202 protein-coding genes, 1 tRNA gene, 2 pseudogenes and 1 riboswitch (2 of these 206 cut by a window edge) are annotated in these 226411 nt (G+C 70.9%); of the genes and pseudogenes, 98 read left to right on the forward strand and 107 right to left on the reverse strand.

Going from position 1 to position 226411, the window contains the following annotated elements:
• The 3 genes in view from GGQ69_RS12110 to GGQ69_RS12120 are tightly spaced (at most 2 nt apart) and all read right to left on the reverse strand, a layout consistent with a single transcriptional unit that may run on beyond the window.
• On the reverse strand, positions 1 to 279 hold the 5' end (the start) of the coding sequence (locus tag GGQ69_RS12110) for a tripartite tricarboxylate transporter permease (protein ID WP_183528894.1). The gene continues 1347 nt to the left of window position 1, outside the view; the window shows 279 of its 1626 coding nt (coding positions 1-279); its start codon is at positions 277 to 279; its stop codon lies off the left edge, out of view.
• Position 280: 1 nt separating this feature from the next.
• Positions 281 to 1018 (reverse strand): tripartite tricarboxylate transporter TctB family protein, encoded by a 738-nt coding sequence (locus GGQ69_RS12115; protein ID WP_183529460.1) that lies wholly within the window; start codon positions 1016 to 1018, stop codon positions 281 to 283.
• A 2-nt stretch (positions 1019 to 1020) separates the two neighbouring features.
• Positions 1021 to 2004, reverse strand: a complete 984-nt coding sequence (locus tag GGQ69_RS12120) for a tripartite tricarboxylate transporter substrate binding protein (protein WP_183528896.1) — start codon at positions 2002 to 2004, stop codon at positions 1021 to 1023.
• Positions 2005 to 2230: 226 nt separating this feature from the next.
• On the opposite strand from GGQ69_RS12120, the gene GGQ69_RS12125 reads away from it, so the two are divergent.
• On the forward strand, positions 2231 to 4048 hold the full coding sequence (locus GGQ69_RS12125; protein WP_183528898.1) for an ATP-binding protein: 1818 nt from the start codon (positions 2231 to 2233) through the stop codon (positions 4046 to 4048).
• Positions 4045 to 4905: a response regulator gene (locus GGQ69_RS12130; protein WP_298045607.1), complete on the forward strand. Its 861-nt coding sequence runs from the start codon at positions 4045 to 4047 to the stop codon at positions 4903 to 4905. Before GGQ69_RS12125 ends, GGQ69_RS12130 begins: the two co-directional genes overlap by 4 nt.
• Before the next feature lie 16 nt (positions 4906 to 4921).
• Here GGQ69_RS12130 and GGQ69_RS12135 read toward each other — a convergent pair whose 3' ends face one another.
• Positions 4922 to 5818, reverse strand: coding sequence for an alpha/beta fold hydrolase (locus tag GGQ69_RS12135; RefSeq protein WP_183528900.1), 897 nt, complete (start codon positions 5816 to 5818; stop codon positions 4922 to 4924).
• A 16-nt stretch (positions 5819 to 5834) separates the two neighbouring features.
• Positions 5835 to 6224 (reverse strand): serine/threonine protein phosphatase, encoded by a 390-nt coding sequence (locus GGQ69_RS12140; RefSeq protein WP_255459691.1) that lies wholly within the window; start codon positions 6222 to 6224, stop codon positions 5835 to 5837.
• 125 nt (positions 6225 to 6349) lie between these two features.
• Here GGQ69_RS12140 and tcuA point away from each other — a divergent pair, with 125 nt between their 5' ends.
• Both tcuA and GGQ69_RS12150 read left to right on the forward strand, forming a co-directional pair.
• Positions 6350 to 7855, forward strand: a complete 1506-nt coding sequence (gene tcuA, locus GGQ69_RS12145; RefSeq protein ID WP_183528902.1) for an FAD-dependent tricarballylate dehydrogenase TcuA — start codon at positions 6350 to 6352, stop codon at positions 7853 to 7855.
• A gap of 165 nt (positions 7856 to 8020) precedes the next feature.
• On the forward strand, positions 8021 to 8668 hold the full coding sequence (locus GGQ69_RS12150; RefSeq protein ID WP_183528904.1) for a GntR family transcriptional regulator: 648 nt from the start codon (positions 8021 to 8023) through the stop codon (positions 8666 to 8668).
• Between the two features lie 40 nt (positions 8669 to 8708).
• On the opposite strand, the gene GGQ69_RS12155 is transcribed toward GGQ69_RS12150, so the two are convergent.
• Positions 8709 to 8999: a cupin domain-containing protein gene (locus tag GGQ69_RS12155; RefSeq protein WP_183528906.1), complete on the reverse strand. Its 291-nt coding sequence runs from the start codon at positions 8997 to 8999 to the stop codon at positions 8709 to 8711.
• Positions 9000 to 9250: 251 nt separating this feature from the next.
• Here GGQ69_RS12155 and GGQ69_RS12160 point away from each other — a divergent pair, with 251 nt between their 5' ends.
• The 3 genes and pseudogenes from GGQ69_RS12160 to GGQ69_RS12170 all read left to right on the forward strand — a co-directional run.
• The gene (locus GGQ69_RS12160) at positions 9251 to 10207 is read left to right on the forward strand and encodes a metal ABC transporter substrate-binding protein (protein ID WP_183528908.1); all 957 of its coding nucleotides are present in this window, start codon (positions 9251 to 9253) and stop codon (positions 10205 to 10207) included.
• The gene (locus GGQ69_RS12165) at positions 10207 to 10971 is read left to right on the forward strand and encodes a metal ABC transporter ATP-binding protein (RefSeq protein WP_183528910.1); all 765 of its coding nucleotides are present in this window, start codon (positions 10207 to 10209) and stop codon (positions 10969 to 10971) included. The genes GGQ69_RS12160 and GGQ69_RS12165 overlap by 1 nt, the downstream gene beginning before the upstream one ends.
• A pseudogene (locus tag GGQ69_RS12170) lies at positions 10968 to 11825 on the forward strand (metal ABC transporter permease); the annotation flags it as partial. The gene GGQ69_RS12165 and the pseudogene GGQ69_RS12170, both read left to right, overlap by 4 nt.
• 148 nt (positions 11826 to 11973) lie before the next feature.
• Here the strand turns inward: GGQ69_RS12170 and GGQ69_RS12175 are convergent.
• Complete coding sequence (locus tag GGQ69_RS12175) at positions 11974 to 12654, reverse strand: metal-dependent transcriptional regulator (protein WP_183528913.1); 681 nt, start codon at positions 12652 to 12654, stop codon at positions 11974 to 11976.
• 112 nt (positions 12655 to 12766) lie between these two features.
• Here GGQ69_RS12175 and mgtE point away from each other — a divergent pair, with 112 nt between their 5' ends.
• Positions 12767 to 14128 carry a magnesium transporter gene (gene mgtE / locus GGQ69_RS12180; RefSeq protein WP_183528915.1) on the forward strand — a complete coding sequence of 454 codons (1362 nt, stop codon included), beginning with the start codon at positions 12767 to 12769 and terminating at the stop codon, positions 14126 to 14128.
• 28 nt (positions 14129 to 14156) lie between these two features.
• Here mgtE and GGQ69_RS16900 read toward each other — a convergent pair whose 3' ends face one another.
• Both GGQ69_RS16900 and GGQ69_RS12190 read right to left on the reverse strand, forming a co-directional pair.
• Positions 14157 to 16340, reverse strand: a complete 2184-nt coding sequence (locus GGQ69_RS16900; RefSeq protein ID WP_183528917.1) for a LuxR family transcriptional regulator — start codon at positions 16338 to 16340, stop codon at positions 14157 to 14159.
• A 288-nt stretch (positions 16341 to 16628) separates the two neighbouring features.
• Complete coding sequence (locus tag GGQ69_RS12190) at positions 16629 to 16766, reverse strand: hypothetical protein (protein WP_183528919.1); 138 nt, start codon at positions 16764 to 16766, stop codon at positions 16629 to 16631.
• Here GGQ69_RS12190 and GGQ69_RS12195 point away from each other — a divergent pair.
• The 4 genes from GGQ69_RS12195 (at position 16756) to GGQ69_RS12210 (ending at position 22886) form a co-directional block, all read left to right on the forward strand.
• Positions 16756 to 19254: a PEP/pyruvate-binding domain-containing protein gene (locus GGQ69_RS12195; RefSeq protein ID WP_183528921.1), complete on the forward strand. Its 2499-nt coding sequence runs from the start codon at positions 16756 to 16758 to the stop codon at positions 19252 to 19254. The genes GGQ69_RS12190 and GGQ69_RS12195 overlap by 11 nt on opposite strands.
• A 243-nt stretch (positions 19255 to 19497) precedes the next feature.
• Positions 19498 to 20238 carry an Ltp family lipoprotein gene (locus GGQ69_RS12200; RefSeq protein WP_183528923.1) on the forward strand — a complete coding sequence of 247 codons (741 nt, stop codon included), beginning with the start codon at positions 19498 to 19500 and terminating at the stop codon, positions 20236 to 20238.
• Between the two features lie 384 nt (positions 20239 to 20622).
• Positions 20623 to 21768, forward strand: coding sequence for a DUF1524 domain-containing protein (locus tag GGQ69_RS12205; protein ID WP_183528925.1), 1146 nt, complete (start codon positions 20623 to 20625; stop codon positions 21766 to 21768).
• Between the two features lie 74 nt (positions 21769 to 21842).
• Complete coding sequence (locus GGQ69_RS12210; protein WP_183528927.1) at positions 21843 to 22886, forward strand: restriction endonuclease; 1044 nt, start codon at positions 21843 to 21845, stop codon at positions 22884 to 22886.
• A gap of 135 nt (positions 22887 to 23021) precedes the next feature.
• Here GGQ69_RS12210 and GGQ69_RS12215 read toward each other — a convergent pair whose 3' ends face one another.
• Positions 23022 to 23531, reverse strand: coding sequence for an Lrp/AsnC family transcriptional regulator (locus GGQ69_RS12215; protein WP_183528930.1), 510 nt, complete (start codon positions 23529 to 23531; stop codon positions 23022 to 23024).
• A 108-nt stretch (positions 23532 to 23639) separates the two neighbouring features.
• On the opposite strand from GGQ69_RS12215, the gene ald (GGQ69_RS12220) reads away from it, so the two are divergent.
• Together ald (GGQ69_RS12220) and GGQ69_RS12225 are read left to right on the forward strand one after the other, a co-directional pair.
• Positions 23640 to 24758 (forward strand): alanine dehydrogenase, encoded by a 1119-nt coding sequence (gene ald / locus GGQ69_RS12220; RefSeq protein WP_183528932.1) that lies wholly within the window; start codon positions 23640 to 23642, stop codon positions 24756 to 24758.
• Between the two features lie 168 nt (positions 24759 to 24926).
• A complete protein-coding gene (locus GGQ69_RS12225) occupies positions 24927 to 25331 on the forward strand; it encodes a PaaI family thioesterase (RefSeq protein WP_183528934.1) in 405 nt (134 codons plus the stop codon).
• Between the two features lie 72 nt (positions 25332 to 25403).
• Here the strand turns inward: GGQ69_RS12225 and GGQ69_RS12230 are convergent, their stop codons facing one another.
• From GGQ69_RS12230 to GGQ69_RS12245, 4 genes are read right to left on the reverse strand one after another with little or no spacing between them, the layout of a single operon-like run.
• A complete protein-coding gene (locus tag GGQ69_RS12230; RefSeq protein ID WP_183528936.1) occupies positions 25404 to 26606 on the reverse strand; it encodes an ABC transporter ATP-binding protein in 1203 nt (400 codons plus the stop codon).
• Positions 26603 to 27385 carry an ABC transporter permease gene (locus tag GGQ69_RS12235; protein WP_183528939.1) on the reverse strand — a complete coding sequence of 261 codons (783 nt, stop codon included), beginning with the start codon at positions 27383 to 27385 and terminating at the stop codon, positions 26603 to 26605. Before GGQ69_RS12235 ends, GGQ69_RS12230 begins: the two co-directional genes overlap by 4 nt.
• Entirely contained in the window at positions 27382 to 28293 is a 912-nt protein-coding gene (locus tag GGQ69_RS12240) for an ABC transporter permease (protein ID WP_183528941.1), read from the reverse strand. The genes GGQ69_RS12235 and GGQ69_RS12240 overlap by 4 nt, the downstream gene beginning before the upstream one ends.
• Positions 28294 to 28296: 3 nt before the next feature.
• Entirely contained in the window at positions 28297 to 29415 is a 1119-nt protein-coding gene (locus GGQ69_RS12245; RefSeq protein ID WP_183528943.1) for an extracellular solute-binding protein, read from the reverse strand.
• Positions 29416 to 29675: 260 nt separating this feature from the next.
• Here GGQ69_RS12245 and GGQ69_RS12250 point away from each other — a divergent pair, with 260 nt between their 5' ends.
• From GGQ69_RS12250 to GGQ69_RS12285, 8 genes are all read left to right on the forward strand, one after another.
• Positions 29676 to 30296, forward strand: coding sequence for a helix-turn-helix domain-containing protein (locus tag GGQ69_RS12250; RefSeq protein ID WP_183528945.1), 621 nt, complete (start codon positions 29676 to 29678; stop codon positions 30294 to 30296).
• Between the two features lie 56 nt (positions 30297 to 30352).
• The gene (locus GGQ69_RS12255) at positions 30353 to 31771 is read left to right on the forward strand and encodes an NAD(P)/FAD-dependent oxidoreductase (RefSeq protein WP_183528947.1); all 1419 of its coding nucleotides are present in this window, start codon (positions 30353 to 30355) and stop codon (positions 31769 to 31771) included.
• The gene (locus tag GGQ69_RS12260; protein WP_183528949.1) at positions 31768 to 32997 is read left to right on the forward strand and encodes an NAD(P)/FAD-dependent oxidoreductase; all 1230 of its coding nucleotides are present in this window, start codon (positions 31768 to 31770) and stop codon (positions 32995 to 32997) included. Before GGQ69_RS12255 ends, GGQ69_RS12260 begins: the two co-directional genes overlap by 4 nt.
• A 17-nt stretch (positions 32998 to 33014) precedes the next feature.
• A complete protein-coding gene (locus GGQ69_RS12265) occupies positions 33015 to 34460 on the forward strand; it encodes an aldehyde dehydrogenase family protein (RefSeq protein ID WP_183528951.1) in 1446 nt (481 codons plus the stop codon).
• On the forward strand, positions 34460 to 35740 hold the full coding sequence (locus GGQ69_RS12270; RefSeq protein ID WP_183528953.1) for a CdaR family transcriptional regulator: 1281 nt from the start codon (positions 34460 to 34462) through the stop codon (positions 35738 to 35740). Before GGQ69_RS12265 ends, GGQ69_RS12270 begins: the two co-directional genes overlap by 1 nt.
• Positions 35741 to 35933: 193 nt before the next feature.
• A complete protein-coding gene (locus GGQ69_RS12275) occupies positions 35934 to 37151 on the forward strand; it encodes a CaiB/BaiF CoA-transferase family protein (RefSeq protein WP_255459693.1) in 1218 nt (405 codons plus the stop codon).
• A gap of 266 nt (positions 37152 to 37417) precedes the next feature.
• Positions 37418 to 38593 (forward strand): acyl-CoA dehydrogenase family protein, encoded by a 1176-nt coding sequence (locus tag GGQ69_RS12280; protein ID WP_183529468.1) that lies wholly within the window; start codon positions 37418 to 37420, stop codon positions 38591 to 38593.
• 135 nt (positions 38594 to 38728) lie between these two features.
• The gene (locus tag GGQ69_RS12285; RefSeq protein WP_183528955.1) at positions 38729 to 39775 is read left to right on the forward strand and encodes a DUF2157 domain-containing protein; all 1047 of its coding nucleotides are present in this window, start codon (positions 38729 to 38731) and stop codon (positions 39773 to 39775) included.
• A 28-nt stretch (positions 39776 to 39803) separates the two neighbouring features.
• Here GGQ69_RS12285 and GGQ69_RS12290 read toward each other — a convergent pair whose 3' ends face one another.
• Positions 39804 to 40682, reverse strand: a complete 879-nt coding sequence (locus GGQ69_RS12290) for a transporter substrate-binding domain-containing protein (protein WP_255459694.1) — start codon at positions 40680 to 40682, stop codon at positions 39804 to 39806.
• 172 nt (positions 40683 to 40854) lie between these two features.
• Here GGQ69_RS12290 and GGQ69_RS12295 point away from each other — a divergent pair, with 172 nt between their 5' ends.
• Positions 40855 to 42249, forward strand: a complete 1395-nt coding sequence (locus tag GGQ69_RS12295) for an MFS transporter (protein ID WP_183528956.1) — start codon at positions 40855 to 40857, stop codon at positions 42247 to 42249.
• Between the two features lie 43 nt (positions 42250 to 42292).
• Here the strand turns inward: GGQ69_RS12295 and GGQ69_RS12300 are convergent, their stop codons facing one another.
• A complete protein-coding gene (locus GGQ69_RS12300; protein ID WP_183528959.1) occupies positions 42293 to 42949 on the reverse strand; it encodes a WhiB family transcriptional regulator in 657 nt (218 codons plus the stop codon).
• Positions 42950 to 43340: 391 nt separating this feature from the next.
• On the opposite strand from GGQ69_RS12300, the gene GGQ69_RS12305 reads away from it, so the two are divergent.
• Together GGQ69_RS12305 and GGQ69_RS12310 are read left to right on the forward strand one after the other, a co-directional pair.
• On the forward strand, positions 43341 to 44207 hold the full coding sequence (locus tag GGQ69_RS12305) for a metal-dependent hydrolase (RefSeq protein ID WP_183528960.1): 867 nt from the start codon (positions 43341 to 43343) through the stop codon (positions 44205 to 44207).
• A 156-nt stretch (positions 44208 to 44363) separates the two neighbouring features.
• A pseudogene (locus tag GGQ69_RS12310) lies at positions 44364 to 45229 on the forward strand (IS5 family transposase).
• Positions 45230 to 45244: 15 nt separating this feature from the next.
• Here GGQ69_RS12310 and GGQ69_RS12315 read toward each other — a convergent pair.
• On the reverse strand, positions 45245 to 45490 hold the full coding sequence (locus GGQ69_RS12315) for a hypothetical protein (protein WP_010143850.1): 246 nt from the start codon (positions 45488 to 45490) through the stop codon (positions 45245 to 45247).
• Positions 45491 to 45809: 319 nt separating this feature from the next.
• Here GGQ69_RS12315 and GGQ69_RS12320 point away from each other — a divergent pair, with 319 nt between their 5' ends.
• Positions 45810 to 46751, forward strand: coding sequence for an iron-containing redox enzyme family protein (locus GGQ69_RS12320; RefSeq protein WP_183528962.1), 942 nt, complete (start codon positions 45810 to 45812; stop codon positions 46749 to 46751).
• On the forward strand, positions 46748 to 46990 hold the full coding sequence (locus GGQ69_RS12325; RefSeq protein ID WP_221243759.1) for a CDGSH iron-sulfur domain-containing protein: 243 nt from the start codon (positions 46748 to 46750) through the stop codon (positions 46988 to 46990). The genes GGQ69_RS12320 and GGQ69_RS12325 overlap by 4 nt, the downstream gene beginning before the upstream one ends.
• 37 nt (positions 46991 to 47027) lie before the next feature.
• Here GGQ69_RS12325 and GGQ69_RS12330 read toward each other — a convergent pair whose 3' ends face one another.
• Together GGQ69_RS12330 and GGQ69_RS12335 are read right to left on the reverse strand one after the other, a co-directional pair.
• The gene (locus GGQ69_RS12330) at positions 47028 to 47675 is read right to left on the reverse strand and encodes a class I SAM-dependent methyltransferase (protein ID WP_183529472.1); all 648 of its coding nucleotides are present in this window, start codon (positions 47673 to 47675) and stop codon (positions 47028 to 47030) included.
• A 252-nt stretch (positions 47676 to 47927) separates the two neighbouring features.
• Positions 47928 to 48515 (reverse strand): YdeI family protein, encoded by a 588-nt coding sequence (locus GGQ69_RS12335; RefSeq protein WP_183528964.1) that lies wholly within the window; start codon positions 48513 to 48515, stop codon positions 47928 to 47930.
• Between the two features lie 114 nt (positions 48516 to 48629).
• Between GGQ69_RS12335 and GGQ69_RS12340 the strand changes: the two genes are divergently transcribed.
• Positions 48630 to 48926 (forward strand): biopolymer transporter Tol, encoded by a 297-nt coding sequence (locus tag GGQ69_RS12340; protein ID WP_183528966.1) that lies wholly within the window; start codon positions 48630 to 48632, stop codon positions 48924 to 48926.
• On the opposite strand, the gene GGQ69_RS12345 is transcribed toward GGQ69_RS12340, so the two are convergent.
• Complete coding sequence (locus GGQ69_RS12345) at positions 48899 to 50482, reverse strand: NAD(P)/FAD-dependent oxidoreductase (RefSeq protein WP_183528968.1); 1584 nt, start codon at positions 50480 to 50482, stop codon at positions 48899 to 48901. The two genes, GGQ69_RS12340 and GGQ69_RS12345, sit on opposite strands and share 28 nt — an antisense overlap.
• Before the next feature lie 178 nt (positions 50483 to 50660).
• Here GGQ69_RS12345 and GGQ69_RS12350 point away from each other — a divergent pair, with 178 nt between their 5' ends.
• The gene (locus GGQ69_RS12350; RefSeq protein ID WP_183528970.1) at positions 50661 to 52319 is read left to right on the forward strand and encodes an AMP-binding protein; all 1659 of its coding nucleotides are present in this window, start codon (positions 50661 to 50663) and stop codon (positions 52317 to 52319) included.
• 54 nt (positions 52320 to 52373) lie between these two features.
• Here the strand turns inward: GGQ69_RS12350 and GGQ69_RS12355 are convergent, their stop codons facing one another.
• Positions 52374 to 52760, reverse strand: a complete 387-nt coding sequence (locus tag GGQ69_RS12355; protein WP_255459695.1) for an ester cyclase — start codon at positions 52758 to 52760, stop codon at positions 52374 to 52376.
• 68 nt (positions 52761 to 52828) lie between these two features.
• Complete coding sequence (locus GGQ69_RS12360) at positions 52829 to 53668, reverse strand: NAD(P)-dependent oxidoreductase (RefSeq protein ID WP_183528974.1); 840 nt, start codon at positions 53666 to 53668, stop codon at positions 52829 to 52831.
• Between the two features lie 186 nt (positions 53669 to 53854).
• Here GGQ69_RS12360 and GGQ69_RS12365 point away from each other — a divergent pair, with 186 nt between their 5' ends.
• Positions 53855 to 54619, forward strand: coding sequence for a TIGR03084 family metal-binding protein (locus GGQ69_RS12365; protein WP_183528976.1), 765 nt, complete (start codon positions 53855 to 53857; stop codon positions 54617 to 54619).
• Between the two features lie 133 nt (positions 54620 to 54752).
• The gene (locus GGQ69_RS12370) at positions 54753 to 56153 is read left to right on the forward strand and encodes an NAD(P)-binding protein (RefSeq protein ID WP_183528978.1); all 1401 of its coding nucleotides are present in this window, start codon (positions 54753 to 54755) and stop codon (positions 56151 to 56153) included.
• Between the two features lie 51 nt (positions 56154 to 56204).
• On the opposite strand, the gene GGQ69_RS12375 is transcribed toward GGQ69_RS12370, so the two are convergent.
• Together GGQ69_RS12375 and GGQ69_RS12380 are read right to left on the reverse strand one after the other, a co-directional pair.
• Positions 56205 to 56690, reverse strand: coding sequence for an ASCH domain-containing protein (locus GGQ69_RS12375; RefSeq protein ID WP_183528980.1), 486 nt, complete (start codon positions 56688 to 56690; stop codon positions 56205 to 56207).
• 140 nt (positions 56691 to 56830) lie between these two features.
• Positions 56831 to 56906, reverse strand: a tRNA-Ala gene (locus GGQ69_RS12380).
• A gap of 482 nt (positions 56907 to 57388) precedes the next feature.
• Here GGQ69_RS12380 and GGQ69_RS12385 point away from each other — a divergent pair.
• Together GGQ69_RS12385 and GGQ69_RS16270 are read left to right on the forward strand one after the other, a co-directional pair.
• Entirely contained in the window at positions 57389 to 59104 is a 1716-nt protein-coding gene (locus GGQ69_RS12385) for a sodium:solute symporter family protein (protein WP_255459696.1), read from the forward strand.
• A 53-nt stretch (positions 59105 to 59157) separates the two neighbouring features.
• Positions 59158 to 59286 (forward strand): putative transporter small subunit, encoded by a 129-nt coding sequence (locus tag GGQ69_RS16270; RefSeq protein ID WP_221243760.1) that lies wholly within the window; start codon positions 59158 to 59160, stop codon positions 59284 to 59286.
• Between the two features lie 106 nt (positions 59287 to 59392).
• On the opposite strand, the gene GGQ69_RS12390 is transcribed toward GGQ69_RS16270, so the two are convergent.
• The 3 genes from GGQ69_RS12390 to GGQ69_RS12400 form a co-directional block, all read right to left on the reverse strand.
• On the reverse strand, positions 59393 to 59788 hold the full coding sequence (locus tag GGQ69_RS12390; protein WP_183528984.1) for a glyoxalase/bleomycin resistance/extradiol dioxygenase family protein: 396 nt from the start codon (positions 59786 to 59788) through the stop codon (positions 59393 to 59395).
• Between the two features lie 93 nt (positions 59789 to 59881).
• Positions 59882 to 60409 carry a hypothetical protein gene (locus GGQ69_RS12395; RefSeq protein ID WP_183528986.1) on the reverse strand — a complete coding sequence of 176 codons (528 nt, stop codon included), beginning with the start codon at positions 60407 to 60409 and terminating at the stop codon, positions 59882 to 59884.
• 96 nt (positions 60410 to 60505) lie between these two features.
• A complete protein-coding gene (locus GGQ69_RS12400) occupies positions 60506 to 61006 on the reverse strand; it encodes a DUF456 domain-containing protein (protein ID WP_183528988.1) in 501 nt (166 codons plus the stop codon).
• An 89-nt stretch (positions 61007 to 61095) separates the two neighbouring features.
• Here GGQ69_RS12400 and ald (GGQ69_RS12405) point away from each other — a divergent pair, with 89 nt between their 5' ends.
• On the forward strand, positions 61096 to 62235 hold the full coding sequence (gene ald, locus GGQ69_RS12405) for an alanine dehydrogenase (protein ID WP_183528990.1): 1140 nt from the start codon (positions 61096 to 61098) through the stop codon (positions 62233 to 62235).
• Here the strand turns inward: ald (GGQ69_RS12405) and GGQ69_RS12410 are convergent.
• Positions 62202 to 62771: a DedA family protein gene (locus GGQ69_RS12410; protein ID WP_183528992.1), complete on the reverse strand. Its 570-nt coding sequence runs from the start codon at positions 62769 to 62771 to the stop codon at positions 62202 to 62204. The genes ald (GGQ69_RS12405) and GGQ69_RS12410 overlap by 34 nt on opposite strands.
• 40 nt (positions 62772 to 62811) lie before the next feature.
• Between GGQ69_RS12410 and GGQ69_RS12415 the strand changes: the two genes are divergently transcribed.
• Positions 62812 to 63567 carry a GerMN domain-containing protein gene (locus GGQ69_RS12415; protein ID WP_183528994.1) on the forward strand — a complete coding sequence of 252 codons (756 nt, stop codon included), beginning with the start codon at positions 62812 to 62814 and terminating at the stop codon, positions 63565 to 63567.
• A gap of 81 nt (positions 63568 to 63648) precedes the next feature.
• Here the strand turns inward: GGQ69_RS12415 and GGQ69_RS12420 are convergent, their stop codons facing one another.
• Entirely contained in the window at positions 63649 to 64896 is a 1248-nt protein-coding gene (locus tag GGQ69_RS12420) for a flavin reductase family protein (RefSeq protein WP_183528996.1), read from the reverse strand.
• A 265-nt stretch (positions 64897 to 65161) separates the two neighbouring features.
• On the opposite strand from GGQ69_RS12420, the gene GGQ69_RS12425 reads away from it, so the two are divergent.
• The 7 genes from GGQ69_RS12425 (at position 65162) to GGQ69_RS16725 (ending at position 75771) form a co-directional block, all read left to right on the forward strand.
• Positions 65162 to 66967 (forward strand): iron ABC transporter permease, encoded by a 1806-nt coding sequence (locus GGQ69_RS12425; RefSeq protein WP_183528998.1) that lies wholly within the window; start codon positions 65162 to 65164, stop codon positions 66965 to 66967.
• A gap of 8 nt (positions 66968 to 66975) precedes the next feature.
• Positions 66976 to 68088, forward strand: coding sequence for an ABC transporter ATP-binding protein (locus tag GGQ69_RS12430; protein ID WP_183529000.1), 1113 nt, complete (start codon positions 66976 to 66978; stop codon positions 68086 to 68088).
• 62 nt (positions 68089 to 68150) lie between these two features.
• Positions 68151 to 69263, forward strand: coding sequence for an ABC transporter substrate-binding protein (locus tag GGQ69_RS12435; RefSeq protein WP_183529002.1), 1113 nt, complete (start codon positions 68151 to 68153; stop codon positions 69261 to 69263).
• Between the two features lie 95 nt (positions 69264 to 69358).
• Positions 69359 to 70432 carry an MBL fold metallo-hydrolase gene (locus GGQ69_RS12440; RefSeq protein ID WP_183529004.1) on the forward strand — a complete coding sequence of 358 codons (1074 nt, stop codon included), beginning with the start codon at positions 69359 to 69361 and terminating at the stop codon, positions 70430 to 70432.
• A 182-nt stretch (positions 70433 to 70614) separates the two neighbouring features.
• Positions 70615 to 72291, forward strand: coding sequence for an FAD-dependent monooxygenase (locus GGQ69_RS12445; protein ID WP_183529006.1), 1677 nt, complete (start codon positions 70615 to 70617; stop codon positions 72289 to 72291).
• A 46-nt stretch (positions 72292 to 72337) separates the two neighbouring features.
• On the forward strand, positions 72338 to 74350 hold the full coding sequence (locus GGQ69_RS12450; protein WP_183529008.1) for an NAD(P)/FAD-dependent oxidoreductase: 2013 nt from the start codon (positions 72338 to 72340) through the stop codon (positions 74348 to 74350).
• Positions 74347 to 75771 carry a carboxylesterase family protein gene (locus GGQ69_RS16725; RefSeq protein ID WP_183529010.1) on the forward strand — a complete coding sequence of 475 codons (1425 nt, stop codon included), beginning with the start codon at positions 74347 to 74349 and terminating at the stop codon, positions 75769 to 75771. The genes GGQ69_RS12450 and GGQ69_RS16725 overlap by 4 nt, the downstream gene beginning before the upstream one ends.
• A 218-nt stretch (positions 75772 to 75989) precedes the next feature.
• Here GGQ69_RS16725 and GGQ69_RS12460 read toward each other — a convergent pair whose 3' ends face one another.
• From GGQ69_RS12460 to GGQ69_RS12475, 4 genes are all read right to left on the reverse strand, one after another.
• Positions 75990 to 77420, reverse strand: coding sequence for an MmgE/PrpD family protein (locus tag GGQ69_RS12460; protein WP_183529012.1), 1431 nt, complete (start codon positions 77418 to 77420; stop codon positions 75990 to 75992).
• Between the two features lies 1 nt (position 77421).
• Positions 77422 to 78858: an MFS transporter gene (locus GGQ69_RS12465; protein WP_183529014.1), complete on the reverse strand. Its 1437-nt coding sequence runs from the start codon at positions 78856 to 78858 to the stop codon at positions 77422 to 77424.
• 124 nt (positions 78859 to 78982) lie between these two features.
• The gene (locus tag GGQ69_RS12470) at positions 78983 to 79867 is read right to left on the reverse strand and encodes a VOC family protein (protein ID WP_183529016.1); all 885 of its coding nucleotides are present in this window, start codon (positions 79865 to 79867) and stop codon (positions 78983 to 78985) included.
• A gap of 64 nt (positions 79868 to 79931) precedes the next feature.
• Entirely contained in the window at positions 79932 to 81410 is a 1479-nt protein-coding gene (locus tag GGQ69_RS12475; RefSeq protein WP_183529018.1) for a 4-hydroxyphenylacetate 3-hydroxylase N-terminal domain-containing protein, read from the reverse strand.
• Between the two features lie 198 nt (positions 81411 to 81608).
• On the opposite strand from GGQ69_RS12475, the gene GGQ69_RS12480 reads away from it, so the two are divergent.
• Positions 81609 to 82301 (forward strand): GntR family transcriptional regulator, encoded by a 693-nt coding sequence (locus GGQ69_RS12480; protein ID WP_183529020.1) that lies wholly within the window; start codon positions 81609 to 81611, stop codon positions 82299 to 82301.
• 189 nt (positions 82302 to 82490) lie between these two features.
• Here GGQ69_RS12480 and GGQ69_RS12485 read toward each other — a convergent pair whose 3' ends face one another.
• Both GGQ69_RS12485 and GGQ69_RS12490 read right to left on the reverse strand, forming a co-directional pair.
• Positions 82491 to 84077: an FAD-binding oxidoreductase gene (locus tag GGQ69_RS12485; RefSeq protein ID WP_183529022.1), complete on the reverse strand. Its 1587-nt coding sequence runs from the start codon at positions 84075 to 84077 to the stop codon at positions 82491 to 82493.
• A gap of 118 nt (positions 84078 to 84195) precedes the next feature.
• Positions 84196 to 85527 carry an LLM class flavin-dependent oxidoreductase gene (locus tag GGQ69_RS12490; protein WP_183529024.1) on the reverse strand — a complete coding sequence of 444 codons (1332 nt, stop codon included), beginning with the start codon at positions 85525 to 85527 and terminating at the stop codon, positions 84196 to 84198.
• 267 nt (positions 85528 to 85794) lie between these two features.
• On the opposite strand from GGQ69_RS12490, the gene GGQ69_RS12495 reads away from it, so the two are divergent.
• Positions 85795 to 86700: a fumarylacetoacetate hydrolase family protein gene (locus tag GGQ69_RS12495; protein ID WP_183529026.1), complete on the forward strand. Its 906-nt coding sequence runs from the start codon at positions 85795 to 85797 to the stop codon at positions 86698 to 86700.
• Between the two features lie 75 nt (positions 86701 to 86775).
• On the opposite strand, the gene pdxT is transcribed toward GGQ69_RS12495, so the two are convergent.
• The 3 genes from pdxT to GGQ69_RS12510 all read right to left on the reverse strand — a co-directional run bounded on the left by pdxT (position 86776) and on the right by GGQ69_RS12510 (position 89409).
• Positions 86776 to 87459, reverse strand: coding sequence for a pyridoxal 5'-phosphate synthase glutaminase subunit PdxT (pdxT, locus tag GGQ69_RS12500; RefSeq protein ID WP_183529028.1), 684 nt, complete (start codon positions 87457 to 87459; stop codon positions 86776 to 86778).
• Between the two features lie 61 nt (positions 87460 to 87520).
• The gene (gene pdxS, locus GGQ69_RS12505) at positions 87521 to 88495 is read right to left on the reverse strand and encodes a pyridoxal 5'-phosphate synthase lyase subunit PdxS (protein ID WP_010143810.1); all 975 of its coding nucleotides are present in this window, start codon (positions 88493 to 88495) and stop codon (positions 87521 to 87523) included.
• 68 nt (positions 88496 to 88563) lie between these two features.
• Positions 88564 to 89409: a CoA ester lyase gene (locus tag GGQ69_RS12510; RefSeq protein ID WP_183529030.1), complete on the reverse strand. Its 846-nt coding sequence runs from the start codon at positions 89407 to 89409 to the stop codon at positions 88564 to 88566.
• A 71-nt stretch (positions 89410 to 89480) separates the two neighbouring features.
• Here GGQ69_RS12510 and GGQ69_RS12515 point away from each other — a divergent pair, with 71 nt between their 5' ends.
• The 4 genes from GGQ69_RS12515 (at position 89481) to GGQ69_RS12530 (ending at position 93062) form a co-directional block, all read left to right on the forward strand.
• Positions 89481 to 89996: a helix-turn-helix domain-containing protein gene (locus GGQ69_RS12515; RefSeq protein WP_255459699.1), complete on the forward strand. Its 516-nt coding sequence runs from the start codon at positions 89481 to 89483 to the stop codon at positions 89994 to 89996.
• 395 nt (positions 89997 to 90391) lie between these two features.
• Positions 90392 to 91051: a hypothetical protein gene (locus tag GGQ69_RS12520; protein ID WP_183529032.1), complete on the forward strand. Its 660-nt coding sequence runs from the start codon at positions 90392 to 90394 to the stop codon at positions 91049 to 91051.
• 53 nt (positions 91052 to 91104) lie between these two features.
• Positions 91105 to 92304 carry a PLP-dependent aminotransferase family protein gene (locus GGQ69_RS12525; protein WP_183529034.1) on the forward strand — a complete coding sequence of 400 codons (1200 nt, stop codon included), beginning with the start codon at positions 91105 to 91107 and terminating at the stop codon, positions 92302 to 92304.
• 137 nt (positions 92305 to 92441) lie between these two features.
• Positions 92442 to 93062: a PadR family transcriptional regulator gene (locus tag GGQ69_RS12530; RefSeq protein WP_183529037.1), complete on the forward strand. Its 621-nt coding sequence runs from the start codon at positions 92442 to 92444 to the stop codon at positions 93060 to 93062.
• Between the two features lie 127 nt (positions 93063 to 93189).
• Here the strand turns inward: GGQ69_RS12530 and GGQ69_RS12535 are convergent, their stop codons facing one another.
• Together GGQ69_RS12535 and GGQ69_RS12540 are read right to left on the reverse strand one after the other, a co-directional pair.
• Positions 93190 to 94749 carry a long-chain fatty acid--CoA ligase gene (locus tag GGQ69_RS12535; protein WP_183529039.1) on the reverse strand — a complete coding sequence of 520 codons (1560 nt, stop codon included), beginning with the start codon at positions 94747 to 94749 and terminating at the stop codon, positions 93190 to 93192.
• Positions 94750 to 95007: 258 nt separating this feature from the next.
• Complete coding sequence (locus tag GGQ69_RS12540) at positions 95008 to 96018, reverse strand: ABC transporter substrate-binding protein (RefSeq protein WP_183529041.1); 1011 nt, start codon at positions 96016 to 96018, stop codon at positions 95008 to 95010.
• Positions 96019 to 96188: 170 nt separating this feature from the next.
• On the opposite strand from GGQ69_RS12540, the gene GGQ69_RS12545 reads away from it, so the two are divergent.
• A complete protein-coding gene (locus tag GGQ69_RS12545; protein ID WP_183529043.1) occupies positions 96189 to 96659 on the forward strand; it encodes a MarR family winged helix-turn-helix transcriptional regulator in 471 nt (156 codons plus the stop codon).
• A gap of 189 nt (positions 96660 to 96848) precedes the next feature.
• Here GGQ69_RS12545 and GGQ69_RS12550 read toward each other — a convergent pair whose 3' ends face one another.
• The 5 genes from GGQ69_RS12550 to GGQ69_RS12570 all read right to left on the reverse strand — a co-directional run bounded on the left by GGQ69_RS12550 (position 96849) and on the right by GGQ69_RS12570 (position 101788).
• Positions 96849 to 97877: an ABC transporter substrate-binding protein gene (locus GGQ69_RS12550; RefSeq protein WP_183529045.1), complete on the reverse strand. Its 1029-nt coding sequence runs from the start codon at positions 97875 to 97877 to the stop codon at positions 96849 to 96851.
• A gap of 77 nt (positions 97878 to 97954) precedes the next feature.
• The gene (locus tag GGQ69_RS12555; protein ID WP_183529047.1) at positions 97955 to 98434 is read right to left on the reverse strand and encodes a MaoC family dehydratase; all 480 of its coding nucleotides are present in this window, start codon (positions 98432 to 98434) and stop codon (positions 97955 to 97957) included.
• 107 nt (positions 98435 to 98541) lie between these two features.
• Positions 98542 to 99747: an acyl-CoA dehydrogenase family protein gene (locus GGQ69_RS12560; protein WP_183529049.1), complete on the reverse strand. Its 1206-nt coding sequence runs from the start codon at positions 99745 to 99747 to the stop codon at positions 98542 to 98544.
• Positions 99744 to 100712: an amidohydrolase family protein gene (locus tag GGQ69_RS12565; RefSeq protein ID WP_183529051.1), complete on the reverse strand. Its 969-nt coding sequence runs from the start codon at positions 100710 to 100712 to the stop codon at positions 99744 to 99746. The genes GGQ69_RS12560 and GGQ69_RS12565 overlap by 4 nt, the downstream gene beginning before the upstream one ends.
• 143 nt (positions 100713 to 100855) lie before the next feature.
• On the reverse strand, positions 100856 to 101788 hold the full coding sequence (locus tag GGQ69_RS12570) for an SDR family NAD(P)-dependent oxidoreductase (protein ID WP_183529053.1): 933 nt from the start codon (positions 101786 to 101788) through the stop codon (positions 100856 to 100858).
• 315 nt (positions 101789 to 102103) lie between these two features.
• On the opposite strand from GGQ69_RS12570, the gene GGQ69_RS12575 reads away from it, so the two are divergent.
• A complete protein-coding gene (locus GGQ69_RS12575; protein WP_183529055.1) occupies positions 102104 to 102589 on the forward strand; it encodes a MarR family winged helix-turn-helix transcriptional regulator in 486 nt (161 codons plus the stop codon).
• A 95-nt stretch (positions 102590 to 102684) separates the two neighbouring features.
• Here the strand turns inward: GGQ69_RS12575 and GGQ69_RS12580 are convergent, their stop codons facing one another.
• Entirely contained in the window at positions 102685 to 104085 is a 1401-nt protein-coding gene (locus tag GGQ69_RS12580; protein ID WP_183529057.1) for an NAD(P)/FAD-dependent oxidoreductase, read from the reverse strand.
• A gap of 354 nt (positions 104086 to 104439) precedes the next feature.
• Here GGQ69_RS12580 and GGQ69_RS12585 point away from each other — a divergent pair, with 354 nt between their 5' ends.
• From GGQ69_RS12585 to GGQ69_RS12595, 3 genes are all read left to right on the forward strand, one after another.
• Positions 104440 to 105984, forward strand: a complete 1545-nt coding sequence (locus tag GGQ69_RS12585; RefSeq protein WP_183529059.1) for a long-chain fatty acid--CoA ligase — start codon at positions 104440 to 104442, stop codon at positions 105982 to 105984.
• Between the two features lie 80 nt (positions 105985 to 106064).
• Positions 106065 to 107432, forward strand: coding sequence for an MFS transporter (locus GGQ69_RS12590; RefSeq protein WP_183529061.1), 1368 nt, complete (start codon positions 106065 to 106067; stop codon positions 107430 to 107432).
• A 98-nt stretch (positions 107433 to 107530) separates the two neighbouring features.
• Positions 107531 to 108034 (forward strand): MarR family winged helix-turn-helix transcriptional regulator, encoded by a 504-nt coding sequence (locus GGQ69_RS12595; RefSeq protein WP_183529063.1) that lies wholly within the window; start codon positions 107531 to 107533, stop codon positions 108032 to 108034.
• 91 nt (positions 108035 to 108125) lie between these two features.
• Here GGQ69_RS12595 and GGQ69_RS12600 read toward each other — a convergent pair whose 3' ends face one another.
• From GGQ69_RS12600 to GGQ69_RS12680, 17 genes are all read right to left on the reverse strand, one after another.
• Positions 108126 to 109376, reverse strand: coding sequence for a glycerophosphodiester phosphodiesterase family protein (locus GGQ69_RS12600; RefSeq protein WP_183529065.1), 1251 nt, complete (start codon positions 109374 to 109376; stop codon positions 108126 to 108128).
• Between the two features lie 388 nt (positions 109377 to 109764).
• Positions 109765 to 110889 (reverse strand): type IV toxin-antitoxin system AbiEi family antitoxin domain-containing protein, encoded by a 1125-nt coding sequence (locus GGQ69_RS12605; RefSeq protein WP_183529067.1) that lies wholly within the window; start codon positions 110887 to 110889, stop codon positions 109765 to 109767.
• Positions 110890 to 111192: 303 nt separating this feature from the next.
• The gene (locus tag GGQ69_RS12610) at positions 111193 to 111891 is read right to left on the reverse strand and encodes a 3-oxoacid CoA-transferase subunit B (RefSeq protein ID WP_183529069.1); all 699 of its coding nucleotides are present in this window, start codon (positions 111889 to 111891) and stop codon (positions 111193 to 111195) included.
• 14 nt (positions 111892 to 111905) lie between these two features.
• Positions 111906 to 112667, reverse strand: a complete 762-nt coding sequence (locus tag GGQ69_RS12615) for a 3-oxoacid CoA-transferase subunit A (protein ID WP_183529070.1) — start codon at positions 112665 to 112667, stop codon at positions 111906 to 111908.
• Positions 112668 to 112773: 106 nt separating this feature from the next.
• Positions 112774 to 114024 carry a thiolase family protein gene (locus GGQ69_RS12620; protein ID WP_183529072.1) on the reverse strand — a complete coding sequence of 417 codons (1251 nt, stop codon included), beginning with the start codon at positions 114022 to 114024 and terminating at the stop codon, positions 112774 to 112776.
• A gap of 141 nt (positions 114025 to 114165) precedes the next feature.
• Positions 114166 to 114621: a 4-carboxymuconolactone decarboxylase gene (gene pcaC / locus GGQ69_RS12625; protein WP_183529074.1), complete on the reverse strand. Its 456-nt coding sequence runs from the start codon at positions 114619 to 114621 to the stop codon at positions 114166 to 114168.
• 128 nt (positions 114622 to 114749) lie between these two features.
• Positions 114750 to 115571, reverse strand: coding sequence for an alpha/beta fold hydrolase (locus GGQ69_RS12630; protein ID WP_183529076.1), 822 nt, complete (start codon positions 115569 to 115571; stop codon positions 114750 to 114752).
• 153 nt (positions 115572 to 115724) lie between these two features.
• Positions 115725 to 117287 (reverse strand): lyase family protein, encoded by a 1563-nt coding sequence (locus GGQ69_RS12635; RefSeq protein ID WP_183529078.1) that lies wholly within the window; start codon positions 117285 to 117287, stop codon positions 115725 to 115727.
• A gap of 298 nt (positions 117288 to 117585) precedes the next feature.
• Positions 117586 to 118227, reverse strand: coding sequence for a protocatechuate 3,4-dioxygenase subunit alpha (gene pcaG / locus GGQ69_RS12640; RefSeq protein ID WP_183529080.1), 642 nt, complete (start codon positions 118225 to 118227; stop codon positions 117586 to 117588).
• Positions 118217 to 118930, reverse strand: coding sequence for a protocatechuate 3,4-dioxygenase subunit beta (gene pcaH, locus GGQ69_RS12645; RefSeq protein WP_221243794.1), 714 nt, complete (start codon positions 118928 to 118930; stop codon positions 118217 to 118219). Before pcaH ends, pcaG begins: the two co-directional genes overlap by 11 nt.
• Positions 118931 to 119098: 168 nt before the next feature.
• Positions 119099 to 120313 carry a 4-hydroxybenzoate 3-monooxygenase gene (locus tag GGQ69_RS12650; protein WP_183529082.1) on the reverse strand — a complete coding sequence of 405 codons (1215 nt, stop codon included), beginning with the start codon at positions 120311 to 120313 and terminating at the stop codon, positions 119099 to 119101.
• Between the two features lie 147 nt (positions 120314 to 120460).
• The gene (locus GGQ69_RS12655) at positions 120461 to 121369 is read right to left on the reverse strand and encodes an IclR family transcriptional regulator (protein ID WP_183529084.1); all 909 of its coding nucleotides are present in this window, start codon (positions 121367 to 121369) and stop codon (positions 120461 to 120463) included.
• Positions 121356 to 121586: a hypothetical protein gene (locus GGQ69_RS12660; protein WP_183529086.1), complete on the reverse strand. Its 231-nt coding sequence runs from the start codon at positions 121584 to 121586 to the stop codon at positions 121356 to 121358. The genes GGQ69_RS12655 and GGQ69_RS12660 overlap by 14 nt, the downstream gene beginning before the upstream one ends.
• Positions 121587 to 121689: 103 nt before the next feature.
• Positions 121690 to 122817, reverse strand: a complete 1128-nt coding sequence (dapA, locus tag GGQ69_RS12665) for a 4-hydroxy-tetrahydrodipicolinate synthase (RefSeq protein WP_221243761.1) — start codon at positions 122815 to 122817, stop codon at positions 121690 to 121692.
• A 585-nt stretch (positions 122818 to 123402) separates the two neighbouring features.
• Entirely contained in the window at positions 123403 to 124197 is a 795-nt protein-coding gene (locus tag GGQ69_RS12670; RefSeq protein ID WP_040385852.1) for an ABC transporter ATP-binding protein, read from the reverse strand.
• A 196-nt stretch (positions 124198 to 124393) separates the two neighbouring features.
• Positions 124394 to 125170, reverse strand: a complete 777-nt coding sequence (locus tag GGQ69_RS12675; protein WP_010143773.1) for an ABC transporter permease — start codon at positions 125168 to 125170, stop codon at positions 124394 to 124396.
• Positions 125167 to 126009 carry an ABC transporter permease gene (locus tag GGQ69_RS12680; protein ID WP_050813612.1) on the reverse strand — a complete coding sequence of 281 codons (843 nt, stop codon included), beginning with the start codon at positions 126007 to 126009 and terminating at the stop codon, positions 125167 to 125169. Before GGQ69_RS12680 ends, GGQ69_RS12675 begins: the two co-directional genes overlap by 4 nt.
• Before the next feature lie 510 nt (positions 126010 to 126519).
• Between GGQ69_RS12680 and GGQ69_RS12685 the strand changes: the two genes are divergently transcribed.
• From GGQ69_RS12685 to GGQ69_RS12695, 3 genes are all read left to right on the forward strand, one after another.
• Entirely contained in the window at positions 126520 to 127425 is a 906-nt protein-coding gene (locus GGQ69_RS12685) for a LysR family transcriptional regulator (protein WP_183529089.1), read from the forward strand.
• A gap of 95 nt (positions 127426 to 127520) precedes the next feature.
• Positions 127521 to 128579 (forward strand): ABC transporter substrate-binding protein, encoded by a 1059-nt coding sequence (locus tag GGQ69_RS12690; protein WP_255459702.1) that lies wholly within the window; start codon positions 127521 to 127523, stop codon positions 128577 to 128579.
• A 71-nt stretch (positions 128580 to 128650) separates the two neighbouring features.
• Positions 128651 to 130381, forward strand: coding sequence for a thiamine pyrophosphate-binding protein (locus GGQ69_RS12695; protein ID WP_183529093.1), 1731 nt, complete (start codon positions 128651 to 128653; stop codon positions 130379 to 130381).
• Between the two features lie 4 nt (positions 130382 to 130385).
• On the opposite strand, the gene GGQ69_RS12700 is transcribed toward GGQ69_RS12695, so the two are convergent.
• The 4 genes from GGQ69_RS12700 to GGQ69_RS12715 form a co-directional block, all read right to left on the reverse strand.
• The gene (locus GGQ69_RS12700; protein WP_183529096.1) at positions 130386 to 132026 is read right to left on the reverse strand and encodes a dihydrolipoamide acetyltransferase family protein; all 1641 of its coding nucleotides are present in this window, start codon (positions 132024 to 132026) and stop codon (positions 130386 to 130388) included.
• A gap of 99 nt (positions 132027 to 132125) precedes the next feature.
• On the reverse strand, positions 132126 to 133193 hold the full coding sequence (locus tag GGQ69_RS12705) for an alpha-ketoacid dehydrogenase subunit beta (RefSeq protein ID WP_255459703.1): 1068 nt from the start codon (positions 133191 to 133193) through the stop codon (positions 132126 to 132128).
• Positions 133190 to 134371, reverse strand: a complete 1182-nt coding sequence (locus GGQ69_RS12710) for a thiamine pyrophosphate-dependent enzyme (RefSeq protein ID WP_183529098.1) — start codon at positions 134369 to 134371, stop codon at positions 133190 to 133192. The genes GGQ69_RS12705 and GGQ69_RS12710 overlap by 4 nt, the downstream gene beginning before the upstream one ends.
• A gap of 90 nt (positions 134372 to 134461) precedes the next feature.
• Positions 134462 to 135568 (reverse strand): histidinol-phosphate transaminase, encoded by a 1107-nt coding sequence (locus GGQ69_RS12715; protein ID WP_183529100.1) that lies wholly within the window; start codon positions 135566 to 135568, stop codon positions 134462 to 134464.
• Positions 135569 to 135751: 183 nt separating this feature from the next.
• Here GGQ69_RS12715 and GGQ69_RS12720 point away from each other — a divergent pair, with 183 nt between their 5' ends.
• The gene (locus GGQ69_RS12720) at positions 135752 to 136168 is read left to right on the forward strand and encodes a phage holin family protein (RefSeq protein WP_040386248.1); all 417 of its coding nucleotides are present in this window, start codon (positions 135752 to 135754) and stop codon (positions 136166 to 136168) included.
• A 4-nt stretch (positions 136169 to 136172) separates the two neighbouring features.
• Here the strand turns inward: GGQ69_RS12720 and GGQ69_RS12725 are convergent, their stop codons facing one another.
• Both GGQ69_RS12725 and GGQ69_RS12730 read right to left on the reverse strand, forming a co-directional pair.
• Positions 136173 to 137819, reverse strand: coding sequence for a hypothetical protein (locus tag GGQ69_RS12725; protein WP_183529104.1), 1647 nt, complete (start codon positions 137817 to 137819; stop codon positions 136173 to 136175).
• A complete protein-coding gene (locus GGQ69_RS12730; protein ID WP_183529106.1) occupies positions 137819 to 138310 on the reverse strand; it encodes a hypothetical protein in 492 nt (163 codons plus the stop codon). Before GGQ69_RS12730 ends, GGQ69_RS12725 begins: the two co-directional genes overlap by 1 nt.
• 211 nt (positions 138311 to 138521) lie before the next feature.
• Between GGQ69_RS12730 and GGQ69_RS12735 the strand changes: the two genes are divergently transcribed.
• Both GGQ69_RS12735 and GGQ69_RS12740 read left to right on the forward strand, forming a co-directional pair.
• Positions 138522 to 139232, forward strand: a complete 711-nt coding sequence (locus tag GGQ69_RS12735) for a flavin reductase family protein (RefSeq protein ID WP_221243762.1) — start codon at positions 138522 to 138524, stop codon at positions 139230 to 139232.
• A 160-nt stretch (positions 139233 to 139392) separates the two neighbouring features.
• Entirely contained in the window at positions 139393 to 140874 is a 1482-nt protein-coding gene (locus tag GGQ69_RS12740; protein WP_183529480.1) for a DUF1846 domain-containing protein, read from the forward strand.
• A 122-nt stretch (positions 140875 to 140996) separates the two neighbouring features.
• Here the strand turns inward: GGQ69_RS12740 and GGQ69_RS12745 are convergent, their stop codons facing one another.
• The 4 genes from GGQ69_RS12745 to GGQ69_RS12760 all read right to left on the reverse strand — a co-directional run bounded on the left by GGQ69_RS12745 (position 140997) and on the right by GGQ69_RS12760 (position 146080).
• The gene (locus GGQ69_RS12745; protein WP_370577179.1) at positions 140997 to 142436 is read right to left on the reverse strand and encodes an aldehyde dehydrogenase family protein; all 1440 of its coding nucleotides are present in this window, start codon (positions 142434 to 142436) and stop codon (positions 140997 to 140999) included.
• A 69-nt stretch (positions 142437 to 142505) separates the two neighbouring features.
• The gene (locus tag GGQ69_RS12750; RefSeq protein ID WP_183529108.1) at positions 142506 to 144017 is read right to left on the reverse strand and encodes an APC family permease; all 1512 of its coding nucleotides are present in this window, start codon (positions 144015 to 144017) and stop codon (positions 142506 to 142508) included.
• A gap of 271 nt (positions 144018 to 144288) precedes the next feature.
• The gene (locus tag GGQ69_RS12755) at positions 144289 to 145221 is read right to left on the reverse strand and encodes a helix-turn-helix domain-containing protein (RefSeq protein ID WP_183529110.1); all 933 of its coding nucleotides are present in this window, start codon (positions 145219 to 145221) and stop codon (positions 144289 to 144291) included.
• Between the two features lie 262 nt (positions 145222 to 145483).
• Positions 145484 to 146080: a TetR/AcrR family transcriptional regulator gene (locus GGQ69_RS12760; protein WP_183529112.1), complete on the reverse strand. Its 597-nt coding sequence runs from the start codon at positions 146078 to 146080 to the stop codon at positions 145484 to 145486.
• 223 nt (positions 146081 to 146303) lie between these two features.
• Here GGQ69_RS12760 and GGQ69_RS12765 point away from each other — a divergent pair, with 223 nt between their 5' ends.
• From GGQ69_RS12765 to GGQ69_RS12775, 3 genes are all read left to right on the forward strand, one after another.
• A complete protein-coding gene (locus GGQ69_RS12765) occupies positions 146304 to 148307 on the forward strand; it encodes a primary-amine oxidase (RefSeq protein WP_183529114.1) in 2004 nt (667 codons plus the stop codon).
• Positions 148308 to 148362: 55 nt separating this feature from the next.
• Positions 148363 to 148965: a hypothetical protein gene (locus tag GGQ69_RS12770; RefSeq protein ID WP_183529116.1), complete on the forward strand. Its 603-nt coding sequence runs from the start codon at positions 148363 to 148365 to the stop codon at positions 148963 to 148965.
• A gap of 105 nt (positions 148966 to 149070) precedes the next feature.
• A complete protein-coding gene (locus GGQ69_RS12775; protein WP_183529118.1) occupies positions 149071 to 150855 on the forward strand; it encodes an amidohydrolase in 1785 nt (594 codons plus the stop codon).
• A 152-nt stretch (positions 150856 to 151007) separates the two neighbouring features.
• On the opposite strand, the gene GGQ69_RS12780 is transcribed toward GGQ69_RS12775, so the two are convergent.
• From GGQ69_RS12780 to GGQ69_RS12790, 3 genes are all read right to left on the reverse strand, one after another.
• The gene (locus GGQ69_RS12780) at positions 151008 to 152558 is read right to left on the reverse strand and encodes a GMC family oxidoreductase (protein ID WP_183529120.1); all 1551 of its coding nucleotides are present in this window, start codon (positions 152556 to 152558) and stop codon (positions 151008 to 151010) included.
• A gap of 343 nt (positions 152559 to 152901) precedes the next feature.
• Positions 152902 to 154377: an aldehyde dehydrogenase family protein gene (locus GGQ69_RS12785; protein WP_183529122.1), complete on the reverse strand. Its 1476-nt coding sequence runs from the start codon at positions 154375 to 154377 to the stop codon at positions 152902 to 152904.
• Positions 154378 to 154479: 102 nt separating this feature from the next.
• Positions 154480 to 155313 (reverse strand): alpha/beta fold hydrolase, encoded by an 834-nt coding sequence (locus tag GGQ69_RS12790; protein ID WP_183529124.1) that lies wholly within the window; start codon positions 155311 to 155313, stop codon positions 154480 to 154482.
• A 146-nt stretch (positions 155314 to 155459) separates the two neighbouring features.
• Between GGQ69_RS12790 and purB the strand changes: the two genes are divergently transcribed.
• The 4 genes from purB to GGQ69_RS12810 all read left to right on the forward strand — a co-directional run bounded on the left by purB (position 155460) and on the right by GGQ69_RS12810 (position 159381).
• A complete protein-coding gene (gene purB, locus GGQ69_RS12795) occupies positions 155460 to 156953 on the forward strand; it encodes an adenylosuccinate lyase (protein WP_255459704.1) in 1494 nt (497 codons plus the stop codon).
• A 19-nt stretch (positions 156954 to 156972) separates the two neighbouring features.
• The gene (locus GGQ69_RS12800) at positions 156973 to 157698 is read left to right on the forward strand and encodes a trimeric intracellular cation channel family protein (RefSeq protein ID WP_255459705.1); all 726 of its coding nucleotides are present in this window, start codon (positions 156973 to 156975) and stop codon (positions 157696 to 157698) included.
• Between the two features lie 119 nt (positions 157699 to 157817).
• Positions 157818 to 158678 carry a methylenetetrahydrofolate reductase gene (locus tag GGQ69_RS12805; RefSeq protein WP_183529126.1) on the forward strand — a complete coding sequence of 287 codons (861 nt, stop codon included), beginning with the start codon at positions 157818 to 157820 and terminating at the stop codon, positions 158676 to 158678.
• A gap of 193 nt (positions 158679 to 158871) precedes the next feature.
• Positions 158872 to 159381: a septum formation family protein gene (locus GGQ69_RS12810; protein WP_183529128.1), complete on the forward strand. Its 510-nt coding sequence runs from the start codon at positions 158872 to 158874 to the stop codon at positions 159379 to 159381.
• 169 nt (positions 159382 to 159550) lie between these two features.
• On the opposite strand, the gene GGQ69_RS12815 is transcribed toward GGQ69_RS12810, so the two are convergent.
• Complete coding sequence (locus tag GGQ69_RS12815) at positions 159551 to 160633, reverse strand: hypothetical protein (protein WP_183529130.1); 1083 nt, start codon at positions 160631 to 160633, stop codon at positions 159551 to 159553.
• A 394-nt stretch (positions 160634 to 161027) separates the two neighbouring features.
• Positions 161028 to 162455 carry an aminomethyl transferase family protein gene (locus GGQ69_RS12820; RefSeq protein ID WP_183529132.1) on the reverse strand — a complete coding sequence of 476 codons (1428 nt, stop codon included), beginning with the start codon at positions 162453 to 162455 and terminating at the stop codon, positions 161028 to 161030.
• A 157-nt stretch (positions 162456 to 162612) separates the two neighbouring features.
• Between GGQ69_RS12820 and GGQ69_RS12825 the strand changes: the two genes are divergently transcribed.
• The 5 genes from GGQ69_RS12825 to GGQ69_RS12845 all read left to right on the forward strand — a co-directional run bounded on the left by GGQ69_RS12825 (position 162613) and on the right by GGQ69_RS12845 (position 167023).
• Positions 162613 to 163107 carry an acyl-CoA thioesterase gene (locus tag GGQ69_RS12825; RefSeq protein WP_255459706.1) on the forward strand — a complete coding sequence of 165 codons (495 nt, stop codon included), beginning with the start codon at positions 162613 to 162615 and terminating at the stop codon, positions 163105 to 163107.
• Positions 163108 to 163186: 79 nt separating this feature from the next.
• Positions 163187 to 163390 (forward strand): hypothetical protein, encoded by a 204-nt coding sequence (locus tag GGQ69_RS12830; protein WP_183529541.1) that lies wholly within the window; start codon positions 163187 to 163189, stop codon positions 163388 to 163390.
• Positions 163391 to 163612: 222 nt separating this feature from the next.
• Entirely contained in the window at positions 163613 to 163846 is a 234-nt protein-coding gene (locus GGQ69_RS12835; protein WP_183529134.1) for a heavy-metal-associated domain-containing protein, read from the forward strand.
• A gap of 133 nt (positions 163847 to 163979) precedes the next feature.
• Positions 163980 to 166004: a cation-translocating P-type ATPase gene (locus GGQ69_RS12840; RefSeq protein ID WP_183529136.1), complete on the forward strand. Its 2025-nt coding sequence runs from the start codon at positions 163980 to 163982 to the stop codon at positions 166002 to 166004.
• A gap of 113 nt (positions 166005 to 166117) precedes the next feature.
• Positions 166118 to 167023 (forward strand): NADP-dependent oxidoreductase, encoded by a 906-nt coding sequence (locus tag GGQ69_RS12845; RefSeq protein ID WP_183529138.1) that lies wholly within the window; start codon positions 166118 to 166120, stop codon positions 167021 to 167023.
• Positions 167024 to 167086: 63 nt separating this feature from the next.
• Here GGQ69_RS12845 and GGQ69_RS12850 read toward each other — a convergent pair whose 3' ends face one another.
• The gene (locus GGQ69_RS12850) at positions 167087 to 167281 is read right to left on the reverse strand and encodes a hypothetical protein (RefSeq protein ID WP_183529139.1); all 195 of its coding nucleotides are present in this window, start codon (positions 167279 to 167281) and stop codon (positions 167087 to 167089) included.
• 213 nt (positions 167282 to 167494) lie between these two features.
• On the opposite strand from GGQ69_RS12850, the gene GGQ69_RS12855 reads away from it, so the two are divergent.
• Positions 167495 to 168934 carry a rhodanese-like domain-containing protein gene (locus GGQ69_RS12855; RefSeq protein WP_183529141.1) on the forward strand — a complete coding sequence of 480 codons (1440 nt, stop codon included), beginning with the start codon at positions 167495 to 167497 and terminating at the stop codon, positions 168932 to 168934.
• A gap of 183 nt (positions 168935 to 169117) precedes the next feature.
• On the opposite strand, the gene GGQ69_RS12860 is transcribed toward GGQ69_RS12855, so the two are convergent.
• Positions 169118 to 169375 carry a metal-sensitive transcriptional regulator gene (locus GGQ69_RS12860; protein WP_183529143.1) on the reverse strand — a complete coding sequence of 86 codons (258 nt, stop codon included), beginning with the start codon at positions 169373 to 169375 and terminating at the stop codon, positions 169118 to 169120.
• A gap of 130 nt (positions 169376 to 169505) precedes the next feature.
• Between GGQ69_RS12860 and GGQ69_RS12865 the strand changes: the two genes are divergently transcribed.
• Both GGQ69_RS12865 and GGQ69_RS12870 read left to right on the forward strand, forming a co-directional pair.
• Positions 169506 to 170096 (forward strand): rhodanese-like domain-containing protein, encoded by a 591-nt coding sequence (locus GGQ69_RS12865; protein ID WP_183529145.1) that lies wholly within the window; start codon positions 169506 to 169508, stop codon positions 170094 to 170096.
• Between the two features lie 98 nt (positions 170097 to 170194).
• Positions 170195 to 171091, forward strand: a complete 897-nt coding sequence (locus GGQ69_RS12870) for a sulfite exporter TauE/SafE family protein (protein WP_183529147.1) — start codon at positions 170195 to 170197, stop codon at positions 171089 to 171091.
• Here the strand turns inward: GGQ69_RS12870 and GGQ69_RS12875 are convergent.
• Positions 171083 to 172090 carry a hypothetical protein gene (locus GGQ69_RS12875; RefSeq protein WP_183529149.1) on the reverse strand — a complete coding sequence of 336 codons (1008 nt, stop codon included), beginning with the start codon at positions 172088 to 172090 and terminating at the stop codon, positions 171083 to 171085. The genes GGQ69_RS12870 and GGQ69_RS12875 overlap by 9 nt on opposite strands.
• A 256-nt stretch (positions 172091 to 172346) precedes the next feature.
• Here GGQ69_RS12875 and ppsA point away from each other — a divergent pair, with 256 nt between their 5' ends.
• A complete protein-coding gene (gene ppsA / locus GGQ69_RS12880; protein ID WP_183529151.1) occupies positions 172347 to 174755 on the forward strand; it encodes a phosphoenolpyruvate synthase in 2409 nt (802 codons plus the stop codon).
• 26 nt (positions 174756 to 174781) lie between these two features.
• Here ppsA and GGQ69_RS12885 read toward each other — a convergent pair whose 3' ends face one another.
• A complete protein-coding gene (locus GGQ69_RS12885) occupies positions 174782 to 175213 on the reverse strand; it encodes a universal stress protein (protein WP_183529153.1) in 432 nt (143 codons plus the stop codon).
• A 233-nt stretch (positions 175214 to 175446) separates the two neighbouring features.
• Between GGQ69_RS12885 and GGQ69_RS12890 the strand changes: the two genes are divergently transcribed.
• On the forward strand, positions 175447 to 176430 hold the full coding sequence (locus GGQ69_RS12890) for an MDR family oxidoreductase (RefSeq protein ID WP_183529155.1): 984 nt from the start codon (positions 175447 to 175449) through the stop codon (positions 176428 to 176430).
• A 127-nt stretch (positions 176431 to 176557) separates the two neighbouring features.
• On the opposite strand, the gene GGQ69_RS12895 is transcribed toward GGQ69_RS12890, so the two are convergent.
• From GGQ69_RS12895 to GGQ69_RS12905, 3 genes are all read right to left on the reverse strand, one after another.
• Positions 176558 to 177625, reverse strand: coding sequence for a M20/M25/M40 family metallo-hydrolase (locus tag GGQ69_RS12895; protein WP_183529157.1), 1068 nt, complete (start codon positions 177623 to 177625; stop codon positions 176558 to 176560).
• 70 nt (positions 177626 to 177695) lie between these two features.
• Positions 177696 to 178487, reverse strand: a complete 792-nt coding sequence (locus tag GGQ69_RS12900) for an SDR family oxidoreductase (RefSeq protein ID WP_183529159.1) — start codon at positions 178485 to 178487, stop codon at positions 177696 to 177698.
• 200 nt (positions 178488 to 178687) lie between these two features.
• A complete protein-coding gene (locus tag GGQ69_RS12905) occupies positions 178688 to 180046 on the reverse strand; it encodes an MFS transporter (RefSeq protein ID WP_183529161.1) in 1359 nt (452 codons plus the stop codon).
• Positions 180047 to 180613: 567 nt separating this feature from the next.
• On the opposite strand from GGQ69_RS12905, the gene GGQ69_RS12910 reads away from it, so the two are divergent.
• The 10 genes from GGQ69_RS12910 (at position 180614) to GGQ69_RS12955 (ending at position 189594) form a co-directional block, all read left to right on the forward strand.
• Positions 180614 to 182137 (forward strand): pyruvate carboxylase subunit B, encoded by a 1524-nt coding sequence (locus GGQ69_RS12910; protein WP_221243763.1) that lies wholly within the window; start codon positions 180614 to 180616, stop codon positions 182135 to 182137.
• Between the two features lie 2 nt (positions 182138 to 182139).
• Positions 182140 to 182670 (forward strand): acetyl-CoA carboxylase biotin carboxyl carrier protein, encoded by a 531-nt coding sequence (gene accB / locus GGQ69_RS12915; RefSeq protein WP_183529165.1) that lies wholly within the window; start codon positions 182140 to 182142, stop codon positions 182668 to 182670.
• The gene (gene accC, locus GGQ69_RS12920; protein ID WP_183529167.1) at positions 182663 to 184024 is read left to right on the forward strand and encodes an acetyl-CoA carboxylase biotin carboxylase subunit; all 1362 of its coding nucleotides are present in this window, start codon (positions 182663 to 182665) and stop codon (positions 184022 to 184024) included. Before accB ends, accC begins: the two co-directional genes overlap by 8 nt.
• A gap of 81 nt (positions 184025 to 184105) precedes the next feature.
• The gene (locus GGQ69_RS12925) at positions 184106 to 185134 is read left to right on the forward strand and encodes a LacI family DNA-binding transcriptional regulator (protein ID WP_183529169.1); all 1029 of its coding nucleotides are present in this window, start codon (positions 184106 to 184108) and stop codon (positions 185132 to 185134) included.
• Positions 185135 to 185289: 155 nt separating this feature from the next.
• Positions 185290 to 185667, forward strand: coding sequence for a CHY zinc finger protein (locus tag GGQ69_RS12930; protein ID WP_183529171.1), 378 nt, complete (start codon positions 185290 to 185292; stop codon positions 185665 to 185667).
• The gene (locus GGQ69_RS12935; protein ID WP_221243764.1) at positions 185624 to 186379 is read left to right on the forward strand and encodes an energy-coupling factor ABC transporter ATP-binding protein; all 756 of its coding nucleotides are present in this window, start codon (positions 185624 to 185626) and stop codon (positions 186377 to 186379) included. Before GGQ69_RS12930 ends, GGQ69_RS12935 begins: the two co-directional genes overlap by 44 nt.
• A complete protein-coding gene (locus GGQ69_RS12940) occupies positions 186376 to 187005 on the forward strand; it encodes an energy-coupling factor transporter transmembrane protein EcfT (RefSeq protein ID WP_183529173.1) in 630 nt (209 codons plus the stop codon). The genes GGQ69_RS12935 and GGQ69_RS12940 overlap by 4 nt, the downstream gene beginning before the upstream one ends.
• Positions 187006 to 187073: 68 nt before the next feature.
• Positions 187074 to 187679, forward strand: coding sequence for a biotin transporter BioY (locus GGQ69_RS12945; protein ID WP_183529175.1), 606 nt, complete (start codon positions 187074 to 187076; stop codon positions 187677 to 187679).
• A 461-nt stretch (positions 187680 to 188140) separates the two neighbouring features.
• Positions 188141 to 188638, forward strand: coding sequence for a hypothetical protein (locus GGQ69_RS12950; protein ID WP_183529177.1), 498 nt, complete (start codon positions 188141 to 188143; stop codon positions 188636 to 188638).
• A 710-nt stretch (positions 188639 to 189348) separates the two neighbouring features.
• A complete protein-coding gene (locus GGQ69_RS12955) occupies positions 189349 to 189594 on the forward strand; it encodes a MoaF C-terminal domain-containing protein (RefSeq protein WP_183529179.1) in 246 nt (81 codons plus the stop codon).
• A 3-nt stretch (positions 189595 to 189597) separates the two neighbouring features.
• On the opposite strand, the gene GGQ69_RS12960 is transcribed toward GGQ69_RS12955, so the two are convergent.
• From GGQ69_RS12960 to GGQ69_RS12975, 4 genes are read right to left on the reverse strand one after another with little or no spacing between them, the layout of a single operon-like run.
• Positions 189598 to 190350, reverse strand: a complete 753-nt coding sequence (locus GGQ69_RS12960) for a thiamine phosphate synthase (RefSeq protein ID WP_370577180.1) — start codon at positions 190348 to 190350, stop codon at positions 189598 to 189600.
• Positions 190347 to 191195, reverse strand: a complete 849-nt coding sequence (gene thiM / locus GGQ69_RS12965; protein ID WP_370577181.1) for a hydroxyethylthiazole kinase — start codon at positions 191193 to 191195, stop codon at positions 190347 to 190349. Before thiM ends, GGQ69_RS12960 begins: the two co-directional genes overlap by 4 nt.
• Complete coding sequence (locus GGQ69_RS12970; RefSeq protein ID WP_370577182.1) at positions 191192 to 192619, reverse strand: MFS transporter; 1428 nt, start codon at positions 192617 to 192619, stop codon at positions 191192 to 191194. Before GGQ69_RS12970 ends, thiM begins: the two co-directional genes overlap by 4 nt.
• On the reverse strand, positions 192616 to 194268 hold the full coding sequence (locus tag GGQ69_RS12975) for a bifunctional hydroxymethylpyrimidine kinase/phosphomethylpyrimidine kinase (protein WP_370577183.1): 1653 nt from the start codon (positions 194266 to 194268) through the stop codon (positions 192616 to 192618). The genes GGQ69_RS12970 and GGQ69_RS12975 overlap by 4 nt, the downstream gene beginning before the upstream one ends.
• Before the next feature lie 44 nt (positions 194269 to 194312).
• Positions 194313 to 194406, reverse strand: a riboswitch (TPP riboswitch).
• A 132-nt stretch (positions 194407 to 194538) separates the two neighbouring features.
• On the opposite strand from GGQ69_RS12975, the gene GGQ69_RS12980 reads away from it, so the two are divergent.
• The 3 genes from GGQ69_RS12980 to GGQ69_RS12990 all read left to right on the forward strand — a co-directional run bounded on the left by GGQ69_RS12980 (position 194539) and on the right by GGQ69_RS12990 (position 196389).
• On the forward strand, positions 194539 to 195405 hold the full coding sequence (locus GGQ69_RS12980) for a DUF5067 domain-containing protein (RefSeq protein WP_183529181.1): 867 nt from the start codon (positions 194539 to 194541) through the stop codon (positions 195403 to 195405).
• Between the two features lie 174 nt (positions 195406 to 195579).
• On the forward strand, positions 195580 to 195771 hold the full coding sequence (locus tag GGQ69_RS12985; RefSeq protein ID WP_183529183.1) for a hypothetical protein: 192 nt from the start codon (positions 195580 to 195582) through the stop codon (positions 195769 to 195771).
• A 207-nt stretch (positions 195772 to 195978) separates the two neighbouring features.
• Complete coding sequence (locus tag GGQ69_RS12990) at positions 195979 to 196389, forward strand: hypothetical protein (protein ID WP_183529186.1); 411 nt, start codon at positions 195979 to 195981, stop codon at positions 196387 to 196389.
• A gap of 33 nt (positions 196390 to 196422) precedes the next feature.
• Here GGQ69_RS12990 and GGQ69_RS12995 read toward each other — a convergent pair whose 3' ends face one another.
• Both GGQ69_RS12995 and GGQ69_RS13000 read right to left on the reverse strand, forming a co-directional pair.
• Positions 196423 to 197088 (reverse strand): NAD(P)-binding domain-containing protein, encoded by a 666-nt coding sequence (locus tag GGQ69_RS12995; protein WP_183529188.1) that lies wholly within the window; start codon positions 197086 to 197088, stop codon positions 196423 to 196425.
• 119 nt (positions 197089 to 197207) lie between these two features.
• A complete protein-coding gene (locus GGQ69_RS13000) occupies positions 197208 to 200354 on the reverse strand; it encodes a DUF3427 domain-containing protein (RefSeq protein WP_370577185.1) in 3147 nt (1048 codons plus the stop codon).
• Between the two features lie 168 nt (positions 200355 to 200522).
• Here GGQ69_RS13000 and GGQ69_RS13005 point away from each other — a divergent pair, with 168 nt between their 5' ends.
• Complete coding sequence (locus GGQ69_RS13005) at positions 200523 to 200957, forward strand: hypothetical protein (protein ID WP_183529190.1); 435 nt, start codon at positions 200523 to 200525, stop codon at positions 200955 to 200957.
• An 82-nt stretch (positions 200958 to 201039) separates the two neighbouring features.
• Here GGQ69_RS13005 and GGQ69_RS13010 read toward each other — a convergent pair whose 3' ends face one another.
• The 11 genes from GGQ69_RS13010 to GGQ69_RS13060 form a co-directional block, all read right to left on the reverse strand.
• On the reverse strand, positions 201040 to 201402 hold the full coding sequence (locus tag GGQ69_RS13010; protein WP_183529192.1) for a monovalent cation/H(+) antiporter subunit G: 363 nt from the start codon (positions 201400 to 201402) through the stop codon (positions 201040 to 201042).
• The gene (locus GGQ69_RS13015) at positions 201402 to 201680 is read right to left on the reverse strand and encodes a monovalent cation/H+ antiporter complex subunit F (RefSeq protein ID WP_183529194.1); all 279 of its coding nucleotides are present in this window, start codon (positions 201678 to 201680) and stop codon (positions 201402 to 201404) included. Before GGQ69_RS13015 ends, GGQ69_RS13010 begins: the two co-directional genes overlap by 1 nt.
• Positions 201677 to 202087, reverse strand: a complete 411-nt coding sequence (locus GGQ69_RS13020) for a Na+/H+ antiporter subunit E (RefSeq protein WP_183529196.1) — start codon at positions 202085 to 202087, stop codon at positions 201677 to 201679. Before GGQ69_RS13020 ends, GGQ69_RS13015 begins: the two co-directional genes overlap by 4 nt.
• The gene (locus GGQ69_RS13025) at positions 202084 to 203664 is read right to left on the reverse strand and encodes a proton-conducting transporter membrane subunit (RefSeq protein WP_183529198.1); all 1581 of its coding nucleotides are present in this window, start codon (positions 203662 to 203664) and stop codon (positions 202084 to 202086) included. Before GGQ69_RS13025 ends, GGQ69_RS13020 begins: the two co-directional genes overlap by 4 nt.
• On the reverse strand, positions 203661 to 203990 hold the full coding sequence (locus tag GGQ69_RS13030; protein WP_183529505.1) for a sodium:proton antiporter: 330 nt from the start codon (positions 203988 to 203990) through the stop codon (positions 203661 to 203663). Before GGQ69_RS13030 ends, GGQ69_RS13025 begins: the two co-directional genes overlap by 4 nt.
• Positions 203991 to 203994: 4 nt before the next feature.
• Positions 203995 to 207177 carry a DUF4040 family protein gene (locus GGQ69_RS13035; RefSeq protein ID WP_183529200.1) on the reverse strand — a complete coding sequence of 1061 codons (3183 nt, stop codon included), beginning with the start codon at positions 207175 to 207177 and terminating at the stop codon, positions 203995 to 203997.
• Between the two features lie 185 nt (positions 207178 to 207362).
• Positions 207363 to 208748: a DUF2254 domain-containing protein gene (locus tag GGQ69_RS13040; RefSeq protein WP_255459708.1), complete on the reverse strand. Its 1386-nt coding sequence runs from the start codon at positions 208746 to 208748 to the stop codon at positions 207363 to 207365.
• Positions 208749 to 208752: 4 nt separating this feature from the next.
• Positions 208753 to 209904 (reverse strand): alpha/beta fold hydrolase, encoded by a 1152-nt coding sequence (locus tag GGQ69_RS16905; protein ID WP_183529202.1) that lies wholly within the window; start codon positions 209902 to 209904, stop codon positions 208753 to 208755.
• 134 nt (positions 209905 to 210038) lie between these two features.
• Entirely contained in the window at positions 210039 to 210680 is a 642-nt protein-coding gene (locus GGQ69_RS13050; RefSeq protein ID WP_370577186.1) for an AAA family ATPase, read from the reverse strand.
• Positions 210677 to 210934: a hypothetical protein gene (locus GGQ69_RS13055; RefSeq protein ID WP_183529204.1), complete on the reverse strand. Its 258-nt coding sequence runs from the start codon at positions 210932 to 210934 to the stop codon at positions 210677 to 210679. The genes GGQ69_RS13050 and GGQ69_RS13055 overlap by 4 nt, the downstream gene beginning before the upstream one ends.
• Before the next feature lie 72 nt (positions 210935 to 211006).
• The gene (locus GGQ69_RS13060; protein ID WP_183529206.1) at positions 211007 to 211633 is read right to left on the reverse strand and encodes a LysE family translocator; all 627 of its coding nucleotides are present in this window, start codon (positions 211631 to 211633) and stop codon (positions 211007 to 211009) included.
• A gap of 110 nt (positions 211634 to 211743) precedes the next feature.
• On the opposite strand from GGQ69_RS13060, the gene GGQ69_RS13065 reads away from it, so the two are divergent.
• A complete protein-coding gene (locus GGQ69_RS13065; protein WP_183529208.1) occupies positions 211744 to 212199 on the forward strand; it encodes an Lrp/AsnC family transcriptional regulator in 456 nt (151 codons plus the stop codon).
• A 27-nt stretch (positions 212200 to 212226) separates the two neighbouring features.
• Here the strand turns inward: GGQ69_RS13065 and GGQ69_RS13070 are convergent, their stop codons facing one another.
• Both GGQ69_RS13070 and GGQ69_RS13075 read right to left on the reverse strand, forming a co-directional pair.
• Positions 212227 to 213522: an aminotransferase class I/II-fold pyridoxal phosphate-dependent enzyme gene (locus GGQ69_RS13070; protein ID WP_183529210.1), complete on the reverse strand. Its 1296-nt coding sequence runs from the start codon at positions 213520 to 213522 to the stop codon at positions 212227 to 212229.
• Positions 213523 to 213531: 9 nt separating this feature from the next.
• A complete protein-coding gene (locus GGQ69_RS13075) occupies positions 213532 to 214473 on the reverse strand; it encodes a LysR family transcriptional regulator (protein WP_183529212.1) in 942 nt (313 codons plus the stop codon).
• Between the two features lie 112 nt (positions 214474 to 214585).
• On the opposite strand from GGQ69_RS13075, the gene GGQ69_RS13080 reads away from it, so the two are divergent.
• Both GGQ69_RS13080 and GGQ69_RS13085 read left to right on the forward strand, forming a co-directional pair.
• The gene (locus GGQ69_RS13080) at positions 214586 to 215110 is read left to right on the forward strand and encodes an HtaA domain-containing protein (RefSeq protein ID WP_183529214.1); all 525 of its coding nucleotides are present in this window, start codon (positions 214586 to 214588) and stop codon (positions 215108 to 215110) included.
• A complete protein-coding gene (locus tag GGQ69_RS13085; RefSeq protein ID WP_183529216.1) occupies positions 215103 to 218552 on the forward strand; it encodes a cytochrome P450 in 3450 nt (1149 codons plus the stop codon). Before GGQ69_RS13080 ends, GGQ69_RS13085 begins: the two co-directional genes overlap by 8 nt.
• A 76-nt stretch (positions 218553 to 218628) precedes the next feature.
• Here GGQ69_RS13085 and GGQ69_RS13090 read toward each other — a convergent pair whose 3' ends face one another.
• Positions 218629 to 219048, reverse strand: coding sequence for a hypothetical protein (locus GGQ69_RS13090; protein ID WP_183529218.1), 420 nt, complete (start codon positions 219046 to 219048; stop codon positions 218629 to 218631).
• Positions 219049 to 219842: 794 nt separating this feature from the next.
• On the opposite strand from GGQ69_RS13090, the gene GGQ69_RS13095 reads away from it, so the two are divergent.
• The 4 genes from GGQ69_RS13095 to GGQ69_RS13110 all read left to right on the forward strand — a co-directional run bounded on the left by GGQ69_RS13095 (position 219843) and on the right by GGQ69_RS13110 (position 223339).
• Complete coding sequence (locus GGQ69_RS13095; RefSeq protein ID WP_183529220.1) at positions 219843 to 221345, forward strand: MFS transporter; 1503 nt, start codon at positions 219843 to 219845, stop codon at positions 221343 to 221345.
• 37 nt (positions 221346 to 221382) lie between these two features.
• Positions 221383 to 221946 carry a TetR/AcrR family transcriptional regulator gene (locus GGQ69_RS13100; protein WP_183529222.1) on the forward strand — a complete coding sequence of 188 codons (564 nt, stop codon included), beginning with the start codon at positions 221383 to 221385 and terminating at the stop codon, positions 221944 to 221946.
• Between the two features lie 371 nt (positions 221947 to 222317).
• On the forward strand, positions 222318 to 222689 hold the full coding sequence (locus GGQ69_RS13105) for a hypothetical protein (protein ID WP_221243765.1): 372 nt from the start codon (positions 222318 to 222320) through the stop codon (positions 222687 to 222689).
• A gap of 221 nt (positions 222690 to 222910) precedes the next feature.
• Positions 222911 to 223339, forward strand: coding sequence for a hypothetical protein (locus GGQ69_RS13110; RefSeq protein ID WP_183529224.1), 429 nt, complete (start codon positions 222911 to 222913; stop codon positions 223337 to 223339).
• Positions 223340 to 223553: 214 nt separating this feature from the next.
• Here the strand turns inward: GGQ69_RS13110 and GGQ69_RS13115 are convergent, their stop codons facing one another.
• On the reverse strand, positions 223554 to 223889 hold the full coding sequence (locus tag GGQ69_RS13115; protein WP_183529226.1) for a hypothetical protein: 336 nt from the start codon (positions 223887 to 223889) through the stop codon (positions 223554 to 223556).
• Positions 223890 to 224530: 641 nt separating this feature from the next.
• Positions 224531 to 225913 (reverse strand): MFS transporter, encoded by a 1383-nt coding sequence (locus GGQ69_RS13120; protein ID WP_183529228.1) that lies wholly within the window; start codon positions 225911 to 225913, stop codon positions 224531 to 224533.
• Between the two features lie 197 nt (positions 225914 to 226110).
• Here GGQ69_RS13120 and GGQ69_RS13125 point away from each other — a divergent pair, with 197 nt between their 5' ends.
• Positions 226111 to 226411, forward strand: partial view of an IclR family transcriptional regulator gene (locus tag GGQ69_RS13125; RefSeq protein WP_183529230.1) — the beginning only. The gene runs 461 nt beyond the window's last position; 301 of the gene's 762 nt are visible here — the first part of the coding sequence; the start codon lies at positions 226111 to 226113; its stop codon lies beyond the right edge, outside the window.

A 226411-nucleotide genomic window follows, 5' to 3' on the forward strand; every position in this document is an offset into this window, starting at 1 on the left:
GGAGGCGATCGCCGAGGAGTTGCCCGGGGTGTTGAGCAGGATGCCCGCGGTGGAGTCACCGAACAGGCCGCCGAAGTAGACGCCGGCGAACATGATGAACGCCGCGGTGGGGTCCAGGGTGAAGGTGATCGGCAGCAGCAGCGCCACGGCCATGGCCGAGCCCAGCCCGGGCAGCACGCCCACGGCGGTGCCCAGGATGGCGCCGATGAACACCCACAGCAGGTTCATCGGGGTCAGCGCGGCACCGAACCCCTCGAAGAGCAGAGACAGCTGTTCCATGTCAGAGCAGTCCTTCCAGGAAGCCCGAGGGCAGGTTCAGTCCGAGGCCGGCATTGAAGGCCAGCTGGATGACGGCGGCGAACACCAGGGAGACCACCACGTCGAACCCGGGGCGCGTGCTGCCCAGGGCCTTGCAGACGATCCAGAACAGTCCGGCGGCGGAGAACACCCAGCCCAGCACCGGCAGCACCAGGATGAACAGGGCGATGCCGCCGACCACGAGCCCGACGGTTTTCCAGTCGGTGTAGGTCTTCCAGTCCTTGGGGAGTTTGGCGTCCGGGTTCTGCCCGGCGATCCGCCGGCGCCCCTTCTCGGAGGCGTGGGCCAGGTCGCCCAGCAGGTCCGAGGAGACGTCCGCGTTCTCCGCGTCGTCCGTGGGGTCCGGCAGCCGCGGGGTGCGCAGGACCTGGACGGCGTGGACCACGGCCACCGCGTACAGCAGCACGCACACGATCGTCGGGAAGAACTGCGGTCCCGGCACCGAGGTGCCCAGCACCGTCATCGTCGCCGTCTCGTAGGCCAGCCAGGTGGCCAGGCCGGCCACCAGCACCGGCATGATCAGCTCGCTGCGCCCGGACCAGAAGGACCGGCGAGGCCGTGCACCGGGGGTGCGTGCCGGCGTCGGGCCCTGCGGGGTTCCCTCCGGCGTTCCCGACGCCGACGCCGCGCCCTCCGCGGTGCCGCCCCCGGTGCGCGGGGCGTACGTCTCGTCCGACAGGGACGAGGGCTTGATCTGCATGCTCACAGTCCGAGTCCTTCCACGATGTCTTCGGTGCGGGCGATCTCCTCGTCGAGGAAGGCCTCGAACTCCTCGCCCACCATGTAGCTGTCCGTCCAGGCGTTGCGCTGCAACGCGTCCTGCCACTGATCGGTCTGCCGGTACTCGGCCACGATGTCCTGCAGTTCCTGCAGTTGCTCGCCCTCCACGCCGGGGGCCGCGGCCAGGCCGCGCCAGTTCGCCATGACGGCGTCCACGCCCTGTTCGGTGAAGGTGGGCACGTCCACCCCGGGCAGGCGCTCCTCGGAGGAGACGGCCAGGGCCCGCAGCATGCCGGCGTCGATCTGGTCGGCCACCTCGTTGTAGCCGGAGATCCCCGCCACGGTGGTGCCGGAGAGCATCGACGTCAGCGCCTCGCCGCCGCCGGAGTAGGCGATGTAGTTCGTCTTCGCGGGGTCGATCCCGACCTCCTCGGCCAGCAGCCCGGTGAGCAGGTGATCGATCGAGCCCAGGGAGCCGCCGGAGATGGAGGTCCCGCCCGGGTCCTTCTTCCACGCCTCGATGAAGTCGTCCAGGGTCTGGTAGGGCGAGTCCGCCGGGACCACGAGGGCCGCGAAGTCGTCCGCCAGGCGGGCCACCGGCTGGACGTCGTCCAGGGTGGCGCCGGCGTCGGCCAGCTCCACCGCGCCGACCATCACGCCCCCGGTGACCATCAGCATGTCCGAACGGCCCTCCATCTGGGCGAACTGGCCCAGGCCGATGGTCCCGCCGGCGCCCGGCACGTTGACCACCTGGACGTTGTTGGAGATGCCGCCGGACTTGATGGCCTGCTGGGACTCGCGGGCGAACCCGTCCCAGCCGCCACCGGGGGCGGCCGGGGCCATCAGCACCAGCTTGGAGCGGGCGGTGGCCTCCCCGCCGTCCGCGGCGGCGTTCACCAGGGCCAGCCCGACGACGCCGGCCGCAGCCACGCCGAGGAGGGTCCTCTTGACTGTCCGTGTGCTCATTGCTTTCCGTACTCTCAGTGCGAAGGTCTGGTTGCGGCCCGCATAGAGTTGTGAGCCGGATCACTACCGTGGCAGACCCGTGACGCGCGGCACAGTGGAAAACTGGTTGTGGTCATAAGAGGTGGTTAAGAAAGTTCTGGTCACCAGCACCTCCGCAAGGCATCCCACTAGCAGTCCCCCACGTCAGTCCCCGCAGTCCCCGCAGTCCCCGAGCACAGGAGCAGTCATGGCCCTCGTCGGCGCCACGCCCCGGACCGGCCGGCGCATCCGCCGCCGGCTGCTGGCGCTGCAGGTGGCGATCGTGCTGGTCACCGTGCTGGCCGTGGCCGCGGTGGTCCTGTTCGTCCAGGACCGGTACACCCGGGAGCTGGCCTTCGAGGAGGTGGACACCGTGGCCACCGCGATCGCCGCCAACCCGGAGGTCATCGACGACGTTAACGACCCGGACGCCGCGGCGAGCATCCAGCCGATCGCGCACCTGGCCGAGAGGTCCGCGGGAGTCTCCTTCGTCGTCGTGGTCAACCGGGAGGGGTTGCGGGTGGCGCACCCGGACCCGGAGCTGATCGGGCAACCGGTGTCCTCGGACCACGGACCCATCCTCAGCGGCGAGAGCTTCCGCGGGGTCGAGGAGGGACCGGTGGGGGTGACGCTGCGCTCCAAGGTGCCGATCTGGGACGGGGACACCGTGGTGGGCAGCGTGTCCGTGGGCATCCTGCAGTCCGAGATCCGGGCCGACCTGCTCGAGGTGGTGCTCGGCTTCGCGCCCTGGATCCTCGGTGCGGCGGCGCTGGGCACCGCGGTGGCGGCCTGGGCCTCGCGCTACGTGCGCCGGCGGATCTACGGGGCCGAACCGGAGGAGATGGCCGGGCTGCACCAGTCCCGCCAGGCCCTGCTGCACAGCGTGGGCGACGGCGTGGTGGGCGTGGACGAGCACGGCACCATCACCCTCGCCAACGACGAGGCCCGCCGGTTGCTCGGCGTCTCCGCGGACGTGGAAGGACAGCTGGCCGCCGAGGTGCTGGACGAGGACGTCGCCGCCATGCTCCTCTCCCCCGCCGCCGGCCCCGAGGCCACCGGGTTCGTCCTGGCCGGCGAGCGCATCCTGCTCGCCAAGGCCCGGCCCGTGCTGGTCGGCGGCAGACCGGTCGGACGGACGCTGACCCTGCAGGACCGAACCGAGCTCGAGTCCACCTTCCGCGAGCTCGAGGGCCAGCGCAGCATGACCGAGGCGCTGCGCTCCCAGACCCACGAGTTCTCCAACCGGCTGCACGTCATCTCCGGGCTGCTGTCCCTGGGCGAGGCGGCGGAGGCCGAGGAGTACGTCCGCTCCCTGACCGGGCCGCTCGGCAGCTCGGGGACCCCCGACCTCGGCGACGCCTCCCTCACCGCGCTCGTCGGCGCGAAGGCCGCCGTGGCGCGCGAGGCCGGGGTGGAGCTGACGGTGGCCGGGGACAGCGCGGTGGCCCCGGACTGGCGGGCCGACGACGACACCCTCACCGTGGTGGCCAACCTGCTCACCAACGCGATCGAGGCGGCCGGCGACGGCGGCCGCGTCCTCCTCCGGGTCCGCGCCGGTGGTGCGGGGGCGGAGGCGGGCGGCGATGACGGCCGGGATGCCGATCAGGGTGGCGTTGAGGATGCCGGCCGGCCCGGGGTGGCGGTCACCGTGGAGGACTCCGGCCCGGGACTCGACCCGGCCGCCGCCGACCGGCTGTTCCGCTGGGGCGAGTCGACGAAACAGCGCCAGGGCACCGCCGCCCCGGTGGGCGGGCGCGGGGTGGGCCTGGCCCTGGTGGACCGGATCGTCCGACGCCGGCGCGGCCGGGTCGACGTCGGGCCCTCACCACTGGGCGGGGCCCGGTTCCACGCCGCGTGGCCGGGTGAGAATGACCATGAGATGCCCGCGGGCGGCGGCGCCGGCAGTCCAACCGGTAGCGCGGCGGGCAGCGAGGCCATACCGGAGGACCACGGCGCGACGCCGGCCGGCCGGGAGCACCAGGCGGACCCGGAGACGCGGACAGACCAGGAGAGGAGGCTCGGGTGATCAGGACACTGATCGTGGACGACGACTTCGCGGTGGCCGGGATGCACCGGCGCTTCGTGGAGGCCCTCGAGGGCTTCGAGGTGGCCGGCGTGCTGGAGCGCGGGGTGCCGGTGGCCGGGTTCCTGACCGAGCACGAGGTGGACCTGGTCCTGCTGGACGTGCACCTGCCGGACCGCAGCGGCGTGCAGGTGCTGGAGGACCTGCGCGCGGCGGGATCGGACGTCGCAGTGATCATGGTGACCGCCGCCTCCGAGCGGGACACCGTCCGCCGCGCAGTGGGCCAGGGCGTGGACGGTTACCTGGTCAAGCCCTTCAGCCGCGACGAGTTCAACGAGCGGCTGCTGGCCTTCGCCGCCCTCTACGCCGATCCGGCTGGCGCCGACCAGGAGGTCCTTGATGAAGAGGCGCTGGACCAGGCCGAGATCGACCGCCTCGTGCGCGGGGCCGCCGGACTGCCGCCGCGCGCCGAGGGGTCGACCGCGAGCACGCCGGCCGGCGCGGTCGTCGGTGAGGCAGGCGGGGCGGGTGAGGCCGGGAGGACCACCGGGCCCGATGGAGCCGTTGCCGGTTCCACCGGCGCGGTCACCGAGGGCGCGGCAACCGCCGAGGTTGGGCTCCCCGCCCGGCTGCCCAAGGGCTTCTCCGTCCCGACCCTGCGCCTGGTGGCCACGGCCCTGCAGGAGGCCGGGGCCGGCGTCGACCGTTCGGCGCGGGAGGTGGCCGAGGCCTGCGGCATCTCCCGGGTCAGTGCCCGGCGCTACCTGGACCTGCTGACCGGCCACGGCCTGGCCGAGCTGCGCCCGCGCTACGGTGCGACCGGCCGGCCCGAACACCGCTATCTGTGGACGGGCAGCTGACCCCATCCCCGCGCGGTCACGCGCCGGGACGCCCCGGCGGTTCCTCGAGGTGGCCGAGGAACGCCCGGACCTCGCCCAGGAAGCGCTCCGGCGCCTCCAACTGCGCCCAGTGCCCGCACCGGGGCACGATCACGGCCCGGGCGTGGGGCATCATGGCGGCCGCATGCACCGAACCCGCCGGATCCACCAGGCGGTCTTCCGCACCGTGGAAGAACAGGGTGGGCGCCACCACCTCGCCGAGCCGGGGCGTGAGGTTGTTGAGCATTCCCTCCCGCCCCAGGGTGGCCTGGTTGTACCGGCCGTAGGCCAGCCCGCTGCGGGGGTGGCGCGAGTGGGCGATGAACTCGCGGACGACCTCGACGGGCAGCACGGCGGGATCGCGGACCATTGTCCGGAGCACGCGTGAGGCGAAGCGGTTGGCCACCCGGGCCATCGGCACCAGCAGCCAGTCCGGCAGCCGGGCCGCCCGCCAGGCCCAGCGCTGTGTGCTCGCGTTCCGCAGCACCGGGATCAGGCCACCGGGTCCCACGAGGACCAGCCCGGCCACCCGCGACGGCGCCTGCAGTGCCACGTTGAGGGACACGTCCCCGCCCATGGACACCCCGATCACGACGGCGCGGGGCAGCCCGGCAGCGTCCATCGCGTTTAGCACCACCCGTGCCAGCTGCCCGGGGCCGCCCACGGGAGGCACGTCGATGCTGCCGCCGAACCCGGGCAGGTCCACGGCCCACACCAGGCGGTCACGGGACAACGGACCCATCGCCGCGTACCAGGACAGGCCGCTGTGGTCCGCGCCGCCGCCGTGCACCAGGACGAGCGGAACCCTGCCGGTGTCCGTCCCGGCCCGCAGGGCTCGCAGGCCGTTCACCTCGGTCACCGTCGCCCCGGGCGGAACCAGCGTCTCGTCAGGCATGGGGAGACCCCCGTGGTTACTCGGTCGAGGCGGCGTCGTGCAGCCGGTCCGTCGGCAGCTCCACCGTGATGACCGCCTGCAGGTCCACTGCCTTGGCCACCGGACCGGAGAGGTCGTCCATCGCCCGGGCCACCGTCAGCCGGTCACGGTGCACCTCCTGGACGAGGACCTTGACCCGCTCACCGTTGCCCTCGTCCAGCCACCAGGGCTCGGCCAGCATGCTCAGCCCGATGCCGTCCAGCAACGCCTCGGCCTCGTCCAGCTCCATGGGCTCCCCGCGGCGGCGCTGCAGCAGGTCGAACGGCACGAACCGGCCGTCGTCGGTGCAGTGGATGTACCCGACGTGCTCGCCGTCGGCGCCTCTGACGTGCTCGAAGGTGTCCGTTGCCGGCATCGGGTGAGTCATGGGCGCCATCCTACGGTCCGTCAGGCGATCGGATCTCGGACCCCTTGACGCCACTGTGCACGAGTGTATACATTCGTGCACAGCAATCGACGACGGCGTGACGCGCCACCACCGGAAGGCACCCCATGACCACCTCCGCACCCGAGACCACCCGCGAGGGCCAGCACGCCCTGGACGCCGACGTCATCGTCGTCGGCGGGGGCAACGCCGCCTTCACCGCCGCCCACGCCGCCGCCGTGCGCGGCCGGAAGGTGCTGCTGCTGGAGAAGGCACCGCAGGACGAGTTCGGCGGCAACAGCTACTACACCGCCGGCGCCACCCGCATCTCTCACGGCGGCCTGGAGGACCTGGCCGACCTCGTCGAGCCGGACGAGCGCCACGCGGCCACCGTGGTGCCGCCGTACTCCCCCGAGGACTACACCGCGGACCTGGTCCGTGTCACCGAGGGCCGCAACGACCCGGACCTGACCGAGGCCCTGGTCCACGAGGCCGCCCCGAACCTGCGCTGGCTGAAGTCCCTGGGCCTGAAGTACCGCCTGATGTACGAGCGCCAGGCCTACCAGCGCGAGGACGGCTCCTACCTGTTCTGGGGCGGGCTGCACGTGGGCAACGTCGGCGGCGGCGAGGGCCTGATGCACGATCACCTCGCCGTGGCCGAGAGGCTGGGCACCGAGGTCCGCTTCGGCCAGGACGTGTCCGGTCTGATCGTGGAGGACGGCCGGGTGCGTGGGGTGGAGGTCCGCCAGCAGGACGGCACCGTGACCGAACTGCGCGCCGAGTCCGTGGTCCTGGGCGCCGGCGGCTTCGAGTCCAGCGCCGAGTGGCGCCGCGAGCACCTCGGTGAGGGCTGGGAGAACGCCAAGGTCCGGGGCACCCGGTTCAACAACGGGGACATGATCGCCGCCGGACTGGCCATCGGCGCCCAGAAGGCCGGCGACTGGTCCACCTGCCACTCCACCCAGTGGGACGCGTTCAATCCGGACAATGAGTCCAACCGCGAGCTGACCAACCGGCTGACCCGCCAGTCCTACTTCCTGGGCATCATCGTCAACACCGAGGGCCAGCGCTTCGTGGACGAGGGCGAGGACTTCCGCAACTACACCTACGCCAAGTTCGGCCGGGAGATCCTCAAGCAGCCCGGTTCGGTGGCCTACCAGGTCTTCGACGCGAACCTGCGGGCCATGCTGCGCACCGAGGAGTACGACATGCCCGGCATCTCCGTGGAGCAGGCCGACACCCTCGAGGAGCTCGCCGCCAGGATCGGCGTGGACCCGCAGTCCCTGGCCGCCACGGTTGCGGACTACAACGCCTCGATCGACACCTCCGTGCCGTGGGACCCGACCGTCAAGGACGGCCGGCGAGCCGAGACCACCCCGGTGAAGTCCAACTGGGCCACCCCGCTGACCGAGGGCCCGTTCTACGCCTACGCCGTCACCTGCGGCATCACCTTCACCTTCGGCGGGCTAAAGTCGGACACCCACGGCCGCGTCCTGGACGCCCAGGGCGAGGCCATCCCCGGCCTGTACGTGTGCGGGGAGATGCTCGGCGGGCTGTTCTCGGCCAACTACCCCGGCGGCTCGGGCCTGGCGGCCGGCGTCGTCTTCGGCCGCCGCGCCGGTACGCTGGCCTGACAGCGTGACTCCCCGGCCGGCGTCATGCCTCGAGCGCCCGACGCCGGCCGGGAGGACCCGGCGCGAGTCCCGCCCCTGCCCCGCCGGGCGGGGCGGGACTCATGCCCGATCGATGCGGCATCGAGACGGCAGAGAGCCGCAGCAAACCAGCAGGAAGGGCAGCCGATGGCAGCGAAGGTGGACGCGACCGCGATCCATGCCGCGCTTAAGGCCGAGATCCTGCACGGCGCGCACGAACCCGGCACGCCCTTCCGCGAGGTGGGCCTGGCGGAGCGCTTCGGGGTCTCCCGCACCCCGGTGCGCGAGGCGCTGGGACGGCTGCAGCAGGAGGGCCTGCTCGAGCGCGGCGTCCGCGGCCTGCAGGTGCGCCGCCTCGACCCCGAGGAACTGATGCAGGTGTACGACCTGCGCATCCTGCTCGAGGGGCAGGCCGCCTTCGAGGCCGCGAGCGCCCGCACCGAGATGGACCTGGTGCGCCTGGACGCGCTGCTGGCCCGGGACCGCGAGCTGCAGGACCCGGACAACGCCACCCGGCTGACCACCAACGTCGAGTTCCACGAGGCCCTGTGGTCGGCCACGCGGAACCCGGTGCTCAAGGACCTGCTGGACCGGCTGGCCACCCACCAGATCCACGCCCCCGTCTCCACCCTCACCCGGCCCGGACGCTGGGACCAGGCCCTGGACGAGCACGAGCACATCGTGGACCGCATCCGCGCCCAGGACGGCGAGGCGGCACGCGAGGCCATGCGGGCACACATGACCACCGCCCGGACCCTGCGGCTGGCGATGTTCCAGGACGCGGCGCGGCGGTGACTCCTCGCATCATGGACGCCACGTCATGATCGGTGGCCCCTTACAGGTGCTCCACCTCGACGAAGACGACCGCGTCTGACGCCTCCCGGTTCTCCACCCGATGCTCGGTGCCGGCGGGCCGGGTGTAACTCTGCCCGGTCACGAGTTCGGCCACCACCTCGCTGCCGTCGGCGTTCGTCACGTGCATGGTGCGGGAGACGAGGGGAATCACCACGTACTCGTGGTCATGCCGGTGCATGGGGATGGTCTGTCCGGGTTCGAGCGTCCACTTCGTCACGCGGAAGTGGTCGTTCTCGAGCTGGACCTCGCAGCGGGGGGACCCAGTGCTCATGATTGCTCCTTCGCGACCGCGGGGGCTGGCATGTGACGATTGACACAGCATAGGCCGGATCCCCTTGCCCCAGCCGCGCCCCTGACGGCGAGACCGAGTCGCCGCAGGTGGGCAGGAACCCGCTCCGGCCAGTGGCGCCCACCCGCCCGGGACGGCACTCCAACCCTGCCGCTCCGCTCAAGTTCGCTGCTATCCTCTTTTTTGTTCGTCAAGGCGAACATTTGCGGGAATGCGTGATGAAGGGAGTCGCGATGGCGCGACACAGACGATGGGCGACGGTCCTGGCCGCCGCCCTGACGGCAGCCACCCTGGGACTGACGGGGTGCTCGGGGCCGGCCGGGACGGACGGTGACGGCGGCAACGGGGCCCAGGGCGCGGACCCGGACGCCCCCATGGTCCTGACCACGTTCACCGTGCTGGCGGACATCGCCCGGAACGTGGCCGGGGAGCACCTGCGGGTGGAGTCGATCACCAAGGTCGGGGCGGAGATCCACGGGTACGAACCGACGCCCCGGGACGTGGCCAAGGCCTCCGAGGCGGACCTGATCCTGGACAACGGCCTGAACCTGGAGCTCTGGTTCGAGCAGTTCTCGGACCAGGCCGGCGTGCCGCACGTGGTGGTCTCCGAGGGCGTGGAGGTCCTGGACATCACCGGGGACGCCTACGCCGGCCTGCCGAACCCGCATGCCTGGATGAGCCCGCAGAACGTGCAGTCCTACGTGGACACCATGGTCGCCTCGTTCAGCGACCTCGCCCCCGAGCACGCCGTGGACTTCGCCGCCAACGGGGAGGACTACAAGGCGCAGCTGCAGCAGGTCCAGGACGACCTCGTCGAGGACCTCGCGCACCTGCCCGAACAGCAGCGCGCCCTGGTGACGTGCGAGGGGGCGTTCTCCTACCTGGCCCGGGATGCCGGGCTGGAGGAACGCTACATCTGGCCGGTCAACGCGGAGCAGCAGGCCACCCCGCAGCAGATCGCGGACACCATCGAGTTCGTCCGGGACCAGGACGTCCCAGCGGTGTTCTGCGAGTCGACGGTCTCGGACGCCCCGATGCAGCAGGTGGTCGCGGCCACGGACGCCGTCTACGGCGGCACGCTGTACGTGGACTCCCTCTCCGAGCCCGACGGGCCGGTCCCGACCTACCTGGACCTCATCCGGCACGACGCGGACACCATCGTCACCGGGCTCACGGGACAGGCCGGCTGATGGGCGCCATCGAGGTCACCGACGTGGTCGTGCGGTACGGCAACGTGCTCGCCCTGGACGGCGTCAGCGCCGACGTCGCGCCCGGGCGGGTCACCGGGCTGATCGGGATGAACGGCTCCGGCAAGTCCTCGCTGTTCAAGACCGTCATCGGCAGCCTGCGCCCCGAGCGCGGACAGGTCCGCATCGACGGCCACTCCCCCGCCACCGCCCGGCGGCAGGGCCTGATCGGTTACGTCCCGCAGAGCGAGGAGGTGGACTGGACGTTCCCCGTCTCGGTCCGGGACGTGGTCATGATGGGCCGCTACGGACGCCTCGGCCCCACCCGGCGGCCGCGGGCGGCCGACCGGGCCGCCGTGGAGCAGGCCCTGGAACGGGTGGAGCTGACCGACTACGCGGACCGGCAGATCGGCCAGCTCTCGGGGGGCCAGCGCAAGCGGGCCTTCGTGGCCCGCGGCCTCGCGCAGGACGCCCGAGTGCTGCTGCTGGACGAGCCCTTCGCCGGCGTGGACAAGGCCTCCGAGGCCACGATCGTGAAGCTGCTGCGCCAGCTCGCCGACGACGGCCGGACCGTCCTGGTCTCCACCCACGACCTGCACGCCCTGCCCGAGCTGGCCGACGAGGCGATCCTGCTGATGCGCCGGGTGCTGTTCCACGGGCCGGTGACCGAGGCCCTGCGGCCGGAACGGCTGGCGATGGCCTTCGGCCTGGACCCCTCCGCGACCCCCGCTGCGCCCGCCGCCCCCGACCGGATCGAGACCCCATGACCCCGCTCGAGCTGCTCCTGGAACCGCTCCAGTACGACTTCATGGTCCGCGCCCTGGCCACCGCGGCCATCGCCGCCGTGGTCTGCTCACTGTTGTCCTGCTGGCTGGTGCTGGTGGGCTGGTCCCTCATGGGCGACGCCGTCTCGCACGCCGTGCTGCCCGGGGTGGTGATCGCCTACGTGCTCGGTGTGCCCTTCGCCCTGGGCGCCCTGGTCTTCGGCTTCCTCGCCGTGGCGCTGATCGGGGGACTGCGGGACACCAGCCGGGTCAAGGAGGACGCCGCCATCGGCATCGTCTTCACCACGCTGTTCGCCCTCGGGCTGGTGCTGATCTCGGTCACCCCCAGCCAGACGGACTTGAACCACATCATCTTTGGCAACATCCTGGGCGTCTCCACCGCCGAGCTGGTGCAGATCGGGGTGCTCGCCGCCGTCGCGTTCGCCGTGCTGCTGGTCAAGCGGCGGGACCTGACCCTGTACGCCTTCGACCCCACCCACGCGCACGCGATCGGGCTGAACCCGCGCCGGCTGGGCGCGCTGCTGCTCGGCGTGCTGGCCCTGACCTGCGTGGTGACCCTGCAGGTGGTCGGCGTGATCCTGGTAGTGGCGCTGCTGATCATCCCGGGTGCCACCGCGTACCTGCTCACGGACCGCTTCGGGCGGATGCTGGTGATCGCCCCGGTGCTCTCCGTGGCCTGCTCGGTGGCCGGGATCTACCTCAGCTACTGGCTGGACGCCGCCTCCGGCGGGCTCGTGGTGCTGGTGCACGGCGCCGTGTTCGCCCTCGTCTACCTGTTCGGGCCGCGGCACGGGCTGCTGGGCCGGTACCGGGCCCGACGGCGGCACGGGCCGGCCGGCGTCGGGCCCGCCGACAGTGAGTCAGTCGGCATGGGGTCGGCCAGCGCAGGATCCGGTGCCGGCCAGGCGGTGCCGGTCCCCGGGCCGGGCGACACAGCGGGCGGGGCACCCCGCCCGCGGCCTGACGGGCTCTCCCCCGCGGCCCCTAGCGCGGCGCCGCGCTGACCCAGACCATCTCCGCGGCCGGGCGCCCGAGGGCCAAGTGGTCGGCCCGGCCCTGCACCCGGACCTCGACGGAGTCCGAGTAGGGGGCGCCGGCGCGGACCTCGACCTGCGTGCCGACGCCGATGCCGCGGTCGGCGAAGAACTGCAGCAGGCCCGGGTCCGCGTCCGAGATGCGCTCGACCGTGCCGGCGGTGCCCGGTTCCAGGGCGGAGAGCACGACGGCGTCCGGCAGGTCGACGGTGCCGTCCGGCCCGGGGATGGGGTCGCCGTGGGGGTCGCGGCGCGGGCGGCCGAGGTAGTCGTCCATGCGCTCGACCATGAAGTCCGAGACGGCGTGCTCCAGGGTCTCGGCCTCGTCGTGCACCTGCTCCCACCCGTAGCCCAGGACCTCCACGAGGAACGTCTCGATGAGCCGGTGACGGCGCACCATCTCCACGGCGAGCCGACGGCCCTCCTCGGACAGTTCGACCGACCCGTACGGGGAGTGCAGCAGCAGGCCCTGGTCGGAGAGCTTGCGGATCGCGTCCGAGGCCGTGGACAACCGGACCCCGGCACGGGCCGCGAGCGCCGAGGGCGTCACCGGTTCGTCCGACCATTCCTGCAGCACCCAGACGACCTTGAGATAGTTCTGGGAACTCGTCGAGAGCCGGGAGACAGACACGCTCACAGGATAGCGACACCGCGTCACCGGACCGGGCCACCGCGCTGCCGGCCCGGCCCGCGGGACGACCAGTCGGGCCCGGGGAGGCTCCATGGCGCGGCAGACTGGTCCCATGCCCCATCCCACCTTCCCCAGCGCTCAGGACCGTGCCGTCACCCTCCTCGGCCGCGCCCTGGCCAGACAGGATCTCGACGCCGTCACCGCGCTCGTGGACCCCCTGCCGGACGACCAGGTCACCCGGGTCCTGGAACGGCTCGGCACCGACCACCGCGCCGTGGTCTATCGGTTGCTGCCGAAGGACACCGCGCTGGCCGTCTTCGAGCGGCTGGACGCCTCCCTGCAGGGTGAACTCGTCGGCGCCCTGCGCGAGGAGGACGTGGCCTCGACGTTCGCGGAGCTCGAACCGGACGACCGCGTGGGGCTGCTGGACGAGCTCCCCGCCTCGGTGGCGACCCGGTTGATGCAGGGCCTGCCGGACCAGGAACGGGACCTGACCGCCGTCGTGCTCGGCTACCCGGCCGGCTCGATCGCCCGGAGAATGAGCCCCGAGTACGTCACCACCCGCGCCGAGCACACGGCCCGGCAGGCCCTGGACCGGGTGCGGTCCGGGCTGGCCGACGCCGAGACGGTCTACACCGTCCCGGTGATCGACGACGGCCGGAAGGTGCTGGGCGTGGTCAGCCTGCGCGCCCTGTTGCGGGCGGCCCCGGAGGCACCGGTGTCCGCCCTGATGCGCCCGGCGTACACCGCGACCGTCACCGACCCGGCGGAGAACGCGGCACGCCGGTGCGCGAACCTGAAGGTCCTGGCTCTGCCCGTCGTCGACGCGGAGGGACGCCTGGTCGGCATCCTCACGGTGGACGACGCCCTGCGGATCCTCGAGGACGCCGACTCCGAGGACCAGGCCCGCATGGGCGGGTCCGAACCGTTGCGCCGGCCCTACCTCGCCACCCCGGTGCTGAGCCTGGTGCGCTCCCGGGTGGTGTGGCTGCTGGTGCTGGCGATCGGCGCCACGCTCACGGTCCAGGTCCTGGAGGTCTTCGAGCAGACCCTCGAGCAGATGGTCGTGCTCTCGGTGTTCATCCCCCTGCTCATCGGCACGGGCGGCAACACCGGCAACCAGGCGGCCACCACCGTCACCCGCGCCCTCGCCCTGGAGGACGTCACCCCCGGGGACATCGCCAAGGTCATGCTCCGCGAGCTACGGGTGGGCCTCAGCCTGGGACTGGCACTGGGCACCGCGGGCTTCGCCGTCACCTCGGTGGTCTACGACGTGTCCATCGGCACGATCATCGGGCTCACCCTGGCGAGCATCTGCACCATGGCCGCCACCGTCGGCGGGGCCATGCCCCTGATCGCCAAGGCCATCGGCGTGGATCCCGCGGTCTTCTCGAACCCGTTCATCACCACCTTCGTGGACGCCACCGGCCTGCTCGTCTATTTCTTCATCGCGCGGGCCGTGCTCGGCCTGTGAGCCGTGCCGTGCCGGATGCCCCAGCGCGTCAGAGCCCGTAGTGCTGGGCCCGCTCGAGGGCGTCCGTGGCCTTCTCGGCGCCGAGCTTGGCGTACAGGCTGCGCAGCTGGCCCTTGATCGTGTTCTCGGACCGGACGGTGTGCTCGGCCATCTGCTTGCGCGTCATCCCCTGCCGCAACAGCTCCAGCACCTCCCGCTCCCGGGCTGTCAGCACGGGCGGCTGCTCGCGGGTCAGGACGGGTTGCGGCAGCGCGGACAACCGTGTCGCCTGGTCCTCGGTGACGATGCCGAACCGCAACAGGTCCGGCAGGCATCCCAGGTGGACGAGCGTGACCAGGTCGATCAGTTCCCCGTCCGGGCAGGACAGGTCCGCGGCCTCGTCCGGCAGCCCCTCGGCGGTCCCGTCCCCCGCCACCGACGTGGCGTAGGACCGCAGCAGCGCGGCCACCGCCCGTTGCTGACGCCCGACGCGCGGCGGCCGGCTCAGAGCGCGCAGGGCACCCTCCACGGACCCCTGGCCCAGGCAGCGGCACGCCTCCAGGTTGGCCAGGGCGGAGTTCTGCTGCCAGCCGCGGATCTCCGAGGCGGTTCCGCCCACCAGTTCGGCGTAGTGATGGGCCTCGGTCAGCAGGCGGTCGGCCAGGGGGGCCCGGGAGGCATAGGGCCGGTCCCGGCGCAGGGTCCGGACCTGCCGACGGGCCGTATCCGGGTCCCCGCGGAGGGTGCGCAGCAGCGCCAGCAGCTGCGCGTGCGCCGACCAGAACTCGTCCGTGTCTGGCTCGGCCGGCAACCGGGCCAGCACCTCCTCGGCCCCCGCCAGGTCGAGTGCCGCCAGGGCACACCAGGCGCGGGCGAGGTCTCCGCACCGGCTCACCTGCTGCCGGCCCCGGCCGACCCTGGACAGCGGGCCGTCCAGTTGCGCCAACCACGACCGGGCCGGCTGGAACTCCCCCTGGTGGGCCGCGAGCAGGGCCAGCTTCGACAGGGCGTCGGCCTCGAGGAAGTCATGGCTCCCGTGCCGCGCGAGATCGAGGGCGCTGGTGTAGGCCAGGCCCGCCTCGTCGAGCCGGTCGGCGAAGTGCAGGCACAGCCCCGCGTGCAGTTCGGCGATGCTGGCCAAGGGAATGCTGATGGGACCGGAGTCCAGTGCCCCGCGCACGGCGCGCCGCAGCTGGACCGCGGCCTCGGCGGCCGCCGCGTAGTGGCCGGACAACCGCAGGTAGCTGATCTCCACCATCCCGAACGCCACCGCACGACCGTTCGGGGTGAGGTACTTGCGGGCGGCGCGAGCCCGGAGCCGGGCCGCGGTCCGGTCCTGGCGCAGGTCCGGTTCCACGGACGGCAGGGGCAGGGTCAACCCCTCGGGCCCGGCCGAGGCCATGATCCGCAGGGCCACGCGCAGGTGGTCCTTCTGGGCGAGCACGGGCTCGGGGATGCGGGCCAGCAGCGCCCGGAGGTACCGCGCGTCGGACGTGAACAACTCGGCGGCCCGGTCGGCCAGCACGGTGTCGAAGGGTATCCATGCCCCGCGCCGGGCCGCGGTCTCCAGGGCCACGCCCACCCGCCCGGCCCGGTCCGTGGCCTCCACCGCGGCGCGCACCATCGAGTCCACCCGGTCGGGTGCCTTCTCCTGCAGGCAGTCCGTGAGGCACCACCGGACCAGTTCGGGCATGAACCATCCTCCCGTGCCGTCGTCACGGATCAGGGCCTCGGTGGCCAGGTCCCGCAGCGCCGGCGCCGGCGACCCGCTGGCCGGCTGGAACTGGCGCAGGACGGCGTCACTGAACTCGGGCAGGTAGGCCGTCTCGGCCATGACCCCCCAGGGGTCGCGGGCTCCCAGCCATTGCAGCAGGGGAACGATCAGGGCCTGACGCGCTGCCCGGGGGGACGGCGACGGGACGAGCAGTGCCCGGACGGCCACGAGCCACCCCCCGGTGAGACGGTAGACCGTCTCCGGATCCGCCGATGCCGGCCGGGCCGGCCCGCCCGGTGGCGGTTGCGCCAGCGTGCCGATCTCCTCGGCGGTCAGCAGCACGTCCGTCGCGTCGGCGAGGCGGCACGGGTGGACGGCCGCCACGTCATGGATGGGGGCGTTCGCGCTGGCGATCACCGCCACCGGACCGTCCCGTTCCGCCAGGCATTGCCCGACCCGTCGGCTGAACGCCTCGGCGTCCTCGAGCGCGCTGTCCCACTGCAGGACCCGTTCCTGCACTGCGGCGTCCGGGGCTTCCGGGGCTTCCGGGGCTGATCCCGGTCCCTGTTCCACCCAGCCGGCCGCGAACCATTCCGCACCCGTCCCGCCGGGCGCCCGGATGACGAGCAGCCGCTCCTCCGGAACCGGCTGCCTCCGGAATCGTCGCAGGGCAGGGTGCGGCTGCCCCGCCCCGTTCGGCCGCGGGGATCCCGCCGCCTGAACGTGGCTCAGACCTGTGTCCATCATTGAGTTCTCCCCTCTCAGCCGCCAGTTTCTCATGTCCGGACCGGTCCGGAGCGTCCTGCGTCACACCACCGGGACACCGGGGCCTTGACCGTTCCACGGCACGGGCCGGATCATCGGCTGCACGGCGACCGGCCCCTCCACGTGGCCCATCCACCGTTCACCCACCCGGCCGCGCAGGAAGGCGCTCATGGAGGTCATCGACCTGTCCCGCATCACCCCGGACCTCACGCCCCTGATCGGCGGCAAGGCGGCCGGGCTGGGCGCGCTCATCGCCGCGGGTGAGCGGGTGCCCGCCGGGTTCTGCCTGACCACCCAGGCGTACCGGGCCGGTGCCATCCCGGAGGACGCGGTCCTGACCGCCTACCGCGCCCTCGGCGGCGGTCCGGTCGCCGTGCGGTCCAGCGCCACGGCGGAGGACCTGCCCGGCGCCAGCTTCGCCGGCCAGCAGGACACCGTCCTGGGCGTGGAGGGTGAGACGGCGCTGCTCGATGCGATCCGGCAGTGCTGGGCCTCCCTCGGCAACGAGCGCGCCGTCGCCTACCGGGCCGGGCAGGGACTGCAGGACGCGGAACTGGCGATGGCCGTCGTCGTGCAGGAGATGATCACCCCGAGCGCGGCCGGGGTGATGTTCACCGCCAACCCGCTGACCGGCACCCGCACCGAGACCGTCATCGACGCGGTCCCGGGCCTGGGCACCGGCGTGGTGGACGGCACCATGGACACCGACCACTACGTGCTGCCCGCACGCGGCCCCGTCCCGGCCGACCAGCACCACGGCTGCCTCTCCCCCGGCCAGCTCGACGCGCTGCGCGCGGCCGGCCACCGCGTGCAAAGCGCCCTCGGCAGCCCCCAGGACATCGAGTTCGCCTACGACGCCCGGGGCACCCTGTGGCTGCTGCAGTCCCGGGCCATCACCACCCTCTTCCCGCTCCCGGCCGGGAACGATCCCGACGACCCCCGGATCTACATGGAGGTCGGCCACATGCAGGGCCTGCGGCGCCCGGTCACCCCGATGGGGATCTCCGTGCTGCGCGAGACCACCCGCCGCTGGTTCCAGCTCATCGGCGTCGACGATGCCGCGGTCGACCCGTTCCTCGTGGACATCGGCGGCCGGCTGTTCATGGACCTCACCGGCTTCGTCCGCAGCCCGCGGCTGCACGACCGGGTCCCCGAGATGGTGAAGGTCTACGGCCCGGCCGTGGCCCGGGGCGTGCGCCGCATCCTCGACGACCCCCGCTACGCGCCCCGGCCCGCGGCTCCCGGCCGCCGCGCGTTCTCCCGCCGGGCGACGGCGCGGCTGCTCCTGGCGGTGCTCCCGGCCTCGCTGTTCGGCGCCCTGTGCGCCCTGGCCCGGCCGGCCGCCGCGCGCGAGCGCGCCTTCCGTGAACTCGAGAGGGTCCGCCACCAGCCCCGGACCGACCCGACGGACGCGGTCAGCCGGATTCGCTCCGCCGCCGGGCTGCAGGACGCCACGATGACCGGGCCGATGATGCGCTCGCTGCCGCCGCTGTGGGCGGCGCTCTTCGCCCAGGGGGTGGCCGGCTGGCTGCTGCGCGGCGTGGTGCGTCCGGGCGAGTTGAACGCGACCCTGCGCGGCATGCCCCACAACGTCACCACGCAGATGGACCTGAAGCTGTGGTCCGTGGCCGAGGCGGCCCGCCCGCACCGCGAGCTGCTGCTCGGCACGGCCCCGGACGAGCTCGCGGCGCGCTTCCTGCGCGGCGAGCTGCCCGAGTTCGGCCTGGCCGGGTTCCTGGCGGAGTACGGGATCCGCGGCAGTGCCGAGATCGACGTCGGCTCCCCCCGGTGGGCCGATGACCCCACCCCGGTCTTCGCCGCGCTGGCCGGTTACCTGCAGGTGTCCGACCCGGACCAGGCCCCGCCCGCCCGGTTCGCCCGCGCCGCCGCCGAGGCCGAGGCCGCCCTGGCGGACCTCACCGACCGGGCCCGGCGGGTCCGCCCGGTCCGGGGCCGGATCGCCCGGTCCCTGTTGCGCCGCAGCCGCGAACTGGCCGGCCTGCGGGAGCTGCCCAAGTTCCTCTGGCTCACCCCCCTGGCGGAGGTCCGCCGGGAGCTGCTGGCCGCCGGAGCCGACCTCGCCGGGCGGGGGATCCTGGACCAGCCGGACGACATCCTGTTCCTGACGCTGGACGAGGCCCTCGGGGCCGCCGGCGGAGCAGACCTGCGCGCGGTGGTGGGCGGCCGCCGTCGGGAGCACGACCGCGAGACCCGACGGCGGCAGGTCCCCGGGCTGCTGCTGTCCGACGGGACCAATCCGCAGGCCCTGCCGGACGAGCGGGCGGCCGAGCACGGACCGGACGTGCTGGTCGGTCAACCGGCCGCCACCGGTGTGGCGACCGGGCCGGTGCGGATCGTGCACCACCCGTCCGAGGCGCGGCTGCAACCCGGTGACATCCTCGTCGCCCCGACCACCGACCCGGGGTGGACCCCCCTGTTCCTCACGCTCGGCGGCCTCATCACGGAGACCGGATCGCCCATCGCCCACGGACCCACCGTGGCTCGCGAGTACGGCATCCCCGCGATCATCTGCGTGCCCGAGGCCACCACCCGGCTGACCGAGGGGCAGGTGGTCACCATCGACGGAGCCACGGGGCTGGTCCGGATGCACGGCGCAGAGGAGCCGGACGGTGCCGAGAATGAGGGCGGCCTGAAGGCAAACCCCTAGTCAGCAGGAAGCCTCTCCCTCTCTCGAGGGCGGGGCCTGCGGGGGGCCGTTCGGCAGCGCGTTCCCTTAGCGTGTCCGCCGTTCTGCGTAAGGTCACCACCACGATCGAACCCGCCGCACGCGAGACATCCCCTTCGATCCCTGTTCCGGCAGCACCCCGGAGAAGCGGCATTGCAGTCCTCACCGCACTGCCGTGTGACACCGTCCATCGCTTCCCCCGCGAGTCTCATGAAGGAGCTTCCCATGACCGGGAACCAGTCATTCCCCTCGGGCACCTCACCCCACGACCCAGTTGTGACGTCCCCCTACACCGACCAGGCTGCGAAGAAGTCCGCACGGCCCTGGTACCGCAAGAAGCGGTTCATCCTGCCCACCGGCGTCCTGGCTCTGTTCGTCGCAGCAGGGATCGCCGGTGGCGGCGGGGACGTCCCTGAGACGGAGGCCGCACCGCAGGGCACGTCCGTCGCCAGCCCCTCGACCGCCCAGCCCACCGCAGACATCGGTGCAGAGGCCAGCGCCCGGGCTGAGAGGAAGGCCCAGGAGTCCGCCCAGGCAGAGGCAGAGGCTGAGGCCGCGAAGAAGGCCGACGCTGAGGCGAAGGCGGAAGCCGACGCCCAGGCGTCCCAGGAGGCCGAAGCAAAGGCTGAGGCCGAAGCAGAGGCTGAGGCACAGGCCGCCGAGGAGGCTGCGGCCGGCACGGTGAGCCAGCAGAACGCCCTGCGGTCCGCCGAGAACTACCTGGACTTCACCGCCTTCTCCCGGCCGGGCCTGATCGACCAGTTGGAGTTCGAGGGGTACTCGACCGCGGACGCCACCTGGGCCGTGGACCGCCTGACGGTCGACTGGAAGGAACAGGCCGTCAAGTCCGCCGCCAACTACCTCGACTTCACGTCCTTCTCGCGGCAGGGCCTGATCGACCAGTTGGTCTTCGAGGGCTTCACCGCCGAGCAGGCCACCTACGGCGTGGACCAGACGGGCCTGTAACCGGGCCTGTGACCGGACCGGGCCTGGGTCCTCGCTCACTCGCGGACCTTCTTCGCGCCTCAATCCTCTCCAGTCCCTGCGCAGGACACCCCGGGTGCCGGACGACGACGCGTCGACCGCCCGGGGTGGCTGTTGTCCCGACGATGCCTGCTCTCCAAACAGTGCCTGCTCTCCAGACCAGGGTTCGGCCCCCGGACGATGCGCCCTCCCGGTGGACACGGACTCGAGTGGGTCAATCCCGGTTTTGACCGTGACCATCGGGGATACTGGATTGATCCCACCGTCTCTCACGCCTGGTTCACCGTGTCCCGCGATGCCTCCGCGGACACGCTACCGACCGGATCCCGGTCAGCACCCGGCGTCCTCCCCGAAAGCACCGACTCCATGAATCTCCAGCGCGTCCTGTCCGCAGGTTCCGCAGCCCTTGCCCTCCTCCTGGTCACCACCGGGTGCGCCCCGGGCGCGGACAACGCCTCCTCCACCCCCACGGACAGCACGACGGCCACGGTGAGCGTCGCCGCGGCCCCGGCAACCCCGAGTGTTCCTGCCGCATCGACCGCGGCCACTACCGCGGTCCCCCACGCGCGGGCCACGGCAGACCGGTCGATGGCCGCCAGCACGCCGTCACCGTCCCTCGCCCCGCAGCGCCAGGGTTCCGGACCGGCAGCGGCCGGGACCGCACTGGCCGTCCTGGAGACCCTGCCGGTGAAGGGGCGGGCGCCGAAGACCGGCTACGCCCGGGACCAGTTCGGCCCGGCGTGGGCGGACGTCGACCGCAACGGTTGCGACACCCGCAACGACATGCTTTCCCGGGACCTGGTCGGGGAGCGGTTCAAGCCCGGCACCCGTGACTGCGTGGTCCTCTCCGGGGTGCTCGATGATCCCTACACCGCCACCGAGATCCACTTCCTCCGCGGCCAGGACACCTCCAACGACGTGCAGATCGACCACGTGGTCGCTCTGTCCGATGCCTGGCAGAAGGGTGCCCAGCAGCTCTCCGCGGACGAGCGGATCCGGTTCGCGAACGACCCGGTGAACTTGCTCGCCGTGGACGGACCGGCGAACGCCCAGAAGTCCGATTCCGACGCCGCTTCCTGGCTGCCACCGAACCGGTCGTTCCGCTGCGACTACGTCGCCCGGCAGATCGCCGTCAAGGCGGAGTACGCACTCTGGGTGACCTCCGCCGAGAGGGACGCCATGATCCGCGTGCTCGACGGTTGCCCGGACCAGTCCCTCCCCACCGCGCAGACCGCCGCGACCGCGTATCCGGTCATCACCCGTTCCACGCAGTCACCCGCGCCGGCCCAGGCGCCCAAGAGGACCCACGCCCCGGAGTTGACCCCGAAGAAGGCCCAGACGCCTGCTCCCCGCAAGACCTACACCCCTGCCCCGCCCACGACGGCGGCTGCGACCGTCTACTTCAAGAACTGCACCGCCGCACGCGCCGCCGGCGCGGCCCCGGTCCGCATCGGGGACCCCGGGTACGCCCGCCACCTGGACCGCGACGGCGACGGGGTCGGTTGCGAGTGAGTAACCAGCGCTGATCGCCCAACCGCCTCTGTCGTCCCCTATCAGGGGGGAAGCACGCCCCCTAGGGTGGGGGCATGAGGTTCTGGGGCATCCACAACGACACCTTGACGACAGAACTCGTCGACGAGGGATTCGTCAGCATCGGCTGGGACGAACTCGGCGATCTCAACCAGATTGCCGGAGGCCGGGAGGGGCTCAAGTCTGCGCTTGATCGTGAGCAGCCAGGCCGGAAGCCGGGAGCTATCGCCGGCTGGGCTGGAGTCCTCATCCGATTCCGTGACGAAATCGAGGTGGGAGATGTCGTGGTCGCGCCGTATAAGCCAGACAGCACCATCAATATCGGCGTGGTGACTGGTGACTACTACTACGCCGCGGACGCTCCGGAGCACCGGCACCGTCGACGGGTCGAGTGGAAGAAGATTGGTCTCTCCAGAACAGTCTTCTCGCAGTCGGCGCTCTACGAAGTGGGTGCGTTTCTCACGGTCTTCCGCATCCGTAAGCATGTCACCGAGTTCCTGGCCGCCATGGAGGCCACCGATGACGCCGTGGGTACCGGTCTTCGCCAGACCGAGCCCGAAGCCCAAGCCGTCGAGACAGTCATTGAATCCGAAGTGTCAGATGACTCGCCCGACGAGCCCCGTGCCTCACGGATCGACAGACACACGCGAGACTTTGTGCTCAATGCCCTGCACCGCCAGATCAGCCATGCGGACTTCGAGCAGTTCACCGCCGTCCTGCTCCGGGCACTTGGCTACCAGGCCCGCGTCACCGCATATTCCCAGGATGGCGGCATCGATGTCATCGCCCACAGGGATCCGTTGGGCGTCGAACCGCCACAAATCAAGGTCCAGTGCAAACATCTGACGGGTTCAGTCGGCGCTCCCGATGTCCAGCAGCTGGCAGGCACCCTTGGACAGAACGATCTCGGCCTGTTCGTCACGCTCGGGACATACACGCGGGACGCCCAGAACATCGAGCGCCAGAGATCCGGGCTGCGCTTGTTGAACGGCGAGGACGTCGTCTCCATGGTCCTCGCCAACTACGACAAGCTGCCCCAGGAATGGCGGTCCATAATCCCCCTGACCAATGTCTTGGTCGTGGCCGATACCGCAGAATAGGGGACCACTCGCCCTCGCCCCCCATCACAACCCCGCGCAGCGGTGCTGCGGGCCTCCGCCACGGCCCGGGCCAGCTGGTGACCCCGGCCGCCTCGCCGATCAGCACGTGCCGGCGCCTCCTCCGACCCCCGCGCCTCAGAGGGCGGCGGGCCCGGCGACGTGGTCGAACACCAAACTCGTCTGGGTGGTGGCCACGATGGGGTTGGAGGACAGGTGCTCGAGGACGAACTGGCGGATGTGCTCGGTGTCCCGCGCCGTGAGGTGGATCAGGAAGTCGTCCATCCCGGCGAGGAAGAAGTACTGCGTCACCTCCGGCACGGTCTTGAGCGTCTCGGCGAACGTCGCGATCTGCTGACGGGCCCCGGGCCGCACGCGGACGCTGATCAGCGCCTCGATGCCCCGCCCCAGCGCCTGGGGATCCACATCGATGGTGAAGCGCCGGATCACCCCGGACTGCTGCAGGGCCTTCATCCGGGCCAGGCACGTGGAGGGGGCCACCCCGAGGGCCTCGCTCAGGGCCTGGTTGGTCATCCTCGCGTTGTCCCGCAGCAGCTCCAGTAGGCGCCGATCGAGGTGATCCAGCTCACGCTGGGGCCGTAGATCCTTCGACGCACCCGGGCCGGGACGGTTTCCACCTTCGAACATTCCTCCAGTATTCCCCGATGTACCGAATCTTCTGCAGTCTTAATGCGCCGTTTCCGTCCTTTCGGAAGAATATCTCACCGAATCAACCGTTTCTTCGGAAGGCACCCCATGATCATCTCCGTCCCCCGCGAAGTGAAGAACAACGAGTACCGGGTCGCGATCACCGTGTCCGGCGTCCACGAACTGACCACCCGAGGCCACCAGGTCCTCGTCGAGACCGGGGCGGGCACCGGGTCCGGCATCACGGACGAGGCCTACCGTTCGGCCGGGGCGGTCATCATTGCCGACGCCGATGAGTTGTGGGCCCGGGCGGACATGGTCCTCAAGGTCAAGGAGCCGGTGGCCGCCGAGTACCGCCACTTCCGGCAGGGGCTGATCCTGTTCACCTACCTGCACCTGGCCGCCGAGCCGGAGCTGACCCGGGCCCTCCTGGACGCCGGCGTCACGGCGATCGCCTACGAGACCGTGCAGACCGCGGACCGCCGCCTGCCGCTGCTGGCCCCTATGAGCGAGGTCGCAGGACGGCTCTCCGTGCAGGCCGGTGCCTCCGCCCTGGCTGCCCCGGCCGGGGGCAAGGGGGTCCTGCTGGGCGGCGTCCCCGGGGTCCGCCCGGCCAAGGTCGTGGTCCTGGGCGCCGGGATGGCCGGCACCAACGCCGCGGCCATGGCCGTGGGCATGGGTGCCGAGGTGACCATCTTGGACATCAACGTGGACCGGCTCCGCCAGCTCGACGCCCAGTACGCCGGCCGCCTCAAGACGGTGGTCTCCAACGCCCTGGAGGTCGAGCGCGCGGTCGTGGACGCCGACCTGGTCATCGGCTCGGTCCTGATCCCCGGCGCCAAGGCCCCCAAGCTCGTCACCGAGGCCATGGTCGCCGCCATGAAGCCCGGCAGCGTGCTGGTGGACATCGCCGTGGACCAGGGCGGTTGCTTCGAGAACACCCGGCCCACCACCCACCAGGACCCCACCTTCCGGGTGCACGAGACCGTGTTCTACTGCGTGGCCAATATGCCCGGAGCGGTGCCGAGCACCTCCACCTACGCCCTGACCAACGCAACCCTGCCCTACGCCGTCGCCCTGGCCGACCTCGGCGTCGACGCCGCCCTGGCCGCCGACCCCGCCCTGGCCGCCGGCCTGAACACCACGGACGGTCATGTCACCCACCGCTCGGTGGGCGAGGCACACGGCCTGCCCTACCTGGACCGCCGGGAGCTCGTGGCGGCCTGACATCACCCAGGGCCGGATCGACACCGGCTGCGACACGACACCGAGGACCGGTCCCCACCCCAGGGTGGAGACCGGTCCTCGGCCGTGACGTCGCGGCCCGCCACCGGCCGATCACCTGACATGATGGCCGCAGAGACCGCACGCCTGCCCCGTGGGAGGAAACCCGCCATGACCGATCTCACGGCCCCGCCCAGTGCCTTCATCCAGGCCTCGGGCTTCACCGCCGACGAGGTGTCCGCCACGCGAGTGCGCGGCCACGCCGACTTCGGCCCCCAGCACCACACCGACCAGGGCGTGGTGCACGGTGGTGTCTACGCGACCATCGTGGAGATCGCCGGCGGGGCCGGGGCCAACGCCGCCGTGGCCGAGCGGGGACAGTTCGCCGTGGGGGTCCACAACGCCACCGACTTCCTGCGGGCCAGCACCGGCGGCCGGGCCCTGGTGACGGCCGAGGCGCTGCACCAGGGCCGGACCCAGCAGCTCTGGCAGGTCGTCATCACGGACGAGGCCTCCGGCAAGGTGCTGGCGCGGGGCATGCTGCGGGTGCAGAACCTGGACCTGCCGGAACGCTAGGCCGCCGGGCCGGCGCCGCCGCGGCATGGGCCCGGATGGCGAACGGTGGTCACCGGCCGCGGCGGCCTGGGCTCACGTGGTGGACTCGTCCCCTTCGCCCAGGTCCTCGAGCAGCACGCCGTGGCGGACGTCCCACGTGACGACGGCCTGGTCTCCCGGCCCGAAGCGCGTGGCGTCGTTCGGGGTGCGGACGATGCCGCTGGTCCCGTCGAAGAGGACCACGTCGTACCGCCAGCCCACGCCGAGGTACGTGGCGGTCTTGACCGTCACCGGCAGGGCGTTCTCCGAGCTGGAGGCCGGGACGTAGCCGGGGAGTTCGAGCGAGAGGTTCTCCGGGCGGACGAGGACCGCCAGGCTCTCGACCCCCCGGCGCTCGCCCGGGACGGTCACGTGATCGTCGCCCACGGCCAGGGTGGTGTTCCCGTCGCGGACCGTGGCCGTGGAGCTCGGAGCCCGCAGCACGGAGGACTCCCCGAGGAAGCGCCCCACGAACAGGGTGTCCGGACGTTCGTAGAGCTCCACGCCCGTGCCGACCTGTTCGATCTTGCCGTTGTTGAACACCGCGATCCGGTCGGAGAGGGACAGGGCCTCCTCCTGGTCATGCGTGACGTAGACGAAGGTGGAGCCGACCTCCTGGTGGATGCGCTTGATCTCCAGCTGCAGCCACTCGCGCAGCTTCTTGTCCAGCGCGCCCAGGGGTTCGTCCATCAGCAGCACCCGGGGGTTGTAGACCAGGGCCCGGGCCAGCGCGGCGCGCTGCTGCTGGCCGCCGGACAGCTCCGCCGGATACCGTCCACCGTACTCGGCCAGGCGCACCATCTGCAGGGACTCGGCGATCCGCTTCTTCTGCTCGGCCTTGGGCATCTTGCGGCGCTGGAGCGGGTAGGCGACGTTCTCCTCGACCGTCATGTGCGGGAAGAGCGCGTAGTTCTGGAACACCATGCCGATGTCCCGCTTGTGCGCCGGCAGCTTGGCCACCGGCTTGCCATAGATGTGCAGCAGGCCCTCGGTGACGTCCGCAAACCCGGCGATCATGTTGAGCGTGGTGGTCTTGCCCGATCCACTGGGTCCCAGCAGCGTCATGAACTCGCCCGGCTCGATGACCAGGTCGATGTCGTCCACCACGGCCTTGTCCCCGTACCGCTTGGTCACGCCCTTCAGGCTGATGCCGGCCTCGTTGATCTGCCGGAGGGTGCGGGTGTCCAGCGAGGCGTCCCTGAGGTCGCGCTCCCCGGGTTCCGCTGCGCCCACGCTGTGCGCTCCAGTCTCGGTCATGTGAGGGCCTTCCTCTTTCGGGTGGCAAGCTGGGCGACCAGCATGACGGTCACGGAGACGGCCATGGTGATGACGGCGACCGCCGCGACCGTCGGGTCGGTGCTCTGCGTGACGCTGCGGTAGATCTTCACCGGAAGCGTCTGCAGGCTCGGATCCTGGATGAACAGGGACAGGATGATCTCGTCGAACGAGGTCACGAAGGCGAACAGCGCCCCCGCGGTGACGCCCGGCACGATCAGCGGCAGCGTGACCGTGAAGAACGTCCGCGCCTTGCTCGCCCCCAGGCTCGCGGCGGCCTGCGCGAGCCTCGGGTCCACGCCCTGGAGGCTGGCCATCACGTTGATGATGACGAGCGGCAGGGCGACGATCGTGTGGGCGAAGACGAACCCGGGGATGGTGCCGAGCAGGTCGAGCCGGATGAACAGCGAGTACAGGCCGATCGCGATGACGATCCCGGGGACGATCATCGGAGCCAGGAAGTAGTTCTCCAGCAGGGACTTGCCCCGGAACCTGACCCGGCTCAGGCCAAGGGACGCGAGCACCCCGGTCACCGTGGCCACGGTGGCCGTCAGGATGGCCACGAGCACCGAGTTGCCGAGTGCCTTGAGCCATTCGCGGTCGGTGAGGAAGTTCTCGTACCACTGCAGCGACCAGCCCTTGGGCGGGAAGTCGAAGGACGGCGAGGCGTTGAAGGAGATCGGCACGATCACCAGGGTTGGCACGATCAGCAGGAAGATGACGAGGACGGAGAAGGCGACGAGGACTCTCTTCATGGTCATTCCGGCTCCACCCCCGGGGCGAGGCTGGCTCCCCGGACGAACCGGTTGAAGACCACGAGGATGATCAGCGTCACCACGAGCAGGGCGATGCCGAGCGCGGCACCCTGGCCCCAGAGCAGGAATACGCTGACCTGCTGGTAGATGAGGGAGGAGACCATCGCCTCCTTCGGCGAGCCCAGCAGCGAGGGGATGATGTAGAAGCCCAGGCCCAGGATGAAGACCGTGATCGATCCCGCGAAGATGCCCGGCCGGGACAGTGGCAGGTAGACCTTGAAGAACGTGGTGATCCCGTTCGCGCCCAGGCTCGAGGAGGCGGACAGCAGGCGGCGGTCGATCTTGGCCAGCGCCGAGTAGATCGGCAGCACCATGAAGGGCAGCAGGACCTGCGCCATGCCCAGCGCGACGCCGAAGGTCGTGCGGATGAGCGGTTGGCGGCCGACGCCGATGGCCTCCAGGAAGTCGTTGATCGGGCCGGTGTCCGCCAGGAGCACCATCCAGGCCAGCGTGCGGACCAGGATGCTGGTCCACAGCGGCATCATGACGAACAGGGTGAGCCATGCCCGGGCACGCTCCCCCACGATCGTCATCAGGTAGGCGTAGGGATAGGCCACCACCAGGCACACGAAGGTGACGACGAGGGAGGTCAGGAAGGTCCGGGCGATGACCTCGAGGTTGACGGGGTTTGTCAGCAGCCACTCATAGTTCTGCAGCCCCGGTTCCGGGTCGGTGATGCTGCGGACGAACACGTCCACCAGCGGCACCAGGAAGAACATGGTGACCACCGCGATGGCCGGCAGGAGCAGGAGCAGCGGGCCCCACTTGACCCGTGATCGGCGGGACGGCCCCGCGCCGGCCGGCGGGGCGGCCAGCGCGGGGTCGGTCGCGAGCGCTCGCGTGGCGGAGCTCATGGGTCAGCCCCCGGTCACCCAGCCCGACCACTCGGTGGCGAGCGCGTCGTAGTTCTCGACCCAGAAGTCGACGTTGGGGTAATGACCCGTCTCCAGGTTCTCCGTCGTCATCCAGGTCTTCAGCGTGTCATCGAGTTCGGGCTTCGCCTCGGTGTTGATGGGGCCGTACGAGGTCTCCTCGGTCATGGTGGCCTGTTGCTCGGCACCCCCGTAGAAGTTCACGGCCGCGAACGCCGCGTCGAGGTTCTTGGTGCCCTTGGGGATGCCGGTGGAGTCGACCATGACCATCCACTCGTCCCACATCGGCGCCACCGGGGCTCCGGCCGCCGCCGCTCCGTACCCGCGGCCGCTCCAGACCAGGCCCATGACGGCCTCGCCGCTCTCGAGCTGCTGCTGGGCCTGGGCGCCACTCGTCCAGCCGATGACGTCGTCCCCGAGTGACCGGTACTTCTCCATGGCCGTGGGGATCTGCTCCGGGGTGAGGTTGGCGGTGTCACCGCCGTCCGCCACGATGGCGAACTCGAGCATCTGCGGATCGACGTACTGCGACATGCTGACCGTGCGCTTACCCGGGAACTTCTCGGTGTCGAAGAAGTCCGCGGCGCTGGTCGGAGGGTTGTCCCCAAAGGCCTCCGTGTTGTAGGCCACGACGAGCCCGTAGAGGATCTGCGGCACCATGCAGTCGTCCGTGATGGTGCCCTCGGGCACCTTGGAGATGTCCACCTTCGAGTAGTCGTACTCCTCGTACAGCGTGCCGCAGAAACGGGCGGTGTCGAACTGCGTGGTGTTGACGAGGTCCCACGTCGTGTTCCCGCTCTCCACCATCGCCTTGAGCTTGCCGGGATCGAAGGCGTCCTGCTGGAACGTCGCCCCCGTCACCTCGGCGAAGGGGGTCCAGGCCGCAGTGGTCTGGCCCTCCTGGAAGATGCCGCCGGAGCCGGCGAAGGTGAGCGTGACGCCCTCGAAGACCCCCTCGGGGACCTCGCCCGCCACGGGCGTCCCGAGGTCGTAGGTCGCGGAGGGCTCCGGTTCGGATGAGCCACAGCCGGCCAGCGCGACGGCGGCCGCCATGCCGAGGGTGACTGCGCGGATCGTACGCCGCCGCGGGGATGTGGTGTGCATGGGTACTCCTCAGGTTGTCCGTAGACCCCATATGCCTGCCCCGCAGAGCCATTCCGTACTGAACAGGCGTTAAGTCCTGCTTGCGATGACGTTCAGAATAGCAATATGGTGGGCAAACACAATAGCTGATCCACACTCTCCTTGTGACAGTCCTCACGCCGTATTCCCGGCGGGAAATGCGATCAGGAAGGCACTGGCATGCACAGATCGTCCGCCCACGTCAGCGCGGCACGCCTCCCACTGCCCGGCGACGGTCACCCATGACCGCCGAACAGTCCGACACCACGGTTCCCGACTCCGTCACCGGCACTCCCGGTCCCCGGGTCCGGCAGTTGCGCACCGACCGGGGCATGGGACTGCGGGAGCTGGCCTCGCTCACCGGCACCACGCCCAGCTTCATCAGCCAGTTCGAGCGGGGGGAATCGGGCGCCAGCATCGCCACGCTGGTCCGCATCGCCGAGGCGCTGGGCATCAACCTCGCCGATCTGTTCACCCAGCGCTCCCCGGCGGGACGGGTCACCCGGCTCGGGCGCCACCCCGCCATCCAGTCCGCGGGATACCGCAAGATCCTTCTCACCCCGCCGCCCCTGCAGGCCATCGAGGGATACCGCCTGGAGTTCGACGAGGGCGAGGGCACCGGTGACGAGCCCTACACCCACGGTGACGCCCAGGAGATCGTGACCGTCATCGACGGGGCCGCCGAGGTCACCATCGGCGAGGAGAAGCACGTCCTCCAACCGGGTGACACGGCCGAGTACCGCACCTCGACCCCGCACGCCATCCGCAACGCCGGCACCGGCACCGCGATCGTCCTGGTGATCACGAGCCCACCCACCGTCACGACCCTGGACATCGGTCCACAGATCGTCCCCGGCACCTGACCCGCCGCGGCCGCCCGCGGGCGGCCGTCGCTACCCCGACCCCCGAAGGAGCACCCGTGTCCGTCCCCCCGCCGAACCCTCCCGAGGAGTCCGCCGACGTCGTCGTCGTCGGTGCCGGTTTCGCCGGCCTCATCGCCGCGCGGGAACTGGCGAACTCGGGCCTCGACGTCGTGGTCCTCGAGGCCCGCGACCGCGTGGGCGGCCGCGTCTGGACGGACCACCGCCTGGGGCACGACCTGGAGCTGGGCGGGACCTGGGTGCACTGGGTCCAGCCCCACACGTGGGCGGAGCTGACTCGGTACGGGCGGGACATCGTCCGCAGCCCCCGCACCGAGGAGGCGTACTGGCTGGGCGCCGGCGGCCAGGTACGGACCGGGACCCTCGATGAGTTCAACGCGCTCATCGCCCCGGGGCAGGCGCGCATCGTCCGCGATGCCCTCACCGCCCTCCCCCGGCCCGCGGATCCCGCCTCCTCACCGGACCTGACCACCCTGGACCCCCGCTCGCTGCAGGACCGCCTGGACGAGCTCGACCTCGGCGAGGAGGAGCGGCGCGCCAACGAGTCCGTATGGGTGGGCCACGCCAACGCCCGGCTCGACGCCGTCGGCCTGGTCGGCGCGCTCCGGTGGGCCGCGGCCACCGGAGGGTTCTGGGAGCTGATGCACGAGGCCTCGGCCACCTATCGGGTGGACGGGGGCATGACCGCCTTCGCCGGGGACATCGCCCGGGACGTGCGCGGGAGCATCCGGCTGGGCCAGCGCGTGCGGTCGGTCCGGCAGGACCCGGACGGGGCCACCGTCGCCTACGGCGAGAACGGTTCCGGCTCCACCCTCCGGGCGCGGCGCGTGGTGGTGACCACCCCGTTCAACGCCATCCACCGGATCGACTTCGCACCGGCGCTGACCGGGGCGGTGGCCCGGATGAACGCCGAGAGGTCCGCCTCGCGCGGGGTCAAGGTGTGGATCAAGGTCCGGGGGCCGGTCCAGCGGTTCTTCGCCTACTCGAGCCAGGAGCACCCCCTCTCCGTCGTCAAGAGCGAGTTCATCGCCGACGACGCCTCGATCCTCGTGGGGTTCGGCCCGGACCACGAGGCCTTCGACGTCACGTCCGTCCGCGACGCGCAGGCCGCCCTGGACGTCTGGCGCGACGACCTCGAGGTCCTCGACGTGACCGGCCACGACTGGATGGCGGACGACCTGGCGGGGACGACCTGGCAGCTGTTCCGCCCGGGGCAGCTCACGCGGGACCTGGCCGGGCTCCAGGAACCCCAGGGAGCCGTGCACTTCGCCACCTCCGACAACGCCAACCTCTGGGGCGGGTTCGTCGACGGCGCGATCGAGAGCGGACTGCGGGCCGCGGCCCGCATCCGGCACGAGCTGGCAGGGTCCGCGGAACCGGCCCCGGAGCCCGTCGGCGTCGGGAACGCCGGAAGCCTCGGGAATGTCGGGAACGTCTGGAAGAAGGAGTCACGATGAAGGTGGTCATCGCCGGAGCCGGCCTCGCCGGCCTCACGAGCGCGTGGGAACTGCACAAGGGAGGCCACGAGGTCGTGGTGCTGGAGGCGCGGGACCGGGTGGGCGGCCGCACCTGGTCGGCCACCCTGCCCAACGGGGTGATCACCGAGCGCGGCGGCGAGTACATCTTCCCCACCGAGTTCGCCATCCGCCGCCTCGCGGCCGAGGTGGGCGTGCCCATCATGAGCCACGGCGTCCGGTACGCCCGGCGCACCCTCAACGGCCGGCACGTCGACGTCGACACGCTCACCCGGCGCATGGACGCCGCCCGGGACACCCTCCGGCGCATGCTCGAGGACGGGGAGCGGTCAGTGTCCGTCGCGGCCGTGTTCCGGGAGGCCCTCGGTGCCGGGTTCCGGGATGATCCCGTCTACCGGCGGATGGCGACGTCGCTGGCCGCGGACCCGGAAGCCGTGAGCGCCGAGGCCGCCGTGCTCCACGAGTCCTCCGCGGAAGACCTCTACGTCGAGGACGGCGGCCGGCTGGTCCACGGCAACCAGTCCCTCTCGCTCGAGCTGGCGCGCAGGCTGGGCGCGGCCATCCGGCTCGAGAGCCCGGTGGCCGGCGTCGAGCAGTCACCGCGGGGCGTGCGCTTCGAGCTGGCCGACGGCAGCAGCGTCGAGGGCGACGCCGGCGTCGTCGCCGTCCCGCTCCCGCTCCTGCGCTCCCTCCGGCTCGGCTTCGACCTGCCCGAACGCATGAGCATGGCCCTGGACCACCGGTTCATGGGGGTCGCCGCCAAGCTCGGGGTGCCGGTCTCGACGTCCGAGCAGGACTCGGCCGTGCAGAGCGCCGAGCACACGTGGTGGTCCTGGCAGTCCCTCGGTATCGACGGCGAGCACCGCGTCGCCGCCCTGTCCACCTTCGCGGGCGGGCCGGACGCGGTCGCGGCGCTGGACGTCGGGAACGGGCCCTCGCTGTGGGCGCAGAAGCTGCGCGAACTGCGCCCGTCCATGGTGCCGGACGGCGAGCCGCTGCTCACCACCTGGGCGGACGACGTCTGGACGCGCGGCGCCTACAGCGCGGCAGGACTCGACTGGAGCGCCGCGGACGCCACGGCCTTCGACGAGGCCGCGGGCCGCGTGGCGATCGCCGGTGAGCACACCGGTCTGGCACAGTCACTCTCGGGCGCCGTGGCCTCGGGCTACCGCGCCGCGGCGGCACTCGACCGGGTGCTCCAGGCATGACGACGAAGGAGCAGGCGATGACGCAGACCCCAGCCTTTGACAACTACGTCGGCGGAGCATGGGTGGGTTCGGAGGACCGCACGGAGAACGTGAACCCCTCGGACCTCTCGGACGTCATCGGGCGCTACGCCCAGGCGGACGCGGACACCGTCGCCGAGGCCGTCCAGGCCGCCCGTCACGCCTGGCCGGAGTGGGCGGAGGCCGGCCCCCTGGCCCGGTCGCAGGTCCTGTCCCGCGCGTCCGGGCAGCTGGCGGCCCGGTCCGCCGAGCTGGGGGACCTGCTGGCCCGCGAGCTCGGCAAGCCGATCGCCGAGGCCGTGGCCGAGGTCAACCGGGCCGCGCAGATCTTCGACTTCTTCGCCGGGGAGGCCCTGCGCAACGCCGGGACGGTGATCGACTCCGTCCGGCCGGGGCTGATCGCCGAGATGCACCACGACCCCATGGGCGTGGTCGGCGTCATCACCCCGTGGAACTTCCCCATCGCCATCCCGGCCTGGAAGATCGCCCCCGCCCTGGCCTTCGGCAACGCCGTGGTGTTCAAGCCGGCCGGCATCACCCCCGGATGCGCCTGGGAACTGACGAGGATCCTGGCCGACGCCGGGCTCCCGGACGGGGTGCTGAACCTCGTCATGGGCTCCGGCGCCGTGACCGGCGCGGCCATGACCGGGTCGTCCGCGGTGGACGCCCTCAGCTTCACCGGTTCCCAGGCCGTGGGCCGGGGACTGGCGGCCGCCTGCGTGGCCCAGGGGATCAAGGTCCAGTGCGAGATGGGCGGGAAGAACCCACTCGTGGTCCTGGGCGATGCCGACCTCGACCACGCGGTGGAGTGTGCCCTCAATGGGGCGTTCTTCTCCAATGGACAGCGGTGCACCGCCTCCTCCCGGCTGATCGTCACCGCCGACGTCCACGACGAGTTCGTGGACCGGCTCCTGGCGAGGGTCGGGGCAATGACGGTCGGGGATGCCCGGGATCCCGGCTCCGCGGTCGGCCCCATCTCCAGCCGCGGGCAGCTGGAGGGCAACCTGGCCTATGTCCGCACGGCCCGCGAGGAGGGCGGGGAGGTCCACGGCGGCGAACGGCTCCGGCTCGCCACGGACGGCCACTACATGTCCCCCGCCCTGGTCACCGGGACGACCAACGCCATGACGATCAACCGCGAGGAGGTCTTCGGGCCGGTGGCGGCCGTGATCAGGGTGGCCGACTACGACGAGGCGCTGGCCACCGCCAACGACACCGAGTTCGGGCTGTCCTCGGGGATCTGCACCGGCAGCCTGGCGCACGCCGCCGACTTCAAGCGCCGGTCCCAGGCCGGCATGGTCATGGTCAACGCGCCCACGGCCGGAGTGGACCCCCACGTCTCCTTCGGCGGGCGCAAGGGCTCCAGCTACGGAGCGCGGGAACAGGGCAGCGCGGCCCGGGAGTTCTACACCCAGCACAAGACCACCTACACCGATCCCCGGTGATGCCGGCGACCTGGCCCGCCCCCGCCGGTGACGTCCGGGATCCGGACTCCCGCGCCCTGCTGCTGATCTCCGAACGCGTCAACGCCCGCATCGAGGACATCGCCCGGCGCCTCGCCCAGACCTACCGGGACGAGGTCGTCGAGTACCGCGCCTTCGCCGACGGCGTCGTCGAGCGCGACGTGCTGCCGCTCGCCTCGGAGAAGATCCGCCAGATGCTCACCTCCCTGATGACGGAGACCCCGCCCGCCCAGGAGGAGATCCGCCTGAACGCGCGGGCGGCCGCACGCCGCTTCCACCAGGCCGTGCCCCTGCCGGCGTTGCTGCGCGCCTACCGGGTGCGGGAGCGCACCATCTGGGACGAGCTCGTGGACTGTGCCGACCTCCAGGACCCGGCCCAGCTGCGGGTGCTGCTCAGGCTGGCCGGCCGGGTCATGGAACACGTCGACATCATGTCCGCGGCGGTGGTCCAGGCCTACGTGGAGGAACAGGCGGGCCTGCGCCGGAACCGGCCGATCCTCCGCAGTGACGTCCTGGAGGCCCTGATCCACGGCCGGGCGGCGCCGGAGGCGCGCGCCCGGCTCCGGGACGCCCTGGACCTGCAGGGCTTCGACCTCGAGGGCCACCGGCACGCGATCCTCACGTTCCGCTTCCCCCCGGGGCAGCAGGACCTCGCCCGGGCCCAGGAGGTGACGTCCCGCGCCCTGGGGGAACCCCTCGAGGGCACGACGCGCGGGCGGCTGGGCCTGATGGGACTGCGGGACGAGGAGATCGTCTGGCTCGTGGAGGCCCCCGAGCACGGCCGCGGCCTGCAGGAGGCCGCCGCCCGCGCCGTGCAGGAGGTGGAGGGACTGGTGGCCGGGGTGGGCAGCAGCGGCGACGGCGTGGAGCATGCGGCCGTCAGCTACCGGCAGGCACGGGCCGCGACCGACATCGCCCTGACCACGCCCGGCGCAGACCGGGTCCAGACCCACCGCGACGTGTTGCTCGGCCTCACCCTCGCGGAGGGGGCCGACGCCGCCGGACTCGTGGAGTCCGCGCTCGAGCCCCTGCTCGCCTACGACCGGGAGCACGGCACGGAGCTGCTGGAGACCCTCGAAGCCTACATCCAGCACCGGTACCAGGCTGCCCGTGCCGCCACGGTCCTGCACGTCCGCCCCAACACCGTGCTCTACCGCCTCAAGCGCATCGCCCGGGTCACGGGGCACGACCCCATGCATCCCGACGGGCTGCTGGTGCTCTCCCTGGGGATCCGGACCCTGCGGAGTCGCCGGAGCACGTGAGGGATCCCGCGTCCGGCCACGAGCACGGCCGGGTCCGGCACGTGTGGCCCGGCTGGTTCCCGGGGCACCAGTCCTTGACGAATCGTCAATGCCGGGTCGGCAGGACTGCGCAATCGGCAGTTCTGCCCGGCGGTGCGGATCCCTAGGCTGGGATCCACCGCAGCCGCGACGACCCCCGGAGGGACACCCGATCATGTCAGCCACGCCCCACCTGCATCCGGACCGCGTCGCGTCCCCGCTCTCGGACCCGGCGACCGCGGAGGGCCACCTGCCGCTGGACGGGGTGCTGGTGGCCGACTTCTCCCGGGTGCTGGCCGGCCCACTGGCCACCATGACCCTGGCAGACCTCGGGGCGCGGGTGATCAAGGTCGAGCGCCCCGGAACCGGTGATGACACCCGCTCGTGGTCCCCCCCGTCGTCGGCCACCGGGGCGACCTACTTCGAGTCCGTGAACCGCAACAAGGAGTCCGTCTGCTGGGACCTGTCCGACCAGGACGACCTGGAGAAGGCCCGCCGGCTCGCGGCCCGGGCAGACGTGCTGGTGGAGAACTTCAAGCCCGGAGGCCTGGCTGCCCTGGGCCTGGGCTACGAGGAACTGTCCGCCCTCAACCCCGGCCTGGTCTACGCCTCCATCTCCGGTTTCGGGGATGCCGGTGGGGCGCACCTGCCCGGGTACGACTTCATCGTGCAGGCCGCCGGGGGGCTGATGAGCATCACCGGCACCCCGGAGCTGCCGATGAAGGCCGGCGTGGCCCTGGTCGATGTCCTGACGGCGAAGGACACCACCATCGCCGTGCTGGCGGCGCTGAACCGTCGCCAGGCCACCGGCCGGGGGGCCCACCTCAAGCTCAACCTGCTCTCGTCCCTGCAGGGCGCCCTGGCGAACCAGGGCCAGGCCTGGCTGGGCGCCGGCGTGGTCCCGTCACGCATGGGCAACGACCATCCCTCGATCGTCCCCTACCAGTTGCTGGACTGCCAGGACCGGCCGCTGGCCGTCGCCATCGGCAATGACGGCCAGTTCCGGCGGTTCGTCGAGGCCCTCGGCCTCCCGGCCGTGGCGGACGACGAGCGGTTCGCCACGAACTCCCAGCGCGTCGCCCACCGCGATGAGCTCCGTGGCCTCCTGGAGCAGGCCCTGGGACGGCACCCCGCGGCCGAGTGGCGGGACACCCTGATGGCCGCCGGCCTGCCGTGCGCCCTGGTCGGCGGGATCGACGAGGGCGTCGACCTGGCCCAGGGCCTCGGGCTCGATCCCGTGGTGGAGCTCACCGGCCCCACGGGCGAGGTGACCGGGCGGCAGTTCCGCCACCCGACGCAATGGGACCCGCCCCTCAAGCACCCCCGGCTGGCCCCGCCCGCCCTCGGCCAGGACACGGAGTCCGTGAACGCCTGGCTCGCCCGGGACCACTGACCCGCTCCCGCTGAGGCGTGCACGCCGCGGTTCCCTCCCGCCGTGTCCGTTCTCCTGTCCGCACTGCAGCTCCCCCGTTCCCCGCTTCCGTTCTCCCCGATCAAGGACCTGACATGACCGCGAATACCGCCACTGACAGCACCCCGTCCACCCCATCCACCGCATCCACCGCCGGCGCGCCCGCCGCCTCGGTTGCCGCACCGGCCGGTCGGTCTGTGTCGGGGGATGTCTCGGCCTCGTTTTTGGGGCCGGTGGACCTGACGGGGATGGACGGGCTGTTCTCCGCCGAGGAGAAGGCCCTGGCCCTGGACGTGCGGGCGGTGGTGGATGAGGTCATCCGCCCGAACATCGCCGGCTGGTACGAGGCGGCGGTGTTCCCGCGGGAGATCGTCCCGGAGCTGGGCCGGTTGGGGGTGCTGGGCATGCACCTGGAGGGGTACGGGTGCGCGGGCCGGTCGGCGGTTCAGTACGGGTTGGCGGCCCAGGAGCTGGAGGCCGGGGACTCCGGGCTGCGCACCTTCGTCTCGGTCCAGGGCTCCCTGGCGATGTCCGCGATCCACAAGCACGGCTCCGAGGCCCAGAAACAGCAGTGGCTGCCGGCCATGGCCGCCGGTGAGGCGATCGGCTGCTTCGGGCTCACCGAACCCGGGGCCGGCTCGGACCCGGCCTCGATGAGAACCACCGCCGTCCAGGAACCGGGTGGGGACTGGGTGCTCACCGGGACCAAGCGGTGGATCGGTCTGGCCACCCTGGCCGACGTGGCGATCATCTGGGCCCAGACCGGTGAGCACGGGGACGGCCGGGGGGTGCGCGGGTTCGTGGTCCCCACGGACACGCCCGGGTTCTCCGCTGAGGCGATCGGGCAGAAGCTGTCCATGCGCGCCAGCGTGCAGTGCGAGATCACCCTGACCGATGTCCGCCTGCCGGCGGAGGCGATCCTGCCGGCCGAGAGCGCGGTGGGCCTGAAGGGCCCGTTCCAGTGCCTGAACGAGGCCCGGTACGGGATCATCTGGGGCGTGATGGGCGCGGCCCGGGACTCGTTCAACGCGGTGCTGGACTACACGCTGGGCCGGGAACAGTTCGGCACCCCGCTGGCGTCCTACCAGTTGACGCAGGCCAAGCTGGCGGACATGGCGGTGGCCATCAACAAGGGCTATTTGCTGGCCCATCAGATCGGCCGGACCAAGGACACCAACCCGGCCGCGGTGACTCCGGCGATGATCTCCACCGGGAAGCTGGACAACTGCCGGGTCGCGATCGGCATCGCCCGCGAGGCCCGGGAGATGCTCGGGGGCAACGGGATCACCCTGGAGCACTCCCCGCTGCGCCACGCCAACAACCTCGAGTCCGTGCGCACCTACGAGGGCACCGACGAGGTCCACCAACTCACCATCGGCCGCACCCTGACCGGCATCGGCGCCTTCACCCGAACGCAGGCCTGACCATGACCCACCAGCAGACCCAACCGCAGACCCAGCAACAGACCGGGCCGAGCCTGGCCCGGACCTGACAGAGACCGGGGCCTGACCGGGACCGGGGCCTGACCCGGAGCATCACCGGAGGGTTATGCTTCGCGCATGAATGAGCAGGGGACCTCGCGCCGGATCGTCACGGGCCTGGTGGATGCCGGGCTGGTGGACGCACAGCGGGCGGAGGACGCGATCTCCGTCGTCGAGCGCCAGCTCGCCCCGCCCGGTGCCGTCGGTGCGCCGGAGGAACGCCGGCGGACGGGTCCGCGACTGACCGAGGTGATCGCCTACGCGGGCGCCGCGCTGGTCGTCGTCGCGGTCATCCTGCTTGCCGCGCAGTACTGGGGCGACCTCACGGCCCTCCAGCGCAGCCTGATCCTCGGGGGCATCGCCGTCGTGCTCCTGGCCGGTGCCCTCGTGATCGTCCGGGCCGCGGGCGGCGCCTGGCTGCTACGCGACCGGCTCGGCCCGCGTCCCCGGTTCCTGGCCGGGACGCTCGTGGTCGCGGCGTCCATCGCGGCCGGCGTCGCGCTGGGCAGCTGGATCCTGCACGAGAACTTCCCGCCGCCGTCCTACGACCTGCACAACGTGTCCATGACCTCCGGGGTGGTGCTGGCCCTGGTCATCCTGCTGGTCGGCTATGTGCTGGCTCCCTCACCGCTGCTGCACCTGGCGCTGGCCCTGGCCACCGTCGTGTTCCTCACCAGTGTCTGGACGGGTGACGACTACCGCGCCGAGGTGCTGCGCGCCGTGCTGATCCTGGCGGTGGGCGCCACATGGCTCGCCCTCTCCCTGCTCGGCCGGTGGTGGGCCGAACCCCAGCTGGGCGGGGCGGTCGGGGCACTGATGCTGCTCCTGGGGGCGCAGGTCCTCCTGGCGCATCCCGAACCCGGCTGGGCGTACGCGGTGACGTTCGTCGTCGCCCTGGCGCTGTTCGGCCTGTACTGGTGGCGCGGCTGGTGGCCCTTCCTGGCCGTGGGGGTCATCGCGCTGACCACCGCGGTCACGGAGGCGCTCATCGAGTGGACCGACGGCTCCCTCGGCGCCGGCGGCGCCACCCTGGTGGCCGGCCTGGTCCTGCTGGGGTCCTCCGGTGTGGCCGTGGTGCTCCGCCAGCGCCGGGGCCGACGGGCCCAGGAGGCCCCCGCCGCCTGAGGCCGGCGGTCCGCCCGGCGGCGTCGGCTCAGCGCTCCAGCGTCAGGTCCACGTCGCCGATCCAGGGGCGGGCGATCTCGTCATAGGTGCCGTCGTTCAGGGCGATGTCCAGCCACTGGTCCACGTAGTGCTTGAAGACCACGTCCCCCTGCGGGAGCATGTAGCCCTTCTGGAAGTAGTCGAACGGCTCGTCCGGATTGACCGCGCAGAGCTCCTCGTACTCGTGGTCGATGTACAGCACCTCCGAACGGTCGGTGGTCATCACGTCGGCGCGGCCGGCCACGATCTCGTCGAAGATCGTCAGGTTTTCGTGGGTCTTCAGCTCGCCCTCGGGGTAGTGCTCGCGGGCGAACTTCTCGTTGGTGCCTCCCTCCGGGAAGATCGAGGTGACGCCGGGACGGTTGATGTCCTCGATGGACCGGTACTTCCCGGCGTCCTCGCAGCGCGCGATGGGCGTCTTGCCGTCCTCCAGGGTCGGGGCGGTGAAGAAGACCTGTTCAGCACGCTCCGGGTTCATCGAGATGCCGCCGACCGCGATGTCGCACCCGGCCAGGTAGTCGTCCATGAGGGTCTTCCAACTGGTCTTGACCCACTCGACCTCGACGCCGAGGGTCTGCGCGAGGTCCCTGGCCATGTCCACGTCGATGCCCGTGAACTCCCCGGATCCCTCCGCCTGCTCGGTGAAGGGCGGGTAGTCACCGGTGGTGCAGACCGTGAGACGGCCGGAGTCCTTGATGGCGTCCAGCCGCGAGGCGCCGGCGGCCTCCCCCGAGCCCACGGCGGGCACCGGTGAGCTCTCCGCGTCACCCTGGGCACCCCTGATCTGATCGGCACAACCGGTGAGCGCGAGGGCGGCCACGCCCAGCAGGGCCAGGGCGGGGCGGAGGGGCGTCATTCGGGTTCTCATGGGGCTCCTGACGGTGGCAGAGGTGACCTGGCTCATACTATGCAGGCGCACCCCGCGGCCCCCGCACCGGCGCACCCGCCATGCGGCCCATCCCTTGACGTGACTCGGGTCACATGCTTCCATTTATGCAACCTCGTTGCAAACCCTGCAACCTCAACCAGGGTGGTTACACATGATCCGAAACTCATCCTCCGGCACGGGCTCTCAGCCCCTCACCAGCCAGCATCCCGAGTCGGGCACACCGGGCAATGACGCCCCCGATCTCTCCCTCAGCGGACAACCCCGCCCCGAGGAGATCCGTTCCACCCGACGCCGGGTGGTCGCCGCCAGCTTCATCGGCAACTTCGTCGAGTGGTTCGACTACGCCGTCTACGGCTATCTCGCGGTCACCATCACCGCGGTGTTCTTCCCCGAGTCCGATCCGCAGACCGGCCTCATGCTCACCTTCGCCCTGTTCGCGATCTCCTTCCTCGTCCGGCCCCTGGGCGGGTTCGTCTGGGGTCACCTCGGCGACCGCATCGGCCGGCGCACCGCGCTGTCCTGGTCCATCCTGCTGATGTCGATGGCGACCTTCTGCATCGCCCTGATCCCGTCCTACGCCGCCATCGGCATCTGGGCGCCGATCACCCTGCTGCTGCTGCGCGTGGTCCAGGGCTTCTCCGCCTCCGGTGAGTACGCCGGCGCCTCGGCCTTCCTCGTCGAGTACGCCCCGGCGAACCGGCGCGGCCTGTTCGCCGCCGTCGTCCCGGCCTCGACGGCGACCGGCCTGCTCCTCGGTTCCCTCATCGCCGCGCTGCTCACCGGCCTGCTCGACGCCGGGCAGATGAGCGACTGGGGCTGGCGACTGCCCTTCCTCCTGGCCGCCCCCATGGGCCTGATCGGCCGCTACATCCGCAACAAGCTCGAGGACACCCCGGTCTTCCGCGAACTGGCCGAGGAGGACGAGGCCGTCAAGACCCCCGTGTCCGACCTGTTCACGCAGCACTGGCGCGCACTGCTGGTGGCCAGCGGCGCCGTGCTGCTCAACGCCGTCGGCTTCTACGTGATCCTCAGCTACATGCCGACGTACCTCTCGCAGGAGATCGGCCTGGACGAGACGCTGTCCTACATCGCCACCACCGTGGCGCTGCTGACCTACATCGGTTTCATCTTCCTCACCGGCATGCTCTCCGACCGCTTCGGGCGCAAGAAGGTCCTCATCAGCGCCTCGGTGCTGTTCATCGTGCTGACCTACCCGGCGTTCGTCCTGCTGGGCACCGGCAGCTTCGTGGTGATCGTGCTGGTCCAGATCCTGCTCGGTGCCCTACTGACCCTCAACGACGGCACCCTGCCCAGCTTCCTGGCCGAGATGTTCCCCACGAGGGTCCGCTACTCCGGCTTCGCCGTCTCCTTCAACCTCTCCAACGCCGTCTTCGGCGGCACGGCCCCGCTCGTGGCCACGTGGCTCATCGCCACCTCGGGCACCGACCTCGCGCCGAGCTGGTACCTCATGGCCGCCGCCGCCGTCTCGTTCGTCGCCGTGGCCCTGGCCCCGGAGACCAGCCGCAAGCCGCTGCGGCACCGGTGACCGCCGCAGCGGCACCCTGACGCGCTGCCGTGGGCCGCGCCGCTCACCCGGCCTTCGAGGTCGGCGTGTTGCGGCGCGGCTTCACCGGGCGCTGGTTCAGGCTGCGGGCCAGCTCCCGCCGCTGGACCGGGGTGGTCCCGCCGCGGATACCGTACCGGCCGTGCAGGTCCACTCCCGTCTCCTGCGTCATCGCCTCCGCCAGGCACTCGCTGACCACGGGGCAGTCGTTGCAGATCGCCAGGGCCGCCTTCTTCTCCATGGGGTCCTTCGAGAAGAAGAGCTCGGTGTCACCCGGACCGCACTCGGCGTACAGCTTCCAGTCGCCCTCGGGCTTCCAGCCCTCGGACGTGTGTGCGGTGAGCGCGGTCAGCGGCGGCATCGGCCCGCGCGGCAGGTCCCGCACCGGCCCGCGCGGCCCGGGGGCACCGGATGCCGGGCGGCCGGACGCTGGGAGGTCGGGGATTGAGAGGCCGGGGGTGGTGATGCCGGAGGCCGGGGTGCCGGGGGCGGTGACCTCGGCGTCCGCGACACCCTGCGCCGGGACGTCAGGGGCGGCGACACCCGGAGAGGGAACGCCGGCCGCGCGGGCGCCTCGAGGAGCGACGCCCTGCGTGGGGACGCCCGAGCGGGCACCCCTTGGTGCCGGGCGGCCCCGGAACGCGTCCGCGGCGTCTCGGAGTGCGGGGTTCATGATGGCCATGACTGCGTCACCTTTTCTGTTCGAGCAGCGGCGAACCCCGAGCATGGTGGTGGCGGTGCTCGCCGCGGTCCGGGAACCGATGGGGTCGACGCCGGACCTGGGGTGGAAATCGACGGGTACATCTCGACGGTTACGCACGAATTACCGCTCCGGAGCCGAAAAGGTTGCAGGACACCTCCATCGACTGTCTCCGACCGGCGGATGACACCGCGGATGACCACCCCCGCGGGGGTGCCCGCAGGACGCCCGCCCCGCGACGGTTAAACCCGTCCGCCCCGTGTGATCAGATGTTGGGTGCCCTCGGGACCGGCCCTCCAGGCCGATCCCGAGGGCGTTCCGGGGTGCCGCCGCGACGGCACCCCACCTGATCTGCGAGGAGGGGACCCCGCCCATGATGGGACCACATCACGCCGCCTGCGGTGCGGCGGCCTGGGTGCTGATCGCCGCCGACGGTGAGCTGCCGCTGGGGCCGCTGGCCGGCGTCGGGCTGTTCGGCACGGGCACCGGGGCGTTGCTGACGCTGCCGGAGGCCATCCCCCTGGGATTCGGACTGCTGGGCGGGATCACGGACCTCGGCGTCCTGGCCGGGGCGATCGTCGCCGCCGGCGCCGCACTGCTGCCGGACGCCGACCACCGGCAAGCCTCCATCGCCCACTCCCTGCCGCCGGTCTCGGAGTGGTTGTGCCGCATCCTCGGCCGGGCCGCCGGTGGGCACCGCAACGGGACGCACTCGCTGCTGGGGATCGCCGCGTTCACCCTGATGGCCTGGCTGCTCTCCCGGTTGACGCTGCCGACCGAGTCCGGCGCGTTGCAGCTCGGCGCCGGGATCGGGACCGTGCTGCTGTCCGCCTTCGCGGTGAAGGCACTGCGGTTCATGCCGGACCGGGCACGCAGGGCCCCCTGGCTGGTGGGGATCCTGTGCGGGGCGCTGGTCACCGTGGGGCTGGGAGCGGAGAGCTCCTGGTTCGTGCTGGCGGTGGCGCTGGGCGTGGTGGTCCACGTCGCCGGGGACATGCTCACCGACGGCGGCTGCAACCTGCTGTGGCCCGTGCGCCTCCGGCGGCCACGGGAGCTGTCCCGGACGCCGCTGGTGCGGGAGATGTGGAGCAGTGGCGGGCGGATGAAGCTGCCCGTGCTGGGCCCCACCGGGTCACGGCGTGAGTGGGCGGCGGCCACCCTGATCTCCGCGGTCGCCGTGGTGGGCATGCTCAGTGCCGCGTGGGGCGTCGGTGTCCAGCTCCTCGGCACCGCGCTCTGATGCACCCCGCGCTCTGACGCACCCGGTCCGTCCCTCCCGGGCCTCGGGAGACCCCCGGGAGGCGACCCCCGGGAGGGCACCCTCGAACCGGGGTCCGCGCGGACCGGTCTAGGGCGTGTCCTGTGAATCTGGGACTGTCGGTGTTAGACCTGTGGAATGGTCGGGCGTGGTGAACTGACGGATAAGGCGTGGGCCAGGATCGAGCCGTTGCTGCCGGTGTCCGGGCGCGGCGGGCAGTGGCGTGATCACCGGCAGGTGATCAATGCGATCCTGTTCAAACTGCGCACCGGTGTTCCTTGGCGGGATGTGCCCGAGCGTTACGGTCCCTGGAAGACCGCCCATGAGCGGCTGCGGAAATGGACCTTGGACGGGACCTGGGAGAAGATCCTGGCCGAGGCCGTCGTCAAGGACGACGCCGTCGGGGAGGTCGAATGGATCATCAGCGTCGACTCGACCGTCGTACGGGCCCACCAGCACGCGGCCGGGGCCCGTAAAAAAGGGGGTGCCGGCCCGCGATCGAGGCCATCGCAGTGGACGGTGAAGGGATCGGACGCTCCCGGGGCGGACTGAGCAGCAAGATCCACCTGGCCGTGGACGGGCGGGGGCTGCCGATGAGCGTGCTGCTCACGCCCGGCCAGGACGGGGACAACCCGCAGTTGCTGCCCTTGCTGGAGGCCATCGGCGTCCGCCGCCGCGGTGCGGGCCGGCCACGGTGCCGCCCCGAGGCGGTCCTGGCGGACAAGGCCTATTCTCATCCCTCGACCCGCGCCGCACTGCGCCGGCGCCGTATCCGCTTCACCAGCCCCGAGCGCACCGACCAGAAAGCCCGCCGTGCCGCCAGGGGCAGCGCCGGTGGCAGGCCTCCGGCCTTCGACGCCGCCGAGTACCGCCGCCGCAACGTGGTCGAACGCTGCTTCAACCGGCTCAAGCAATTCCGCGACCTGGCCACCCGCTACGCCAAGCGCGCCGCCTACTACCGCTTCGAACTCCTCATCGCCGCCACCATCCTGTGGATGCGATGATTCACAGGACAGGCCCTAGCCGGCCTCCTCGGACAGCATCCGGCGGGCCTCCTCGAGCGCCCAGCCGGAATCCTTGTCCAGTTGCGCCAGGGCCAGCAGGTTCCCGATGCGCTGCTCCCGGCTGAGCTTGGCCGTCTCGTCGGCGAGGTTGATCATCGTCAGCACGCGGGCGTGGGCACGGCGCCCCCGGGCCTTCGTGCGGGTGTCGTTCGCCTCGGTGTCCCGCAGGATCTCCAGTGCTTCCGCCAACAGGTTCTTCATAGTCCGGTCCCCCAACCGTTGATCGTGAGCCATCCACCGTACCCGAAGGCAGCCGAGGCGTCGTGGCCGGGGTCACACGGCGCAGTATTCCCCCACCCCCTGCGGGCCCCGCCCGGGACAGGGATCGGCCCCTGCAGCGCGCCCCGGGTGATGAGGCCCGCATCACTCACGGTAGATTCGGAACCGGCGGGTGACGGACACCCCGGCCACCCGCCGTCCTTCACACCGAGACGAGGATCTGGATGCACCGACCGATGTGCCAGCCCACTGCTCTGCCCCAGCCCGCCCTGCCCCGGACCGCCCGGCGGGAGGTGGACCCATGCTGACCCCCACCGCGCGCGGCCCGCTCAGCGAGTGCGTCCTGGAGTCCCTGCGCACCGGGGACACCTCCCGGGCGGCCGACGCCCCGGACGCCGGCAGTCCCGAGGACGCCCAGATCACCCTGTGGGCCCTGTACGAGCAGCACTACCGGGGCTTCGAGGACGTGGCGGGCGACCTGGAGTGGGACCCGCAGCTGATCGCGGTGCGACGGCGCCTCGAGCAGGACTTCGAGCGGGAGCTCCGCGCCCGGACCCCCGGGGTGCCCGAGCCCGGGAACTTCGCCGAGGACTTCTTCGCGTTCGTCGCCGACCACGACGGCCCCTCGCTGGCGGCCCACATCCACCGCTCCGCATCCGAGGAGCAGGTGCGGGAGTTCCTGCGTCACAAGTCGATCTACCACCTGAAGGAGTCGGACCACACCACGTGGGTCATCCCCCGCCTGTCCGATACCGTCAAGGCCGCCGTGATGGAGTTGCAGTACGACGAGTACGGGGGTGGCAACCCGCACCGGTTGCACGCCCACCTCTTCGCCCAGGGCCTGACGGCCAGCGGCCTGTCGGCCGAGTACGGCGCGTACATCGACGAGGTCCCGGTCGAGGTCCTCGAGCAGAACAACGTGATGTCCCTGTTCGGGTTGAACCGGCGACTCCGTGCGGCCTCGCTCGGCTTTCTGACCGCCTTCGAGGCCACCAGCTCTTCGCCGTCGCGCAAGATCGCCGGCGGGCTGGAGCGCCTGGGCTTCCCTGCGGAAATGGTCGAGTACTACACCGAGCACGTCGAGGCCGACGCGGTGCACGAGCAATTGGCCGTCCGCACGATCTGCGGGGCCCTGCTGGCCGAGGAGCCCTCCCTGCACGAGGACGTCTTCTTCGGCGCGTGGACCAGCCTGGACCAGGACGACCGCTACGCCCAGCGCATGCTCGGCGCGTGGGCCTCATGAGCGACGAACCGGGCAGGCTGCCGGGCCAGGGGCCGGGCATGACCCCGGGCCACCCGGACGTGATCTTCTGTCCGGGAGGCCCGATCCTGCTCCGCGGCGATCACGTGGTGCAGGACGAGGACGGCAACGAATATCAGACCACCCGGCCCGTCAGCGCCGTCTGCCGCTGCGGCGGTTCCGCCATCAAGCCGTGGTGTGACGGCACCCACAAGGTGATGCGCAGGCGCCCCGGCCGCTGACCGGCGCACCGACCGGCCCGCCGGGCAGCCTGAGGGGTCAGCGGGTGAGCCGCACGACCACCCCGCGGTCGAAGACGCGGGTCTCGACCGCGCTGACCGCACCGTCGGACCGCTGCCCCGCATAGGCGGCGATCAGCTCGGCCTGGGCGGTGTTGCCAAGCTGGAGCAGTGCGGAGCCCCCGCCGGCCAGGTGACCGACGATGAGGTCGGCGCACGTCCGCGCGAGGTCCAGGCCGTCGTCGCCGCCGTCGATCGCCAGGACGGGGTCCGCCGGGAACCGCGAGGTCTCCGCCGAGCGCACCCACGGCGGGTCCGCGATGATCAACGGGAACCGTTCGTCCTCACCGAGCGCCTCATCGATCCGGGCCAGCCGGAACTCGACGCGGGAACCCAGCCCGTTGGCGGCCGCATTCGCCACCGCGAACTCCCGGGCCACCGGGTTGACGTCGACCATGACCAGGTCGCGGTCGCCCTCGCGCACGGCGCCCAGTCCGATGTGCCCGACGCCGGCGCACAGTTCCAGCACCGGACCGGCGGGAGCGTCGGGGAGCAGTTCGGCCGCCCACTGCGACTGCGCCTCGGTCCACGGCCTGGGCTCGAGCACCCGGTGGTCGTAGGCGATGGAGAGCCCACAGAAGGTCAAGCGCGAGGCCGCCGCCGGCGACGGGTCGGAAACCTGGTTCATCACGCCACCCGGGCGAAGTCGAGAGTGCTCATCCATCTCATGATGTCAGACCGGGTCGGCGCTCCCCACCGGGAACCCGACACTGGCAGACCGCGGCGGATCTCGACGGATCTCACCGCCCGAACCCATCGCGCCGACCAGGAATCATCGCAGGATGGACGCATCAGGCCGGGAGGACCCGGGGAAATGTCCATCCTGGAATGAATCACCGTCTGAAGACGGGGCGCCCCATCCTCTCCCCCTGGCAAGGCATCAACCCGGTTGCGGATACGGCGTATCGCCGCGCTCCAGCATGCCGATCAGCTTCGCCACCCTGTTGGCCCGGCTGGCCGGGCTCGGCGCGGTGAGGACCCGGTGCAGGACCGCGTACCTGTTCTGGCCGTTCAGGGTGGCAAAGGTCTCCGCGGCCCGCGGCGACTCCTCCAGGGCTACGGCTAGGTCCTCGGGCATCTCGGCGGTCGCCGGGCCGGCATAGGCACGCTCCCACCGGCCGTCGGCCCTGGCGCGTTCGATCTCGGCCTGGCCGCGTGGTCGCATCCGGCCCGCCTCGGTGAGCGCCTGCACCTTGCCGATGTTGCGCTGCGACCAGAGCGAGGCCTTGCGCCGAGGGGTGAACCGCTGCCGGTAGGTCTGCGCGTCGACAGACTTCGCCTGCCCATCGATCCAACCGCTGCACAGTGCCTCGTCGAGGGCCTGCGCATAGGTCAGGGACGTCGGCGCGGTGGTCCCCTTCTTGGCCAGCAGCAGCCAGACCCCGTCCGCTTCCGACTCGTGCTCGTCCAGCCAGGCCCGCCAGGCGGCGGCGTCCGGCACGATGAGCGTCTCCGGTTCTCTGGTCATGGTTCCTCCGCATCCTCCCACCAGGCCGCCTGGAGTGCGAGATCCCCCGCCAGGTTGCCCTCCCCCGTGCGCCCGGCCCGTTCGGCCCCGGTGGTCCGCGCGTAGGCTTCGATCATGGAGCGCACCGAGGACGGCCGGTACATCGTGGTGGACGGCCGCAAGTGGCGCGCCACCGACCCCGAGCTGCCCGAGGAGACCGCCGCCCGCCTGCGCTCGCACCTGGGCAGGGCGCGCTCGGCGGTGCGCACGGCCGGGGACGAGAGCGCGAAGCGGGCCGCCCGGGACCGGGTCCAATTGGCCAAGGAGGGCCTCGGTGAGCGCGGTGACGCGTGGTGGGACCTCGAGGTGCCCCAACGCCTCGACCGCGCCGAGGACCGGCTTGCTCACCTGGACCGCCTCGCCCCGTCCTGAACGACCCCGTCCTGCACAGTCTCGTCCTGGGCAGCCCCGCCTTGCCCCGCTCCGTCCTGTCCCGCCCCGTCCTGAGTGGGTTGGGAGGCCCGGGCCGTCCGGCTCCAGCACAGCCCCACCTCCAGGTCGGCGTGGCCGGTGGCCCAGCCGTCACGGACCACGTCCTGCGCCATCGCCCAGGGATACCGGTCGGTGGCGCGGGGCATCAGGTGTGCCGCGCGGACGAGGTACCCGGAGCGGAGGTCCGCCATCAACGGGTGGCCGGGGCCAATGCCGTCCGGCACCTCCGGGACCACCGAGTCCAGTCCGCGGTCCACGAGCCGGCGCAGCACGCGCGCGGTGAACCGGGCGGTCAGGTCCGAGCGCAGGGTCCAGGACTGGTTGACGTAGCCGATGCAGAACGTCAGGTTCGGCACGCCGCTGAGCATCGCCCCGTAGTAGGCGTAGGACGCGGCCGGGTCAATGCCCACCCCGTCCACCGACGCCTCGATCCCGCCCAGCAACAGCACCCGCAGCCCCGTCGCGGTGACCACGACATCGGCCTCCACGATCCGGCCGTCGGCCAGCCTCACCCCCTCGGGTACGAAGCGCTCGACCTCACCGGTCACGACGCCGGCCCGCCCGGCCCGGATGGCCGCGTACAGGTCCCCGTGCGGGGCCACGCACAGACGCTGTTCCCAGGGGTCGTAGGGCGGGGTGAAGTGCTCGTCGACGAGGGCCTCGGACCCGGTGGCCGCGACGGCGCGACGCCTCAGCACGGAGCGCATCAGTCGAGGGGCCCGGCGGCAGGCGCGGTAGAAGCCCCACTGCATCGCGGCGTTCCTCGCGCGCATCACCCGGTGCGCCGCCGTCGGGGGCAGGAGCCGACGGGCCAGGCCCGCCAGCGGGTCCCGGCGCGGCAGGCCCAGCACGTAACCGGGCGTGCGCTGGACCATGGCCACCTGCGCACCGGCCTCGACGAGCGCGGGCACCAGGGACACGGCGGTGGCCCCGGAGCCGATGACCGCGATCCGGCGGCCGGCGAGTTCGAGGTCCTGCGGCCAGTGCTGCGGGTGCACGACGGTGCCGGTGAAGTCCTCGACCCCGTCGAAACCGGGATCGTGGGGGTGTTCGGCGTCGTAGTAGCCCGTGCAGGCGACCAGGAAGCGGGCCGTGTACCGCTCCTGCCGTCCACCGGCCGGCCCGGCGCGCACCGCACGGACGTGCCAGCGGGCCTCGTCGGTGCAGAAGTCCGCGCTGGTGACCCGGGTGTCCAGCTGGATGTGCTCGCGCAGCCCCGTGTCCTGGACGACCTGCTGCAGGTACTGCCGGATCTGCTCACCGCTGGCGATCGTGTCCCGGCCGGTCCATGGGTGGAAGGGGAAGGTCAGCGTGTACACGTCCGAGTCCGAGCGCACGCCCGGGTAGCGGAACAGGTCCCAGGTGCCGCCGGTCTCCCCGCGCGCCTCGAGGACCCGGACGGACAGCTCGGGGCAGGCCTCGCGGATCCGGTAGGCGGCGTTGACGCCGGAGAGTCCGGCGCCGATGATCAGCACGTCCACGGGTTCGGGGGTCATGGATCCATCTTCCCCGCCCCGGCTCACCCTGTCCTGCGGTCCTGTCCTGCGGTCCTGTCCTGGGCGCCTGACCGGCGGGTCTGAATCGGCGGGGTCTAGACCGGTTAGCGGTCAGTAACTAAACTGGCCGACGTCGCACCACTGTGATGCAGCTCACCGCAACGCCAGGAGATCGTCCATGACCACTCAGCCGACCGCCGCACCCTCTCAGGACCAGGGCCCGACCGACACCCCCCTGCTGGAGGAGACCATCGGGCAGAACCTGGCGCGCACCGTCGAGCGGTTCGGCGAGCGCGACGCGCTCGTGGAGGTCCAGACCGGCCGGCGCTGGAGCTACGCGGAGTTCGCGGCCGACGTCGCGCGCCTGGCCACCGGGCTGCTGGAGGCCGGGATCCGGACCGGGGACCGCGTGGGGATCTGGGCGCCGAACGTGGCCGAGTGGACGCTGGTGCAGTACGCCACGGCGCAGATCGGCGCAATCCTGGTCAACATCAACCCGGCCTACCGGCGCGACGAGCTGCAGTACGCGCTGACGACGTCGGGCATCCGCACGGTGATCGCGGCATCCTCCTTCAAGACCTCCAACTACGAGCGGATGCTGGCCGACGTCCGGGACGACTGCCCCGAGCTCCGGGACGTGGTCATCCTCGGCACCCCGGAGTGGGGGGGCCTGGCCGGTGCCGCCGCGGATGAGAACCGGCTGGCGCAGGTCGCGGCGGGCCTCAGCCCGGACGACCCGATCAACATCCAGTACACCTCCGGCACCACCGGGTTCCCCAAGGGCGCGACGCTCACGCACCGGAACATCCTCAACAACGGGTACTTCGACGGCGAGCGCGTGGAGTACACCGAGGCCGACCGCATCTGCATCCCCGTGCCCTTCTACCACTGCTTCGGGATGGTCATCGGCAACCTGGCGGCCACCACCCACGGGGCGGCCATGGTCATCCCCGCCCCCGGCTTCGACCCCGCCGCGACCCTGCACGCCGTGGCCACCGAGAAGTGCACGTCCCTGTACGGGGTGCCGACCATGTTCATCGCCGAACTGGGGCTGCCGGACTTCGAGTCCTACGACCTCTCCAGCCTGCGCACCGGTGTCATGGCGGGTTCGCCGTGCCCGGAGTCGGTGATGCGCCAGGTGATCGAGCAGATGAACATGACGGACGTGACCATCTGCTACGGCATGACGGAGACCTCGCCGGTCTCGATCCAGAGCTCGACGTCGGACAGCCTGGAGCGGCGCGTCAGCACCGTCGGGCGGGTGGGCGCCCACCTGAGGATCCGGGTCGTGGACCCGGCCACGGGCGAGGTCGTGCCCCGCGGCCAGGCCGGGGAACTGCAGACCCAGGGCTACGCCGTGATGAAGGGGTACTGGAACGACCCCGAGCGGACCGCCGAGGCGATCGACGCCGAGGGCTGGATGCACACCGGGGATCTCGGCGTGATGGATGAGGAGGGATACGTGCGGATCACCGGCCGGATCAAGGACATGGTGATCCGCGGCGGGGAGAACATCTACCCGCGCGAGATCGAGGAGTTCCTCTACACGCACCCGGACATCATCGACGCGCAGGTGGTGGGCGTGCCGGACGAGAAGTACGGCGAGGAGCTCATCGCCTGGATCCGCATCCGCGAGGGGGCAGCAGCCCCCACGGCGGAGTCCCTGCGCGAGTACTGCTCGGGCCGGATCGCGCACTACAAGATCCCGCGCTACGTGAAGGTGATCGACGAGTTCCCCATGACCGTCACCGGCAAGGTCCGCAAGGTCGACCTGCGGGAACAGGCCATGGAACTGCTGGCCGGGGAGCGCGTGGAGACCGAGACGGCGCGGAGCTGACCCGTCCGGCCCCGTCGCTGGCACCGCCCCGGGCCGCCTCCGCGGAGCGACCGGTTACGGCGCTGTCCTGCCGAGCTGGGTCAGCAGCTCCATCGTGTCGACCACCCCGGAGTACTCCGCGATCCGACCGTCCGCGACGCGGTACATCGCAAACTCGGCGACGTTGGCGTGCCGTCGCGTCGGGGCGATGCCCCGGAACGCACCCCGGTGCGTACCGCTCCCCCGCAGGTGCACGGCGAGGCGGTCCTCCTCCACGATGAGCTGGATGCGGCGCCACCGCCAGTCGGGAAAGGCCTGGAAGAGGTCGGCCACGTCGTCCACCCACGCATCGGCGCCGCCCGGCAGGTGCGCACGCCGCACCGAGGGGTCGATGAACGACCGGATGGCCTCGAGGTCGTGCCGGTTGCACGCCTCGAGGTACTCGGCGTACCACTCACGCATCTCCCACGGCTCCATCCGGCCATTATCCGCGGCGCTCATCCGGCCGGCGGGTCGCCCGGACGTCACCGTCACTCGTCCAGGAAGATGTCCCGCTCGAGGGTCTGCTCCGGGCCGCCGTAGCGGGAGAGGTCGGTGACCCCGGCCTCAGCGAGCACCTCGTCGTCGATGAAGAAGTGGCCCGTGCACTCGCGCGGGTCCCGGGTGAGGATCTCGTGCGCGGCGTCGGCCATGATCTCCGGGATCCGGCTGCGGGCCACCACCTCCTCGCCCCCGAGCAGGTTGCGCACCGCGGCGGTGGCGATCGTCGTACGCGGCCAGAGGCTGTTGGCGGCAATCCCCTGGCCCCTGAGTTCCTCGGCCAGGCCCAGGGTCACCAGGGACATCCCGTACTTGGCGATCGTGTACCCCAGGTGCCGGCCGGCCCACTGCGGGTTCAGGTTCAGCGGGGGGCTCAGCGTGAGGATGTGGGCTGCCCCGGACCGGCCCAGGTGCGGCAGCGCGGTCTTCGCCAGCAGGAACGAGCCGCGGGTGTTGATGTCCTGCATCAGGTCGTACCTCTTCATCGGCAGGTCCGGGGTCTTCGACAGGTCGATGGCGCTGGCGTTGTTCACCACGACGTCGATCCCGCCGAAGCGTTCCACGGTGCGGGCCACGGCCTGCGTCACCGAGGCCTCGTCCCGGACATCGCCGACGATCGGCAGTGCCTGCCCGCCGGCCGCCTCGATGGCCGCCGCCGCCGTGTGGATGGTGCCCTCGAGCTTGGGGTGCGGCCTCTCGGTCTTGGCCAGCAGGGCAACGTTGGCCCCGTCCTGGGCCGCGCGCACCGCGATGGCCAGGCCGATGCCCCGGCTGCCTCCGGACATGAGGATCGTGCGGCCGGACAGGGTGCGGTGCGTGGAGTCGGTCATGGGATTCCTTCGTCGGAGGGTCGGGCGGTCGGCGGCGAGGGCGAAGCGGCCCGGGGCCGGTGGAGCCAGTGGAACGGGAGCAGGTGGAACGGAGGTCGGTGGAACGGGGCGAGGCCGGGTCCCATGGTGCACGTCACACCAGCGTACGCACGCCGGGTACGGTGCCGTCCGTGCGACGATGCGGACATGACGTCTATCGCCGCGGCGTTCCGCGCAGAAGCCGAGGACCTCGACACCCTGGTAGCCGAGCTGGACGAGGCCGGTTGGCGCCGGGACACGCCCGCCGCCGGCTGGACCATCGCCCACCAGATCGGGCACCTGGCCTGGACCGACGAGATGTCACTCCTGGCCCTGACCGACCCCGGCGCCTTCGCCGACCACGCTGCAGCCGTGAAGGGCAATTTCGACCACGTCAACGAGTCGGCAAGCGAGCGTGCCGCACGGGACCGGGCCCGGTTGCTGGCCGACTGGCGTGAGGGGCGCAGGCGCGTCGCCGATGCCCTGGACGCGGTCGATCCCGCCTCGACGGTGCCGTGGTTCGGCCCGCCCATGCGGCCGCGGTCCATGGCGACCGCCCGGCTGATGGAGACGTGGGCCCACGGCCAGGACGTCGCCGACGCCCTGGGGGTGCGGCGCGTGCCGACCGACCGGCTCCGGGACGTCTGCCACCTCGGCGTGCGCACCCGCGACTTCGCCTTCCGCATCAATGGCCTGGAACCGCCCGTCGGCGAGTTCCGCATCGAGCTCACCGCGCCCTCCGGGGAGGCCTGGACCTGGGGGCCGGAGGACGCCACCGGACGCGTCACCGGGAGCGCCGAGGACTTCTGCCTGGTCGTCGCCCAGCGCCGGGACCACCAGGAGACCTCGCTGGTCGCCGAGGGCCCCGCGGCGCGGCAGTGGCTGCCGATCGCGCAGGTGTTCGCCGGCCCGCCGCGCGGCCAGCGCGGCTAGTTCAACCCGCGCGGCCAGCGCGCGAAGGCCGGCTGAGGAGCCGACTGAGGAGCAGGGCGCACCGGTTCGGATCGACACGCGCGGGGGCTCCCCGCACATTGACCGGTCTGTCCCGGAGGCAGAGAATTTTCCCATGGGCGCTGTGATTGCCGCCGACTACCTGGTGGTCGGTGCAGGCGCCAGCGGGATGGCCTTCGTTGACGCCCTGATCGACCACGCCACTGTCCACGTGGTCATGGTGGACCGACGGCACGGTGTCGGCGGGCACTGGCTCGACGCCTATCCCTTCGTCCGGCTCCACCAGGCCTCGCTCTTCTACGGGGTGGCCTCGACCCGGCTCGGCGAGGGGCGCATCCAGGACAGCGGCCCCGAGGCCGGGCTGCACGAACGGGCCACCGCACCGGAGATCTGCGCCTACTACGTCCGCGTCCTGCAGCGGATGCTCGACTCCGGCAAGGTGGAGTTCCATCCGGGCTGCGAGTACCTCGGCGACCACACGTTCGTCTCCCGGGTCTCCGGCCGCCGGTTCGAGGTCGCGGACACCGCGCGCGTCGTCACCACCGATTACCTCGGCCCCGACATCCCGGCCACCACGCCGCCGACCTTCGGGGTCGGCGCCGGGGCCCGGGTCATCCCGGTCAACGACCTCGTCAAGGTGACGGAGGCACCCGGCCGGTATGTCGTCGTCGGGTCCGGGAAGACCGCGACGGATGCGTGCATGTGGCTCCTGGGCAACGACGTGGACCCCGGCGCGATCTGCTGGGTGCGGTCCCGCGAACCCTGGATGATCAACCGCGCCGCCCTGCAGCCGGACCCGGTGGTCTTCTACCGCTCGGCCGGGGACATCATGGCCGCGGGGGCCGCCGCGTCCTCCCCCGACGACCTGTTCCTGCGGCTCGAGGACGCGGGCGTGATGGTGCGCATCGACGAGTCGGTGACCCCGACCATGGCGAAGACCCCGACCATCGGGCAGTGGGAGGTGGACCGGTTGCGCACCATCGAGGACGTCGTGCGGCGCGGTCATCTCCGGCACGTGGACCCCGGGATCCTGCACTTCGACTCCGGGGACGTCCGGGTGCCCGCGGACAGCATCGTGGTGCACTGCGCCGCCTCCGGGCTGAAGTACGCCCCCGTGGTGCCGATCTGGCAGCGCCATGCCATCACCCTGCAGCCGGTCCGCGCGGGCTTCCCCTGCTTCGGCGCGGCCATCACCGGCTACGTCGAGGCCACCCGCGACGACGACGAGGAGAAGAACAGCGTCTGCCTGCCCTCGCCCCTGCCGGACACCCCGAGGAGCTGGGCCCGCATGCAGGTCCTGGGAGGCCGCGCGGCCGCGTCGTTCGCCTGCGAACCGGACATCAAGGCGTGGTCGGAACGCACCACCCTGAACCCGACCCGGATCCCGCCGGAGAGGGCGGGCGAAGCCGCCGTGCAGGCGGCCGCCGCCCGCTTCCGCGCGCACCTCGGGCCGGGGCTGGCGCGGATGGCGGAGCTGGCCGGCATGAGGGAGTACGCCGGCCCGGCCGCGGCCTGACGCCGCCTCTGGCCGTCGGCCGGTGGGCGGCCGGCGCGTGCCGAACGGCCCCTACGACGCGCGGCCTGCCGGTTCGGCGTGCAGCAGCCGGAACCGTTCGCAGACCACCGGCATGGTGGGCTCGAAGCCGCGAGGGTTCTCGGAGTGGTCCCGCCAGTAGCGCTCATGGATCGCACGCCAGGCGCGCAGCGTCCGGTCGCCCTCCCCCTCGGAGCGGGCGTGGTCCTCGTCGACCTCGTCGAACGGGACGATGACCACCTCCGTGGTCTCCAGGACCGCGCGCGGCCGGCCCGCGCCGTCGAGGATGATGCTCAGCTCACCCGGTTGCGGGACGGGTTCCCCGGTGGCCTCGTGGTCCCAGAGCGAGGAGGCGGTCCCGGTCTTCGTGCCGGCCAGCACCAGCTCGAGCAGTCCGTCCGCGTGCACCGGGGTGGCCCCGAAGGCCCAGGCCTGCGGCAAGCCGACCGGCAGCGCGGGCGAGGCGGCGCGGGCGCGGTCCCAGAACGAGCGGAGGCCGGCGTCAGTTCGACTGGTCACGTGCTCCACCGTAGTGGAACCGCGCGGCGGTGCCTGCGGCCACGGCGGTGCACCGGCTCCGGGCAGCCGTCGGGACAGGGGCCGGAAACGCAGGGAACCGGCCCGCCTGGCGGCGAACCGGTTCCCTGTCGTGAACTGTCTGGTGGAGCCTAGGGGAGTCGAACCCCTGACCTTTTCATTGCGAACGAAACGCTCTACCAACTGAGCTAAGGCCCCGCGGCGCCGGCATCGGCCGAAACGCGCTCCACCATCATACGACGACCGGCCCGCTAGCGCCCAAATCACCCGGAGGGCCGGGTGGCCACCCTTTGTGAACGGCGCACAAAGGGCATCTGACATGGAGTGTTACGCACCCGCTTGTCAACCGGTTTGAAGTTGCTGATGCAAACATGAGAAGCTACAGCGTCCGGTCGAGCACCGGATCCGGTGAGTGCGAGCCCCCAAGGGTGCGTGCCCGAGGTACCCCTGAGGTACTCCTCGGCGCATGCAGACCCGCTCCGTGGCTCCCGCCGGAGGCGGCCCCCAAGGGCCAGCCGGACCGGTCCTTGCAGGCCGGTCGCGCCGGTCCGCGAGGACTGACGCGTGCGATCCGAGAGGGGACGCCGCCAGCTCAGGGAGGCGTCGTCGGAGCGCTGTCATTGTCGCCGACAGAAAGGGACGGGATGCCACCCGTACAGGAATTCAACCAACTGGGAATCATGGCAGTGGTCCTGCTGCTGATCCTCTTCTACGGCGGAACCATGTGGATGTCGGTGAGGATCAGCCAGAAGAACGAGAACGCCGACGGGTACATGACCGCCGGCGGCAACATCGGATTCGGCATCTCGGCGGCATCGATGACCGCCACCTGGATCTGGGCCTCCTCGATGTACGCCTCCGCCACCGCGGGGTACACCTACGGCGTCGCCGGCCCCATCCACTACGGGCTCTGGGGAGCCCTGATGATCCTGTTCATCTACCCGTTCGGCAAGCGCATCCGCAAGGTCGCCCCGAAGGCCCACACGCTCGCCGAGGTCATGTACGCCCGGCACGGCCGCTCCTCCCAGCTGATGCTGGCCGGCTCCAACGTCCTGGGCTCCCTCATCTCCCTGACCTCCAACTTCATCGCCGGCGGCGCGCTGATCTCCATGCTGTCCCCGCTCAGCTTCGGGGCGGGCATCGTCATCGTGGCCGGGGGCGTGCTGATGTACACCCTGTGGTCCGGGTTCCGCGCCTCCGTGCTCACCGACTTCGCCCAGGTGATGTTCATGCTGGGCGCCGCCGTCGTGATCATCCCGGTGATCTTCTTCGTGGCCGGCGGGCCCGGCATGTTCGAGGCCGGCGTCGCCGCGGGCACCGTGACCCCGGAGCAGGGCAGCTTCTTCTCCTCGGACGCCTTCATGAACCAGGGCGCCCCCTACATCGCCGCGGTGCTGGCCTACGCCATCGGCAACCAGACCATCGCCCAGCGCCTGTTCTCCGTGCGCGAGGACCTCATCAAGCCCACGTTCGTCACCGCCACCATCGGCTACGGCGGCGCCGTGATCGGCATCGGCATGCTCGGCGTGATGGCCCTGTACCTGGGCGTCGAGCCCATGAACGGGGACGTCAACAACCTGATCCCGCAGATGGCCGGCACCTACCTCGGCCCGGTCCTGCTGGCCCTGGCGTTCCTGATGATCATCGGCGCCCTGTCCTCCACGGCCGACTCGGACCTCGCCGCGCTGTCCTCCATCGTCATGTCGGACATGTACGGCCAGTCGGTCGGCAAGGACAAAGTCAAGCCGAAGACGATGCTGCTCGTCGGCCGCGTCAGCATGATCATCGCCACCGCCGCCGCGTTGTACTTCGCCACCGCGCAGTTCAACATCCTGGACCTGTTGGTGTTCGTCGGCGCGCTCTGGGGCTGCCTCGTGTTCCCGGTGATCGCCTCGTTCTACTGGCCCAAGGTCACCAACGCGGCCTTCAGCGTCAGCGTCCTGGCGGCCCTCGTGGCCTTCCTGCCGGTGCGCTTCGAGTGGATCCCGTTCACCGGCGCCCTCGGCTTCGGCGTGGAACTGCTGGCGACGATCGGCATCGGCGTGGTGCTGGGCATCATGTCCTTCGGCTTCTTCGGACTGAAGCCCGCCGTGATCATCGGCGGGGTGGCCACCGTGGTCGCCGCTCCGTTCACGTTCTTCTTCCTGCGTGACTACACGGTGCTCTCGGCCTCGCTGGTCGCCTACGCGGTCTCGTTCCTGGTCTGCTACCTCATGTCCTTCCGTTCGAAGCAGGACTTCGACTTCGACGTCATCAAGGACATCACCGGCGAGTTCGACCCCGAGCACCCGGCCCCCGCCCAGGGTGCCGACGAGCCCGAACTGGCCACCCGCGGCGCATCCGCCGGTGGTGCCGGGACCGCCGGTGACACCGCTCCGGGCAGCCGGCGGGACTGACCCCGCCGCGACCCCGGACCCATCGCAACTCCCCGTCCCCTGAAAGGACTCACATGACCATCGGACTGACCCTCTACGTCCTGATGTGGCCCGTCATCGTGGCCGTCATCCTCTTCCTCATCGCGCGCGGCTTCTTCCGCGACGTGTCCCAGGCCAAGAAGGAGGGCCGCCCGGTCATCTGACCGGGGCACTGCGGGGCCCGGGGACCATCCGGCCCACGACGACGGGGCGTCACCTTGCGTGGGTGGCGTCCCGTCGTCGTTCCCGCCCGGCCCGCGGAATCGTGCCCTACGACGCGTCCGCGGCCTCGTCGGTGGCCCGGACGCCCAGGTACACCAGGAACCCGTCCGGGTCGCGCACCTGGGCCACGCGTTCCCCCCAGGGCATCTCCTGCGGGGGCGCGACGATGGTGGCGCCGGCGGCATGGGCCCGGCGGGTGACCTCGTCGATGTCGTCCACGTAGAACCACAGGGCCGCCCGGGAGTCGTTGCCGCCGATGTCCAGCTCCCGGCCGATCGCCAGGAAGGCCCCGCCCATCCGCAGCACGACGAACACGTCCCGCGACTCGTCGTCCGGAGCGGGGAAGCCGTAGGTCCGCACGGCGTCGAAGGCATCCCGGTAGAACCTGACCAGACGGGGCAGGTCATCGGTCTTCAGGATGGGGAAACCACTGCGCACGACCATGCGCGACAGCCTATGTCAGCCGATGTCAGGGCACCACGGCGCCCCGCCGTCACCGGTCACCCCGGCCTGATCCCCCGCCGGTCCGGCGGCGGGTCAGCGCCCGGGCGGGGCGCACGTCCACTCCAGCCCGGCCACGGGCGAACCCTCGGTGCAGGCCGCCCCCACGCGTTCGCCCTCCACCGGTTCGGCCCCGTCCCAGGCCACCGCGAAGGGCAGCTCGGCGATCTTCAGCCAGCGCTGCCCGTCCACCACGCCGGTGGCCTCCACGTGCCCGGAGGCGTGGTGCAGGCCCGTGGCCGTCAGCGCCACCACCGACCCGATGATCCCGCCGACCACGAGCATCGCGGACAGCAGTGCTGCCATCGCCAGGCCCACCCGGTTGCTCGCCGCGGCGCGATCCGGGCGGGTCTCCGGCCCTCCCCCACCGGTGACACCGGACCCCTCCTCCCCGGCACGGCCGCCTGCGCCGCCGGGCCGTTCCCGGCGCACGGCGGTGACCAGCTGGGGGATCACCACGACGGCGGCGACCAGCCCGAGCACGCCGGCCACGGCGCACAGCACGAGCAGCGTCCAGTCCGTGGTGGCGCCGGTCTGCTCCAGCTGGATGTCGTAGATGCCCATGGTTCCCTCCGGTCGTCGGGTGCGTGTCAGCGGGTCGGTCGGTGTCAGGGGGTCGCGTCAGGGGGTTGCGTCTGGGGGGTTGCGTCAGGGGTCGCGTCAGCGGTTCGCAAAGTGCACGATCGTGCCGATGGCGAAGGACGAGGCCGCCAGGGACGCACAGGTGAACTCGACGAGGATGCCCAGGCCCATCGACTTCAGGGCCTCCCACGAGGAGCGGACGGCCAACCTCAGGTCACGGCGGCGGACCAGTTCGGCCACGAGCAGGCCCGCGGCGAAACCGACGAACAGGCCCACCACCGGGATCACGAACATGCCGACGATCCCGCAGACCACGCCCACGAGGATCGGGCCGTGCGGGATCTGTTCGCGCCGCATCTTCCGGCCGGTCAGCACCGCCGAGGCGCTCATCCCGGCCACGGCCAGGCCGGCCCCGACGATCGCGGCGGTCCACGCCGCGGGCGAGCCCAGGATCCAGGCCCAGGCGATGAGCGTGATGATGGTCAGGACGGAACCGGGCAGGATGGGGAAGACCGTGCCCAGCACGGCCACCGCGAGCAGCAGTCCGGCGATGACGGTCGTGATGATCTGGTAGTCCACTCCCTCAGTATGCGCCCGCCCCCTCGCTGATCAGGACCTGCCCGCCGCCAGCCCTCCCGCGGACGACCCGGTGGCGGTAGCGTCGGTGCATGCTCATCGGCGTTCCCACAGAGATCAAGAACAATGAGTTCCGCGTCGGCCTCACCCCCGGCGGCGTCTCCGAGCTCGTCCTCCACGGCCACGATGTGCTGGTCCAGTCCGGTGCCGGGATCGGCTCCGGCATCACGGACGCCCAGTACGCCGACGCCGGCGCACGACTGGCCGAGAGCGCCGAGGAGGTCTGGGACCAGGCCGGGCTCCTGCTCAAGGTCAAGGAGCCGGTGGACGGCGAGTTGCAGCTGATGCGCCGCGGCCAGGTCCTCTTCACCTACCTGCACCTCGCGGCGGACATGGCGCTCTCCCGGGCGGTGCTGGACTCCGGCGTCACGGCGATCGCCTACGAGACCGTCACGCGCGGCAGGGCCCTGCCGCTGCTGGCCCCGATGAGCCAGGTCGCCGGCCGGATCGCCCCGATGGCCGGGGCCTACCACCTGACCCAGGCCCAGGGCGGCTCAGGCATCCTGATGGGCGGGGTCCCCGGGACCCGGCGCGGCCGCGTCGCGGTGATCGGGGCCGGCGTCGCCGGGGAGGCCGCCGCGGTGATCGCGGCGGGACTCGGTGCGGACGTGACCGTGCTGGACATCAATCTCGACCGCCTGACCCAGCTGGACACCGTGTACCAGGGCCGGTTGCGGACCATGGCGTCCTCGACGCTGAGCATCGCGGAGGCCGTGGCGGACGCGGACCTGGTGATCGGCTCGGTCCTCATCCCCGGTGCGGCGGCGCCGAAGCTCGTCACCGCGGACATGGTCTCTGCGATGCGCCCTGGCTCGGTGCTCGTGGACATCGCCATCGACCAGGGCGGCTGTTTCGAGAACTCCCGGCCGACCACGCACGAGGACCCCACCTACCGCGTCGGCGAGCAGGTCTACTACTGCGTGGCCAACATCCCGGGCGCCGTCCCGCAGACCTCCACGGCCGCCCTGACGAACGCCACCCTGCCCTACGTCCTGAAGATCGCCGACCACGGATGGCACGCCGCGCTGGCCTCCGACGAGGGCTTCACCGCGGGCCTCAACGCCCACGGCGGCGTCCTCACCCACCGCGGGGTGGCGGACGCCGTCGCCGGACCGCTGGGACTGGACCTGGACTCGGCCTACCGGCCGGCGTCGGAGGTCGTGTCCGGCTGAGCACGGGCCCGGGCCGCGGCGGCGCGCCCGGCCACGGCCCGGGCACGGCGCTGGGTCCGGGAGGCGCGCAGCAGGGCCATCCCGCCGGTACGCCACAGCACCAGGACCGCGACGCCGGCCAGGGCCAGGACCAGCGCGGCGGCGGCCCAGGGACTGGCCATGGCGGTGGTGATGACGGCCCAGACCACGGCCATGCCGACGGTGCCGTAGATGACGCCCCAGATCAGTGCGCCCACGAGCATGGCGGGGATGAACCGGCGCCAGCGCATCCGGGTGATGCCGGCGGTGCTGATCACAGCGGTCTGGAGGCCGACGGTCATGAAGCACAGGGGGATCGCCCACGGGCCCCAGCGGTCCACGAACCTCATGGCGCGCAGGTAGAGCGGCCCGGACAGGTGCCGGCGCAGGGACGTGCGCTCGGCACCGGCGGCGATCCCGCGCGCGAGGGCATAGGTGGTGGTCGCGCGGACGATCGCCAGGGACCAGAACAGCAGGATGGCCCAGCCGAGCGGCAGGGAGGCGATCCAGTCCATCATGGTTCGAGTCTAGGCGCGGCGCTCGTCTAGGCTCAGGGGCATGAGCTTGACGCGAACACCACGCCGACCCCTTCTCGCCGTCGCCGGCCTGGCCGCGGCGCTCTCCCTCGGCCTGACCGCCTGCCAGGTCGCCGACGTGCCCACCGAGACCCCGGCCCCGGCCTCCTCGCCTGCCAGTTCGAGCGCGAGCTCCAGCGCCAGCCCGTCAGCCTCCGCGTCCAGCCAGGCCGCGTCCCCCACCGAGACGCGGGCCGCCTCCGCGTCGGCGTCCGAGTCACCATCGGCGTCGGCCGCACCCACGTCCGAGGCCCCGGCCTCGTCGTCCCCCACGGCCTCGACACCGGCCGCGGCCCCGTCCTCCGCCGCGGCCGCAGCCGGCGAGGCCACCGTCTACTGGGTGTCCCCGGCCGGGTCCGGTCATCAGGGCGTCGAGTTCCCCGGGTGCGGTGAGCTGCTGGTCGAGTCCACCGTGAAGGCGTCCGGCTCCGGTGAGGTCGGTACCACCGAGCGCGTCGAGGCCGGCATCGAGGCCCTGCTGGAGGACCGGACGTACGAGCACTCCAACGGCCTGATCAACGCCCTGTACCAGTCCGAGCTGAGCGTGGAGGACGTCTCCATCGAGGGTGACACCGTCACCGTGGACCTGACCGGCCAGCCGATGTCCGCCGGCAGCTGCGCCGATCCGCAGATCATCGGCCAGCTCGAGTACACCGCCACCGCCAACGCCGGCACCTACACCGCCGAGGTGCTCGTGGACGGCACCCCCATCCAGGAGTTCATGAGCCAGAAGGGCTGACCCCCCAGCTGGAGACACGACGAACGCCCCGGGCCCTGGCCCGGGGCGTTCGTCGTGTCAGCCCGTCCGGGGGCCGGCCGTTCAGGCGCTGCGCAACCCTGCGGCGGCGTAGCGCGCGTAGTCCTTGGCGGCACCGCTCGAGAGGGTCCGGGTGACCTCGGACGCGGCCTGCTGCAGAGCCTGGACCCACTCCAGCACGGTGGCCCCGCCCACTCCCGAGGGCAGGTGGCACAACCGCAGCACCAGGCCGGAGTTGGTGGGTTCCCCGGCGCCGGGGGCGAAGACCGGGACCACCACGCTCGCCAGGTCGATCGAGTGGTCCGCCGCGCTGACGGACCCGCCGAAGAAGTGCCCCGCCCCCGCGATCGTGGTGCGCACGGCGCGGTCCCGCACCGGCGTCAGCTCGCCGTGGGCGTACTCGCTCAGGGCCTCGCCCAGGGCGGCGTACCCCTCCGGGTCCTGGTCCACCCGGGAGATGGCGTATCCCTGGGCCCGGACGCGCTCGGCCGCCTCGCGGTAGCCGGCGATCACCTGCTCGTCCTGCGGGAAGATGCGGGAGACCCAGCGGTCCACCTGGTCGGGGCTCCAGGCCACTGCGGCCTCACCCAGCGGGGGCAGGAGCGGGACGCGCACGCCGATGCGCTCGTCGGCGTCGGTGTCCCCGCCGTACGAGGTGGCACCGATGGTCTGGTCCACGGCGCTGATCTGCACGAGGGCGGCAGCGGTGCAGCCGAACTGCTGGGCCAGCCGGTCCAGTTGCGGGCGGGCGGCCTCCGCCACGCGCACCGCGGAGATGAGGGACTCGTCGACGTGGGCGGACAGTCCCGTGGCGGAGAAGCCGCCGTAACCGCCCTGGAAGAACAGCAACGGGGTGACCGGGCGGTTCACCGCGATGTCGTCCACCGCGACGAGGGTGATGTAGTGGTCCCCCGCCTCGACCTCCCGGTCGATGCGGCCGTGGATGTGGGCCACGGCGCCGGAGATCATCGGCGCACCCGCCTCCGAGAGCGTCCAGTCGACCTTGTCGAACTTCTGCGGGTCCTTGGAGGCCAGCGTGCGGCAGGCCTGGAGCTGGTCGTGGGCGAAGACGCTGATGCACACCCGGTCGGCGGCGCGCAGCCTCGGGTAGGTCGACGAGGTCGTCATGGGCATGAAGGAGACCAGCGGGGGTTCCAGCGAGACGGAGCTGAAGGTGCCCACGACCATGCCCACGGGGGTGCCGTCGACCATGGCGGTCACGACCACCACACCCGTCGGGTAGTGCCCCATGACGTCTCGGAACGCCCGGGGGTCGAAAGTGGTCGGGGTGTCGAGAGTCGTGTCGCTCACGGGGTCCTCCTCGAGGCTGGTCGTCGCCGGCTATCCGGGCAACATTTTGCACTGTCGCAGTAAGAATATATTTGTGGCGACGATCACGCTACCCCTCGAGTCGAGTTTTTTCAGCAGGCGTCAGGACGGGCCCGTCTCGAGAAATGTTTTCCGTACATATTTTACAAACTCGTTGACAGTGTCTGAGATCACATCCAGTATGGATTCTCAGTCCCCCCGCTCGCGCCGCCCACGGCGAGCGTCCGCCCGTTCCCGGAGAGCCCTCGTGAATCGACTCAGGTCCGCCCAGCCCGCCCTGCTCCTGTTCCTGTTGTTCATCGCCGCGTTCTTCGGCTACCCGCTGCTGATGCTGGTCTACGGTGCATTCCGCAGCGGTCAGCCCGGGACCGCCGGGGAGTTCGGGCTCTCCGGTTTCGTCAACGCCTACGGCGACCCGGCCACCTGGAGCACCCTCTGGGCCTCGGTCCTGTACGCCCTCGGGGTGCAGGCCATCGGCATCGTCGGCGGCTTCGTCCTCGCGTGGCTGGCCACGCGCACGAACACCCCCGGGTCCCGCACCATCACGATCACGATGGTCACGATCTTCGCGATCCCCACGCTCTTCTTCGCCATCAGCTGGGGGATGCTCACCGGCCCGACCGGACTGGTGACCCAGGTCCTGGGCACCGGGCCGGACGGCCAGGTCCGCTTCGACGCCCTGTCCTGGGCGGGACTGATCCTCGTGAGCGGCCTGAAGAGCGTGGCGGTGATGTACCTGCTGCTCATGGGCCCGGTGCGCGCCCTGAACCGCTCGATGGAGGAGGCCTCGCTGCTCTCCGGTGCCGGCAGGGTGCGGACCTTCCTGGAGATCAACATCCCGATCCTGCTGCCCACCCTGTCCGGCCTGGCCATCCTCGGGTTCGTGAACTCGCTGGGCCAGCTCGACGTCGCCCTCATCCTGGGCGTGCCGGCCGGCATCTACGTCTTCCCCACCCAGATCTACGACTTCCTCGCCACCACGCCGATCCGCTACGACTCCGCGAGCGCACTGGCCCTGCTGCTGATCGCGATCATCTACCTGCTGGTGATGATCCGGTCGAAGGCCCTCGGCAACCGCAACTTCATCACCGTCACCGGCAAGGCCTACCGCGTGGAGCGCGAGGACATCGGCCGCTGGAGGTGGGCCGGCCTGGCGCTCTTCCTCGTGTACGCCGCCGTGGCCCTGATCCTGCCGCTGGTGCAGCTGGTCATCGGGTCCTTACAGCCCATCCTCGGCGTCACCGGGTTCACCCTGCGGCACTACACGGAACTGCTCACCACCCCGAGCGTCCTGCGCGCCCTGCAGAACACCTTCTTCGTGGGCATCCTGGCCGGGTTCTTCGCCACGGTGCTGGCCGTGGTCATCAGCTACGTGGCGCTGCGCAGCAAGCACCGGTTGTCCAAGGTCCCGGAACTGATCGTCTGGGCGGTGGTGGCGGTGCCCGGCATCGTCCTCGCCCTGGCCATCACGTGGGCCTACCTGAGCGTGCCGGGCCTGCGCACCCTCTACGGCTCCGTCTGGATCGTGCTGATCGCCCTCGTCATCGTGGTGACGCCCATCGCCCAGCGCGCCACCAGTGGACCGGTCGGCCAGCTGGCCGTCGAGCTGGAGGAGTCGGCCCGCGTCAGCGGCGCCTCCCCGGTCCGCATGATGACCAGCATCGTCGTCCCGCTCATCGGCCCCACGTTCCTGGCCTCCTGGTTCATCACCGGCGTGATGGCCGCCGGCAGTCTCGACATCCCGATCCTGCTGTCCAGCACCAAGACGGAGACCGTGTCCCTGCTGGTCTACAACTACTACACCCAGCTCGGCAACGGCTCCCGGGCGGCCGCACTGCTCTTGCTCCTGCTGGCCCTGCTGGCAGTGGGCGGCGCGATCCTGCTCGGCGCCGGGCGCCTGCTGCGCTGGCGGTCCGAACGCCGGACCCGTTCCCGCGGCGACCTCGTGGCCGCCGTCCGGCCGCCGTCCGGCACCGCCCGGATCGCGGCCCTGCCCCACCCGACCCCCACCCCCGACGACGCCCGCGCGGTCAGCGCGGCCGGCACCCGATAGGAAGACCCATGGCAAGAGTCAGCATTGAGTCCCTCGAGAAGCGGTACTCGCCCCAGGCCGTCCCGGCCGTGCCCTCGCTGGACCTGCAGATCGAGGAGGGTGAGTTCCTGACCCTGCTGGGTCCCTCCGGCTGCGGCAAGACCACGACGCTGCGCTGCGTGGCCGGACTGGAACGCCCGACGGGCGGCCGGGTCTCGATCGGCGACGAGGTGGTCGACGCCCCCGCCCAGCGCACGCACGTCCCCCCGGAGAAGCGGGACATCGGCATGGTCTTCCAGAGCTACGCGCTGTGGCCGCACATGTCCGTGGCCGCCAACGTCGGCTACCCCCTGCGCATGCGCAAGGTCAGCGTCCCGGACCGGGCGCGCCGGGTCCGCGACGTCCTGGAGCTGGTCGGGCTCGATGAGTTCGCCGGACGGATGGCCACGGACCTCTCCGGCGGCCAGCAGCAGCGCGTGGCCCTCGCCCGGGCGCTGGTCGCCAACCCGCGGCTGCTGCTGTTCGACGAGCCGTTGTCCAACCTGGACGCCCGGTTGCGCCAGGACATGCGCACCGAGCTGCGGGACATGCACCGCCGCGTGGGCACCACCTCCCTCTACGTCACCCACGACCAGGAGGAGGCGGTCTCGCTGTCCACCCGCATCGTGTTGCTGAACAAGGGACGGATCGAACAGGTCGGCACCCCGCGGGAGATCTACTGGCACCCCGTGTCCCACTTCGTGGCCGACTTCGTGGGCTACGACAACTTCCTGCGGGCCACCGTGGTCACCGCCGACGACCACGGGATCTCGGTCCGCCTGGACGACACCGAGCTGCGCCTCGACTGCCCGGCCCGCACGGGCCTCGCGGCCGGTGACGCCGTGGAGGTCGCCATGCGCTCGGCCTCGGTGATCATGGGCGAACCGGCCACGGCGATGCCCAACCGGTTCACCGGCACGGTGACCGACATCGTCTACCTCGGCGACGAGTACATCTACGCGCTGGAGGTGGGGCCTCAGCGGTTCTCGGTCTCCCTGCGCACGGCCGAGGTGGCCAACATCTGGCCCAACGGCTCGCCCCTGGTCGGCCAGGACGTCATCGCCGGGATCCCGGTCGACTCCCTGGCCTGCCTGCCGCTCTGACCGCACTCCCCTTCCCCCTTCCCCCGCATCCCCCGCGGGAATCCCCCATGAAAGGTCGATCCATGAAATCACGCACCCTCCTCACCACCCTCGGGCTGGCCTCAGCACTCCTCCTGACCGGTTGCGGCGGTGACGCCCCGGCCTCCGAGGGACTCGGCGAACGCGACGGGGTCGAGGCCGCGGCCGGGCTCGGCGGGGCCGAGGCCCAGGCCCAGTTCGAGCAGATGTACGCCGAGGCGGTGGAGAGCGGTCAGACCACGGTGAACGTCTACACCCCGCTGACGGCGACCTGGCCGGGCGTGTTCGAGGCCTTCCAGGAGCGCTTCCCCGAGATCCGCGTCGAGCCGCTGCAGGTCGTCGGCGCCGAGCTGGACACCAAGGTCTCCCAGGAGCAGGCCTCGGGACAGCGGATCGCCGACGCGGTGATCACCGGTGACGCCGGGGCCGTGGCACTGGCGGGCCGGGACTACTTCGCGGAGTTCCGTCCATTCAACGCGGAGGACCTCACGAGCGATCCCCAGTTCTCCCTCGAGGCGGGCACCCTGACCGCCGTCTCCGCCTCTCCCCGCGGGTTCGTCTACGACACGCGCCAGGACGTCGGCCTGGTCCCAGCCAGCTGGCAGGACCTGCTCGACCCGGCCCTGAAGGGCAAGATCACCATGACCGATCCGGCCACGGACGGGGGCGGCATGCAGTGGGCCGACCTGGTGCTGCACGACGAGTCCCTGGGCGAGGACTACCTGACCGACCTGGCCGCCCAGGACGTCGTCATCTCCTCCAACACCGCGGAGTGCCACAACGCCGTGGTCCAGGGCCGCGCCTACGCCTGCATCATGGGCGCCATGGGCAATTACCTGAGCCTGACCGGGGACGGGGCCCCGGTGGAGATCACCTACCCCGTAGAGGGCGGCAACTGGGCGACCTACTGGTACGCCGGGGTCATCGACGAGGCGGAGAACGCGCAGGCCGCCGAACTGTTCACCACCTGGCTGAACACCCCGGAGGCCAACGAGGTCAAGGCCGCGGCCGGACACGGCCCGGTGGCCAACGCCGAGGACATGGACCTGCCCTTCGAGAACCCGGCGGACGTGCCGCTGCTGCCCCGTCCGGACCTCGCCGACGTGACGGACCGGCAGAAGTCCAGCCAGTCGGTCATCGCGGGCATCTTCGGCTGACCCCTTCGCACGCGGCCACGGTGGGGGTCACCGGTCAGCCGGTGGCCCCCACCGCCGTCCCCCGACCAGCACCAGCACCAGTGGACAGGACACCCATGGACCAGCATCGGGCGCAGGGCATGCGCGTCGTCACCCTCGGCACGGCGGGAGGCCCGCTGTTGCGCCCGGACGGTGACCCCCGGCACCGCAGCGGGATCGCCACCGCCGTCATCGTCGAGGGCGCCGTCTACCTCGTGGACTGCGGCCACGGCGTGGCCCTGCGCATGGCAGAGGCGGGGCTGCACCCCACCGACCTGGCCGGGATCTTCATCACCCACCACCACTCCGACCACACCATCGACCTGAACTCCGTCATGGTGCTCGGCGGCCTCGCCTTCCGCGGCCAGGGTGAACGCACCGTCCCCGTGCTCGGCCCGGGCCGGCGGGGAGTGCTGCCCCCGGCGAACGGCCACGACGGGACGGCACCGGAGCCCATCTTCCCGGACGCACCCACCCCGGGCACCGCGGACCTGGTCGAGTCGCTCCTGCGGGCCCACGCCACGGACCTGAACGACCGGCGCCGGGACTCGCGCGCGCCGGACCTCTCACGCATCTTCCGGGGGGTGGACATCGCCATCCCACCCCACGCCGGGTTCCATCCGGACGCGGCCAACCACCCGGTGATGGAACCGTTCGAGGTCTTCGCCGACGAGCGCGTGACGGTGACGGCCATCCTGGTCCAGCACCAGCCCATGGCGCCGGCCTTCGCGTTCCGGTTCGACTCCGTCCACGGCTCGGTCACGGTCTCCGGGGACACCGCGCCCAGTGAGAACCTGGTCCGCCTGGCCGCGGGGTGCGACCTGCTCCTGCACGAGGCCATCGACCTCGCATCGGTCGCCGCCGGGTACCCGCAGGCGACCCCGCGGGACCTCGAGGCCAGCATGGGCCACCACCGGCGCGCGCACACCACGCCGGAGGACGCCGGGCGCCTCGCGACCTCCGCGGGCGTGCGGACCCTGGCGCTGCATCACCTGGTCCCGGCCCACGCCCCGTCACAGGCGTGGCAGCGGGCAGCGGACACCTTCGCCGGTGAGCTCCTGGTGCCCGCCGACGGCGAGTCGATCGAGATCGGCGCCCGGCCCGCCGGTGCTCCACCACGGCCCACGGCGGAGGAGGCCCGCCTCCGCTGACGGGGCGCCCACAGCTGGCGGTGTCAGAATATATTCTCTATTGACCTATGCATACACAGCGCATTAGTGTGCTGTATCAAGTGATATGCATTACTTTCCGTCCCCGGGCGGTCCCCTGGGGGATCGGCGCCAGGGGGCAACCGGCACCCCGCTCGGGGCCTGCCGACAGCAAGGAGGCGACAGTGATCAACCGATTCGACCCTGAGCGAGAGGTCATCGTGGTGGGGGCCGGCCCGGTGGGCCTGACCGCCGCCCTGCTGCTGGCCGACGCCGGCGTGCGGACCACCGTGGTGGAGAAGGCCACGGCCCCCGGTGACCTGCCCCGCGCGATCAGCCTGCAGGACGAGTCGTTCCGGGTCTTCGACCAGCTGGGCATCGCCGACGCCCTCAAGGCCGAGTCCCTCCTGGACACCGGCAGCCGCTACTTCGGCCTCGGTGAGTGCCTGCTGGCCGAGGCGCGCCCCATGCCCTCCCGGCTGGGCCATCCCGCCAAGACGCAGTTCGACCAGCCGATCCTCGAGCAGCTGCTCTTCGACCGTGCCCTGGCCCACCCGGGCCTGGAGGTGCTGCTGGGCACCGAGGCAGTCCGGTTGTCCCAGGACGCCGACGGCGTCACCCTCGAGGTGGACTCCCCCGAGGGGGCCCGCACCCTGACCGCCAACTGGCTCATCGGCGCCGACGGCGGGCGCAGCTTCACCCGCTCCGCCCTGGGCATCGAGCTGATGGGCTCCACGCAGCCGCAGCGCTGGATCGTCATCGACCTGCTCAACGAGCCCGTCCAGCGTGACCCGTTCGCCGAGTTCCACTGCGACGGCGAGCGCCCCTACGTCCTCGTGCCGGGCCTCAACGGCCGTCTCCGGCTCGAGTTCATGCTCTTCGACCACGAGGACGGGGACGAGATGACCTCCCCGGACATGATCCGGGAGCTGCTCCGCCCGTTCCGCCCCTCGCTGGACCCCGCCGATGTCCGCCGGGCGGCCGTGTACGTCGCGCACCAGCGGGTCGCACGGTCCTACCGCTCGGGCCGGGCGTTCCTGGCCGGCGACGCGGCGCACCTGATGCCCCCCTTCGCCGGGCAGGGGCTCAACGCCGGTGTCCGCGACGCCTCCAACATCGCCTGGAAGCTCATCGAGGCGGTGCGGGGCGGCGCCACGGAACGGCTCCTCGACACCTACGAGACCGAGCGCCGGGTCCACGGGGCCAAGATGATGACGCTCTCGCGCCGCATCGGCGCCGTCGTCATGGCCACGCATCCCCTCGCCACCCGGGCCCGGGACCTCACGGTGCAGCTGCTGCGCAAGGCCCCGGCCGTGCACGCCTACCTCGCCAACATGCGTTTCGTCACCCCGCCGGACTACTCGGAGGGTCTCGCGGTCCGGCCCGACGCGCGGTCGGCGAACCTGCCGGGGGTGACCGTGGGGCGGGCGCTGGGCCAGCCCAGGGTCACCCCCGTCACGGGCGCCCCCGCCGCCGATGGCTCCCCCGGTTCTCCCGGCACCGCCGATCGGGCCGCGGGCCTCGACGCCATCCTGGGCCGGGGCTGGTCGGTGATCGGACTGGGCGCCGACCCCGTCGGACTGGACCCGTACTTCACCGCGATCGGCGCCACGCTGGTCCGCCTCGATTCCCCCCGCGGCTCCGGGGCCCCGGCACGCCCGGACGGGGCCGGCGTCGTCCGCGTCCGGGAGGACCGCGAGACCCTGACCGCGGGACTGCCCGCGGAACCGGTGTTCGTGGTGGTCCGGCCGGACCACTACGTGGCCGCGGTGTTCACCCCCGGTGACCAGGACCGCGTGGTGCGGGAACTGCGCACCCACCTCGACGACCGCGTCCGCGCGGCCCGCCAGCCGACCGCCTGATCGCCCGCCCCGCCCCAGGCCCCGAACCACGTTTCCAGGAGGACCCATGACCGTCATCAGCACCCCGCCGGCCGCCCAGCCGACGAACGGCGACCTGTACTGGGCGGAGCACTACCCGCCGATCACCGAGGACGACGAGACGCTGCGCCAGATGGTCGCCGGCGCAGAGGCCCCGGTCCTGCTGGCCGCCGTGGCCACCGCCCTGCAGGACACCTCCCTGCTGCTGCCGGAGCTCTCCCCGCCGCTGCCGCCCATGGGGACCGCGCTGCAGCCCCACGGTGGCCTGGACGCCGGGCAGGTGGCCCGCGCCCAGGACCTGGCCCTCGAGGGGTTGCGCCGGCTGCGGGACGAGCGTCCGGAACCGGTGACGCAGCTCAGCACCGAGCAGGCCGACACGGTCCTGACCTGGTTCACCGGTGGCCGCGCCGCGCGGGACCCGAACTGGATGGGCCAGATGAAGCATGAGTTCGCGCTGGCGCCGGACCGCAACGGTTCCCCGGACTGGCACTACGACGACTACCGCTCGGACGCGGACAGGGCGGACACCGACGCGTTCGAGACCCTGATCGTGGGCGCGGGGATCTCCGGGATCGCCGCCGCCTACCGCCTCCAGGAGGCCGGGCTGCCCTACAGCTGGATCGAGGCCTCGCACCGCGTGGGCGGCACCTGGTGGAAGAACCACTACCCCGGCGTGCGCCTGGACACCCCCACCTACGGCTACAGCTTCTCCTTCGCCCAGCGCGTGGACTGGCCGCACCAGTTCGCCCAGGGCCACGAGGTCCTGGACTACCTGGAGACCGTGGCCGAGAAGGCCGGGTTCACCGAGCAGATCGAGCTGAACACCTCGCTCGTGCGCGCCGTGTGGGACGAGGACTCGGCCACCTGGCTGGCCACCACCCGCACCGCCGAGGGCCGGGAGCAGACCCGTCGCTACAACGCGATCATGACCGGCGTGGGCCAGCTGGACCACCCGCACATCCCCGAGTGGCCGGGTCAGGACTCCTTCGGCGGCGCCCAGATGCACTCCCAGGAGTGGGACCACTCCGTGGACCTGCGCGGCAAGCGCGTCGCCGTGATCGGCAGCGGTGCCAGCGCCTACCAGATCGTGCCCGCGATCGCCGACGAGGTGGAGCGGCTGTACCTGTTCCAGCGCAGCGCCCCCTGGATGCTGCCGGCACCGACCTACCACGACCCGATGTCCGAGACCGCGGACTGGCTGCACGCCAAGGTGCCCGGTTACGGCCAGTTGTTCCGCCTCTGGGTGACCGCCGGCGGCGTCGAGGGCCGGATGCACATCGCCACCGCCCAGGAGGGCTGGGAGGGTGCGCCACTGAGCGTCTCCCGGGCCAACGAGGAGTTCCGCCAGGCCATCATCCGGCGCATGGAGGAGCAGTACGAGGGCCGCCCGGACCTGCTGGAGAAGGCCATCCCGCACTACCCGCCGTCCGCCAAGCGCATGCTGCGCGACAACGGCGTCTGGGCGGCCGCGCTGAGGTCCCCGCAGACCGAGGTGATCTCCGAGGGACTGGAGTCCTTCACCCCTCACGGGCTGGTGACCGGGGACGGTCGCGAGCTGGAGGTGGACGTGGTCATCTACGCCACCGGGTTCCGGCCCTCCGACTACCTCGACCCGATCGAGATCATCGGCCGCGGCGGCGTGGAGATCCACGACTACTGGGGCGGTGACGCGAAGGCCTTCGCCGGCATCACGGTGCCCAACTTCCCCAACTTCTTCATGCTGATGGGGCCCAACACGGGCGGCGTGGTGGCCGGGGGCCTGCACTTCATGATCGAGCGGGCCGCGGAGTACACGGTGGAGGCCATCCACCAGCTGCTCGAGCGCCGGGTCCGCGCCCTGGACCTGAAGCAGGAGGCCCTGGACCGGCACATCCGCTGGGTGGACGCCGAGAACTCCCGCATGACCTGGGGCCAGCCCTACGTGAAGACCTGGTACAAGAACCGCTTCAACCGCGTCTCCCAGGTGTGGCCGTTCCAGACCACCGAGTACTGGGGGATCACGGCGGGCGTGGCGGCGGACGACTACGAGTTCCTGGCGTGACGGGACCCGCCGGCCCGGTCACCGGACTGGACGCCGTCTTCCGCTACGCCCGCAGGGCGGACCCCGCCGACCGCTTCTCCGAACCGGCACCGGTGCGCCGGGACGGGGCCGCGTCCGGCACCGCGGAGACCGCCACCGCCTTCCCCCAGGCCCCCGGCGCCCTGAACGCGCTGCTGGGCGGGGCCAACAGCGAGCTGGAGCAGTCCGAGTCTGCGTTCCAGCTGCGGGTCCAGGCCCCGGACGGCGCCCGCGGGCTGCCCGTGGTGGTGTTCATCCCGGGCGGGGGGTTCCTCTCCGGCACCGGCAACGCCCGGTGGTTCACCTCCCCCGCCCTGGTCCAGGCCGGGCAGACCGTGCTGGTGACCGTGAACTACCGGATCGGCGCCCTGGGCCACCTGGGCCCGCGAGGTGACGCCCACGAGTCCCAGCGCCCGCTGCGTGACCTGATGGAGGCGCTGCACTGGGTCCGGGACGAGATCGCCGCCCTCGGCGGGGACCCGGGCAACGTCACCCTCGCCGGGGACTCCGCCGGCGCCTGGTACGCCTATGCCCTGGCCGCAGAGCCACGGGCCGCCGGGCTGTTCCGCCGGCTCGCGCTCATCAGCCTGCCCTGGGAACCCCCGCTCACCCCGGAGGCCCTCGGTGACCGGTGGGCGCTCATGAGCGCATCGCTGGTCGACTCGGGCGGGCTGTCCGAGGCTCCCCTCGACGCCCTGCTGGGCGCCCAGACGGACCTGGCCCGGGCCTACGCCGGCCGCGGCATGGCCCTCATGCCCGCAACCGGCGGCGCGCTCACCGCGGACCTGCACGACTACGCTGCCTCCGCGGCCCGGCTGCATGTCGAGTCCCTGCTGCTGCTGTCCACCTCGGAGGAGGCGACCGCGTTCCTGCGGCCCGCTCCCGAGCGGGCCTTCCCACCGGAGGCCGTGGACGGCTTCCTGCACGCCCGCTTCGAGGACCCGGCCGCCGTCGCCGCCTGGATCGACCGCAAGCGTCCCGGGGCCTCGGGCAAGGAGCGCATGGCGGAGGCGATGACCCTGCACCAGTTCCGGCTGGCCCACCTCGAACTCGCCGGTGCCGCCACCGGCGCGGGCCTGGAGGTGCACCTCGGGGGGTTCTCCGTGCAGAGCCCGCTGCCCGGGGCCGGCAGCCCGCACTGCATGCCGCTGCCCTTCCTGTTCGGTGACCGGGCCTGCTGGGCGGACGCCCCCATGCTCGAGGGGCTGCCCCCCGAGGTCTTCGAGGCCACGGCCTCCGGGCTCCAGGAGTGGTTCCTGGGCTTCGTGCGGGACGGCCGGCCCCGCACCGCCGGGGAACAGGTGGCACCCTTCGCCCCCGAGGACCCGCGGCGCCTGGAGTTCGACGGCGACGCCCCGCAGGTGCGGGTGCCCGGGGAGGCGGGCCTGGTGGCCCGGCGCTGAGGACCCCGGAGGGCGACCGTGGCCCAGGACCGGGCCGGTCGGGACCACAGGAACGTCACACCACCAGGAACGTCACACGAAGGAAGGGCGGGGCCGGACGGCCCCGCCCTTCCTGGTGTGAGGAGGCACGGGAGACGCGGGGAGACGGGGTGCGGATCGCGCCGCCGACAGGTCCTCGGTGTGTCTCGGTATGTCCGCGCGCGTCCCCGCGCATCGGCTCAGGCGTTCCCGGCGCCGAACAACCCGGTCAGCCGGCCGACGTCGGGCAGGTCCTGGAACGAGGCCACCGCGGCGGCGGCCTGCTCGGCCCGAGCGGCGTCGAGCCGCCCCGAGAAGGCGGCGTTGAGGCGGTACTTCTCCAGGATCTGCCCGTGGTCCAGGGGCGCATGGTGGACGTCCCCGAGCGGGGAGTCCACGCGCTCGCGGTGCACGGTGCCGTCGGACAACCGGACCTCCACCTCCGCGGTGAGGACCTCACCGTCGTCGAGGGTCCCCCGGATCTCGATGCGGTCCAGGAGCCGGGTCACGCGCGGGTCCGCCATCGCCTCCGGGGCCAGGTGCTCGGGCCGGACGGTGCCGAAGGCGAGCGCGGCGGCCGCCGTGTAGTGGATGCTGAAGGCGGCGGACACCTCGGGGCAGTCCCCCGCCTCGAACCTCTGCCCCACGAAGCCCGCCGCCGTGCGGGGGGTGACGTGGACGACCACGCGCTCGATCCGCTCGGCGCTCACGCCTGCGTCCCGCAGCAACCGGGTGCAGGCGTCCAGGGACGGCTGGGCCGCCCGGCAGCAGGACCACGGCTTGATCACCGCGTCGGCATAGAACGCCTCCCCCAGCCGTTCGAGCATCACCTCCGGGTCGGGGTCCGCGCAATAGGTCTGCAGGAAGCCGAAACGCCCGCCGATCGGGTCCTCGGGGCCGGTCACCCCGGCCGCCGCCATCTCCGCCGCGGTGATCGCGTTGCGGGCCGCGAAGGCCATGGGCAGCTTGAAGGCGCTGGCGTGGTCGAAGATGCTGGCGACGGTCCCGGCCAGCTGGTTCACGGCGAGGCCGAGGGCGTGCCGGGTGCGCTCCTCGTCGAGGCCCATCAGCAGGCAGGCGACGACGGTCGCCCCCACCCCGTTGACGGTGCCGGTGTTGTCCTGCCCGGAGTAGACGTCGAATCCCGAGCCGAAGGCCAGCCGGGCCGCGATGTCCTCCCCCACGAGCAGTGCGGTGAGGACCTCCCGGCCCGTGGAGCCCTGCCGCTCACCGAGCGCCAGGGCGACCGGCACCGTGGTGCCGGTGATGTGCGCGGCGACCTGCCGCCGGCCCGGCCCCTCGGCACCCACCGGTTCGAAGTCGAAGGAGCGCATCAGTGCCGCGTTGAGCATCGCCGCGTGGTGGGCCGGAAGGCGGCGGCCGTCGCCGAGGACGGTCGAGTCCGGCCGGCCGCCCCAGGCGGCGACACCGTCCACCAGCTCCTGCATGCCGGGGGCCCGGTGACCGGCGACGATGTTCCCCAGCCCGTCCAGCAGGCGATGGCGGGCCCGCCGCAGGACGGTGTCGTCGAAGTCCTCGTACCGCACCCGGTGGGCGTGCCGGACCAGTCGGTCCGTCAGGGTCCGTTCCGCCGTGGCGAGGCCCCCGGCCTCGCCCGCACCGGCCGCCATCTCAGGCGTCCGCCTTCGGCCCGTGACCGGCGTCCACGGTCTGGCGGGGCGTGTTCCGGGTGGCGATGCGCTTGGTCACCTTGAAGCGGGCACGCTCCACGTGGGTGTTCTGCATCCCCTCCGCCCCCTCGGGCACCACGCGGATGCAGACCAGGCCGGCCACGAGCACGGCGATCCAGAAGACACCCACCAGGGGCAGCCCGCCGGCGATCATCAGGCCCGTGACGATCATCGGGGTGAAGCCGGCGCCCAGGGTGGAGGCCAGCTGGTAGGACAGCGAGGCGCCGGTGTACCGCACCCGGGGCGGGAACAGCTCGGAGATGAACGCCCCGATCGGGCCGGCCAGGATGCCCTGGACCAGGCCGTTGCCGATGAGGATCGCGACGACGAACAGCCACGGGTCGCCACTGGTGAGCATCACCAGGATGGGCCACGCCAGCACGACCCCGGCCACGGCGCCGACGGTCAGGACGGTCCGGCGACCGATCCGGTCACTCATCCGGGCCGCCATGAAGGAGACGGCCACGGTGACCACCGCGGCGGCGCCCTTCCAGTTCAGGACCCACTCGCGGCTGATGCCGTCGTTGACCGCCTGGGCCACGCCCCAGGAGGTGAGGATGCCCTGGCAGGCGTAGAAGCCGAGGCTGGCGACCAGGGTCAGGGCCACGGTCCTGGAGTGGCGGGTGACGATCTCGGCCAGCGGGGTCTTCCGCGTCTCCTCGAGCTGTTCCGCCTCGGAGGCGAGCTTCTCGAAGACCGGGGACTCGGCGACCTTGAGGCGGACCACCATGCCGATGAGGATCAGCACGGCACTGAGCAGGAAGGGCACGCGCCAGCCCCACTCGAGGAAGGCGTCACCGGTCAGCGCCGACGTCGCGGACACCACCAGGGTGGCCAGCAGGCCGCCGGCGGGGCCGCCGGCGTTGGCGAATGCCGCCGCGAACCCTCGCCGGGAGGCCGGGGCGTGCTCCAGGGCCATCAGCGTGGCACCACCCCACTCGCCGCCGACGGAGATGCCCTGCACCATGCGCAGCAGCACCAGGACCACCGGGGACAGCCAGCCCAGGACCTCCGGGGTCGGCAGCAGGCCGATGGCGATCGTGGCGATGCCCATCATCATCATCGACACGACGAGCATCTGCTTCCGGCCCACCCGGTCCCCGAAGTGGCCGAACACCACGCCGCCCAGGGGACGGGCCAGGTACCCGGCTGCCAGGGTGCCGAACGAGGCGAAGAGCGCCAGCGCCGGGTCCAGGTCGGAGAAGAACACCTTGTCGAAGACGATCGAGGCCGCCGTCGCGTACAGGATGAAGTCGTAGTACTCGATGATCGAACCGAGCATGCTCGACCCGAGCACGCGGCGCAGGTCCTTGGTGTTCAGGGTGTCATTCGGCGCCGGCGGCTGGGCGCCGGCAGGGGTCTTCGGGGTCTGGTGCATGATGTCCAACTTCCGGGCGCCGGTTCGGCACGGGGGTGGCGGCCGCCGCCCGGGGGTCCGGGCAGCGGCCTCGTCAGGCTACGAGGGGATCGCGCCCGGGACGGGGCGCGCGTGAGGACGTGGGTCAGGCCGACGTCAGGCGGCGGACGACCGGAGGGATGCCGAAGTCGCGGAAGTCCAGGGGACGGTACTCGCTCCACATGTTCCACCAGTTGTCCTCGGCGCCCCAGATGACCGGCTCCCGGCCGTCGTCGTAGATCTGCTCCAGGTCCGTGTACAACTCCACGACGGCGCCGGAGTGCTCTACATAATAGGCCGCGATGTTGTGACCCGCGCCATGGCGGACGGGGCCCCAGATCAGGTCCCGGCCGACCTTGTTCAGCCGGTCACCCAGCTTGGCCAGGTCCGCCACCGACTGGGTCTGCCACGCGTGATGGTGGAAGGTGCCCTTGCCGGGCAGCAGCGCGATGCCGTGGTGGTCCGGGTTGCACCGCATGAAGTAGGCGTAGTCGTCACCGATCACGTCGGAGAGCCGGAAGTCCAGGACACGCTGCAGGAACTCCATCATGGAGCGCGTGTCGCGCGGGTGGAAGTTGAGGTGGCCGTAGCGGTCAGGGCCGAAGCCCTTCAGCGGGGCCACGTCCGGCTGGCGCCCGATCGTGATCTCGAAGACCCAGCCCTCCGGGCCGACGAAGCTGAACCCGTCCTCGACCCCGGCCGTGCGGGTCGACTCGACGAGGACCTCCAGGTTCTCGTCCTCGACGCGGCGGCGGATGGTCCGCAGGGCGTCGCCGTCCCGGGCGACCAGCCCGAGGGAGTCCACGCCGTTGACGTCCGACGCCCGGTAGATGAGCTCGTGGTGGACGTCGCCCGCCGCCAGGTAGGCGGCGTCCCCGGACTGCTCGGTCACGCGCAGTCCGAGCAATTGGGTCGCGTCCCAGATGGAGGCGTCGAGATCCGTCGTCTGGATCCCCACGTGGCCCATCTCGCTGATCAGTCCCCAGGACATGTCTGTTTCCTCATTCCTCTCGTGGCGGGTGACACCGGGCGTCACCCGGCCGGTCCGGCGTGGCTCAGTGGGCGACGGCGACGGGTCGGGTGGCCTGGTCGGCGGCCGGGATGCCGGCCTCCTCGAACAGCGCGCGGTACGCGCCGGTCTCGCCCTTGCCCTGCGCCTTGCGGTGGTCGAGCCCGCGGGCGCGCCCGACGGAACCGAGGTAGAACCGCTCGTAGAGCTCGTTGCGCGAGCCCAGTGCCGACCCGGCGAAGTCCCACGCGGTGCGGAAGATCCGGGCGCGCTCCCGGGCGGTGATGCCCTGGGCGCCGGGCAGGTAGCGTTCCACGAGGGGGCCCAGCCGGGGGTGGTCGAAGGCGGCCGCCGTGGGCGTGGCCAGCAGGTTGTGCGAGCCCAGGGTCTTGATGATGTCGTTCACCCGGGCCATCCACAGCGGCATCATGGTGCGCAGCGAGGAGATGTCGTCGTGGCAGAACCAGGCGCCTCCGCCCCAGTCCGAGGAGTTCACCTCGGCCGAGTGGACCACGGCCCGGGCGATGCGCAGGTAGGAGTAGATCTCGCCCAGCATCGCGGCGGTGTCCGGCTTCGTGTCCGTCCCGGTGGCCTTGGCCATCTGCACGCACAGGTCGTACGCGAACTCCAGCTTCACGCAGGCCCGGATGGCGGTCTGCTGCTGGGTGTTGCCCGTCGCCGTGCCCGCGTTGATCCGGTTGTAGACGTCCAGGTTGCCGTCGATGAACACCCGGTGCCAGGGCACCAGGACGTCCTCGAAGATCACCACGGCGTCCTGCTCGTCGAAGCGGGCGGAGAACGGACGGTCCACCACGTCCATGTCCACGGCGTACGGGTCGCGGCACACGGAGACCACGCCCGGGGTGTTCACCGGGATGGCGAAGGAGATGGCGTACTCCTCGTGGCCCGGACGGATCGGCGTGGCGGGGTAGACGTAGAGCTCATCGGCGATCGGGCCCAGGGTGGCGAGCATCTTGGCCCCGCGGACGACCACGCCGGCGTCGGTCCGGTCCACGACCCGCAGGGTCAGGTCCTCGTTGACGCCCTCGAACTCCCCGACGGACTTGTCGATGGCCGCGTGCACGATGGTGTGGGTCAGGGCGAGGTCGCCGTCGATCACCTCGCGTTGGTAGGCCGCCAGGCGGTCGTGGAACACGGGGTCGCCGTACTGCTCGAAGATGTCCCGCCGGGCGACATGACCGGCCAGCACCACGTTGACGTAGTCCGGCGTACGGCCGAGCATGCCCACGGAGTAGCGGGCGAGGCGGTCGAACGCCGCGTGCCGGCGGTCGATGTCCTGGGCGCTGCGCGGCAGCAGGTGCGAGACGTTCATCTGCCCACCGTGGGGGGCCGGCATGAGGACCTCGTCGGCGTGGGCGTGCTGGTAGTCGAAGTACCCCGCCATCCCCTCGACGGAACGCGCCATGGCCGGGTGGGTGGTGATGTCGACCTGCTCATCCCCCAGCCACACCTCGCGCCCGTCGTCCAGGCCTGCCTTGTACTGGGCTCCAGTCCTCGCGGTCATCTCGTCTCCCGTCCCTCTGTAGTGCATTTTGCACCAGATAATATTTTCTCTAGGCATGAGTGTACGAGTTCGATGTGAGCTAGGCAATACTTCCAAGCGAGCCGTGTGCCTCGGATTTGTGAGAATGCATTCTCCACACGGGCGCGCCAGCATATTTTCTGCTGTCCCATATGCAGAGTTCCCGCCTAGACTGGGTCCATGGCCAAGCGAACCGACGCAGAGACCCTGTCCAAGCACATCCGGGACGAACTGCGCACGAACATCCTCAAGGGGCAGTGGGCCCCCGGGGGCCGGCTCCAGCTCAACCAGCTCTCGGAGCAGTTCAACACCTCATCGACCGTGGTCCGGGAGGCCCTGACGCGCCTGGCCGGGGACCGCCTCGTGGTCCTGCGGCCCAATCGCGGCTTCTTCGTGCCGACGCTGTCCCTGGACGAGCTGCGGGACCTCACGGAGCTGCGCGTGGTCAACGAACAGTTCGCCGCCACGCTGGCGATCGACCGGGGCGACCTGGGCTGGGAGGGCGAGCTGATGGCCGCCCACCACCGGATGGAGAAGACCCCGAGCCGCGACGAGGACAACCGCCCGACCGCGGAATGGGCCGCGGCCCATCAGGCCTTCCACGCCCAGTTGCTGGCCGCCTGCGGCGTGCCGGTCCTGATCGACCTGACCAACACGCTGTCCGACCTGCAGCAGCTCTACAACCGCTGGGCCACGAGTGCGACCAACTGGTCCGGCCGCGACCTCTCGGCCGAGCACCAGGCGATCCTGGACGCCGCCCTCGCCCGGGACGCGGAGACTACCTGCAGCCTGCTGGCGGAGCACTACCGCGGCACCATCGAGGCGATCACCCAGCTCGGCGTGGAAGTGGGCCTGCCCGCGGCCTCGGCCTGAGCCGCCGGCAGGACGGGCACGCGCGGCCCCCACGACGATCCCCGCCCGGCCGGACCTGACCGGCCCGCCCGCCCGGACTGCACTACCCGCCCGGACCGCACCAGGGGACGGCGGGGACGGCAGGGGCCGGGAGTCCGTGCTCCCGGCCCCTGCGTTCCGGCTCGACGCGCCGGCCGCCTGCTCCCGGGACTAGCCCTCGGCCCGGTAGCGGGCCGGCCAGACGCCCTGCTTGCCCGGGGCCAGGATACCCGCCGGGTCGACCGCGTCCTTCAGCCGCTCCTGGAACCGGCGCACGGCGTGGTCGTTGTAGTCGAACCCGTCGGCGATGCGGTCCATGTAGTCCACGTGGCTGCGGTACGGGGCGTATCCCCGCCGGCGTGCGGCGTCGAGCAGGCGTTCGTACAGTGCACGCGCGCGGCCGAGCATCTCCTCGTTGCCGTTCTCGAAGTAGATCATGGTCACGTGCACCATGTGGCGCGGGTAGAGGTGGTAGCCGATGTACAGGTCGAACCCGTACTCGGTGTAGAGCTCCTTGACCTCCTGGTAGAAGTCCCACACCTCCTCGCCGCGGGCGGGCAGGATCGGCGCGGCGTCGATGTGCCCGCCGTTCTCCGCGAGGTAGTTGATCGTCCCCAGGGGCTTGAGCGTGGGCACCCCCGCCATCTGGGTGCGGTCCTTCTCGGCGATGTCCTGGTAGGCCACCCGAGCGCCCTCGGCGCCCTCGTACAGCCGGGCCGTGACGGTGAAGCCCTCGAGCCCGGCGAACCGCTCCCGGATGATCTCGAGCCGGCGCTCCGCCAGGCCCTTGTCGCCGTAGATGCCGAACTTCGCGTTCCACTGGCCGATGCCCAGCTCCTGGCGGATCTCCTCCAACCGCTCCGGCGGGATGGAGCCCTCCCCCTCGTACCAGCGGGACCGGGGGCCGTTCATGGTCACGGCACGGACCACGTTGCCGCACAGGGCGTTGTTCTGGATGACCTCCTCACGGCGCAGCTGGGTGAGGATGTCGATCAGCACCGGCATGTCCTCCTCGCGCTCCACGGTGACCTCACCGTTGACGTAGACCTCCGGCCAGGGCATCAGCCACAGGCCGATCCGGGTCACGACGCCGAGGTTGGACTGGGTGAACAGCCCGTCCAGCGTGGGCCCGAAGCCGCCCTGGAAGATCGGGCCGAGGCCGGTCCCCTCCATGGCACCCATACCGGTCCGCAGCAGCTCACCGTCCGGCAGGACGACCTCCATGCCGCAGATCTGCTTGGAGTGGTCGCCGAGCGGCGTCATGCCGTACCCGCGGTCCAGCGCGTTGCCGAGGACCGAGCCCCAGCCCAGCGCGGGCACGGAGAGCCAGACCTTCAACCCGCGCTCCTGGACGTACTCGTACAGGTCGAAGAAGGTGACCCCGGGCTCGACCACGGCATAGCAGAGCCGGTCGTCGACCTCGATGATGCGGTTCATCCGGCCCAGGTCGAGGGCGACCATGCGCTCCCCGCGCGGCTCCGGCCCGCCGTAGCCCAGGTTCTTCCCGCGGGAGAACGTCCACAGCGCCGTACCGGTCTCGGCGGCCAGCCGCACGAGCGCCTGCACCTGCCCGGTGTCCGCCGGACGCACGCCGGGCCAGGTGGAGCGGCCGGGGACCAGCGGGTACGGGTCCCGGTAGCCGTCCTCGGCGCCGGGACGGATCACGTGCTCGGCACCGACGATCTCCTCGGCACGGCGCAGGAACTCCTCCTGGCGGTCCTCGACCTCGGGCCCGCGGGCCACGGTCAGTTCAGTCATCTCCATACCTCTCTTACGGCAACTGGTGCGGGTCGCCCGCCGCGCGTCCTGCAGCGGCGGGCGACCCGGTTCAGGGGGCCCGGGACCGCGGTCCCGGGCCGGGGTGGGGGTGCGGGCCTCAGGCCGGCAGCAGCGAGGTGGAGACCTCGGGCAGCCCCAGGTTCTCGCGGAACGTGGCACCCTCGTACTCGGTACGGAAGTAACCCCGCTCCTGCAATTCAGGGACGAGCTTGTCGCAGATCAGCTGGAAGCCGCCGGGGTTGAAGGGCGAGTTCAGGTTGAAGCCGTCACAGGCCTTGGACTCGAACCAGTCGACCATGCGGTCGGCCACCTGCGAGGGCGTGCCGGCCATCCACTGGTGGCCCGTGGAGCGCGCCAGGTCCACGATCAGCTCGCGCAGGGTCATCCCCATCTCCACGGACTTCATCCGGTAGATCTGGTAGCGGCTGCCCAGGGACTCGTCGTCGCGGAACCACTCCACCGGGATGCGCTCGTCATAGTCCAGTTCCGACAGGTCCATCCGCAGGTCCGCACCGACCTGCGCGCGCCCGTTCTCCAGGTGCACGTGGCGGCCCAGCTCGTCGGCCAGTTCCTGCGCCTGGGCCTGCGTGTCCCCCAGGATCGGCAGGATGCCGGGGATGATCTTCACGTGGTCCGGATTGCGGCCCTTGCCCTTGGCCAGCTGCTTGAACTTCGCGTAGAACTCGATCGAGGGCTGCTTGTTGGGCTGGGCCGTGTAGATCATGTCCCCGATCGAGGAACCGAGTTCCATCCCCGGGCCCGAGGAGCCCGCCTGCGCGAGCACCGGGTGCCGCTGCGGGCTGGTCGGCATGTTCAGCGGGCCCTGCACGCGGAAGAACTCGCCCTCGTGGTCGAGGGGATGCAGCCGCGTGCGCTCGAGGTACTCCCCCGACTCGCGGTCCACGATCACGGCCCCCTCGTCCCACGAGTCCCAGAGCCGGCGCACCACGTCCACGAACTCCGTGGCACGGCGGTAGCGGGTGGCGGGGTCCGGCGCCGCCTCCATCCCGAAGTTCTGGAAGCCGTCGGAGGAGGTCACGATGTTCCAGCCGGCGCGGCCGTTGGACATGTGGTCGAGACCGCACAACTGGCGGGCCACGTTGTACGGCTCGGCGAACGAGGTGGAGATGGTGCCCACCAGGCCGATGTGCTGCGTGCGGGCGGCCAGGGCCGAGAGCACGGAGACCGGCTCGTAGAAGCCGTTCATCTTGATGTCCCCGCGCAGCAGCGTGTTGGCGTGCACCACGTCCCCGAAGAAGATGGCGTCCAGCTTGGCCGCCTCGGCCATCTGGGTGAGCTCGAGGACGAAGTCCAGGTTGCCCAGTTCCTCCGCCCGGCTGCCCTCCATCCGCCAGCTGTCCTTGTGGTATCCCGCAGGCAGCATGAAGGTCGTCAGGATCATGTGCTGAGCCGGCTTGGAAGTGCTCATCTGGGGGTCGTCCTTTCCTAGACTCTGGTCCGGCACCCGGTCACGCACGGGGTCGGTGTGGCGCACGAGCCGCTGAGACGGCTGTCACACCTCCAGCATGACGCAACGGACGGCATTTTTCCACCCTGTTCGCAATTCTTACTTAAGAATATTTTCTTCTTGCGGAGTGCATGATCCATGGATACCGTGTGTCGGGATGCGCGCGGCAGGACGCCGCGACCGGCGGACCGATGGTGCGCCCCTGGCTCGACTCGTTGGGAGACCCTTGTGAACTACATCAGCTACGTGACCCCTGAAGGCACGGCCACGTGGGGCGTTGCCGCACAGGGCACCGTCCACGACCTCGGCCCCAGCGGGGCGAACCTGGCCGCCTCCCTGCACGAGGCCGTGGTCCGGGGCCTGTTCGGGACGCTGTCGGCCGCCGACCTGGCCTGCGCCCCCACCCATGACGAGCAGGACATCTCCTACCTGCCGTGCCTGACACAGCCGGGGAAGATCATCTGCATCGGCGTCAACTACCGCACCCACCAGGAGGAGTCCGGCAAGACGGGACAGACCGCGCCGACCGTCTTCACCCGTTTCGCCGACACCCAGATGGGCCACCTGGAGCCCGCGATCAAGCCCGCCTCCACCGGCAAGTACGACTACGAGGGCGAGATGGCCCTGGTCATCGGCAAGGAGGCCTGGCACGTGGCCCCCGAGGACGCCTTCGACCACGTCGCCGGCTACGCCAACTACAACGACTTCTCCGTCCGCGACTGGCAGAAGGCGGCCAGTCAGTGGATCCCGGGGAAGAACTTCCCCGCCTCCGGCGGCTTCGGCCCCTACCTGGTCCCGGCGGCGGACGTGGGCGACGTGCGGGAGCTGACGCTCGAGACGCGGGTCAACGGCGAGGTCCGGCAGCACGCCTCCGTGGCGGACCTCTACTTCGACATCCCCACGCTGATCGCCTACGTCACCGGCTTCACCCGCCTGCACCCCGGAGACGTGATCGTCACCGGGACCCCGGGCGGCGTCGGGCTGTTCTGGGGCGAGGACGGCCTGCTGGACGCCGGCGACGTCGTGGAGGTCGAGGTCACGGGCCTGGGCGTGCTGCGCAACACGGTGCAGGATGAGGCCGGCGACGGCGCCGCACCGGCGGAGGGCGCGGCGGCGCTGGCGCACGCCGGCTGACCGCCGCAGGATCACCGAGCGCCCCGGCGGGGCGCCCGGCGGACCACTCCGCCCGGGCGGCTCCCCGCCCGGAGGTCACGGCTCCCGGCGGACCACCCGGTCCAGGAAGTACCGGTGGAAGGACCAGTCGCCGGTGACCTCCGGGTGGAAGCTGGTGGCCAGCAGGTTGCCCTGCCGCACGGCCACCGGCACCGATCCCGTCACCAGCCCGCAGTCCACCCCGGACTCCAGCCGTTCGGACGGGACGGAGGCCAGCACCTCCACGCCCGGCCCGGCCTGCAGCACCGCGGGGGCCCGGATGAACACGGCGTCCACCGGCTCGGCGGACACCGCCGGGGCGGAGAGCCGGGCCTCGAAGGAGTCCACCTGGGAGCCGAAGGCGTTGCGCTGCACCGTGATGTCCAGCCCGCCCAGGCTCTGCTGGCCGGCGATCGGGTTCGCGATCCGGTCGGCGAGCATGATCATCCCGGCACAGGTCCCGTAGACCGGCAGGCCGTCGTCGATCGCGGCCCGCACGGCCGGGGCCAGGCCCAGCAGGCGGGAGAGCTTGTCCATCACGGAGGACTCCCCGCCGGGGATGACCAGGCCGTCGAGCCCCGCCAGGTCCCCGGCACCGCGCACCGGGGACGTGTGCGCGCCGAGGGCCGTGAGCACGCGCTCGTGCTCACGCACGTCCCCCTGCAGGGCGAACACCCCGATCGCGGGGGCCCGCCCCGCGGGGACGTCCTGGGGGCGGGATGCACCGGTGACGTGGGTCATGAGCCGGTCATCCCCGCCCCCGTGGGAGCGAGGGGTCGGACGGGGTGCCCGACGGCGCCGCTCACCACCCGCGTTCGGCCAGGCGGTGGGGAGCGGGCAGGTCGCCCACGTTGATGCCCACCATCGCCTCGCCCAGGCCGCGGGAGGCGTCGGCGACCGCGGCGGCGTCGTTGAACTGGGCCGTGGCCCGCACGATCGCCGCGGCCCGGGCCTCCGGGTTGCCGGACTTGAAGATGCCCGAGCCCACGAACACGCCGTCCGCACCGAGCTGCATCATCAGGGCGGCGTCGGCCGGGGTGGCGACGCCACCGGCGGTGAACAGCACCACGGGCAGCTTGCCCTCGCGGGCGACCTCGGCGACCAGCTCGTACGGGGCCTGCAGTTCCTTGGCCGCCACGTACAGCTCGTCCTTGGACAGCGCGGAGAGCTTGGCGATCTCGCCGCGGATGGTGCGGATGTGCTTGACCGCCTCGGACACGTCACCGGTGCCGGCCTCGCCCTTGGAGCGGATCATGGCCGCGCCCTCGGTGATCCGGCGCAGCGCCTCGCCGAGGTTGGTGGCGCCGCAGACGAACGGCACGGTGAAGTCCCACTTGTCGATGTGGTTGACGTAGTCCGCCGGGGAGAGCACCTCGGACTCGTCGATGTAGTCGACCTTCAGGGCCTCGAGGACCTGGGCCTCCACGAAGTGGCCGATCCGGGCCTTGGCCATCACGGGGATGGAGACCGACTCGACGATCTGGTCGATCAGGTCCGGGTCGGACATGCGGGCCACGCCGCCCTGGGCGCGGATGTCCGCGGGGACGCGCTCGAGGGCCATGACGGCCACGGCGCCGGCGTCCTCGGCGATCTTGGCCTGCTCGGCGGTGACCACGTCCATGATCACGCCGCCCTTGAGCATGTCCGCCAGGCCGCGCTTGACCCGGGCGGTGCCGGTGCGGGGCGAGCCCTGGCCGGAGTCCTCGATGGCCCCGGGGGTGGGGTCGGCGGGGTTGGAGGTGTAGGAGGCCGCGGACGACTCGGTGGTGTTGGACATCTGTTTCCTTTACGGGGGTGTGGGTGGAGTCTGCCGCCGAGGACGGGGCAGCGGGTGGGGGTGCTCGGTCAGGCGTTCCAGAGGCCGTAGGAGTCGGCCAGGTCGGCGATCTTCTGGGCGCGAGCCAGTCGCGGCAGGTACGAGCCGTCGCCCACGGAGGCCCCGGCCTGGTGTGCCTGCAGCATCTCCACGGCCCAGGAGACCTCATCCTCGGACGGGGACAGGGCGCGGTTGATGGAGTCGACCTGGTCCCGGTTGAGGCAGAGCCGGCCGGTCATGCCCATCGAGGCAGTGGTCCTGGAGGTCTCGACCACGGCCTCCTCGCCGTCGGCCGCAGCCGGGGGGCCGTCGATCGCGCCGGGCAGCTTGCCCACGCGGGAGGCGATGACCAGCCGTGACCGCGCGTAGGCCATGGCCATCGGGTCGTCGGAGATGCCGGTGTCCTTGCGGAAGTCGTTGGTGCCGAAGGCGAGCCGGAAGGTGCCGGGGGCACGGGCCACCGCCGTGGCGTTCTCCAGGCCCAGGGCCGTCTCGATCAGGGCGATCACGGGGGTGCCGGCCCGCATCCGCATGGCGGTCAGGGTGACCTGCTCGGGCTCCTCGGCCAGGGCCAGCATGACCCCGCGGAGCCCGGGGGCGCCCGAGAGCGCCTCGAGGTCCTTCTGCCAGTCGGGGGTGTTGATGCCGTTGATCCTGACCCAGGCGTCCATGCCGCCGTTGAGCGCGTCTACCACGGACTGCCGGGCGGCGTCCTTCTTCTCGTCCGGGACGGCGGCCTCGAGGTCGAACAGGACCGAGTCCGCCTCCGAGGCCAGCCCGGGCGCGAAGTCCTCCGGCCGGGCTGCATTGACCAGCAGCCAGGACCGGCTCAGCTTGGCGGGCAGGGCAGCAGCTCGTCGGTTACGCAAGGGCATGGCCTCCAGCCTACCGCCGCCGAAAGTTACTCACCCGTGTTCTGCCTCACGGCGCCGGTAGGCTTCGGGCCATGGCCGACGAGATCCCGATGCTGTCCCGCAGCGCCACCCACGGCCCCCTGCCGGAGGACGAGCTCGCGATCCTGCGGCGCATCCCCGGGCTGGGCCCGGACCGGGATCCGGGCCGGGACGCCGAGCAGGGCGCAGGGCCTGGCACGGCCCCGGGCCCGACCCCGGATGCGACCGTGGTGCTCGACGGCACCACGGTGCGGCTCGGACCGGCGGCGACGGCGGCGGTGCTGGACCTGCTGGACCGCCTCGCCGCGGGCGGCCAGGTCTCCGTGGCGCAGCAGGACCGCTGGCTGAACACCTCGCAGGCGGCCCGGCTGGCCGGGGTCTCGAACACCTACCTGCGCCAGCTGGCCGATCGCGGCGAGATCCCCGTCACCTACCGCGGCACCCACCGCCGGATCCATCCGGACGACGTCCAGTCCTGGGTGCGCCGCCGCGCCGAGGCCCGCGCCGGCGAGGCAGGGCAGGACGCCGCCGCCGACGCCGGGGAAACGGACGACGCGTCCCAGGACTGAGGGTCCGCGCAGGTCAGGGCGGGGTCGCCGCAGAGGCCCCGGGAAGGGGCCGCGCAGGGGGCGGGGACACGCCCGCGCCGTGGGTTCCGCCGAGGGCGGACGACCCCCTCCACCCGGCGGAAGACCTTGGCCGGCGGGCCTCGGCATGAGAGGATTGATTTCTCAACCAAGTTTCCGCAGGCCACCGGCCCGCGGTACAGAGTCTGGTGAGAAAGCCGGTCTACTCATCCCCCCTCCGAGGGCCGGATCGCCGCCAGACCGGCCGGGGCCCACCCCGTTCTTGGGCCCCGGCCACCTCCTTGCCCGTGCCGTGCCCCGCGCCGGAGTACGATGGTCGGGTCATCCCGCGGACGCCTGACCACCCGGCCCGCGACCTTCCGCAGCACAGGAGTTCCATGAGCGCGTGCCGACCCCTGCGCCCCGTCGCGATCGCACTGGGCGCCGTGACGGCCTCCGTCGCCCTGGCCGGCTGCAACCTCTTCCCCAACCCCGCCGAGTCGCCGGCCGGTGGTGACGGCCCCCTGCCGACCGTCTCCGCCGAGGGGTACGTGGAACTGCCGCTGTACTTCGTGGCGCTGAACGGCGACTTCCCGCCGAACACGACCGGTCGCGACGTCGCCTGCCAGGACCTGCTGGTCCGCGTCACCTCCGTGCCGGTGCAGACGGAGGATCCCGTGGCCTCGGCCATCGGCTTCCTGCTCACCGATGAGCAGTACAGCCACGGGGACCCGGCCGTCACGAACTCCCTCGACCCCTCCGAGGACGACCTCGCCTACGCGTCCCACCGCGTCGAGGGGGACACCGTGGTGCTGGAACTGACCGGCGACCTCGTCAGCCGCAGCCAGTGCGAGTCCTACCGCATCCGCGCCCAGCTCAACCAGACGGCCGCCGCGGCCGCCGGGGTGCCGAACGCGGAGGTCTACGTGGACGGGGTGCTGATCGAGGACCTGTTCGGCCTCACCCCCCTGGAACTCGGCGAGGAGATCACGACCCCGGCCCCGGATGCGGAGCCGACCGACGAGGTCACCGAGGGCATGGGGGCCACCGGTTCCTGAACCGGCCCGGCCCTTCTCACCGGTGCGGTGGCGTTGCTAGCATCGGCCCGGTGATGGATCCTTCAGCGTTCCTTTCAGACCGCGCCCGCGGCGTGCGCCAGTCCGCCGTGCGGGACGTGTTCGACCTGGCCATGTCCCCCGGGCTGGTCTCCCTGGCCGGCGGCAATCCGTGGCTGGACGACCTCCCGCTGGAGGAGCTGGGACGCGTCGCCGACGAGCTGGTCTCCCGCCAGGGCCACCTCTCCCTGCAGTACGGGGCGGGCCAGGGGACCGCGGAGCTGCGGGACGCCGCCTGCTCGGTGATGGCCGCGGACGGCATCGAGGGCGCGGACCCGGAGCTCGTCGTCGTGACCCCCGGCTCCCAGGCCGGGATCGACACCGCGGCGCGGATGCTCGGGAACCCGGGCGACGTCGTCGTGGTGGAGGACCCGACCTTCGTGGGCGCGCTGAACACCTTCAACACCTGGCAGCTGGACGCCGTCACCACCCCGACGGACGAGGAGGGGCTGATCCCCGCCTTCCTGCGCCAGACCCTGCAGCGGCTGCGCGCCGAGGGGCGCCGGGTGGCCTTCCTGTACACGATCCCCTCCTACGCCAATCCCTCCGGTGCGCTCATGCCCGCGGCCCGGCGGGACGAGGTGGCGCGGATCTGCCGCGAGGAGGGCGTGCTGATCGTGGAGGACAACCCCTACGGCCAGCTCGGCTTCGAGGACGCCCCGGTCCCGCCCATCGCGGCGGAGCACCGGGACCAGGTCATCTACCTCGGCACCGCCTCCAAGATCTTCTCCCCCGGCGTGCGCATCGGCTGGGCGCTGGTGCCGCCGGCGCTGCTGCGCGAGTTCTACCTCTCCGCGGAGTCGGCGTACATCTGCCCCTCGGTGCCCAGCCAGATGCTCGCCACGGCCTTCCTCACCCGCTTCGACTGGCAGGGCCACGTCGCCCGCTGCGCCGTCGAGTACGCGCGTCGGTGCGACGCCCTGGTGGACTCCATGGAGGAGTCGCTGGACCCGCGGATCATGTTTGCCCGGCCCGGTGGCGGCTTCTTCGTCTGGGCCCGCATGCCGGACGGCATCGACACGCTGCCGCTGATGCACACCGCCGCGGAGGCCGGCGTCGTCTTCGTGCCCGGCGCGGCGTTCACGCCCGACGTCGGCCCGAACCCGCACTTCCGGCTCGCCTTCTCCTTCGTGGCCCCGGAGGTGTTGCGCGAGGGCATGCGCCGGCTGGCACCGGTGCTCAACGCGGCCCTCTAGCCCGGGGACAGGACGGGCCGCCCGTCCGGCCGGGGGCCGCCGCCGGGCCCGACTCTTACCTATCCTCATAGTGGCGTTCCCCGGGCGGGCGGTTACAGTGGAGCGGACCGGCTGCCCCAGCGGGAAGGACCCACGCCATGTCCCTGCGCAATGCACTGCTGGCCCTGCTCGTCGTCGAGCCCATGACCGGCTACGACCTCGCCAAGAGGTTCGGCTCCTCGGTGGGCAACGTCTGGCACGCCCCGGACTCCCAGATCTACCCGGAGCTGCGACGGATGACCCAGGACGGCCTGCTCGAGGCCGAGGAGGTCCCGTTCGGGCGCAAGGGCCGCAAGATCGCCTACACCATCACGGACGCGGGGCGGGAGTCCTTCCGGGAGTGGATGGACTCCGACCTCCAGTGGGCGCGGGACCGCGACCCCATGCACCTGCGGGCCGCCTACTTCGAGTACGCCCATCCACAGCGGGCCCGCGCCCAGCTGGAGGCCTACCGCGAGCACACCCGGCAGATCCAGGCGGCCTGGCAGCAGCAGATCGACGAGATCGACGCCGGCACCTCCGAGACCCTGGCCCGCCGCCTGCGGTCCGTGCCGCCGGAGGAGCACCACCGCACCGCGGCGTTCAAGCGCTACACCTACGAGGGGCTGGTCGCCCGGGCCGAGACGGAGATCGGCTGGGCCGAGCGCGGGCTGAGGCTGCTCGAGGAGCTCTATCCCCAGGAACTGTCCCAGGAGTCCTCCGCCGGCGCCCCGGCCTGAGCGGTCAACCGGCGGGCTTCACCGTGACGGCGCGGCGCCCGCCCGTCGCCCGGTAGGCCCCGGGGTCCACGGGGACGAGCCACCCGGGCCGCAGGGGCGAACCACCCGGGCCACGGGGACCCGCGCCTCAGCCCCCGTAGCGGCGGCGCAGGTCCGGTTTGCGGATCTTGCCCGAGGCGGTGCGGGGCATCTCGTCCACGAACACCACGGACTTGGGGACCTTGTACCGGGCGAGCCTGCCGTCCAGGTGCCGGATGACCTCGTCATCGGTCAGCTCGTGGCCCTCCCGGACCACCACCACCGCGCGGGGCACCTCGCCCCACCGCTCGTCCGGGACACCGATCACGGCCACCGCCGCCACGGCCTCCAGCTGGGCGATCTCCTGTTCGACCTGCGCCGGGTAGATGTTCTCCCCACCGGAGATGATCATGTCCTTGAGCCGGTCAGAGATGAACAGGAACCCGTCCTCGTCCCGGTAGCCCATGTCCCCCGTCTTCAGCCAGGTGCCGTCCTCGGCCTGCTCGAAGGACTCGGCGGTCGCGTCGGGCCGGTTCCAGTAGGCGGTGATGACGTTGGGGCCCTGGACCTGGATCTCCCCGACCTCCCCGGGAGGGCACACCTGCCCGAGCGGGTCGACCACGCGCACCGCGGTGTGGAAGTGCGGCAGTCCGCCGGACCCCTGCTTGGCACGCGAGTAGCGCGCCGGCAGGACCGTGGCGCCGGGCGAGGTCTCGGTCATGCCGTAGCCCATGGCGATGGACAGCCCGCGCTCCTCGTAGGCCTCCAGCACCCGCATCGGCACGGCGGACCCCCCGCAGGTCAGGATCCGGAGCGAGGACAGGTCGGTGGCCTTCCAGTCGGGGTGCTCGGCCAGCAGCTGGTAGGTGGTGGGCACCCCGGCCATGCTGGTGATCCGGTGCCTGCCGATCAGCTCGAGGACCCGCCCGGGCTCGAACCGGGGTTCCAGGACGAGGGTCCCGCCCTTGAGCAGCGTGGGCAGCGCTCCCATGCCGAGGGAGGCCACGTGGAACATCGGGGCGATCATCAGTGCCCGGGTCTCGCTGGTCACGTCCAGGTCGGTGAGGACGTTGAAGGCGTTCCACGTCAGGTTGCCGTGCGTGAGCATGGCGCCCTTCGGTTTGCCCGTGGTCCCGGAGGTGTAGAGGATCAGCGCCAGGTCGTCGAGGTCCACCGCCACGTCCGGGCGCACCGGGTCGCCGCCGGCCAGCAGTTCCTCGTAGTCGAGGGCCTCCAGGTCCCCGTCGCGGCGCTCGACGGCGGCCGGCGGGCCGTCCTGGACGGTCGCCAGGGTCCCGACGCCGGCCCCGCGGCTTCCGGCGACGGCCAGCGGTTCCAGCGTGGCCGAGGCGATCAGCACCGTGGCCCCGGAGTCCTCCAGGGCGAAGGCGATCTCCGGCGGGGCCAGGCGGGTGTTCAAGGGCACGAAGACGGCGCCCAGGGAACCGGCCGCGAACAGGGTCTCCAGGAACGAGGGGTGGTTCTCGCCGAGGTAGGCCACGCGGTCACCGCCCCGCACGCCGCGGTCGGCCAGGGCGTTCGCCAACCGGTCGATCCGGGCCGCCCACTCGTCATAGGTCAGTTCGCCGGCCGCGCTGATCACGGCGGTGCGCCCTGCGGACTTCACGCGCCTTCGGTGGATCCAGTCGCCGATCCCACGGTTGAACATTCCCGACTCCTCTGCAGCTTGACGTGCCCTGTCCGCACTCCCCTCAGTGTGGAACATTTAGTTGAGTAATTCAATAGTTATTGTGGACATTCAAGCGTCGCCCAGGGGGACACGCAGGCGTTGGGCACCACCCCTGACACCACGGTGCGGGTGGTCCTGCCCGGCGGCCGAGGCCACCGGGCAGGACCACCCGCACCGTCGGGGATGGGTCGTCGGGGATCGGCCGTCAGGGATGCACCGTCCGGGCCGTGCCACCGGTCACTGGCGGACCAGGTCCTCCACGGACGGCGCCTCGTCGATGAGGCCACCCTCCACGGAGAGGTCGATGACCTTCTGGAGCGACTCGATGTCATGCTCCTGCGGGAAGCGCGGCATGGTCAGCTGCTCGATCACGTCCGCCTCGAGGGAGGTGTACTCGGGCAGGATGGCCTTGGCCGCGTCCGGGTTGTCGGTGGCGTACTGCTGGGACTCCTTCATGGCGGTCACGAAGGCGTCCACCAGCTCGGGGTCCTGCTCGATCATCTGGTCCGTGGTGAAGTAGCCGGCCACCGACAGGTCCGGGATCGGGTCCGCGTACTGGGCGAAGATCCGGCGCGCACCCGCGGCCTCGGCGATGGTCACGAAGGGCTCCACGGCGCCGATGGCGTCCACGTTGCCGGCCTCCAGCTGGCCGACCATGTCCGGGAAGGCCATCTCCACGTACTCGATGGTCTCGGCGTTCCCACCGTCCTGGCGGATGCCCTCGGAGATCACGGTGTCGTTGATGTTGTTCAGGGTGTTGACGGCGATGCGCTTGTCGTCGAGGTCGGCGGCGGTCTTCACGTCCGAGTCCTCGGGGACCATCACGGCGGCGAAGTCGTCCTCGGAGTCGCCCGTGGTCTGCGGGCCGGTGGCCACCAGCTTCAGCGGCAGCCCCTGGGCGCGGCCGATGGCCAGCGAGGTGACGTTGGAGAAGCCGAAGTCCATCTGCCCGGACTGCACGGCCGGCACGATCGCGGCCCCGCCCTGGGCCAGGGTCAGGGTGACGTCGAGGCCGTGCTTCTCGAAGATGCCCTCCTCGACGCCCAGGTAGATCGGCGCGACGTCCACGATCGGGATGACCCCGACCTCGACCTGCTTCAGGTCACCGGCGGCGGCGGACTCGCTGCCGGACCCCTCCGTGGCGGCCCCGGTGGTGGCGCCACCACCGGACGGCGAACCGGATCCACAGGCGGTCAGGGCCAGCAGTGCGGCCGCGCCCACGGCGGCCAGTCGGACATTCCTCATCATCGGGTGCTCCTGGAGTGTGACATGCGGTGATCCGCGACCGCAGGAGCGGCCGCGAGGCTGGGGCGAGGGGGTCGTCCAGCCTGTAAGGTGACTCACACTCTACTCAGCCGTCACAATGGCCAACAAGAGAATTCCATTAACGATCTCAACTGTTCTACGGATGGAGAGCCATGCAGGACGACGGTCAGACACTCGCCACCGCCGAGGAGTTCCACAGCCTCGCGGTGCGGCGGTTGCTCAGCCGCCACGGCCGTCTCTGGACACAGCAGGTCTCGGCCGACCACACCTCCATCCAGTTCGGCCTGTTGCTGTGCCTGGCCAGGTCCGTCGGTGGACTGTCCCAGTCCGAGATCGCCGAGCAGCTGGCCGTGGACCGGGCCACCCTGACCGAGCTGGTGCACCGCATGTCCGCCCAGGGCCACGTGACGGTCTCCCGCGACCCCCGGGACGGCCGCCGCCGGGTGGCGACCCTGACCGACTCCGGGCGGGACCTGCTCCGGGAGCTGTACCACCCCGCGCTCGAGGTCAACGACCAGCTCTTCACCCCCCTGACGGCCGAGGAGACGGAGCAGCTCACCGCGCTGCTGCGGCGCGTCCTGGCCCACGACACCGGCGCCCCTCCCCACCACGACCCGGCCTGACCGGGGCCGCCCGGCAGCCCGGCGGTCCGGCAATCCGGGAGCGGTGGAACCAGTCTGCCGGGCAGCGGGCTGTCCGGCCCGTGCCGCCCCGGCGTCCTGCGCAGACCGCGACGCCCCCGCCCGGTCGGTCCAGGGCGGGGGCGTCGTGGTGGTGTGAGCGGGTCACGTACCGGGGGCGTGGGCGTCAGCTCACTGGGAGCCCTCCCAGTACAGGTTCTCCACGTCCGGGTCGTTGCTGATGAAGCCGTACTTCACCATCAACCGCCCGGCCTCCTCGATCTGCTCCTTGCGGATCTCGCCGGAGAGCTTCTCCATCTTCAGGTTCTTCGCCGCCTCCTCGGGCAGGCTGATGAACTCGGGCAGCAGGGCACGGGCGCCGTCCGGGTCCTCGTCGGCGGCGGCCAGCGTCTCCGTCATGGCGTCGACGAACCGCTGCGTGAGTTCCGGGTTCTCCTCGGTGAACTTGCCCGAGCTGAACGTCACCATCGTCGGCATGCCGGCCACCGAGTCCTGGAAGGAGTACCCCACCAGCTGGTTGTTCTCGTTCGCCAGGGAGCTGGTCAGGAAGGGCTCCGGGACCCAGATGGCGTCCGTGTTGCCGCGCTCGAGCTGGGCCGGCATGTCCTGGAACGGCATCTCCGAGAACTTGATGGCCGAGGGGTCGCCCCCGGCCTTGGCGACGGACTCCATGATGGTCAGGTCGCCCTGGGTCTTGAGGGCATTGACCGAGACCGTCTTGCCGGCCAGGTCCTCCCAGCCCTGGATGCCGCTGTCCTTGGTGGTCACCACGCCCGCGATGTCCTCGCCCTCCTCCAGGGAGTTCGAGTAACCGGCCACGATCTTCATGTCCAGGCCGCGGTCGTTGGCGTTCATGACCGAGTTCGGGTTGCCCACGCCGAAGTGGATCTGCTCGTTGGCCACGGCCGGGAGCATCGCGGCACCGGCGTTGGACGTGGAGAGCTCCACCTCGATGCCGTGCTCCTCGAAGATGCCCTCCTCGATGCCGTACTGCACGGCCACGGACGGGGCGATCGGCAGCACGCCGACGATCACCTTGTCGAGCTCACCCGAGGCGCCGCCGGACTCGGTACCGCCGGACGCGGCGGCGCCGGGCGAGCTCTCCCCGCCTCCTCCGGACGGTGAACCGGAACCACAGCCGGTCAGGGCCAGCCCCGCGACGGCGGCGGTGGCCAGCAGTGAGACGAGCTTCTTCTTCATGGTTTCTCCTGCGGGGGTGCGTACCGGCTCGGGCCGGGAGGGGGTGGAGTGGGGCGGAGTGCCTGGAGGCGGGTGCCTCAGGCGTAGAAGCGGGCGAGGAAGGTCGCGACGACGGCGGGGCGCTCCTCGCCCTCGATCTCGATGACGGAATCGACGACGATGTGCAGGCCGTTGCCCTTGACCTCCTGCACGTCGGCGATCGAGCCCTTCATGCGGATGCGGGAACCGACCTTCACCGGGGAGGTGAAGCGGACCTTGTCCAGGCCGTAGTTGACCTTGGTCCTGACGTCGGAGACGTCGAAGAGCTCGGACCAGAAGGGGATGATCATGGACAGGGTCAGGAACCCGTGGGCGATCGGGGCGCCGAAGGGGCCGTCCTTGGCGCGCACGGGGTCCACGTGGATCCACTGCTGGTCGTCGGTGGCGTCCGCGAAGGTGTTCACCATCTGCTGGGTGACCTCGCGCCACTCGGTGACGCCGAGGTCCTTGCCGGCCAGGGACTTGGCCTCCTCGAACGTGACGACGAGCCTGGACGTGGGGGTGGTGGTCTCGGTCATGGTTTCCTCCTAGGAATGTGTTCTACATCACAATGGTTGATGAGCGCAATGGTTTTGGGTCACGAGCGGCGGACCGTGACCGTCCGGTGATGGATGGGGCGTGGCCCTCAGACGAAGGCGCCGACGCCGGTGACGGCGCGGCCCACGATCAGCGCGTTGATCTCGTGGGTGCCCTCGTAGGAGTAGATGGCCTCGGCGTCTGCGTGGAACCGGGCCACGTCCGTGTCCAGGGTGATGCCGTTGCCGCCGCACACCTCGCGGGCCAGGGCCACGGTCTCCCGCAGCCGCAGCGAGGTGTACATCTTGGCCAGCGCGGAGTTCTCGTCCTTGAAGACCCCGGCCGCCTGCTGTTCGGTCAGCTGCACCACCATGCCCAGCGAGGCGGTGAGGTTGCCCAGCATGATCGCCAGCTTCTCCTGCACGAGCTGGAACCCGGCGATCGGCCGGCCGAACTGCTCGCGCCCGCGGACATACCGCAGGGCCGCCTCGTAGGCACCGGCCTGGGCCCCCACGGCCATCCACGCCACGTCCGAGCGCATGTTCCGCAGGCAGCGGGCCACGTCCTTGAACGAGTTGATCCCGTGCAGCCGGTCGGCCTCGGTGACCCGGACGTCCCGGTACTCGATGTGGGCGTTCTGCATGATCCTCAGCGAGGCCTTGTGCGGGATGATCGTCATGGTCACGCCCTCGGCATCCCGCGGGACCAGGAAGCACTTGACCTGGCCGTCGGCGGTGTCCCGGGCGAAGGTCGCCACCACGTCGGACACCGAGGCGCCGCCGATCCACCGCTTGGCGCCGTTGATGACCCACTCCCCCGTGGCCGCGTCCCGGGTGGCGGTGGTGGCCAGCCCACCGGCCACGTCCGAGCCGTGGTCCGGCTCGGTCAGCCCGAACACGCCGGTCAGTTCATAGGTGCGGATCCTCGCGTCCAGGTCCCGTGCCTGCTCCGGGGAGCCGCCCAGGGTGCAGACCGTACGGAACAACCCGGCCTGGGCGTTGTACAGCGTGCCGACGTTGATGTCGCAGCGGGCCAGCTCGAAGTTGCGGAACCCCGTGAGGATGTCCCGGACGGGCTCCCCGGCCTCGCGCAGCACCGGCGGGTCCATCAGCTCGAGGCCGCGCACCGCCTCGAGCAGCTCCGTGGGCAGCTCGGCCCTGTCCCAGGCGTCGTTGAGGTGCGGGTGGACGGTGGAGCGCAGTTGCTCGCGCAGGTCCGTCAGGACCCTCCGCTCGGCCTCGGTCAGCCGCTCGGCGAAGCCGTAGAGGTCGGACGGGATCACGGCCCCGACGGCGACCGGGCGCCCGGCGCTCATGCCGCACCGCCGGCGGCGGTGCGCTCGCCTGCGGAGGCGCCCCGGCCGGCGTCGCCGGTTCCGCGTTCCGCGCCCAGGCCGAGCAGCGTCACCGCGTTGTCCTTCAGGATCCGCGGGCGCACCTCGTCCTTGAGCGGCAGGTCGGCGAAGGCCTTCAGCCACTGGTCCGGGGTGATGAGCGGGAAGTCCGTGCCGAACAGCACCTTGCGGGAGAGCACGTTGTTGGACTGGCGCACCAGCGACTCCGGGAAGTACTTCGGGGACCAGCCGGAGAGGTCGATGTACACGTTGGCCTTGTGCGTGGCGATGGAGTTCGCCTCGTCCTGCCACGGCACCGAGGGGTGGGCCATGATGATCGGCAGCCCCGGGTGCTCGGCGGCCACGTCGTCCAGCAGCAGCGGGTTCGAGTACTTCAGCTTGATCCCGCGCCCACCCGGGAGCCCGGCGCCCATGCCGTTCTGCCCGGTGTGGAAGATGCACGGCAGACCGATGCGCTCCAGTTCGGCCCACAGCGGGAAGTACTGCTCGTCCGAGGGGTCGAAGCCCTGCACGGAGGGGTGGAACTTGAACCCGCGCACGCCCAGTTCCTCGGCCTGGCGACGGGCCTCGGTGATCGCGTCCGGACCGGTGCGCGGGTCCACGCTGCCGAAGGGGATGAGCACGTCGTTGTGCCGCGCGCAGCCCGCCACGAGGTCGTCGATGGAATTCGGCAGGTGTCCCAGCTGGGTCCGGGCGTCCACGGTGAAGACCACCGCGGCCATCCCGTGACCCCGGTAGGTCTCGGCGATCGAGTCGATCGAGGGAGTCCGCTCGGCGGCCTTGAAGTACTTCGCCGAGGCCTCCATGATGTCGTCCGGCATGGCCACGTGGCCGCAGTCGTCGACCTCGAGGTGGACGTGCATGTCCACGGCGGTGATGGCGTCCACGTCGACGGCGCATTCATAGCGCACGGGGGTCTGTCCCATGGTTCCTCCTGGGTGCGATTGCTGGGTGATGACGGGCGGTGGCGCCCGGTCGGCAGGCGCCTTGTCGACGGGCGCCCGGCCGGCGGGCACCCGGCCGGCGGGCACCCGGCCGGCGGGTGTCCGGCCGGTGGGTGCCGGGCGGACTACTTCCCGGCGGGCTCGGGCCGCAGCTCGGCGGGCAGCTCCGGCATCCGCTCGCCCACGGACTGCAGGTTGGCCTCGAGGATGGCCTTGCCCTCGGAGAGCATGGTCTCGTAGTCCCAGCCGCCCTCGTGGTAGTCGGTGGTGACGGCCTCGGGGTGGGACCAGACCTGCAGGCGGTCCCCACCCACGCCGATGGCCTGGCCGGAGATGCCCGCGGCGGCCTCGGAGGACAGGAAGGCGACCAGCCCGGCCACGTCCCGGGCGGGACCGAAGCCGAGGTCCTTGCGGAAGAACTCCGGCATGGCCTCGCCGCGCTCGTCGGCCTCGACGGCCTTGGCGAAGAACGGGATGGTCTTGGTCATGGCGGTGGCGGCCACCGGGATGACGGCGTTGACGGACACGCCGGCCTTCTTCATCTCCAGGGCCCAGGTGCGGACCATGCCCACGATCCCGGCCTTGGCGGCGGCGTAGTTGGTCTGGCCGAAGTTGCCGCGCTGGCCGGTGGGCGAGCCGATCGTGACGATGCGCCCGGCCACGCCGTTCTCCTTGAAGTACGCGAAGGCGGAGCGCACGCAGGTGAAGGTGCCCTTGAGGTGGACGTTGATGACCGCGTCGAAGTCGTCGTCGGTCATCTTCAGCAGGGACTTGTCCCGCAGGATGCCGGCGTTGGTGACGAGGATGTCCAGCCCGCCGAAGGTGTCCACGGCGGTCTTCACCAGCTGGTCGGCGGTCTCGGACGAGCCGACCGGTGCGACCACGGCCGCGGCCCGGCCGCCGGCCTCGGTGATGGAGGCGACCGCCTGGTCGGCGATCTCCTGGTTGACGTCGTTGATGATGACCGCGGCGCCCTGGCGGGCGAGCTCCTGGGCATAGGCCAGGCCGAGTCCTGCGCCGGAACCGGTGACGATGGCAACCTTGCCGTTGAGGGACATGGCTTCTCCTTCGGGGGTGACGTTCGTGGGGTGAGGTTCGCGAGGTGTGCTGCTGGCACCATGACAGCCCATACCGTTGAGAAAGTCAATGATCTAATTTCGCCATGGCCTGAGGGGACCGCACCCGGAGGGGTCCGGACGGGGCGGCGGCGGATCGAGCGCCGGGCTGCGCTCCGGTCCGGCGCCCGGCCGAACGCCTGTCCGAGCACCCCTCCCGACGGCGGTCGATCCGGGGCTCACCAGCCAGCGCGCATCACCGGGAGGGGGTCTACACTTGAGAACATCAATGGTTGGCCGAACGTCACGAGGACCCCTATGTCGACATCCACCCACCGGGGCGCGCCCGCCCCGGACGCCTTGGCGGATCAGGGCACCGAGCGGTTCCTCGCCGGTGAGCTGGCCCAGCAGATCCAGTTCCTCACGGCCCGCGCCCGGGGCCGTGGCTCAAGTCACGCCAACCACATGCTGGCACCGCTGGGCATCAAGGTCCGCCAGTACTCGGTGCTGTCCCTCGCGGCCAGCGGTCTGAAGCCCTCCCAGCGCGAACTCGGTGAGTTCCTGGCCCTGGATCCCAGCCAGATCGTGGCCCTGGTCGACTCCCTCGAGGCCCTCGGCGCGGTCCAGCGCGAGACGGACCCCCGGGACCGGCGCTCCAAGATCATCGTCGCCACCGACGCCGGCCTGGAGCTCTTCGGGAAGGCCCGGGAGATCCTGCTCGAGTCCGAGGACGTCACCCTCGGCACCCTCTCCGCCCGGGAGCGGAAGCAACTGCGCGGCCTGCTGCTGAAGATCGCCTTCTAACCTCACCGGCACCCCCACACGCCACGACGCCGGCCGCGCACCCAGGGTGCGCGGCCGGCGTCGTTGTCCAGGGGCCAGCCCCCTGCCCCCAGCCGTCAGCGTGGGGACACGGCACCGCCGCCCGTGAGGATCTCCTCCATCCCCGCCCGCTCCGGCGTGGACAGGTAGCGCTCCAGGGAGTCGTCGAGCTCCTGCAACCACGGGGTGTGGTGCTCGCAGGCCATGGTCCCGGTCATCACCGAGCGGTGCGGCTTGTCCCGGTAGGTGAGGATGTTCTCCTTCTTGTCCTGCTTCCAGGCCAGGAAGATCCGCACGACCTCGTCCAGGTCGAACATCGGGTAGTCCGTGGCCTCGATGAGGTCACGGATGTAGTCGGCCTGGAACCGCACGTCGTCAGCGTCCCCGTCGAGTCCCTGGAAGCGCGCGCGCCACTGCTTCAGGTGGGCGGCCCGCTCCTCGGCCGGGGGCAGCTTCGCCCGGCCCATGATCAGGTCACGGACGTACCAGGCCTGGGCGTCGAACATGTTGAACGTGAACCACTGGTCCTGGGCACCCAGGTAGTACAGCTTGGGATTCTTCTGCCACACCACGCCTCGGTACAGGCCGGCGGGATAGATGGTGTTCGGCGAGGACAGGGCCAGGTCCGAAGACAGGAACGGGTACTTGTGGAGGTAACCGGTGCACAGGATCACCGCGTCGAACTCGCGGGTCTCGCCATTCGAGAAGCGGACCGTCTCACCGTCGACGCGGTCGATGCCCGGCAACTCCTCCATGCCCTCGGGCCAGGCGTAGCCCTGGGGGCGGCTCCGGTAGCTCATGGTGACCGAGCGCGCGCCCATCTTGAAGGCCTGCACACCGATGTCCTCGGCGGAGTAGGACGAACCGATCAGCAGGACGCGCTTGTCCGCCAGCTTCTCCGCACCGCGGAAGTCGTGGGCGTGGTGCAGGGCGCCCGGGAAGGTCTCGATCCCCGTGATGTCCGGGACGTTCGGGAAGGAGAAGTGGCCGGTGGCCACGATCACCCGGTCGAACTCCGAGGAGGAGGTCGTCTTCGAGCGCAGGTTCTCCACCGTGACGGTGAAGTTGTCATCCTCGCGGTTGTACTGGACCCAGCGCACGGCGGTGGAGAACTGCACCTTCTCCTTGACGTCCGACGTCCGGACCCGGCCGTCGATATAGTCCCAGAGGGCCTCACGCGGCGGGTAGGACGAGATCGGTCGGCCGAAGTGCTCGTCGAACGTGTACTCGGCGAACTCCAGGGCCTCCTTGGGCCCGTTCGACCAGAGGTTGCGGTACATGGAGGAGTGGACCGGCTCACCGTACTTGTCGATGCCGGTGCGCCAGTTGTAGTTCCACTGCCCGCCCCAGTCGTCCTGCTTCTCGTAGCAGACGACCTCCGGGATCTGCACTCCCTTGCGCTGGGCGGACTCGAAGGCCCGCAGCGCGGCAATCCCGCTCGGTCCTGCCCCGATGATGGCGATGCGCTGTTTGGACACAGCTTCCCTTCCGGCCCCACGGCCTTTGTCTCTCTCCTGCGGTGACGGGTCGGGTGGAGGCAGTCCTCTCCGGGCGCACCGGCGCCCGGGCCTCAACACCGCGACCTCACGTCGCGCCCCGGCCCACCACCCGGTCAGGGCGGCACTGAAGGCCGAGGACGGAGCACCCCTTCGGGTGCCGTTATGTCAACCACCCTACCAAGAATTCGCCATTGCAAAGGAATCGTGTCGCGCCAGCGGCCGAGGCGCAGGCCCCACCGGGCAGTTACGACCTAATATCAATCGTTGACATTCTCAACGCTTGAGTGTTGCATGGGTCTTATCGTGATCCAGCCCACAGAGCGAAGGAGTCCCATGAACATCGGCATCGGCACCTACCCCCGTCGTCGGGCCACCGTGCGACCGGAGGCCGTGGCCATCGAGTTCGAGGGCGCCACCACCACCTACGGCGAGTTCAGCCAGCGGGTCACCCGCCTGGCCAATGCCCTGCAGGGGCTCGGCGTGGTGCGCGGCGAGCGCGTGGCCTACGTGGGGTTCAACCACCCCTCCCTGCTGGAGACCTTCTTCGCCGCCAACCTCTTCGGCGCCACCCCGGTGCTGGTCAATCCCCGGCTGTCCCCCACCGAGGTCGAGTTCATCGTGACCGACTCCGAGGCCAACGCCGTCGTGTACGGCCGGGAGGTGGCCGACGTCGCCGCCCACCTGGCCGAGCGGCACCCGCGGTTGACGCTGGTGGCGGCCGAGGGCCCGGAGGGACCCGGGCTGCGCTACGAGGACCTGCTCGCGGGGGCCTCCACCGCCGAGGTCGAGGCCGACGTGGACGATGACGACGTCGCCCTGTTCATGTACACCTCCGGCACCACGGGCCGCCCCAAGGGCGCCATGCTGACCCACCGGAACCTGACCTACCAGTACCTCAACGCGTTCACCGGCACGGACCTGCGCCAGGACGAGGTGATGCTGTCCGTGGCGCCGCTGTTCCACATCGCCGGGATGAACATGACCACGATGCCCACCTTCATGATGGGCGGGCGGATCATCATCCACCGGCAGTTCCGCCCGGCCGACGTGCTGGCCGAGATCGAGCACTCCCGGGTCACCGGCACGTTCATGGTCCCGGCCATGATCGACCTGCTGGCCGAGGCCGCCGGTTTCGCCGGCACGGACCTGTCCTCGCTGCGCTCGATCATGGTGGGCGGCTCGCCCCTGAGCGAGCGGTCCATCCGGACGTGGACCGAGCGCGACGTCAAGATCGTCCAGGGCTTCGGCATGACCGAGACCGCCCCCGGCGTCTGCCTGCTCGAGGCCCAGGACGCCCTGTCCCACGCGGGCACGGCCGGCCGCCCGCACTTCTTCTCCGAGGTCCGGCTCGTGGACCCGGCCACGGGCGGGGACGTCGGCACCGACCGGGCCGGTGAGGTCTGGGTCCGCGGCCCCCAGGTCATGAAGGGCTACTGGAACCGCCCGGAGGCGACCGAGTCCGCCCTCGCGGACGGCTGGTACCACTCCGGGGACATCGCCGTGCGGGATGCCCAGGGGTACTTCACCATCAAGGACCGCATCAAGGACATGTACATCTCCGGCGGTGAGAACGTCTACCCCGCTGAGGTGGAGAACGCCCTGCTCTCCCTGCCCGCGGTCCTGGAGGCCGCCGTCGTCGGGGTCCCGGACGAGCGCTGGGGCGAGACCGGGCTGGCCTTCGTGGTGCTGCGCCCGGAGGCGCGCACCGGGGCCGACGTCCCCGGCGGGCCCGGGCTGCGCGACCAGCTCAGCGCCCGCCTGGCCCGCTACAAGCTGCCCCGGGAGGTGCTCGTGGTGGAGGAGCTGCCGCGCACCTCCACCGGGAAGATCCGCAAGAACGTCCTCCGGGAGCGCACCCAGCCGGTGCCGGCCTCCTGACCCCGGCCCGTTCCTGAACCCCGCCCGTCCCTGAACCCCGCCCGTCCCTGAACCCCGCCCCTTCCCGACTGGAGAGCATCATGACGACCGTCTCCGCACAGCACACCGCGCCCGACCTCGACGCCCTCGATCCGGGGGTCAAGCGCCGCGAGGCCCGCCGGGTCATCCTGTCCAGCTACCTGGGCTCGACGATCGAGTTCTACGACTTCCTGCTCTACGCCGCCGCCTCGGCCGTGGTCTTCCCGGCGGTGTTCTTCAGCGGCCTGGACCCGTTGACCGGCACGATCGCCGCCTACGGCACGTTCGCCGCCGGCTATCTGGCCCGGCCTCTCGGCGGGGCGATCTTCGGCCACTTCGGTGACAGGCTGGGGCGCAAGAAGATGCTGGTGCTGTCCATGCTCATCATGGGCGTGGCCTCCACCCTGATCGGCCTGGTCCCGGGTGCGGCGCAGATCGGCGGCTGGGGCGCGGTCATCCTCGTGTTCCTGCGCGTCTGCCAGGGCATCGCGGTGGGCGGTGAGTGGGGAGGCGCGGCGCTGATGGCGCTGGAGCACTCCGAGTCCGGCAAGCGGGGCTTCGCGGCCTCCTTCACCAATGCCGGTGCTCCCACCGGTGCGGCCCTGGGCACCTTCATCCTCGGCACCTTCTCCGCAGCCCTCCCGCAGGAGCAGTTCCTGGCCTGGGGCTGGCGCGTGCCGTTCCTGCTGTCCTTCGTGCTGCTGATCATCGGCATGGTGATCCGCGCCCGGGTCAGCGAGTCCCCCGTGTTCACCGCCGCCCTGGCGAAGGCGGAGGCCGAGGAGGCCTCGTCCGCCCCCAAGCCGAAGATGCCGCTGCTGCAGGTGCTGCGCCGGCCGAAGGCCCTGTTGCTGACGATGTTCGGCGGTGCCTCCGGGTTCGGCCTGCAGGTGCTGCTGTCCACCTTCTCCGTGGGTTACGCCACCGACGCCGGCAACGCCCGGTCAGACGTGCTCTACGCCTTCGCCGTGGCCTCGGTCATCTCCATCGCCTTCGTGATCGGCTTCGGCCGCGTCTCGGACCGCTTCGGCCGCCGCCCCGTGATGATCGCCGGACTGGTGCTGTTCGTCATGTTCCTCACCCCGTTCTTCACCATGCTGCAGTCCACCAACTGGTTCGTGCTGACCCTGGCCTTCACCATCGCCCTCGGCCTGCACGGGATGCTCTACGGCCCGCTGGCCGCCTTCATCTCCGAGCAGTTCGGCACCGGCGCCCGCTACACCGGCGCCTCCCTGGGCTACCAGCTGGCCACCCTGATCGGCGCCGGGTTCACCCCGACCATCCTGGCCACGCTCTACGCCGGCCCCGGCGGCGGCACCTCCGTGGTCCCGGTCATCGGCTTCCTGGCCGGCATGGCGCTCGTCTCCGTCATCGCGATCGTGCTGACGCGGGAGTCCAAGGACCTCGACCTGACCACCCACGAGCACTGAGTTCCGGGCCCGGTACGGTGCGCCCTCTCGACCCCCGGCCGGGCGCACCGTACCGGCCATCGGCGGCACTGACCGCCCCGACCACGACGGATACCACCATGACCACCACGACACCCACCGGCCTGGACCACACCGGTACCGGCGCTGACACGACCACCGAGGCTGCCGGCGTCGACCGGCTCCGGTCCACCCGCCTGGCGCACCAGATCCAGTTCCTCACCGCGCGCGCACGATCCCGGGGCACCGGTCACGCCAACACCCTGCTCAAGGCGGAGCTCGGGCTGAAGGTGAGCCACTTCTCGGTGCTGTCCGTGGCGGCGCACGGGACCAACCCGACCCAGCGGGAGCTCAGCGAGTTCCTCGACCTCGACCCGAGCCAGGTGGTGGCACTCGTGGACGTGCTCGAGCAGCGCGGCCTCGTGGAGCGGCTGACCGACCCGAAGGACCGCCGCTCGCGCATGATCGCCGTCACCGACGAGGGCCACCGGGTCGAACAGCTCGGCTATGAACTGACCGAGGCCTCCGACCAGGAGGTCCTGGCCAATCTCTCCGCGGCCGAACGCGAGCAGCTGCGCGAGCTGCTGACCCGGATCGCGTTCTGACCGCCCGGCCCGCGGACCACCACGTGGGGGTGGCCCTCCCCGGTCCCGGGTACCAGGACCCGGGAGGATCGCCCCCGACGCGGTGTGCGGATCAGTTCGCGTAGGTGTCCTGCAGCGTGCCCTCGTCCGTCCACAGCGCCACGGAATCGCCGCCGTTGTTCAGGACGTTGGCGGCGCCGCCGTTGTAGTAGTCGTCCGGGGCGTTCGTCCCGGGACCGGTGTAGACGCGCAGCTGTTCGCCGGCCTCCAGCTCGTAGCCCTCACCGACCTCGAGCACGTTGTTGGCGGCGTCGCGGAGGAGCCAGCCGGAGACGTCCACGGTGTGGTTGCCGGTGTTCTCCAGCACCACGTGCTCGCCGGTCTCGGCCTGCAGGTCCTCACCGGGGACGTCGTTGACGGAGTCGGCGATCCGCACGCCGGTGTTCTGGGGGAACGCCTTCAGGCCACGCTCGTAGCGGGAGAACTGGATGGGGAAGTCACCGGTGATCCGGTCCACGCCCAGGGCCGCGGCCTCGTCGTAGGCCTCGGTGGAGTTCACGGTGTAGACGCCCAGGCCCAGCCCGGCGTCCTTGACCCGCTGGGCCCCGTCCTCGTCCAGGGTGCGGTAGTTCGTGCCGAAGGAGTCGGCGAAGGTGGCGTAGCGCTCCAGGGTGGCCGCGTCCGGCACGGTGCCCACCAGCTGCTGCAGCGGCACGTCCGGGGCGATCTCGGCGAAGCGCTGGTTGGAGGCCTCGTCGAAGCCGAGCACCTCGATCTTGTCCGCCTCCAGCAGCTCGTTCCACTCCTCGTCCTCGGCGAGGGCCTCGGCCACGACCTTCTCGATGCCCGGGGAGTTCACCGGGGACTTGATCTCGATGAACACGCCGGTGTTGCGGGTGGCGATCTCGGCGGCGGCGTCGAAGTGCGGGATCCTCTCCCCCGTGTACTCCTCCGAGAAGTAGGAGCCGGCGTCCAGCTGCTGCAGCTCGGCCCAGGTGAAGGACGTGATGGGGTCGTCCTCGCGACCGGGGAAGACCTCCTCCACGTTCGTGGTGCGGGCCGGGGTGTTGTCGTGGAAGAGGAACGGCACACCGTCCGCGGAGAGCTGCACGTCGATCTCGAAGAAGTCCGCTCCGGACGCGCGGCCGTCCTCGAAGGCCGCCACCGTGTTCTCCGGTGCGGTCCCGGCGGCTCCACGATGCCCGATGAGCACGGGGGCGTCCTGAGGGGCCGGGGCCGCCGCGGCGGGACCGGACAGCGCGCCGCCGGTGAGGACCGCGGCGGACAGGGTCACGGCCAGGGTGGCCGCGGACGAACGGCGCCGGGTGCCCGGGCGGCGGTTCTGGGTCGGGTTGGGGGTCACGAGGATGCCTTCCTGTCGTGGCCCGTGCCGGTCCCCGCGTCATCCCGTCGCGGCCGGCCGGGCCCATGCCCGTCCACCCTTCTCGTCCCGGTTGACGATCCGGGGCCCTCGAGGTGACGTCCGGGTGAAGCCCCTCCGACGTCGACGGCCATTCCAGGTCGCCTCGACTCCGCGGGGCGGGTCGGGGCGAGGCGGGGTGGGGCGAGGCAGGGGCAGTGCTGGGTGGGGCGGCCCATCATGGTCGAGAGGACATGTCACCCCGGGGGACCCCACGGACATGTCCTCCGAGTCCGGATGAACGGCCGCCAAGGGCACCGGGGGATCAGGATGAACGGCCGCCAAGGACGCCGGGGGATCAGGATGAACGGCTGCCGGGGGTGCCGGTGGATCACCCTCGCCGCCGAGGGACGCCGTGCTGTTCCAGAATGGCCTCGAACCGGCACCGGGTGAACAGGTCGGGGCAGATCCACCGTGCCATGCCATACCCCTGCCGGCGGATCGCGTCCTCGCGGTGCTTCTCCCGGATCAGGGCGTCCTGCCCCACGGGGCCACCGGCCCCGGGACGCGCCAGCCGCCCCGTGTACTTCACCAGTCCGTCGAACTCGGCGGTCAGGCGGATGTCCTCCCAGTAGAAGTCGGTCCGGGCGATCAATGTCCCCGCCGTGTCCAGCACCGCGTACTGGAGCTCAGGCACTACGAAACCCGCCTCGTGGATGACGGCCCGGCTCAAGGACTCCCCCACCGACTCGGACCGGGCGTCGGCGAACGCCCACTGGGCATCGAACCGGGTGCGCTGGGCGGCGGAGGGCAGGAGCTCCCGCGCACGACCGGCCATCAGGTCGGCAGCGGCGTGGTCGCGCATAATCGCATCGGCCGCGGCGGTCCCCGTGCTCAGCGGTTCGCTGCCGAAGACCAGGTCCATCGCCGCCGGCAGTGGATCCACCCGCACCCGGCCCAGCACCGTACCGTCCTCCAGGCACACGCTGACCCGGGTGTGGGCCGGCGGTGGCGATCCGTCCGTCGCCGCGCCGGCACCGGCCCCTGCTGCCTCCCCGCCCGGTGCGTTCCAGTGCCGGTGCACGCGAGGAAGCACGGGGACCCGGCCGTCCCCGTTCATCAGGCCCTGCGTACTGAGCTCGGCGACGGTCTTCAGGACCTCGTGCTCGTTGACGTAGGGCGACACCTGCCGCCGCGTCCCGGAGTCACCGCGGTGCACCGCCCGGACGTGGAGAGTGGGGACCTGCTCGACCACCGGGTACCCCAGGAGCCCGAGCGCCGTGGCCCCGCAGAAGGTGACCGGCCGGCGTCGGGAGTCCGCGAAGGCCACGGCACCCACCCGGTGACGGTCCTGCCGGGACAGCAGCAGCCACCGCCGCGTGGACGCGTACGTGCCGGGAGCCAGACGGACCAGCTCTCCCCGCTGGGCCCGGCGGGCCAGCATCCGGGCGGAGCGGCCCCCGTCGCTCTCGGTAGGGCGGATCAGCAGGGGCTCGGCGTTCGCAGGGGACGTCACCCGCCCATGCTGACTGGTCCGAGGTGCCCGCGGGGACGCTGTCCACAGCGTGTGGACAGTGATGATCCGGGTTCAGGAGACGCGTCACGCGCCGTGCCCCGCCGGATGAGTCCTCTCGATGATGACGGACGCCGGGAACCGGCCCCCGGGAACCCGGCGCCGGCCCGCGCACGGACATCGGCCTGCGCACGGGTGCCGGACGCCGGGGGCTGGAGGACGGACGACGACGGCCGGCCACCTCGGGAGGTGACCGGCCGTCGTCGGGAGGGCACGCGGCCAGGGCCGCGAGGCGGGCTCAGCGGCTCAGGCGCCGGCCTTCTCGAAGCGCACGTCCGGGTGCCTCTCCTGCAGCTCCTCGAAGGTGAGGCCGTGCAGCTCGCGCACGGTCACCACGCCGGAGGGGTCCAGCAGCAGCACGGCCCGGTCCGAGTAGATCCGGGACACGCAGCCCACGCCGGTGAGCGGGAAGGTGCACTCGGCCATCAGCTTGCGGTCGCCCTTCTTCGTGAACAGGTCCATCATCACGTAGGTGTCCTTGGCGCCGATCGCCAGGTCCATGGCACCGCCCACGGCGGGGATGGCCCCGGGCTTGCCGGTGGACCAGTTGGCCAGGTCACCGGTGGCGGAGACCTGGTAGGCGCCCAGCACGCAGACGTCCAGGTGGCCGCCGCGCATCATGGCGAAGGAGTCGGCGTGGTGGAAGTAGGAGGCACCCGGCAGCTCGGTCACCGGGATCTTGCCGGCGTTGATCAGGTCCTCGTCGACCTGGTCACCGGTGGCCTCCGGGCCGAAGCCCAGCATGCCGTTCTCGGTGTGCAGCGTGACCTTCTTCTCCGGGGAGAGGTAGTTGGACACGGTGGTCGGCTGGCCGATGCCCAGGTTCACGAAGGAGCCCGGCGCGATGTCCTCGGCGATGACCCGGGCCAGTTCGTCCTGGGTCAGCGGGGTGTCGGTGCTGCGGAACGCCTGGACGTCCGCGGCCTCGGTGGTCTGCTCGCTCATCTCGCTCGTCCCCTTCACTTCTGGGCGGCCAGCTCGGCCGCGGTCTTGGTGGCCATGCAGGGCTTGGACCGCCCGGCGGCCAGGGCCTCGCGCTCCTCGCGCTCCTTCACGCCGGAACCGGTCGGGATCCCCACGACGGTGTCCACGTAGATCCCCGGGGTCACCACGTGCTCCGGGTTCAGCGGCTCGTCCAGGACCTCGTCCACCTGCACGATGGTGTGCGCGGCGGCGGTGGCCATGACGGGCCCGAAGTTGCGGGCGGTCTTGCGGTAGACCAGGTTGCCGTACGGGTCGGCGGCGTAGGCCTTGATCAGGGCGAAGTCGCCGCGGATCGGGGACTCCAGCACGTAGTGCTTGCCGTCGATCTCGCGGACCTCCTTGCCCTCAGCCAGCTGGGTGCCGTACCCGGTGGGGCTGAAGAAGCCGCCGATGCCGGCACCGGCGGCGCGCATGCGCTCGGCCAGGTTGCCCTGCGGCACGAGCTCCAGCTCGATCTCGCCGGCGCGGTACGCCTCGTCGAAGTGCCAGGAGTCGGACTGGCGCGGGAACGAGCAGATGATCTTGGCCACCCGCCGCTCCTTGATCAGCAGGGCCAGGCCGGCGTCGGCCTGCCCGGCGTTGTTGTTCACCACGGTCAGGCCGGTGGCACCGGAATCCATCAGCGCGTCGATCAGCTCCATCGGCTGGCCGGCGTTGCCGAATCCACCGATCAGCACCGTGGCGCCGTCGGTGATCCGGGAGACGGCCTCGGCAGCCGTGTCCACGAACTCAAGCATCGTTCCTCCTTGGGAAGGGTTGGTCTGTCAGGTCGGGTCTGGCCCACGACGCCGGCCGGCGCCCCGCGCTGCGAACGCGCCGGCCGGCGTCGGGGACCGGACGGGGTCAGCGGGCGTTGACGTTCTCCAGCACCACGGCGATGCCCTGGCCGACGCCGATGCACAGCGCGGCCACGCCCCAGCGGTCGCCGGACTCCTCGAGGCGGCGCGCCAGGGTGCCGAGCACGCGGGTGCCCGAGGCGCCGAGCGGGTGGCCGATGGCGATGGCCCCGCCCCAGGCGTTGACGATGGACAGGTCCACGCCCCAGGCGTCGGTGCAGGCCAGGGACTGGGCGGCGAAGGCCTCGTTGAGCTCCACCGCGGAGACGTCGTCCCAGGTGATGCCGGCCCGCTCCAGGGCCTTGTTGGCCGCGTCCACCGGCGCGTAGCCGAAGTACTGCGGCTCGTTGGCGGCGGTCGCGCGGCCGGCGATCCGGGCCAGCGGCTGCAGGCCCAGGATGTCGGCGGCCTTGTCCGAGCCGAGCCAGGCGGCGGAGGCGCCGTCGTTCATGGGCGAGGAGTTGCCGGCGGTGATCATGCCGTTCTCCTTGCGGAACACGGTGCGCAGCCCGGCCAGGGACTCGGCGGTGGAGTCCGGGCGGATGGTCTCGTCCCGGGCCAGGTCCACGTCCGGCACGGCGACGGTCAGGTTGTCGTACTTGCCCTCGTCCCAGGCCTTGGCGGAGAGCTGGTGCGAGTTCGCGGCGAACGCGTCCATCCGCTCACGGTTGATGCCGTACTTCTCCCGCAGCTGCTCGGTGGCCTCGCCCAGGGAGACGGTCCACTCCTTGGGCATGTTGCGGTTGACCAGGCGCCAGCCGAGGGTGGTGTTGGCCAGCTCCAGGTTGTGCATCGGGAAGGGACGCTCGGTCTTGGGCAGGACCCACGGGGCACGGGACATCGACTCGACACCGCCGATGAGCATGAGGTCGGCCTCGCCGGTGTTGATCTGGCGGGAGGCGATGATGGCGGCGTCCAGCGAGGAGCCGCACAGCCGGTTCACGGTGGTGCCGGGGATGGAGGTGGGCAGCCCGGCCAGCAGGGTGGCCATGCGGGCCACGTTGCGGTTCTCCTCGCCGGCGCCGTTGGCGTTGCCGAAGACGACCTCGTCGATCCGCGCCAGGTCGCTGCCGACTCCCGTGCCCTGGGTGTCCGGGGCATCGGGCAGCAGGCCGGCCAGCTTGGGGGCGCGCTTGACGGACTCGCGCACGACGACGGTGGCCAGGTCGTCCGGGCGGGTCTTGGCCAGCGCGCCGCCGACCTTGCCGAAGGGGGTGCGGACGGCGTCGTAGATGTAGGCGTCAGTCTGGGCAGTCATGGGATGACCTTCTCTCTGTTCGAACGACAGGCTACTGCGGTGGGCCGGGGACGGTCTGGGAGCCCGCGGAGGGCGACCGGCCCGGCGACGGTGGTGGGCTGCGGTGGGAGGCCGGGGTGCGGGTGGGGGCCCGGCCCGCCCCTAGAGCTCCTTGCCGGCGGCGAGGTCCTCGTCCACCTGGGCGAAGACCTCCTGGGCCAGCTTGAAGGCGATGTTGGCGGCGGGCACGGAGGAGTAGATGGCGGTCTGCAGCAGGATCTCCTTGATCTCCTCGCGGCTCAGGCCGTTGCGCAGCGCCGCCCGGATGTGCATGGCGGCCTCCTCCCAGTACCCGCCCGAGACCATCGCGGAGATGGTGACGGCCGAGCGCATCCGCCGGTCCAGGCCCGGGCGGGTCCAGATGGTCCCCCACGCGTACCGGGTGATGAGGTTCTGGAAGTCCTCGGTGGTCTCGTCCTTCTTCGACTCCGCGCGGTCCACGTGGGCGTTGCCCAGGACCTCGCGGCGCACGGCCATGCCGGCGTCGAGGACGTCCTGGCTCGTGGCGGACATGTCGTGCCCGATGGGCTGGGCGGCCTGCTGGGTGTTCTCGCTCATGGAAGCTCCTGCTCTGTGAGGTCTCGTGCCGCGGGGGGCTCGGGGGAATCGGGGTCGGGCGACGCGCGGGCCCGCACCTGCGGGGGCGGCGTCCCGCGGGTGCGCGGGGGCGGCGTCCCGGGTGGAGCTCAGCCGGCGCGGACGGCCCCGAAGTGCTCCCGGAGGATGCGGGCGGTGTTCTCCGGGTCCTCGGTGGGCCCCTGGTGCGCCACGCCGTCCAGCACCACGGCGGTGCCGTGCTGGACCCCGGCGGCGATCTGCTCGGCGTCCGCCGGCGGGCAGACCCCGTCCACCGCGCCGTTGATGGCCAGGATCGGCGTGGTGATCTCGCCCAGGCGCTCGCGCACGTCGAACTGCGCCAGCGCCTCGCAGATCCGGGCGTAGGAGAACCGGTCGGCCTCCTGCAGGGTGTGCAGCAGGCGGGTCGAGCGGGCAGGGTGCTTCTCGATGAAGCCCGGGGCGAACCACTTCTCCGCCGAACCGGCGACCATGGACGGGGTGCCGGCCTTCTCGACGAACTGCGCGCGCTCGCGCCAGGCCTCCGGCACGCCGATCTTCGCGGCCGAGCAGATCACGGCGATGCCGTCGAACAGGTCACCGTGGTCCAGGCCCAGCTGCAGGGCCACCTCGCCGTTGACCGAGACGCCGGCGTAGTAGACCTTGGCGCCGGCCGGGATCGTGCCGCTGGCGTGCTGGGCCCGGACCAGGTCCGCCACGGCGTTGGCCAGGTCGGCGATGGAGGTCGGCTCGTTGTGCGCCGGGGACTCACCGTGACCGGGCAGGTCCCAGCCGATGACCTGGAAGCGCTCCTCCAGCAGGTTCGCGGTGTCCTGCCACAGGGCATGCACCCCGGTGCCCAGGCCGGCGCCCACGAACAGGACGTCCTGGGGCTCTCCGAACGAGTCGACCTCGTTGGTCAGACGGCTCGCGGTGATCTCTGGTGTCGTCACTGGTGCTCCATTCCTTGTTCCTTGGGCTGCTGACGTCGTCGTCAGTCGTCGGGGTTCGTCGGTTCTCGTCGGCCGCCACCGGGCCTGCACACGCGGATCCGGCTGGGCGGGGGTGGTCGGTGGTCGGTCTCTGCTCGTGGTCCTCGGAGAGGCTCAGTCCTGGCCGGCCGCCAGGAACCCGCCGGCCGCGGCCACGAACCGGTCCACCAGGGCACCGGCCTCACCGGTGTACTCCGCCGGGTCGAGCAGGCCGTCGAGCTGCTCGTCGGAGACGGACGGCGGCAGCTCGGCGCGCAGCAGGGTGCGGAAGTCGGGTTCGTCCGGGCCGCCGCCCAGGCTGCGGTCCACGATCGCCTGGAGCCGGGCCTTGCCGGATCCGGGCTCCCCGCCGGCCTGCTCCTGCAGCACCGGGGCGATCTCGGCCATGAGCCGTTCGGAGACCAGCAGCGGGCCCACGCGGTTCAGGTTCTCCGCCATCCGCGCGGTGTTCACCCGCAGTCCCGAGACCAGCTCGGCGGTGCGCTCGGCCGCGCCCCCGGCCTGGCGCATCAGGTGGCGCAGGGCCGGCCACTCGGCGTGCCAGCCCCCGTCCGGGCGTTCCTCGTTCGCGGCGCCGGCGGCGGTGAGCACCTGGGCCAGTGAGCCCGGGGCGGACAGGGCGCCGGAGTGGATCATCACGGAGAGCACGGGGTTCTGCTTGTGCGGCATCGCCGAGGACCCGCCGCGGCCGGCGGCCAGCGGTTCACCGAGCTCCCCGTTCTCGATCCGGGCGGAGACCAGCACGTCGTTGGCGATCTTCCCGCAGGCGGCCACCACCTCGGCCAGGGCCGCGGCGACCCCGGTGACCGCCATCCGGTTGGTGTGCCAGGGCCCTGCCGGCGCGGCGAGCCCGAGCCGGTCCGCGAGGCGCTCGACGAGCTCGAATGGGCCGAGGCCGGCGTCGAGGGTCCCCTGGCGGTGCGCCGAGGCCACGCGGCCGGACAGGGCCGCCATGGTGCCGGCGGCGCCGCCCCACTGGATCGGCAGCGCGGTGGTGGCGGCCTCCAGTCGCCGGCCGGCCTGGGTGAGCGCGGTCAGCCAGCCTGCGGCGCGCAGCCCGAAGGTCGAGGGCAGCGAGTGCTGGGCCAGGGAGCGGGCCACCATCGGGGTGTCCCGGTGCGTCCGCGCCAGGTCCACGAGGGCGGCGACGGCGGCGCGCAGGTCCGCCAGGATCGTCGCCGCGACGCGGGCGGACATCCGCATCATGGCGGTGTCCATGATGTCCTGGCTGGTGGCGCCGACGTGCAGGGCCCCGGTGACGCCCGCGTCCTGCGGGGCGGCCTCGGCGGCGCGGGCCCGCATGGCCTTGAGCACGGGGATCAGCGGGTTGCCGCCGTCCTGGCCGGCGTGGGCCAGCGCGGCGAGGTCGTACTGGGCGGGGTCCGCGCAGGCCTGGGCGGCGCGGGCGTGGGCGGCGGAGGTCATCCCCGCCTCGGCGAGCACCGCGGTCCAGGCGGCCTCGACCTCGAGCAGGTGACGCAGGTAGGCGGTGTCCGAGGACTGCGCGGCCACCGCGGTCCCGGCGGAGAGCGGGTCCAGCAGGCCGACGTCGGACTCCGGGTCCCGGACCGGGCGCGCCTCCGCGGCGTCCCGGACGGACTGCGACGCCGGCACGGCCCGGTCGCTCGGACCCGGCTCGGCGGTGGAGGTCTCCGGCAACGCTGCTGGATCGGTCATCGGGTGGCGGGCTCCTGGGTCTGGCGGGTGTCTGGCGACGGGTCTGGCGGAGGGTGCGGACGGGCGTCCGGCGCGAGGCCGGACGGCGTCCTGGGGGTCGGCCGGAACGGGCCGGCCCCTCCTAGGCTATCGGCAACGATGGCCCGGTGGCCCGGATGCGTCCGCAGAATACCTGGAGCGCATCCGGGCCACCGGGCCCGTCGTCAGCGGGGCTGTGCGGTACGTCTCAGCGTCCGGCACCCCGGTGCGGGGGGATGCCGGACGCCGCCGCCCAGCCGGGCGCCGAGCACGGGGGTGCTCAGGCGTGGTCCGGGTACTCGATGCCCGGGAACTGCAGGAACACGGTCTCCTTCTCGCCCTGCAGGTGCACGTCGAACAGCAGGCTGCCGTCGGCCCGGCGCTCGGCGATCAGGGTGCTGCGGCGGTCCGCCTCCAGGGAGGACAGCAGGGCGTCCTTCTCCAGGGCGGCGGTGTCCTCCGGCAGGTAGATCCGGGTGTGCAGCTTGTTCAGCAGGCCGCGGGCGAAGACCACGAGGTGGATGAAGGGGGCCTTGCCCTCCTCGGTGGGTCCCGGGTTCACGGTGGAGAAGGTGTAGGTGCCCACGTTGTCCACGGTGGCCCGGCCCCAGCCGGTGAAGGTCCAGCCGTCACGGACCAGCGAACCGGTCTCCTGCGGGATCTGCCCCTCGGCGTCGGCCTGCCAGATCTCCAGCATGGCGTCCGGGATCGGGTCGCCGTTGCCGTCGTACACGGTGCCGGTCAGGCGCACGGCGTCCGGGCGGGCGGGGTTGACCAGGTGGTTGCCGTCGCGGAAGGGCAGGTGGACCTGCTCGAAGCCGTCGGCGTAGCCGAAGAACGGGCCGATGGTCTGGCCCGGGGTCGGCACGAGCCTCTCGTCGCCCGAGCGTGCCGCGTCCAGCTGGTTCTGATCAATGCGCATCGGTGTCGCCCTCCATCCAGGTTCGGTTGCTGCCGCTGAGGACGATGTCCCAGTAGTAGCCGGTGTTCCACTCGTGGGTGGAGACATTGTGGTCGTAGGTGGCGACCAGCCGGTCGCGGGCCTTCTGGTCGGTGATCGACTGGTAGATCGGGTCCAGGCTGAACAGCGGGTCGCCCGGGAAGTACATCTGGGTGATCATCCGCTGGGTGAAGTCCGTGCCGAACAGCGAGAAGTGGATGTGGGCCGGGCGCCAGGCGTTGTGGTGGTTCTTCCACGGGTACGGGGCCGGCTTGATGGTGGTGAACTCATAGGAGCCGTCGTCACCGGTGATGGTGCGGCCCACGCCGGTGAAGTTCGGGTCCAGCGGAGCCGGGTGCTGGTCGCGCTTGTGCACGTAGCGGCCGGAGGCGTTGGCCTGCCAGATCTCCACGAGCTGGTTGCGCACCGGGCGGCCGTCGCCGTCCAGGATCTTGCCGCGCACGACGATCCGCTCGCCCAGCGGTTCCCCCTGGCCCTGGACGGTCAGGTCCGACTCCAGGGTGTGCACGTCGCGGTTGCCGAACGCCGGGGACCACAGCTCGATGGTCTCCGGGTCCGCGTGGTGCATGGACTTGGTGGGGTGGCGGTACAGCGAGCTGCGGTACGGCGGGAAGTTCACGCGCGGCTGGGTCTCCCCCGAGGCCGCGTCGTGGATCTCCTGCATCTCCGCGTTGATGGTCTCCTGGGAGTCCTGGGTCGCAGCGGGGTCGAGCACGTGGCTGTTGCTGAAGCTCTCCTCAGCAGGATCATGCTGGTCCTGGCTCACGGGCTGCTCCTTTCGGGTGGGGTTGGTGGAGGTGGGGTGGTTCGAGGGGCCGGGCCGGGGCGCCGGTCAGGCGTGGGGCCAGCCGGTGTAGGACTCGGCGAGGTACTGCTGACCGTAACGGGACGAGGTGATCGTCTCCAGCTCCCCGAGCGCGCGCTTGGCCTCGAACGGGTTGGCGTCGGCGCGGGTGTGCAGCATGGAGGTCATCCAGTAGGAGAAGTTCTGCGCCTTCCAGACCCGCTTCAGGGCGGTGTCCGCGTAGGCGTCCAGCAGCTCGCGGGAACCGGAGGAGTAGAAGGACTCCAGCGCGTTGAACAGCACCTGCACGTCCGCGAACGCCAGGTTCAGGCCCTTGGCACCGGTCGGCGGGACGGTGTGCGCGGCGTCGCCGGCCAGGAACATGTTGCCGTGGCGCATGGGCTCGCGGACGAAGGAGCGGAAGTTCAGCACGGTCTTGTCGAAGATCGGGCCCGTCTTCAGCTGCAGGCCGTCCGGGCCGTCCACGCGCTTCTGCAGTTCGGACCAGATGCGGTCGTCCGACCACTCGTCCACGTTCTCGTCCGGGGCGCACTGGAAGTACATCCGCTGGACGGTCTCGGAACGCTGGGAGATGAGGGCGAAGCCGTCCGGGGAGTTCGCGTAGATCAGCTCCGGGGAGGACTTCGGGGCCTCGGTGAGGATGCCGAACCAGGCGAAGGGGTACTCGATCTTGAAGTCCTTGTGGCCCTGGGCCTCCCCCACCGCGCGGCGGCAGAAGGAGCGGGAGCCGTCCGCGCCCACGAGGACGTCGCACTGGACCTCGAACACCTCGTCCGGGTTCGCGCCCTCGGAGATGTCCTTGTAGCGGAACTTCGGGGTGTCCGTCTCCAGGTCGAGGACCTCGATGACCTCGGCCTCGAACCGGACGTCGCCGCCGTCGCGCTTCCGCGCCGCGGCCAGGTCCACGAAGACCTCGTTCTGCGCGTACAGGGTGACGGTGGCGTCCACCAGGTCCGGGAAGTTCAGCAGGTGGGACTCGCCGTTGAACCGCAGGTCGATGCCCTCGTGCTCGTCGCCGACGGTGAGCACGCGGCCGTCCACTCCGGTGTCCGTCAGCATCCGCACCGCCTGCTGCTCGAGGATGCCGGCGCGGTGGGTGTTCTTGATGGTCTCGTGGTCCCGCTTCTCCACGACGACGTTGTCGATGCCCTGCTGGGACAGCAGGTGGGAGAGCAGCAGGCCGGCCGGGCCGCCGCCGACGATACCGACCTGGGTGCGGGTGACTGTGGGGGTTTCTGCCATGCCAACTCCTTCGTTGTGCGGACGTTCGGGTCTGGCTCCAGTGTGATCGAGCGAACACCACCGCGCCGCGTCGATTCTCACTCGGTGAGAATGACGTCGGCGGCCGGTCCCCTCGCGTCCGTCCGCGAGCGCCCCGGACAGGCCCCGCTACTCGCGTGGCACCTCGACGGGGGGATGGTTCGGGTGGATCCGCTCCGCCCGGGGCAGGTCGTCCTGTGGGCCCAGCGCCCTGCTGATGCCGCGGGCGGCCGCCAGCAGCATGGGGGCCAGCCCGGGCCGGAACTCCGAGGTCCGGGGCACCACCACGCCCAGGGCGGCGATCGTCTGGCCCTGCGGGGAGAGCACCGGCACGGCCACGCCGGTGGCCTCCGAGTCGATCTGCCCGTCCACCGACGCCCAGCCCTGGCGGCGGACCTCGGCCAACCGGGCCCGCAACTCCTGCTCCGTGGGGTTGACGACGCCCCGGGCGGACCCGCGCAGCGTCCCGCCGGCGGGGCCGGGCCGGCCCGCGGAGGAGGCGCCGCCGTCGTGCCACGTCTCCGCCAGGGGCAGGCCGAGCTCCGCGGCGTGCTCGGCCAGGAACGACTCGGCGACGTGCCGGCGGGCGAAGGCCAGCAGCACCAGCCCCAGCGCCGTGGTGAAGGTGGGCAGCCGGCCGGCGATGGTGGCCTGGTTCGGCACCGCACCGCGGGCGGAGAGCCGTTCCAGGACGAGCACCCCGGCGGGGTCCAGGACGGCGATCTGGGTGTGCTGGCGCAGCACCGCCTGGACGTCGTCCATGTAGGGCATCGCGGCCCGGCGCAGCGAGGTGCCCGGGGAGGACCGGGAGGCCAGCTCCCACAGCCTCATCCCGGGCCCGACGGCGCCGCCCTCCCCGCGCTCCAGCAGTCCCGCCGAGACGAGCCGGTCCACCCACCGGTAGGCGGTGGGCAGCGGGATGTCCGACCGGCGGGCCAGGGCGGCGACGGAGAGGGTGGGACGGTCGGCGTCGAAGGCACCGAGGATCCGGATCAGCCGGTCCAGGGTGCTGTCCCGCGGCGTCTCAGCGCTGGACACGGCGGGAGGCCCGGACCTTGCCCCGGTCGCGGGGACCACCGGAGGCGTCCGGGAGCGGGACGGACTCCCCGGCCAGGCGGCGCCGGCGTTCGCGGACGGGTTCCTCGAGGCCGGTCCCGGGCGGCGCCGGGGGGTGTCCGAGGCCGGGCAGGAGCCTCGAGCGCTCGGTGTAGAGCGCTCGGCCAGCCTCGTCGCGGGTCACCGGGTCGTGCGTCACAGCTCAATTATGGACCCGGGCGGCGCGGGGCCGGGCGGCGCGGGGCCGGGCGGGGCGGCCGGGGTGGGTCACGACGTCCCCCCTCGGGGGTCCGCCGTGGGCGTCAGCGCGCTGCCAGGCGGGCCGGGGAGGCCTTCCGGGCGCCGGCGGCCCTCGCCGCACGGGCGGGCCGGGGCGTGTCCTTCGGAGCGCGTGGCGCCGGGACGCCGAGCTCCGTGACCGTGGCCACCAGGTCCAGCCGGATGTCCCGGTACTGCTCCTCCGTCAGGTCCACCAGGGGCAACCGGACCGAGCCACCCGGCAGGCCCAGCGCGCGCAGGGCCGCCTTGGCCGAGGCCGCGGCCGGGGCGCGGAACATCCCGGCGCAGATCGGCACCAGCTGGCGGTGCAGGGCGAGCGCCTCGGCGTTCCGGCCCTCGTCGTGCAGGCGCAGCAGCGTCTGCAACCGGTCGCCCACCACGTGCCCGGCCACGGACACGAAGCCGGTGGCACCCACGGACAGCCAGGGCAGGTTGAGCATGTCGTCCCCGGAGTAGAAGGCCAGCCCGGAGGTGCGCATGATCGAGGACGCCGCGCCGAGGTCCCCCGTGGCGTCCATGACGGCGATGATCTGCGGGTGCTGGGCGGCGTCCCGGAGGGTCTCCGGTTCGAGGTCCACCCCCACGCGCCCCGGGTTGTCGTAGAGCATCACCGGCAGCGGGGTGGCATCGGCGATCGCCCGGAAGTGCTCGAGCAACCCGGACTGGCTGGGGCGGGAGTAGTAGGGCGCCGCGACGAGCAGTCCGTCGGCCCCCGCCTCGTACGCCGCGACCGCCAGCCGGACGCTGTGGGCGGTGTTGCCGGAGCCGACCCCGGCGATGACCTTCCGGCCGGTCCCGGACACGGCCCGGCGGGCCGCCACGATCATGCGCCGCTTCTCCGCGTCATCCGTGGCACTGGACTCGCCGGTCGCGCCGTTGACCAGCACGCCGTCGTTCCAGCCGTCGCGGGTCAACCGGCCCACCAGTTGCTCGGCGGCCGTCGCGTCCATCTTCCCGGCCGCGTCGAAGGGGGTGACCATCGTGGTGATGACGCGGCCGAAGGCGGCGACGGCGGCGCTGCCGGCCGGCGTGCAGCCGGGGTGCGGCCCGGGGTGGGACGTGCCCCCGTGCCGGCCGGCGGGCTGGGCCGCGGCCGGGATGATGGCCGGGATGCCGGGGACGGCGTGGTCTGGACGGTCGGTTGCGCTCACGGATGGTCTTCCTGCTCTGCCCCCCGTGGCCCCCCGGAGGCCCGGAGGATGTTTCCGGCACCGGGGGGCTGAGACAGGACGGCTGCACTCGGATGGCAGATCACGTCGGCGCGACCGGGACCTTCGGATAGGTCGCGCTGCTGAGATCCTTGAGATCACGCTAAGGTCTCCGTCCGGCCTCCGGTACACCCGGTTACCACCAGTCCCCGGGGGCCCCAGGGTGCGCCGACTCTCAGGCCCTACTCGATGCCGGTGGAGCGAGGGCCCGGACCGCCTCCCGGGACGGCCCTCCTGCCCTGTCAACAGGGACCGTACCGATCGAGTATTGACTTGTGGGGATGCTCTGCTAGGTGCGCACGCCGTCGTGATCTGCCGTGCCAGTTCACCCAGTGTTCACCTGAAATATCCTGCGGCGGCGGTTATGGTGCCCCCGTCATCGTGGACGGCATGAACCTCCCCCCGGCCGGCCGCCGCCCCGTCCGCGCCGCCTGCCCCCGGAGACGACCGTGCGGGCAGCCTCCCCCAGGCCGCGACCGGCGGCACGAGGGGGGCTGCCCGCACGGCGACGGGAGCGGCGGGGTCCGGCTACTTGGCGAGGGCGTCCTCGGGGCGGAAGCCCTTCTTCGCCAGCTGGATCTGCTCGTAGACGTGGTGGCGCAGTTCGGAGAAGCGCTGCGAGGACCGGGTCTCGAGCTGGTCACGCTCCTCCGGCAGGTCGATCAGCACGTCCTGCTGGATCACGGTCGGCGAGGAGGACAGGATGATGACGCGCTCGCCCAGGTAGACGGACTCGTCGATGTCGTGGGTGACGAACAGGACCGAGACGCCCAGCTGCTTCCACACGCTGCGGACCAGGTCCTCGAGGTCGGCACGCGTCTGGGCGTCGACGGCGGCGAACGGCTCGTCCATCAGCAGCACCTCGGGCTGGTAGGCCACGGCGCGGGCGATGGCCACGCGCTGCTGCATGCCGCCGGAGAGCTGCCACGGGTAGGACTTCGGCACGTGGGCCAGGCCCACCGCCTCCAGTGCGTTGTCCACGAGCTCGTCCCGCTTGGCCTTGTCCACGCCCTGGTTCTTCAGCGGCAGCTCCACGTTGTCCCGCACCCGCATCCACGGGAACAGGGACCGGCCGTACTCCTGGAACACCACGGCCATGGACTTCGGCGGGCCGGTGACCTTCTTGCCGTGCAGGGTGACCTCCCCGGCGGTGGGGGCCAGCAGGCCGGAGATGCACTTGAGCAGCGTGGTCTTGCCGGATCCGGAGGGGCCGACCAGGCAGGCCAGCTGGCCCTGGGGCAGGTCGAAGGTGAGGTTCCGGACGGCCTCGATGTCACCACCGTCGGTGTGGTAGACCTTCTTCAGGTTGCGTACGGCCAGCATGGCCTCGCCGTCCGGCAGGGTCTTGCCCACGGTGAGCAGGCCGTCGGGGGTCTCGGCCACGCCACCCTGCGAGGAGACGGTGCCTTCGGTGGAGATCTGGTCCGGGGTCATGTCCTCGGTCCCTTCCTGGGTGGGGATGGTCGGTTCGGAAGCGGGGATGCCGGCGGCGCGGTGATCACCGGCGGCGGAGTGCGGATCAGGCTGCATTCTCGATCTCCCTCAGGCCGTGGTACCAGCGCAGCACGACGCGCTCGACGAGCTGGAAGACGAAGGACAGCAGCACGCCGATGATGCCCAGCAGCACGATGCCGGACCACATCTCCGGGATCGCGAAGGACCGCTGGAACTGCACGATGGTGAAGCCCAGGCCGGAGGACGCGGCGAACATCTCGGAGATGACCATCAGGATAAGCGCGATGGACAGCGACTGGCGGATGCCGGCCATGATCTGCGGCATCGCCGAGGGCAGGATCAGGTAGCGGACCCGGTTGAAGCCCTTGATGCCGTAGGTGTGCGTGGTGTCCGAGAGGACCTCGTCCATGGCGCGCACGCCCTCGATCGTGTTCAGCAGGATCGGCCAGACGGCGCCGGCGATGATCACCGCGACCTTCATGTCGTCACCGATGCCGATCAGCAGCATCAGGACGGGGATCAGGACCGTGGGCGGGATGGCCCGGAAGAACTCCATGGTCGGCTCGAGCAGCGCCCGCAGCCAGCGGACCGAGCCGATGAGCAGTCCGCCGACCATGCCGATGACGATCGAGCCGAGGATGCCCCAGAACAGCCGGACCAGGGACGGGAAGACGTCGGTGGTCATCCGGTCCCAGGTCCAGGTCTCCACGAAGGTCTCGGCCAGCAGGGCCGGGGTGGGGACGAAGAAGTTCTTCTCGCCGAACGCGGTGGCGAGATACCAGAGGACCAGCAGGATGACCGGCAGGCCGACGATGTACAGGAGGGACTTGAGGGTTTTCACTTGACGACCTCCGTACGCACCGAGGAGTGCCAGGACAGCACGCGCCGCTCGATCACGCGCATGACGATGTTGATGAGGACGCCGAGCATTCCGGTCGCCAGGATGAGGGCGTACATGGCCACGTAGGAGCCGCCGGACTGGGCCTTGGCGATCTCCGCGCCCAGGCCCGGGGTGCCGATGATCAGCTGGGCGGTGATCGCCAGGATCAGCGCGACGGCGGCGGCCAGGCGGACGCCCGTCATCAGGTACGGCAGGGTGGTCGGGAAGATGACGTACCGCAGGCGGGCCAGCGGGCCCAGGCCGTAGGACCGGGCGGTGTTCATGGCCACGTTGTCCACGTCGGCCACGCCGTAGAGGACCTGGATGAGGACCTGCCAGAAGGAGGCATAGACGATCAGCAGCAGCGCGGACTGGATGCTCACGCCGTAGAGCAGCACCGCCAGCGGGATCAGGGCGACCGACGGCACCGGGCGCAGGAACTCGATGGTCGAGTTCGTGAACCGGCGCAGGAACGTCGAGGAGCCGATGATGAACCCGAGCACCGTGGCGGCCGTGACGGCGATGACCATGCCGAGGAACCACTGCAGCATCGTGTCCCCGACGGCCTCCCAGAAGGCGGCCAGCCCGAAGTTGCGGAACAGGTCCGCGATCGCGGCCGAGGCCGGGGGCAGGTAGGTCGGGTTGACCACGCCGGTCCGGGACAGCAGTTCCCACGTCAGCAGGAAGCCGAGCAGGCCCGCCACGCCGAGCAACCGGGTGCCCCAGCCCCGCCGGGCGCGGCGCCGGGCCCGGCCGGGACCGGAACTCGTCCTGGACCCGGTGGCGCCGGACTGCGCCACGGAGGTGGGCGGTGCGGCCGGATCCGGGCGGGTGGGGATGTCGAGGGCGGCGACGGTGGCCGCGTCGATGTGCCGGCGGGTGTCACCCCGCCGCTGGTCGGGGCGGGCGGCGGCCTCGAGGCGGTGCAACCGCTCGATCTCCGTCTCCCGCCGGGGGTCCCCGGACGCGTGCGGGCCGCGCGGGCCCGGTGCGCCGGTTGGCGTCTGGTCAGTCATCGCTCGAGGTGCTCCGCTCGTGACAGGGGGTTGTCATGCCGTGGGTCTCCGGGAGGTCGGTGGCCTCCGATGTGATGCGTCCCACAGCCTGTGTCCAGACTAGACACTCGACCTCGGTAGTTCAAGGTGTCAATGGTTTCGACTTCCAACGGATTGACGGAGTCCGCCCAGGCCTCGCACCGGCCCGGGGCGGGCCCTACGGACGTGACGCGGACCGTGCACGGGCAGTCGGCAGAATGGTCCCATGAACAGGCCCTCCACCACGAGCCGCCGCGGGGCGCGCCCGGACCCGTCATGCTCGACCTGAACCTGGTCCGGGTGCTCGCCGCCGTGATCGAGGAGGGGACCCTCACGGCCGCGGCGGACCGGCTGAACCTCACCCAGCCCTCGATCACCCACGCCGTGAACAGGCTCCGGCGCCTCACGGGCGATGACCTGTTCCGCCGGTCGGGACGCGGTGTCCGGCCCACCCGGGTGGCGCTGCAGCTCTACGCCGAACTGGGGCACCTGCCCCGGGACGCCGACGCCGCCCTCGCCCGGCTCACCGTCTTCGACCCCTCCACCGCCGCGCCCACGTTCCGGGCGGCCATGACCGACCTGGGACAGGCCGCCTTCCTGCCCGCCCTGTCCTCCATGCTGGAGCGGGCGGCCCCGCACGCCCGGCTGGAGGTCCTGCCCCTGGACACGGACACCGCCGCCCGCGACCTGGAGGCCGGGGACATCGACCTGGCGATCGCCTCGATCCCCCTGGAGGGCCGGATCCGCTCGACGCCGATCACCCGGGACCGCTACGTGGGGGTCTCGCGCACCGGGCGGTTCGACGCCGCCCCCACCCTGGACGCACTGGCCCGCCTGCCGCGCATCGTGGTCCGGGGGACGACCGGGCACACGATCGTGGAGTCGCGCCTGCCGCCCCCGCCGCCCGGGTCGCTCACCGTGGACGGGTTCTCCGGCATCCCGGCGGTCGTCTCCGGGACGGGCCTGCTCGCCGTCGTCCCGGGCATCGTGGTCCCCGGGTGGACCTCGCGCTGGCCGCTGCACGCATGGGAGCTGCCCCTGCCGGACGTGGAGACCAGCGTGTTCATCCACGCCACGGCGGGTGGCGCCACGGCCGCCGTGGACTGGTTCGTGGAGCGCGCGGCGGCGGCGCTGCAGGGCAGCCGGCCCGACGCCCTCCGCGCGCGGGAGGCGCTCCCATAGACCTGGTCTATGGGACGGGCAGGAAGATATCAGTGGTCCCGCGGGACGCGGTGCGGTTCGATGGGGGCACGTCCACCCGACCGAAGGAGTTCGTCATGGGCACCCCCTCGCACCCCACCCGCACCCCGGACCGGCCCGGGTCGTGGCTGTCCCGCCGCAACCTGCTCCTCACCGGGGCTGCCGCCCTCGTGACCGGCACCGCCGCGGCCTGCGGCCAGGGCGAGCCCGCCGGCGGCGGCGCCACGTCCGGGGCCGCCGCCTCCGGGACGGGGTCCGGGGACGGCGGGCTGCGGGCCGTCTCGGTCGCGGCGATCCCCATCGTGGACGTGGCGCCGCTCCACCTGGCCAAGGAGCAGGGGTTCTTCGAGAAGGCCGGCCTCGACGTCGCCATCGAGGCCACCTCCGGCGGCGCGATCTCGTTCCCCGGCGTCTCCTCCGGACAGTTCGACTTCGCCTTCGGCAACGTGGTCTCGATGATGGTGGCCCGGTCACAGGGCATCGGGCTCAAGTTCTTCTGCTCGGGGTCCACCACCACGGGTGAGCCCGGCAACGACAACGTGGCCCTCATCGCCGCCCCGGACTCCGGGTACACGTCGATGACCGACCTGGCGGGCAAGACGCTCTCCTCCAACCAGCTCGCGAACATCGGTGACACCGCCTGCCGCCAGGTCATGGACAAGGCCGGGGGCGACGGCGGTTCGCTGGAGTTCATCGAGATGGCGTTCCCGGACGTCCAGGCGGCGCTGGAGAACGGGCAGCTCGATGCCGGCATCGTCGTCGAGCCCTTCGTCACCCCGGCGCTGAAGGCGGGGATGGTGGCGGTCAGCTGGCCGTACGCCGAGGCCAACCCCGAGCTGGACACCGGCGGGTACTTCGCCAGCGAGGAGACCCTCGAGAACGACCCGGACCTCGTGCGCTCCTTCCGGGAGGCGCTCGTGAGGGGCCTGGAGTACGCCCAGGACAATCCGGACGAGGTCCGCCGGATCACCGGCACCTACGCGACGATCGAGCCGGAGGTGCTGGCGGAGATCAAGCTGCCGCGATTCCGCGCCGAGTTCGACATGGCCGCCCAGGAGGAGCTGGCCGAGACGGCGCGCCGGTACGGGACCGTCACGGGCGAGCTGTCCGTCCCGGACATGTTCGTCGAGCTCTAGGACCGCCCCGGACCACCCGGACCGGCGCCGGCACCCCCGGCGCGGTGACACCTGCAGGAAGGACAGTGGCAATGCGAGTAGACGAGGCAGTGGGGACGGTCATCGGCCGGATGGGGGCCCGCAGGATGTTCGGCGTGGTGGGCAGCGGCAACTTCCGCGTGACCAACGCGATGGTCCGGGCCGGCGTGCGGTTCACCGCCTCCCGGCACGAGATGGGGGCGGCGTGCATGGCCGACGCCTACTCCCGCGCCACCGGCGAACTGGCGGTGCTGACCGTCCACCAGGGCTGCGGCTTCTCCAACGCCCTGACCGGCATCGGCGAGGCGGCCAAGGCCCACACCCCGCTGCTCGTCGTCACCGGTGACATCCCCGGGGACCAGCGGCAGAGCAATTTCTGGATCGACCAGGACAAGGTCGCCGAGGGCATGGGTGCCGTCCCGGAGCGCGTGCACTCAGCGGACTCCGCCGTCCGGGACGTCGTCCGGGCGGTGACGACGGCGGTCGACCAGCGCCGGACGGTCGTGCTCTCCCTGCCCCTGGACCTGCAGAACGCCGAGATCCCGGAGAGGGACGTCGCGCGCGTGGGGCAGGCGGTCCCCGCCTCGGGACCGCTGCGTGCGGCACCGGCCCCGGAGGCCGTCGAGCAGCTCGCCGGGCTGCTGGCCGGGGCCCGGCGCCCGGTCATCGTCGGCGGCCGCGGCGCGCGCGCCGCCGTCGGGCCCATCCGCCGGCTCGCCGAGGCAACCGGTGCCCTGCTGACCACCAGCGCGGTGGGCCGGGGCCTGTTCCACGAGGACGAGTGGCACCTGGACGTGATGGGCGGGTTCGCCACGGAGGGGGCGGCCGAGCTGATCGCCGGCGCCGACGTCCTGGTCGCGTTCGGCGCGGCGCTGAACCGCTGGACCACCCGGGGCGGGGAGCTGCTGAGACAGGCCACGGTCGTCCAGGTCGACGACCGCGTCGAGGCCTTCGGGTTCCACCACCCGGTGGACGTCGCCGTCCTCGGTGACGCCGCGCTGACGGCCGAGGCCACGACGGCGGCCCTGCAGGCACTCCGCAGGGGCGCGGACGGCGCCGGAGCGGGCGGTGACGCGGCCGGGGCGGGACCGGGTGGCGCGGTCGGGTACCGCACGCCCGAGGTGGCCCGGACGGTGGCCGAGTCGCTGAACTGGTCGGACCAGCCCTTCGAGGACACCTCCGAGCCCGTGGTCCCGGGTGAGCCCGGCAGCGGCCGGATCGACCCGCGCGCGCTGACCAACGCCCTGGACCGGATGCTGCCGATGGAACGGGTGGTCGTCCCGGACGGCGGCAACTTCAACGCCTATCCCGCCATGCACCTCCGGGTCCCGGACAACGACGGGTACTGCGTGCCGCTGGCGTTCCAGTCCATCGGCCTGGCCCTGTCCAGTGCCGTCGGAGCCGCCGTCGCCCTGCCGGGCCGGGTGGCGATCGCCGGCGTCGGCGACGGGGGGTTCATGATGTCCCTCGTGGAGCTGGACACGGCCGTGCGCCTGGGCCTGCCGCTGGTGGTGGTGGTCTACAACGACAACGCCTACGGCGCCGAGGTCCACCACTTCGCCCACGAGACCGACGAACTGGACACCGTGGTCTTCCCCGAGACGGACATCGCCGCGATCGCCGCCGGCTACGGCTGCCAGGCCCTGACGGTGCGGCAGGAGTCGGACCTGGATCCGGTGCGGGCCTGGGCCGAGGGACCGCGGGACCGGCCGCTGGTGATCGACGCGAAGATCACGTCCTTCCCGTCCTGGGTGCTCGCGCACTCCTTCGAGGCCGGGGAGTAGGGGCTCACTCCAGCAGCAGCGCCGGCTCCTCCATGATGGCGGCGACGTCCGCCATGAAGCGGGCGGAGAGGTCCCCGTCCACCACGCGGTGGTCGAAGGAACCGCCCAGGGTGGTGATCCAGCGCGGGATGACCTCGCCGGACACCACCCACGGCTTCTGCCGGATGGTCCCGAAGGCCACGATGGCGACCTCGCCGCGGTTGATGATCGGGGTGCCGGTGTCGATGCCCAGGGCGCCGATGTTGGTGATCGAGATGGTCCCGTCGGCCATCTCGGCCGGCTGCGTCTTGCCGTCGCGGGCGCGCTTGGCCAGTTCCGTGAGCGCCATCGCCAGTTCCCGCAGGGACAGCTCGTTGGCGTTCTTGATGTTCGGCACCAGCAGCCCGCGCGGGGTGGCGGCGGCGATGCCGAGGTTCATGTAGTGCTTGACGAGGATCTCCTCGTCCGTCCAGGACGCGTTGACGTGGGGGTTGCGCGCCGCGGCCCAGATGACGGCCTTGGCCAGGATCAGCAGCGGCGTGACCTTGATGCCCTCGAACTCGCGGCTGGCCTTGAGCCGCTTGACGAACTCCATGGTCCGGCTGGCGTCCACGTCCACGTAGATGGACACGTGCGGGGCGTCCCGGTAGGACTCGGTCACGGCGGCCGCGGTGGCCTTGCGGACGCCCTTGACCCGGATCCGCTCGGTGCGGCGCTCGTTGTCCCCGGAGTCCGGCATCCAGAACGAGCCCGAGGTCTCGATGTTCGTCTCGCGTTCGGCCAGGTAGTTCTCCACGTCGGTGCGGGTCACCTCGCCGAACTGGCCGGTCGCGCGCACCTGGGTGAGGTCCACGCCGAGCTCCTTGGCGATCCGGCGCACCGGCGGCTTGGCCAGCACCCGCTCGAACAGCCCGGCGGCCTCGGCCTGGCGCTCCCGGCCGGCGGCCACCCAGTTCCCGACGGCGGCCGGCAGCTTCAGGCCCCGGCCCGCCTGGGCGGCGGGCCGCGGGGCCGGGGCGGGCTGCGGGGAGGGTGCGGCCGAGGACGCCGGCACGGGGGACGGCGCCGGGCGCAGCTGGTGCCCGAGGGCGGCCGGCGCGGTGGCCTGGCCTGCCGCGGCCGGCGTGGCGGTCTGGCCGGACGGGGCCGGCGTCGCGCCCGTCCGGGGGCGGCGCCGCGTGGAGTCGGCCTTGGGGCCGGAACCGGTCAGCGCGGCCCCCGATCCCCCGGCCGGGCCGGCGCCGGCCGTGGCGCGCGGGACGCCGCCGTCGGCCGGGACCGGGGCCTCCTCGCCGACCCCCGGGCGGGGCGCCGGATCGTCGTCGTCCTCGTCCTGGGTGTCCGCCCCGTCAGCGGGCGCGGGCATCCGGGCGTCCGGGATCTCCTGCTCCACCGCGGCGGAGCCGTCCCCGCCGGACGGGGGCGCCTCGGCGCCGGTCGTGATGCCGATGATCGGGGTGCCGACGGCGACGGTCTCCCCCACGGGGACCATCAGCTCGGCCACCGTGCCGGCGTAGGGGCTCGGCAGATCCACCAGCGACTTGGCCGTCTCGATCTCGCAGAGGACGTCGTTGACCGCCACGGTGTCCCCGACCGCCACCTTCCACTCGGTGATCTCGGCCTCGGTCAGTCCCTCGCCGACGTCCGGCAGGTTGAAGGTCTCCATGGTGGTCTCCGGCAGTCTCTCGGTTCGGCAGGCGGGGCGGTGCGCGGTGCTGCGCGCGGCCCGGTGGTCGGGTGCGGCGGGCAGGCTCGGTGCGCGGGGTCAGTAGGCGAAGGTGCGGTCCACGGCGTCGAGGATCCGGTCCAGGTCCGGCAGGTACTGCTCCTCCACGCGTGAGGGCGGATAGGGCAGGTGGAACCCGCCCACGCGCAGGATCGGGGCCTCGAGGTGCAGGAAGGACCGCTCCATCAGCCGGGCGGCGATCTCCCCGCCGAGGCCGCCGAAGGTCGGGGCCTCGTGGGTGACGACCATCCGGCCGGTCTTCTCCACGGAGGCCTGCAGGGCGTCGAAGTCCACGGGCGAGAGGGAGCGCAGGTCGATGACCTCGATCGACCGGCCGTCCTCGGCGGCGGCGTTCGCGGCGGCCAGCGCCACGGGCACCAGCGGCCCCCAGGCGGCGATCGTGGCGTCGGTGCCCTCGCGGACCACCTGCGCCTGGAAGGCGGACACCCCGCGGTGGCCGTCCGCGGAGACGTCGACCTCGCCCTTGAGCCAGTACCGGCGCTTGGGCTCGAAGATGATGACCGGGTCCTGGGAGCGGATCCCCTGGCGGGTCATCCAGTAGGCGTCGTGGGCGTTGGACGGGGTGATGACCCGCAGTCCCGCGGTGTGCGCGAACAGGGCCTCGGGCGACTCGGAGTGGTGCTCGATCGAGCCGATGCCACCGCCGTAGGGGATCCGGATCGTCACCGGGACCGTGGCGGCGCCGCGGGTGCGGGCGTGCATCTTGGCCAGCTGGGTGGTGATCTGGTTGAAGCCCGGGAAGACGAAGCCGTCGAACTGGATCTCCGCCACCGGTCGGTAGCCGCGCAGGGCCAGGCCGATCGAGGTGCCGATGATGCCGGACTCGGCCAGCGGCGAGTCCACCACCCGGTCCGCGCCGAAACGGGCCTTCAGCCCCTCGGTGACGCGGTAGACCCCGCCGAGCGAGCCGATGTCCTCGCCCATCAGCAGGACCTTCTCGTCCGCGGCCAGTTCATCGGCCAGGGCCCGGTTGATGGCCTTGGCGATGGTCAGGGTCTCGAGGGCGGTCCCGGCCCCGGTGACCGGCGCGGGTCCGGTGGCCGTACCGGGAACCGCCCCGGCCGGCGTCGTGGTGTCCGTGGTCATGAGCGGTCTCCTTCCGCCTCGGTGTCCGCGAAGCCGGCCTGCCACTGCCGGTGCCAGGCCAGCTCCTCCGCCACGAGCGGGTGGGCCTCGGCGTAGACGGTCTCGAAGACGGTGTCCAGGGGGGCGACGGCGTCCCCGGTCATCGCCAGCACGGCCTCGCGGGTGCGCCGCGCCAGCTCCTCGCCCTCCGCGGCCACGTCGGCGAAGAAGCGGTCCGGGTCGGGCCCCGCGGCGCCGGTGGCGCGCAGGTGCGCCTCGAGCCGGGCCAGCGGGTCGACGGCGGCCCAGGCCTCTTCCTCGGCCCGGGTGCGGTACTTCGTGGGGTCGTCCGCGGTGGTGTGGGCGCCGCCGCGGAAGGTGTGCGCCTCGATGAGCACGGGACCGGCCCCGGTGCGGGCCTGCTCGGCGGCCCAGGCGGTCACGGCGTGCATGGCGAGCGGGTCGTTGCCGTCCACCGTGACGCCCTCGAAGCCGTAGCCGGCGGCGCGCTTGGCCAGCGGCACCCGCGTCTGGGTGGCGGCGGGCACCGAGATGGCCCACTGGTTGTTCTGGCAGAAGAACACCACCGGCAGGTCGTAGCTGGCGGCGAAGACCATGGACTCGTGGATGTCGCCCTCGGAGGAGGCGCCGTCCCCGTAGCAGGCGAGCACGACCTGCCCCTCGGCCCGGCGGCGCTCGGCGTCCCAGCCGGCCTGGTCCCGGGAGATGCCCCAGGCGTAGCCGGTGGCGTGCAGGGCCTGGGCCGCCAGCACGAGCGTGTAGGGCTGCATCCGGTGGTCCTCGGCGGCCCAGCCGGCGTGGGCGACGCCGCGGAAGAGGGCGAGGAGCTGGCCCGGGGTGACGCCGCGGCCCAGGGCGAAGAGGTGCTCGCGGTAGGTGGGGAAGATCCAGTCGTCCTCGCGCAGTGCGGTCAGCGCCCCGGCCTGGGCACCCTCCTGGCCGACGGCGGGGACCCACAGGGCCAGCTGCCCCTGGCGCTGCAGGGAGGTGCCCTCCTGGTCCACGCGGCGCTCGGTGGCCATCAACCGGTACATGCGCTGCAGCGTGTCCCCGGTCAGGTCCGCCAGGTAGGGCGTGAACCGGGCGTCCTCGTGCAGGGTCCCGTCAGCGTCCAGCAGGCGGACGGCTCCTTCCGGCAGCTCGGTCGCCGGAGCCGGTGACGTCGGCGTATGGTGCACGGAGAACTCCTTCCATGCCGACGCACCCGGCGTCGGTCCCGGTCCAGCCTAGACCCGGACCGGCATATGCGCGCGTTCTGCGAAGGTCCGCTACTGCCCGTTCGTGGGCGCCCCGAACTCCCGGCACAGTTGCAGGAACCGCGCGTTGGCCTCCCGCTCGCCGACGGAGACACGCACGCCCTCGGTGCCGAAGCCCCGCACGGACAGCGCCTGGCGGGCGGCCGCCTCCACGAACCCGGGGGTCCGGTCCCCCAGGTCCAGCCAGACGAAGTTGGCCTGGGTCTCCGGCACGCTCCAGCCGGCCTCGACCAGCCCGGCCACCATCCTCTGCCGCTCGGCGACCACGATGTCCACGCGTTCCATGACGTCCTCGAGGTGGTCCAGCGAGGCGATCGCGGCCTGCTCGGCCAGCGACGAGACCGCGAACGGGGTGGCCAGCACCCGCAGGTACTGGGTGACGTGGGGGTGGGTCACGGAGTAGCCCACGCGCAGGTTCGCCAGGCCGTGGGCCTTGGAGAAGGTCCGCAGCACGGCCACGTTCGAGTGCCGGGAGAACACGTCGAGGCCGTCGACGGCGTCCGGCTCGCGGACGAACTCCTGGTACGCCTCGTCGATGACCACGAGCACGTGCCTGGGCACCTTCGCCAGGAAGTCCTCGACCTCACGGGTGGTCAGCACCGGGCCGGTCGGGTTGTTGGGCGTGCACAGCAGGACCACGCGGGTGTGCTCGGTGATGGCCGCGGCCATGGCCTCGAGGTCGTGGCGGAAGTCCGCGGTCAGCGGCACCTGGACGTCCCGCGCCCCGGAGGAGCGGACCACGATCGGGTAGGCCTCGAAGGAGCGCCAGGCGAAGATCACCTCGTCCGGGGTGCCGTCCTCACCGGTCCCCGCGAAGGTGGTGATGATCTGGGTCAGCGCGCCGAGGGAACCGGCGCCCGTGACGATGTCCTGGGCGGCCACGCCGAGGTGGCCGGACAACCGCTCCCGCAGCGCGGTGGACAGCGGGTCCGGATAGCGGGCGATCGCGTCGAACCGCTCGACGGCCCGGCGCACCGCGGGAACGGGCCCGTAGGGGTTCTCGTTGGAGGCGAGCTTGTAGGAGACCAGCCCCTCCACCGGTGCGGGAGGCTTCCCGGCGGCGTAGGCGGGGAGCCTGCCCAGGACCGGACGCGGGCGGATCGGATGCGGTTCGTTCATGGATCACCAGACTAGTCCCGGCGCGGACGAATGGACCTCGGATGATCCCGAAGTCCCGACAGATCGCCTGATCGTTCCGTTGCGCCCGGACAGATTGCCCTCGGGTGAGGGCATCACGGCCCGATCGGCCCCCAGGACGCGGGCGCATATCCGGGCCACGGGGTGGCATGGGACGATGTGGGCATGAGGTTCTTGCTCCGCGTCATCGTCAACGCGCTGGCCCTGTGGGTGGCCACCTGGCTCCTGCCCGGCATGGAGGTCATCCCCGGTGGGACCCTCGCCGACACCGGTGACCCCACCCTGAACCTGGTGATCGCCTACCTGGTGATCGGCCTGGTCTTCGGGGCCGTGAACGCGGTGGTCAAGCCGGTCATCTCGTTCCTGTCGATCCCGATCACCTGCCTGACGCTGGGGCTGTTCACGATCATCATCAACGCCGGCATGCTGATGCTGACGGTCTGGCTCACCTCCTACATGCCGATGCAGGTCACCGTGGACTCCTTCTGGTGGACCGCGGTCTTCGCCGCGATCATCATCTCGGTGGTCTCGATGCTGGCCAACGGCGTCCTGGGGATGCTCACGCCGGGCAGCCGGGACTGAGGCCCTAACCGTTCCGTCCCACGGCGCCGCGGGCTGGATCCGTGGCACGGAACTGATGGCCCAGCCCGGCTCCCAGCGGGTTGCGGGGCTGGCCGGGTCTCGTCCGCTCCAGGGTCACCGTCCGCGAGACGGCCGTGCCGGTCGTGAGCCTGGCCAGGTGCTCCTGCGCGGGGGCCAGTCGGGCTGCCCCGGTGACCGGTGGGCTTCCATCCGTCTCGGCAGTCCCGCCCTGGTGAGCAGTCCCGTCCTGGCCGGTCAGCAGGCCGTCCGGATGCCCCTCGAGGCGAGTGACGTGGGCGCGGTAGTTCTCGAAGCCGTGGGCCCTGACCAGGGTGACGCCCTCCGGTTCGGCCCCCTCCACGTCACCGGCGAAGGTCACCGTGGTGCGGTTGACCCCCTGCGGGTTGCCGCGACCGTCGACGGCGGGCACCGGGTCCTCGAGGTGTTCCAGGTGCAGGGCCTCCACGTGCGGGTCCAGCGCGATCTCCCCCGTCGGCGAGCCGACGGTGAACACCCCCTGCACGTCGAAGTCTGCGGCGATCCGGGGATCGGCGGCAGTCCGTGCGGCGTGGATCCCGCCCTGGCTGTAACCGGCCAGCACCACCGGGTCTCCCGGGTCCGCGCCCGCGGCCTCCAGCGCCTCGTGCACCGCCGCGGCCACGTGCTGGGAATCCAGGGCGACGGCCTCGCCGTTCCCGCTGACGTCGAAGGGGTTGGTCGACCAGCCGTCGTCCTCCGGGTGGTGCGCCGCCTGGGTGCCGGGGAGGGCGACCACCCAGACCCGGTCAGGAGCGTCCTCGGCATCCGGGGAGACGCGGGTGACCCGGATGGCACCGGGCCCGGCCACGCCCTCCCGGGTCCCGTCCAGTTGCTCCATGAGACCGCCGAGGGACCCGTCCATCCTGTACTCGGCCGTCTCCGGGCCCAGGGAGCGGACCGTCACTGGGCCGATCTGTACCAGCCCGGTGATGATCCCCGCGCTCGTGATCAGCGGATAGAGGCGCTCGGGCGCGGTGAGGGGCCCCGCCCCGCCGTCGTCGCGCGCCACCGAACCGGTGACGTCCGAGACGATCCGGAGTCCCACGGCCGCCCCGGGGCTCATCACCCCGAGCACGGCCATGCTGAGCTCCGTGAGCCCGTGCAGCGCCAGTTCCGTCACGGGGACCGGGACCGGCCTGCCGTGGGAGACCAGGACCACGGCCGCGAGCAGGGCCGGCACGCCCACGACACCCTGGAGCGTCCGCAGCGCCCGCTCCTCCGCCTCCCGGTAGGACCGCACCGAGAATCCGACCGCGTGTTCCAGCACCTCCGCCTCCGCGCCGACGGCCAGCAGCCCGGACGACAGTTCGGCCGTGCGTGCCCCCAGGGCACCGGCCAGGGGGCTCTGCTGGGCGGCGACCGTCAGCAGCGATCCCCACCCGGCGGCCCGGATGGCCAGTGCCGTGGATTCTGCAGCCACCGCGGCCAGCAGCATGCTGCCCCGCTCCAGTTCGTCCAGGTTCGCGTGGATGCTCGTGGGGCCGCCCCGGACGGAGAACGAGGGTCCTGCAGGGGTTCGCGCGGGGACTTGGCCCGTGCGCTCCTCCACGGCCCCGTCCCGCACGCCCTCCAGGAGCCCGGGCCGGCCCACTCCGGAGGAGTGCCGCTCCATCAGCACACCCCCAGCGCCGTGGCGGTGGCGAGCACGGCGCGTGCCGCGGCGAGCTCGGACCGGAGCCTGCCGATCCGCTGGTGCAGGTCATCGATCGCCGTGCGCCCCAGGACGACCTGTTCCTCGGCGGCGGCGGCGAGGTGCCCGGCGCGGACACGCAGCCGTCGGCTGCGCGCGGCGAAGGCGGCGCCGGCCGGGGACTCCCAGTCGATGGCCTCCAGCGCCTGGACCCGGTCGGCGACCTGACGGGTGCCGGCCCCGACCCGGCCCAGCTCCTCCACCACCTGGTGCAACTGGGCCACCGCCGTCTCCAGCAACCAGATCAGGGACTCGTCCGGGACGATGGACCCGGCCGCCCGCACCGCATGGTGGCAGAGCGCCTCCTGGTTCGGCACGGGCACCGGCAGCGTGACCGCGCCGCCGGGCAGCACCGGCACCGGCGTCTGGACGATCTCGATGAGCGGCGGCGGGGCACCGTGACCGGTCTTCATGCCTGTCCTCCTGGACGAACGGGATGGTGACGTCTCCGACGCTAGGGAACCGGGCGGCGTCGGCGGTGGAGGGAACCGGGGCGTGGGGACGGGCCCGGCACACCGGCCCGCTGTGGAGTGCGGGCCGGTGCACCGGCCGACCGCCACCAGCCGTCCACAGCCCCTCCCCGCCGGGTCCCGTGGCCCCCCGGGAGTGCGGCAGACTGGGCCCATGAGCACCGAGCCGAACCCCGGACCGGACCCCGGACCGAACGCCGGACCGAACAACGCCCCGGGCACTGAACCGAGCGGCGACGCGAGCCCCGTCCCCGCCCCGCGGCGCACCGAGTTCGACCCCGCGGCCCTGGGTGACCGGGAGACGACCCTGCTGGTGAAGTCGATCCTCATCCCGCGGCCGATCGCCTGGGTCGGGTCGCTGTCCGCCGACGGCATCCCCAACCTGGCCCCGCACTCGTTCTTCACGATGGCCTCGGAGCAGCCGCCCATCGTGCTGTTCTCCTCGACCACGCGCAAGGACTCGCTGAACAACATCGAGGCCACCGGCCAGTTCACGATCTCCCTGGTCTCCCGGGCCCAGTTCGAGCAGGCGAACCAGACCTCGGCTCCCTACGGCCCCGAGGTCAGCGAGTTCGAGGCGGCGGGCATCGGGCGGGAGGACTCCGTGGTGGTGGACCCGCCGCGGGTGGCCGGTTCCCCGGCGGTCATGGAGTGCACCCTGGACAGGGTGATCCCCGTGGGCGGGAACTTCCTGGTGCTGGGCAACGTCGTCCACGTCTCGGTGGACACGGACACGCTCAGCACGGATGCCCGGGGCCGCAGCCTGCCGCTGGCCGGCAGGCTGGACCCGCTGACCCGGTTGGGGCGCAACGAGTGGGGCACCCTGGGCGAGGTGCTCGCGATCGACCGGCCCAGGGCCGGCTGAGCCCCCCACCCCTCCACGCGCACCCGCCCGGTGCTAGCGTGTCCGCGTGACCGCCTCGTCCTCCAGCCCCGCCCCGCACCCCTCCGATCCGGCTGCCAGGGCCGGGAACGACGCCGCCCCGTCCCGGCCCGCGGTACCCGGCACCGGCCCGGCCCGCCCCGTGGGCTTCGACCGCGAGAAGTACATCGAACTGCAGTCCCACCACATCCACGAGCGACGCCAGCAGATCGGCGGCAAGCTCTACCTGGAGATGGGCGGCAAGCTCTTCGACGACCTGCACGCCTCCCGCGTGCTGCCCGGTTTCACCCCGGACAACAAGATCGCGATGCTGGAGCGGCTGCGGGATGAGGTCGAGATCCTCATCTGCATCAACGCCAAAGACCTGCAGCGGCAGAAGGTCCGGGCCGACCTCGGCATCCCCTACGAGGACGACGTGCTGCGGCTGATCGACGTGTTCCGCGAGCGCGGATTCCTGGTGGAGCACGTGGTGATGACCCAGTTGGAGGAGTCGAACCACATCGCCCACGCGTTCCGGGAACGGCTCGAGCGGCTGGGCCTGAGGGTCGCCCGGCACGGCATCATCCCCGGGTATCCGCAGGACACCCGCCGGATCGTCTCCGAGCAGGGCTTCGGTGCCAACGAGTACTCCGAGACCTCGCGGGACCTGATCGTGGTCACCGCGCCGGGCCCGGGCTCCGGCAAGCTCGCCACGTGCCTGTCGCAGGTGTACCACGACCACGCCCGGGGCATCTCCTCGGGCTACGCCAAGTTCGAGACCTTCCCCATCTGGAACCTGCCGCTGGAACACCCCGTGAACCTGGCGTACGAGGCCGCCACGGCCGACCTGGACGACGTCAACCTGATCGACCCCTACCACCTGGCCGCCTACGGCGAGCAGGTCACCAGCTACAACCGGGACGTCGAGGTCTTCCCGCTGATGAAGACCCTGCTGGAGGAGCTCACCGGGGCCTCCCCCTATGCCTCCCCCACGGACATGGGCGTGAACCTGGCCGGGGAGTGCATCGTGGACGATGCCGTGTGCCGCGAGGCCTCCCGCCAGGAGGTCATCCGCCGCTACTACAAGGCCCTCGTGGACGAGCGGATCAACGACCTGGACGACACCGTCTCCCAGCGCGTGGCCATGGTGATGTCCAAGGCGGGGTGCAAGACCGAGGACCGGGCCGTCGTCGGGCCCGCCCTGGCCGTGGAGGAACGCACCGGCGAGCCCGCCTCGGCGATCGAGCTGGCCGACGGCACCATCATCACCGGCAAGACCTCCGACCTGCTGGGCTGCTCGGCGGCCATGCTGCTCAACGCGCTGAAGCACCTGGCCGGGATCGACGACGCGGTGCACCTGCTCTCCCCCCAGGCGATCGAGCCGATCCAGACGCTCAAGACCCAGCACCTGGGCTCGCGCAACCCGCGCCTGCACACGGACGAGGTGCTGATCGCGCTGTCCGTCTCCGCGGCCGATGACGACAACGCCCGGCGCGCGGTGGCCGAGCTGCGCAACCTCGCCAGCTGCAACGTGCACACCACCACGATCCTGGGCACCGTGGACGAGGACATCTTCCGCTCCCTCGGCGCGCTCGTCACCTCGGAACCGAGGTTCCAGCGCAAGGCGCTGTACCGCAAGCGGTAGGGCGGTCGCGGCCTGCGGACACGCATCAGGAGTGGGAATCGTCGGCACAAAGCACTCCTGTTCACCGACGAATCCCACTCCTGGTGTCGCCCGGCCGGGTTGCCCAGCCGGCGGGACTCAGCTCACCAGCTGGTGACCTTGGGAAGGGCCACGGACTTCAGGCCCTCGAGGCCGAACTCCAGGCCGTACCCGGACCTCTTCACCCCGCCGAAGGGCACCCGCGGGTCGATCGCGCCGTGCTTGTTGATCCACGTGGTGCCGGCCTGCAGCCGGGCGGCCACCGCACGGGCCGCCTCCAGGTCGGTGCCCCAGACCGAGGAGCCCAGCCCGACCTCCAGGGCGTTGGCCCAGTCGATGACCTCGTCCAGGTCCGAGTACTTCACGATCGGCAGCGCCGGGCCGAACTGCTCCTGGGCCACCAGGGGGTTGTCGTTGTCGATGTCCGCCACCAGCGTCGTGGGGTAGAAGTACCCGGCCTGGTCCGCCTCCGGGTCCCCGCCGGTCAGGATCCGCGCCCCGGACGCCCGGGCCTGGTCGACCAGCGAGGTGACGATGTCGAACTGGGCCTTGTTCTGCAGCGGGCCGAGCACGTTCTGCTCGTCCATGCCCACGCCCATCGGCATCTTCTGGGCCACGTCCACCAGCGCCTCGCACACCGCCTCGTACTGCGACTCGTGCACGTACAGGCGCTTGAGCGCCGCGCAGGTCTGGCCGGTGTTGATGAACGCCCCCCAGAACAGGCCCTCGGCGATCGCCTCGGGGTCGGCGTCGGGCAGCACGATCCCGGCGTCGTTGCCGCCGAGCTCCAGGGTCAGCCGCTTCAGGGTGTCCGCCGCCGAGCGCATGATCGCCTGGCCGGTGGAGGTCGATCCGGTGAACATCAGCTTGTCGATGTCCTGGTGCGCGGTCAGCGCCGCCCCGAGCTCACCGCCGCCGGGCACCACCTGCAGCACGCCCTCGGGCAGCACCTGGTTCAGCACCGCGGCCAGGCCCAGCACGGACAGCGGGGTGTACTCGCTGGGCTTGAGCACCACGGTGTTGCCCATCCGCAGCGACGGGGCGATCTGCCAGATCGAGATCATCATCGGCCAGTTCCACGGCCCGATCGCCCCGACCACGCCCACCGGTACGTACTCCAGCACCGCCGTGCCGGACTCGTCCTCCACCAGCACCTCGGGCTCGATCTCGAACCCGGCGTTGGCGCGCAGCCACCCGGCGCAGGCCCCGACCTCGAACCGGGCGTTGGGGCCGTTGAGCGGCTTGCCCTGCTCACGGGAGAGCAGCTCGGCCAGTGCCTCCGCGCAGGCCTCCACGGCGTCGGCGGCGCGGTTCAGGTACTCCGAGCGCTCGGCGTGGGACCTCGCCGCCCACTCCGGCTGGGCCTGGCGGGCGATCTCCACGGCGGCGTCCAGGTCCGCCTCGGCATGCTGCGGGGCGCGCCCGACGACGGCCCCGGTGGCCGGGTCCTTCATCGGGACCCCCTGCCCCTCGGGTGCGGAGATGGCGGACAGCAGGTTCTCGTAGGTCGTCAGGTCGGCGGCGGTGGTGGTCTCGGTGGTCATGGGAGGTCCTTTCCTCGGGAGTTCAGGGTCGGTATGCGATGGTGCGGTTCAGGCTGTTGCGGGGTCAGGTCAGTCCAGCTCACCGCCCTGCCCGATGCCGCGGTAGGTCGCCGGCCGCTCGGACCGCAGCCACCAGGCCCACAGGGTGCCGAAGAGGCCGGGCACCAGCACGATGGCCGGCAGCAGCCAGCTCAGGACCGTGACGCCCTCGGCGCCGATCAGGACGTTGAAGTTCACCACGATCAGCACGAAGAGGACGACGAGGCCGATCGCGGCCAGGCCCGGGGCGATGAGCCGGGTCCACACGGAGTACTCACCGGTCAGGCGCCGCAGGTACCCGACCACGGCCATCGAGGCCAGGGCCATCAGCAGCACCAGTCCGAAGGCGCCCATGTTGGTCAGCCAGGTGAACAGGGTCAGCACGGGGAACAGTGGGTCGTCGGAGCCGGCACCGGCCAGACCGAAGACGAGGATGACCACGAGGGCCAGCGCCGACTGGGTCAGGGAGCCGGCCACGGGCGCCCCGGAACGGGCACCGGTGTGCTCCAGCGCGCCGGGCAGGACGCGCTCGCGGCCGAGGGCGAAGAAGTACCGGGCCACGATGTTGTGGAAGGCCACGAGGGCCGCGAACAGGCTGGTGATGAACATCAGGTTGGCCAGCGTCACGAACCACTCCCCCGCGTGCTCGGCCAGGAACACGAACATCAGGTCCGGTCCGAACTCCTGGGAGCGGGCGATGACATTCGAGGCTCCCTCGCCCACCACCATCGCCCACGCGGAGAAGCCGTAGAACAGGGCGATGACCGAGATGGCGATCAGCGTGGCGATCCCGGCGGTGCGCTTGGGGTCCTTGACCTCCTCGTTGTAGATCGCCCCGGACTCGAAGCCCATGAAGGCGGCGATCGAGAACGCCAGGGCGGCGCCGACGCCGGAGGCGAACAGCTGGTCCGGGACCAGTCCGTCGGCGGTGACGCCCTCGGGAGCCGTGCCGAGGGCCAGCACGTCGTAGACGATGACCACGAGGAATTCGGCGGCCACCACGATGCCCAGGACCTTGGCGGAGAGGTCCACCCGGTTGACGCCCATCACGCCCACGACCACCCAGGCGGCCAGGGCGCACACCCACCACGGTAGCGAGATCCCGGCCGTGCCCTCCAGGAAGGAGGACAGGGCGAAGCCGAACAACCCGGCGATGCCGATCTGCATGCAGTTGTAGGCGACCACCGCCACCAGCGAGGCCCCCACGCCCACGGGCTTGCCCAGGCCCTTGGCGATGTAGGCGTAGAAGGCACCGGCGTTGTGCACGTGGCTGCTCATCGCGGCGTAACCGATGGAGAACAGCACCAGCACGACGCCGAGCACCAGGAAGGACAACGGGATCCCGACCAGCGAGGTAACCGCGAAGTTGCTGGGCACGCCGCCGGCCATGACCGTCAGCGGCGCCGAGGCGGCGATGATCATGAAGACCAGCGCCGGGATGCCGATCCGGCGGGCGCCGAGGCGGCCGTCGTCGGCCGGCTGCGTCTCGGGACCGGGGTGCACGGAGTCCCCGTGCTTCCGGGTGGTGGTGGACTGGGACATGTCGTCTCCTGGGGTCATCCGGGGGGATCCGGAACGGGTGCCGGGGCTGATGAGACATCAGCGAGGATGGTCACCCAGCATGCCGTGCCGCACGCGCCGGGTCTTGGCCGTGGGGGCAGGACACTTGACGATTCGTGCACGGCGCGGCCGTGGTGAGGGTCCCGACGGCGGCCCGGCCGCGGGCGCGACAGGCACCGGTCGCGGGCTTGGCCGTCACCGGCTGCGGGCCGGACGGCACTGGTTGCGGTCGTCAGGGTCGACTCCGGCCGGTTCAGAGGTGGTCGCGGCGGTACTGGGCCGGGGACTGGCCGAACTCGGCGCGGAACACCCGCGAGAAGTGCGCCGGGTCCGCGAGGCCCCAGCGGGCGCCGACGGCTGCCACGGGCACGTCCCGGTGCAGCGGGTCCTGCAGGTCCCGGCGGCACTGTTCCAGCCGCCGTTCCCTGATCCACCGGGCCACCGTGTGGTCGGTGGTGGCGAAGAGCTGATGCAGGGCCCGGGTGGAGATGTAGTGCGCCGCCGCGATCATGTCCGGTCCCAGGTCCGGGTTGGCCAGCTGGGACTCGATGAAGTGGTGGATCCGGCGCAGCAGTCGCGACTGCTGGGTGCTGTCCGCCTCCTGACGCGAGTAGAGCTCGTCCGCCATCACGGTGGCCAGCAGGTCCACGACGTTGAGGGCCAGCCGGTGACCGATCGGCCCGTCCAGGGTCGGCAGCATCGCACCGATCTGCGTGATGAAGGGGGCGACGGCCTGCCCGAGCCGGTGGCCGGCGCCCATCGTGGTCGCCGTGAGCTCCCGGACGTCATCGGTGGACAGGCCGGCGAGCTGGCGGGGGAACATCAGCACGAGGGTCGAGAACTCCTCGTCGAACGACAGCGAGTAGGGACGCTCGGTGTCGTAGATCGCCAGGTCCCCTGGCTGCAGCAGGGTCTCGCGCCCGTCCTGGACCAGAAGCCCGTGACCGCTGACCTGTAGGTTGAGCTTGTAGTACCCCGGCCCGGCCTGGCCGATCAGGTCCGGAGTGCGGAGTACGGCATGGGACCCGGCCTGGACGCGCATGATCGCCAGTTCCCGCAGGTGCCTGCCGGCGAGGTGCCCCGTGAACGGGCCCGGGCGCACCTGTTCGGCGGCGAGCGGCACGAACGACTCGGAGACGAGCCGGCGCCACTGGACGAAGTCCGAGGCGGTGTCCTGCTGGTACATGGTGATCCTCCTGGAGAGACGAGCGGGGCACCCGGGCGGGCCGGGGCCGGCTCCGGTGGCTGACCACGCCATCGGGGGTGTGGCGCAGGTCACCGTGAGGACCACTGTAGGCGGCAGGACGGCGCCCGTCACGGTTTTCTCTCCACTGGGAGGAAAACCTCAGGCGCCGGTGCACCCGGGGCGCTGCGGTGACAACCGGAGATCAGTGCCGGGCGCGTGGAGTCAGCGCCGGGCGCGTGGAGTCAGCGCCGGGCGCGTGGGGTCAGCGCCGCGCGCGCAACCGCTCCAGCTGGGCCGCCAGTTGCCGCTCGAGGTCGGCGGGCGCGGTCGCCGACCGGTCGATGACGGCGGAGATCTGGCTACCGAGGAGGAAGTTCAGCAGCACGTCGCCGACCCCGGGGATGTCCACGCCCGGCTCCAGCTCGCCGGTTGCGCGCGCCTGCTCCATCCAGCCGGTCATGGACCGCCGCCACTGCGCCATCGAGGCGTTGTTGAGGTCCGCTCCGCGCGGATCGTGGGCGGCCTCCTGCCAGAAGGAGATCACCACGCGGGCCTCGTCCAGCCGCTCGGCGTCCAGGGGCAGCACCTCGCGACAGAAGGCCTCCAGCGCCGCCAGCCCGCCCAGGTCGCGGGTCGCCACCTCGACGCGACGGTTCGTCCGGTCGAAGACGAAGGCGTAGGTCGCCTCGATCAGCTCGCCCTTGGTGGGGAAGTAGGGCTTGAGGGCGCCGTTGGCGAAACCGGCCTCGGCCGCGATCTGGCGCATGGTGGCCCCGGAGAGGCCATGCCGGGCGATGATCCGCCACGTGGCCTCGACCAGCTCCTGCCGGCGCTGCCCGTGGTCTACCACCTTCGGCATCGCCATCCCCCTCTCCCGCGCCCCGCAGCGCGCCGCGGGACCGGCCCGCCGTCGTCGGGATCATTGTGCCACCGCGCCGCTCCCGCCCGGGGCGCGATCTCGGCGACGACACACCCCTTGCCCTCGGGGCCATCCCGAGCTTATTCTCTACAACTGTAGATGGAAACGTGACGCACTTCACTGTGACGTCGACCCCAGGCTCTCCTCCCCGAAAGGTCCGGACATGACCACCACCAATTCCGGTACTCGCGACGACACCGTGCTCTCCGCGAACTCCGCCCCCGGCGCCTACGCCCTGCAGACGCCCGAGGAGATCGCGATCGTGCGCGAGGTCCTCGCCGAGGCCGGGCTCTTCTCCGAGTCCATGCGCATGGGGTACCTCGGCCTCCTCGACCCGGCCCGCGGCACTCCCGCCGACGCCCCGGTCGACCGCCGCTTCCGCGTCTTCCTGCTGAACACCGAGCACGGCCGTTCCCACGACGTCGTCGTCTCCGCCACGCACCGCCGGGTGGAGTCGGACACGGTGCTGGACACCGAGGCCAGTGGCGAGCTGCCCGTGCTGGAGGAGGAGTTCGAGGTCGTGGAGTCGGTGCTCGCCGAGGACCCGCGGTGGCTCGAGGCGCTGGACAAGCGCGGGATCCCGGTCGAGGAGGTCCGCGTGGCCCCGCTGTCCGCCGGCGTGTTCGAGTACCCGGAGGAGAGGGGCCGGCGCATCCTGCGCGGGCTGGCCTTCCACCAGCAGCACGAGACCGATTCCGCCTGGGCCCACCCGATCGACGGCCTGGTCGCCTACGTGGACGTGGCCGCCCGGAGCGTCGACCAGGTGATCGACCTCGGCGTGATGCCGGTGCCGGCCGAGCACGGAAACTACACCGACCCGGAGCTGACCGGTCCGATCCGCACCACCCAGAAGCCGATCGAGATCACCCAGCCCGAGGGCCCGTCCTTCACCGTGACCGGGGGCAACCACGTGGAGTGGGAGAAGTGGTCCCTGGACGTCGGCTTCGACATGCGCGAGGGCCTGGTGCTGCACAACATCTCCTTCCAGGACGGCGAGCGCACCCGCCGGATCCTGGACCGGGCCGTGATCGCGGAGATGGTGGTGCCCTACGGCGATCCCTCCCCCGTGCGGTCCTGGCAGAACTACTTCGACACCGGCGAGTACCTCGTGGGCCAGTGGGCCAACTCGCTGGAGCTGGGCTGCGACTGCCTGGGCGACATCACCTACCTCTCCCCCTGGGTCGTCAACAACGTGGGTGAGCCGCGGCAGGTGAAGAACGGCATCTGCATGCACGAGGAGGACTGGTCCATCCTGTCCAAGCACACCGACCTGTGGTCCGGGATCGCCTACACGCGGCGCAACCGGCGCCTGGTGATCTCGTTCTTCACCACGGTCGGCAACTACGACTACGGCTTCTACTGGTACCTCTACCTGGACGGCACCATCGAGTTCGAGGCCAAGGCCACCGGCATCGTCTTCACCTCCGCGGTGCCGGACGGGCCCACCGACTTCGCCTCGGAGATGGCCCCTGGTCTCGGTGCCCCCTTCCACCAGCACCTGTTCTCCGCCCGCCTCGACTTCGCCCTCGACGGCGGCGCCTGCCGGGTCGAGGAGGAGGACGCGGTGCGCCTGCCGATCTCGGAGGACAACCCCCGCGGCAACGCCTTCACCCGCAAGCGCACCGTGCTGGCGACCGAGCAGCAGGCCCAGCGGGACGCCGACCAGTCCGTGGGCCGCACCTGGGTGGTCTCCAGCACCGAGTCCACCAACCGGCTCGGCCAGCCGGTGGCGTACAAGCTGCACCCCGAGGGGACGCCCACGCTGCTGGCGGCGGAGGGGTCCTCCATCCACCGCCGGGCCACCTTCGCCTCCAAGGCCCTGTGGGTCTCCCCGTACCACCAGGACGAGCGCTACCCCACCGGTGACTTCCCGAACCAGCACGCTGGCGACGGCGGCCTGCCGGACTGGACGCAGGCCGACCGGACCGTGGACGGCGAGGAGCTGGTCGTGTGGCACACCTTCGGGCTGACCCACTTCCCGCGCCCGGAGGACTGGCCGATCATGCCCGTGGACCACGTCGGTTTCCGTCTGCGGCCCGAGGGGTTCTTCGACCGCTCCCCCGTCCTGGACGTCCCTGCTCCTCGATCCGGCCACTGCTGCACCCCGGGTGAGGGCGGCACCGAGGCCCCGGCCGGAGAAGGTCATGGCTGCTGTAGCGGCCACTGAGACCACCGCATCCGGCCGGGCCGGCGGACCGGGGCGGCGGCACCGCACTCCCGCGATGCCGCACCGAAGGGTCCATACACCGGGTCCCGCCGGGGTCGCCCTGCCGCCGGGCGCGGACCGGACCGGTGTCCCCTCGCGCCTGGCGGGGCCGGTGACCCTGGCGGGCCCGGCCACCCTGGTGGCGGCCGGCCTGGCCGCGGCCTCCGTGCCGCTGCACGGCTGGATGCTGGTGGCCCACTCCCACGGCGTGGTCCTGTCCCTGCTGATGGGCGCCATGGCCCTGTGGTGCCTGTGGTGCGCGGTCGGCGCGGTCCGCCGGGGTGACACCCGGACGGCGGGCACGGCCTGTCACCGGATCCGGGCGCTGCGGCACCTCTGGGTGATGGCCGGGGTGATGGCCCTGCTGCACGTGGTGCTGCTGACCGGGGCGCTCGGTGGCGGCCACCACGGAGCCCACGGAGCGGGCGCCGGCACCGCGACGCCCGCCACGACGGGTTTCACGGCGACGGCGGTCGTCGAGCCTGGGGCCGGCGCGGGAACGTCGCTCATGCTGGCCATCGTCGCCCTGGAGGTCGCGGTCTGCTTCGCCTGCGCCCTGGCCCTGCGGACCCGCCGCCCGGGCGGCCCCCGTCCCGGCACCGCCGCAACCCGGCCGTGAGCCGACAGTGGCCCGAGCGTGACCCGCTGAGCGTCACCCGAGAGTCACCCGCCGACCGTCACCTCACCTGCTGACTCCATGAACCACACGATGAAGGGAACGCACATGTCCTCACCCTCACCCTCCCCCTTCCCCTCCCCCTCCGGCGATTCGACGCCGGGTGGCGCGCCCACCCGGGAACCGGCCGGGCCGGCGTCGGGCTCCGACGGACCGCTGGTGCTGACCGGATCCCGCATCTTCACCGCCGACCGCGACCACCCCTGGGTGGAGGCCCTGGCCGTGGCCGGGGGGCGCATCCTCGTGGCCGGCTCGCTGGCCGAGGCCCGGCAAGCGGCGGGACCGGACGCCGAACTCGTCGACCTGCAGGGCGCGCTCGTGATGCCGGGCTTCTGCGACGTGCACATCCACCTCGGCCTCGGCGGCCGCCAGCTCGCCTGGGAACTGCCGGTGCTTCCGACGGACACCGTCGAGGGGATCCTCGCCAAGGTGCGGGAGTGGAGCACCGCCCTGCAGCCGGACGACTGGGTCGTCGGTGGGATCGTGGGGTCCACCGTGATGGACACCCTCACCGACGTCGGGATGCTGGCGGCCCTGGACGAGGCCTCGGGCGGGCGCCCGGTGATGCTGCGGGACGACTCCATGCACAACCGGTGGGTGAACTCGCGGGCCTTGGAGCTGATGGGGGTCGGCCCGGACACGCCCGATCCCCAGGACGGCACCTATGTCCGTGACCACGAGGGCCGGCTGACCGGTGTGCTGTGGGAGATGGCCTCCCAGGTGGCCGAGGCGACGGTGGCCGACAGCATCCAGGACCTGGACGCCTACCTCCGCCGCGCCCTGCAGGAGGGCCTGCGCGCGGCGCACTCCTTCGGCATCACCTCGGTGCAGGAGGCGGCCACGATGGAACCCACCCTCCGGGCGCTGCACCAGATGGACACCGCAGGTGAACTGACCGCGTGGGTGGTGGCCTCCATGCCGGCCCAGCAGTTCCTGGAACCCGGAGCCGTGGGACCGGAGCTGTTCGAGGCCGCCGAGCAGTACCGCAGCACCCACGTCCGTCCCGACTTCGCCAAGTACGTCCTGGACGGGGTCCCGATGACCCGCACCTCGGCCATGCTGGGCCCCTACCGCTGCTGCGCCGACCATCACTCCCCCGAGGACCGCGGGCACCTGATCTGGGATCCCGAGGAGCTCCGCGCTTCGCTGGCGGACACCGTCGGGCGGGGCCTCAGCGCCAAGCTGCACGCCACCGGCGACGCCGCCGTGCGGATCGTCCTCGACGCCGTGGAGCACGTCCGCCGCACCCACGGCGGGCAGCCGCGGTTCCACGTGGCGCACGCCGAGTACATCGCGCACGAGGACCTGCCCCGGTTCGCCGAGCTGGACGTCGTGGCGGACGCGTCCCCCTACATCTGGTACCCCTCGGTCATCCAGTCCTCCATCTCCCAGCAGGTCAGCGAGGAGGTGTTCGAGCAGAGCTGGCCGATGCGGGATCTCGTGGATTCCGGGGCCGTGGTGGCGGCCGGTTCGGACTGGCCGTGCGCCCTGCCCAGCCCGGACCCCTGGGTGGGGCTGCAGACCATGGTCACGCGCCGCAGCCCGGACGGGTCCATGCCCGGTGCCCTGAACGCCGACCAGGCCCTGACCGTGGAGGAGGCCGTGGCCGCGTTCACCCGGGAACCGGCCCGTGCCATGGGCCTGGGTGACGTGACGGGCAGGCTCGCCCGGGGCCTGGCGGCCGACTTCATCGTGGTGGACCAGGACGTGTTCACGGTGGATCCGGAGGACATCCACCGGACCCGGGTGCTGCAGACCTGGTTCGCGGGGCGTCCCGTCCACACCGCCGCGCAGGACGAGGAGCCCGTCGCGGCCGGCGCACCCCGCGACTGAGACTCACCGGATCCGGCCCGGTGGCTGGTCCTGTCCCTGTGGGTGGCGCCGGGAGGGACGATTCCAGCCACCGGACGACGGCGGCGCCGCACCTGCGTAGGTGCGGCGCCGCCGTCGTGGGTGGGCCAAGGGGGTAACCCGGGAGTGCCGGTTCAGAACGGGGTGACGCCGGTGATCGCCGCGGCGGCCTTCTCCCCGATCAGCACGGAGGGGGCGTTGGTGTTGCCGGTCGTCACCCGGGGCATGATCGAGGCGTCCGCCACCCGCAGCCCCCGCAGGCCGTGCACCCGGAAGGTCTCGGGATCCACCACGGACTGTGCCCCGGTGCCCATCGCGCACGTGCCGACCTGATGGTGGTAGGTCGTGGTGGTGTTGCGGATGTACGCGATCAGCTCATCGTCCGAGTCGCCCACGGCCGGGCCGGGGAAGACCTCCTGCGCGCCGAGCTCCTGCAGGGCGGGCCGGGCCGCGATGGACCGGCACTGGCGCAGCGAGAACAGCATCGCTTCCAGGTCCTCGGGTGCGGTGTACGCGCCCAGGTCGATGCGCACCGGGTCCTCCGCCTCGGGCCCGGACAGCGTCAGGCTGCCCCGGGAGGCCGGTCGCACGATCCCCGCCAGCAGGGAGAACCCCTCCTCGGGTCCCTCCATGAGCTCCCCCGCGGTGTTGGTGTACATGGGCACCGAGAAGAAGATCGGCTGGGTGTCCGGCACGTCCATCTCCGGCGAGGACTTGGCCCAGTAGTGCACCTGGGCCACCGCCACCTCGGGCGCCGGCTGGGGCTGTTCGGTGGTGCAGACCACCGGCACCAGCAGGTGGTCGTGCAGGTTGCGCCCGACGCCGGGCAGGTCCAGCACCACGTCCACGCCCACCTCGCGCAGGTGCTCGGCGGGGCCCACGCCGGAGCGCAGGAGCAGTTCCGGCGAGCCGATCACCCCGCCGGTGAGGACCACCTCCCCTGCCTCGACCGTGAACCGCTCCTGCCCGCGCGCGAACTCCGCACCCGTCACCGCGCCGTCCTGGATGAGCAGTCGCCGGGCGTGAGCGCCCGTGACGAGGGTGAGCCTCGGATGGTCGGCGATCGGCTTGAGGTAGGCCCGCCAGGTGTTGAAGCGCTTGTGGTCCCGCAGGTTCAGCTGCATCCACCCCACGCCCTCCACCGAGCCGGCGTTGTAGTCGGCGTTCCGGGGCACGCCCTCCTGGACGGTGGCGTCGTGCATGGCCTGCTGGACGGGGTGGCGCGGGTAGTCCGTGGTGACGTCCAGCGGGCCGTCCTGGCCGCGGACCCCGGGCTCGCCGTCCGCGTAGGCCTCGATGGCCCGGAAGTACGGGAGCACCTCGTCCCAGGACCAGCCGGTGCAGCCGTCCTGGGCCCAGCCGTCGAAGTCGGCCCGGTCGCCCCGGACCCAGATGGTCGCGTTCAGGGCGTGCGAACCGCCGAGCACCTTGCCCCGGGGGAGGTGGACGCGGCGATCGTTGAGTTCGGGCTGGGGCTCGGTGAAGTAGTTCCAGTCCACGTCCGAGCCCCACAGGTAGCCCAGCCGGGAGACGTCGTCGATGTCCGGGTTGATGTCGTGGTCTCCCGCCTCCGCGAGGGTGACCGTGTGCCCGGCGTCCAGGAGCCGGCGGGCGATGACGCAACCGGCGGAACCGGCTCCGATCACCAGGAAGTCAGTGGGTTCTGTGGGGGTGGTCTCGGGCATCGAGGCGCTCCGTTCCGGGTCGGTCAGTGCTCTTGGCCGTGCCCCGGGCAGGCCACTGCGGCACCGCCCGGGACACGGTGATAGGCGTCACCGTAGGCAGGCCCGGGGCCACGTCGATTGCCTTTCCGCGCGTAGTCCATGACGATCCGCGCACGAACGACGGCGGCGTCGCACCGGGATGGTGCGACGCCGCCGTCGGAGGGGATGACGCCGGGGGCCGGAAGGCCTCGGACGCATCAGGTGTGGGATTCGTCGGCCAAGGATGCCCTCATGGCCGACGAATCCCACTCCTGATGTCAGGCGGCGGGGTTCAGGGACGATCCCCCGCGGCCGGTCCGGCCATTCAGAGGCGCTTGACGCCGATGGTGTGGGCGGTGGTGAACTCCTCGATGGCCCATTCACCGTTGAACCGGCCCAGCCCGGAGTTGCGCTCGCCGCCGAAGGCCACGTGGGCCTCGTCCTGGACGGTCATCTCGTTGACGAACGTCATCCCGGCCTTGACCCGCTGGGCGAACCGCACCCCGCGGTCCAGGTCCTGGGTGAACACCGCCGAGGACAACCCGTAGACGTGGTCATTGGCCAGCTGAAGGGCGTGGTCCTCGTCCTCGGCCTTGAGCACCGCGACCATGGGGCCGAAGATCTCCTCGCGGGCGATCTCCATCTCCGGGCTCACGTCGGTGAACACGTGCGGGGGCACGACGCGGCCGGTGATCTCGCCCTCGACCGCGACCGTCGCCCCCGCCGCACGGGCCCCGTCGATCTTCTTCTTGAGTCCCTCGAGCTGGGAGTCGTTGACCACCGGGCCGACCAGGGTGCCCTCGGCGGCCGGGTCCCCGAACTTCACCGACTGGGCCGCGGCGGTGAACTTGGCCACGAACTCGTCATAGACCGGGGCCTGGACGATGATCCGGTTCACGGACATGCAGATCTGGCCCGAGTGCAGGAAAGTACCAGGAATGGCCTGGCCGACGGCGGCGTCCAGGTCCGCGTCGTCCAGCACCACCAGCGGGGCGTTGCCACCCAGTTCCAGGGAGACCTTCTTCAGGTGCTCCCCACTGGTGGCCACGGTGCCCACGTTCTGGCCCACCGGGGTGGACCCGGTGAAGGAGATCAACCGCGGCACCGGGTGCGCCACGAACGCGTCCCCGATCTCCGAACCGGCACCCACCACCACCGAGAGCACTCCGGCCGGCAGCCCGGCCTCCTCGAAGACCCTGGCCAGCAGCAACCCGCCGGTCACCGGGGTGTCCGAGGCCGGCTTGATCACCACGGCGTTGCCCACCGCCAGGGCCGGGGCCACCGAGCGCTGGGACAGGTGCAGCGGGAAGTTCCACGGGCTGATCACCCCCACCACCCCCACGGGCTTGCGGTAGACCCGCATCTCCCGGTCCGGGGTGTTCGAGGGATGAATGGTCCCGTGCACCCGGGTCGGGAACGAGGCGGACTCGGCCGTGATGCCCGCGGCCAGGGACACCTCGATGTTGGCCTTGAGCATGGTCGCCCCGCCCTCGGCGACCAGCCAGGACACGATCTCCTCGCGGCGCTCCTCCAGGATCTCCCCGGCCCGGCGGATGATCCTGGCCCGCTCGCCCGGGGCCATCGCGGCCCAGCCGGGCTGGGCGGCCTCGGCCGCACGGTAGGCCTCGTCCAGGTCCTCTCCCGAGGCCTGCCGGATCCGCGCCACCACCTGGTCGTTGAACGGGTTGGTGTCCGTGTTCACCTTCTCCGAATGCCCCGCCCGCCACTCACCGGCGATGAACTGGGTGTCCACCGGCTGCCCGGCGAACGTGGCGGTCGTGGTCTCTGCAGTCACAGTCATGAATCTCTCTCCTTCGAGGAAACGCCGACGCCGGGGGAAGACGCCGTGATTGATGGTCTATCAGAGAACGCTGGCGGGAACCTGCATATCGACGACCACCACTCAGTCCCCGGCCAGGTAGTCCAACACGGCCCGCGCCACCCCCTCGGGGTTCTCGAGCGCGAGGTCGTGGCCGGCGCCGGCGATCGTGCCCAGCCGGGCGTCCCCGAGGCGCCGCGCCATCTCCCCGGACAGTTCCGGTGACAGCTCGAGGCTGTGCTCACCGCGCAGCAGCAGCACCGGGCAGGAGATCGCGTCGATGGCGTCCCACAGCACGGCCGGGTCCACGCTGTCGAGCGAGCCGACCAGCCCCCGGGCGTCGAAGCGCCAGCGGTACCGGCCGTCGTCGCCTCGCACCAGGCTCTGCTCGACCGACCGGCGGACGAGGTCGGGACGGGCCCGGGGACCACCGGAGCGCAGGGCGAGCGCCTCGGCCACGGTGCCGTGGGACGCGGCTCCGAGCTCCTGCAGGTACTCGCGCAACCAGGCCTGGAGCTGGCCGTCGGCGGTCTTCGGCGCGGTGTCGGCGATGACCAGCCTCCCGAACAGGTCGGGCCGCCGCGCCGCGGCCAGCAGGACCACGGTGGCTCCCATCGAGTGCCCGATCACGACGGGGCGGTCCAGGCCGACCGCCTCCAGCCACGCGATCAGGTCCTCGGCCATGGTGGACCGTGCGTAGTCCCCGGCCCAGTCGCTCAGTCCGTGCCCGCGCTGGTCCAGCACCCAGACCTGGTGGGTCACCGCCAGTTCCGCCACGGCCGGGTCCCACTCCCGGGCATGGCCCAGGAGTCCGTGGAGCATCACGAGCGGAGTGCCGCCGGGGCGGCCGACCACGCGGTAGTGCAGCCTCAGCCCCCGCACCTCGGCCCAGCGCGACCCGTCCGGGAACTCGTCCACAGGCTCCGTCCCAGCCGTCCCGCTCCCAGCCGTGCGCCTCCACGGCCACCCGAACCTCGATCTCTTCGCCATGTCCACAGCATGGCCGATCCCACGCGTGAAGCAGTCAGCATGTCGGCGTCGCGGCGCGTGGGAGAATATGGGCCATGCCTGAGTCCTCCACGCCGCAGTCCGCCTCCGCCACCGGTTCCGCCGCGGGTTCGCCCGCAGCGTCGGCCGCCGCCCCCGCGTCGCAGGGCCCGACGCCGGCCCGCCAGTCCCTGGCCGACGCCGGCATCCCGCTGGGCCCGCTCGACGGACGGTACCGCGCCGCCGTCGCGCCGCTGGCGGACCACCTGTCCGAGGCCGCGCTGAACCGCAACCGCATCCACGTGGAGGTGGAGTGGTTCATCCACCTGGCCAACCGCCAGGTCCTGCCCGGGCTGTCCCCGCTGACGCCGGAGCAGGAGGCGGGACTGCGGGCCGTCGTCACGGACTTCGGCCCCGAGGGCGTGGACGAGCTGGGCTCGATCGAGGCCAAGACCGTGCACGACGTCAAGGCCGTGGAGTACTACATCGGCCGCCGGCTCGAGGGCCTCAGGCTGGCCCATCTGACGCCGCTGGTGCACTTCGCCTGCACCTCCGAGGACATCAACAACCTCTCCTACGCCGTGGGCGTGCGCGACGCGGTGCTGGACGTCTGGCTCCCGGGTGCCCGCACCGCCGTCGGGACCATCCGCGAGCTGGCCGCGAGCGCGGCGGGCGTGCCCATGCTCTCCCGCACCCACGGCCAGCCGGCCACGCCCACCACGCTGGGCAAGGAGATGGCCGTGTTCGTGTTCCGGCTGGAGCGGCAGCTGCGGCGGATCGAGCAGCAGGAGTACCTGGGCAAGATCAACGGCGCCACCGGCACCTACGCCGCACACCTGGCCGCCGCGCCGGGCGCCGACTGGCAGGAGGTCTCCCGCACGTTCGTGGAGCACCTCGCACTGACCTGGAACCCGCTGACCACCCAGATCGAGTCGCACGACTGGCAGGCGGAACTGTACGCGGACGTCGCCCGGTTCAACCGGATCCTGCACGGGTTCTGCGTGGACGTGTGGAGCTACATCTCGATCGGCTACTTCGCCCAGATCCCGGTGGCCGGCGCCACCGGTTCCTCGACGATGCCGCACAAGGTCAACCCGATCCGCTTCGAGAACGCCGAGGCCAATCTCGAGCTCTCCAACGCGCTGCTGGACTCCCTGGGCGCGACCCTGGTGGAGTCCCGCTGGCAGCGCGACCTCACCGACTCCACCTCGCAGCGCAACATCGGGGTGGCCCTGGGCCACTCGGTGCTGGCCCTGTCCAACGTCACCAAGGGCATGAAGCAGCTCAAGGTCGCCGAGCAGGTGCTCGCCGGGGACCTGGACGAGAACTGGGAGGTGCTCGGCGAGGCCGTGCAGACCGTGATGCGCGCCCAGGCGATCGCCGGTGTCGAGGGCATGGACAACCCCTACGAGCGGCTCAAGGACCTCACCCGCGGCCAGCGGGTGGACGGGGCGCGGATGCGCGAGTTCGTGGCCGGCCTGGGCCTGGGGCCCGACGCCGAGGCCCGCCTGATGGCGCTCACCCCCGCCTCCTACACCGGGCTGGCCGAGGAGCTGGCGCAGGGCGTCTGAGCCCGCGCCGGGGACAGCGATGATCACGCTGACGCTGTGGCGGGCGGGCGTGGAACCGGAGATCCCGTCACCCTCGAACGAGCTGGACCCGCTGGTCGAGCAGCTGGAGTCCGCGCTGCCCACCCTGCTGCTGGTCCTGGACCTGCTCGGGGTGTTCTTCTTCGCGGTGTCCGGGTCCCTGCTGGCGGCCCGGCGCCACTTCGACATCATCGGGTCGGTGTTCCTGGCGTTCTTCGCCGGCCTGGGCGGCGGCGTGGTGCGGGACCTCATCATCAACGAGGGCGTGCCGAACTCCTTCTCCAACCCGCTCTACCTGCTCCCGCCGCTGCTCGCCGCGGGCCTGGTCTACGTCCGCTTCATCCGGCAGGACCGGATGCGCCGCGGCCTGCTGGTGTTCGACGCCGCCGGACTCGCCCTGTTCTGCGTCACCGGCACCCGGACCGCGCTGGCGGCCGGGATCACCCCGGTCATGGCGATCGTGCTGGGCGTGACCACCGCCGTGGTCGGTGGGTTGCTGCGCGACGTCACGGCCAACGAGGTGCCCGAGATCTTCAACCCGCGGGGTCTCTACGCGGTGCCTGCGCTGTTCGGGGCCGCGCTGACCGCGCTGCTGTGGTGGCTGCATTGGTTCAACTGGCTGTCGCTGGCCCTGATCATGGTCGCCGTGTTCGCCGTCCGGGTCGCGTCCCTGCGCCGCCGATGGAGTGCGCCCTATGCGGACCGGGGCATCAAGGCCGCCGACTGAGCCCCACCTCTATACCTATCGCCATAGTTATATTAGTGTCGGTTCCAGCAGTGTGATCGAGACCACCGTCGGGGCGCCACCATCGGGCCCGCCGACCCGAGAACCGCCGAGGAAATGCCATGAACGCCACCCCCGCCACCGGCCGCCAGACCGTCATGACCGAGCCCTCGCTGGAGATGACCGGCAAGGACAAGGACATCGAGTCCCTGCGCGATGCCGCCTCCGTCATCCCGCAGGGCACCCGCATCAACGTCACCTTCCTCGGCAACGAGGACCTGTCCATGCGCGTCAAGGCCTCCACCGCCGCCCGGGACCTCGGCTTCGTCCCGGTCCCCCACATCTCGGCCCGCCGGCTGACCTCGCAGACGGAGCTCGTCGAGTTCCTCACCGCGCTGCGGGAGCAGGTCGGCACCACCCACGCCTTCGCCGTCGGCGGGGACCCGTCCGAGCCGATGGGGCCGTACGCCTCCTCGCTCGAGGTCATCGAGTCCGGCCTGTTCAAGGAGCACGGGTTCACGGACATCTCGATCGCCGGCTACCCCGAGGGCCACCCGGACATCACCGACGCCCAGCTCTGGGACGCCCTCGAGCGCAAGAACGCCTCCCTGCAGGAGCAGGGCCTCAACGGCACGATCCTCACCCAGTTCGGCTTCGACGTGGACCCGATCGTGCACTGGATCGAGGAGGTCCGCCGCCGCGGCATCCAGCTGCCGATCCGCGTGGGCGTGCCCGGCCCCGCCGGCATCAAGCGCCTGCTGACCTACGCCAGCCGCTTCGGCGTCTCCACCTCCGCCGGCATCGCCAAGAAGTACGGCTTCTCCCTGACCAACCTGCTCGGCACCGCCGGTCCCGACAAGCTGATCTCCGCCCTGGACGCGGCCATGACCGAGGACCACGGCGACGTGAAGCTGCACTTCTACACCTTCGGTGGCATGCGCGCGACCGCCGAGTGGATCGAGGAGTACCAGCGCAAGCACTGACCCCCTCCCCATCGCCGCCAAACCGCGCTGCCGTCGTCGGGATCCCGGCGGCGGCAGCCCTGCGTGGCGAGGGACTTCGGCAGCGCTGTGTGGCGGGGGGGTGCGGGGCCAGGGGTCGCAGCCACTCCGTGAGGACTGCGGTGGCGGCCGCGAGGACACAGACACGCGCGGTCGCCTCCGTAGAGTGGAGGACATGAGTCGTCCCCGGCCTGCGCGCGCCCTGTCCGCCCCGACGGCGGCACTCGCCCTCGCGGCCCTGCTCACCGGGTGCGGCGGTCCGGGAGCCACGGAGGAGGTGGTCGGGACGTCCACCCCGACGCCCGCCGTCTCCGCGGTGGAGACGAGCATCTTCGAACTGTCCCCGGGCCAGTGCTACGACCGGCCGACCGCGGACGGCCTCTACGCGGTCGCGGTGGTGCCCTGCACCGTGGCCCATGACCTCGAGGCCTACGCCCTGTTCCAGCTCGACGAGCCGTCCTGGCCGGGCGACGAGCGGGTGCACGGGCTTGCCGACGCCGGCTGCCGCGCGGAGTTCACCGCCTTCACGGGCACGGCCCCGGAGGACTCCGATCTCGGGTACACCATGTACACCCCGTCCTCGGGGTCCTGGTCCGAGGGCGACCGCCAGGTGCTGTGCGCCCTCCAGCTCAACAGCGGTGGCCGGTTGATCGGCTCCCAGGCCGGTGACAACGCTCGAGGCTGAGGCCCAAACGCCCCGCGTCACGGGCAGCGGTCATCACGTGCGCCAATCATCACGACCGCTAATAATCCCAGGCGCTAATCATCCTCGGATGGACGAATCAGGCCGGGAGGACCTCGGGAGATGTCCATTCTGGCCTGACATTTCGGTAGCCCATCACCTGACATTCCGGTCACCTCCGCCGAGGCACACCCGCTCGCCGCAACTTCGCCTCCAGTCTGGCCGGGTTGCGCAGGTCTTCCGCCAACCACCGCACCATGCGCAACCCCCGGTCGCAGATGGCGTCCTCACGGCGCCTCTCTTCGGCGATGACCTGCTCCGCGGAGAGCCCGGAGTAACTGCGCCGGCCCAGATACTTCGCCAGGCCGTCGAACTCCCCCACCGTGCCGGCGCCCTCCCACCAGAAGTCCGTGATGCCCAGCAGCGCGCCGTTCTCGTCGTGCACCCGATGCTGCATGTCCGGCAGGGCGAATCCGAGGTCGCGGATCACCACTCGGCTGACGGATTCTCCCGGCGACTCGGTCTCACCCGTGGCGAATCGTGCGCGAGTCAACATCCGCTCCCTCGCGGCCGCCGAGGTGCAGAGCTCCTGCAGGCCCAGGATTTCCTCCCTGGACCAGGGCGTCGGCGTGGACGCCCTCGTGTTCTTGAGTCCGGCAGGCCGGCCGGCCAGGAGGGCGTCCAGCACCGTGGCGGCCTCCGCGGGGTCCATGCGGGGGACGGTGTCGGCCAGCGCCCGGTCCAGGGACTCGACCCGGAGGGAGACTCCGGCCAGCACCAGCTTCTCGGAGGGTGTGCCACCCCGGTCCACGTCCCGGAGTGATCGCCACGCCTGCGGCCACATCCGGTGCCGCTCCGCGAACGGCGCGTGCTGGGCGCCGGGCGTGCGAACCGGCCTCCTGACTCCCGTCGATCCGGCGCGGGCCGTCCGGACACTGACCTCTCGCGGGAACGACCACAGGCTGATCCCATGGAGGGCCAGCGCCGTCTCCCGGCAGAACACCGCGTCACCCGCCCGCCGGGAGGCGGCGATGGCGAGCACGGTGGCCATGTACCGGCTCATCGGAAAGGCGTCGTTCCATCCCGCGCGCTCGGCGTAGGCACCCGGACGGATCCGGATGAGATCACCACGCTCCACGGCCCTCGACAGTCGTCTGGGGTCCTGCGCAGAGGCGCCCGATGGGTCCGCCAGGATCATCGGGATGGTCCAGGCGCGCAGGGTTCCGTCCGCCTGCATGAGCACGGGATGGTCCACGTAGAGTCCTGGCACACCTGCACGGGTTGGGGATGTCGTGATCGTCATCGGTCCAGCACATCGCGGAACGCGGTCGCCGTGCTGCCACGGTGGCCGAGCGTGTGGACAACCCGGCCGGATGACCCCCGGGAGGCGAGCTGTGGAATGACCCGCCGCCGGTCAACCATGCTCCAATGGACCATTCAGTCCGGCAGGAACCGGGGATCTGTCCACCGCGGCATGATTACCGGCCACCCCACCCACACTCACCCACGACGACGGCGCCCCACCTCCGAGGAGAGGGGGCGCCGCGCGCTCGGGCCGGGTCAAGATGGGGCCAGCGACCCGTCACGGGCCGCCCGCGAGGGACTACCCATCACGGGCCACCCGTCCGGATCCGGACAGCGGGCCGGACTCAGGCCTTGTAGCCGGTGCGCCAGCCTTCCTGGTAGGACTCACGCGCCACGGCGGAGTACGGCACCGGGGAGACGGTGGCGTTGACCTCGGTCTGCTGGTGCGGCTCGACGGTGGTCTTCTTCGTGCCGCCGTCCTCCTCGCCCCAGACGACCTTCAACCGGGCGCCCTCGGGCACGTCCGGGTTGATGGTGGCCAGGGACAGGGCGCGCTTCTCGTTCGCCGAGTAGCCGGTGAACATGGACACGCCCACCACGGTGCCGTCGTCGTCGATCACCTTGTCGAAGTTGGACGAGCCGTAGTTGGCCAGCGGCAGGTCGAAGTACTTGAAGGGGGTGCCCTCCGTGTCGTACAGCGAGGCCTGGATGCGCTGGATGTCCTCGGCGTCCCACGCCAGGGTGACCTTCTTGCGCTGGGCGGCGGGGTCCATCTTCTCCAGGGCGTCGCGGCCGATGAAGTCGTGGTCGAACTTCACGAAGGACCCGTAACCGAGCTCCCAGGGGGTGTGGTAGTAGTCCTCGATGTTGTCCGAGACGAACGATCCGGCCACGGCGTTGTTGGCCTCGTAGGAGTCGGCGCCCAGCCACTGGCGGTACTCGGCCAGCAGGTCCTCACCGGTGTAGATGGCCGGCAGCGGGGACGGGATCCAGCCGGACTCCAGGGTGTTGGAGGGGTAGGCCCGCGAGCCCACGGCCAGCATGCCGAACTCCTCGCCGGCGGCCAGGATGGCGTCGCGCATGCGGTCGTAGTCGGCGTAGGGGCCCCAGATCTCCAGGCCCGGGGCGCCGGACATGCCGTGGCGCAGGGTGCGGACCTGGGTGCCCTCGATGTTCATCCAGGACATGTTGAAGAACTTCAGCTTCTCGAGGGAGCCGCCGTGCAGCTTCTCGATGATCTCCCAGGCGCGCGGGCCCTGGATCTGGAAACGGTAGTACTCGCGCTGCACCGGCTTGCCCATGGGGCGGGAGGGAGAGCGGCGGTCCTCGACGATCTCCAGGTTCTGGTAGCCGTTCTTCTCGGCGTTGAACAGCAGCCAGTTGGTGGACGGAGCGCGGCCGACGTAGACGATCTCCTCCTCGGCCTGGCGGAACATGATGCCGTCGCCGATGACGTGGCCGGCCGGGGTGACCGGGACGTACTGCTTGGCCTTGTCCACGGCGAAGTTGGCCACGGAGTTGATGGCGGTGTCCGAGATGAGGTTGATGGCGTCCGGGCCGCGCAGGATCAGGTTGTCCATGTGGTGGGACTGGTCGAAGAGCACCGCGGAGTCCCGCCAGGCGCGCTGCTCGGAGCGCCAGTTCGAGAACTCGGGGGCCACGACGGGGTAGATGTAGGCGCCGATCTGCGCATTGCGCAGGCGCTCGACGACGTTGCCGGACTCGTCCAGCACGTCCTGCAGAGACTTGGTGGTCACAACGGTTTCAGACATCGGTTCGGTCCTCTCGGATGGTCCTGCGGAGGGGTGCTGCGAGCAGGGAGTGATCTGTCCCACACCTGCTTCGTCACCGACCATATACCTATACGCATAGGTATGTCGATACCCTCCGCCCTGCCCCCGCAGCCCCGCCCCGGGTTACGCTCCCCCCATGACCATCCAGCCCCCGAACGAGCCCGCCGACCGCACCTCCGCCCTGCCCGCCCCCGGGCCGGACGGCACCACACGGGCCGGTGCGGACCCCGTCAGCTTCCACACCCGCAAGTGGGTCAAGCCCGAGGACCTCAACGCCAACGGCACGCTCTTCGGCGGGTCGCTGCTGCTCTGGATCGACGAGCAGGCGGCCATCTACGCGAGCATCCAGCTGGGCACCCCCCGCGTGGTCACCAAGTTCATCTCCGAGATCAACTTCGTGTCCTCGGCCCGCCAGGGGGACGTGATCGAGATGGGCCTGAAGGCCACCCACTTCGGCCGCACCTCCCTCACCATGCGCGCGGAGGTCCGCAACATGATCACCCGCCACGTCATCCTGACGATCGAGCGGATGGTGTTCGTCTCGCTCGGCGAGGACGGCAAGCCCGCCCCGCACGGCTACACGGACACCACCGACGACCGGGACCGGTTGCCGATCGAGCTCCGGGACTGATCGCCCTCCCCCGGGACCGGCGCAACCGTGCATTGACACGGGAAGAAGCCGATAATGGAGACAACCGAGAGGAGACGTCATGAGCGAAGCCACCCACGAGCCGCAGACGACGACCGAGACGGTGACGGTCACGAAGACGGTGACCACCACGGACGCCGACCTGGCGCAGCAGCTCGTCAACGACGCCACCCAGCAGCAGGTGAGGTACGAACACGACGACGCCAAGGCCGATGACTGGGGCAAGGCCTCCTTCCCCGCCTCGGACCCGCCGCAGAACTACTGACCACCCCGCAAGGCCCGACGGCGCCGCCGTCGCCTTCCAGCCCCGGCCCGGCCCCGGACACCCTCCGGCGCCGGGTCGTCCTGCGTCCTGCGCCACTGCCTCCTGCCTCCTGACCTGCGCGAAGACAGTTCGTCGAACTTGACCCAGGTCAAGGATCGGCCCGCCATTCCCTCGTACGTTGACGGTGTCAGCACCAGACACGACGAACGAAGGGAGTCTCAGATGACCACCGCGACCACCGCCCACACCATCTTCCGCGCCGAGGGCTTCTCCTGCCCGTCCTGCGTGGGCAAGATCGAGAAGCAGGTCGGCCGGCTCCAGGGCGTGCAGAACGTGACGGTCCACTTCGCCTCCGCCCGCATCGAGGTCGACCACGACGCGACCACGACCTCCGTCGAGGACATCGTCGCCGCCATCGCCAAGGCCGGTTACACGGCCACCCCCTCGGCCTTCTGATCCGGCCTCCCGCCCGTGACCCGCGGCGGTCACGGGCAGTGGGGGGTCGTCGCCGTCACCGCACGGACCAGCCCCCTCGCCTTAGCCCCCTCACACGCACCCCTCGCATCCACCCGGAAAGGTCGCACTCGCCGTGAACAGGCTCCAGACATGGCTCCACAGCAGCTGGTCCGTCCCCATCATCTCGGGCCTGCTCATCCTCCTCTCCTTCGGCATCGAACAGCTCGGCGGCGGCGCATGGAACGCCGCCATCGGGCCGCAGTGGTGGATCGACACCGGCGAGCACGCGCACGGCTCCGGCACAGTCTTCACCCTCGCCACCCTCGTGATGCTGGCCGCGGCCCTCGTCGCCGGTTACGGGATCGTGCGCACTGCGGTCCGCGCGCTGAGGGTCAGGGTCATCGGGATCGACCTGCTGGTGTCGATCGCGGCCCTCGGCGCCGTCCTCATCGGCAACTTCTGGGAGGCCGCGGCCGTCACCTTCCTGTTCGCCGTCGGCCACGCCCTCGAGGCGGCCACGCTGAACAAGACGCGTTCGGCGCTGACCGAACTGATCGCCGTCGCCCCGGACACGGCGATCGTGATGCGGGACGGTGAACAGGTCGAGGTCCCGGCCCACCAGGTGAGGATGGGCGAGATCGTGCTGGTGAAGAACGGGGCGAAGGTCCCGGTGGACGGCCAGGTCGTCTCCGGCACGGGCGCCATCGACGAGGCCTCCATCACCGGTGAGTCGATCCCCGTGGAGAAGGCCAAGGCGGACCAGGTCTTCGCGGGCACCGTCTCCCGCGGCGGCTTCCTGCAGGTGCTGGCCACGGGCATCGGCGCGGACACCACCCTGGCCCGTATCATCCACCGCGTGGAGGAGGCCCAGGACGCCAAGGCGAGGACCCAGGCCTTCATCGACCGCTTCTCGAGGTGGTACACGCCGGCCGTGATCGTGCTGGCCCTGGTCACTTGGATCCTCACCCAGGACGTGGTGCTGGCCCTGACCCTGCTGGTCATCGGCTGCCCCGGCGCCCTGGTGATCTCCATCCCGGTCGCCATCGTCGCCGGCATCGGCCGCGCCGCCCGCAACGGCATCCTCATCAAGGGCGGCGAGTTCCTGGAGACCTCCGCCAGGATCTCGGCCGTGGCCGTGGACAAGACCGGCACCCTCACCGAGGGCAGGCCCCGGCTGACGGATGTCGTCGTGCTGGGCGAGGGCACGGACCGCACCGAGGTGCTGCGCTGGGCCGCGGCTGCCGAGGCCGGCTCGGAGCACCCGCTGGCCCGGCCCATCCTGGACTCCGCCCAGGAGGCGGGGGTGGCCCCGGCGGGCATCCCCGGCCACGTCACCCCGGTCCCCGGCAAGGGCATCGTGTCCGACGTCGGCGGCCGGCGGGTGCTGGTCGGCAACCTGCCGCTGCTGGCCCAGTACGACGTGACGGACGACGTCGGCGCCGGCCCGGCCGCGCGCGGGCTCGCCGCCGCGGGCAAGACCCCGATGATCGTGGCCGTCGACTCGACGGTGATCGGCGTGATCGCGGTGGCCGACCAGGTCCGGCCGGACGCCCCGGCCATGGTCGACCGTTTGCACGAGGCCGGCGTGAGGAAGGTCGTCATGCTCACCGGCGACTCCCGCCTGGTGGCCGAGTCCATCGGAGCGACGACGGGGATCGACGAGATCCACGCTGCCCTGCTGCCGGAGGACAAGCTGGAGGTGGTGGCGCGCCTGCAGCGTGAGGGCCACACCGTGGCCATGGTCGGCGACGGCGTCAACGACGCCCCGGCCCTGGCCACGGCGGACATCGGCGTGGCCATGGGTGCGGCCGGTTCGGCGGTGGCCGTGGAGACCGCGGACATCGCGCTGATGGGCGACCACCTGATGAAGCTGCCGGAGTCGATCAGCCTGGCCCGGCGCACCGTGAGCGTGATGAGGCAGAACATCGCGATCGCGCTGATCACGGTGGTGCTGCTGCTGGCCGGTGTCTTCGCCGGCGGGGTGACCATGTCGGCCGGGATGCTGGTCCACGAGGCGTCCGTGCTGCTGGTGATCCTCAACGCCATGCGGTTGATGCGCAACGACAGCCACTCGACCGCGATGGCGAAGGAGGCGCGGGCCCCGTCCCACCACCGGGACTTCGAGGCCACCGAGGGCTCCCCGTCAGTGGGCGTCTGAGCGCCCGGGCCGGCAGGACTGGATCGGGAGGCGCGGAACGGGGAAGGTGGGCTCGACGGCCCGCTCGCCACCCGGACGCGCCGCCCGGGGACAGGACACAGGAGGAGAACCAGATGTCGAAGGTGTTGGTCTTCACGGACTTCGGGGGCCCGGAGAACCAGGAACTCATCGAGCGCGAGGTGCCCCGGCCTGGCCCCGGGCAGGTCGTCATCCGGGTGAAGGCGGCCGGTGTGAATCCGGCGGACGCGAAGATGCGTCAGGGGCTCTTCGGCAGGAAGCGCACGCTGCCCTCACCGATGGGCCTGGAGGCCTCGGGGGTCGTCACCGCGGTCGGCGAGGGCGTGGAGGAATTCGCCGTCGGGGACGAGGTCCTCGGCCTGCCGGTGCGGGGTGAGGGCACCTTCGCCGAGCACGCGGTGCTGGACGCGGCCAGGACCGTGGCCAAGCCACCGGAGATCTCCTTCGTGGAGGCGGCGACCATCCCCGTCGCCGGGACGGTCGCCTACGACGTCACCCACCAGGTCGAGCTCGAGCCCGGCCAGAGCCTGCTCATCCTCGGGGCCGGCGGCGGCGTGGGCCTGATGGCGGCCCAGATCGGCAAGGTGCATGAGTTCCGGGTGATCGGGGTGGCCAGCGCCTCGAAGAAGGAACTGGTGGAGTCCACCGGCGCCACGTTCGTCGAGTCCGGCGACGGCGTGGTGGACCGGGTGCGCGAGATCGCCCCCGAGGGCGTGGACCTGGTCGTGGACCTGGTCGGCGGGCAGGCGCTGCGGGACATCGCGCCCGTGGCGAAGGACCCGGGGCACGTCCTCACGACCGTCGACCCCGGACTCGCCGAGGAACTCGGCGGGTCCGGGGTGCGGCGCACCCGGGAGGCCCTGGCGAAGGTCACCGGCGTCGTCCAGCACGGTCTCATCGACCCGCACGTGGGCCGGCGCTACAGCCTGGCCGAGGCCCCGGCCGCGATGGCCGCCGTCGAGGGAGGGCACGCCGCGGGCAAGGTGGTCATCGAGCCGTGAGCGCGGGCCACGGCCGGATCGAACGCTGATGGATGGGGGTCAGCGCCGGACCGGATGAGCGGCTCAGCGGCCGAACAGCCTGCTCAGCCAGCCCGAGCCGGCGCCCGCGGAACCGCCCGCCCGCGCATCGACGATTGCCTTCTGGTCGCACGTGCACCGGTTGGACACCGGCACGTTCCTCATCACCTGGTCGACGTGGTTGCCGCAACCGGCCCACGTGGTCTTGCCGCACTTCCTGCAGGTCACCGCTTGGCACATGACGAGTTCTCCTTCTCGAGGGTCATAGGGTCGGAGGTGGACCGGACACGTCCGTCGGCACCTACCGGAATATACCCCAGGGGGTATATGTTGAACAGCATATCGCATGATCGGGATACCCCCCGAGGTACTTGCGGGATACCCCCAGAGGTATTACTCTCGACTCAGAACGGATACCCGAGGGGGTATCTGGAACCCAACGAAGGAGACGCCATGCTGCTTGAACGGATCTACGACGAAGACCTCGCCCAGGCCAGCTACTTCATCGGCTGCCAGAGGAACGGCACGGCCGTCGTGGTCGACGCCCGTCGCGACCTCGCCCCCTACCTGGAGCTGGCCGAGAAGAACGGCATGGAGATCGTGGCGGTCACCGAGACCCACATCCACGCCGACTACCTCTCCGGCACCCGTGAGCTCGCCGCCAAGACCGGCGCCGAGATGTACGTCTCCGGCGAGGGCGGCCCCGACTGGACCTACGGCTTCGAGGCCAACCTCCTCCACGACGGGGACAAGATCACGATCGGCAACATCACCGTCCAGGCCGTGCACACCCCCGGCCACACCCCCGAGCACCTGTCCTTCCTCGTCACGGACGGGGCCTTCAGCGACCAGCCGGGCTACATGCTGACCGGTGACTTCGTCTTCTCCGGCGACCTCGGCCGCCCGGACCTGCTGGACGAGGCCGCCGGTGGCGTGGACACCCGCTTCGGCGGTGCCAAGGACCTGTTCCGCAGCCTCAAGGAGAAGTTCGTGACGCTGCCGGACCACGTCCAGGTCTACCCGGCCCACGGCGCCGGCTCGGCCTGCGGCAAGGCCCTGGGCGCCATCCCCTCCTCCACGGTCGGCTACGAGCGCCTCTACGCCTGGTGGGGCAAGTACGTCGCCAACGACGACGAGCAGGGCTTCGTCGACGAACTGCTCGAGGGCCAGCCGGACGCCCACGCCTACTTCGGCCGCATGAAGCGCGAGAACCGGGACGGCCCGGCCGTGATGGGCGACCGCGCCCCGCTGCCGGAGTTGGCGATCGAGGACGTCGCCCGCGACCTCGAGCAGGACAAGGTCACCTTCGTGGACACCCGCCCCGTGGACGAGGTCCACGCCGGGACCGTTCCCGGTTCGATCAGCATCCCGGCCCCGGGCAAGATGGCCACCTACGGCGGCTGGGCCTACGACCCGGAGAAGGACGACCGCCCGCTCGTGCTGCTGGCCCAGGACCAGGAGCAGGCCCAGCAGTTCTGGGACCACCTGGTGCGCGTGGGCATCGACAAGGTCACCGGTTACGTGACCGGGATCCAGGGCCTGCCGATCACCACCCCGCGGATCATCCAGCCGGAGGAGCTCGAGGGCTTCGACGCCGCCCTGGTCCTGGACGTGCGCAACAAGACTGAGCACAGCGACGGCCACGTCCCCGGCTCGCGCCAGCTCAGCGCCGGCCGCGTGCTGTGGCACCAGGACCAGCTGCCCGCCGAGGGCACCATCGTGACGTACTGCCAGTCCGGCGTGCGCAACTCGGTGGCCGCCAGCGCCCTGCGCCGGGCCGGGCACGACGTCGTCGAGCTCGACGGCAGCTTCAGCGCCTGGTCCGAGTGGGCCCGCCGCACCGGGGTCCAGCCGGAGACCTCCGCGACGGCCCAGGAGCCGGTCAGCGCCTGACCGGACAGCCGGTGGGCTGACAGCACGACACACAGAAGGGGCGCCCCGCGGGGCGCCCCTTCTGTGCATCCCGCCTGCGCACTCCTTCCGCCCCCGGGCACGCCAAAGCCTCCGGGCACGCGAAAGCCCCCGGAGCGTCGACGGGTCAACGCTCCGGGGGCCTCAGGAACCGCAGTCCAGGCCTCAGGCCAGGGAGAGGAAGAGTTTCTCCATGTCCGCCTTGTCCATGGAACCGTCTTCCTTGAGCAGGCACTGCTCCAGGCCGGTGGCGATGATGGCGAAGCCGGCCCGGTCCAGCGCCTTGGAGACGGCGGCCAGCTGGGTGACCACGTCCTTGCAGTCGCGGCCCTCCTCGAGCATGCGGGTGACCGCGGCCAGCTGGCCCTGGGCCCGCTTGAGCCTGTTGAGGACCGGCTTGAGCTCGGTGGTGTCGAGTTCCATGAGGTGCTCCTCGGGTCGTGGGGGGGATATCAGTCTCCGCCATTCTATACCCCCCGGGGTGTGTTGCATACCCTCGGGGGTATGTGGCAGACTCATGGAGTCATATCCAGACGAACGGAAGAGAAGCCTCTTGACCTCCCCCACCCCCGCCCTGACCGACGTCGACGCCCCGACCCTGCGTGAGTGGATCGACCGCCACGATGACCTGATCGTGCTGGACGTGCGTTCCGCCGCGGAGTTCGAGGGCCTGCACATCAAGGGTTCCTACAACGTCCCGCTGCCGCTGCTGTCCGAGCACGCCGACGAGCTCGCCCAGCGCCTGGACCGCCACGTGGTGCTGGTCTGCCAGTCCGGCGTCCGCGCCGGGCAGGCCCGCACCCGGCTGAACACCGCCGGCCTGGAGAAGGCCACGGTCCTCATCGGTGGCGTCCCCGCCTTCGAGGCCGCCGGCGGGGACGTCGTGCGCGGCGCCCAGCGCTGGTCCCTGGAGCGCCAGGTCCGCATGGCCGCCGGCTCCCTCGTGCTGGCCGGGATGCTGGGTGGGAAGCTCGTCTCCCCCAAGGTGAGCATGCTCGCCGGTGCCATCGGCGCCGGGCTGAGCTTCTCCGCCGTCACCAACACCTGCGCCATGGGCAACGTCCTGGCCAAGATGCCCTGGAACAAGACGGCCTCCGAGCCCACCGCCCAGTCCGCGATCGAGCAGTTGCCCTCCGCGGGCTGACCCAGACCGCCCGGCGGCGGCGCACCCCCTCCCCCCTCCGCGCCGCCGTCGGGCCCCTTTCCTTCCCGCCCCGCCCGGCCTACTCCCAAGGACCATCCATGACCGTCACGCTCATCGTCACCCTCGCGCTCTCGGTGCTGATCGGGGTCTCCCTCGGCCTGCTGGGCGGTGGGGGGTCCATCCTCACCGTCCCGATCCTCACCTACGTGGCCGGGCTTCCCGCCAAGGAGGCGATCGCCGCCTCACTGTTCGTGGTGGGCACCACCTCGCTGGTCAGCGTGGTCTCCCATGCCCGCAAGGGGAGGGTGAGGTGGCGTACCGGCCTCGTCTTCGGAGTGGCGAGCATGGCGGGTGCCTTCGGCGGCGGGCTGCTGGGCGGCCACATCCCCGGCACCGTGCTGATGATCGCCTTCGCCCTGATGATGGTCGCCACCGCGGCCGCCATGATCCGGGGCCGGAAGAAGGCCCCCTCCTCCGGCGGGGACGAGGCGAAGAGGCTGCCCGTCGTCAAGGTCGTCCTCGAGGGCCTGGTGGTCGGCCTGGTCACCGGGCTCGTCGGCGCCGGGGGCGGCTTCCTGGTGGTGCCCGCGCTGGTGCTGCTGGGCGGGCTGTCCATGCCGGCCGCCGTCGGGACGTCCCTGGTGGTCATCGCCATGAAGTCCTTCGCGGGCCTGGGCGGCTACCTCACGAGCGTCCAGCTCGACTGGGGGCTCGTGGCCGGGGTGACCGCCGCCGCGATCGTCGGCTCGCTGATCGGGGCGAAGCTGACGGGGATCATCCCCGAGAACGTCCTGCGCGAGGGCTTCGGCTTCTTCGTGCTGGCCATGGGCGTCTTCGTCCTGGTCCAGGAACTGCCCTCCCCCGCAAGCGTCATCGTCGGCATCCTGGGCTCCGGCGCGGTGGCCGCGGTCCTGCTGTGCCGCTACGCCATCCCCTCCTGCCCGCTGAACCCCCGCCGGCACCGGGAACCGGTTGCGGAACCCCAGTCAGCCTGACTCCTGGCCGACGGGCGTCACCGGTTCCAGGGCGATGGTCCCGTAGACCCGCCGGTAGGGCTCGAGCGCACCGCTGATCTGGTCCAGGGTGCTCGCCGAGTCCGGGATCACCTCGAGGACGTCCTCCAGGACCGAGACGGTCCGGCCCCGGCGGCCCATGATGGTCTCGCGAGCCGGGCCGGCGCAGTCCTCGTCGGCGAGGATGTCCTCGAAGCCGTCGCGGAGCACGTCCCGCAGTTCGGCCGCGTACAGGTCCGTCCTGCGCAGGGTGGAGTCGTAGAGCGCGAGGACGCAGGCGACGGTCGTGCTGGGCCCGGACTCCCGCCGGTCGATCGCGTCGGTCAGCAGCCGCTGGCCGTGGCCGTCGAGCCGGGCCAGGATCTCTCCCGCACCGGCCCACGCCACGGTCAGGCGCAGGTCCACCTGTGCGATGACCGTGGCCGGGCCGGCGGCGATCCAGATCGACTCCCCGGGGAGGATGAAGGCCGAGGCGTTGGACGGCTTGCCCCGTTCCTGGGCCGCCCGGTGCATCACCCCGGACTGGAGGGTCTCCAGCCGGGTGCGCCCGGGCCGGTGCTCCTGCACCACGTCCCAAGGCGTGGTCCGCAGGATCCACACCGCGCCGGTGCGGTTGTGGAGCCACGTGTAGGCGGGCGTCGTGTCCGTGCGCAGGCACGCATCCCACTCGTCCAGGATCCCCCGCCCCGCCGGATCGGTGGTCGACAACCGCAGCGCCTGCGCCGACCCGAGGTCCTCGCAGGTCCCCTGGGCGGTCTTGTGCACGTGCGGGGTCGGAGTGCCGGAGGTCCGGTGGGACCTCGTGTCCGTGCCCTCCGGCGTGGGGACCCCGAGCCCCGGCCCGGGTGCTTCGCCGGGCGCCTCGGTCGGCGCATGGGTCCCGGGCGGCGGATCGGGCCCCCTGCCGGCGTCCGGCGCCCCCGCCTCGCAGCCCGTGAGTGCGATCACCAGGGCCGCGACGATCCATCGTCCCCGCCTCATGCGGTCATTGTGGGCCAGCCCGGCAGACGGGGGAAGTGCTGGCGTCCCCTCGGGGCGCCGGTCCGCGCACGTGCTCGGGGCGCTGATCCGCACGGATGCACGGGGTGCCGGCCCGCGAGGGCACCCACGGATGCGGCGCAGGGGTGCCGTGCGGAGATCTCACGCGGGGGTGCGGCGCAGGCCTGCCGGACCTGTGCACGCGGTGAACCCCTGGCCTACCCTGTCTGCCACCAGGGACCGTACCGCGGAGGCGCACATGGAGCGGCAGCACATCCTATGGCTGGAGGACACCGGCCTCGAGGACCTTCCCCGGGTGGGTGGCAAGAACGCCTCCCTCGGTGAGATGATCCGGACTCTGACCGCCGAGGGGGTCCAGGTCCCTGGGGGGTTCGCGCTCACCGCCGAGGCGTACCGGGAGGTCGTGCAGGCCAACGGCCTCGAGCCCCGCATCCGGGAGCTGCTGGAGCACGGACGCGGTGGCGGGTTGCCGCTCCGCGAGGCCGGCGAGCGCATCCGCCGCCTGTTCCTGGACGCCCCCTTCCCGCCGCCGCTCGTGGACGCGGTGGCCGCGGCCTACGCCGAACTGGCGCGGCGCACCGGCACCACGGACCCGGCGGTGGCCGTGCGCAGCAGCGCCACCGCGGAGGACCTGCCCGAGGCCAGCTTCGCCGGCCAGCAGGAGACCTTCCTCAACGTGTGCGGGGTGGACGGTCTCCTGGACGCCTGCCGCCGCTGCTTCGCCTCCCTGTTCACGGACCGCGCCATCAGCTACCGGGCCCTGAAAGGTTTCGACGACCTGCAGGTGGCGCTGTCCGTGGGCGTGCAGCTGATGGTGGACTCCGCCTCCGGGTCCTCGGGAGTGATGTTCACCCTGGACACGGAGTCCGGCTTCCCGGACGCCGTGGTCGTCAGCGCCACCTGGGGACTGGGTGAGACGGTGGTCCAGGGCACCGTGGACCCGGACAAGTACGTGGTGTTCAAGCCCTTCCTCGACGACGACCGGCTCGTCCCGGTGCTCGAGCGCACCGTGGGGGCCAAGGAGGTCAAGCTGGTCTACGGGCCGCACGCCGGGTCGCCGACCGCCCTGGTGGAGACCTCACCGCAGGAACGCCGGGCGCTCGTGCTCACGGACGCCGAGGTGTTGCGGCTGGCCCGCTGGGCGGCGGCGGTGGAACGCCACTACGGCACCCCCATGGACCTGGAGTGGGCCAAGGACGGTCCCACCGGGGAGCTGTTCATCGTCCAGGCACGCCCGGAGACCGTCCAGGCCCGGCGCAGCGCCACCCGGTTCACGGTGCACCACCTCGAGGAGTCCGGCCGTGCCCTGGCCACGGGGGCGGCCATCGGGGACGCGATCGTCGCGGCGGAGGTGTGTGTGATCCGCAGCGCGGCGGACATCGGCAGCTTCCGCGACGGGGCGATCCTGGTGGCCGAGATGACCGACCCGGACTGGGGACCGGTGATGAAACGGGCCGCCGGGATCATCACCGACCACGGCGGGCCCACCAGCCACGCGGCCATCGTGAGCCGGGAGCTGGGGGTGCCGGCCGTCGTCGGGACCGGCTCCGCCACCCGGGACCTGGCCGACGGCGGAGTGGTCACCCTGTCCTGCGCCGAGGGCGAGGTGGGCCACGTCTACGCGGGGCGGCTGCGGTGGCGCACCGAGGAGGTCGACCTGGAGCGGTTGCCGCGCACCCGCACCAAGGTGATGGTCAACGTGGCCAGCCCGGCCGCCGCCTTCCGGTGGTGGCGGCTGCCCGTGGACGGGGTGGGGCTGGCCCGGATGGAGTTCATCATCACCGAGGCGATCCGCGTCCATCCCATGGCCCTGGTCCACCCCGAGCGCGTGGACTCCGCCGAGGACGCCGAGCGGATCCGCGAGCTGACGAGCGGGTACGACGACCCGCGCGAGTACTTCATCGACCGCCTGGCCACCGGGCTGGGCAAGCTGTGCGCGCCGTACCATCCCCGCCCGGTGATCGTGCGGCTGAGTGACTTCAAGACCAACGAGTACGCGCACCTGCTGGGCGGGCGGGCCTTCGAGCCGGCCGAGGAGAACCCCATGCTCGGCTTCCGCGGCGCCTCGAGGTACGACGACGACCGGTACCGGGAGGGCTTCGAGCTCGAGTGCCGCGCCCTGCGCCGGGTGCGGGAACGGCTGGGCTTCACGAACCTCGCCGTCATGGTGCCCTTCTGCCGGACGGTGCCCGAGGCGGACCGGGTGCTGGCGGCGATGGCCGCGAACGGGCTGGTCCGGGGCCAGGACGGGCTGCTGGTCTACATGATGTGCGAGGTGCCTTCCAACGTGGTGCTCGCCGAGGAGTTCGCCCGCCGCTTCGACGGCTTCTCGATCGGCTCCAACGACCTGACTCAACTGGTGCTCGGGGTGGACCGGGACTCGGAGATCCTGGCCCGGCAGTTCGACGAGCGCGATCCGGCGGTGGAGTCGATGATCGCGGACGTCATCCTCCGGGCGCAGGCGGCGGGCATCACGGTGGGCCTGTGCGGGCAGGGTCCGAGCAACCACGCGGACTTCGCGGAGTTCCTGGTGGAGGCCGGCATTGACTCGATGTCCCTGAACCCGGACTCGGTCCTCCGCACGATCCCGGTCATCGCCGAGGCCGAGCAGGCGGCCGAGAGCGGCGGGCACGTGGGGCACGGCTGACGCACGCGGCGCCGGCGGTGAGAGCCCTACTCGGTCCTGCCGTGCATGATCAGCACGGGGCACGCGGCGTGCGCGCCGACGGCGGAACTGACCGAACCGAGCAACAGGCCCCGGAACCCGCCCCGGCCGCGGCTGCCGACCACGAGCATGCGCGCGCCCTTGCTCAGCTCGGTGAGCACCTGCGCGGGCTGGCCCTTCTGCACCACGGTCTGCAGCGAGGCCGGCGGTTCATCGCCGAACGCCTCGGCGAGCGTGCCGTCGAGCCGTTGCCGGGCCTCCTGCTCGGGGTCGTAGCCGACCAGTTCCGGGATCTCCCCACTCGCTGCGGGCCACTGCCAGGCCGCCACCGCCATCAGCGGGGCGTTCATCAGATCCGCCATGATCTTGCCCTCGCGCAGCGCCTCGATCGACTGGTCCGACCCGTCGACCCCGACGACCACCGGCTTCGACTCGTCCATGGTGTTCCCCTTCTGCGTCGTTTCCACTGCCGGCCCGTCGTCTCCACGTCAGCAGGAGCGCGCGGGGTCCAGCACACGGGCCCGGAGGGCCCGTGGAGTGCGGCCACAGTAGGCAGCGGCTCGGCTGCGGCACAAGGGCCGGAGCGCGGGCGGGGCTGACGGACGGCCACGTCGGCCCGTAACGTGACGTGGGAGCGACCCCCACCGTGGGGCGAGGACAGGAAGGGTGATTCATGCGGGCAGTGATCGTGGAGTCCCGGGGAGCGGAGGCGCGCCTGGAGGAGACGGCCGATGAGGGCATCCTCAGCGGTCCCGTGGAGCTTGACGTGCTCTACTCCAGCTACAACTACAAGGACGGCCTGGCCATCACCGGTGCCGGCCGGGGCGTGCTGCAGAACTGGCCGATCATCCCGGGCATCGACATCGTCGGCACGGTCACCCGCTCCGACGATCCGGCCTGGGACCCCGGGGACACGGTGGTGCTCAACGGGGACGGCATCGGCGAATCGCGCAACGGCGGCTTCGCGACCCGGGCCCGGGTCCGCGGCGAGGCCCTCGTGGAGCTGCCCCGGGAGATCAGCCCGGTGCGCGCCGCAGCCATCGGCACCGCCGGCTTCACGGCCATGATCTCCGTGCTGCAGCTGGCCGATGCCGGACTCACCCCGGGGGCCGGGGACATCCTGGTCACCGGCGCGGCCGGTGGCGTGGGATCGGTGGCGGTGTCCCTGCTGGCCGCCCGCGGTTACCGGGTGGTGGCCTCCACCGGGCGGGCCGAGGAGGAGGGTGACTACCTGCGGGACCTCGGTGCCGCCGACCTCCTCGACCGTCACGAGCTCTCCGAGGACCTCGGCAAGCCCCTGCAGGAACAGCGCTGGGCCGGCGCCGTGGACGTCGCCGGCAGCACCACCCTGGCCAACGTCCTGGCCCAGACCAACTACGGCGGGACCGTGTCCGCCTGCGGCCTGGCGCAGGGCATGGACCTGCCCACGACCGTGGCGCCGTTCATCCTGCGCGGCGTCACCCTCACCGGCGCCAACTCTGTCTTCGCACCGCAGGCCCTGCGCCAGCGGGCCTGGACCGCCCTGGCCGACGAGCTCGACCTGGACCAGCTCGACCGGATGACCACGACCATCGGGCTGGCCGAGACCATCCCCTACGCCCAGCAGATCCTGGCCGGGCGCACCCGCGGGCGCACCGTGGTGGACGTCAACGGGTAGGCCCGCCACCTTCTGCCCGGGCTGGTTCCTTCCGCTGATCTGGCCCAACAGCGCCGGGCAGCGCGGTGGCCGGGTACAGCTAGCTCAGAGGGTGATGCAGTGAAGAGGAACGTGTGGATGCGCACTTTCAACGCCTGCTGTCCGATACAACCCGCCAGAAATGTTCAACGGCAGTGTCGAGAGAGGACAGGTCAAGTGTCTCGTCGACGGAATGCATCATTGCTGGATCCCCCGGGCCCCAGATCACGATCGGCGTCTCAGGAAACCGGTCTTGGAGAACCGAACCATCAGTGAAGTAAGGGACTGCCGGTGCTGGGGAGTAATCCCGCAATACCGGCGGGGGCTGCGCGGCGCGGACGGGAGCCAGATTGATCAACTCGGTGATGCGAAGGTCGCCGTGCAGGCCGTGTAGCCAGTCGAGGATCTTTCCGGGATTGCCTATGGTGCGGAAATCCAGTGACAGTTCTGCATGGTCCGGAACGATATTGGGCACGCTGCCCCCGGAAAGGTGACCGAGGTTGACTGTTTCCTGACCCAAGTACTCATCGGAGGCCGCAGGAAACGCTTCGAGGTGGTCGACGACCCCCCTCACGAGGGTATTGATCGCATTGGTGCCGGCATGTGGCCGAGAACCGTGGGCGGCTACACCGTGGGCTTCGACCCGCACCCATAGAGCTCCACGGTGACCCAGCGACACCTGGTTCTCGGTGGCTTCCGGGACGATGATCAGCGCCGGGTCCAAGGAGGCCAGTTCCTCAGCCGCGACGGCAGCCCCCCGACTGCCGATCTCCTCGTCGGCCGTCAGGAGAACAGCCACGTCTGCTCCCTGGATGTCCGCACGGATCAAGGTGACGAGTGCCGCGACCAGGCCACCTTTCATGTCAACGCTCCCCCTGCCGTGCAGTGTGCCCCGTGCGAAGTCGATAGCACCGTCCAATGGGTGAGAAGACCAGGCATCTGCGTTACCAACTGGCACGGTATCGGTATGACAGACGAAGATCACCGGAGCTGACCCGCTGCCAGTCATGAGCAAGGTCCACGGGTAGTTGCTTCCCCGAGTGGTGGTCACACCAGAGGTGTGGCGCTCCACCCAGTCGATGCAGAGGCTTTGGAGACGGTACTGGGCCTCCAGGTCTCTCGATTCCGTCTCGAGTCGCACGAGCGTCTGCAGGAAATGCCAGTAGTCGTTCTCCATGGGTCTCCCACCTCGTCTTCCATCTTCTGAGTGCCTTGTCTCCCCGACCCTCCACGGGGCGGATACTCGACTACCGAGACAGCCAGCCTCCGTCGATGGCCAGGGCAGCTCCACTGACATAGGCAGCGGCGTCGGAGGCAAGGAAGACGACCGCTCCTGCCAGGTCCTCGGGACGTCCCCAACTATTGGCCGGGATACGGCGCAACATGTTCTGCGCTCGCTCGGCGTTCTCCCGGTGGGCACGGGTGAAATCAGTGTCCATGTAACCCGGCGCGACTGCATTGACCCTGATGCCATGCGGGGTCCATTCATTGGCCAGCGCTCGGGTGAGGCCAAGCAGTCCATGCTTGGAGGCCGCATAGGCAGGGACTTCCATGCCGCCTTGGAACGCGTTGATCGAGGCGATGTTGATGATGCTGGCAGGGGCCTGGCCAGCCGCAAGGATGCCACGAGCGAAAGCCTGGCTCAGAAGGAACGGGGCCGTGAGGTTCACATCGAGGACTGCCGACCAATCGGAAGGCGACGTCTCGAGGGCCGGGCCTCTTCGGATGATCCCGGCATTGTTGACCAAGATGGTCGGCTGGGCCAACTCGTCCCGAGCCCATGAGATCAGACGCGCAGCGGTATCCGGCGTGAGGACACTGAGATCAGTCTCATGCGTGGAGCAGTCAACCCCTAGGTCACGGACCTCCTGCGCCACCTGATCGAGGTCATCGAGCCCGACTGCCAGGACATCGGCCCCGGCCTCGGCCAGCGCGAGTGCCATGGAGCGCCCGAGACCACTTGACGCGCCCGTGACCAGCGCGGTCTTCCCCTCCAACCGGAAGAGATCCAGGACGGGGGTGCGGGATGCCGTGGACATGGGTAAACCACCTTCGTGTCATGCTGTCGTCGGAATCGGGAGGGCCAGGGCCGACAGGACTCGCCGGTCAGTGCCCTAGAGCCCCTTGAGCGTGGGCGTTGCCGCATTCGGCCAGACACCACGCCGCCGCCACCCCCTGCGGGAGTGGATCAGGTGCATGACGGCGGCGAGGCGTCTGACAGGACTCCTGGCGGGTCGAATTACACGGCTCTCAGGTCCACCCCCTTGGTTTCCGGCAGCAGCTTCATCGCAACGAGGGTCAAGAGGCAGAGGACGACGACGACGGCCCCGGACAGCCAGGCGAGATCGATCGACACGAACAACTGGTACACGTACGGTGCGGTGCCGCCGAAGACGGCGACCGAGATGGAGTAGGCGAGGCCGATGCTCTGGGTGCGCTGCGACGTCGGGAAGACCTCCGACATGATCGAGGACAGCAGGGAGCCCGAGGCGGCCACCAGCACCAGGGCGATCGTTGAGGCAACCAGGAGGGTCCACGGCTCATCGGTGATCATTGCCATGAGGGGGATCTGGAGAACACCCATCGCGATCGCGAAGAAGTAGATGACGGGCTTACGACCGATACGGTCAGAGAGCCGGCCCCAGAGCGGAAGCGCGGCCAAACCCACCGACTGCGCGATGACCGTCACCCAGTATGCGCCCTGGATGGACATCCCACGCTGCGTGATGGCATACGTCGAGACATACGACGACCAGGTGTAGTGGGCCGCTGTCACGCCCGACACCATCCCGATGATCAAAAAGATCGAGACCCACCGGCGACGGGGAGCCCGCGCCCCGACGACTTGAGGCGCCCCTTCGCTGGCCACCGGCGTCGAGACCGTCCTGGGCTCCATCGATGTGTCGTCAGCGTTCTCGTCGAAGACCTCAGACTCGTGCATCCCCCGCCGAAGGTAGAGGGCGAACACCGCACCGAATGCACCCAGGATGAACGGGATGCGCCATCCCCACTCGGCCACCTGCGATTCCGCAAGGACCAGGGAGATCAGGCCCCCCAAGACATACGCAATGACCGAACCGCCGAAGATGGCGACGAAGACGAGGCTTCCCCACTGCCCGCGCTTGTGCCGGGGGGCGATCTCGGGAATATAGCTGTTCGCCGTAGCCGACTCGCCACCGTGGGCGAATCCCTGGATCATCCGGACCAGAAGCAGCCCGATGGACGCACCGAGACCGATGGTCTCGTACGACGGCATGAGCCCGATGACCACGGAGGCCAGAGCCATCATGACCATCGTGGTGATCATGACCTTCTTCCTTCCCTTGCGGTCCGAGAGGGCGCCGAACACCACGCCGCCCAAGGGACGCATGAGGAAGCCGACCGCGAATACGGCCAGCGTGGACAGAAGAGCTGAGGCGGGATCCGACTTGTTGAACATCGCAGCCGCAATGAAGGGAGCGAACACGGCGTAGGAACTCCACTCGTACCACTCCAACAGCTGGCCGATCGTGCTGGCGCGAAGCGACCTCCGGCTCTGCTGCCGAGATATCGAACTGACGCCTGCGTCAAGCTCTTTCTCATCTACCGACTGGACCATCGTGTCCCCTTCAGATTGATGCCGCACACATTGTTTTGGGTGCCGCAGGGTGGAGATGTCGTGACTACGTATTCATACGTGGGCCGCGAACTGGATATGAAAAATCGAACGCTTGAGGGTTGCGAGAAGTCAGCCCCGACGCCCCCGGGGTGACTGCCTTCGGTCTCCTGCCTGTCCTTCATGAAGATCCCCCGCCCGCCCGGGCCAAGACGCAGGAGGAGTCGGGGTGCGTCCCCATGGAGGGGAAGCGTCGTGCTTCGGGGTTGATCGCCCACAACTCCGACCGAGATCGCCTTGATCCGCAAGGCTCTCCGGGCCGGGTCGACCACTTCGGGACAGGATGACAACGGGTGGCCCAGGGCCATGGGTGGGCCTTGGCGGCGGCCGCCGACTTCGCCCAGGCGTCGTGGCCGTCGGTTGTGTGCGCCGTGCCAGTTTTACCGCCTCGACGCGTCGTGTCAAGAATCACACCCGGGGGTTGACGAAGTGGCGTGACTACGATTTCATGATGGTGAATACGATTTCACACCACATGGCCGAGTGATGCCAGGGAAGAGGTCAGAGTTGATGGACGCAACTGAAACGATCGCGTCGGTAATGAGCGTGGGTGGTCGGCCGGCAGGGAGCCGCCGAGAGATCAAGATCATCGACACCACGTTGCGTGACGCGCATCAGAGCATCTGGGCGACGCGCATGCGGACGGAGCACATCGAGCAGATGGTGGCCGACTTCGACCAGGTCGGTTTCGAACACGTTGATCTCGTGGCGCCGATCCAGTTCGACGTGGCGGTGCGCTACCTCAAGGAAGACCCGTGGGAACGGGTGCGCCGGGCCCATGAGCTCGCCCCGACCACCACGTTCCGTGCACTGATCCGCTCCCGCAACATCGCCGCGTTCGACTTCCTGCCCGACGACGTGATCATGGCGTGGGTGGAGCGGTTGTACGCGAACGGATTCCGGGCGATCGGCTCCTTCGACGGGCTGAACGACATCGACAACATTGCCCCCGGACTGCGCCACGCCAAGAGGCTCGGTGCTGAGACGTTCGGCGCAGTGGCGTTCTGCGAGAGTCCCGTCCACACCGACGAGCTGTTCGTGGCCAAGGCGACCGAGCTCATCGAGAAGGCCGATGTCGACCGGATCATGCTCAAGGACGCCGGCGGCCTGCTGACTCCCGAGCGCATCCGCACACTGGTGCCGGCGCTCAAGGACGTCATCGGCAACCGCCCGCTGGAGGTGCACACCCACTCGCTCACCGGGCTGGCACCGCTGGTCTGCCTGGAAGCGGCCGAGGCCGGCGCCGACTCGCTGCACCTCTCGGTGGCACCCCTGGCGGCAGGCAACGGCCAGCCCTCGGTGCAGAACGTCGTGCGGGACCTGCGGGCGCTGGGCTACGTCGTGAACGTGGACGACGGGAAGATCGACGAGATCAGCGAGACGATCCGGCAGATCGCCGAGCACGAGGGCAAGCCCCTCGGCGAACCGGTCGAGTACAACGGCCTGCATTTCATGCACCAGACCCCCGGCGGGATGCTGTCGAACTTCCGCACGCAACTCGCGACGGCGGGCCTGGCCGACCGTTACGAGGAGCTACTGCACGAGATCGCCCGGGTCCGCTCCGAATTGGCGTACCCGATCATGATCACCCCCTTCGCCCAGTTCGTCGGGACGCAGGCGGCCATGAACGTCATGACCGGTGAGCGCTACAAGATGGTCCCGAACGAGATCAAGAAGTACGTGCTCGGCTACTACGGCGACCTGCTTGCCGACATCGACCCCGAACTGCGGCAGAGGATCATCGACAACGGTGCCTCGGACATCGCCCTGGAGCCCAGCGAACCGGCGCCCATGCTCCAGGACCTCGCGGCCCGGCACCCCGAGGAGTCGATCGATCACCACCTGTTGCGTGCCATGTTCGCCGGCAGCCAGGTCGACGAGATGAAGAAGGCCGTCGCCTCCGGCGGCAACCCCGACGAGGTCCCTCACCCCCTGCTCGGGATCGTGAAGGCGCTGCACGCCACCGGCCAGACCGGCACCAAGACCCTGAATGCCGGAGACCTCAAGATCAGCATCACCCAAGGAGAGAACTGACCATGTCACTGAACCAGCCTGACATCCGCGAACTCAAGAGCCTCGTCGACTGGGCGCACACCACCACCGACGTGCGCGAACTGTCGATCAAGTACGGCGACGTCGAACTGTTCGTCTCGCGCAACGAGCGCACCGCCGCGGCGCCGAGCCCTGCGGCGCCCGCGGCGGTGCCCGCTCCTGCCCCGGTGGCGGCACCGGCCCCCGTGAGCGCCCCGGCGGCCACGGCCACCGCGGTTGCTCCCGCGCCTGCCGCTGCGCCCCCTTCTGCTCCGGCCGCGGCCGCCGAGGACGAGGTCGTCATCACCGCCCCGATGGTCGGCACCTTCTACGCCTCGCCGAAGCCGGGCGCCCCGGAGTTCGTGAAGGTGGGCGATCGCGTCACGGCCGATTCGGTGCTGTGCATCCTCGAGGTGATGAAGCTGATGAACAACATCGAGGCGAAGGTCGACGGCGTGGTGACCCAGATCCTGGCGGAGAACGAGCATGCCGTCGAGTACGGCCAGCCGCTGATGGTGATCAAGCGCGATGCCTGAGCAGCTGAAGAGCGTCCTCATCGCCAACCGGGGCGAGATCGCCCTGCGCATCGTCCGGGCGTGCAAGGAGCTGGGGATCCGAAGTGTCCTGGCCTATTCCGAGGCCGACCGCGACTCGCTTCCGGTCAAGCTGGCCGACCAGGCGGTCTGCATCGGGCCGGCGAACTCGGCCAAGAGCTACCGGGACCCGCGGGCGATCATCAGCGCCGCGCTGGCGTTCAAGGTCGATGCGATCCATCCGGGGTACGGGTTCCTGGCCGAGAACGCCGATTTCGCCGCGATGTGCGAGGAGGAGGGGGTCGGCTTCGTCGGTCCCGCCGCGGGCATCATCCGGCGCATGGGCGACAAGATCGAGGCCAAGAAGATCGCCCGCGCGGCCGGAGTGCCGACGGTCCCCGGTTCCCTGGGTGCGATCGCCGAGTACGACGAGGCGCTCGTCGTGGCCGGTGAGGTCGGCTACCCCCTGCTGATCAAGGCCGCCGCGGGCGGCGGCGGACGCGGCATGCGAGTGGTCGAGTCGGGCGAGACACTGGAACGAGACCTCGGCGAGATCATGTCGGAGGCCGAAACGGCCTTCGGGGACCCTTCCGTGTACATCGAGCGGTACCTCACCGACATCCGGCATATCGAGATCCAGGTCATGTCCGACGGGCAGTCGACCGTGCATCTCGGGGAGCGGGACTGCACGGCGCAGCGCCGCAATCAGAAGCTGGTCGAGGAGGCACCGTCGCCGGTCCTGGACGACGAGCTGCGTGAGGGCCTCTCCCGGGCCGCGGTCGCGCTGTGCCAAGAGGTCGGCTACCGCAATGCCGGCACGGTGGAGTTCGTGTTCGACAACATCGAACGGCAGTACTACTTCATCGAGATGAACACCCGCATCCAGGTCGAGCACCCGGTGTCGGAGATGATCACGGGCATCGACCTGATCAAGCTCCAGCTCGAGATCGCCGCGGGCAATCCGCTGCCCCTGGCGCAGGAGGACATCGTCATCCGGGGGCACGCGATCGAATGCCGCATCAACGCCGAGGACCCCGCCCAGGGGTTCATGCCCAGTCCCGGACGGATCGAGGACTTCCGCGCTCCGGGCGGGTTCGGGGTGCGGCTCGACACGCATATCGAGACCGGTTATGTGATCCCGCCCTTCTACGACTCGATGGTCGGCAAGCTCATCGTCTGGGGCCGGGACCGGGACGAGGCGATCACCCGCGCCTTGCGGGCGATCGACGAAATGGAGGTTGACGGCGTGACCACCACCGCCAGCTTCCAGGGCGAGATCCTCAACAGCGACGTGTTCCGCAGTGGGGATTTCAACACCGCCTTCGTCGCGAGGTTCCTGGCCGACCAGGTCAGCTGAGGGGCCCCTGGGGGTTACCGCGTCACGGCCTTTTCGAATCGCTGTTCGACCGTCGGTAGGCTCGCGACAACAGGCGACGCGATGCGATTCGTCGCCAGAGATGAGGAATGGATGCTGACGGGCAGGGAGATCGCGCGGCTAGCCGGCGTATCGCAGGCCACCGTCTCACGTGTTGTCCAGGGCTCCCCCCGGGTCAGCCCTGAGAACCGGCGCCGCGTGGAGAAGGTGCTGGCGGAGGTCGACTATGTGCCGAACGCCCAGGCTCGGGCCATGCGGATCAAGCGCTCGGGTGCCATCGGGGTCGTGGTCGGTGAAATCACCAACCCCTGGTACCCGGTGATGCTCTACGCACTGGCCCGGGAGATCGATGGTGCCGGCCTGCGGATGAATGTGTGGGTCTCCGACGGCGAGAACAGCGAGCAGGCGGCAATCGAGGCCATCCGATCCAAGCTCGTGGACGGGTTGATCTTCACCACCGCAACCCGCGAGTCCAAGGCATTGCGCACTGCACTCGATATGGGACTGCCCGTCGTCCTGGTCAACCGGAGCTTGGAGGGGGTCACGAGTGATCAGGTCACAGGCGACAACGTCGGCGGGGGCGCTGCCGTCGCAACCTACTTCCTCACCCATGGCCGCACGGACGTCGCCGTCGTCGGCGGCGGCCCGGGCATCAGCACGGGACGCGAGAGACGCAAGGGATTCGTGGACGCCTTCGCCGACGCGGGAATCGGCATCCCCCTTGCTCGCGCCCCCGAGACGGAATTCACCCATGAGGCGGGCCTGGAGGCCGGCAGGAAGCTGCTGGCCGACAAGCCCCCGCAGGCGATCTTCTGTGCAACCGACATCATTGCCTTCGGCGTCATCGACGCCGCCCGGCAAAGGGGTCTCCGGGTGCCCGAGGACCTCTGGGTCGTGGGATATGACGACATCCCGATGTCGGCGTGGAAGGTGCTCGACCTCACGACGATCCGTCAACCCGTCGATGAGATGGCCGCGATCTCACTACAAAAGCTCCTGGCGCGTCTCGACGACACGAACACCGCGTTCGAGCATCGTCGAATCGAGACGGAACTCATTGTGCGGGGAACCACGGGGAACGTACCGATGTGATCCCGGCTGCCGGGCCAGAAGATCCGTGAAACCAACCGTGCGCCCACAGCCGCAGTTCGTGACGGGGACCCATCCCCGCTGACCGAAGCCTTCAGAGTCCGGTTCGTGTGGACTCCGGGATCTGAGGGGACCACCGTGAATCCAGGAGGGTTCGGATGCCAAGGGTTCTAGGACGCCTGGTGGACGACCAGACGCGGTGCGTCCATTACCGCACGTCGCTCGACGTGGTCGCGATCAAGTTCCGATGCTGTGACCAGTACTACCCCTGTCATCTCTGCCACCAGGAGACCTCAGGCCACCCGGCAGTGCCGTGGCCGGTGAGCGAGCACGATACCTCGGCCGTGTTGTGCGGGGTGTGCAAGACCGAGCTCGCTATCCGCGACTACCTATCAGTGGACTGTTGCCCCCACTGCTCGGCACGGTTCAATCCCGGATGCCGTCTGCATGCCCACTTGTACTTCACAACGGAGACCCCTCAGGAGGCCACCCATGGTGCCGATCACACAATTGCTGCAGCGCCGCCTGCACCGTGACCCGCCCGCGGGGACTCCTATGTCGCGGGACTCGAGCATCCACCTGAGGGGAGTCACGGTCACCCGGGAGGGCCAGGACGTTCTGCGAGACGTCGACCTGTCCCTGGTCGAGCACCGCATCGCCGTCATCGGCCCCAACGGTTCGGGCAAGTCCACTCTCGTGCGCCTGCTCAACGGCCTGTTGCTCCCCACCCGCGGCACGGTCCAGGTCGGCGAACTGTCCACGGCGCACGACGCGAAGAGGATCCGCCGGCAGGTCGGCTTCGTGTTCCAGAACCCCGAGAACCAGATCGTGATGCCGCTGGTGGCCGAGGACCTGGCCTTCGGGGCCAAGAACCTAGGCCTACGCGGGGCGGACCTCGCCACGCGAGTCGACGAGGCCCTGGAACGCCTGGGCATCGGGCACTTGCGCGAGCGGGAGTCCCACGCCCTGTCCGGGGGCGAGAAGCAAATGGTCGCGCTGGCCTCGGTATTGGTCATGGACCCTGCCACGATCATCTTCGACGAACCGACGACCATGCTGGACCGACGCAACAGGCGCCGGCTGCAGGCCATCATCGACGGTCTCGACCAGCGGGCGATCGTGGTGACCCATGATCTCGACCTGATCGGCGATTACCAGCGCGTCCTGGTCATCCACGACGGTCGGGTGGCCTTCGACGGTGCTCCGGGGCCCGCGGTGGAGTTCTATTGCGAGATCAGCGACCGATGACCGATGCACAGCGCACCGGCCCCCTGACGCGCGTCCCCGTCGGGTGGAAGTTCGCCTTTCTCTTCGTGGCCAGCATCGGCATCTACACCGTGACGAACCTGGCCGTCCAGGTCGCGGTCTTCTGCGGGGCCCTGGTCGCCGCTTGGCTCACGAACACCCCCTGGGCCCGTCTGGCGAGGATGCTGTCGGGGTTGGCGCTCATCGTCGGGATCGTATTCCTCACCCTGGGCCTCACGACGACGTGGGAGGCCGCCACAGTAGCGGCCCTGCGATTGCTCAGCCTGTGCCTGTTCGGTTACGCGCTCAGCCTGTCCACCACCTTCAGCCAGATGCTCGCCCTCTTCGAGTGGCTGTTGACGCCAACCCGGTACGTGGGGCTGAACCCAGCGCGGATGAGCTTGGCCCTGTCTCTGACGCTCCGGTTCATCCCGCACCTCCGCGTCCAGTACCTCACGGTGAGGGAGGCACAGTTCGCCCGTGGGCTGCACAACAGCCCCGTCGCCATACTGGTTCCTCTCCTCGTGCGCACCCTTGAATCGGCTGAAGAGGTCGCTGCCGCCCTCGACGCCCGCTGTTACGACTCCGCGCCACCTCCTCGCCCACTGGGCCGGAGCTCTCCTCGCTGATCCCTGTTCCGTCCCAAGATCCCCGTTCCGCACGCTCAAGCTCCCCTGCATTCACCCGAAGGACCCCCATGGCCACTGCCACCACCCAGACCACCCAGAACACCCAGAACACCGTCCTGGTGGCCATGTTCGCCGCCCTGATCGCCGCCTTGGGTCTCGTGCCACCGATCACGGTCGGGATCATCCCGGTGCCCATCACCCTGCAGACCCTCGGGGTGATGCTCGCCGGTGCGCTGCTGGGCCCGGTGCGAGGCATGCTCTCCGTCGTGGTGTTGCACGTCCTGGTGCTGGCCGGTCTGCCGCTACTGGCCGGTGGCCGAGGCGGACTCGGAGTGGTTCTGGGGCCCACCGGAGGTTACTTCGTGGGTTGGATCCCCGCCGCCCTGGTCATCGGGGCACTGGTCCAGTACTGGGCGATCCGGCGCACCGGCCAGGTCGCCCGCATCGCCGCGGTGCTGATCAGCCTCATCGTCGGCGGGATAGTGGTGATCTACGCCGTCGGGGTGCCGTGGACGGCCGTGGTCACCGGCCTGCCGCTCTCCACCTCCGTCCTGGGCGCACTCGCCTTCATCCCCGGGGACCTGATCAAGGCGGTCGTGGCGACGACGGCTGCGATCGGTGTCCATCGCAGCTACCGCCGTCTCCTGGGCGGGACACAGGTCCTCACCCGCTGATCGTCGTGGACTGATGCCCGGGGCACGAGATCACCACCGAGGACGAGTACACGCACCTTTAAGCTCGGGCAGATCCCTGGACCGAGAATGCCCGCGAGAATCCGCCGCGGCCGGTGGAAACGGGTGGCCCACAGGGGACAGGCTGTGCGCCCCGCTGCCGCCATGGACAGCTCAGGACGCCCCAAGAACGCACATCAACTGGCCCACCCAGCAACGCGGGGTGCCGTCACCATCGTCTGGTGGCGGTGAAATCCCGGAGCGGTGGCCATCATGGCACTCTCGGGTCACCGGGGGCCGCTGTCAGATCCAGTGCAACTGCCAGCGTCAAGTGGGTCGTGCGGCCCTTGTCAAAAGAACCGTCCCTGGGCTTTGCTTCCGTGCATGCCCGGGCCCCACCCACGGGTGCTCCACTGGCTCGGGTTGCAGGTTCCCCCTGTTTCACCCGAACATCGGAGATCGTCATGAACCGTGTCATCGTTCGCCGTTTCGCATCTGCCTTGATGGCAGCGGGACTGGTCACCGCTGCTGCGCCGGCCGTCGCCGCGCCTAACGGCACGCCCCCTGAAGGTTTCGAAGGAGAGTTAGGAGAGCCCTATACGACTGCCTGTGCCGGCCTTGACCTCGAAGGATCCGTCTCAGGCAAGTTCAAACAGATCGAGACTCCGGTTGGAACCACCATCCAGACCTCTCCCGGAACCAAGGTCACGCTGACCAATCCCGATAATGGCAAGACGGTGAGGTATGTCATCACCGGGTCGTTCCATATTTCGAAGGATGCAGATGGCAACACGGTCACCGAAGCCAGGGGCAGGAACCTTCTCACCCGCGAGGAGTATCCGGGCCTCTACCTCACGATCGGCAACGTCTTCTTTGTCCAGGATCCCGACGGGGAATTCTTGGATGAATTTTCTCTTGAAGGCCCAGGCCGGGTCATCAACATCTGTGAAGAACTGTCCTAAACGGACCAACTAAAGCCAGGACCGAGGGGCATCCCATAGGGGGATGCCCCTCGGTCGCGTGATGCGGCGTCCCGGACCGTGGCTACCGGTCCATGTCCATCCAGGCGCCGGGGTGCTGTCGGGGCTGGTACCCGGATCCGGGTGTGGGCCGGGTGGGTGCCCTGGGGTCGGGGTTGGGTCGCAGGGGTGAGTGGGACGCGACGGGGCTGCGGTAGTGGTGGCGGTCGGTCAGCCGTAAGCGGTCGCGGAGCTCGGTGCGGTTGATGGACTCGCTCCAGGTTGGGGGTCGAGTCGCCGATGACGTCGGCCAGCAGGCTGTCACGGATGTGCTCGCTGTTGGCAGCGGCGTGGACCATGAGCGCGGCCTGTTCGACGGTCAGTCCGGTCTTGGACTGGGCTCCTGCGGTGAGGGCCAGCGAGGCCCACTCGAACTGGACGGAGGGTGGCATGGAGCCGAAGCGTCCGGCGGCGGCTGGGGACAGGGTGGCCCGCTGGTGATCAGGGCCCGGCGCGTGGCGTCTGGCGAGCTCGTCGCGCGAGGCGGTGGGCTGGTTGCCGGTGGCGATGTCCATCTGGACTCCGGCAGTGGTCTCCAGGTCCATCGATGGGCTGCACCCCGTGCTCGAGGGCGAACACGCGCAGCTGGTGATCCTGTACCACCCAGGACTGGGCGGTAGCCCCGGTGTGGGCGGTGCAGGCGTCCTGGACCGATGGGGCGCGTTCGGGTCCGTCGGAACCGGCATTGCATCCAGGGCGTCGAACTCGCCGACGTCGTCGTGCTCCTGAACTGGAGCGAGACCGTCATGCCGGTCGAGTCCTTCGTGGTCATCGACCTCTTCCACGAGCGCTCCATCGGACGCATGTTCTGGTGGGACGGTCCCACTCTCGCCCCGATGCACCTGCCCTTCGACAGTCAGTTCACCGTGCTCAACGACACCCGGCACCCGGCCGATTGACCCCTACCGGTCCAGCACCTCCTCGGTGGTGCTGGAGGTGTCCATCCCGGCCAGCACCTCGCCCACCACGGCGCCCGGGTCCGGCGCGTCCATGATCGCGCGCACCAGCGCGACGCCGGCCACCCCCGTCCGGGCGAGCGCCGGCACGTCCCGCGGTTCGACACCCCCGATCGCCACGACCGGCAGCGACGTGGCCGCGACCAGCCCGTGGTACCCGTCCACCCCGAGCGGGTCCCGGCCGGAGTCCTTGGTGGGGGTCGGCCGGAAGGGCCCGGCCCCGACGTAGTCGATCACCCCGCGCAGCCGCTCGGCCGCGCGGACCAGGTCCGGGGTCCCGGTGGTCAGCCCGATGACGGCCTCCGGCCCCAGCAGCGCCCGGGCCTCGGTGACCGGCAGGTCGTCCTGGCCCAGGTGCACCCCGTGGACGGCCGCCCCGCGGGCACGCGCGGCGAAGGCGACGTCGGCACGGTCGTCCACCAGCACGCGCGTGGCCGGCCGGGCCGCGTGCACGGCCTCGGCGACGGCACAGGTCAGGTCCAGCAGTCCGGCGGCGGTGGCCTCCTTGGCCCGGACCTGCACGACGCCGGCCCCGGCGGCCGCAGCCGCAGCCGCCACCTCCACGGTGCGCCGGCCGGTGCCGGAGGTGACCAGGTAGCAGCGCAGGTCCAGCGATGCATGGGATCCGCCGGTCGGCGTGCGGTGTCGGCCCAGGCGGGTCACCCGCGGGCGGAGCCGTCCGGCCGCTCCCCCGGTCACCGTCCCACCTCGTCGAGCGCGTCCAGCAGGTGCATCCGGAACGACCCCGGCCCGGCGGCCCGCCCGGCCGCGACCTCACCGGCCAGGTTCAGCCAGGTGGTCGCCGCGAGCGCGGCGCGGAACGGGTCCGGTTCGACCGCGGTGCAGGCGGCCGTCAGGGCCCCGAGCAGGCAACCGGTGCCGGTGACCCGGGTGAGCAGACCGGTCCCGCGGTCCACCCGCGCCTGCCGGCGGGCGTCGAGCACGAGGTCCACGGCACCCGAGACGGCGACGGCACCACCGGTCCTGAGTGCCGTCGACATCGCGGCGTCCTCCGCCGCGTCCGGCCCGGCCACCGAGTCGGCCCCGCGCCCGCCGGCGCCTGCCCCGGCCAGGGCGAGCACCTCGGAGGCGTTGCCCCGCACCACGGTCGGCCGGAAGTCCAGCAGTTGGCGGGCCAGCGGTGTGCGCACCGGCGCGATGCCGATCGCGGTGGGGTCCAGCACCCACGGGCGCCGGTCCGCGACGGCGACGGCCACCGTGGCGGGGATGCCCTCCATGGCGTCCGTGCTCAGGGTGCCCAGGTTCACGGCCAGCGCGTCGGCCACCCGGGTCAGGGTGGGGGCCTCGGCGAGGGTCTCGGTCATCATCGGGCGGGCGCCGGCGGCCAGCAGGCCGTCGGCGACGAGGGCCATGGAGACGGTCGCGGTGAGACAGTGCACCAGCGGCTGGCCGGCGCGCACCGCGGTCAGGACGTCCGCGACCGGTGCGAGGTCCGGATCGGCGGTCGGGTGCGCGCCCGTCGCGGCGCCGGGATCAAGGGTCCGATCGGGGGCGGGCTGAGCGTCGGCCCGAGCCCCGGTCACCGGGACCCTCCCCGGGCGGCACCCACCGGGGCGTCGGGCACCATCCCGACGGCGACGTCGTCGATGTCCCCCTCGATGTCCCGCGGCGCCAGCCGCGGGCCGAGCGCCGCGCCGAGCACCACGAGGGCCCCGCCGAGCGCGACCATGCCCATCACCGAGCCGTGCCGGCCCAGGACCGGTTCGATGAGCGGCAGGTAGAAGGGGTAGAGCGCCGGCAGCACCAGGGACAGGCTGTAACCCATCCCGTAGCCGGTGGAGCGGACCTCGGTGGGGAACCGCTCGGAGAGATACGCCGAGACCGGTCCGTAGGCGGAGACCGTGATGACCTGCAGCACCGCGGCGCAGACGGCCGCCCCGGCCAGGGTGGGCGAAGTGACGGCGGCCCACCACACCAGCGGCCCGGCCAGCGCGGCGACCGTCCCCCACAGGAGGAACAACCGTCGCCGTCCGGTGAGCGTGGCCAGGTGACCGGCCAGGGCCATGACGATCGCCTGCGCCACCGAGGCGATGCCCATGACCACCGGCACCCCGGTGGCGGGCAGTCCGGAGTCCTCGGCGAGCCGGGCGGTGAGCAGCAGCACCGTGGAGTTGGTCAGCAGCCACAAGCCGGACATCAGGATGAACACCTGCCAGAAGGCCCGCGCCCACCGTCCGGCGAGCAGGTCGCGCAGTCCGGCCCTCGGGGCGGCGGGCCGTGCGGCGGCCTCCCGGGCGCGGCGGTGGAAGACCGGGGCGTCGGTGACCTGGCGGCTGTAGTAGACGAGCATCCCCAGGGACAGCGCGGCGCCGAGGACGAAGAGCAGCCGCCAGCCCCAGGCCGCGTAGGCGTCGGGGCCCAGGAGCACGAGCAGTCCGGCCACGGAGAACGCGATGGTCGCCTGAGCCCACGGGGCCATGGACAGGATCAGCCCGCTCATCAGCCCGCGGCGCCTTGCGGTGGACCACTCCATGGCCAGCGGGATGGCCGCGGAGTACTCCCCCGCCACGAAGATCCCGCACAGGAAGCGCAGCACGAGGATCAGGCCGATGGTCCCGGCGCCGAGGATCTCGTGGGTGGGCGTGGCGGCGATGGCCAGCGCGCAGGCGGCGGTCCCGGCGATCGCGATCCGCGTGGTGCGGGTGCGCCCGAGCCGGTCGGAGATGCGCCCGAACACGATCCCGCCGATCGGCCGGCCCAGCAGCATCGCGATGACGATCAGCGCCCCGGTGGACGCGGCGGCGGCGGGCCCGGCGAGCACGAGCATGGCCGGGGCGAGTGCGGTCAGCGGCAGGAAGACGTGGATGTTGTCGATCCAGTTGCCCACCACCCCGGCGCGCAGCGCGGCCCGTCCCGCCGGGGGCAGGCTCTCATTCGGAGTCCCGGTGGAGGTCTCGGTGGTGGTCTGGGTCCCGACGGCGGCCTGCGCCGTGGTCGCGCCCGTCACCGGACGCTCCCGGCGAGTGCTGCGGCGGGGGCCTCGGCGCTGACTGCCGCGGGGGCCTGGATGCGGGGCTGCACGGGCGCCTCGGCCCGGCCCCCGTACTCACCAGGTTCGAGGCGCAGGGCCTGCTCGAAGAACTCGAGCTCGTGCCGGCAGGCGGTCAGGTAGGCGCGGGCGGCCCGGGCGCGCACGGCCGGGGAGGCCGCGGCGAGCTCGCGCTCCACGTGGGCCAGCGCGGACTCGGTGGCGGTCACGAAGCCCGGGTCCCGGTAGGTGTCCAGCCACGCGGCGTAGGGGTGGTCGGCGGGCACCGCGGGCAGCATCGCCCCCACCTGGGCGTAGAGCCAGAAGCACGGCAGCACCCCGGCCACGCCCACGGCACGGTCCTCGCCGAGGGCGGTGGCCAGCAGGAAGTCCGTGTAGGCGCTCGTCACCGGTCCAGCGACGGGGGCCGGGCGATCACCGAGCCAGGTGCGGTGCAGTTCGGCCTCCTCGGTGAGGCAACCGTGGGCCGCCCCGGACCAGAAGACCTGCGCGTCCAGCTCGGTCGAGCGGGCGGCGAGGGCGGCCATCGCCCGGGAGTACCCGTTGAGGTACAGCGCGTCCTGGGCCAGGTAGAACTCGAAGGCGTGCCGGGTCAGGCTTCCGTCCACGAGGGCACGGACGAACCCGGAGCCGGCGATGGCGGCGTTGACCTCCGCCCCGGCGGCCCACAACGCCGCGGTCCACGGACCGGCGGGCGCGACGGCGGCCGGCACCCGGGCTTCGGGGTCCCGGCGCGGGGCACCCAGGTCCTGCGGGGACCCGAGGACGGGCGGGACGGCGTCGGGGGCGAACCAGGGGGCGGCGGAGGCGGCGGCCTGCAAACGGCGCGAGCGGTGCCCGTGGTCCACGGGTCCGTGGCCGGAACCGACCTGCAGGGCGGCCCCGTGGGCGATCGCCTCATGCAGCCACTCGGTGGCCCAGGCCAGTGCCGTGCCCGGGGCGTCCCCGCGGCCCAGCCGGGTGGCGAGCGCGGAGGACAGGGAGCAGCCGGTGCCGTGCGTGCTGGTGGTGTCGATGCGCGTGGACGGCACGGAGATCAGCGTCCCGTCCGGGTGCACCCAGGTGTTCGTGACCCGCCGGGTGTCCAGGTGCCCGGTCTTGACCACCACGGCCACGCCGGTCGCGGCTGACCAGCGGGCGGCCTGGTCCAGGGCCTCGGCCTCGTCGGCGGCGCGCGGCGAGCCGGTGAGCACGGCGAGCTCGTCGATGTTGGGGGTGACCACCGTGGCGCGGCGGCAGAACTCGATCATGGCCTGTTCGGCCTCGGGCTGCAGCAGGCGGTGGCCGCTGGTGGCGATCATGACCGGATCGACCACGAGCACGGCCGGCGGGTGCTCGTCGCACCAGGCGGCCACGGTCTCGATGATGCCGGTGGTGCCGAGCATGCCGGTCTTGACGGCGTCCAGGGTGACGTCGTCGCTGACGGCCTCCAGCTGGGCGCGCAGGAAGTCCGTGGGCGGGACGTGGAGGTCCCGCACGCCGTGGGTGTTCTGGGCGACGAGCGTGGTCACCACGCTCATGCCATAACCGCCGGCGGCGGTGATGGACTTCAGGTCCGCGGCGGTGCCGGCGCCCCCGGAGGGATCGGTGCCGGCGATCGACAGCACGCGGGGCCCGGATGCGGGGACAGGCGGAATCTGGGTATGGCAAGAAGAAGTCACGCGGACATCCCTTCGCTAGTCCTAACTAGATCAGGTTCCACGGGTGTCATCTCAGCGCCGTGCGGCGCACCCCGTGTCCGCGGCCAAGTATAGGCAGGCGCAACGGACCGACGGGGCTATCGAGCGAAACGTCTCGACTCAAACCCTCAGCCGGTTCAAGGCATCACGCATAGGAACGACGATCACCGTCGTCTCAAGGAAGAGGGGCACCTCCCCGTGCGCACCACATCCACCACCTCGTTGGCTCTCGTCGTGGCCCTGGGCCTCGCGCTCACCGGATGCGCCTCTCCAGCTGGCAGTGCGGGCAACACCGCCGAATCGAACAGCGCCGATGGCTCCCAGTCCGCATCCAGTCCGGAAGCGCCCGAGCCCGTTGATCTCACTGGCGAGTGGGCACAGTCCAACAAGGGCTCCGGAAGCAAGCACGTGGCGACCATCGTCGACGATACGATCACCATCTACTGGGTCAACGCGGAGGATGAATCGAAGTCCCTGTACTGGGCCGGCAGCGTCGAACAACCCGAGGACGCAACGGCAGCCTTCACCTGGGACTCGGTCAATGACACGTCCAAGACGGGTTCCGCACTCCTGGCGTCCAGTGACGACCAGAAGACCTTCACCCTGGACGGCGACACCATCAGCTACGAGGCCGCCGCGCTCGGTGAGACGTGGACGGTTGAGCTGGAGCAGACCAGCACCACCCCCGCAGCGGCCCCCGCGGACGATCAGGACACCACCGGGGAGTACGACGTCACCATCGAGGATGCGACCTTCGCCAAGGACTACGCCGGAGAACCGGCGATCGTTGTCAGCTATGAGTTCACCAACAACTCCGACGAGGCCGCCAACTTCATGACCGCCATACACGACCAGGCGTTCCAGAGCGGCGTCGAGCTTGAAAGCGCCATAGTCGATGACGTCGACTCGGCGCTTTCGATGTCCGACATCAAGCCGGGTACTACGGTCACCATCCAGGAGGCCTACGTCCTGCGGGATGAGACCACGGTGTCCGTGGAAGTACGGGAGCTGTTCAGCTTCTCCGAGGCAGTCCTGACCTCCGAGGAATTCTCCGTCAAGCAGTAGATGCTCCCTCGACGTCGGCAATAATCGGGACGAGGGGGACGTCCTAACCGTGCTGTGCGTCGCCCCCGGCCATCACGACCGGCCCGTCGCGGCCCTCCGAGAGGCCATCGGTCTGGGGTCCTGACCGCTGGCCGAGGTCCTGCCCCCTGGGGCGGCCTGCCCGAACAACCGGGCATGTTCGCGGTGTCCTGGCTGGACATGCGCCGGCTACCGGTGAGGATCGACGCCGCCGCGCCGGACGCCCAGTACGTCAGCGTCGGCATCGAGACCAACGGCGTGATGCTCTGGTTCATCGTCGATGAATCCGGGGGGCGCACCTGCGCTGCTGCCACCCGGAACCGCGGGCGAGAAGCACAGCGTCGGTGAACGGCTGGACGCGCTGATCATCGGGATATGCGAGCGCGCCGTGTGCCCCCTGAACATGGTGGCCACGTGACCGGCACCGGAAGGAGCCGGATTGCCGGCTTCGGGACCACCGCACGAAGCCTCTTGACATCCCTCCGGCGCTGCCGAAAATGACTGGTATCCAACTGAATCATCTGGGATTCCATGCCGAGATCCGGCAGAGGAGGAATGATGTTGTACCCGCCCGAGGATGCCCGCGAGCTGACGGTGTTGATGCGGCTCAGCCGCGAGCTGGACATCGTCGGTGACCTGACCGCCACCGTGGACGGTCCCTCAGAACTGATCGCCTGGGTCCTGGTGCTCGGCCGGCCCGAGATCACCGCCTGGCGGGCCGAGCACACCGGTCACCGGTACATCCATGCCACGGCGAACCGTGACCGGGCGCCGGTCCGCGGCATGCTCACCGCCTTGTTGCCCTGCGAGCACCACCGGGGATTCTGGCGCGCCCTGGGGCTGGACGACCTGGCCGAGGGCGAGCGCCGGACCCTGAAGGGCACGGACCTGTCCTCGGCGTGGGAGTCCATGCCGATCACCACGGAGGACATCGCGCCCAAGCCGCCGGCGACCGAAGAGGCCTAACCGGGTTGTGGGCGTCCGCGGTGGGCGTGCGCCTCAGCGGGTCGCGAGGGCGCAGGCCTCGCTCAACAGTTCGGTGAGACGTGCCACCGGGTGCGTGGTGGCGAAGATGGGGGTGTCCGGTTCGAACGCGCGGCCCGCGGCGAGCGGGCCGGCATCCACCGGGTCGTAGCCCAGGCGGTCCAGGAAGGTCCCGACGGCGGCCCGGGCGGCGTCGCTGTCGCCGGCCAGTGCCAGCGCGCGGCGGTCCGGATCGCCTGCGGGGCGCGCCAGGGTCTCAAGGTCCCGGTAACCGATGTGGTTGAGGGTCTTGACCACCGAGGAACCGGCGAGGAAGTCCTGGACGACCTCGGAGGTGGAGCGGTGGTCGGCCTCGAATTCCGCGATCTCCCCGTCCACGGGGGCCCAGTAGTTCATGGTGTCGACGACGGTGCGGCCGGCCAGGGCATCAGCGTCCAGCGTGCGGAACTTGTGCATGGGGACGGCGACGACCACCATGTCCGCCTGTGCCGCCTCGGCGGCATCCACGGCCTGAGCGCCCGGGGTGATGATGTCCGCGATCATCGCGATCTCCTCGGCCGGCTTGGCGGTGGCGATCTTCACCTCGTACCCGGCCTGCAGTGCCTGTCTGGCCACGGCCGTCCCGACACGGCCTGCGCCGAGGATGCCGATGGTGCGGGGCTGGGAAACGGGCGTGGTCACAAGGCTCCTGAGGACGCGCGGAAGAATGCTCTCGGGTTGAAGTAACGCGGGTGGGGGTGAGTTTGTTCCGCTCCGAACGACATGTCCTCCTCGCCGACCACTGCTTGTCCCCTGATGGATCAGGCCACGGCGCTCGCGACCCTGAAGACTTCCATGGGCATCTCTCGATGCAGATTCCACGTGACTTGCATGGGGCGCTCGCCATGCCACGAGTTGAGATCCGCCGTTCCCAAACAAACGAACGGAGCGGTCCCGATGTCGTTGCTGGGCGTCTCGCGAACGAACAGGATCGTGTTGGTCTCGTTGGACTCTTTGGTGGCGTATCTCCGACCCGTCGGAGATGTTGCTCGCGTGGTGTTCTGACTCTCCCAATGGAACTGACTGCGACTGATGGCGTAGTCGCGATACATGGTGGTCGGTGAGAAACTTCGTTCGGACTTCCTCAGATTGATGAGAAACGCGTCTGTTTCATACTTCTCTGACCACGCCACGCCAGAGACATGAGCCATGTCCGGAGAAGACTCGAAGGTGCGGATTCCAAGGGCCGGCAAGATCTCTTCGCGTCTGTAGTGAGCATGAGTAAAAAGAGGGACTTCTTCTCTCAAGGAGGTCCTCGTCGGATTGGTCCGCGTGGACGAAAGTCGATGCTCGAAGATCTCTTCTACTTCCGCAACAAACTGCGTCTGGGTCCGCACCCATTGGAAAGCCTCGTCTAAGGAAGCGAACCGTCCCTTTTGGTAGATCGCCGTGAAATAGAGCATCTCGGCGAAGACCTTGTCGCGACCGGTGAGCTCCGAGATTCTTATGTCCTCGCGGAGCAGGGCCAAGTAGGCCTCAGCCCGCTCCTGATCATCGACATGCAGCAATGACGAGGCACGGAGAATTTGATTCAGTTCCGTCTTGGGCATGTCGTCTCGTGGTTCTGCCCGATCGGCTTTCATCTTGAGCGTCGTCCATGAGCGGCCGTTCGAGCCTGACCGGTAAATGTCTGAAAGACTCCGGCCAGCTTCTTCGAGGTACTGATCGAGCCGGTACTCCCACAACGACCGGCCATCAGCGTGCTCTCGGATATCCTGCGCCAACTGATTCGCGGTCATCGCGATCTGTCCCTTGACGTTTCTGATGACAACGTCCTTGGCGACAGAGTCGAGGATGATCTGGGAACCAGCAGGAAGGAAGGGAAAGTCCTTTTCGATGTCGTCGATGAGGCGCTTCCGACCGGACCCCGTCAGCGCTCGCAACTTCCGGTCGAAACGGAACTCCTTCCGTTGCATGCCAATGAAGTCCAAGACCGTGAGCACGTCCTTGCCAAACGAGCGCCGCAGACCACGCCCCAACTGCTGGAGGAAGATCGTCGCGCTTTGGGTCGGACGGAGAAACAGAACCGTATTGATCTGAGGGATGTCGAGACCCTCATTGAAGACGTCGACGGTGAAAATGCACTTGATCTCGCCCCGTCGGATAGCCTCAAGCGTCTTTCGACGTTCATCACTCCGCGTCTCTCCCGTGACGACGGCCGAGGGAATATTGGCGGCGTTGAATCGATCTGCCATGAAACGTGCGTGAAGAACGGAGACACAGAATCCCAGCGCCTTGAGGTCTTCCAGCGATCCGGCTTTGTCCAGGAGCTGGTGCGCGACCAGTCGTGCTCGCGCATCATCACCGGTGTAGAGGTTCTCGAGTTCCCGGGAGACGTACTTTCCAGCCCGCCAGGAAATCTCGGAGACGTCGACATTGTCGGACACGCCGAAGTAATGGAAGGGGACCAGAATGTCAGCATCCAAGGCGTCCCACAGCCGCAACTCCGACGCAACCCGGTTATCGAAAAGAGTCTTGACGTTAACACCATCCGCTCGCTCCGGAGTGGCGGTTAGACCCAACAACTCGTGTGGCTGGAAATGTTCCAGGATGGACCGGTAGGTGGCGGCCTCAGCATGATGGAACTCGTCGATGACCACGACGTCGAAATGGTCGTCGGCAAAGGAGATCAATCCCTTGGCTGTCAACGATTGAACACTGGCAAACACATGGTTCCACTCCTGCGGACGACGCCCGTCCACGAAGAGCTCCCCGAAGGATCCGTCAGCGAGGACATTTCTGTATGTCCGCAATGCCTGTTCGAGAATCTCTCGTCGATGTGCGACGTACAGCAATCGCAGGTCCTGGCGATGCTCGGCCAGGAGGTTCCGATAGTCCAGGGCCGCGATGACCGTCTTGCCGGTTCCGGTGGCTGCAACGATGAGGTTCCGGTGACGCTGGTGGATCGCTCTCTCCGCTTGGAGATCTTCCAGCATCAATGCCTGGTGTGGGTAAGGACGCACGTCCAGTCCTGAAAGATCAACCGGCTCACCCTGGCTGGCAAACGAACCGTTTTTGATCTCGCGATCCAGGCGCGCAGCGTCCTGATCTGGGTCATACGGTTCGAAGGACGGGTCCTGCCAGTACGTTTCGAAGGTGGCCTCGAACTTCCGCATGAGTTCAGGCGTGGCGATAGAGGACAACCGAACGTTCCACTCCAGCCCCTCCAACAGGGCGGACTTGGAGAGATTCGATGAGCCCACATATGCGGTGCTGAATCCACTGTGCCGGTGGAACATCCAAGCCTTGGCGTGCAACCGGGTCGACTGCGTCTCGTAGCTGATGTGGACCTCACCACCGAAATCCTTCACGATGCGGTCGAGAGCCCGCCGCTCCGTTGCTCCCACATAGGTGGTCGTGATGACTCGGAAGGGCACCCCACGTCTCTTGAGCTCGCCGAGCTGTTTCTCGAGCACTCGAAGACCGTGCCACTTCACGAACGCGCACAGCAGATCGATCCGATCTGCCGTCTCGATTTCGGATCGCAGTTCGGCGCCCAGGCTCGGTTCATGGGAAGAGTTCGTCAGAAGCGCTGCGTCGGACAACGGTGCTTCCGGTCGGGTCATCAGCGCTTGCGACGGATCATCGACCCTACGAATTTCCGCCAGGGTCGACAGACCGTTGTGTACATCGGGTGCTTCAGATCGGTAGTCGTCACCCAGGAGATCAATGATCTGCTGCGCCAGTTCGACGCGCTTGGACACGTTCCGCTCCGCTTCCAAGGCGTGCCGGATGACAGTGGACAGGTGAGTGGTCAGTCGTTGCGGGTCTTCACCCCCGGGAACATCCAGGGTACGAAAGGTGGCGTCCTGTAAACGGGCCAGCCTGTCCGCCAGCCCTTCGGTCAGCAACGACTCATAGACCCCCACCGGCAGGACGGACATTCCCTCATCAGACACAGCATCCACGGGCGTCCCCTTCACTAGCGATGACGAGATGCCGGACCCCCACGTGACCAGCGACGTCGATGATCGAACGCTAACAGTCGACTGGGACGCGTGTTGCCAGAGGGCCCGGCTCCACGTCGAGAATCGAGCCTGTAGCCGCCGCCAAGAGAGCACCATAGACTCACCCCCATGACCTCGGAGCCACAGCACCCGGACCAGACTGCCGCTCGAGAAGGCCGCCCCGCCGACTCCACGAAGCAGCCCGCCGAGCCCGTCTCGGTCCGCCGGAAGGCGGGCGGGCCGACGTCGGGGGTCTCGGCGCGGTCCAACACTGCGGACGCGTGGGATCAGTTGCGGAGCACGACCTCATCCGTCACGCAGCAGATCAACGACTTCATGACCCGCACCACCGGGAGCCGCACCGAGCGGGACACCACGATCCGCCAGGCCGCCGAGCGCGGCCGCGGCGAGGCCGGGCGCGGGCTGCGCGCCCTGGCCGAGGCCGCCGCGAAGCTGGCCGACCTCGTGGACGGCAGCTCCGAGCGCAAGGGCCAGCATGCCGACGAGCCGCGCATCCTGGAGCAGCCGAAGGCCGCACCCACCCAGGACGACCAGCGCTACTGACGCGTCGCGCCGCGGTCATGACCGCAGCGTCCGCCCGCCCGGTGCGCTCCCAGCAAGTCAGGCTTCTGACGCGTCCGGGACCTCAGGCGTCTGGAGATGTCCGGGCCGACCCGGCCAGGTCCTGGGGGTGGGTCTGGGGATCCACGGGAGCACCGGACTGGTACACCGCGCGGGCGAGGGTGTTCGAGGCCAAGGAGGACACGATGACCAGGGAGGCGATGGTGACGAGGCTGACCAGCAGGATCCACCAGTCGAACCCGTCGCGGCCGGTCAGGTGCGCGAACACCCCGGCCACCATCAGCGGGAGGCCCATCCCCGTGGCCGGCGAGAACACGTTCATCATCTGCAGGGCGTCCCGGGCCCGGACCATGGCCACGGCCGAGAGCAGCACCAGCAGCGCGCCCCCCAGGATCAGGACGGCGGCGAGGATCTGATACCCCTCCACTAGCGTTCCCCTCTCGTCAGAATGCGTGCCAGTGCCACGGTGGCCAGGATGCCCAGGAACGCCGCGAGCATGGCGGCGTCCTGGATGACCGCGGAGCCGGACTGGATGCCGACGATCATCAGGATCCCGATGCCCGCGAAGTACACCAGGTCCCCGACCACGGCCCGTTCGGCGGCCGAGGAGGCCGTGAAGATCCGGTAGAGCCCCAGCAGGATGGCGACGGCCAGGATCAGGAGCACTCCGGAGAGCAGCACGTCATAGGCGGTGTCGATGCTCATCGGACGTCCCCTTCCGCGTGGTCCTGCCATCGTGGCCCGCGGGTCATCCTCAGCAGCCGGTCCTCCATCTCCCGCAGGCCCTCGTGGACGGACTCCCGGTCCGCGTCGAAGACCGAGTGCACGAAGACGGTCACCGGTTCGGTGTCCGTGCCGTGGGCGGTGCCCACCACGAGGGTGCCCGGGGTGATGGTGATGGAGGAGGCCATCCACGTGACCTCCAGGTCGGTGCTGCAGCGCAGCGGGAAGGCCACGATGGACGGCTCCGCGAACCGGCCGGGGGTCACGGCGCGCCGGGCCACGGTCAGCGACCCCGCGATCACCTGGCCGATGAGCCAGGCCACGTAGGCGACCATGGACCCGACGCTGAACCGCCAGGAGCTGCGGTGACGCGGCTGGTCGGTTCTCATGGCAGCACCGCCTCGATGTAGGGACCGGTCTCGAAGAGCCCCGCCGTCGCGGTCTCGATGAAGGGCATCAGGGCCCCGGCGAAGAGGAAGAGGGCGATGGACACGCCCATCATCATCGTCCCGGGGGCCAGCAGGCGCAGCGGGATGCGCACGTCGCCCTCCAGGGTCTGGGCCTTCGCGCGTCCCCCCTCCGGCGCGGCCGGCCAGTAGCGGTGGAGCGGGGCCCCGGCGAAGCTGGAGCCCCACAGCCGCTGCAGGGCCACGAGGGTGACCACGGACGAGACCACGATGGCCACCAGGAACACCGGGGTCTGCCAGGCGCCCGCGGGGCCGGTCTCACCGGCCTCCGCCACGGCCAGGCCCAGCCCCAGCTTGCCCCACAGTCCCGAGGTGGGCGGCAGCCCGGCCAGGGACAACAACCCCAGGGCCACCAGGACGGCGGCCAGCCGGTCCCGGTGCATCACCCCGGAGATCCGGCCCAGCACCCCGGTGCCGTAGGTGTGCTCGACGGCCCCCACGGTGGTCAGCAACGAGGCCATCGTGACCACGTGGTGGACCAGGTAGAACAGCCCCGCCGCCACGGCCGCGGGCGAGGTCACGGCGACGCCGATCAGGATGTGCCCCACCCCGGCGACCATCTGGAAGGCCAGGACACCGCGGAACCGCTGCTCTCCGAGGGACCCGATCGCGCCCACCACCATGGTGGCGAGCACGACGACGGCGATCACCACCGCGACCGTGGACGCCATTCCGGCCCCGGCGGCGCCGGACGGCGAGCCCGGTTCGAAGGTGGTGAAGTAGATGCGGAAGATCGCGTACAGCGCGACCTTGGTGTGCAGGGCCGAGAACAGGGCCATGATCCCCGCCGAGGTCCCGGGGTAGGCCCGGGGAAGCCAGCCGTGGACGGGGACCACGCCGGCCTTGATGGCCAGCGCCAGCAGCACCACGGTGACCGCCAGGGCGACCTGGGGATCCTCCGCGGCCCGTCCGGCCAGGACGGCGAGGTTCACGGCCCCGGCCGATCCGTAGACCAGGCCGACGCCCATCAGCAGGATCAGGCTGGTCACCAGGTTGACGATGACGAACATGCGCCCCAGGCCCAGGCGCCGCCAGGTCCCGGTCACCGCGATCAGGGCATAGGACGGCAGCAGCATGACCTCGACGAAGACGAAGAGGTTGAACAGGTCGCCCGTCAGCAGGGCGCCGTTGACGCCGGTCATCAGCAACAGGGCCAGCGCCGGGACGAACCGCAACCGGGCCTCACCGGTGAGGGTCAGGAACCAGCCGGAGGCGGCCGTGGCGAGTCCGGTGGTGGCCAGCATCAGGGCGGTGAGCGTGTCCGAGACCAGGGGGATCGCGATGCCACCCTCGTAGGCGCCGATGGCACTGGCCAGCACGGGGACCTCGCGGTGGTACAGCATCAGGGCCACCGCCCCGGCGACCGCGAGGACGGGGACCCCGACGAGCAGGATCCGGTCGACCACGCGCTGGCGGAGGATCACGGACAGGCCGGCACAGAGCAGGGGCACGGCCACGAACAGCGCCAGCAGGGATCCGGGGGTCATCAGTTCGGTCATGCGTGCTCCTCCCCGGTCTCGGGCACCTTCTCCTGGTCGTCGTCCCGGCCGATCACGGCCAGGGCCAGCATGAAGATGGTGGTGGCCATGGAGATGACGATGGCGGTCAGCACGAAGGCCTGGGGCAGCGGATCCGCGGCGTCCGCGGCGTCCGCCGTGGACATCAGCGGTTCCACGCGCCAGCCCGGCACCCCGGTGGTCAGGAGCAGCAGGTTGACGGCGTGCGAGATCAAGGTGAGCCCGAAGATGGCGCGAACCATGCTCCGCTGTTGCAGCAGCCACACGCCCGCGGCGGTCAGTACGCCCACGGTCACGGCGAGGACCAACATGTCACCGCCCCCATTCGTCAGGCCGGGTGCCGGAGGAGATGTGCTGGGTGGTGGGCTTCACCGGTTTCGCGGGCCTTCCGTCGGTGGCGGCCGTCCGGTCTGCGACGAGCAGGCCGTCGATCGGGTTGTCCATCGGCCCGTCCACCTCGCCCAGCACGGCCTCGTCCACGCGCTCGCGGGCGCCCTCCCCGCCGGGGCGCTGGTGGGCCGAGCGCGCGGTGCCCAGGACGTTGAAGGCGAGCAGGATGAGCCCGACGACGGCCAGGTAGACGCCGGCGTCGAACACCATGGACGTGCTGAGATGCTGGCCGAGGACGTACCCATGCTGGGGCTCCATGTAGGTCCCCGTGAACGCCATGTTCCACAGGCCCGTACCCACGGCGACGACCACGCCGCCGCCGATCAGGTAGATGGGCGCCCGCGGCGCGCCGATCTGCCGGTCCCTCGAAGTGGACACGTAGACGAGCCCGACGATGCCCGAGCCCACGAGAGCGGCGATGAACCCGCCCCCGGGCTCGTTGTGGCCGCGCAGGAACAGGATCGCGGAGATGACCGCGAGCAGCGGGAGCAGGAACCGCAGCATCAGCTGGAGCTGGCTGATGTTGCCCCAGGAGCTGAGGATGGCGCGGCGGGCGGTGTCGCCGCCGAACTCCGGGCCACCGGGGCGGTCGGCGCCGTCCTGCTCCTCGCCGGACGACATCTCCTCACGGGCCACCTTGTCCGGGTCCGGGTCCATGTACCGGTTGCGGACCGTGGAGAGCACGGCGGCCAGCGCGATGCCGGCCATGCCCAGCACGGCCAGCTCCCCGAGGGTGTCCAGGGCGCGGAACTCGACCAGGATGACGTTGACGATGTTGTCCCCGCCGGTGATGTCCTGGCCGTTCTCCAGCAGGTACGTGCCGACCTCGGACTTCTCCCGCCGGCCGGTCAGCCCCCAGGTGGCCAGGCCGGTGGCGAGCCCGGCGCCCACGGCGATGACCGCGGCCGGCAGCGCCCGGGCGGCCCGGGGGCTCTTGAAGGTCCGCGGCAGCTTCTGCAGCACCAGCATGATGACGATGATGGTCAGGCTCTCCACGAGCAACTGCGTCAGGGCCACGTCCGGGGCGCCGAGGGCCAGGATCTGGACCGTCATGAGAATGCCGATGGCCGACAGGGCCACCGTGGCGCCCAGCCGCGATCGGGTGAACGCCACGCCGAGCGCCGAGGCGGCCAGCAGCACGAGCAGCACCACGTCCACCGGCTGGTTCAGGCCCTCGCGCAGCGGCGGCAGGCTGCCCTGGGCACTGAGCAGCAGGACCCCGGGGACCACGACGGCCGCGAGCGAGGCCACCATCATGGCCGCGTGGGAGGCGGCGGCGTCCCGGGCGGTCAGCCGGGCCACGGCGTGGCCGGCCACGGTCAGGCCCCGGGTGCAGGCCTCGATGATCGAGGCACCGCCGAACGGCAGCGCGGCCTCCTCCAGCGCCGGCCAGAGCCGGTGGCGCAGCAGGACCGTCACCACGCCGACGGCGAAGACCGCGAGGGTGGTGAGCAGTTCGGCGGTGATCCCGTGCCAGAGCACGAAGTGCGGTTCCGCCCCGGTGACCGGCAGGGCCGTGTCCGTGGCGGCGCCGACCGCGACGTCCAGCAGCGGCAGGGCGAAGAGCGCGGCGACGGAGGCGAGGATCGGCAGCGCGGTGGCGGTCACCAGGATGCCACCGGGGGCGTGCACCGGGACGTCCGCGGCGATGCCGTGCCCGTGCTCCCGCCCGTGGTCCCGCGCGGCGGCCGGCGCGTGGTGTCCGGCATGGCCCGGACGCCCGGGGCGCTCCGGGTCCAGGAAGCCGCCGACGACGATCTTGGCGCAGTAGGCGAAGGTGAGCACCGAGCCGAGGGCGGCGCCGGCCAGCGCGACCGGGCCCGCCCAGGCGGCGAGCGTGCCGGACGCGCCCCCGTCTGCGGCCCAGTGGTTGAGGGCCGTGAAGATGGACTCCTTGGAGATGAAGCCGAGCAGGGGCGGGATGCCCGCCATCGCGCCGGCGCCCAGGACGGTCACCACGAAGGTGAACGGCAGCGCCCGGTACAGCACCGGCAGGCGCCGCAGGTCGCGGGTTCCGGTGGCGTGGTCCACCACTCCGACCACCATGAACAGCCCGGACTTGAACAGGGCGTGCGCGATGGTGTGGATCAGGGCGGCGGCGATGCCGGCCTCGGTCCCGGTGCCGATCGCGGCGACGATGAGTCCGAGCTGGCTGACCGTGGAGTAGGCCATCAGCTTCTTCAGGTCGTGCTGCTGCAGCGCCCGCCAGCCGCCGACGGCCGAGGTCACCAGGCCCACGATGACGAGCAGGACGGACCACAGCACGTCGTCGTGGAAGACCGGCGAGAAGCGCAGCAGCAGGAAGATGCCGGCCTTGACCACGGCGGCGGCGTGCAGGTAGGCCGAGACGGGGGTGGCGGCGGCCATCGCGTCGGGCAGCCAGGAGTGGAAGGGGAACTGGGCCGACTTGGTCATGGCGGCCAGGGCAATGAGCAGCCCGACCGTGGTGGTGAAGGCGGGGTCCTGGGCCCACAGGTCTGAGGCCATGATCTCGCCCAGGTTCGTGGTTCCCGCCCGGACGGCGATCAGCACGACGGCGACGAGCAGGGCCAGTCCTCCGAGGAAGGTGACGAGCAGGGTCCGCATCGACGGGGCGAAGGCGCTCTGGCCCGAGCGGGCGATGAGCAGGAAGGACGCCAGGGAGGTCAGTTCCCAGCAGATGAACAGGACCGCCAGGTCGTCCGCGGTCACGAGCCCCACCATGGCCAGCGTGAACAGCGCCATCCCGAGGTAGAAGCTCAGGTTGGGGCCGGGGTCCAGGTACCGGGTGGAGTAGACGAGCACCACCGCGCCGATGAGCAGCGCGATGAGGGTGAAGACGCTGGAGACTGGATCGGCGGAGAACGCCAGCCTGATGCCCTCTCCCCCATCTGGGCCCCAGGAGGGGATCCACGGGATGGACCACGTGGCGGGTGAAGCGGCTGCAGCACCGCCGGCACCGGCGCGGGCAACCGTCCCCTGGGCCAGGGCGGGCAGGTACGCCACGGCGGCGAGCGTGTAGACGGCCGCCAAGGGCCATCCGGCGTTGCGGCCCCACCACCGGCAGAACAGGGGGGTGAGGATGAGTCCGACCGCAAGGAGGGCAAGGGTCAGTGCGGTGGACATGCTTTCCAGCGTAGCAATCCCGGCACGGAGAAACTCCCTGCGTCCCTCCTTGACGCACACGCCCCGTCGTCCGTGCTCCCGGTCGGCAGCACCCGGGGCTCAGGGGTCCTGGACCGGCTGGGAGGCGGTGCCGGCGGAGGATTCCGTGTCCGACGCCAACGCCGACGCCGACGCCGAGACCATCTTCACCGCCTACGCCGACGACCGCCCACGTCGCCGAACGGCGCCTGACCGCCGCGCTCCCCATCGCCATCACCATCCTGGTCCACTGCCGGAAGCCCCTCCAGCAACCGCTGCACCGCGGGGCGGTAGCGTTCCGCGCTGACCTCCACGAGGTCCTCCAGCAGGGTGCGCAGCCGGTGGGGCACCTGCAGGTCGTCCCCGCTGTCGGCGATCTCCAGCAGGGCCAGCTCCACCAGCTCCGTGATGGCCTGGGGATGGTGCACCACGCGGACCCGGCCGGCGTCGTCGGCGATGTAGGGGCTGGGCGAGGCGCGCCGGACCAGCACGCGCAGGATCCGGTGGAGCTCGTCCAGGCACTGCACGGCCGTCGTCGGGTCGTTGACTCCCGGGGACAGGGCGCGGTTGCCGATGTCCACGAGCTGGCGGATGCCGAAGGCGACGTCCTGGCGCATCTCCCGCTGCGGGCCCAGCCCGATGTGCCGGTAGGGGTCGCCCTGCCCGCTGGCCTCCTCCAGCCCGGCGGCGGCGCCCCAGATCCGCAGCACGTGCTGGCCCTCCGTCAGGAACTGGCCCACCGGCCGGTCCAGCGTGACCACCACGTCCCGTTCCCGCGCCCAGCGGACCAGCCCGCCGTAGTCCACGTGGGTGATCACGCCGTGCCGGGGCGCCTCGAGCCGGAGGTGCGGCGTGCCGGGTTCCGGGGACCAGGTGGGCCCGAACGCCGGGGCTTCGGCATCCGCGGGCTCCGGGAACATCCGGTCGGCGAGCGCCACCGTCTGGTCCCCGATCCGGGAGATGACGTGGGAGACCTGGATCGAGGTGGTGATGTGGTGGATGAAGGCCAGGAAGAACCCCATGGAGACCAGGACCAGCAGGAAGGCCACGGTCACGGAGATCTGGGGGACGAACTGCTCGGTGGAGTTGTCACCGCGCACGGACCGGGTCACGGTCAGGGCGAACACGAAGGTGGAGATGAAGATGCCCAGCGTGGACTGCACCACCCGGTTCTGCAGGAATCCTCCGAGGACCCGCGGGGTGAACTGGCTGGAGGCCAGCTGCAGGACCACCATGGTGATGGAGAAGACCAGTCCGGTCACCGAGATCATGGCCGTGGCGATCGTGCCCAGCAGTCCCCGGGCGCCGTCCGGACCACCCTGGAAGACGTACCGCAGGTCGGTGGTCCCCCAGGACTCCTCCACCTGGGGCAGGACGATGCCGAGGACCAGGAACACCAGGACGCAGGCCGCCGGCACCGCCCAGAACGGCTTCCACAGGCGACTCCACCAGGACGCCGGGGCCACCTCGGGCACCGAGCCGCGGGCCCGGTGCCCCGCGCCGGCGCCCGGCCCGCTGCCGTCCGGTCGTGGAGCGTCCGTCACCTCGTCCATGGCCTCATCCTGCCAGCCCGGCGGGGTCCCGCAGCCAGGTGGTCAGCACCCGGCAGGCCAGGTCCAGGTTCCCCATCTGGCAGTGCTGGTCGGCGTGCTCCGCCGCCGTGAACGTCCGCACGGTCAGGCTGCGGGCCGCCGTCAGCGCCAGAGCCTGGGCCCGGGCCAGTGCCGGCGGCTGGAACGCGTCGTGCTCCCCGCACATCAGCAGCACGTCCTGGCGCACCCGCTCGCTGCCCAGGTGCCGGGCGTTCATGCCCAGGAACCAGTCCACGACGTCGGCCGGGTCGTCGCTGTCGACCATGTACAGCACCTGTTCGACCACCCCCCGCAGCGTCGGGAACAGCCGGGCCCGAGTGCGCACGCTCCAGCGCATGAAGTCCCGGTGGGTCAGCATCCTCCGGACAGGTCCGCGCGCCGCGGCCGGCAACCGGTAGAGCCAGTCGTAGACCGGTGGCCACGCCACCACCTGACGGATGCGCGGTTCCCGTCCGGCGGCGCGCAGCGCCCAGTACCCACCCATCGAGATCCCCACCAGGGCGGCCTCCGTCAGGCCAAAGTGGTCCAGCACCGCGCCGACCGGCTTCTCCCAGTCGTGCTCGGAGGTCAGTCCGTGCAGCGCCCGCGCCCCACCTTGTCCCGGGCCCTCGAACGCGATCACGTCGAACCCCGCGGCGGCCAGGCGCTGCCAGACGGGATGGGACTCCTCGATCACCGAGTCGAATCCGCCGTGCAGCAGCACCGTGGCCCCGGTGCCCGGGCCGTCCGCGGGCAGACGGTAGGCGGGCAGCGCGGCCTGGGCGTAGGGCACCTGGTGGCGCACGACGCCGGTGCCCACGAACACTTCGTCGTACAGGTCCCGGAGGCGCCGGTAGCGCGCGAGCTTCTCCCCCGACCGCGGCGGCGTGAAGAACTCCGCCAGGCGCAGGTACCCCGCGGCGTGCCGGGCCCGGCCGGCGGCGGCCGCCCGTGCCGAGAGGTCCTCGAAGACGGGGACGCAGTCGGGTCCGGAGCGGATGCGGTCCGCCGCGGCGAGGAGCTCGGCGCGATCGGCGAAGCCCAGCGCGTGCGCCCGATTGAACTGGTAGTTGAGGAAGTCCCTGCGGTGGAAGCGCTCGAACCCCACGGGCAGGGCCTCCAGGTCCCGGGACGCCACGCCCACAACCTACTGCGGTGCCGGGGACCGGACCAGCGGTGACCGCCCCGGGAGGGGCCTGGAACGGGACGGCCCCGGTGATCGGTGAGGGCCGGCGTCGGGTCCGGCGGTGACGATCCGCGCGGGGCGGCCACTCACGCGCTGGGCTGCACCGCGCCCTGACGGATCCGGCCGAGGACCTCCCGCGCCGGGCCGGTGGCGTCCACCACGGCCCAGCCCCGGGGTGCGGCGCACCGCAGGTAGGCGGTGCGGGAGGCCCGGAGGAAGTCCAGGTGCTCGTCGTCCTCGCCGCGGGCCGTGATGCGTGCATGCGCGGTCTCGGTCGGGACGTCCAGGAGGACCACGGTGGCCCGGCGCAGCAACCGGTCCGACAGCCACGGCAGGACCCGGCCCGGAGGGAGCCCCCGGACCTGCCTCAGCACGAGCTGGCACACCAGGTGGCGGTCCATGACCACCAGCCCGTCGGTGCTCGCGGCCCGGAGGTGGGAGAGCACGACATTGGAGGTGCGCACCACCGTCTCGATCCGGTCCGCCCACCGGACGGGAAGCTCCGTGCCGAAGCGGCGCCCCGCCCGGATCAGCCACCGGCGGCCGGAGCGGTTGCGCACCACGAGTGCCCTGCGGCCCTCGTCCCGTTCAGCGGCGGCGAGGGCAACGGCCGTGGTCGTCTTCCCCGACCCGTCGATCCCCAGCAGCACGACGGTCCGCGGCCCAGTGAGCGGAGGGCGGCTGCCGGCCTGGCCCACGGACCTCGGACCGTCCGGACTGGTGATCACGAGGTCTCCCTGCGGCGGTCCGGTGGGTTGATGCACCGCACACCCATCCAGACCAGCAGGGCCGGCACGGCCAGTTTCATCACCAGCGCCACGGTCGCCCAGAACACGCTCGCCGCCCCGGTGGATTCCGGCAACTGGGCAAGGAACGCCTCGAGCCCGAGGACGAGCATCAGCACGAAGACCGCGCCGCCGACGATGACGAGGATGACGCCGACGCCCTGCAGTCCGCGGCGGAGCATGGTCGGCTGCTGCATGGGTCCTCCTGGTCGTCTCCCGTGGGCAGACCGAGGGTATCGACCGTTGCTGGGTGGCCGCTGCGAGGCGGCTCAGAACAGGGCGATCCCCTGCTCCACGAGGATGCCGGTGCCGATCAGGACCATCAGGACTCCGGAGACCTTGACCACGGCGTTGCTCGCCCGCGGGCGCGAGCCCAGCAGCTGCCTGGCGAGCAGGGCCACCCCGAGGTAGATCACCGCACAGTTGGCCACGTGCAGGCTGCCGAGCGTGAACATCTGGGCCGTGGAGGACCAGGCACCGGAGGCGGAGGTGAACTGGGGCAGCAGGGCCAGCAGCAACAGCAGGCCCTTGGGGTTGATCCCGCTGATCCCGGCGCCGCGGAAGAACTGGGACAACGAGCCGGTGCCGAGGGGCTGGTCGCTGGCGGTGATCGGCGGGGCCTGGGCCGTGAGCGTGGAGACGCCCAGGTAGAGCAGGTACATCGAGCCGATGACGGTCAGGGCGGTCAGCGTCACCGGGTACGCGGTGACCACCGCCCCGGCCCCGATCGCGACGATGGTGACCACGAGCGCGTATCCGGAAGCCATGCCAGCCACGGAGGGCACCACGGAGCGGGCGCGCAGACCGGCCGAGATCGCGTAGGCCCAGTCGGCGCCGGGGGTCAGTGCCAGCAGCAGGGCCACCAGCCAGAACTGGGCCATCAACGCCGTATCCATTGCGCTCGTCCTTCCGTTCGACCGTTCTGCCGGAGATCGTACGGAGGATCGGGCGAAATGTGCTTCGATGTGTTGTGTAGATCCGGGGGTTGAACGGAAGGATTGTCGGCATGGACGCGATCAACCGGGAGATCCTCTCCCTGCTGCAGGAGGACGGGCGCATGAGTGCGACCGTCCTGGCCCAGAAGGTGGGGCTGAGCCTGTCCGCCTGCCACCGCCGGCTCAAGGACCTCGAGCAGTCCGGCGCGATCGAGCGCTATCGCGCCGTGGTCTCCCCCGAGGCGATCGGACTGCACTTCGAGGCGATCGTGTTCGTCACCATGGGACGCACCGACGTCGAGACCGTCTCCGCCTTCGAGGCCGCCGTCAACGACGTCCCCCAGATCGTCGACGCCCAGCGGCTCTTCGGCGACCCCGACTACCTGTTGCGCGTCCTCACCGCCGACCTGGCCGCCTACCAGAGGCTCTACGACGGCGCGCTCGGCTCCCTGCCCGGCGTCCAGCGGCTCAGCTCGACGATGGTGATGAAGCGGGTGCGCAGCGGTCAGGCCATTCCGATCCCCTAGCCCTGGACTAGCCCGGGCCGCCCCGGCTCAACCCCGCTGGAACGCCACGATCCGTTCGATCGCCTCGCGGACGGCGTCGTGCCCGGCGGCGAAGGACAGGCGGATGTACTGGTCGCCGTGGGCGGTGTCGAAGTCGGTGCCCGGGGTGAGCGCCACGTGGGCCTGCTCCAGCAGGGCCTCGCAGTACGCCGTCGAGGTGCCGTATTTCGCCAGCATCCGTTCCCCCGGCGTGGCGTAGAAGTAGAACGCGCCATCGGCCGGGGCCGCGTCCGTCCAGCCCAGCCGCTCCTGGTTGTCCAGCAGCAGCGCGCGGGCCCGGGCGAAGCCGGCCACCTGCTCGTCGCAGGCCGCGTAGGACTCCTCGGCGAAGGCCTCCACCGCGGCGTACTGCGCGGCCGCCGGCGGGCACAGGGACACCGACCCGGACAGGCCGCCGATCGCCGGGACCAGGTCCTCGGGCATCAGCATCCAGCCGATCCGCCAGCCGGGCATGCCCCAGTACTTGGAGAAGGAGCTGATGACCATCGCCTCGGTCGAGTACTCCCAGGCGCAGACGCCGCGCTCGTCGCCCGGCTCGTCACCGCCTTCGTCCGCGGCCGCGCCGTCCGCGTAGGTGATGCCGTGGTAGATCTCGTCCGAGACCAGCCGCACGCTGTTCTTCCGGCACCATGAGGCCAGCACGGCGACCTCGGCGCGGGTGGCCATGGTGCCGGTCGGGTTGTTCGGTGAGGCCAGGATGAGCCCGGCCAGCGGACCGTGGTCGGCCTCGGCCTGCTCGAGCAGCTCCGGGGTGGGCTGGTAGCGGACCTCCGCGCCGGCGTCGATCTCCACCACCTGGCAGCCCAGCGCCGTGAGGATGTTCCGGTACGCGGCGTACCCGGGGCGGGCCATCGCCACCCGGTCCCCGGCGTTGAACGCGGCCAGGAACCCGGCCATGAACGCCCCCGAGGACCCGGTGGTCACGGCCACCCGCGCCGGGTCGACGTCCAATCCGTACCACCGCCGGTAGTGCCCGGCGATCGCCTGGCGCAGCTCGACGATGCCCAGGCTCGGGGTGTAGTTCAGCGCCCTGCCGGAGGCGTGGATCTCGGCGGCCCGCCGGTTCACCGCGGCCGGGGCTCCCCCACCGGGTTCCCCAGCGCACAGGCTCACGACGTCGTGCCCGGCGGCGCGCAGCTTGCTCACCCGTCCGAGGATCGTCATCACCTCGAAGTCCGGCACCTGCGAGCGCGAGGAGGGCCCCAGCGGACGGCGGGCGGGCGCGGTCCGGGCAGGGCCGGCGTCGGGCTGGTCTTCGGTGCGGTCTGCGCGCTGCTCGGCCATGCACCGAGCCTAGCCAACGGGCGCCGAGAGGAACTCCCGGGCCACCTCCACCACCGCGCTCGCCCGCGCGGTCAGGGGCACCCGCTCCGACCAGGCGACCACCACGGGCTCGGCGTCCGGCGCCGGGGTGATGGGCAGGACCGCCAGCGGCCGGCCCTCCCGGCTCACCTCCACCTCGGCGCGCTGGAACTGGATCCCGTACCCCATCCCGCGCCCCACCAGGGAGTGCACCAGCTCGAAGTCCATGGTTCGGTGCGCGACCCGGGGCCGCACGCCCCGCCGGCGCAGCAGTTCCAGGGTGTTCTGGCCGCTGGGCGGCAGGTCGAACATCACGAGCGGGTCGTCGGCGAGGTCGCGCAGGTCCACGGCCCGCTGCCCCGCCAGCGGGTGGTCCCGGGACAGCACCACCCACGGGTGCGCCGCGAAGAGCGGCCGGCTCCTCAACCCCGGCGGCAGGGCGACCTCGTAGGCGATCAGCAGGTCCAGCCGGCCGGCGTGCAGCAGCTCCACGAGCTCGGCCGTGGTGCCCTCCTCGATCGTCAGGTCCACGTCCGGGTACCGCTGCGCGAGCCGCTCCCACAGCTCGGGCACCAGGGTGGGGGCGAGCGTGGAGTAGCACCCGACGGCGACCGGCCCGGAGGGCGCGCCCGCCCCTTCCCCCACGCTCAGCCTCAGGTCGGTCGCCTGCCGCAACAACGCCCGGGCCCCCTCGAGCAGGTGCGTCCCGGCCGGAGTCAGCGTCAGTCCCCGGGCCCGACGGCGGACGGCCAGGACCACGCCCAGGACACCCTCCAGCTCGGTCACCGCCTGCGAGACCGCGTTCGGGGTGACGTACGCGCGCTGGGCGGCGGCCGCGAAGGATCCGTGTTCGGCGGCGGCGACGAACAGTTCGAGCTGGCGCAGGGTGAACCGGGGATCGCCCTCGGGGCGCCGTTCCGGGCCGGTCTCCATACCGCAGTCCCCCTGTGGTTGTTGAGCACATCTTCTCAGTTGCACTGTAGTTGAGAGGCGGGTCACAGTAGGAGCCGAGACCACCCGAACCGACGCCCCCGAGGAGGACCCCGTGACGACCGCCGCCCCACTGGCCGAGGCGCCCCGCGCGCACGGCCCCGTCCCGGCCGGTGGACTGCTCTGGGCCGTGCACGAGGGGTTCGTCGCCTACGTCTCGCGCCTGGCCGACGGTCGCGTGGACGTGGACGGCGGGGCCGTCCTGCAGCCGGACGGGAGCATCCTCTTCCCCCTCGCCCCGGACGGCCCCGCGCTGCACGGGACCGGGGCCGTGCATTTCACCGGCCATCACGGACTGCTGGCCGTCACGCTCGCGAACCCTGCCGCCCTGGGGACGGGCGGCTCCGCCGTCCTGACCATCGACGACCCCTTCACCCCCGGGGAGCGGCTGGCTTTCGCGCGGCTCGGCGCACCCGCCTCCGGCCAGGCGGCCTGCTATCCGGTGCCGACCCTGACCGAGGAGGGCGCAGACCTCTTCGGCGGCCACTACCGCGAGGGCACGCCCCTCGCCCCGCTCCAGATCCAGATCCAGACCCACTCCACCATCGCCCCCGCAGACCAGGACGCCCGAGATGACTGACGCCGTCGCCCCCTTCCCCGCCCCGACCGCGCAGGAGCGGCCGACGCCCGAGGCTCCGGGCGCCCCCGCCGGGTCGCGACCGGCCCCGGTGGCCGACTGGGTGACCATCCCGGAGCTCTACGAAGACCCGTTCCCGGTCTTCGAGCGGTTGCGCGCCGAGGGCGGGGTGCACTGGGTGCCGGCGGTGGGCCGTTACCTGGTCACCTCCTACGACGCCGTGCACGACACCGAACTGGACCAGTCGACTTTCTCCGCCAACGAGCAGGGCTCGCTGATGATCCGCGCCATGGGGCACTCGATGCTGCGCAAGGACGACCCGGACCACGTCGTCGAGCGCCGGGCGTGGCAGCCCGTGCTGCGGCCCTCCGTGGTCAAGCGCGCGTGGCGGCCCGTCTTCGAGCGCAACGCGGACCGCTACCTGACCGAGCTGCGGGAGAAGGGCCCCGGGGCGGACCTGGTGTGGGACTTCGCCGCCCCCTTCGCCGCGGAGAACCTGCGCGCGATCACCGGCCTGCACAACGTCACCCAGCAGGACCTGCAGCGCTGGTCCCAGACCATGATCGACGCCACCGGGAATTACGCCGACGACCCCGTGGTGTGGGCCAGGGGCGAGGCCTCGTTCGACGAGGTCGACGCCGCCCTGGACGAGATGCTCGACTGGCACCGCGCCCACCCGGACGACTCCCTGCTCTCCGCGCTCGTGGCCCTGCCGGACTACCAGATGCCGGTCGAGTCCATCCGGGCCAACCTGAAGATGACCATCGGCGGCGGCCTCAACGAGCCCCGTGACGCCATCGGCGTGGCGGCCTGGGCGCTGCTGCGGGACCCGGAGCAGCGCCGCCTCGTGGAGGCCGACCCCACACTGTGGGACGCCGTGTTCGACGAGGCCATCCGCTGGGTCGCCCCGATCGGCATGTACTCCCGCCAGACCACCCGGGACGTGGCCCTGCGCGGCGTCCACCTGCCCGCCGGGGCCAAGCTGGGCATCTGCCTGCTCTCGGCCAACCGGGACGAGTCCCAGTGGACCGACCCCGCCCGCTTCGACATCCGCCGGACGGGCGAGGGAGCGCACCTGGCCTTCGGCAAGGGCGTGCACGTCTGCCTCGGCGCGTGGGTCGCGCGGGCCGAGGTGGCCGACGTCGCGCTGCCGCGGTTGTTCGAGGCGCTGCCCGGTCTGGACCTCATCCCCGACCGCCCGGCCCGCGCCGGCGGCTGGGTGTTCCGCGGCATGGACGAGATGCCGGTGACCTGGACGGCCTCCCCCGGATGCACCGGTGACGGCGCCGACCGCACCGCGGCCACCGGACCGGCGCCGGGCACGACGCCGGCTCCCGCAGCCGCACTGGGCGGTGCGGTCGGCCCGCACGTCGCCGTCGTGGGGTCCGGACCCGCGGGGTGCTACACCGCCCAGGCGGTCCGGCGCCGCCTGCCCGAGGCACGGGTGACCGTGTTCGAGGCCCGGCCCGAGCCCTTCGGCCTCGTGCGCTACGGCGTGGCCCCCGACCACCAGGGCACCAAGGCCGTGGCCGACCAGTTCTCCCGGCTCTTCGAGCACGACGGCGTGCGCTTCGTCGGCTCCACCCGGGTGCACACGGGCGCGGCGGCCGAGGACCTGGTGCTGCGCGGGCGCCCCGCCCAGCACGCCCCGGCCGTGCGATCCCAGGATGCGGCCGGTGCCGAGGTCACCCTGGGGCAGCTGCGGGAGCACTTCGACGCGGTGGTGCTGGCCACCGGCCTGCGCCGGGACGCTCCCCTGCAGGTGCTCGGCGCCGATCTCACCGGCGTCATCGGCTCGGGAGAACTGACCCGGCTGCTGAACGGGGAGCCGGAGACCTGTTCCGGGACCGGCTGGGCGGAGCCCGACGCGGCCTCGCTGGGGCGGTCCGCGGCCGTGATCGGGATGGGCAACGTGGCCATGGACGTGGTCCGGTTGCTCGCCAAGACCGCGGCCGGCCTGGAGGGGTCCGACATCCATGACGCGGCCCACGCCACCCTGACCCGGCGGCTGGACACCGTGCACGTCATCGGCCGCTCGCTGCCGGCACGGGCCAGGTTCGATCCCGTGATGCTGCGGGAGATCCTGGACCTGCCCGGCCTGGTGCACACCGTGCACGGCCCGGACGCGGACCGGCTGGCCGCGGCCGGGGACCCCCGGTCCGGGCTGATGGCCGGACTAGCGGCTGCCGGGCGCGAGCAGACCGGCCCGGCCCGGCTCCACGTCCACTGGTGGCTCGGCTACGCCCCCCGCGAGGTCGTGCGTGATGCGACCGGGGCCGTGACCGGCGTCGAGGCCGCCTCGTGCGACCGCCCGGGTGACGCACCGGGCGGCGCGCCGGGCGACGAACCGGACCGGGTCCGGATCGCGGCGGACAGCGTCATCACCGCCATCGGCTTCCAGGCCGGGGACGGCGAGCTCACCGCGGCGCTGGACGGGATCACGGACCAGGCGCGGCAGAGCGGCCGCGTGGAGCCGGGGCTGTACCTGGCCGGGTGGGCCCGCCGCGGCCCGCAGGGCACCATCCCCTCCCAGCGCAGCGACGCCCGGGACCTGGCCGAGGTGATCGCCGGTGACCTGGCGGCGGCCCGCGATGCGGAGGCGGCGCCGGAGGAGGGACCCGGCTCGGGCCCCGGCAGCGGGGACACCGGCAGCGGGGGTGTCAGCAGCGGGGGTGCCGGTGACCAGCACAGCGGCAAGACCGGGATCGTCGGCCTGCGCCCCTACCTGGGACGGGCCACCGACTACGAGGGCTGGCTGCGCCTGGACGCCCACGAGCGCGCCGCCGCCGCCAAGGGGCGCGTACGCGCCAAGCTGCTGGACCGGCGACGCATGCGGCTGATCGCCTCCTCGGCCACCGCCGGATCGCTCGCGGGACCGGCCGGCGTCGGGACCGGTGTCCGGACCGGTGCCGAGGCCCGCGGGGCCGGGGCGAGTGCGGGGGCGCAGGCCCAGACCGGCCGGACCGACCTGCCGCCGCTGACCATCCTGTTCGCCACCGAGTCCGGCAATGCCGAACTGGTCGCGGAGGAACTGTCCGGGCACCTGGCCGACCGGTACGCGGTGGAGGTACTCGACCTCGCCGGGGCGGACCCGGCCGCCCCCGGCACCCTGGACCCGACCCGGCCGTACCTGCTGGTCTGCTCGACCTACGGCGACGGCGAACTGCCCACCTCCGCCCGGGCCTTCCACGCCGGCCTGCTGGCGGCCCGGCCCGGCCTGACCGGGCTGCGCTTCGCGGTCTTTGGCCTCGGCGACCGGTCCTACCACGCCACGTACTCGCGCGGCTCGGAGATCCTCGACGAGGCCCTGCGAGCCTGCGGGGCGGAACGCGTCGGGGAGTATGGCCGGCACGACGCCGCCGGCCGCGACCTCGCCGCCGACCTCGCCCGCCCGTGGGCGGATGCCGTCACGGAGGCGTTGACGACCACCGCGGTCGCCTCCTGATCCACGGACGCGGACCGGTCCTGCACCGCACGCGGGACCGGTCCTCACCGCACGGAGGGTGACGCGACGGATGGTCCTAGGTGAGTCCGAGCCGGGCCTGGCCGGTCACCGTGGTGCTCTCACAGGCCACGGTGTCGCACGTGAACATGAGGATCTGGACCGCTGCGTCGCCCTCGGTGAAGGCGAAGTGACCGGCGGCCAGCAAGGCGACCTCCACGGTCTCCTGGCCCGCGGCACAGGTCACGGTGTCGGAGATGACCCCGCCCGTGGCCACGTGGGCGCCGTCCACCTTCTGCACGACGTTGACGAGGAGGTCAGCCGTCCGGCCGGCCTCGCAGTCGAGGGTGACCGAAAAGCTCACGCCGGCGCCTCCGACCAGGAGCGTGCCCGTGTCCGGGACGGTGACACTGACGGCATGGGCGGCGGTGACACCGGCCAGGGCGGTGAGCACGGCGGCGCCTCCGGCCACCATACAGGTACGCGACAGGGTCTTCATGATGGGTCCTCGGGAGAGTAGGGAGAGGTTCCGGTGTCTCATGAGGCGTGCAACCACGGAGCCGGGAGCGAGGCCGCGGCTCGGCACTGAGGGGTGGCGACAGCATAGGTCCGACCCGGCGCGGGAGGACAGGGCCGACCGCCCAGGTGCTCCCCGCGCACCCGTGGAGACTATTCAGGGATGGTGCCCCTGGACTGCGGGGTTGCGGGGGCGGATTCATGAGGGGCCTCACCGAAGATCTCCGCGACGGTGCCGATCGCGTTTCCCCTGACGTCGTACACGGTGACCTCATGCAGCGGGTCGGTTGTGGCGAAACTGTCCATCCTTCTGACTCCTGCCCTGATTGATCGTCCACTACGAACCGGCGAGAGAGGATGCCGCATCCGTCGCCACTCCATTGCGTGTGACGCTGCTCACAATCATACACGTCACGTCGCCACCTTCCTTCTGGGACCTCGACGGTCAGGGGGCGGAAAATAGGCGGTCGCACGCCGGTCAGGGGTCAAAGCCCATGGTGTTCGTGACGGAACGCGGAGGATGCATACGATGCTCCACCGGATGAGAACGCGCACTATCCGTTTCTTCATGAGTCGACACCCGGTGAGGGGAATTTCCGCACGGCATCAGCTCGGGAGCGATCGGGCGCCCGGGCGCCGAGACACGAAAGACCACCACTCACCCCAAGCCTGAAGGACACGTACACGACAGGTGGGTTCGGACAACGCGCCACTTGACCTTCGTCAGGAGACACCGGTAAAACTGTACCGTCCAGACGGTTAGTTCAAGGAGTGGACATGGAGCATGCGCTGAGTTCGGGACGCCGGTGGGCGTCCCTGGCCGTACTGGTGGGTGCGGTGCTATTGCTGGCGATCGACGCGACCGTGTTGTACTTGGCGGTGCCGTCCTTGACGGCGGACCTGTCCCCTACGGCCACCCAGGTGTTGTGGATCGGGGATATCTACTCCCTGGCCCTGGCCGGGTTGCTGGTGACGATGGGCAATCTTGCCGACCGGATCGGCCGCAAGAAGCTGTTGCTGCTGGGGTCGGCAGCATTCGGGGCCGCCTCAGTGATGGCGGCCTTCGCCCCGACCGCGGAGGTCTTGATCGTTGCCCGGCTGCTGCTGGGTGTGGCCGGGGCGACGATCATGCCTTCGACCCTGTCGTTGATCCGGAACATCTTTCCCGACCCGGTCGAGCGCACCCGAGCGATCGCCGTGTGGTCGGCTGCGGCCGCCAGTGGCATCGCGCTCGGTCCACTGGTGGGCGGCGCACTGCTGGAACGGTTCTGGTGGGGTTCGGTGTTCCTGATCAACCTGCCGGTCATGGCAGGGGTGCTGGTTCTCGGGGCGTGGCTGCTGCCGGAGTCCAGGAATCCGAGCCCGGCTCGGTTCGACGTGCTCTCCAGCGGACTGTCGATGCTGACGATCATCCCGTTCGTCTACACGATCAAGCAGCTCACCGGCGGAGCGCTCGGCCTGCCCACGATGGCCGCGATCGCGGCCAGCGTGATCGGCGGAGTGTCGTTCGTGCGTCGTCAACGGCGCTCGGATGCACCGATGATCGACGTAGAGCTGTTCCGCAACCCCGCCTTCACCGGGGCGGTGCTGGTGAACTTCATCTCGGTCTTCGCCCTCAGCGGAGTACTGTTCTTCTTCTCCCAATACCTCCAGCTCGCGCGCCATCTCAGCCCGTTGCAGGCGGGACTGGCCCAACTGCCTGCGGCACTCTCGTCCATGGTCGCGGCCACGGTGGTGGGATATCTGCTCACCCGGGTCGGGCGGGGGCGGGCCATCGCCCTCGCGCTGGTCATTGGCGCATCCGGACTCGCGCTGATGGCCGGGCTGGAAGGACAGGAGCAACTGATCTGGGTCCTTGTGGCCCTGGTCCCCCTCGGCCTGGGTCTCGGCATCGCCGAGACCCTCAGCGTGGATGCCGTGGTCTCGGCGGTCAAACCCGCCAAGGCCGGAGCGGCGGCATCGATCTCAGAGACTGCCTACGAACTCGGCGTCGCCCTCGGCATCGCCGTTCTGGGATCGGTCATCACCGTGTTGTATCGCCTCAACCTGGTACTGCCCGGTAGTACCGTCGGCGAGGCGGCGACCCGCGCTGAGGATTCCCTGGCATCGGCCACCGCGGTCCTGGAACCGGGCAGCCCAGCACTGGAGGCGGCGCAACATGCCTTCGTGTCCGCCATGCAGGCCACCACCCTGATTGCGGCTCTGGTGATGGTCGTGGCCGCGGTCGTCGCCTACGTGTTCATCCCCAACACCAAAGCGGCCGTTGTGGCCCAGCACTGAGATGCTGTAGCAAAGGCACGCGAGAAAGGATGCTCATATGGCGCGCACCGCTGGACGCGACGCGGAGGACACCAAGCGACTGATCCTGGATGCTGCCACGCAGCAGATCGGCCGGCGAGGTACGGCCGTACCCCTCTCGGAGATCGCCACGGCAGCCGGGGTGTCCAAGGGTGGACTGCTCTACCACTTCCCCACCAAGGATCAGCTCCTCAACGGCCTCGCCACCGATCTGATGGACCGCTTCCGCCGGGACGTCGAACGACTGGCCGCCGAGGAAGAACCACAGACCCCGGGCCGGCTCACCCGGGCCTACATCCGGGTGAGCTTCGCCGAGGCCCGTGACCTTCCCGGGCTCCGCGACTCCCTCGCCTTGGCCGCTCATCTCATGTTCGAGCCAGGCCCCGAAGAGCTCGCTCAACAGGACGCACGGCAATGGCGGGCGGCCCTCTTCGACGATGGTGTCGACCCCTTCGCCACCCGAATGATCATTGCCGCCACCGACGGCAGTAACAGCGCCCCCCTCTGGGGAGCCGTCCTCAACGACACCGACCGCACCACGCTGGAAGCGGACCTCATCGCCCTCACCTACCCCACCACCTGACGCACGCTGAGATACGAGAACCCTCGGCGCTACATCGACAAGGGGATGCATCCACCGCCAGGCCCACGTCCCATGGCGTCAAAACCTCTCAGGGGTCTGGGCCGGCATGGCCCCGATTGGCAGTCGGGCCTTACGTGAAACCGGAAGATGCCCAGCCGTCCGACTCAGAGGGCGACGACACAGGTCACAGGCGTCTTCTTCAAGGATCTCGAACGGACGACTGAGCGCGAACGGCCAGGTGCCTCTGCGCGAACCGAGCCACGTCTCTCTGCGATCCACAGGCGTGGTCCGCCGCCCTCCGTACGGAGCCTGCGGGTCACACTGCTCAACCGGGCGGGGTGAGCAGAGCCGGTGGCGGTTAGCGTGCTGGGATGGCTACTTCAGGCGATATCCTCCCCGATCCGGTGACCGTTTCCCTGCACGGGAAGACCTTCGCCGGAGTCAGCAATGCCGTCACCGGCCAAGTTGGAGCGGCCACCCGCTTTCGGTATCACGAGGACGGTGCGGCCATCTGGGCGGAGTACGACGGTGGGGAGATCGTCCGCGGGTATCTCGTGGGGACTCGCGAGGGTGAGCGTTTACAGTTCCGCTACGTGCATCTCGACACCGGCGGGGCCACCGCCAGTGGTGTCTGTGAAAGCCACATCGTGGTGCTTGAGGACGGGCGCGTCCGGTTCGAGGAGTCCTGGGCATGGGAATCCCGCCCCGAGAAGGGCACCAGTGTGGTGGAAGAAATTCGCTGACCGAACCACCGCCTCTTTCGACAGTCATCGACGCTCAGAAGGGCCCTGACCGTGAAAGCGTGACCGGACCGCGGGTTTAGGTCCGTTGCTTCCCGAACGGATCCTCAACGGGGACGACTGAACACGAGTAGCCGAGTGAGTCTGGGAGCCACCCGGTCCTGGATCATCAGTGGTTTTGCGGTGCCGCCTGGATGGATAAGGCTAGGAATATGTGTCAGCAGGTGCCCCTCGAGTCCGTTGCAGGATTCGATGGGGCTGCACAGCGGAAATGGATGCGCTCCCTCAGGTCCGCGACCGCGTACATCGAGCTGGTTTTCCACGACGGGGACAACGAGCATCCCTTGAGCAGGACACTGGCCTGGTTAGATCCGATCCGGCAGATCGGCGTCGGTGCCCGTCCGGGTTACCAGCGACCGCAGCCATCGGCAGTCCTGCATCGCTATTCCTACGATCGGGCGATCCTGCACGCCCTGGAAGAGCTGGGGGGCATCTTCGAGTACGTCTCAACGCCAACCGGTGACCGTGTACGGTTCACCCGTCTGGGCAATGTCGATGTCACCTTCCTGGACCGGCACGGCTCGGTTTTGGGCTCGACCGTGACCCATGAAGGACTCATCCTCTTGCGCCGAGGCGACGTCCCACGACAGTGAGGAAAGTGCTGGGCACGTGCCATGGTGCGCACGCGGATCCCGCAGAGGGCAAGCTCCGCACCCGGCGTACACACCATTCTGAGCGTGGCCCACTCGCCACAGCGGGGCCATTTAGGGGTGTGCAACCATCTGACGAGAGGGGCCCGGAAGAGGATCCCCGAACGAGGCACCGTAGCTCACCCTCGTCAGAGGAAGGTGGGGTAAGGCGTCGAAGTTAGTAGCGAAATAGCCCCGCGATACCCCCGACGATGAGCACTACCGCGGCCGCGAGCAGGAAGGGCGAATACCGCTTGAACAGCTCGAGCCCGTCGTCGACCGTTTTTCCCTCCTCGCTGGCCGCCGCGAGCCGGGCGCCCCACCTGGCCACGGTGGACTTACTTCTGTAGACAATGAATCCAAACAGGCAAACGGCGCCCATGGCGAAGAAAACGAGGGGAACTCCTTCGTTCCCTCCCTTCCATTGCGCTCCGGCGAAGACGAATATGGTCGCGATGACGGCGACGCCGAGTGTTCCTATGCAGGTGGCCATAATGAGGCCTCGTGCGCCCATGCTGGTGCCTTTCCTGTAGCTCTTCCGGGGATGGAAGTCCGCTTCGACCTGCTCGGATGCCGGGAAGGCACCAGGGCAGTTTCCGAGTTCTCAGGATCACGGACCCGGCGTGCGCTGTATAGAGTCCGGGCCCCGATCGGGAACCAGTCGCTGGTCCCACAAGAGGAACCCCACCGAACACACCCACACGTGACCTGCACAAAGAACAGTGCCCCTCTCGGGGCATCCCGTAGGACCCGTCCGGTGAACCATCCCGATGACGGGGCGGCATCCGAAGCACGCCCGAACAGGCCGTCCTGACGCGCCGAGCCATGTCCATTGCAGTGACTCCAACCACGCGATCCCCGCCGCCCTACCTTCCTCAAAAGAACGTTCGACTCCCGAGGACGGTTCTGGGTCCCGGCAAACGGTGCTTGTCGAGACCGTTCGCGCGAAGTCAGGGCGATGGGGGTGAACTACGAAGACGAGCGGTCAGGCCTGGCGGGTGTTGATAGGCGGCGCAGGCGATCTGCTCAGGCTTGTCCATTGGCGACCCGGTCGTAGTCCTGGACGTCATGGGGCGGCCCCAGAAGATTCGTGTCTTCTGGGGCCGTCCCGTCCGGTGAGGCAGTGCTCTTCGGTTGCCTGACAGGGATGGTGGTTCAGCGGCTGACGGCGCCGTGGGCCTCGGGGTGGTGGACCGGTGCGCCGAGCTGGTCCAGGGGGGTGCGGTAGGTTTCCTTGGCCCACAGGGCGCCGATGGTGGCGATGATCGAGGAGCCGGCCACGATCCAGGCCGCGGGCCCCCAGTTGGCCGGGTCGCCGCCGACCAACGCGGTGCCGAGGGTGGGGGTGAAACCGGCGCAGAGGATGCCGATCTGCAGGCCGATGGCCATGCCGGAGTAGCGCACCCGGACGTTGAACAGTTCGGGGAACCAGCCCGGGTAGATGGAGTTCGACGCCGCGTAGGTGCCGGCGGTGATCAGGGTGCTGGCCAGGAAGATCATGGCGATGTTCCCCGTGGAGAGCACGTTGAAGTAGACGAAGATCAGCACGGCCGACCCTGCGACCCCTCCGATGAACATCGGCTTGCGCCCGACGCGGTCCGAGATCGCCGCGAACAGGGGCTGGGTGAAGATCGCCAGGGCGTTGCCCAGGATGCTCACCCACAGCATGGTCGCGGCAGGGATACCCACCACCTGGGTGGCGTAGGCCAGACCGAAGGCCTGCATGAAGGTGTTCGTCACGACCTGGAAGGACATCAGCGTGACCTGGAAGAACTGGGCCGGGTGAGTCCGGAACATCTCGGCGAAGGGCAGCTTCACCAGGTCCTTGTGCTCGGCCTTCTGCTCGAAGACCTCGGGCTCCTCCAGCGACCGGCGGACCAGGTAGGCCACGACCAGCACGACGAGCGAGAGCCAGAACGGGATGCGCCAGCCCCACGCCAGCCGTGCCTCCTCGGACATCGCCGCCACCGGCAGGAAGGCCAGGGAGGCCAGCACGATGCCGGCGGAGATCCCACTCATCGCGAAGCTGGGGAAGAACGCCCGGCGCCCGACCGGAGACTCCTCCATGGTCAGCGCCGCGGCCCCGGCGGTTTCACCACCGGCAGAGAGGCCCTGCAGGACCCGCATCGACACCAGCAGGATCGGCGCCCAGTACCCGGCCGTCTCGAAGTCGGGGAGCACACCGATCAGGAACGTCGCCGCCCCCATCAGGACCAGGGTCATCACCAGGGTGTTCTTGCGCCCGATCTTGTCCCCGAGGTGGCCGAAGACGAAGGCGCCCAACGGGCGGAAGACGTACCCGACCCCGAAGATCGCGAAAGACTGGATCAGGGCCACGGTCGGGTCCCCAGCCGGAAAGAAGATCTGGCTGAAGATCAGGGACGCGGCAGTGGCGTAGATGAAGAAGTCGTAGTACTCCAGCGCCCCGCCCAGGAAGGCGGCCAGGGAGGCCTTGCGGGCACGCTTGAGTTGACGCTGTTCCGCAAACGAATCAATGGCGGGTGCGGACGAGGTGCCCGCGGGTGAATGGGTGGACATCAGGGTGACTCCTGCTGATCAGAATCGGTGGGGTGGGTCCGCCCGTGGGTGTGCCCTCGGGACCGGTGGGAGTGGCAAGGACGTGAGCTCCGATGAGGACAGCCACACCCTGTAGTTTATTTCATATATTGGCAACTGTTGCTGCATTCTGGTTTACGAGTATGCTGTGAGTCACAACACGTGTCAAGGAGGAAGCTATGGCCGCCGCGAAATCCGGTACCGCGACCAAGGTGCTGGATCTGCTGACCCTGCTGGGGGACTATCCGGACGGGGCCACCGCCGGCGAGATCGCCGAGGCTACGGGTCACCCGTTCAGCACCGCCTACCGGTTGGTGAACACGTTGGTGGAGGCGGACTTCGTCACCTACGACCCCTTGGACAAGCGTTACCGCTTGGGGGTGCGCCTGTACCAGTTGGGCCAGAAGGTCGCCCACCAGCGCGGGTTCGATGGGGCGGCCGAACCCATCCTGCGCCAGCTCACCCAGGACACCGGAGAGA

Origin of the sequence: Micrococcus sp. TA1 (genome assembly GCF_014199555.1) — a bacterium.
Lineage (GTDB): Bacteria > Actinomycetota > Actinomycetes > Actinomycetales > Micrococcaceae > Citricoccus.

Coding starts and splice junctions, on each gene's coding strand:
- GGQ69_RS12115 (WP_183529460.1), bottom strand. CDS start 1,018: ATGCAGATCAAGCCCTCGTCCCTGTCGGACGAGACGTACGCCCCGCGC.
- GGQ69_RS12120 (WP_183528896.1), bottom strand. CDS start 2,004: ATGAGCACACGGACAGTCAAGAGGACCCTCCTCGGCGTGGCTGCGGCC.
- GGQ69_RS12125 (WP_183528898.1), top strand. CDS start 2,231: ATGGCCCTCGTCGGCGCCACGCCCCGGACCGGCCGGCGCATCCGCCGC.
- GGQ69_RS12135 (WP_183528900.1), bottom strand. CDS start 5,818: ATGCCTGACGAGACGCTGGTTCCGCCCGGGGCGACGGTGACCGAGGTG.
- GGQ69_RS12140 (WP_255459691.1), bottom strand. CDS start 6,224: ATGACTCACCCGATGCCGGCAACGGACACCTTCGAGCACGTCAGAGGC.
- tcuA (WP_183528902.1), top strand. CDS start 6,350: ATGACCACCTCCGCACCCGAGACCACCCGCGAGGGCCAGCACGCCCTG.
- GGQ69_RS12150 (WP_183528904.1), top strand. CDS start 8,021: ATGGCAGCGAAGGTGGACGCGACCGCGATCCATGCCGCGCTTAAGGCC.
- GGQ69_RS12155 (WP_183528906.1), bottom strand. CDS start 8,999: ATGAGCACTGGGTCCCCCCGCTGCGAGGTCCAGCTCGAGAACGACCAC.
- GGQ69_RS12160 (WP_183528908.1), top strand. CDS start 9,251: ATGGCGCGACACAGACGATGGGCGACGGTCCTGGCCGCCGCCCTGACG.
- GGQ69_RS12165 (WP_183528910.1), top strand. CDS start 10,207: ATGGGCGCCATCGAGGTCACCGACGTGGTCGTGCGGTACGGCAACGTG.
- mgtE (WP_183528915.1), top strand. CDS start 12,767: ATGCCCCATCCCACCTTCCCCAGCGCTCAGGACCGTGCCGTCACCCTC.
- GGQ69_RS12195 (WP_183528921.1), top strand. CDS start 16,756: ATGGAGGTCATCGACCTGTCCCGCATCACCCCGGACCTCACGCCCCTG.
- GGQ69_RS12190 (WP_183528919.1), bottom strand. CDS start 16,766: ATGACCTCCATGAGCGCCTTCCTGCGCGGCCGGGTGGGTGAACGGTGG.
- GGQ69_RS12200 (WP_183528923.1), top strand. CDS start 19,498: ATGACCGGGAACCAGTCATTCCCCTCGGGCACCTCACCCCACGACCCA.
- GGQ69_RS12205 (WP_183528925.1), top strand. CDS start 20,623: ATGAATCTCCAGCGCGTCCTGTCCGCAGGTTCCGCAGCCCTTGCCCTC.
- GGQ69_RS12210 (WP_183528927.1), top strand. CDS start 21,843: ATGAGGTTCTGGGGCATCCACAACGACACCTTGACGACAGAACTCGTC.
- GGQ69_RS12215 (WP_183528930.1), bottom strand. CDS start 23,531: ATGTTCGAAGGTGGAAACCGTCCCGGCCCGGGTGCGTCGAAGGATCTA.
- ald (WP_183528932.1), top strand. CDS start 23,640: ATGATCATCTCCGTCCCCCGCGAAGTGAAGAACAACGAGTACCGGGTC.
- GGQ69_RS12225 (WP_183528934.1), top strand. CDS start 24,927: ATGACCGATCTCACGGCCCCGCCCAGTGCCTTCATCCAGGCCTCGGGC.
- GGQ69_RS12230 (WP_183528936.1), bottom strand. CDS start 26,606: ATGACCGAGACTGGAGCGCACAGCGTGGGCGCAGCGGAACCCGGGGAG.
- GGQ69_RS12235 (WP_183528939.1), bottom strand. CDS start 27,385: ATGACCATGAAGAGAGTCCTCGTCGCCTTCTCCGTCCTCGTCATCTTC.
- GGQ69_RS12240 (WP_183528941.1), bottom strand. CDS start 28,293: ATGAGCTCCGCCACGCGAGCGCTCGCGACCGACCCCGCGCTGGCCGCC.
- GGQ69_RS12245 (WP_183528943.1), bottom strand. CDS start 29,415: ATGCACACCACATCCCCGCGGCGGCGTACGATCCGCGCAGTCACCCTC.
- GGQ69_RS12250 (WP_183528945.1), top strand. CDS start 29,676: ATGACCGCCGAACAGTCCGACACCACGGTTCCCGACTCCGTCACCGGC.
- GGQ69_RS12260 (WP_183528949.1), top strand. CDS start 31,768: ATGAAGGTGGTCATCGCCGGAGCCGGCCTCGCCGGCCTCACGAGCGCG.
- GGQ69_RS12265 (WP_183528951.1), top strand. CDS start 33,015: ATGACGCAGACCCCAGCCTTTGACAACTACGTCGGCGGAGCATGGGTG.
- GGQ69_RS12270 (WP_183528953.1), top strand. CDS start 34,460: ATGCCGGCGACCTGGCCCGCCCCCGCCGGTGACGTCCGGGATCCGGAC.
- GGQ69_RS12275 (WP_255459693.1), top strand. CDS start 35,934: ATGTCAGCCACGCCCCACCTGCATCCGGACCGCGTCGCGTCCCCGCTC.
- GGQ69_RS12280 (WP_183529468.1), top strand. CDS start 37,418: ATGGACGGGCTGTTCTCCGCCGAGGAGAAGGCCCTGGCCCTGGACGTG.
- GGQ69_RS12285 (WP_183528955.1), top strand. CDS start 38,729: ATGAATGAGCAGGGGACCTCGCGCCGGATCGTCACGGGCCTGGTGGAT.
- GGQ69_RS12290 (WP_255459694.1), bottom strand. CDS start 40,682: ATGAGAACCCGAATGACGCCCCTCCGCCCCGCCCTGGCCCTGCTGGGC.
- GGQ69_RS12295 (WP_183528956.1), top strand. CDS start 40,855: ATGATCCGAAACTCATCCTCCGGCACGGGCTCTCAGCCCCTCACCAGC.
- GGQ69_RS12300 (WP_183528959.1), bottom strand. CDS start 42,949: ATGGCCATCATGAACCCCGCACTCCGAGACGCCGCGGACGCGTTCCGG.
- GGQ69_RS12305 (WP_183528960.1), top strand. CDS start 43,341: ATGATGGGACCACATCACGCCGCCTGCGGTGCGGCGGCCTGGGTGCTG.
- GGQ69_RS12315 (WP_010143850.1), bottom strand. CDS start 45,490: ATGAAGAACCTGTTGGCGGAAGCACTGGAGATCCTGCGGGACACCGAG.
- GGQ69_RS12320 (WP_183528962.1), top strand. CDS start 45,810: ATGCTGACCCCCACCGCGCGCGGCCCGCTCAGCGAGTGCGTCCTGGAG.
- GGQ69_RS12325 (WP_221243759.1), top strand. CDS start 46,748: ATGAGCGACGAACCGGGCAGGCTGCCGGGCCAGGGGCCGGGCATGACC.
- GGQ69_RS12330 (WP_183529472.1), bottom strand. CDS start 47,675: ATGAACCAGGTTTCCGACCCGTCGCCGGCGGCGGCCTCGCGCTTGACC.
- GGQ69_RS12335 (WP_183528964.1), bottom strand. CDS start 48,515: ATGACCAGAGAACCGGAGACGCTCATCGTGCCGGACGCCGCCGCCTGG.
- GGQ69_RS12340 (WP_183528966.1), top strand. CDS start 48,630: ATGGAGCGCACCGAGGACGGCCGGTACATCGTGGTGGACGGCCGCAAG.
- GGQ69_RS12345 (WP_183528968.1), bottom strand. CDS start 50,482: ATGACCCCCGAACCCGTGGACGTGCTGATCATCGGCGCCGGACTCTCC.
- GGQ69_RS12350 (WP_183528970.1), top strand. CDS start 50,661: ATGACCACTCAGCCGACCGCCGCACCCTCTCAGGACCAGGGCCCGACC.
- GGQ69_RS12355 (WP_255459695.1), bottom strand. CDS start 52,760: ATGCGTGAGTGGTACGCCGAGTACCTCGAGGCGTGCAACCGGCACGAC.
- GGQ69_RS12360 (WP_183528974.1), bottom strand. CDS start 53,668: ATGACCGACTCCACGCACCGCACCCTGTCCGGCCGCACGATCCTCATG.
- GGQ69_RS12365 (WP_183528976.1), top strand. CDS start 53,855: ATGACGTCTATCGCCGCGGCGTTCCGCGCAGAAGCCGAGGACCTCGAC.
- GGQ69_RS12370 (WP_183528978.1), top strand. CDS start 54,753: ATGGGCGCTGTGATTGCCGCCGACTACCTGGTGGTCGGTGCAGGCGCC.
- GGQ69_RS12385 (WP_255459696.1), top strand. CDS start 57,389: ATGGCAGTGGTCCTGCTGCTGATCCTCTTCTACGGCGGAACCATGTGG.
- GGQ69_RS16270 (WP_221243760.1), top strand. CDS start 59,158: ATGACCATCGGACTGACCCTCTACGTCCTGATGTGGCCCGTCATCGTG.
- GGQ69_RS12390 (WP_183528984.1), bottom strand. CDS start 59,788: ATGGTCGTGCGCAGTGGTTTCCCCATCCTGAAGACCGATGACCTGCCC.
- GGQ69_RS12395 (WP_183528986.1), bottom strand. CDS start 60,409: ATGGGCATCTACGACATCCAGCTGGAGCAGACCGGCGCCACCACGGAC.
- ald (WP_183528990.1), top strand. CDS start 61,096: ATGCTCATCGGCGTTCCCACAGAGATCAAGAACAATGAGTTCCGCGTC.
- GGQ69_RS12410 (WP_183528992.1), bottom strand. CDS start 62,771: ATGATGGACTGGATCGCCTCCCTGCCGCTCGGCTGGGCCATCCTGCTG.
- GGQ69_RS12415 (WP_183528994.1), top strand. CDS start 62,812: ATGAGCTTGACGCGAACACCACGCCGACCCCTTCTCGCCGTCGCCGGC.
- GGQ69_RS12430 (WP_183529000.1), top strand. CDS start 66,976: ATGGCAAGAGTCAGCATTGAGTCCCTCGAGAAGCGGTACTCGCCCCAG.
- GGQ69_RS12435 (WP_183529002.1), top strand. CDS start 68,151: ATGAAATCACGCACCCTCCTCACCACCCTCGGGCTGGCCTCAGCACTC.
- GGQ69_RS12440 (WP_183529004.1), top strand. CDS start 69,359: ATGGACCAGCATCGGGCGCAGGGCATGCGCGTCGTCACCCTCGGCACG.
- GGQ69_RS12450 (WP_183529008.1), top strand. CDS start 72,338: ATGACCGTCATCAGCACCCCGCCGGCCGCCCAGCCGACGAACGGCGAC.
- GGQ69_RS12460 (WP_183529012.1), bottom strand. CDS start 77,420: ATGGCGGCCGGTGCGGGCGAGGCCGGGGGCCTCGCCACGGCGGAACGG.
- GGQ69_RS12465 (WP_183529014.1), bottom strand. CDS start 78,858: ATGCACCAGACCCCGAAGACCCCTGCCGGCGCCCAGCCGCCGGCGCCG.
- GGQ69_RS12470 (WP_183529016.1), bottom strand. CDS start 79,867: ATGTCCTGGGGACTGATCAGCGAGATGGGCCACGTGGGGATCCAGACG.
- GGQ69_RS12475 (WP_183529018.1), bottom strand. CDS start 81,410: ATGACCGCGAGGACTGGAGCCCAGTACAAGGCAGGCCTGGACGACGGG.
- GGQ69_RS12480 (WP_183529020.1), top strand. CDS start 81,609: ATGGCCAAGCGAACCGACGCAGAGACCCTGTCCAAGCACATCCGGGAC.
- GGQ69_RS12485 (WP_183529022.1), bottom strand. CDS start 84,077: ATGACTGAACTGACCGTGGCCCGCGGGCCCGAGGTCGAGGACCGCCAG.
- GGQ69_RS12490 (WP_183529024.1), bottom strand. CDS start 85,527: ATGAGCACTTCCAAGCCGGCTCAGCACATGATCCTGACGACCTTCATG.
- pdxT (WP_183529028.1), bottom strand. CDS start 87,459: ATGACCCACGTCACCGGTGCATCCCGCCCCCAGGACGTCCCCGCGGGG.
- pdxS (WP_010143810.1), bottom strand. CDS start 88,495: ATGTCCAACACCACCGAGTCGTCCGCGGCCTCCTACACCTCCAACCCC.
- GGQ69_RS12510 (WP_183529030.1), bottom strand. CDS start 89,409: ATGCCCTTGCGTAACCGACGAGCTGCTGCCCTGCCCGCCAAGCTGAGC.
- GGQ69_RS12515 (WP_255459699.1), top strand. CDS start 89,481: ATGGCCGACGAGATCCCGATGCTGTCCCGCAGCGCCACCCACGGCCCC.
- GGQ69_RS12520 (WP_183529032.1), top strand. CDS start 90,392: ATGAGCGCGTGCCGACCCCTGCGCCCCGTCGCGATCGCACTGGGCGCC.
- GGQ69_RS12525 (WP_183529034.1), top strand. CDS start 91,105: ATGGATCCTTCAGCGTTCCTTTCAGACCGCGCCCGCGGCGTGCGCCAG.
- GGQ69_RS12530 (WP_183529037.1), top strand. CDS start 92,442: ATGTCCCTGCGCAATGCACTGCTGGCCCTGCTCGTCGTCGAGCCCATG.
- GGQ69_RS12535 (WP_183529039.1), bottom strand. CDS start 94,749: ATGTTCAACCGTGGGATCGGCGACTGGATCCACCGAAGGCGCGTGAAG.
- GGQ69_RS12540 (WP_183529041.1), bottom strand. CDS start 96,018: ATGATGAGGAATGTCCGACTGGCCGCCGTGGGCGCGGCCGCACTGCTG.
- GGQ69_RS12545 (WP_183529043.1), top strand. CDS start 96,189: ATGCAGGACGACGGTCAGACACTCGCCACCGCCGAGGAGTTCCACAGC.
- GGQ69_RS12550 (WP_183529045.1), bottom strand. CDS start 97,877: ATGAAGAAGAAGCTCGTCTCACTGCTGGCCACCGCCGCCGTCGCGGGG.
- GGQ69_RS12555 (WP_183529047.1), bottom strand. CDS start 98,434: ATGACCGAGACCACCACCCCCACGTCCAGGCTCGTCGTCACGTTCGAG.
- GGQ69_RS12560 (WP_183529049.1), bottom strand. CDS start 99,747: ATGAGCGCCGGGCGCCCGGTCGCCGTCGGGGCCGTGATCCCGTCCGAC.
- GGQ69_RS12565 (WP_183529051.1), bottom strand. CDS start 100,712: ATGGGACAGACCCCCGTGCGCTATGAATGCGCCGTCGACGTGGACGCC.
- GGQ69_RS12570 (WP_183529053.1), bottom strand. CDS start 101,788: ATGTCCCTCAACGGCAAGGTTGCCATCGTCACCGGTTCCGGCGCAGGA.
- GGQ69_RS12575 (WP_183529055.1), top strand. CDS start 102,104: ATGTCGACATCCACCCACCGGGGCGCGCCCGCCCCGGACGCCTTGGCG.
- GGQ69_RS12585 (WP_183529059.1), top strand. CDS start 104,440: ATGAACATCGGCATCGGCACCTACCCCCGTCGTCGGGCCACCGTGCGA.
- GGQ69_RS12590 (WP_183529061.1), top strand. CDS start 106,065: ATGACGACCGTCTCCGCACAGCACACCGCGCCCGACCTCGACGCCCTC.
- GGQ69_RS12595 (WP_183529063.1), top strand. CDS start 107,531: ATGACCACCACGACACCCACCGGCCTGGACCACACCGGTACCGGCGCT.
- GGQ69_RS12610 (WP_183529069.1), bottom strand. CDS start 111,891: ATGAGCGAGCAGACCACCGAGGCCGCGGACGTCCAGGCGTTCCGCAGC.
- GGQ69_RS12615 (WP_183529070.1), bottom strand. CDS start 112,667: ATGCTTGAGTTCGTGGACACGGCTGCCGAGGCCGTCTCCCGGATCACC.
- GGQ69_RS12620 (WP_183529072.1), bottom strand. CDS start 114,024: ATGACTGCCCAGACTGACGCCTACATCTACGACGCCGTCCGCACCCCC.
- pcaC (WP_183529074.1), bottom strand. CDS start 114,621: ATGAGCGAGAACACCCAGCAGGCCGCCCAGCCCATCGGGCACGACATG.
- GGQ69_RS12635 (WP_183529078.1), bottom strand. CDS start 117,287: ATGACCGATCCAGCAGCGTTGCCGGAGACCTCCACCGCCGAGCCGGGT.
- pcaG (WP_183529080.1), bottom strand. CDS start 118,227: ATGCGCATTGATCAGAACCAGCTGGACGCGGCACGCTCGGGCGACGAG.
- pcaH (WP_221243794.1), bottom strand. CDS start 118,930: ATGCAGGAGATCCACGACGCGGCCTCGGGGGAGACCCAGCCGCGCGTG.
- GGQ69_RS12650 (WP_183529082.1), bottom strand. CDS start 120,313: ATGGCAGAAACCCCCACAGTCACCCGCACCCAGGTCGGTATCGTCGGC.
- GGQ69_RS12670 (WP_040385852.1), bottom strand. CDS start 124,197: ATGCTGGCCGTACGCAACCTGAAGAAGGTCTACCACACCGACGGTGGT.
- GGQ69_RS12685 (WP_183529089.1), top strand. CDS start 126,520: ATGCTCGACCTGAACCTGGTCCGGGTGCTCGCCGCCGTGATCGAGGAG.
- GGQ69_RS12690 (WP_255459702.1), top strand. CDS start 127,521: ATGGGCACCCCCTCGCACCCCACCCGCACCCCGGACCGGCCCGGGTCG.
- GGQ69_RS12695 (WP_183529093.1), top strand. CDS start 128,651: ATGCGAGTAGACGAGGCAGTGGGGACGGTCATCGGCCGGATGGGGGCC.
- GGQ69_RS12700 (WP_183529096.1), bottom strand. CDS start 132,026: ATGGAGACCTTCAACCTGCCGGACGTCGGCGAGGGACTGACCGAGGCC.
- GGQ69_RS12705 (WP_255459703.1), bottom strand. CDS start 133,193: ATGACCACGGACACCACGACGCCGGCCGGGGCGGTTCCCGGTACGGCC.
- GGQ69_RS12715 (WP_183529100.1), bottom strand. CDS start 135,568: ATGAACGAACCGCATCCGATCCGCCCGCGTCCGGTCCTGGGCAGGCTC.
- GGQ69_RS12720 (WP_040386248.1), top strand. CDS start 135,752: ATGAGGTTCTTGCTCCGCGTCATCGTCAACGCGCTGGCCCTGTGGGTG.
- GGQ69_RS12725 (WP_183529104.1), bottom strand. CDS start 137,819: ATGGAGCGGCACTCCTCCGGAGTGGGCCGGCCCGGGCTCCTGGAGGGC.
- GGQ69_RS12730 (WP_183529106.1), bottom strand. CDS start 138,310: ATGAAGACCGGTCACGGTGCCCCGCCGCCGCTCATCGAGATCGTCCAG.
- GGQ69_RS12735 (WP_221243762.1), top strand. CDS start 138,522: ATGAGCACCGAGCCGAACCCCGGACCGGACCCCGGACCGAACGCCGGA.
- GGQ69_RS12745 (WP_370577179.1), bottom strand. CDS start 142,436: ATGACCACCGAGACCACCACCGCCGCCGACCTGACGACCTACGAGAAC.
- GGQ69_RS12750 (WP_183529108.1), bottom strand. CDS start 144,017: ATGTCCCAGTCCACCACCACCCGGAAGCACGGGGACTCCGTGCACCCC.
- GGQ69_RS12755 (WP_183529110.1), bottom strand. CDS start 145,221: ATGTACCAGCAGGACACCGCCTCGGACTTCGTCCAGTGGCGCCGGCTC.
- GGQ69_RS12760 (WP_183529112.1), bottom strand. CDS start 146,080: ATGCCGAAGGTGGTAGACCACGGGCAGCGCCGGCAGGAGCTGGTCGAG.
- GGQ69_RS12765 (WP_183529114.1), top strand. CDS start 146,304: ATGACCACCACCAATTCCGGTACTCGCGACGACACCGTGCTCTCCGCG.
- GGQ69_RS12770 (WP_183529116.1), top strand. CDS start 148,363: ATGCCGCACCGAAGGGTCCATACACCGGGTCCCGCCGGGGTCGCCCTG.
- GGQ69_RS12775 (WP_183529118.1), top strand. CDS start 149,071: ATGTCCTCACCCTCACCCTCCCCCTTCCCCTCCCCCTCCGGCGATTCG.
- GGQ69_RS12780 (WP_183529120.1), bottom strand. CDS start 152,558: ATGCCCGAGACCACCCCCACAGAACCCACTGACTTCCTGGTGATCGGA.
- GGQ69_RS12785 (WP_183529122.1), bottom strand. CDS start 154,377: ATGACTGTGACTGCAGAGACCACGACCGCCACGTTCGCCGGGCAGCCG.
- purB (WP_255459704.1), top strand. CDS start 155,460: ATGCCTGAGTCCTCCACGCCGCAGTCCGCCTCCGCCACCGGTTCCGCC.
- GGQ69_RS12800 (WP_255459705.1), top strand. CDS start 156,973: ATGATCACGCTGACGCTGTGGCGGGCGGGCGTGGAACCGGAGATCCCG.
- GGQ69_RS12805 (WP_183529126.1), top strand. CDS start 157,818: ATGAACGCCACCCCCGCCACCGGCCGCCAGACCGTCATGACCGAGCCC.
- GGQ69_RS12810 (WP_183529128.1), top strand. CDS start 158,872: ATGAGTCGTCCCCGGCCTGCGCGCGCCCTGTCCGCCCCGACGGCGGCA.
- GGQ69_RS12820 (WP_183529132.1), bottom strand. CDS start 162,455: ATGTCTGAAACCGTTGTGACCACCAAGTCTCTGCAGGACGTGCTGGAC.
- GGQ69_RS12825 (WP_255459706.1), top strand. CDS start 162,613: ATGACCATCCAGCCCCCGAACGAGCCCGCCGACCGCACCTCCGCCCTG.
- GGQ69_RS12830 (WP_183529541.1), top strand. CDS start 163,187: ATGAGCGAAGCCACCCACGAGCCGCAGACGACGACCGAGACGGTGACG.
- GGQ69_RS12835 (WP_183529134.1), top strand. CDS start 163,613: ATGACCACCGCGACCACCGCCCACACCATCTTCCGCGCCGAGGGCTTC.
- GGQ69_RS12845 (WP_183529138.1), top strand. CDS start 166,118: ATGTCGAAGGTGTTGGTCTTCACGGACTTCGGGGGCCCGGAGAACCAG.
- GGQ69_RS12850 (WP_183529139.1), bottom strand. CDS start 167,281: ATGTGCCAAGCGGTGACCTGCAGGAAGTGCGGCAAGACCACGTGGGCC.
- GGQ69_RS12855 (WP_183529141.1), top strand. CDS start 167,495: ATGCTGCTTGAACGGATCTACGACGAAGACCTCGCCCAGGCCAGCTAC.
- GGQ69_RS12860 (WP_183529143.1), bottom strand. CDS start 169,375: ATGGAACTCGACACCACCGAGCTCAAGCCGGTCCTCAACAGGCTCAAG.
- GGQ69_RS12870 (WP_183529147.1), top strand. CDS start 170,195: ATGACCGTCACGCTCATCGTCACCCTCGCGCTCTCGGTGCTGATCGGG.
- GGQ69_RS12875 (WP_183529149.1), bottom strand. CDS start 172,090: ATGAGGCGGGGACGATGGATCGTCGCGGCCCTGGTGATCGCACTCACG.
- ppsA (WP_183529151.1), top strand. CDS start 172,347: ATGGAGCGGCAGCACATCCTATGGCTGGAGGACACCGGCCTCGAGGAC.
- GGQ69_RS12885 (WP_183529153.1), bottom strand. CDS start 175,213: ATGGACGAGTCGAAGCCGGTGGTCGTCGGGGTCGACGGGTCGGACCAG.
- GGQ69_RS12890 (WP_183529155.1), top strand. CDS start 175,447: ATGCGGGCAGTGATCGTGGAGTCCCGGGGAGCGGAGGCGCGCCTGGAG.
- GGQ69_RS12895 (WP_183529157.1), bottom strand. CDS start 177,625: ATGGAGAACGACTACTGGCATTTCCTGCAGACGCTCGTGCGACTCGAG.
- GGQ69_RS12900 (WP_183529159.1), bottom strand. CDS start 178,487: ATGTCCACGGCATCCCGCACCCCCGTCCTGGATCTCTTCCGGTTGGAG.
- GGQ69_RS12905 (WP_183529161.1), bottom strand. CDS start 180,046: ATGGTCCAGTCGGTAGATGAGAAAGAGCTTGACGCAGGCGTCAGTTCG.
- GGQ69_RS12910 (WP_221243763.1), top strand. CDS start 180,614: ATGGACGCAACTGAAACGATCGCGTCGGTAATGAGCGTGGGTGGTCGG.
- accB (WP_183529165.1), top strand. CDS start 182,140: ATGTCACTGAACCAGCCTGACATCCGCGAACTCAAGAGCCTCGTCGAC.
- accC (WP_183529167.1), top strand. CDS start 182,663: ATGCCTGAGCAGCTGAAGAGCGTCCTCATCGCCAACCGGGGCGAGATC.
- GGQ69_RS12925 (WP_183529169.1), top strand. CDS start 184,106: ATGCGATTCGTCGCCAGAGATGAGGAATGGATGCTGACGGGCAGGGAG.
- GGQ69_RS12930 (WP_183529171.1), top strand. CDS start 185,290: ATGCCAAGGGTTCTAGGACGCCTGGTGGACGACCAGACGCGGTGCGTC.
- GGQ69_RS12935 (WP_221243764.1), top strand. CDS start 185,624: ATGGTGCCGATCACACAATTGCTGCAGCGCCGCCTGCACCGTGACCCG.
- GGQ69_RS12940 (WP_183529173.1), top strand. CDS start 186,376: ATGACCGATGCACAGCGCACCGGCCCCCTGACGCGCGTCCCCGTCGGG.
- GGQ69_RS12945 (WP_183529175.1), top strand. CDS start 187,074: ATGGCCACTGCCACCACCCAGACCACCCAGAACACCCAGAACACCGTC.
- GGQ69_RS12950 (WP_183529177.1), top strand. CDS start 188,141: ATGAACCGTGTCATCGTTCGCCGTTTCGCATCTGCCTTGATGGCAGCG.
- GGQ69_RS12955 (WP_183529179.1), top strand. CDS start 189,349: ATGGGGCGCGTTCGGGTCCGTCGGAACCGGCATTGCATCCAGGGCGTC.
- GGQ69_RS12985 (WP_183529183.1), top strand. CDS start 195,580: ATGTTCGCGGTGTCCTGGCTGGACATGCGCCGGCTACCGGTGAGGATC.
- GGQ69_RS12990 (WP_183529186.1), top strand. CDS start 195,979: ATGATGTTGTACCCGCCCGAGGATGCCCGCGAGCTGACGGTGTTGATG.
- GGQ69_RS13005 (WP_183529190.1), top strand. CDS start 200,523: ATGACCTCGGAGCCACAGCACCCGGACCAGACTGCCGCTCGAGAAGGC.
- GGQ69_RS13015 (WP_183529194.1), bottom strand. CDS start 201,680: ATGAGCATCGACACCGCCTATGACGTGCTGCTCTCCGGAGTGCTCCTG.
- GGQ69_RS13020 (WP_183529196.1), bottom strand. CDS start 202,087: ATGAGAACCGACCAGCCGCGTCACCGCAGCTCCTGGCGGTTCAGCGTC.
- GGQ69_RS13025 (WP_183529198.1), bottom strand. CDS start 203,664: ATGACCGAACTGATGACCCCCGGATCCCTGCTGGCGCTGTTCGTGGCC.
- GGQ69_RS13035 (WP_183529200.1), bottom strand. CDS start 207,177: ATGTCCACCGCACTGACCCTTGCCCTCCTTGCGGTCGGACTCATCCTC.
- GGQ69_RS13040 (WP_255459708.1), bottom strand. CDS start 208,748: ATGGACGAGGTGACGGACGCTCCACGACCGGACGGCAGCGGGCCGGGC.
- GGQ69_RS13055 (WP_183529204.1), bottom strand. CDS start 210,934: ATGCAGCAGCCGACCATGCTCCGCCGCGGACTGCAGGGCGTCGGCGTC.
- GGQ69_RS13060 (WP_183529206.1), bottom strand. CDS start 211,633: ATGGATACGGCGTTGATGGCCCAGTTCTGGCTGGTGGCCCTGCTGCTG.
- GGQ69_RS13065 (WP_183529208.1), top strand. CDS start 211,744: ATGGACGCGATCAACCGGGAGATCCTCTCCCTGCTGCAGGAGGACGGG.
- GGQ69_RS13070 (WP_183529210.1), bottom strand. CDS start 213,522: ATGGCCGAGCAGCGCGCAGACCGCACCGAAGACCAGCCCGACGCCGGC.
- GGQ69_RS13075 (WP_183529212.1), bottom strand. CDS start 214,473: ATGGAGACCGGCCCGGAACGGCGCCCCGAGGGCGATCCCCGGTTCACC.
- GGQ69_RS13085 (WP_183529216.1), top strand. CDS start 215,103: ATGACTGACGCCGTCGCCCCCTTCCCCGCCCCGACCGCGCAGGAGCGG.
- GGQ69_RS13090 (WP_183529218.1), bottom strand. CDS start 219,048: ATGAAGACCCTGTCGCGTACCTGTATGGTGGCCGGAGGCGCCGCCGTG.
- GGQ69_RS13095 (WP_183529220.1), top strand. CDS start 219,843: ATGGAGCATGCGCTGAGTTCGGGACGCCGGTGGGCGTCCCTGGCCGTA.
- GGQ69_RS13100 (WP_183529222.1), top strand. CDS start 221,383: ATGGCGCGCACCGCTGGACGCGACGCGGAGGACACCAAGCGACTGATC.
- GGQ69_RS13105 (WP_221243765.1), top strand. CDS start 222,318: ATGGCTACTTCAGGCGATATCCTCCCCGATCCGGTGACCGTTTCCCTG.
- GGQ69_RS13115 (WP_183529226.1), bottom strand. CDS start 223,889: ATGGGCGCACGAGGCCTCATTATGGCCACCTGCATAGGAACACTCGGC.
- GGQ69_RS13120 (WP_183529228.1), bottom strand. CDS start 225,913: ATGTCCACCCATTCACCCGCGGGCACCTCGTCCGCACCCGCCATTGAT.